General features: G+C 64.7%; 257 protein-coding genes, 6 tRNA genes and 6 pseudogenes (1 of these 269 running past the window's edge). 107 read left to right on the top strand and 162 right to left on the bottom strand.

The window, feature by feature from the left end:
• From rpoC to tuf, 14 genes are all read right to left on the bottom strand, one after another.
• Positions 1-4,015, bottom strand: partial view of a DNA-directed RNA polymerase subunit beta' gene (rpoC, locus tag H9Q09_RS01340; protein ID WP_024352401.1) — the 5' portion only. It extends 182 nt beyond the left edge of the window; 4,015 of the gene's 4,197 nt are visible here — the first part of the coding sequence; it begins with the start codon at positions 4,013-4,015; the stop codon falls past the left edge of the window.
• Positions 4,016-4,155: 140 nt separating this feature from the next.
• Positions 4,156-8,325 (bottom strand): DNA-directed RNA polymerase subunit beta, encoded by a 4,170-nt coding sequence (rpoB, locus tag H9Q09_RS01335; RefSeq protein ID WP_187389600.1) that lies wholly within the window; start codon positions 8,323-8,325, stop codon positions 4,156-4,158.
• A gap of 324 nt (positions 8,326-8,649) precedes the next feature.
• Complete coding sequence (rplL, locus tag H9Q09_RS01330; protein ID WP_009209739.1) at positions 8,650-9,024, bottom strand: 50S ribosomal protein L7/L12; 375 nt, start codon at positions 9,022-9,024, stop codon at positions 8,650-8,652.
• Between the two features lie 51 nt (positions 9,025-9,075).
• Positions 9,076-9,594: a 50S ribosomal protein L10 gene (gene rplJ / locus H9Q09_RS01325; protein ID WP_009209740.1), complete on the bottom strand. Its 519-nt coding sequence runs from the start codon at positions 9,592-9,594 to the stop codon at positions 9,076-9,078.
• Between the two features lie 363 nt (positions 9,595-9,957).
• Positions 9,958-10,662: a 50S ribosomal protein L1 gene (rplA, locus tag H9Q09_RS01320; protein ID WP_024352398.1), complete on the bottom strand. Its 705-nt coding sequence runs from the start codon at positions 10,660-10,662 to the stop codon at positions 9,958-9,960.
• Positions 10,663-10,666: 4 nt separating this feature from the next.
• Complete coding sequence (gene rplK, locus H9Q09_RS01315) at positions 10,667-11,095, bottom strand: 50S ribosomal protein L11 (RefSeq protein WP_009209742.1); 429 nt, start codon at positions 11,093-11,095, stop codon at positions 10,667-10,669.
• A 145-nt stretch (positions 11,096-11,240) separates the two neighbouring features.
• On the bottom strand, positions 11,241-11,771 hold the full coding sequence (gene nusG / locus H9Q09_RS01310) for a transcription termination/antitermination protein NusG (RefSeq protein ID WP_009209743.1): 531 nt from the start codon (positions 11,769-11,771) through the stop codon (positions 11,241-11,243).
• 31 nt (positions 11,772-11,802) lie between these two features.
• Complete coding sequence (gene secE, locus H9Q09_RS01305; RefSeq protein WP_029703862.1) at positions 11,803-11,994, bottom strand: preprotein translocase subunit SecE; 192 nt, start codon at positions 11,992-11,994, stop codon at positions 11,803-11,805.
• Positions 11,995-12,125: 131 nt separating this feature from the next.
• A tRNA-Trp gene (locus H9Q09_RS01300) sits at positions 12,126-12,201 on the bottom strand.
• 217 nt (positions 12,202-12,418) lie between these two features.
• Positions 12,419-13,288, bottom strand: coding sequence for a 3-deoxy-manno-octulosonate cytidylyltransferase (locus tag H9Q09_RS01295; protein ID WP_246715950.1), 870 nt, complete (start codon positions 13,286-13,288; stop codon positions 12,419-12,421).
• Between the two features lie 24 nt (positions 13,289-13,312).
• Complete coding sequence (locus H9Q09_RS01290; protein ID WP_187389599.1) at positions 13,313-14,005, bottom strand: glycosyltransferase; 693 nt, start codon at positions 14,003-14,005, stop codon at positions 13,313-13,315.
• A gap of 103 nt (positions 14,006-14,108) precedes the next feature.
• Entirely contained in the window at positions 14,109-14,795 is a 687-nt protein-coding gene (locus H9Q09_RS01285; RefSeq protein ID WP_187389598.1) for a hypothetical protein, read from the bottom strand.
• Positions 14,792-15,739, bottom strand: a complete 948-nt coding sequence (locus H9Q09_RS01280) for an ELM1/GtrOC1 family putative glycosyltransferase (RefSeq protein ID WP_187389597.1) — start codon at positions 15,737-15,739, stop codon at positions 14,792-14,794. Before H9Q09_RS01280 ends, H9Q09_RS01285 begins: the two co-directional genes overlap by 4 nt.
• Positions 15,740-15,979: 240 nt before the next feature.
• On the bottom strand, positions 15,980-17,155 hold the full coding sequence (tuf, locus tag H9Q09_RS01275; RefSeq protein WP_060577032.1) for an elongation factor Tu: 1,176 nt from the start codon (positions 17,153-17,155) through the stop codon (positions 15,980-15,982).
• A 314-nt stretch (positions 17,156-17,469) separates the two neighbouring features.
• On the opposite strand from tuf, the gene H9Q09_RS01270 reads away from it, so the two are divergent.
• The 3 genes from H9Q09_RS01270 to H9Q09_RS01260 are packed head-to-tail and all read left to right on the top strand — an operon-like array spanning position 17,470 to position 19,100.
• Positions 17,470-17,712: a hypothetical protein gene (locus H9Q09_RS01270; protein ID WP_187389596.1), complete on the top strand. Its 243-nt coding sequence runs from the start codon at positions 17,470-17,472 to the stop codon at positions 17,710-17,712.
• Positions 17,709-17,942, top strand: a complete 234-nt coding sequence (locus tag H9Q09_RS01265) for a hypothetical protein (protein WP_187389595.1) — start codon at positions 17,709-17,711, stop codon at positions 17,940-17,942. The genes H9Q09_RS01270 and H9Q09_RS01265 overlap by 4 nt, the downstream gene beginning before the upstream one ends.
• 57 nt (positions 17,943-17,999) lie before the next feature.
• Positions 18,000-19,100 (top strand): hypothetical protein, encoded by a 1,101-nt coding sequence (locus H9Q09_RS01260; RefSeq protein WP_210315166.1) that lies wholly within the window; start codon positions 18,000-18,002, stop codon positions 19,098-19,100.
• Between the two features lie 196 nt (positions 19,101-19,296).
• On the opposite strand, the gene H9Q09_RS01255 is transcribed toward H9Q09_RS01260, so the two are convergent.
• The 36 genes from H9Q09_RS01255 to H9Q09_RS01085 form a co-directional block, all read right to left on the bottom strand.
• A complete protein-coding gene (locus H9Q09_RS01255; RefSeq protein WP_187389593.1) occupies positions 19,297-19,647 on the bottom strand; it encodes a hypothetical protein in 351 nt (116 codons plus the stop codon).
• A gap of 2 nt (positions 19,648-19,649) precedes the next feature.
• Positions 19,650-20,102, bottom strand: a complete 453-nt coding sequence (locus H9Q09_RS01250; protein WP_187389592.1) for a hypothetical protein — start codon at positions 20,100-20,102, stop codon at positions 19,650-19,652.
• 147 nt (positions 20,103-20,249) lie between these two features.
• The gene (locus H9Q09_RS01245) at positions 20,250-20,495 is read right to left on the bottom strand and encodes a hypothetical protein (RefSeq protein WP_187389591.1); all 246 of its coding nucleotides are present in this window, start codon (positions 20,493-20,495) and stop codon (positions 20,250-20,252) included.
• Positions 20,495-20,758, bottom strand: coding sequence for a peptidoglycan-binding domain-containing protein (locus H9Q09_RS01240; protein ID WP_187389590.1), 264 nt, complete (start codon positions 20,756-20,758; stop codon positions 20,495-20,497). Before H9Q09_RS01240 ends, H9Q09_RS01245 begins: the two co-directional genes overlap by 1 nt.
• Positions 20,755-21,834, bottom strand: coding sequence for an N-acetylmuramidase domain-containing protein (locus H9Q09_RS01235; protein WP_187389589.1), 1,080 nt, complete (start codon positions 21,832-21,834; stop codon positions 20,755-20,757). Before H9Q09_RS01235 ends, H9Q09_RS01240 begins: the two co-directional genes overlap by 4 nt.
• A 51-nt stretch (positions 21,835-21,885) precedes the next feature.
• Positions 21,886-22,122, bottom strand: a complete 237-nt coding sequence (locus tag H9Q09_RS01230; protein ID WP_187389588.1) for a tail protein X — start codon at positions 22,120-22,122, stop codon at positions 21,886-21,888.
• A gap of 5 nt (positions 22,123-22,127) precedes the next feature.
• On the bottom strand, positions 22,128-23,189 hold the full coding sequence (locus H9Q09_RS01225; RefSeq protein ID WP_187389587.1) for a contractile injection system protein, VgrG/Pvc8 family: 1,062 nt from the start codon (positions 23,187-23,189) through the stop codon (positions 22,128-22,130).
• A complete protein-coding gene (locus H9Q09_RS01220; protein ID WP_187389586.1) occupies positions 23,189-23,590 on the bottom strand; it encodes a phage tail protein in 402 nt (133 codons plus the stop codon). Before H9Q09_RS01220 ends, H9Q09_RS01225 begins: the two co-directional genes overlap by 1 nt.
• A gap of 12 nt (positions 23,591-23,602) precedes the next feature.
• A complete protein-coding gene (locus H9Q09_RS01215) occupies positions 23,603-26,317 on the bottom strand; it encodes a phage tail tape measure protein (RefSeq protein ID WP_187389585.1) in 2,715 nt (904 codons plus the stop codon).
• A 16-nt stretch (positions 26,318-26,333) separates the two neighbouring features.
• Complete coding sequence (locus H9Q09_RS22635) at positions 26,334-26,456, bottom strand: hypothetical protein (protein ID WP_281414901.1); 123 nt, start codon at positions 26,454-26,456, stop codon at positions 26,334-26,336.
• A gap of 38 nt (positions 26,457-26,494) precedes the next feature.
• A complete protein-coding gene (locus H9Q09_RS01210; RefSeq protein WP_187389584.1) occupies positions 26,495-27,127 on the bottom strand; it encodes a phage tail assembly protein in 633 nt (210 codons plus the stop codon).
• 43 nt (positions 27,128-27,170) lie between these two features.
• A complete protein-coding gene (locus H9Q09_RS01205) occupies positions 27,171-27,683 on the bottom strand; it encodes a phage major tail tube protein (RefSeq protein ID WP_187389583.1) in 513 nt (170 codons plus the stop codon).
• A 63-nt stretch (positions 27,684-27,746) separates the two neighbouring features.
• Entirely contained in the window at positions 27,747-29,213 is a 1,467-nt protein-coding gene (locus H9Q09_RS01200) for a phage tail sheath subtilisin-like domain-containing protein (protein WP_187389582.1), read from the bottom strand.
• Positions 29,214-29,320: 107 nt separating this feature from the next.
• On the bottom strand, positions 29,321-29,587 hold the full coding sequence (locus H9Q09_RS01195) for a hypothetical protein (protein WP_187389581.1): 267 nt from the start codon (positions 29,585-29,587) through the stop codon (positions 29,321-29,323).
• Complete coding sequence (locus H9Q09_RS01190; protein WP_187389580.1) at positions 29,587-30,051, bottom strand: hypothetical protein; 465 nt, start codon at positions 30,049-30,051, stop codon at positions 29,587-29,589. Before H9Q09_RS01190 ends, H9Q09_RS01195 begins: the two co-directional genes overlap by 1 nt.
• A complete protein-coding gene (locus H9Q09_RS22330; RefSeq protein ID WP_210315195.1) occupies positions 30,048-30,989 on the bottom strand; it encodes a hypothetical protein in 942 nt (313 codons plus the stop codon). The genes H9Q09_RS01190 and H9Q09_RS22330 overlap by 4 nt, the downstream gene beginning before the upstream one ends.
• Positions 30,989-31,297, bottom strand: coding sequence for a hypothetical protein (locus H9Q09_RS01180; RefSeq protein WP_187389579.1), 309 nt, complete (start codon positions 31,295-31,297; stop codon positions 30,989-30,991). Before H9Q09_RS01180 ends, H9Q09_RS22330 begins: the two co-directional genes overlap by 1 nt.
• Positions 31,298-31,726: a hypothetical protein gene (locus H9Q09_RS01175; protein ID WP_187389578.1), complete on the bottom strand. Its 429-nt coding sequence runs from the start codon at positions 31,724-31,726 to the stop codon at positions 31,298-31,300.
• On the bottom strand, positions 31,707-31,886 hold the full coding sequence (locus H9Q09_RS01170; protein WP_187389577.1) for a hypothetical protein: 180 nt from the start codon (positions 31,884-31,886) through the stop codon (positions 31,707-31,709). Before H9Q09_RS01170 ends, H9Q09_RS01175 begins: the two co-directional genes overlap by 20 nt.
• An 11-nt stretch (positions 31,887-31,897) precedes the next feature.
• The gene (locus tag H9Q09_RS01165) at positions 31,898-34,255 is read right to left on the bottom strand and encodes a hypothetical protein (RefSeq protein ID WP_187389576.1); all 2,358 of its coding nucleotides are present in this window, start codon (positions 34,253-34,255) and stop codon (positions 31,898-31,900) included.
• Positions 34,256-34,264: 9 nt separating this feature from the next.
• Positions 34,265-34,900: a phage tail protein I gene (locus tag H9Q09_RS01160; protein WP_187389575.1), complete on the bottom strand. Its 636-nt coding sequence runs from the start codon at positions 34,898-34,900 to the stop codon at positions 34,265-34,267.
• Complete coding sequence (locus H9Q09_RS01155) at positions 34,897-35,817, bottom strand: baseplate J/gp47 family protein (protein ID WP_187389574.1); 921 nt, start codon at positions 35,815-35,817, stop codon at positions 34,897-34,899. The genes H9Q09_RS01160 and H9Q09_RS01155 overlap by 4 nt, the downstream gene beginning before the upstream one ends.
• A complete protein-coding gene (locus H9Q09_RS01150) occupies positions 35,814-36,182 on the bottom strand; it encodes a baseplate assembly protein (RefSeq protein ID WP_187389573.1) in 369 nt (122 codons plus the stop codon). Before H9Q09_RS01150 ends, H9Q09_RS01155 begins: the two co-directional genes overlap by 4 nt.
• A 56-nt stretch (positions 36,183-36,238) precedes the next feature.
• Complete coding sequence (locus H9Q09_RS01145; RefSeq protein WP_187389572.1) at positions 36,239-36,514, bottom strand: hypothetical protein; 276 nt, start codon at positions 36,512-36,514, stop codon at positions 36,239-36,241.
• Positions 36,504-36,761, bottom strand: a complete 258-nt coding sequence (locus H9Q09_RS01140) for a PAAR domain-containing protein (RefSeq protein WP_187389571.1) — start codon at positions 36,759-36,761, stop codon at positions 36,504-36,506. The genes H9Q09_RS01145 and H9Q09_RS01140 overlap by 11 nt, the downstream gene beginning before the upstream one ends.
• A complete protein-coding gene (locus H9Q09_RS01135) occupies positions 36,761-37,231 on the bottom strand; it encodes a phage baseplate assembly protein V (RefSeq protein ID WP_187389570.1) in 471 nt (156 codons plus the stop codon). The genes H9Q09_RS01140 and H9Q09_RS01135 overlap by 1 nt, the downstream gene beginning before the upstream one ends.
• Entirely contained in the window at positions 37,228-38,028 is an 801-nt protein-coding gene (locus tag H9Q09_RS01130; protein ID WP_187389569.1) for a hypothetical protein, read from the bottom strand. The genes H9Q09_RS01135 and H9Q09_RS01130 overlap by 4 nt, the downstream gene beginning before the upstream one ends.
• A gap of 2 nt (positions 38,029-38,030) precedes the next feature.
• A complete protein-coding gene (locus tag H9Q09_RS01125) occupies positions 38,031-38,480 on the bottom strand; it encodes a hypothetical protein (protein WP_187389568.1) in 450 nt (149 codons plus the stop codon).
• Positions 38,481-38,491: 11 nt separating this feature from the next.
• On the bottom strand, positions 38,492-38,755 hold the full coding sequence (locus H9Q09_RS01120) for a hypothetical protein (RefSeq protein WP_187389567.1): 264 nt from the start codon (positions 38,753-38,755) through the stop codon (positions 38,492-38,494).
• 55 nt (positions 38,756-38,810) lie between these two features.
• Entirely contained in the window at positions 38,811-39,146 is a 336-nt protein-coding gene (locus tag H9Q09_RS01115; RefSeq protein ID WP_187389566.1) for a DUF2190 family protein, read from the bottom strand.
• A gap of 88 nt (positions 39,147-39,234) precedes the next feature.
• A complete protein-coding gene (locus tag H9Q09_RS01110) occupies positions 39,235-41,409 on the bottom strand; it encodes a prohead protease/major capsid protein fusion protein (RefSeq protein WP_187389565.1) in 2,175 nt (724 codons plus the stop codon).
• 10 nt (positions 41,410-41,419) lie between these two features.
• Positions 41,420-42,997 carry a phage portal protein gene (locus H9Q09_RS01105; RefSeq protein ID WP_187389564.1) on the bottom strand — a complete coding sequence of 526 codons (1,578 nt, stop codon included), beginning with the start codon at positions 42,995-42,997 and terminating at the stop codon, positions 41,420-41,422.
• Positions 42,994-43,215, bottom strand: a complete 222-nt coding sequence (locus tag H9Q09_RS01100) for a hypothetical protein (RefSeq protein WP_187389563.1) — start codon at positions 43,213-43,215, stop codon at positions 42,994-42,996. The genes H9Q09_RS01105 and H9Q09_RS01100 overlap by 4 nt, the downstream gene beginning before the upstream one ends.
• The gene (locus tag H9Q09_RS01095) at positions 43,215-46,262 is read right to left on the bottom strand and encodes a terminase gpA endonuclease subunit (RefSeq protein ID WP_187389562.1); all 3,048 of its coding nucleotides are present in this window, start codon (positions 46,260-46,262) and stop codon (positions 43,215-43,217) included. The genes H9Q09_RS01100 and H9Q09_RS01095 overlap by 1 nt, the downstream gene beginning before the upstream one ends.
• Entirely contained in the window at positions 46,231-46,938 is a 708-nt protein-coding gene (locus tag H9Q09_RS01090) for a hypothetical protein (RefSeq protein ID WP_187389561.1), read from the bottom strand. Before H9Q09_RS01090 ends, H9Q09_RS01095 begins: the two co-directional genes overlap by 32 nt.
• A complete protein-coding gene (locus H9Q09_RS01085) occupies positions 46,938-47,639 on the bottom strand; it encodes a hypothetical protein (RefSeq protein WP_187389560.1) in 702 nt (233 codons plus the stop codon). The genes H9Q09_RS01090 and H9Q09_RS01085 overlap by 1 nt, the downstream gene beginning before the upstream one ends.
• 2,120 nt (positions 47,640-49,759) lie before the next feature.
• Here H9Q09_RS01085 and H9Q09_RS01080 point away from each other — a divergent pair.
• The 18 genes from H9Q09_RS01080 to H9Q09_RS00995 all read left to right on the top strand — a co-directional run bounded on the left by H9Q09_RS01080 (position 49,760) and on the right by H9Q09_RS00995 (position 57,932).
• On the top strand, positions 49,760-50,263 hold the full coding sequence (locus H9Q09_RS01080) for a hypothetical protein (RefSeq protein ID WP_187389559.1): 504 nt from the start codon (positions 49,760-49,762) through the stop codon (positions 50,261-50,263).
• 114 nt (positions 50,264-50,377) lie between these two features.
• The gene (locus tag H9Q09_RS01075) at positions 50,378-50,593 is read left to right on the top strand and encodes a hypothetical protein (protein WP_187389558.1); all 216 of its coding nucleotides are present in this window, start codon (positions 50,378-50,380) and stop codon (positions 50,591-50,593) included.
• 166 nt (positions 50,594-50,759) lie between these two features.
• The gene (locus H9Q09_RS01070; protein WP_187389557.1) at positions 50,760-50,939 is read left to right on the top strand and encodes a hypothetical protein; all 180 of its coding nucleotides are present in this window, start codon (positions 50,760-50,762) and stop codon (positions 50,937-50,939) included.
• Positions 50,936-51,148: a hypothetical protein gene (locus H9Q09_RS01065; RefSeq protein WP_187389556.1), complete on the top strand. Its 213-nt coding sequence runs from the start codon at positions 50,936-50,938 to the stop codon at positions 51,146-51,148. The genes H9Q09_RS01070 and H9Q09_RS01065 overlap by 4 nt, the downstream gene beginning before the upstream one ends.
• A complete protein-coding gene (locus tag H9Q09_RS01060; protein WP_187389555.1) occupies positions 51,145-51,282 on the top strand; it encodes a hypothetical protein in 138 nt (45 codons plus the stop codon). The genes H9Q09_RS01065 and H9Q09_RS01060 overlap by 4 nt, the downstream gene beginning before the upstream one ends.
• Before the next feature lie 206 nt (positions 51,283-51,488).
• The gene (locus H9Q09_RS01055) at positions 51,489-51,839 is read left to right on the top strand and encodes a hypothetical protein (protein WP_187389554.1); all 351 of its coding nucleotides are present in this window, start codon (positions 51,489-51,491) and stop codon (positions 51,837-51,839) included.
• Between the two features lie 82 nt (positions 51,840-51,921).
• Complete coding sequence (locus tag H9Q09_RS01050; protein WP_187389553.1) at positions 51,922-52,236, top strand: hypothetical protein; 315 nt, start codon at positions 51,922-51,924, stop codon at positions 52,234-52,236.
• Between the two features lie 32 nt (positions 52,237-52,268).
• The gene (locus H9Q09_RS01045) at positions 52,269-52,592 is read left to right on the top strand and encodes a hypothetical protein (protein WP_187389552.1); all 324 of its coding nucleotides are present in this window, start codon (positions 52,269-52,271) and stop codon (positions 52,590-52,592) included.
• Positions 52,593-52,723: 131 nt separating this feature from the next.
• Positions 52,724-53,215 carry a hypothetical protein gene (locus tag H9Q09_RS01040; protein WP_187389551.1) on the top strand — a complete coding sequence of 164 codons (492 nt, stop codon included), beginning with the start codon at positions 52,724-52,726 and terminating at the stop codon, positions 53,213-53,215.
• A 114-nt stretch (positions 53,216-53,329) separates the two neighbouring features.
• Positions 53,330-53,638, top strand: coding sequence for a hypothetical protein (locus H9Q09_RS01035; protein WP_187389550.1), 309 nt, complete (start codon positions 53,330-53,332; stop codon positions 53,636-53,638).
• Between the two features lie 70 nt (positions 53,639-53,708).
• Positions 53,709-54,629 carry a DUF3150 domain-containing protein gene (locus H9Q09_RS01030; RefSeq protein ID WP_187389549.1) on the top strand — a complete coding sequence of 307 codons (921 nt, stop codon included), beginning with the start codon at positions 53,709-53,711 and terminating at the stop codon, positions 54,627-54,629.
• Between the two features lie 215 nt (positions 54,630-54,844).
• Positions 54,845-55,090: a hypothetical protein gene (locus H9Q09_RS01025; RefSeq protein ID WP_187389548.1), complete on the top strand. Its 246-nt coding sequence runs from the start codon at positions 54,845-54,847 to the stop codon at positions 55,088-55,090.
• The gene (locus tag H9Q09_RS01020; protein WP_187389547.1) at positions 55,090-55,317 is read left to right on the top strand and encodes a hypothetical protein; all 228 of its coding nucleotides are present in this window, start codon (positions 55,090-55,092) and stop codon (positions 55,315-55,317) included. The genes H9Q09_RS01025 and H9Q09_RS01020 overlap by 1 nt, the downstream gene beginning before the upstream one ends.
• Before the next feature lie 14 nt (positions 55,318-55,331).
• Complete coding sequence (locus tag H9Q09_RS01015; protein ID WP_187389546.1) at positions 55,332-56,177, top strand: hypothetical protein; 846 nt, start codon at positions 55,332-55,334, stop codon at positions 56,175-56,177.
• Positions 56,155-56,424 (top strand): hypothetical protein, encoded by a 270-nt coding sequence (locus tag H9Q09_RS01010; RefSeq protein ID WP_187389545.1) that lies wholly within the window; start codon positions 56,155-56,157, stop codon positions 56,422-56,424. The genes H9Q09_RS01015 and H9Q09_RS01010 overlap by 23 nt, the downstream gene beginning before the upstream one ends.
• Positions 56,421-56,609 (top strand): hypothetical protein, encoded by a 189-nt coding sequence (locus H9Q09_RS01005; protein ID WP_187389544.1) that lies wholly within the window; start codon positions 56,421-56,423, stop codon positions 56,607-56,609. Before H9Q09_RS01010 ends, H9Q09_RS01005 begins: the two co-directional genes overlap by 4 nt.
• Positions 56,606-56,899: a hypothetical protein gene (locus H9Q09_RS01000; RefSeq protein WP_187389543.1), complete on the top strand. Its 294-nt coding sequence runs from the start codon at positions 56,606-56,608 to the stop codon at positions 56,897-56,899. Before H9Q09_RS01005 ends, H9Q09_RS01000 begins: the two co-directional genes overlap by 4 nt.
• A gap of 46 nt (positions 56,900-56,945) precedes the next feature.
• Entirely contained in the window at positions 56,946-57,932 is a 987-nt protein-coding gene (locus tag H9Q09_RS00995; RefSeq protein WP_187389542.1) for a MoxR family ATPase, read from the top strand.
• A gap of 605 nt (positions 57,933-58,537) precedes the next feature.
• Here the strand turns inward: H9Q09_RS00995 and H9Q09_RS00990 are convergent.
• Entirely contained in the window at positions 58,538-58,693 is a 156-nt protein-coding gene (locus H9Q09_RS00990) for a hypothetical protein (RefSeq protein ID WP_187389541.1), read from the bottom strand.
• A gap of 263 nt (positions 58,694-58,956) precedes the next feature.
• On the opposite strand from H9Q09_RS00990, the gene H9Q09_RS00985 reads away from it, so the two are divergent.
• Positions 58,957-60,168, top strand: a complete 1,212-nt coding sequence (locus H9Q09_RS00985) for a VWA-like domain-containing protein (RefSeq protein ID WP_187389540.1) — start codon at positions 58,957-58,959, stop codon at positions 60,166-60,168.
• On the opposite strand, the gene H9Q09_RS00980 is transcribed toward H9Q09_RS00985, so the two are convergent.
• Positions 60,169-60,705, bottom strand: coding sequence for a hypothetical protein (locus H9Q09_RS00980; protein WP_187389539.1), 537 nt, complete (start codon positions 60,703-60,705; stop codon positions 60,169-60,171). It abuts the gene before it with no gap.
• Between the two features lie 156 nt (positions 60,706-60,861).
• Between H9Q09_RS00980 and dnaN the strand changes: the two genes are divergently transcribed.
• From dnaN to H9Q09_RS00955, 5 genes are all read left to right on the top strand, one after another.
• Positions 60,862-62,034 carry a DNA polymerase III subunit beta gene (gene dnaN / locus H9Q09_RS00975; protein WP_187389538.1) on the top strand — a complete coding sequence of 391 codons (1,173 nt, stop codon included), beginning with the start codon at positions 60,862-60,864 and terminating at the stop codon, positions 62,032-62,034.
• Between the two features lie 94 nt (positions 62,035-62,128).
• Positions 62,129-62,461 (top strand): hypothetical protein, encoded by a 333-nt coding sequence (locus tag H9Q09_RS00970; RefSeq protein WP_187389537.1) that lies wholly within the window; start codon positions 62,129-62,131, stop codon positions 62,459-62,461.
• Between the two features lie 100 nt (positions 62,462-62,561).
• Entirely contained in the window at positions 62,562-64,118 is a 1,557-nt protein-coding gene (locus H9Q09_RS00965; RefSeq protein ID WP_187389536.1) for a DUF4942 domain-containing protein, read from the top strand.
• A 62-nt stretch (positions 64,119-64,180) separates the two neighbouring features.
• The gene (locus H9Q09_RS00960; protein WP_187389535.1) at positions 64,181-64,627 is read left to right on the top strand and encodes a hypothetical protein; all 447 of its coding nucleotides are present in this window, start codon (positions 64,181-64,183) and stop codon (positions 64,625-64,627) included.
• Between the two features lie 2 nt (positions 64,628-64,629).
• Positions 64,630-64,923 carry a hypothetical protein gene (locus H9Q09_RS00955; protein ID WP_187389534.1) on the top strand — a complete coding sequence of 98 codons (294 nt, stop codon included), beginning with the start codon at positions 64,630-64,632 and terminating at the stop codon, positions 64,921-64,923.
• Here H9Q09_RS00955 and H9Q09_RS00950 read toward each other — a convergent pair.
• The 17 genes from H9Q09_RS00950 to H9Q09_RS00870 all read right to left on the bottom strand — a co-directional run bounded on the left by H9Q09_RS00950 (position 64,898) and on the right by H9Q09_RS00870 (position 74,291).
• A complete protein-coding gene (locus H9Q09_RS00950) occupies positions 64,898-65,530 on the bottom strand; it encodes a hypothetical protein (protein ID WP_187389533.1) in 633 nt (210 codons plus the stop codon). The two genes, H9Q09_RS00955 and H9Q09_RS00950, sit on opposite strands and share 26 nt — an antisense overlap.
• Positions 65,531-65,821: 291 nt before the next feature.
• Positions 65,822-66,118, bottom strand: a complete 297-nt coding sequence (locus H9Q09_RS00945) for a hypothetical protein (RefSeq protein ID WP_187389532.1) — start codon at positions 66,116-66,118, stop codon at positions 65,822-65,824.
• Positions 66,115-68,352, bottom strand: coding sequence for an AAA family ATPase (locus H9Q09_RS00940; RefSeq protein ID WP_187389531.1), 2,238 nt, complete (start codon positions 68,350-68,352; stop codon positions 66,115-66,117). The genes H9Q09_RS00945 and H9Q09_RS00940 overlap by 4 nt, the downstream gene beginning before the upstream one ends.
• Positions 68,352-68,666, bottom strand: a complete 315-nt coding sequence (locus H9Q09_RS00935; RefSeq protein WP_187389530.1) for a hypothetical protein — start codon at positions 68,664-68,666, stop codon at positions 68,352-68,354. Before H9Q09_RS00935 ends, H9Q09_RS00940 begins: the two co-directional genes overlap by 1 nt.
• On the bottom strand, positions 68,663-69,199 hold the full coding sequence (locus H9Q09_RS00930) for a hypothetical protein (RefSeq protein ID WP_187389529.1): 537 nt from the start codon (positions 69,197-69,199) through the stop codon (positions 68,663-68,665). The genes H9Q09_RS00935 and H9Q09_RS00930 overlap by 4 nt, the downstream gene beginning before the upstream one ends.
• A complete protein-coding gene (locus H9Q09_RS00925) occupies positions 69,196-69,507 on the bottom strand; it encodes a hypothetical protein (RefSeq protein WP_187389528.1) in 312 nt (103 codons plus the stop codon). Before H9Q09_RS00925 ends, H9Q09_RS00930 begins: the two co-directional genes overlap by 4 nt.
• Positions 69,507-69,692: a hypothetical protein gene (locus H9Q09_RS00920; protein WP_187389527.1), complete on the bottom strand. Its 186-nt coding sequence runs from the start codon at positions 69,690-69,692 to the stop codon at positions 69,507-69,509. The genes H9Q09_RS00925 and H9Q09_RS00920 overlap by 1 nt, the downstream gene beginning before the upstream one ends.
• Positions 69,689-70,012, bottom strand: coding sequence for a hypothetical protein (locus H9Q09_RS00915; RefSeq protein ID WP_187389526.1), 324 nt, complete (start codon positions 70,010-70,012; stop codon positions 69,689-69,691). Before H9Q09_RS00915 ends, H9Q09_RS00920 begins: the two co-directional genes overlap by 4 nt.
• Complete coding sequence (locus H9Q09_RS00910; RefSeq protein WP_187389525.1) at positions 70,009-70,176, bottom strand: hypothetical protein; 168 nt, start codon at positions 70,174-70,176, stop codon at positions 70,009-70,011. The genes H9Q09_RS00915 and H9Q09_RS00910 overlap by 4 nt, the downstream gene beginning before the upstream one ends.
• On the bottom strand, positions 70,176-70,772 hold the full coding sequence (locus H9Q09_RS00905; protein ID WP_187389524.1) for a hypothetical protein: 597 nt from the start codon (positions 70,770-70,772) through the stop codon (positions 70,176-70,178). The genes H9Q09_RS00910 and H9Q09_RS00905 overlap by 1 nt, the downstream gene beginning before the upstream one ends.
• Positions 70,769-71,275: a winged helix-turn-helix domain-containing protein gene (locus tag H9Q09_RS00900; RefSeq protein WP_187389523.1), complete on the bottom strand. Its 507-nt coding sequence runs from the start codon at positions 71,273-71,275 to the stop codon at positions 70,769-70,771. The genes H9Q09_RS00905 and H9Q09_RS00900 overlap by 4 nt, the downstream gene beginning before the upstream one ends.
• Positions 71,272-71,862 (bottom strand): hypothetical protein, encoded by a 591-nt coding sequence (locus H9Q09_RS00895; protein ID WP_187389522.1) that lies wholly within the window; start codon positions 71,860-71,862, stop codon positions 71,272-71,274. Before H9Q09_RS00895 ends, H9Q09_RS00900 begins: the two co-directional genes overlap by 4 nt.
• Positions 71,863-72,087: 225 nt before the next feature.
• Positions 72,088-72,360, bottom strand: coding sequence for a hypothetical protein (locus tag H9Q09_RS00890; RefSeq protein WP_246715949.1), 273 nt, complete (start codon positions 72,358-72,360; stop codon positions 72,088-72,090).
• Positions 72,361-72,475: 115 nt separating this feature from the next.
• Positions 72,476-73,000, bottom strand: coding sequence for a DUF2312 domain-containing protein (locus H9Q09_RS00885; protein WP_187389521.1), 525 nt, complete (start codon positions 72,998-73,000; stop codon positions 72,476-72,478).
• On the bottom strand, positions 73,000-73,380 hold the full coding sequence (locus H9Q09_RS00880) for a hypothetical protein (protein WP_187389520.1): 381 nt from the start codon (positions 73,378-73,380) through the stop codon (positions 73,000-73,002). Before H9Q09_RS00880 ends, H9Q09_RS00885 begins: the two co-directional genes overlap by 1 nt.
• Positions 73,380-73,802, bottom strand: coding sequence for a hypothetical protein (locus H9Q09_RS00875; RefSeq protein ID WP_187389519.1), 423 nt, complete (start codon positions 73,800-73,802; stop codon positions 73,380-73,382). The genes H9Q09_RS00880 and H9Q09_RS00875 overlap by 1 nt, the downstream gene beginning before the upstream one ends.
• Before the next feature lie 216 nt (positions 73,803-74,018).
• Positions 74,019-74,291, bottom strand: a complete 273-nt coding sequence (locus H9Q09_RS00870) for a helix-turn-helix transcriptional regulator (RefSeq protein ID WP_187389518.1) — start codon at positions 74,289-74,291, stop codon at positions 74,019-74,021.
• A 94-nt stretch (positions 74,292-74,385) separates the two neighbouring features.
• Here H9Q09_RS00870 and H9Q09_RS00865 point away from each other — a divergent pair, with 94 nt between their 5' ends.
• From H9Q09_RS00865 to H9Q09_RS00775, 19 genes are all read left to right on the top strand, one after another.
• On the top strand, positions 74,386-75,009 hold the full coding sequence (locus H9Q09_RS00865) for an XRE family transcriptional regulator (RefSeq protein WP_187389517.1): 624 nt from the start codon (positions 74,386-74,388) through the stop codon (positions 75,007-75,009).
• Complete coding sequence (locus H9Q09_RS00860; protein WP_187389516.1) at positions 75,006-75,287, top strand: hypothetical protein; 282 nt, start codon at positions 75,006-75,008, stop codon at positions 75,285-75,287. The genes H9Q09_RS00865 and H9Q09_RS00860 overlap by 4 nt, the downstream gene beginning before the upstream one ends.
• 409 nt (positions 75,288-75,696) lie before the next feature.
• A complete protein-coding gene (locus H9Q09_RS00855) occupies positions 75,697-75,861 on the top strand; it encodes a hypothetical protein (protein ID WP_187389515.1) in 165 nt (54 codons plus the stop codon).
• Entirely contained in the window at positions 75,858-76,811 is a 954-nt protein-coding gene (locus H9Q09_RS00850; protein ID WP_187389514.1) for a YqaJ viral recombinase family protein, read from the top strand. Before H9Q09_RS00855 ends, H9Q09_RS00850 begins: the two co-directional genes overlap by 4 nt.
• On the top strand, positions 76,798-77,577 hold the full coding sequence (locus H9Q09_RS00845) for a hypothetical protein (protein ID WP_187389513.1): 780 nt from the start codon (positions 76,798-76,800) through the stop codon (positions 77,575-77,577). Before H9Q09_RS00850 ends, H9Q09_RS00845 begins: the two co-directional genes overlap by 14 nt.
• A gap of 25 nt (positions 77,578-77,602) precedes the next feature.
• Positions 77,603-78,673 carry a recombinase RecT gene (locus H9Q09_RS00840; protein ID WP_187389512.1) on the top strand — a complete coding sequence of 357 codons (1,071 nt, stop codon included), beginning with the start codon at positions 77,603-77,605 and terminating at the stop codon, positions 78,671-78,673.
• Positions 78,673-78,852 (top strand): hypothetical protein, encoded by a 180-nt coding sequence (locus H9Q09_RS00835; RefSeq protein ID WP_187389511.1) that lies wholly within the window; start codon positions 78,673-78,675, stop codon positions 78,850-78,852. The genes H9Q09_RS00840 and H9Q09_RS00835 overlap by 1 nt, the downstream gene beginning before the upstream one ends.
• Positions 78,836-79,561 (top strand): DUF3820 family protein, encoded by a 726-nt coding sequence (locus tag H9Q09_RS00830; RefSeq protein WP_281414900.1) that lies wholly within the window; start codon positions 78,836-78,838, stop codon positions 79,559-79,561. The genes H9Q09_RS00835 and H9Q09_RS00830 overlap by 17 nt, the downstream gene beginning before the upstream one ends.
• Before the next feature lie 72 nt (positions 79,562-79,633).
• Positions 79,634-79,906: a hypothetical protein gene (locus H9Q09_RS00825; protein ID WP_187389509.1), complete on the top strand. Its 273-nt coding sequence runs from the start codon at positions 79,634-79,636 to the stop codon at positions 79,904-79,906.
• Positions 79,903-80,232, top strand: coding sequence for a hypothetical protein (locus H9Q09_RS00820; protein WP_187389508.1), 330 nt, complete (start codon positions 79,903-79,905; stop codon positions 80,230-80,232). Before H9Q09_RS00825 ends, H9Q09_RS00820 begins: the two co-directional genes overlap by 4 nt.
• Positions 80,225-80,416 carry a hypothetical protein gene (locus H9Q09_RS00815; RefSeq protein ID WP_187389507.1) on the top strand — a complete coding sequence of 64 codons (192 nt, stop codon included), beginning with the start codon at positions 80,225-80,227 and terminating at the stop codon, positions 80,414-80,416. The genes H9Q09_RS00820 and H9Q09_RS00815 overlap by 8 nt, the downstream gene beginning before the upstream one ends.
• Positions 80,413-81,528: an ATP-dependent RecD-like DNA helicase gene (locus H9Q09_RS00810; protein WP_187389506.1), complete on the top strand. Its 1,116-nt coding sequence runs from the start codon at positions 80,413-80,415 to the stop codon at positions 81,526-81,528. Before H9Q09_RS00815 ends, H9Q09_RS00810 begins: the two co-directional genes overlap by 4 nt.
• Complete coding sequence (locus H9Q09_RS00805) at positions 81,525-82,031, top strand: hypothetical protein (protein ID WP_187389505.1); 507 nt, start codon at positions 81,525-81,527, stop codon at positions 82,029-82,031. Before H9Q09_RS00810 ends, H9Q09_RS00805 begins: the two co-directional genes overlap by 4 nt.
• Positions 82,031-82,345: a hypothetical protein gene (locus H9Q09_RS00800; RefSeq protein ID WP_187389504.1), complete on the top strand. Its 315-nt coding sequence runs from the start codon at positions 82,031-82,033 to the stop codon at positions 82,343-82,345. The genes H9Q09_RS00805 and H9Q09_RS00800 overlap by 1 nt, the downstream gene beginning before the upstream one ends.
• Before the next feature lie 199 nt (positions 82,346-82,544).
• On the top strand, positions 82,545-82,886 hold the full coding sequence (locus H9Q09_RS00795) for a hypothetical protein (protein WP_187389503.1): 342 nt from the start codon (positions 82,545-82,547) through the stop codon (positions 82,884-82,886).
• A complete protein-coding gene (locus H9Q09_RS00790) occupies positions 82,879-83,412 on the top strand; it encodes a hypothetical protein (RefSeq protein WP_187389502.1) in 534 nt (177 codons plus the stop codon). The genes H9Q09_RS00795 and H9Q09_RS00790 overlap by 8 nt, the downstream gene beginning before the upstream one ends.
• The gene (locus tag H9Q09_RS00785) at positions 83,409-83,900 is read left to right on the top strand and encodes a hypothetical protein (RefSeq protein WP_187389501.1); all 492 of its coding nucleotides are present in this window, start codon (positions 83,409-83,411) and stop codon (positions 83,898-83,900) included. Before H9Q09_RS00790 ends, H9Q09_RS00785 begins: the two co-directional genes overlap by 4 nt.
• A 38-nt stretch (positions 83,901-83,938) precedes the next feature.
• Positions 83,939-84,178, top strand: coding sequence for a hypothetical protein (locus H9Q09_RS00780; protein ID WP_187389500.1), 240 nt, complete (start codon positions 83,939-83,941; stop codon positions 84,176-84,178).
• Position 84,179: 1 nt separating this feature from the next.
• Positions 84,180-85,352 (top strand): site-specific integrase, encoded by a 1,173-nt coding sequence (locus H9Q09_RS00775; RefSeq protein WP_187389499.1) that lies wholly within the window; start codon positions 84,180-84,182, stop codon positions 85,350-85,352.
• Between the two features lie 79 nt (positions 85,353-85,431).
• Here H9Q09_RS00775 and H9Q09_RS00770 read toward each other — a convergent pair.
• Both H9Q09_RS00770 and H9Q09_RS00765 read right to left on the bottom strand, forming a co-directional pair.
• Positions 85,432-85,505, bottom strand: a tRNA-Gly gene (locus H9Q09_RS00770).
• 27 nt (positions 85,506-85,532) lie between these two features.
• A tRNA-Tyr gene (locus H9Q09_RS00765) sits at positions 85,533-85,617 on the bottom strand.
• A gap of 263 nt (positions 85,618-85,880) precedes the next feature.
• Here H9Q09_RS00765 and rlmB point away from each other — a divergent pair.
• Positions 85,881-86,735, top strand: coding sequence for a 23S rRNA (guanosine(2251)-2'-O)-methyltransferase RlmB (rlmB, locus tag H9Q09_RS00760; protein WP_187389498.1), 855 nt, complete (start codon positions 85,881-85,883; stop codon positions 86,733-86,735).
• Between the two features lie 129 nt (positions 86,736-86,864).
• Here rlmB and H9Q09_RS00755 read toward each other — a convergent pair whose 3' ends face one another.
• Positions 86,865-88,040 (bottom strand): site-specific integrase, encoded by a 1,176-nt coding sequence (locus tag H9Q09_RS00755; protein WP_187389497.1) that lies wholly within the window; start codon positions 88,038-88,040, stop codon positions 86,865-86,867.
• Positions 88,037-88,573, bottom strand: coding sequence for an Arc family DNA-binding protein (locus tag H9Q09_RS00750; protein WP_187389496.1), 537 nt, complete (start codon positions 88,571-88,573; stop codon positions 88,037-88,039). The genes H9Q09_RS00755 and H9Q09_RS00750 overlap by 4 nt, the downstream gene beginning before the upstream one ends.
• Positions 88,574-88,626: 53 nt before the next feature.
• Between H9Q09_RS00750 and H9Q09_RS00745 the strand changes: the two genes are divergently transcribed.
• The 12 genes from H9Q09_RS00745 (at position 88,627) to H9Q09_RS00690 (ending at position 93,349) form a co-directional block, all read left to right on the top strand.
• On the top strand, positions 88,627-88,818 hold the full coding sequence (locus tag H9Q09_RS00745; protein WP_187389495.1) for a DNA-binding protein: 192 nt from the start codon (positions 88,627-88,629) through the stop codon (positions 88,816-88,818).
• On the top strand, positions 88,815-89,129 hold the full coding sequence (locus H9Q09_RS00740; RefSeq protein ID WP_187389494.1) for a hypothetical protein: 315 nt from the start codon (positions 88,815-88,817) through the stop codon (positions 89,127-89,129). The genes H9Q09_RS00745 and H9Q09_RS00740 overlap by 4 nt, the downstream gene beginning before the upstream one ends.
• The gene (locus tag H9Q09_RS00735; protein WP_187389493.1) at positions 89,126-89,521 is read left to right on the top strand and encodes a hypothetical protein; all 396 of its coding nucleotides are present in this window, start codon (positions 89,126-89,128) and stop codon (positions 89,519-89,521) included. Before H9Q09_RS00740 ends, H9Q09_RS00735 begins: the two co-directional genes overlap by 4 nt.
• Entirely contained in the window at positions 89,518-90,072 is a 555-nt protein-coding gene (locus H9Q09_RS00730) for a hypothetical protein (protein WP_187389492.1), read from the top strand. Before H9Q09_RS00735 ends, H9Q09_RS00730 begins: the two co-directional genes overlap by 4 nt.
• Positions 90,069-90,323: a hypothetical protein gene (locus H9Q09_RS00725; RefSeq protein WP_187389491.1), complete on the top strand. Its 255-nt coding sequence runs from the start codon at positions 90,069-90,071 to the stop codon at positions 90,321-90,323. The genes H9Q09_RS00730 and H9Q09_RS00725 overlap by 4 nt, the downstream gene beginning before the upstream one ends.
• Before the next feature lie 50 nt (positions 90,324-90,373).
• Entirely contained in the window at positions 90,374-90,571 is a 198-nt protein-coding gene (locus H9Q09_RS00720; protein ID WP_187389490.1) for an AlpA family phage regulatory protein, read from the top strand.
• The gene (locus H9Q09_RS00715) at positions 90,568-90,813 is read left to right on the top strand and encodes a hypothetical protein (protein WP_187389489.1); all 246 of its coding nucleotides are present in this window, start codon (positions 90,568-90,570) and stop codon (positions 90,811-90,813) included. The genes H9Q09_RS00720 and H9Q09_RS00715 overlap by 4 nt, the downstream gene beginning before the upstream one ends.
• Positions 90,810-91,043: a hypothetical protein gene (locus H9Q09_RS00710; RefSeq protein ID WP_187389488.1), complete on the top strand. Its 234-nt coding sequence runs from the start codon at positions 90,810-90,812 to the stop codon at positions 91,041-91,043. Before H9Q09_RS00715 ends, H9Q09_RS00710 begins: the two co-directional genes overlap by 4 nt.
• Positions 91,040-91,243: a hypothetical protein gene (locus tag H9Q09_RS00705; protein ID WP_187389487.1), complete on the top strand. Its 204-nt coding sequence runs from the start codon at positions 91,040-91,042 to the stop codon at positions 91,241-91,243. The genes H9Q09_RS00710 and H9Q09_RS00705 overlap by 4 nt, the downstream gene beginning before the upstream one ends.
• Positions 91,240-91,860 carry a helix-turn-helix domain-containing protein gene (locus H9Q09_RS00700; RefSeq protein WP_187389486.1) on the top strand — a complete coding sequence of 207 codons (621 nt, stop codon included), beginning with the start codon at positions 91,240-91,242 and terminating at the stop codon, positions 91,858-91,860. Before H9Q09_RS00705 ends, H9Q09_RS00700 begins: the two co-directional genes overlap by 4 nt.
• On the top strand, positions 91,860-92,171 hold the full coding sequence (locus H9Q09_RS00695; RefSeq protein WP_187389485.1) for a DUF6074 family protein: 312 nt from the start codon (positions 91,860-91,862) through the stop codon (positions 92,169-92,171). Before H9Q09_RS00700 ends, H9Q09_RS00695 begins: the two co-directional genes overlap by 1 nt.
• A 746-nt stretch (positions 92,172-92,917) precedes the next feature.
• Positions 92,918-93,349 carry a hypothetical protein gene (locus tag H9Q09_RS00690; RefSeq protein WP_187389484.1) on the top strand — a complete coding sequence of 144 codons (432 nt, stop codon included), beginning with the start codon at positions 92,918-92,920 and terminating at the stop codon, positions 93,347-93,349.
• A gap of 13 nt (positions 93,350-93,362) precedes the next feature.
• On the opposite strand, the gene H9Q09_RS00685 is transcribed toward H9Q09_RS00690, so the two are convergent.
• Complete coding sequence (locus H9Q09_RS00685; RefSeq protein WP_187389483.1) at positions 93,363-94,082, bottom strand: site-2 protease family protein; 720 nt, start codon at positions 94,080-94,082, stop codon at positions 93,363-93,365.
• A 459-nt stretch (positions 94,083-94,541) separates the two neighbouring features.
• On the opposite strand from H9Q09_RS00685, the gene H9Q09_RS00680 reads away from it, so the two are divergent.
• The 11 genes from H9Q09_RS00680 to H9Q09_RS00630 all read left to right on the top strand — a co-directional run bounded on the left by H9Q09_RS00680 (position 94,542) and on the right by H9Q09_RS00630 (position 100,917).
• On the top strand, positions 94,542-95,201 hold the full coding sequence (locus H9Q09_RS00680) for a recombinase family protein (RefSeq protein ID WP_187389482.1): 660 nt from the start codon (positions 94,542-94,544) through the stop codon (positions 95,199-95,201).
• 46 nt (positions 95,202-95,247) lie between these two features.
• Positions 95,248-95,724 carry a hypothetical protein gene (locus H9Q09_RS00675; RefSeq protein WP_187389481.1) on the top strand — a complete coding sequence of 159 codons (477 nt, stop codon included), beginning with the start codon at positions 95,248-95,250 and terminating at the stop codon, positions 95,722-95,724.
• A gap of 244 nt (positions 95,725-95,968) precedes the next feature.
• On the top strand, positions 95,969-96,361 hold the full coding sequence (locus tag H9Q09_RS00670) for a hypothetical protein (RefSeq protein WP_187389480.1): 393 nt from the start codon (positions 95,969-95,971) through the stop codon (positions 96,359-96,361).
• A complete protein-coding gene (locus H9Q09_RS00665; protein WP_246715948.1) occupies positions 96,358-97,782 on the top strand; it encodes a hypothetical protein in 1,425 nt (474 codons plus the stop codon). Before H9Q09_RS00670 ends, H9Q09_RS00665 begins: the two co-directional genes overlap by 4 nt.
• On the top strand, positions 97,779-98,060 hold the full coding sequence (locus H9Q09_RS00660; RefSeq protein WP_246715947.1) for a hypothetical protein: 282 nt from the start codon (positions 97,779-97,781) through the stop codon (positions 98,058-98,060). Before H9Q09_RS00665 ends, H9Q09_RS00660 begins: the two co-directional genes overlap by 4 nt.
• Before the next feature lie 76 nt (positions 98,061-98,136).
• Positions 98,137-98,340, top strand: coding sequence for a hypothetical protein (locus tag H9Q09_RS00655; RefSeq protein WP_246715946.1), 204 nt, complete (start codon positions 98,137-98,139; stop codon positions 98,338-98,340).
• 45 nt (positions 98,341-98,385) lie between these two features.
• On the top strand, positions 98,386-98,676 hold the full coding sequence (locus H9Q09_RS00650) for a hypothetical protein (protein ID WP_187389477.1): 291 nt from the start codon (positions 98,386-98,388) through the stop codon (positions 98,674-98,676).
• A 111-nt stretch (positions 98,677-98,787) separates the two neighbouring features.
• A complete protein-coding gene (locus H9Q09_RS00645; protein ID WP_187389476.1) occupies positions 98,788-99,186 on the top strand; it encodes a hypothetical protein in 399 nt (132 codons plus the stop codon).
• Positions 99,187-99,189: 3 nt separating this feature from the next.
• The gene (locus tag H9Q09_RS00640) at positions 99,190-99,660 is read left to right on the top strand and encodes a hypothetical protein (protein ID WP_187389475.1); all 471 of its coding nucleotides are present in this window, start codon (positions 99,190-99,192) and stop codon (positions 99,658-99,660) included.
• A 493-nt stretch (positions 99,661-100,153) separates the two neighbouring features.
• Positions 100,154-100,597, top strand: coding sequence for a hypothetical protein (locus H9Q09_RS00635; RefSeq protein ID WP_187389474.1), 444 nt, complete (start codon positions 100,154-100,156; stop codon positions 100,595-100,597).
• A gap of 2 nt (positions 100,598-100,599) precedes the next feature.
• Positions 100,600-100,917: a hypothetical protein gene (locus tag H9Q09_RS00630; protein WP_187389473.1), complete on the top strand. Its 318-nt coding sequence runs from the start codon at positions 100,600-100,602 to the stop codon at positions 100,915-100,917.
• A 128-nt stretch (positions 100,918-101,045) separates the two neighbouring features.
• On the opposite strand, the gene H9Q09_RS00625 is transcribed toward H9Q09_RS00630, so the two are convergent.
• The 5 genes from H9Q09_RS00625 to H9Q09_RS00605 form a co-directional block, all read right to left on the bottom strand.
• Positions 101,046-101,519, bottom strand: a complete 474-nt coding sequence (locus H9Q09_RS00625; protein ID WP_187389472.1) for a hypothetical protein — start codon at positions 101,517-101,519, stop codon at positions 101,046-101,048.
• Between the two features lie 394 nt (positions 101,520-101,913).
• A complete protein-coding gene (locus H9Q09_RS00620) occupies positions 101,914-102,147 on the bottom strand; it encodes a hypothetical protein (RefSeq protein ID WP_187389471.1) in 234 nt (77 codons plus the stop codon).
• A 245-nt stretch (positions 102,148-102,392) separates the two neighbouring features.
• Entirely contained in the window at positions 102,393-102,632 is a 240-nt protein-coding gene (locus H9Q09_RS00615; protein WP_187389470.1) for a hypothetical protein, read from the bottom strand.
• A 427-nt stretch (positions 102,633-103,059) separates the two neighbouring features.
• Positions 103,060-103,239, bottom strand: a complete 180-nt coding sequence (locus tag H9Q09_RS00610) for a hypothetical protein (RefSeq protein WP_187389469.1) — start codon at positions 103,237-103,239, stop codon at positions 103,060-103,062.
• Between the two features lie 177 nt (positions 103,240-103,416).
• Positions 103,417-103,491 (bottom strand) — tRNA-Thr (locus H9Q09_RS00605).
• 157 nt (positions 103,492-103,648) lie between these two features.
• Between H9Q09_RS00605 and H9Q09_RS00600 the strand changes: the two genes are divergently transcribed.
• Positions 103,649-104,422 carry an NAD kinase gene (locus H9Q09_RS00600; protein ID WP_187389468.1) on the top strand — a complete coding sequence of 258 codons (774 nt, stop codon included), beginning with the start codon at positions 103,649-103,651 and terminating at the stop codon, positions 104,420-104,422.
• A 27-nt stretch (positions 104,423-104,449) separates the two neighbouring features.
• On the opposite strand, the gene H9Q09_RS00595 is transcribed toward H9Q09_RS00600, so the two are convergent.
• The 3 genes from H9Q09_RS00595 to H9Q09_RS00585 all read right to left on the bottom strand — a co-directional run bounded on the left by H9Q09_RS00595 (position 104,450) and on the right by H9Q09_RS00585 (position 106,957).
• A complete protein-coding gene (locus tag H9Q09_RS00595; protein WP_187389467.1) occupies positions 104,450-105,589 on the bottom strand; it encodes a DUF2336 domain-containing protein in 1,140 nt (379 codons plus the stop codon).
• 160 nt (positions 105,590-105,749) lie between these two features.
• Positions 105,750-106,370 carry a flavin reductase family protein gene (locus tag H9Q09_RS00590; protein ID WP_024351206.1) on the bottom strand — a complete coding sequence of 207 codons (621 nt, stop codon included), beginning with the start codon at positions 106,368-106,370 and terminating at the stop codon, positions 105,750-105,752.
• 2 nt (positions 106,371-106,372) lie between these two features.
• Entirely contained in the window at positions 106,373-106,957 is a 585-nt protein-coding gene (locus H9Q09_RS00585; protein WP_187389466.1) for a nitroreductase, read from the bottom strand.
• Positions 106,958-107,119: 162 nt separating this feature from the next.
• On the opposite strand from H9Q09_RS00585, the gene H9Q09_RS00580 reads away from it, so the two are divergent.
• Entirely contained in the window at positions 107,120-108,277 is a 1,158-nt protein-coding gene (locus H9Q09_RS00580; protein WP_029703308.1) for a hypothetical protein, read from the top strand.
• A gap of 35 nt (positions 108,278-108,312) precedes the next feature.
• Here H9Q09_RS00580 and H9Q09_RS00575 read toward each other — a convergent pair whose 3' ends face one another.
• Positions 108,313-109,167 carry a 1-acyl-sn-glycerol-3-phosphate acyltransferase gene (locus H9Q09_RS00575; RefSeq protein WP_187389465.1) on the bottom strand — a complete coding sequence of 285 codons (855 nt, stop codon included), beginning with the start codon at positions 109,165-109,167 and terminating at the stop codon, positions 108,313-108,315.
• A 103-nt stretch (positions 109,168-109,270) separates the two neighbouring features.
• Positions 109,271-111,247 carry a threonine--tRNA ligase gene (gene thrS / locus H9Q09_RS00570; protein WP_187389776.1) on the bottom strand — a complete coding sequence of 659 codons (1,977 nt, stop codon included), beginning with the start codon at positions 111,245-111,247 and terminating at the stop codon, positions 109,271-109,273.
• A gap of 154 nt (positions 111,248-111,401) precedes the next feature.
• Here thrS and H9Q09_RS00565 point away from each other — a divergent pair, with 154 nt between their 5' ends.
• Positions 111,402-111,893, top strand: a complete 492-nt coding sequence (locus H9Q09_RS00565) for a Gmad2 immunoglobulin-like domain-containing protein (protein ID WP_024351201.1) — start codon at positions 111,402-111,404, stop codon at positions 111,891-111,893.
• A 24-nt stretch (positions 111,894-111,917) separates the two neighbouring features.
• Here the strand turns inward: H9Q09_RS00565 and yidD are convergent, their stop codons facing one another.
• Both yidD and H9Q09_RS00555 read right to left on the bottom strand, forming a co-directional pair.
• Positions 111,918-112,313, bottom strand: a complete 396-nt coding sequence (gene yidD / locus H9Q09_RS00560; protein WP_187389464.1) for a membrane protein insertion efficiency factor YidD — start codon at positions 112,311-112,313, stop codon at positions 111,918-111,920.
• Between the two features lie 48 nt (positions 112,314-112,361).
• The gene (locus tag H9Q09_RS00555; protein ID WP_187389463.1) at positions 112,362-112,808 is read right to left on the bottom strand and encodes an iron-sulfur cluster assembly scaffold protein; all 447 of its coding nucleotides are present in this window, start codon (positions 112,806-112,808) and stop codon (positions 112,362-112,364) included.
• Between the two features lie 259 nt (positions 112,809-113,067).
• Here H9Q09_RS00555 and folE point away from each other — a divergent pair, with 259 nt between their 5' ends.
• From folE to H9Q09_RS00540, 3 genes are all read left to right on the top strand, one after another.
• Complete coding sequence (gene folE / locus H9Q09_RS00550; RefSeq protein ID WP_009209762.1) at positions 113,068-113,691, top strand: GTP cyclohydrolase I FolE; 624 nt, start codon at positions 113,068-113,070, stop codon at positions 113,689-113,691.
• An 8-nt stretch (positions 113,692-113,699) separates the two neighbouring features.
• A complete protein-coding gene (hisI, locus tag H9Q09_RS00545; RefSeq protein WP_187389775.1) occupies positions 113,700-114,131 on the top strand; it encodes a phosphoribosyl-AMP cyclohydrolase in 432 nt (143 codons plus the stop codon).
• 111 nt (positions 114,132-114,242) lie between these two features.
• Entirely contained in the window at positions 114,243-115,187 is a 945-nt protein-coding gene (locus H9Q09_RS00540; RefSeq protein ID WP_187389462.1) for a patatin-like phospholipase family protein, read from the top strand.
• Between the two features lie 51 nt (positions 115,188-115,238).
• Here the strand turns inward: H9Q09_RS00540 and H9Q09_RS00535 are convergent, their stop codons facing one another.
• Positions 115,239-115,670, bottom strand: coding sequence for a CBS domain-containing protein (locus tag H9Q09_RS00535; protein ID WP_024351195.1), 432 nt, complete (start codon positions 115,668-115,670; stop codon positions 115,239-115,241).
• Positions 115,671-115,742: 72 nt separating this feature from the next.
• Entirely contained in the window at positions 115,743-116,489 is a 747-nt protein-coding gene (locus H9Q09_RS00530; protein WP_187389461.1) for a rhomboid family intramembrane serine protease, read from the bottom strand.
• Between the two features lie 406 nt (positions 116,490-116,895).
• Here H9Q09_RS00530 and H9Q09_RS00525 point away from each other — a divergent pair, with 406 nt between their 5' ends.
• The 3 genes from H9Q09_RS00525 (at position 116,896) to H9Q09_RS00515 (ending at position 119,381) form a co-directional block, all read left to right on the top strand.
• Positions 116,896-117,495 carry a PilZ domain-containing protein gene (locus tag H9Q09_RS00525; protein WP_051141604.1) on the top strand — a complete coding sequence of 200 codons (600 nt, stop codon included), beginning with the start codon at positions 116,896-116,898 and terminating at the stop codon, positions 117,493-117,495.
• Between the two features lie 291 nt (positions 117,496-117,786).
• On the top strand, positions 117,787-119,040 hold the full coding sequence (locus tag H9Q09_RS00520; protein WP_187389460.1) for an AI-2E family transporter: 1,254 nt from the start codon (positions 117,787-117,789) through the stop codon (positions 119,038-119,040).
• 128 nt (positions 119,041-119,168) lie between these two features.
• Positions 119,169-119,381 carry a hypothetical protein gene (locus H9Q09_RS00515; RefSeq protein WP_187389459.1) on the top strand — a complete coding sequence of 71 codons (213 nt, stop codon included), beginning with the start codon at positions 119,169-119,171 and terminating at the stop codon, positions 119,379-119,381.
• Between the two features lie 166 nt (positions 119,382-119,547).
• Here the strand turns inward: H9Q09_RS00515 and H9Q09_RS00510 are convergent, their stop codons facing one another.
• The 3 genes from H9Q09_RS00510 to H9Q09_RS00500 all read right to left on the bottom strand — a co-directional run bounded on the left by H9Q09_RS00510 (position 119,548) and on the right by H9Q09_RS00500 (position 122,073).
• Positions 119,548-119,922, bottom strand: coding sequence for a hypothetical protein (locus tag H9Q09_RS00510; RefSeq protein WP_187389458.1), 375 nt, complete (start codon positions 119,920-119,922; stop codon positions 119,548-119,550).
• Positions 119,923-119,966: 44 nt separating this feature from the next.
• Complete coding sequence (locus H9Q09_RS00505) at positions 119,967-120,356, bottom strand: hypothetical protein (protein ID WP_187389457.1); 390 nt, start codon at positions 120,354-120,356, stop codon at positions 119,967-119,969.
• A 133-nt stretch (positions 120,357-120,489) separates the two neighbouring features.
• The gene (locus H9Q09_RS00500) at positions 120,490-122,073 is read right to left on the bottom strand and encodes a bifunctional aminoglycoside phosphotransferase/ATP-binding protein (protein ID WP_187389456.1); all 1,584 of its coding nucleotides are present in this window, start codon (positions 122,071-122,073) and stop codon (positions 120,490-120,492) included.
• Positions 122,074-122,215: 142 nt separating this feature from the next.
• On the opposite strand from H9Q09_RS00500, the gene H9Q09_RS00495 reads away from it, so the two are divergent.
• Entirely contained in the window at positions 122,216-122,566 is a 351-nt protein-coding gene (locus H9Q09_RS00495) for a cytochrome c (protein ID WP_187389455.1), read from the top strand.
• A 46-nt stretch (positions 122,567-122,612) separates the two neighbouring features.
• Here H9Q09_RS00495 and H9Q09_RS00490 read toward each other — a convergent pair whose 3' ends face one another.
• The 4 genes from H9Q09_RS00490 to H9Q09_RS00475 form a co-directional block, all read right to left on the bottom strand.
• Entirely contained in the window at positions 122,613-125,306 is a 2,694-nt protein-coding gene (locus tag H9Q09_RS00490) for a bifunctional acetate--CoA ligase family protein/GNAT family N-acetyltransferase (RefSeq protein WP_187389454.1), read from the bottom strand.
• A gap of 107 nt (positions 125,307-125,413) precedes the next feature.
• On the bottom strand, positions 125,414-126,487 hold the full coding sequence (locus H9Q09_RS00485; RefSeq protein WP_187389453.1) for an NAD(P)-dependent alcohol dehydrogenase: 1,074 nt from the start codon (positions 126,485-126,487) through the stop codon (positions 125,414-125,416).
• Between the two features lie 62 nt (positions 126,488-126,549).
• Positions 126,550-126,807: a hypothetical protein gene (locus H9Q09_RS00480; protein ID WP_187389452.1), complete on the bottom strand. Its 258-nt coding sequence runs from the start codon at positions 126,805-126,807 to the stop codon at positions 126,550-126,552.
• Positions 126,808-126,828: 21 nt separating this feature from the next.
• Positions 126,829-127,671 carry a universal stress protein gene (locus H9Q09_RS00475; RefSeq protein ID WP_187389451.1) on the bottom strand — a complete coding sequence of 281 codons (843 nt, stop codon included), beginning with the start codon at positions 127,669-127,671 and terminating at the stop codon, positions 126,829-126,831.
• Between the two features lie 175 nt (positions 127,672-127,846).
• Between H9Q09_RS00475 and xth the strand changes: the two genes are divergently transcribed.
• Both xth and H9Q09_RS00465 read left to right on the top strand, forming a co-directional pair.
• Positions 127,847-128,674, top strand: a complete 828-nt coding sequence (gene xth / locus H9Q09_RS00470; protein ID WP_187389450.1) for an exodeoxyribonuclease III — start codon at positions 127,847-127,849, stop codon at positions 128,672-128,674.
• A 4-nt stretch (positions 128,675-128,678) separates the two neighbouring features.
• Positions 128,679-129,119 (top strand): DUF1810 domain-containing protein, encoded by a 441-nt coding sequence (locus tag H9Q09_RS00465; protein WP_187389449.1) that lies wholly within the window; start codon positions 128,679-128,681, stop codon positions 129,117-129,119.
• Between the two features lie 19 nt (positions 129,120-129,138).
• Here H9Q09_RS00465 and H9Q09_RS00460 read toward each other — a convergent pair whose 3' ends face one another.
• From H9Q09_RS00460 to H9Q09_RS00440, 5 genes are all read right to left on the bottom strand, one after another.
• The gene (locus H9Q09_RS00460; RefSeq protein ID WP_187389448.1) at positions 129,139-130,083 is read right to left on the bottom strand and encodes an ABC transporter permease; all 945 of its coding nucleotides are present in this window, start codon (positions 130,081-130,083) and stop codon (positions 129,139-129,141) included.
• Complete coding sequence (locus H9Q09_RS00455; protein ID WP_187389447.1) at positions 130,080-131,132, bottom strand: ABC transporter permease; 1,053 nt, start codon at positions 131,130-131,132, stop codon at positions 130,080-130,082. The genes H9Q09_RS00460 and H9Q09_RS00455 overlap by 4 nt, the downstream gene beginning before the upstream one ends.
• A complete protein-coding gene (locus H9Q09_RS00450; protein ID WP_187389446.1) occupies positions 131,132-132,655 on the bottom strand; it encodes an ABC transporter ATP-binding protein in 1,524 nt (507 codons plus the stop codon). Before H9Q09_RS00450 ends, H9Q09_RS00455 begins: the two co-directional genes overlap by 1 nt.
• 138 nt (positions 132,656-132,793) lie before the next feature.
• Positions 132,794-133,780 (bottom strand): BMP family protein, encoded by a 987-nt coding sequence (locus H9Q09_RS00445; RefSeq protein WP_187389445.1) that lies wholly within the window; start codon positions 133,778-133,780, stop codon positions 132,794-132,796.
• Positions 133,781-133,869: 89 nt separating this feature from the next.
• Positions 133,870-135,171: an amidohydrolase family protein gene (locus tag H9Q09_RS00440; protein ID WP_187389444.1), complete on the bottom strand. Its 1,302-nt coding sequence runs from the start codon at positions 135,169-135,171 to the stop codon at positions 133,870-133,872.
• Positions 135,172-135,402: 231 nt separating this feature from the next.
• Between H9Q09_RS00440 and H9Q09_RS00435 the strand changes: the two genes are divergently transcribed.
• From H9Q09_RS00435 to H9Q09_RS00425, 3 genes are all read left to right on the top strand, one after another.
• On the top strand, positions 135,403-137,886 hold the full coding sequence (locus tag H9Q09_RS00435; protein ID WP_187389443.1) for a cation:proton antiporter: 2,484 nt from the start codon (positions 135,403-135,405) through the stop codon (positions 137,884-137,886).
• Positions 137,887-138,057: 171 nt separating this feature from the next.
• Entirely contained in the window at positions 138,058-138,564 is a 507-nt protein-coding gene (locus H9Q09_RS00430; RefSeq protein WP_024351174.1) for a CinA family protein, read from the top strand.
• Entirely contained in the window at positions 138,561-140,636 is a 2,076-nt protein-coding gene (locus H9Q09_RS00425; RefSeq protein WP_187389442.1) for an NAD(+) synthase, read from the top strand. Before H9Q09_RS00430 ends, H9Q09_RS00425 begins: the two co-directional genes overlap by 4 nt.
• A gap of 88 nt (positions 140,637-140,724) precedes the next feature.
• Here H9Q09_RS00425 and H9Q09_RS00420 read toward each other — a convergent pair whose 3' ends face one another.
• The 9 genes from H9Q09_RS00420 to H9Q09_RS00380 all read right to left on the bottom strand — a co-directional run bounded on the left by H9Q09_RS00420 (position 140,725) and on the right by H9Q09_RS00380 (position 148,778).
• Complete coding sequence (locus H9Q09_RS00420; RefSeq protein ID WP_024351172.1) at positions 140,725-140,937, bottom strand: hypothetical protein; 213 nt, start codon at positions 140,935-140,937, stop codon at positions 140,725-140,727.
• An 80-nt stretch (positions 140,938-141,017) separates the two neighbouring features.
• Positions 141,018-141,191, bottom strand: coding sequence for a hypothetical protein (locus H9Q09_RS00415; protein ID WP_187389441.1), 174 nt, complete (start codon positions 141,189-141,191; stop codon positions 141,018-141,020).
• Positions 141,192-141,258: 67 nt separating this feature from the next.
• The gene (gene otnC, locus H9Q09_RS00410) at positions 141,259-141,900 is read right to left on the bottom strand and encodes a 3-oxo-tetronate 4-phosphate decarboxylase (protein WP_187389440.1); all 642 of its coding nucleotides are present in this window, start codon (positions 141,898-141,900) and stop codon (positions 141,259-141,261) included.
• The gene (otnK, locus tag H9Q09_RS00405; RefSeq protein ID WP_187389439.1) at positions 141,897-143,153 is read right to left on the bottom strand and encodes a 3-oxo-tetronate kinase; all 1,257 of its coding nucleotides are present in this window, start codon (positions 143,151-143,153) and stop codon (positions 141,897-141,899) included. The genes otnC and otnK overlap by 4 nt, the downstream gene beginning before the upstream one ends.
• Before the next feature lie 310 nt (positions 143,154-143,463).
• Entirely contained in the window at positions 143,464-144,393 is a 930-nt protein-coding gene (locus tag H9Q09_RS00400) for a ring-cleaving dioxygenase (protein WP_187389438.1), read from the bottom strand.
• Between the two features lie 107 nt (positions 144,394-144,500).
• Positions 144,501-145,193 (bottom strand): ABC transporter ATP-binding protein, encoded by a 693-nt coding sequence (locus tag H9Q09_RS00395; protein WP_187389773.1) that lies wholly within the window; start codon positions 145,191-145,193, stop codon positions 144,501-144,503.
• A complete protein-coding gene (locus H9Q09_RS00390) occupies positions 145,193-146,497 on the bottom strand; it encodes a lipoprotein-releasing ABC transporter permease subunit (RefSeq protein WP_187389437.1) in 1,305 nt (434 codons plus the stop codon). The genes H9Q09_RS00395 and H9Q09_RS00390 overlap by 1 nt, the downstream gene beginning before the upstream one ends.
• Positions 146,494-147,816: a proline--tRNA ligase gene (proS, locus tag H9Q09_RS00385; RefSeq protein ID WP_187389436.1), complete on the bottom strand. Its 1,323-nt coding sequence runs from the start codon at positions 147,814-147,816 to the stop codon at positions 146,494-146,496. Before proS ends, H9Q09_RS00390 begins: the two co-directional genes overlap by 4 nt.
• A gap of 440 nt (positions 147,817-148,256) precedes the next feature.
• Positions 148,257-148,778, bottom strand: coding sequence for a TetR/AcrR family transcriptional regulator (locus tag H9Q09_RS00380; RefSeq protein WP_187389435.1), 522 nt, complete (start codon positions 148,776-148,778; stop codon positions 148,257-148,259).
• A 70-nt stretch (positions 148,779-148,848) separates the two neighbouring features.
• On the opposite strand from H9Q09_RS00380, the gene H9Q09_RS00375 reads away from it, so the two are divergent.
• Positions 148,849-149,925, top strand: coding sequence for an alcohol dehydrogenase family protein (locus H9Q09_RS00375; RefSeq protein ID WP_348646261.1), 1,077 nt, complete (start codon positions 148,849-148,851; stop codon positions 149,923-149,925).
• 81 nt (positions 149,926-150,006) lie between these two features.
• Here the strand turns inward: H9Q09_RS00375 and H9Q09_RS00370 are convergent, their stop codons facing one another.
• The 20 genes from H9Q09_RS00370 to H9Q09_RS00275 all read right to left on the bottom strand — a co-directional run bounded on the left by H9Q09_RS00370 (position 150,007) and on the right by H9Q09_RS00275 (position 169,376).
• A complete protein-coding gene (locus H9Q09_RS00370; RefSeq protein WP_024351163.1) occupies positions 150,007-150,273 on the bottom strand; it encodes a DUF1467 family protein in 267 nt (88 codons plus the stop codon).
• Between the two features lies 1 nt (position 150,274).
• Entirely contained in the window at positions 150,275-150,679 is a 405-nt protein-coding gene (gene mce, locus H9Q09_RS00365) for a methylmalonyl-CoA epimerase (RefSeq protein WP_187389434.1), read from the bottom strand.
• A 19-nt stretch (positions 150,680-150,698) separates the two neighbouring features.
• Entirely contained in the window at positions 150,699-152,393 is a 1,695-nt protein-coding gene (locus H9Q09_RS00360; RefSeq protein ID WP_187389433.1) for a ribonuclease J, read from the bottom strand.
• Between the two features lie 56 nt (positions 152,394-152,449).
• Positions 152,450-153,238: a biotin--[acetyl-CoA-carboxylase] ligase gene (locus H9Q09_RS00355; protein WP_187389432.1), complete on the bottom strand. Its 789-nt coding sequence runs from the start codon at positions 153,236-153,238 to the stop codon at positions 152,450-152,452.
• 2 nt (positions 153,239-153,240) lie between these two features.
• Positions 153,241-154,686: an NADH-quinone oxidoreductase subunit NuoN gene (nuoN, locus tag H9Q09_RS00350; protein ID WP_187389431.1), complete on the bottom strand. Its 1,446-nt coding sequence runs from the start codon at positions 154,684-154,686 to the stop codon at positions 153,241-153,243.
• A gap of 18 nt (positions 154,687-154,704) precedes the next feature.
• Positions 154,705-156,213 (bottom strand): NADH-quinone oxidoreductase subunit M, encoded by a 1,509-nt coding sequence (locus H9Q09_RS00345; protein ID WP_187389430.1) that lies wholly within the window; start codon positions 156,211-156,213, stop codon positions 154,705-154,707.
• Entirely contained in the window at positions 156,213-158,201 is a 1,989-nt protein-coding gene (gene nuoL, locus H9Q09_RS00340; RefSeq protein ID WP_024351157.1) for an NADH-quinone oxidoreductase subunit L, read from the bottom strand. Before nuoL ends, H9Q09_RS00345 begins: the two co-directional genes overlap by 1 nt.
• A gap of 6 nt (positions 158,202-158,207) precedes the next feature.
• On the bottom strand, positions 158,208-158,516 hold the full coding sequence (nuoK, locus tag H9Q09_RS00335; RefSeq protein WP_009209798.1) for an NADH-quinone oxidoreductase subunit NuoK: 309 nt from the start codon (positions 158,514-158,516) through the stop codon (positions 158,208-158,210).
• Between the two features lie 20 nt (positions 158,517-158,536).
• The gene (locus H9Q09_RS00330; protein ID WP_187389771.1) at positions 158,537-159,151 is read right to left on the bottom strand and encodes an NADH-quinone oxidoreductase subunit J; all 615 of its coding nucleotides are present in this window, start codon (positions 159,149-159,151) and stop codon (positions 158,537-158,539) included.
• Positions 159,152-159,293: 142 nt separating this feature from the next.
• Positions 159,294-159,785 (bottom strand): NADH-quinone oxidoreductase subunit NuoI, encoded by a 492-nt coding sequence (nuoI, locus tag H9Q09_RS00325; protein ID WP_009209800.1) that lies wholly within the window; start codon positions 159,783-159,785, stop codon positions 159,294-159,296.
• A 6-nt stretch (positions 159,786-159,791) separates the two neighbouring features.
• A complete protein-coding gene (locus H9Q09_RS00320) occupies positions 159,792-160,013 on the bottom strand; it encodes a hypothetical protein (protein ID WP_148233810.1) in 222 nt (73 codons plus the stop codon).
• Positions 160,010-161,065 carry an NADH-quinone oxidoreductase subunit NuoH gene (gene nuoH / locus H9Q09_RS00315; RefSeq protein WP_024351153.1) on the bottom strand — a complete coding sequence of 352 codons (1,056 nt, stop codon included), beginning with the start codon at positions 161,063-161,065 and terminating at the stop codon, positions 160,010-160,012. Before nuoH ends, H9Q09_RS00320 begins: the two co-directional genes overlap by 4 nt.
• Before the next feature lie 12 nt (positions 161,066-161,077).
• On the bottom strand, positions 161,078-163,153 hold the full coding sequence (gene nuoG / locus H9Q09_RS00310; protein WP_187389429.1) for an NADH-quinone oxidoreductase subunit NuoG: 2,076 nt from the start codon (positions 163,151-163,153) through the stop codon (positions 161,078-161,080).
• Positions 163,154-163,166: 13 nt separating this feature from the next.
• Positions 163,167-164,474, bottom strand: coding sequence for an NADH-quinone oxidoreductase subunit NuoF (nuoF, locus tag H9Q09_RS00305; protein WP_024351151.1), 1,308 nt, complete (start codon positions 164,472-164,474; stop codon positions 163,167-163,169).
• Positions 164,475-164,494: 20 nt separating this feature from the next.
• Positions 164,495-165,961, bottom strand: a complete 1,467-nt coding sequence (nuoE, locus tag H9Q09_RS00300) for an NADH-quinone oxidoreductase subunit NuoE (protein ID WP_187389428.1) — start codon at positions 165,959-165,961, stop codon at positions 164,495-164,497.
• Positions 165,962-166,182: 221 nt separating this feature from the next.
• Positions 166,183-167,373 (bottom strand): NADH-quinone oxidoreductase subunit D, encoded by a 1,191-nt coding sequence (locus tag H9Q09_RS00295; RefSeq protein WP_009209805.1) that lies wholly within the window; start codon positions 167,371-167,373, stop codon positions 166,183-166,185.
• Positions 167,366-167,803, bottom strand: a complete 438-nt coding sequence (locus H9Q09_RS00290) for a GFA family protein (RefSeq protein WP_024351149.1) — start codon at positions 167,801-167,803, stop codon at positions 167,366-167,368. Before H9Q09_RS00290 ends, H9Q09_RS00295 begins: the two co-directional genes overlap by 8 nt.
• Positions 167,804-167,818: 15 nt before the next feature.
• Positions 167,819-168,427 (bottom strand): NADH-quinone oxidoreductase subunit C, encoded by a 609-nt coding sequence (locus H9Q09_RS00285; protein ID WP_024351148.1) that lies wholly within the window; start codon positions 168,425-168,427, stop codon positions 167,819-167,821.
• Between the two features lie 8 nt (positions 168,428-168,435).
• The gene (locus H9Q09_RS00280) at positions 168,436-169,020 is read right to left on the bottom strand and encodes an NADH-quinone oxidoreductase subunit B (RefSeq protein ID WP_024351147.1); all 585 of its coding nucleotides are present in this window, start codon (positions 169,018-169,020) and stop codon (positions 168,436-168,438) included.
• The gene (locus H9Q09_RS00275) at positions 169,011-169,376 is read right to left on the bottom strand and encodes an NADH-quinone oxidoreductase subunit A (RefSeq protein WP_024351146.1); all 366 of its coding nucleotides are present in this window, start codon (positions 169,374-169,376) and stop codon (positions 169,011-169,013) included. The genes H9Q09_RS00280 and H9Q09_RS00275 overlap by 10 nt, the downstream gene beginning before the upstream one ends.
• Positions 169,377-169,722: 346 nt before the next feature.
• Between H9Q09_RS00275 and H9Q09_RS00270 the strand changes: the two genes are divergently transcribed.
• A complete protein-coding gene (locus H9Q09_RS00270; RefSeq protein ID WP_187389427.1) occupies positions 169,723-170,052 on the top strand; it encodes a hypothetical protein in 330 nt (109 codons plus the stop codon).
• Between the two features lie 142 nt (positions 170,053-170,194).
• Here the strand turns inward: H9Q09_RS00270 and H9Q09_RS00265 are convergent.
• Positions 170,195-170,271 (bottom strand) — tRNA-Asp (locus H9Q09_RS00265).
• 623 nt (positions 170,272-170,894) lie between these two features.
• On the opposite strand from H9Q09_RS00265, the gene H9Q09_RS00260 reads away from it, so the two are divergent.
• Together H9Q09_RS00260 and H9Q09_RS00255 are read left to right on the top strand one after the other, a co-directional pair.
• Positions 170,895-170,970: transfer RNA gene (locus H9Q09_RS00260), tRNA-Val, on the top strand.
• Between the two features lie 91 nt (positions 170,971-171,061).
• On the top strand, positions 171,062-172,183 hold the full coding sequence (locus tag H9Q09_RS00255) for an NAD(P)/FAD-dependent oxidoreductase (RefSeq protein ID WP_187389426.1): 1,122 nt from the start codon (positions 171,062-171,064) through the stop codon (positions 172,181-172,183).
• Between the two features lie 101 nt (positions 172,184-172,284).
• Here H9Q09_RS00255 and H9Q09_RS00250 read toward each other — a convergent pair whose 3' ends face one another.
• The 12 genes from H9Q09_RS00250 to H9Q09_RS00195 form a co-directional block, all read right to left on the bottom strand.
• Positions 172,285-173,385, bottom strand: coding sequence for a YeeE/YedE family protein (locus tag H9Q09_RS00250; protein WP_187389425.1), 1,101 nt, complete (start codon positions 173,383-173,385; stop codon positions 172,285-172,287).
• A 219-nt stretch (positions 173,386-173,604) separates the two neighbouring features.
• Positions 173,605-174,126, bottom strand: a complete 522-nt coding sequence (locus tag H9Q09_RS00245) for a hypothetical protein (RefSeq protein WP_187389424.1) — start codon at positions 174,124-174,126, stop codon at positions 173,605-173,607.
• Positions 174,127-174,140: 14 nt separating this feature from the next.
• Positions 174,141-174,674 carry a DsrE family protein gene (locus H9Q09_RS00240; RefSeq protein WP_210315164.1) on the bottom strand — a complete coding sequence of 178 codons (534 nt, stop codon included), beginning with the start codon at positions 174,672-174,674 and terminating at the stop codon, positions 174,141-174,143.
• A gap of 66 nt (positions 174,675-174,740) precedes the next feature.
• Positions 174,741-175,901: a c-type cytochrome gene (locus H9Q09_RS00235; RefSeq protein WP_187389422.1), complete on the bottom strand. Its 1,161-nt coding sequence runs from the start codon at positions 175,899-175,901 to the stop codon at positions 174,741-174,743.
• A complete protein-coding gene (gene soxC, locus H9Q09_RS00230; RefSeq protein WP_187389421.1) occupies positions 175,885-177,180 on the bottom strand; it encodes a sulfite dehydrogenase in 1,296 nt (431 codons plus the stop codon). Before soxC ends, H9Q09_RS00235 begins: the two co-directional genes overlap by 17 nt.
• Positions 177,181-177,256: 76 nt before the next feature.
• Complete coding sequence (gene soxB, locus H9Q09_RS00225; protein ID WP_187389420.1) at positions 177,257-178,951, bottom strand: thiosulfohydrolase SoxB; 1,695 nt, start codon at positions 178,949-178,951, stop codon at positions 177,257-177,259.
• 104 nt (positions 178,952-179,055) lie between these two features.
• Complete coding sequence (gene soxA / locus H9Q09_RS00220) at positions 179,056-179,937, bottom strand: sulfur oxidation c-type cytochrome SoxA (RefSeq protein ID WP_210315163.1); 882 nt, start codon at positions 179,935-179,937, stop codon at positions 179,056-179,058.
• 48 nt (positions 179,938-179,985) lie between these two features.
• Positions 179,986-180,312, bottom strand: coding sequence for a thiosulfate oxidation carrier complex protein SoxZ (gene soxZ / locus H9Q09_RS00215; RefSeq protein WP_187389419.1), 327 nt, complete (start codon positions 180,310-180,312; stop codon positions 179,986-179,988).
• 82 nt (positions 180,313-180,394) lie between these two features.
• Positions 180,395-180,850 (bottom strand): thiosulfate oxidation carrier protein SoxY, encoded by a 456-nt coding sequence (gene soxY, locus H9Q09_RS00210; protein ID WP_009209821.1) that lies wholly within the window; start codon positions 180,848-180,850, stop codon positions 180,395-180,397.
• A 12-nt stretch (positions 180,851-180,862) separates the two neighbouring features.
• Complete coding sequence (gene soxX / locus H9Q09_RS00205) at positions 180,863-181,321, bottom strand: sulfur oxidation c-type cytochrome SoxX (RefSeq protein ID WP_210315175.1); 459 nt, start codon at positions 181,319-181,321, stop codon at positions 180,863-180,865.
• 152 nt (positions 181,322-181,473) lie between these two features.
• A complete protein-coding gene (locus H9Q09_RS00200) occupies positions 181,474-182,058 on the bottom strand; it encodes a thioredoxin family protein (RefSeq protein ID WP_187389417.1) in 585 nt (194 codons plus the stop codon).
• A 92-nt stretch (positions 182,059-182,150) separates the two neighbouring features.
• Positions 182,151-182,885 carry a cytochrome c biogenesis protein CcdA gene (locus H9Q09_RS00195; RefSeq protein WP_024351133.1) on the bottom strand — a complete coding sequence of 245 codons (735 nt, stop codon included), beginning with the start codon at positions 182,883-182,885 and terminating at the stop codon, positions 182,151-182,153.
• Between the two features lie 231 nt (positions 182,886-183,116).
• On the opposite strand from H9Q09_RS00195, the gene H9Q09_RS00190 reads away from it, so the two are divergent.
• The 3 genes from H9Q09_RS00190 (at position 183,117) to H9Q09_RS00180 (ending at position 185,024) form a co-directional block, all read left to right on the top strand.
• The gene (locus H9Q09_RS00190; RefSeq protein WP_228240432.1) at positions 183,117-183,431 is read left to right on the top strand and encodes a thioredoxin family protein; all 315 of its coding nucleotides are present in this window, start codon (positions 183,117-183,119) and stop codon (positions 183,429-183,431) included.
• Position 183,432: 1 nt separating this feature from the next.
• On the top strand, positions 183,433-183,810 hold the full coding sequence (locus H9Q09_RS00185; RefSeq protein ID WP_024351131.1) for a metalloregulator ArsR/SmtB family transcription factor: 378 nt from the start codon (positions 183,433-183,435) through the stop codon (positions 183,808-183,810).
• 80 nt (positions 183,811-183,890) lie between these two features.
• Entirely contained in the window at positions 183,891-185,024 is a 1,134-nt protein-coding gene (locus tag H9Q09_RS00180) for a YeeE/YedE family protein (protein WP_210315162.1), read from the top strand.
• A 1-nt stretch (position 185,025) separates the two neighbouring features.
• Here the strand turns inward: H9Q09_RS00180 and H9Q09_RS00175 are convergent, their stop codons facing one another.
• The 4 genes from H9Q09_RS00175 to H9Q09_RS00160 form a co-directional block, all read right to left on the bottom strand.
• Positions 185,026-185,928 (bottom strand): MBL fold metallo-hydrolase, encoded by a 903-nt coding sequence (locus tag H9Q09_RS00175; protein ID WP_187389416.1) that lies wholly within the window; start codon positions 185,926-185,928, stop codon positions 185,026-185,028.
• A 338-nt stretch (positions 185,929-186,266) separates the two neighbouring features.
• Positions 186,267-187,481, bottom strand: a complete 1,215-nt coding sequence (locus H9Q09_RS00170; protein WP_187389415.1) for a tyrosine-type recombinase/integrase — start codon at positions 187,479-187,481, stop codon at positions 186,267-186,269.
• A 166-nt stretch (positions 187,482-187,647) separates the two neighbouring features.
• Positions 187,648-188,211, bottom strand: a complete 564-nt coding sequence (locus H9Q09_RS00165) for a hypothetical protein (RefSeq protein WP_187389414.1) — start codon at positions 188,209-188,211, stop codon at positions 187,648-187,650.
• Positions 188,208-188,543 carry a hypothetical protein gene (locus H9Q09_RS00160; RefSeq protein ID WP_187389413.1) on the bottom strand — a complete coding sequence of 112 codons (336 nt, stop codon included), beginning with the start codon at positions 188,541-188,543 and terminating at the stop codon, positions 188,208-188,210. The genes H9Q09_RS00165 and H9Q09_RS00160 overlap by 4 nt, the downstream gene beginning before the upstream one ends.
• A gap of 328 nt (positions 188,544-188,871) precedes the next feature.
• Between H9Q09_RS00160 and H9Q09_RS00155 the strand changes: the two genes are divergently transcribed.
• On the top strand, positions 188,872-189,486 hold the full coding sequence (locus H9Q09_RS00155; RefSeq protein ID WP_187389412.1) for a hypothetical protein: 615 nt from the start codon (positions 188,872-188,874) through the stop codon (positions 189,484-189,486).
• Here the strand turns inward: H9Q09_RS00155 and H9Q09_RS00150 are convergent.
• Complete coding sequence (locus tag H9Q09_RS00150; RefSeq protein ID WP_187389411.1) at positions 189,435-189,671, bottom strand: hypothetical protein; 237 nt, start codon at positions 189,669-189,671, stop codon at positions 189,435-189,437. The genes H9Q09_RS00155 and H9Q09_RS00150 overlap by 52 nt on opposite strands.
• A 70-nt stretch (positions 189,672-189,741) precedes the next feature.
• On the opposite strand from H9Q09_RS00150, the gene H9Q09_RS00145 reads away from it, so the two are divergent.
• Positions 189,742-190,149: a hypothetical protein gene (locus tag H9Q09_RS00145; RefSeq protein ID WP_187389410.1), complete on the top strand. Its 408-nt coding sequence runs from the start codon at positions 189,742-189,744 to the stop codon at positions 190,147-190,149.
• A 96-nt stretch (positions 190,150-190,245) separates the two neighbouring features.
• Here H9Q09_RS00145 and H9Q09_RS00140 read toward each other — a convergent pair whose 3' ends face one another.
• The 4 genes and pseudogenes from H9Q09_RS00140 to H9Q09_RS00125 all read right to left on the bottom strand — a co-directional run.
• Positions 190,246-190,422, bottom strand: coding sequence for a hypothetical protein (locus H9Q09_RS00140; protein WP_187389409.1), 177 nt, complete (start codon positions 190,420-190,422; stop codon positions 190,246-190,248).
• A gap of 454 nt (positions 190,423-190,876) precedes the next feature.
• A pseudogene (locus H9Q09_RS00135) lies at positions 190,877-191,749 on the bottom strand (IS3 family transposase); the annotation flags it as partial.
• Positions 191,750-191,996: 247 nt separating this feature from the next.
• Positions 191,997-193,028, bottom strand: coding sequence for an IS110 family transposase (locus tag H9Q09_RS00130; protein ID WP_187389408.1), 1,032 nt, complete (start codon positions 193,026-193,028; stop codon positions 191,997-191,999).
• Between the two features lie 70 nt (positions 193,029-193,098).
• Positions 193,099-193,362: pseudogene (locus H9Q09_RS00125) on the bottom strand (transposase); the annotation flags it as partial.
• A 421-nt stretch (positions 193,363-193,783) separates the two neighbouring features.
• On the opposite strand from H9Q09_RS00125, the gene H9Q09_RS00120 reads away from it, so the two are divergent.
• Positions 193,784-194,197 (top strand): MarR family transcriptional regulator, encoded by a 414-nt coding sequence (locus H9Q09_RS00120; protein ID WP_187389407.1) that lies wholly within the window; start codon positions 193,784-193,786, stop codon positions 194,195-194,197.
• A 703-nt stretch (positions 194,198-194,900) separates the two neighbouring features.
• Here the strand turns inward: H9Q09_RS00120 and H9Q09_RS00115 are convergent.
• The 6 genes and pseudogenes from H9Q09_RS00115 to H9Q09_RS22405 all read right to left on the bottom strand — a co-directional run.
• A complete protein-coding gene (locus tag H9Q09_RS00115) occupies positions 194,901-196,571 on the bottom strand; it encodes a hypothetical protein (protein ID WP_187389406.1) in 1,671 nt (556 codons plus the stop codon).
• A gap of 605 nt (positions 196,572-197,176) precedes the next feature.
• Positions 197,177-197,356, bottom strand: a complete 180-nt coding sequence (locus H9Q09_RS00110) for a hypothetical protein (protein WP_187389405.1) — start codon at positions 197,354-197,356, stop codon at positions 197,177-197,179.
• Between the two features lie 56 nt (positions 197,357-197,412).
• Positions 197,413-198,396, bottom strand: coding sequence for a ParB N-terminal domain-containing protein (locus H9Q09_RS00105; protein WP_187389404.1), 984 nt, complete (start codon positions 198,394-198,396; stop codon positions 197,413-197,415).
• Between the two features lie 128 nt (positions 198,397-198,524).
• The gene (locus H9Q09_RS00100) at positions 198,525-199,520 is read right to left on the bottom strand and encodes a hypothetical protein (RefSeq protein ID WP_187389403.1); all 996 of its coding nucleotides are present in this window, start codon (positions 199,518-199,520) and stop codon (positions 198,525-198,527) included.
• A gap of 1,212 nt (positions 199,521-200,732) precedes the next feature.
• A complete protein-coding gene (locus H9Q09_RS00095) occupies positions 200,733-201,107 on the bottom strand; it encodes an EF-hand domain-containing protein (RefSeq protein ID WP_187389402.1) in 375 nt (124 codons plus the stop codon).
• 277 nt (positions 201,108-201,384) lie between these two features.
• Positions 201,385-201,755 (bottom strand): annotated as a pseudogene (locus H9Q09_RS22405) (sodium-independent anion transporter); the annotation flags it as partial.
• A gap of 128 nt (positions 201,756-201,883) precedes the next feature.
• Between H9Q09_RS22405 and H9Q09_RS00085 the strand changes: the two are divergent.
• The 11 genes and pseudogenes from H9Q09_RS00085 to H9Q09_RS00035 all read left to right on the top strand — a co-directional run.
• Entirely contained in the window at positions 201,884-202,429 is a 546-nt protein-coding gene (locus tag H9Q09_RS00085) for a MucR family transcriptional regulator (RefSeq protein ID WP_187389400.1), read from the top strand.
• An 81-nt stretch (positions 202,430-202,510) separates the two neighbouring features.
• Positions 202,511-202,773: pseudogene (locus tag H9Q09_RS00080) on the top strand (flagellin); the annotation flags it as partial.
• A 219-nt stretch (positions 202,774-202,992) separates the two neighbouring features.
• Positions 202,993-203,403 (top strand): NADH-quinone oxidoreductase subunit A, encoded by a 411-nt coding sequence (locus tag H9Q09_RS22400; protein ID WP_228240426.1) that lies wholly within the window; start codon positions 202,993-202,995, stop codon positions 203,401-203,403.
• On the top strand, positions 203,394-204,524 hold the full coding sequence (locus H9Q09_RS00070; RefSeq protein ID WP_187389399.1) for a hypothetical protein: 1,131 nt from the start codon (positions 203,394-203,396) through the stop codon (positions 204,522-204,524). The genes H9Q09_RS22400 and H9Q09_RS00070 overlap by 10 nt, the downstream gene beginning before the upstream one ends.
• Complete coding sequence (locus H9Q09_RS00065) at positions 204,521-205,444, top strand: NADH-quinone oxidoreductase subunit H (RefSeq protein WP_187389398.1); 924 nt, start codon at positions 204,521-204,523, stop codon at positions 205,442-205,444. Before H9Q09_RS00070 ends, H9Q09_RS00065 begins: the two co-directional genes overlap by 4 nt.
• Complete coding sequence (locus H9Q09_RS00060; RefSeq protein WP_187389397.1) at positions 205,435-206,199, top strand: NADH-quinone oxidoreductase subunit J; 765 nt, start codon at positions 205,435-205,437, stop codon at positions 206,197-206,199. Before H9Q09_RS00065 ends, H9Q09_RS00060 begins: the two co-directional genes overlap by 10 nt.
• Positions 206,196-206,501 (top strand): NADH-quinone oxidoreductase subunit NuoK, encoded by a 306-nt coding sequence (gene nuoK, locus H9Q09_RS00055; protein ID WP_187389396.1) that lies wholly within the window; start codon positions 206,196-206,198, stop codon positions 206,499-206,501. Before H9Q09_RS00060 ends, nuoK (H9Q09_RS00055) begins: the two co-directional genes overlap by 4 nt.
• Positions 206,501-208,426 carry an NADH-quinone oxidoreductase subunit L gene (locus tag H9Q09_RS00050; RefSeq protein ID WP_187389395.1) on the top strand — a complete coding sequence of 642 codons (1,926 nt, stop codon included), beginning with the start codon at positions 206,501-206,503 and terminating at the stop codon, positions 208,424-208,426. Before nuoK (H9Q09_RS00055) ends, H9Q09_RS00050 begins: the two co-directional genes overlap by 1 nt.
• Before the next feature lie 3 nt (positions 208,427-208,429).
• The gene (locus tag H9Q09_RS00045) at positions 208,430-209,926 is read left to right on the top strand and encodes an NADH-quinone oxidoreductase subunit M (protein WP_187389394.1); all 1,497 of its coding nucleotides are present in this window, start codon (positions 208,430-208,432) and stop codon (positions 209,924-209,926) included.
• A gap of 1 nt (position 209,927) precedes the next feature.
• On the top strand, positions 209,928-211,340 hold the full coding sequence (locus H9Q09_RS00040; protein WP_210315161.1) for an NADH-quinone oxidoreductase subunit N: 1,413 nt from the start codon (positions 209,928-209,930) through the stop codon (positions 211,338-211,340).
• 76 nt (positions 211,341-211,416) lie between these two features.
• Positions 211,417-211,521, top strand: a pseudogene (locus H9Q09_RS00035) (transposase); the annotation flags it as partial.
• 26 nt (positions 211,522-211,547) lie between these two features.
• Here H9Q09_RS00035 and H9Q09_RS00030 read toward each other — a convergent pair.
• From H9Q09_RS00030 to H9Q09_RS00020, 3 genes and pseudogenes are all read right to left on the bottom strand, one after another.
• A pseudogene (locus H9Q09_RS00030) lies at positions 211,548-211,715 on the bottom strand (copper oxidase); the annotation flags it as partial.
• Positions 211,716-211,922: 207 nt separating this feature from the next.
• Entirely contained in the window at positions 211,923-212,126 is a 204-nt protein-coding gene (locus H9Q09_RS00025; RefSeq protein ID WP_187389392.1) for a hypothetical protein, read from the bottom strand.
• Between the two features lie 231 nt (positions 212,127-212,357).
• Positions 212,358-212,825, bottom strand: coding sequence for a MarR family winged helix-turn-helix transcriptional regulator (locus H9Q09_RS00020; RefSeq protein ID WP_187389391.1), 468 nt, complete (start codon positions 212,823-212,825; stop codon positions 212,358-212,360).
• A gap of 668 nt (positions 212,826-213,493) precedes the next feature.
• Between H9Q09_RS00020 and H9Q09_RS00015 the strand changes: the two genes are divergently transcribed.
• Complete coding sequence (locus H9Q09_RS00015) at positions 213,494-214,177, top strand: hypothetical protein (RefSeq protein ID WP_246715945.1); 684 nt, start codon at positions 213,494-213,496, stop codon at positions 214,175-214,177.
• Between the two features lie 175 nt (positions 214,178-214,352).
• On the opposite strand, the gene H9Q09_RS00010 is transcribed toward H9Q09_RS00015, so the two are convergent.
• On the bottom strand, positions 214,353-214,622 hold the full coding sequence (locus H9Q09_RS00010; RefSeq protein ID WP_187389389.1) for a copper chaperone PCu(A)C: 270 nt from the start codon (positions 214,620-214,622) through the stop codon (positions 214,353-214,355).
• On the bottom strand, positions 214,619-215,144 hold a 526-nt coding region (locus H9Q09_RS00005), incomplete at its 5' end, for a DUF411 domain-containing protein (RefSeq protein WP_348646260.1). The genes H9Q09_RS00005 and H9Q09_RS00010, both read right to left, overlap by 4 nt.

The following is a 215,144-nucleotide window of genomic DNA, read 5'->3' as shown; positions in this document are numbered from 1 at the left end:
GCAGCGTGTCCGTCTTGCCGGCGACCGCAGCCTCGGTGAGCACCCGGGTCGTCTCCTGGAAGGAGGCAGCCGAGATGAAGGACGGGGTCTGCAGCGACGCCTTGGTGATGCCCAGCAGGACCGGATTGCCCGAGGCGGGACGCTTGCCCTCCTCGTTCAGACGCTCGTTCAGCTCCGCCAGCTCGATCCGGTCGACATGGTCGCCCGGAATGTAGCCGCTATCGCCGGATTCGACGATCTCGACCTTCTGCAGCATCTGCCGGACGATGACCTCGATGTGCTTGTCGTTGATCAGAACGCCCTGGAGCCGGTAGACCTCCTGGATCTCGTTGACGAGGTAGCTCGCGAGAGCCTCCACGCCGCGGATGGCCAGAATGTCGTGCGGTGCCGGGTTGCCGTCGAGGATGTAGTCGCCCTTCTCGATGACGTCGCCTTCCTGGAGATGGAACGGCTTGCCCTTCGGGATCAGGTACTCGACGGGCTCGGCGCCCTCCTCGTGCGGCTCGATGATGATCCGGCGCTTGTTCTTGTAGTCGCGCCCGAACTTCACCGTACCGTCGATCTCGGCGATGACCGCGTTGTCCTTCGGCTTGCGGGCCTCGAACAGCTCGGCGACGCGCGGCAGACCACCGGTGATGTCCTTGGTCTTGGCGCTTTCCATCGGAATACGCGACAGGACGTCACCAGCCGACACCCGCGTGCCCGGCTCGACCGACAGGATGGCGTCGACCGACTGGTAGTAGCGGGCATCGGAACCGCGCGGCAGCTTGAGAACCTCGCCGTCGTCGCCCTTGATGACCATCGCCGGCTTGAGGTCCTGACCGCGCGGGCTCGCCCGCCAGTCGATGACCGCACGCTTGGTGATGCCGGTGGCCTCGTCGGCCTGCTCGGACACCGAAATGCCGTCGACCAGATCCTCGAAGTCCACCGTACCGTCGAGCTCGGTGAGCACCGGGCGGGTATACGGGTCCCACTCGGCGACACGCTGGCCGCGCCGCACGGTATCGCCATCGTCCACATAGACGCGGCTGCCGTAGGTGACGCGATGCGAGGCCCGCTCCTTGCCCGCCTGATCCATGATCAGGATGGCCATGTTGCGGCCCATGGCGACCAGCTGGCCGTCGGAGTTGCGCACCACGTTTCGGTTGCGGATCTGCACCGTGCCTTCGTAGGACGCCTCGAGGAACGAGGAATCCACCACCTGCGCGGTGCCGCCCATGTGGAAGGTCCGCATGGTGAGCTGCGTGCCCGGCTCGCCGATCGACTGTGCGGCGATGACACCGACGGCCTCGCCCATGTTGACGGGCGTGCCACGGGCCAGATCGCGGCCGTAGCAGGTGCCGCAGATGCCGGTGCGGATTTCGCAGGTCAGCGCCGAACGGATGTTGATCGACTGGATGCCGGCCTTCTCGATGATCTCGACATCCGGCTCCTCGATGGTGACGCCACCCTTGACGATGACCTCACCGGTGAGCGGATGCACGATGTCCTCGAGCGCGGTCCGGCCCAACACGCGCTGGCCCAGCGATGCGACCACCTGGCCGGCATCGACGATCGGCTGCATCGTCAGACCCTTGTCGGTCCCGCAGTCGACCTGCGTGATGATGCAATCCTGCGCGACGTCGACGAGACGACGGGTCAGGTAACCCGAGTTGGCGGTCTTCAGGGCGGTGTCGGCCAGACCCTTACGGGCACCGTGGGTCGAGTTGAAGTACTCGAGAACGGTCAGGCCTTCCTTGAAGTTCGAGATGATCGGCGTCTCGATGATCTCGCCCGAAGGCTTGGTCATCAGGCCGCGCATCGCCGCCAGCTGACGCATCTGGGTCGGCGAACCACGCGCGCCCGAATGCGACATCATGTAGATCGAGTTCATCGGCTTCTGACGGCCGTCCTCGTTGAACTCGACGGCCTTAATGCGGGCCATCATCTCGTCGGCGATCTTGTCCGTGCACTTGGCCCAGGCGTCGACGACCTTGTTGTACTTCTCGCCCTGGGTGATCAGGCCGTCATTGTACTGCTGCTCGTATTCCTTCGCGAGCGCCTGGGTCTCGCCGATCATCTGCGGCTTGGTCTCGGGGATCAGCATGTCGTCCTTGCCGAACGAGATACCCGCGGTACAGGCATGGCGGAAGCCGAGCTGCATGATCCGGTCGCAGAAGATCACCGTCTCCTTCTGACCGCAGTGGCGATACACCTGATCGATCATCCGCGAGATGTTCTTCTTCGTCATCAGCTCGTTGCAGATGTCGAAGGGAACCTTGGCGTTCTTCGGCAGGATCTCGCCGATGAGCATGCGGCCCGGGGTGGTCTCGTAGATCTGCGAGACCGGGTTGCCCTCGGCGTCGATGGTCTTGAACCGGCCCTTGATCTTGGAGTGCAGCGTCACGGCGCCGGTGAACAGCGCCTGCTCCATCTCGCCGATGTCGGAGAAGGCCATGCCTTCGCCCGGCTCGTTCTCGTTCATGATCGACAGGTAGTACAGACCCAGCACCATGTCCTGCGACGGCACGATGATCGGCTGGCCGTTCGCCGGGTGCAGGATGTTGTTGGTCGACATCATCAGGACGCGGGCTTCGAGCTGCGCCTCGATCGACAGCGGCACGTGCACCGCCATCTGGTCACCGTCGAAGTCGGCGTTGAACGCCGTGCAGACCAGCGGGTGCAGCTGGATGGCCTTGCCCTCGATCAGCACCGGCTCGAACGCCTGGATGCCGAGACGGTGCAGCGTCGGCGCACGGTTCAGCAGGACCGGATGCTCGCGGATGACCTCGTCGAGGATGTCCCAGACTTCCGGACGCTCCTTCTCGACCAGCTTCTTGGCCTGCTTGACCGTGGACGAGAAGCCCTTGGCGTCGAGGCGCGCATAGATGAACGGCTTGAACAGCTCGAGGGCCATCTTCTTCGGCAGGCCGCACTGGTGCAGCTTCAGCTCCGGACCGGTCACGATGACCGAACGGCCGGAATAGTCGACGCGCTTGCCGAGCAGGTTCTGACGGAACCGGCCCTGCTTGCCCTTGAGCATGTCGGAGAGCGACTTCAGCGGGCGCTTGTTGGCACCCGTGATGACGCGGCCGCGACGGCCGTTGTCAAACAGCGCGTCGACGGACTCCTGCAGCATCCGCTTTTCGTTGCGGATGATGATGCCCGGTGCGCGCAGCTCGATCAGCCGCTTGAGACGGTTGTTCCGGTTGATGACGCGGCGATACAGGTCGTTGAGATCGGAGGTCGCGAAGCGGCCGCCGTCCAGCGGGACAAGCGGGCGCAGGTCCGGCGGGATCACCGGAACGACGCTCATGATCATCCATTCCGGCTTGTTGCCGGATTCCAGGAAGTTCTCGACGATCTTCAGCCGCTTCATCAGCTTCTTCGTCTTGAGCTCGGAGGTGGTCTCCGCGAGCTCCGAACGCAGATCGCCGGCGATCGTCTCGAGATCCATCGAGCCGAGCAGATCCTGGATCGCCTCGGCGCCGATCAGTGCCGTGAACGAATCCTCACCGAACTCGTCGGTGGCGATCATGTACTCTTCCTCGGACAGGAGCTGGTGCTCCTTCAGCGAGGTCAGGCCCGGCTCGGTGACGATGTAGTTCTCGAAATAGAGAACCCGCTCGATATCCTTGAGGGTCATGTCGAGCAGCGTGCCGATGCGGCTCGGCAGCGACTTCAGGAACCAGATGTGGGCGACCGGCGCGGCGAGCTCGATATGGCCCATGCGCTCGCGACGCACGCGCGAGAGGGTGACCTCGACGCCGCACTTTTCGCAGATGATGCCCTTGTACTTCATGCGCTTGTACTTGCCGCACAGGCACTCGTAGTCCTTGATCGGACCGAAGATGCGCGCGCAGAAAAGGCCGTCGCGCTCGGGCTTGAACGTACGGTAGTTGATCGTCTCGGGCTTCTTGATCTCGCCGAACGACCAGGAGAGGATCTTCTCAGGCGAGGCAAGCGAGATCCGGATCGAATCGAACGTCTGCGCAGCCACCTGCGGATTGAAGATGTTCATGACCTCTTGGTTCATGGCTTTTCTCCTTCTGGGGCGCCTGCCCCGGGCCGCGGCGGGGGTTACCGGCGGCGGCTCAAATTCTTCAATCGTCGAGGACCGGCGCCGAAGGGGCGCCGGCCCGGACCGCGGCGCGCCGCGGTCCTGTCATGAATGGCCTATTCGGCAGCGTCCGGCAGGTCGGCCGGAGCCGGCAGCTCGGCGGCGGAGTTCGCCAGATCGACGTCGAGGCCGAGCGAGCGCATTTCCTTGACCAGCACGTTGAAGCTCTCCGGGATGCCGGATTCGAACGCGTCGTCGCCGCGCACGATCGACTCGTAGACCTTGGTACGGCCCGCGACGTCGTCCGACTTCACCGTCAGCATCTCCTGCAGCGTGTAGGCCGCGCCGTATGCCTCGAGCGCCCAGACCTCCATCTCGCCGAAGCGCTGGCCACCGAACTGCGCCTTGCCGCCCAGCGGCTGCTGGGTCACGAGCGAGTACGGTCCGATCGAACGGGCGTGGATCTTGTCGTCCACCAGGTGGTGCAGCTTCAGCATGTAGATGTAGCCGACCGTGACCTGCCGATCGAAGGCTTCGCCGGTACGCCCGTCATAGAGCGTGACCTGGCCCGAGCCGTTCAGCCCAGCCCTCTCCAGCATCTCGACGATGTCCTGCTCGACCGCGCCGTCGAAGACCGGCGTGGCGATGGAGACGCCGCGCTTCATCTGCTTGGCCAGCGTCAGAACGCTTTCGTCGTCGTAGTTCTTCACCTTCTCGTTGCGATCGCTGTCGCCCAGCAGCCCGGCAATCTCGTCGCGCAGCGGCGAGACGTCCTTGCTGGTCTGGTAGGCCTCCAGCATGTCGCCGATTTTCCGGCCCATGCCGGCGCAGGCCCAACCCAGATGGGTCTCCAGGATCTGTCCGACATTCATGCGCGACGGCACGCCCAGCGGGTTCAGCACGATGTCGACATGGGTGCCGTCCGCATTGAACGGCATGTCTTCCACCGGCAGGATCCGCGAGACAACGCCCTTGTTGCCGTGACGGCCGGCCATCTTGTCGCCCGGCTGGATCTTGCGCTTGACGGCGACGAAGACCTTGACCTGCTTCATGACGCCCGGGGGCAGCTCGTCGCCGCGCTGGACCTTCTCGACCTTGTCCATGAACCGCTGCTCGAGGGTCTTCTTGGCTTCGTCATAGACGTTACGCAGATCCTCGAGAGCCGCCTGGGTCTTCTCGTCCTCGACGGCGAACATCCACCACTGCGACCGCGGGTATTCACCCATCGCCTCGGCGGTGATGACGGAGCCCTTCTTGAAGCCCTTCGGCGCCGCGACCGCAGCCTTGCCGTCGAGCATCTCGATCAGGCGACCGTAGACGTTGCGATCCAGGATCGCCTGCTCGTCGTCGCGGTCCTTGGCGAGGCGCTCGATCTCCTCGCGCTCGATCGCCATGGCGCGCTCGTCCTTCTCGACGCCGTGGCGGTTGAACACGCGAACCTCGACGACGGTGCCATAGGCGCCCGGAGGCATGCGGTTGGAGGTGTCGCGGACGTCGGACGCCTTCTCACCGAAGATGGCGCGCAGAAGCTTCTCTTCCGGCGTCATCGGGCTTTCGCCCTTCGGCGTGATCTTGCCGACCAGGATGTCGCCCGGCTGCACCTCGGCACCGATATAGACGATGCCGGCCTCGTCGAGGTTCTTCAGCGCCTCTTCCGAGACGTTCGGAATGTCGCGCGTGATCTCCTCGGGTCCAAGCTTGGTGTCACGCGCCATGACCTCGAACTCCTCGATGTGGATCGAGGTGAAGACGTCGTCGGCGACGATGCGCTCGGACAGGAGGATGGAATCCTCGTAGTTGTAGCCGTTCCACGGCATGAACGCGACGAGCACGTTCCGGCCGAGGGCGAGATCGCCCAGATCCGTCGACGGACCGTCGGCGATGATGTCGCCCTTCTCGACCCGGTCACCCACCGCGACCAGCGGACGCTGGTTGATGCAGGTGTTCTGGTTCGAGCGCTGGAACTTCATCAGACGATAGATGTCGACGCCGGACTTGCCGGCTTCCAGATCCTCGGTCGCCCGGATGACGATACGCGTCGCGTCGACCTGGTCGACGATGCCGGTGCGGCGGGCGCCGATGGCGGCACCCGAGTCGCGGGCCACGATCGGCTCCATGCCGGTGCCGACGAACGGCGCTTCGGCGCGCACCAGCGGCACAGCCTGACGCTGCATGTTCGAGCCCATCAGTGCGCGGTTCGCGTCATCGTTCTCGAGGAACGGAATGAGCGCGGCCGCGACCGACACGAGCTGCTTCGGCGAGACGTCCATCAGGTCGACATTGTCGCGCGGCGTCATGAAGACGTCGCCCTGGTGGCGGCAGACCACGAACTCGTTCTGGAACTGGTTGTCATCCGTCAGGATCGCGTTCGCCTGGGCGACGTGATGCTTGGATTCCTCCATGGCCGACAGATAGACGACGTCGTGGGTGACCACGCCATCGACCACCTTGCGGTACGGGCTCTCGATGAAGCCGTACTTGTTCACCCGCGCGAAGGTGGCGAGCGAGTTGATCAGTCCGATGTTCGGGCCTTCCGGCGTCTCGATCGGGCAGATACGGCCGTAATGGGTCGGATGCACGTCGCGGACTTCGAAGCCGGCGCGCTCGCGGGTCAGACCACCGGGTCCAAGCGCCGAGAGACGACGCTTGTGGGTGATTTCCGACAGCGGGTTGGTCTGGTCCATGAACTGCGAGAGCTGCGAGGAACCGAAGAACTCGCGCACGGCGGCGGCCGCCGGCTTGGCGTTGATCAGGTCCTGCGGCATGACGGTGTCGATCTCGACCGACGACATGCGCTCCTTGATCGCCCGCTCCATGCGCAGCAGACCGACGCGGTACTGGTTCTCCATCAGCTCGCCGACCGAGCGCACCCGGCGGTTGCCAAGATTGTCGATGTCGTCGATCTCGCCCTTGCCGTCGCGCAGGTCGACCAGCGTGCGCACGACCGCGAGGATGTCCTCCTTGCGCAGCACGCGCACGGTGTCCTCGGCGTCGACGTCGAGACGCATGTTCATCTTGACGCGGCCGACGGCCGACAGATCGTAGCGCTCGGAATCGAAGAACAGCGACTGGAACATCGCCTCGGCGGTTTCCATCGTCGGCGGCTCGCCCGGGCGCATGACCCGGTAGATGTCGAACAGCGCGTCCTGACGGCCTTCGTTCTTGTCCACCGCGAGGGTGTTGCGGATGTAGCCGCCGACATTGACGTGGTCGATGTCGAGAACGGTGAACTCGTCGTAGCCCGCATTGATCAGGTCGATCAGCGAACCCTTGCGCTCGCCGGTCTTGGCGTCGACGGTCATCTCCAGTTCCTGGCCGGCTTCGAGATAGATCTCGCCGGTCTCGGGATTGACGATGTCCTCGGCGATGTAGGAGCCGACCAGATCGTCCTCGGTCGCACGGAGCGCCTTGACGCCCTTCTCCTGCATCTGACGCGCCTGGCGCGCGGTGACCTTCTTGCCGGCCTCGACCAGCACTTCGCCGCTGTCGGCGTCGATCAGATCGACGACCGCACCCTGGCCGCGCACGCGCTCGACCGAGAAGGGAACGCGCCAGCCGTTCTTGTCCTTCTCGAACTTCACGGTGTCGTAGAAGGTCGACAGGATCTCTTCGCCATCCATGCCCAGCGCCATCAAGAGGCTGGTCACGGGGATCTTGCGGCGCCGGTCGATGCGCGCATGCACGACGTCCTTGGCGTCGAACTCGATGTCGAGCCAGGAACCGCGATAGGGAATGACGCGCGCCGCGAAGAGCAGCTTGCCCGACGAGTGGCTCTTGCCCTTGTCATGGTCGAAGAAGACGCCCGGCGAACGGTGCATCTGCGAGACGATGACGCGCTCGGTGCCGTTGACGATGAAGGTACCGTTCATCGTCATGAGCGGCATGTCGCCCATGTAGACGTCCTGCTCCTTGATGTCCTTGATGGACTTGGAGCCGGTGTCCTCGTCGACATCGAACACGATAAGGCGCAGCGTCACCTTCAGCGGCGCAGCATAGGTCAGATCGCGCTGACGGCATTCCTCGACATCGAATTTCGGCTGCTCGAACTCGTACTTGACGAATTCCAGCATGGCCTGGCCGGAGAAGTCGGAGATCGGGAAGACCGATTTGAAGACGGCCTGCAACCCTTCGTCCAGACGCCCGTTTACCGGCTCGTCCACCATCAGGAACTGATCGTAGGAGGCCTTCTGGACCTCGATCAGGTTCGGCATTTCGGCCACTTCGGGGATCGACCCGAAGAACTTGCGCACGCGCCTGCGACCGCTAAACGTCGTCGTCTGAGACATCGTCGCTCCTTCTCGTGATATCGCCCTCGACCAAAGGGCTGAAATTCCTCTGTCTCTCCGCCGAGAGACTCCGCTGCGCCCTGCGGCGGCAGCGACTGACCGATCTGTCGGGCGCTGGGCCCGCGTCTTCGAAAGGCTTGCCGGCAAGCCGTTCGAACACACGCACTGCATTCCCGTCCCGCGTCTTACCGTGCCGCACCGCGGAGAGTGCCCTGCCCGCCTGATCGACCCCGAAGGGCCGGAACCCTATGGCGAGCACGGAAGGCGGAACGGCAAATTGCCGTCCCGCCCCCGGATGTTCTGCGTAAGCGCGGCGAACCGCGATTACTTGACTTCGACCGTGGCGCCAGCCTTCTCGAGCTGGTCCTTGATCTTGTCGGCCTCGGCCTTGTCCACGCCTTCCTTGACGGGCTTCGGCGCGTTGTCGACGAGGTCCTTGGCTTCCTTGAGGCCAAGACCCGTGATCGCACGGACTTCCTTGATGACGTTGATCTTCTGCGCACCGGCAGATGCGAGGATCACGTTGAACTCGGTCTGCTCTTCGGCGGCTTCGGCCGGAGCACCACCACCAGCGGCCGCAACGGCGACCGGAGCGGCGGCGGAGACGCCCCACTTCTCTTCGAGCATCTTCGACAGCTCAGCCGCCTCGAGGACGGTCAGGGCCGACAGGTCTTCAACGATCTTGGCGAGATCAGCCATGTTAGTATTCCTTCAGGTTCGAACTTTGAGGTGTGCAGCGAGGAACCATCCTCACGCCGCTTCGTCTTTCTTGGCATAGGCACCGAAAACGCGTGCGAGTTGCCCCGCAGGCGCCTGGAGAACTCCAGCGATCCGAGTAGCCGGCGTATTGATCATGCCGACCAGCTTGGCCCTGAGTTCGTCCAGCGACGGCATGGTGGCCAAGGCCTTCACACCGTCTGCATCGAGTGTCGTGGCGCCCATCGAACCGCCGAGGATAACGAGCTTGTCGTTCCCCTTGGCGAAGTCGTTGGTCACCTTGGCCGCCGCCACCGGATCGCTCGAATAAGCGATCAGCGTCTGGCCCTCGAACAGATTCGAGATGCCTGCGGCGTCCGTGCCTTCAAGAGCGATCTTGGCGAGGCGGTTCTTCGCGACTCTGACGGTGCCTCCCGCGACGCGCATCTTCGAACGATAATCGTTCATCTGCGCGACCGTGAGACCGGCATAGTGGGCCACGACGACCGTTCCCGAGGCCTGGAAGGTCTCGTGAAGGGACGTGACGAATTCGCGCTTTTCCGCTCTGTCCACTGCCTCTCTCCAGTTAGCCCCGGTTCTTGCGAAACGAGGCCGGTTGCCTTTTGCCGCCCGGACCATCCGGGCGACGCTCGGAGATCCTGTCCCCCCGGCCAACCCGCAGCAGCTCCGTGGAACCGATGGGCGACGCAAGGCATTCAGAGGTTCGAACCGACCAGACCGGCGATGCCGGAAAACTCGGAACTTCCCCGTCTCATGAGGGCTATCTAACGATTATGACCGGAGCCGAAGCACCGGCCGCCCACAATCTCGGACAGGCATTCAGGAGGCTTTCAAAAGCCTCCACGTACCGGGACGAGCCCGGAACCTTGATGGGGAAGCGGCGGATATAGGGACGCCGCTTCCAATTTGTAAGGGTCAGGCCTGCGAGGCGCCGACGGTCGACGGATCGACCTTCACACCGGGGCCCATCGTCGAGGTCACCGCGATGCGCTGGACATAGTTGCCCTTGGCGCCCGACGGCTTGGCCTTCTGGACCGCATCGGCGAAGGCGCGGATGTTCTCCACGATCGCCTTGCTGTCGAAGCTGGCCTTGCCAACGCCGGCATGCACAATGCCGGCCTTCTCGACGCGGAACTCGACGGCGCCGCCCTTCGAAGCCTTGACGGCCGCTGCGACGTCCGGGGTCACCGTACCGACGCGCGGGTTCGGCATCAGACCGCGGGGGCCGAGCACCTTACCGAGACGGCCGACAAGGGCCATCATGTCTGGCGTGGCGATCGCACGGTCGAAGTCGATCGTGCCGCCCTGGACCTGCTCGACGAGGTCTTCCGCACCGACGATGTCGGCGCCGGCAGCCTTGGCTTCCTCGGCCTTGTCGCCACGTGCGAAGACGGCGACGCGGACGGTCCGGCCGGTGCCGTTCGGCAGGTTGACCACGCCGCGGACCATCTGGTCGGCATGACGCGGGTCGACGCCGAGGTTCATCGCAACTTCGATGGTCTCGTCGAACTTGGTCTTGGTCCGGTCCTTGAGCATCTGCACGGCTTCGTCGAGGCCATACAGCTTGGTGCGCTCGATGCCCTCGCGGGCGCTACGGATTCGCTTGCCACTCTTTGCCATCGTCTCAGCCCGCCACTTCGAGGCCCATGGAGCGGGCAGAGCCCTCGACCATGAGAACCGCCGCATCAATGTCGTTCGCGTTCAGATCCTTGAACTTCTTCTCGGCGATCTCGCGAACCTGCTCGCGCGTCACCGAACCGGCGACACTGCGACCCGGCTCCTTGGAGCCGCTCTTGAGGTTGGCGGCCTTCTTGAGGAAGTAGCTCACCGGAGGGGTCTTCATCGCGAAGGTGAAGGACTTGTCCTGGTAGTAGGTAATGACCACCGGGATCGGCTGGCCCTTTTCCTGCTCCTGGGTCTGCGCGTTGAACGACTTGCAGAATTCCATGATGTTGATGCCGCGCTGACCCAGCGCCGGACCGATGGGCGGCGACGGCGTCGCCGAACCGGCCGGGACCTGAAGCTTCAGCTGGCCCTGTACTTTCTTAGCCATTTGTACCTGCCTTCAATGTTCACGCCGGGCGGCCGGCACGAAGCCAGCCGGACATCCGGCAGTCTGCAGTCCGCGCGGTCCGGAACAGGGGCCGGCTAAAGCCCGAGCGCCTCCCGCACGAGGATGGGCTTGGCGCCCGTTCGGATCAGGCCTTCTCGACCTGACCGAATTCGAGATCCACCGGCGTCGCACGCCCGAAGATCGAAACTTCCACCTTGAGACGCGCGCGCTCCTGGTCGACTTCCTGAACGATGCCGTTGAACGACGCAAAGGGGCCGTCGGAGACCCGCACCTGCTCGCCGATATCGAAGGAGACGGTCGGCTTCGGCCGCTCGACACCGTCCTGGACCTGCGCGAGGATCTGCTCGGCTTCCTTCTCGGTGATCGGGGTCGGCCGGTTCTCGGCGCCCAGGAAGCCGGTGACCTTCGGCGTGTTCTTGATCATCGAGAACACCTGGTCGGTGAGCTCGGCCTTGACCAGGACATAGCCGGGGAAGAACTTGCGCTCGGCATCGACCTTGCGGCCGCGGCGCACCTCGACGACCTTCTCGGTCGGCACGAGAATCTTCTCGAATTTATCGGACAGACCCTTCTGACGGGCCTGCTCCTCGATCGATTCTGCCACCTTCTTTTCGAAATTCGAATAGGCGTGGACGATGTACCAACGAGCGGTCATGAAACTGGTGATAACTCCTGCAGCGTCCGGATCAGACGCTCATGATCAGGCCGACGACGTAGCCGAGCAGCTGATCCGCGATAAAGAAGAAGGTCGCGGCGAACGCCACCATCACGAAAACCATGATCGTCGAAATGACGGTCTCGCGACGGGTGGGCCACGTCACCTTCGCGGTCTCCGACCGGACCTGCTGAAGAAAGCTGAAGGGATTGGTCTTGGCCATAAACCGCTCACGGCTAAGGCGCATGAAGGCTAGCGATCGCCCCACGCGCCATATGTCATTAAGAATGCCCCACTTAGCCGCCCTCGGAATGATTCACAAGGGCTGCCGGGGAAAACTCTCGTTCGCGTTGCTGGCAGGGGCAGTAGGGCTCGAACCTACGGCCTGCGGTTTTGGAGACCGCCGCTCTACCAACTGAGCTATACCCCTACGGTGGCGCCCAGATATCGCCTCGCGGCGCGAACTGCAACACCCTTTTTCGTCGAAACACCGCCCGGAGTGCCGAAACCGCGCTCACAGGACGCAGGACTAAACCGCCCTCACCCGCGAAACGGACAAGTCTGGCCATCGCGACCACTTGCCCGACACCAGCGAGTGTTGAGGCTGCGCATGAGTCGATATTCGAACGAACCGGCCGCGGCGTTCGTCACTTGCCTTCTGACGATGCCCTGGCCGCCTGCTCCGCCAGCTTCTGCTTTCGCGTCTTCGGCTTCAGCCCGCGCAGGAATGCGTCGAGCCGGCCCTGCAGCCGCGTCAGCGACATCAGCCGGTCGATCGCCTGATTGGTGCCTTCGAGCCGTTCCGACAGAACCTCCGAGGAGACGAGCGCGACATCGGCGGCCGTGACGCCCGGAATCCGCGTGGCGATTCGCGACCATTCGCCGGCACTACCGCCGCCATCCATCGTCAGGCGACCGGTGCGCACCAAGAGCCGGTTCACCATCTGCTCGAAGGTCCACTCATGGTCGTGGAACAGCTTCCAGCGCGTCGAGCGGCGCGCGGTGAAGCCGGCCAGCACGATCGGCAGTGCCGGACAGGCTTCGGCGAGCCAGAAGGCCAGCGCGAAGCCGCTCGTCGGGACATGGGTGGTCGGATAGAAATCGGCAAAGACCGGGGCGAGGTCGAGGAAGCCGACCGGCGCGCCCTCGAAGGATTCGGCCGGGCTGAAGGTCTCTGCGGCGCCGGCCTTCAGATTGGCGATGCCATGGAATTGCGGACCGCGCAGGAACTGCAGCACGGCGCCGACTTCCCGGCGGTAGACGATGTTGGCGCCCGCCTGGCTGCTGCGGGCGATCAGCAACGACGGCCGATCGAAGGGCGCGTCGAGAACCTTGAACACCTTGTTGAAGAAGACGAAGAGCGTGCCGTCGCCGTAGCGCGCCGACAGCGCCGCGATATCGACCGCGTCGCTGTTGGCGACGAGGACGACGCGGGCGAAGCCGCCGAAGAACGCCGCCCAGCCGTCACGCGATTCGGGCAGCCCGCGCGCATCACTCGCCTGCGTCATGGCGCTCATATCCCGCAGTCCCGCCGCAAGACCTCAGGCGCCGCGCTGCTGGACGAACAGCGTCCGCTCGCGCGCGGCAAACCATTCCTCGGCGTAGTCGTCGTTGCGATACTCGTCGAAATACGGCCCGCCATCGGTGAAATGCACGTTCCGGGCCTCGGGATTGTGGTCGTATTCATTGACCAGCCAGTTCCACTCCGCCGGCAGTTCGCCGATGTTCTCGTCGCCGTCGAGCCATTTGAACTGGTGCAGCTGCAGGCCGGTGGCGGTGTTGACGTAGTCCGGCGTCAGCGCTTGGCATTTGGCGTTGTTGAACAGCATGACGCTCGACCAGTTCTTCTTCTCGTATTTGGTCTGCGTCTGGCCGAGGAACTTGGTCTCCACCTTGGGCTGGTAGTCGTGCTTGACGCACATGACCGAATGGCGATCGTCGCGCAGCGCCCACAGTTCGGCGATGTCGGCGCGCATCAGCATGTCGCAGTCCATGAACAGGCTCCAGCCCGTGAACCCCGACAGATACGGTACCAGGAAGCGCGAGAAGGAGAATTCCGTCGACTGCAGCGCGTTGCGCTCGCGCTGGAACACGCCTTCCAGGTTGGGCAGATAGAGCGGCGAGAACACCACGGGCACGGTCGAGCGCTCGAGAATGCTCTGGCACAGGACGTGATAGGCAATCACCTCCTTGGAATCGAACCCGATGAAGACCTGAACTGTCGGTTGCGTCACGAGGTCACCTTGCTGAATTGCTGAACCGTGGCGTCATACACCCGCGACCGGCAAAGGCCAACGCCGCGCAATATCCGGAGCGGCTGTTGCATCGCGGCGCGCTTCAGGGCGTCCACAGCCGCAAGCCGAGATCGGCCGCGAGTTCCGGCTCGCTTGTCGCGACGCGCGGATCCTCGCGCAGCGTTTCGAGGGCGTAGCGATCCTCAGCGATCTGCATGCGCGGACGTGCCAGCGTGTCGTAGGAATGGCCGGCCCGGGCAAAGGAAAAACCCGACAGCACGATCTCCGGCACGCCGAGAAACAGGCCGTAGCAGAGCGCTGCAATTCCGGTCGAGGGTTTACCCAGTTCGCCGATGTCGATCATTTCGGGGCCGATCATCGCCAGATTGACCGCTTCGCGGTCGTCGGGGTGCATCGACACCAGGGCGCCGATCCTCGCCTTGCGCTGGCGCAGCAGCTTCCAGTGCTGGCGCCATCTCGGCCGCGGGCTGAACCACAGCATGGCCCGTGCCTCGATATCGGGAAAGACCGCCCATGACTCGACCGGCCGCCGCACGCTCAGATCCGCCGGTCCCCAGCCGAAACGCTTCGCCGCCAGGCCTGAATTGTTGATGTCCACCCGGGCGTGGCTAGCCCGCAGGGCATCCGGCATGGCCGGGTCCGGGGCGCCGCCCAGCAGCACCCAGCGACGCCGCAGCAGGCCGAGGCGGTCCATCTGGGCGCGGTGCGCCTCGCGGATCGCCAAGAGGTGCGGCGTCAGCCCGGTGCCGGAGGGCGTGCCGCCGTTCACCGCCGTGCGGCGTATTCGGCGCGGATCGTCTCGGCAATCTCCAGCGACTGATCGGCGAATGTGTAGTCGTAGGGGGCGAGATCGCCGGCGAACGGCCGGGTCAGACCCAGCGTCTCCTGCATATCCTCATGGAACCACTCGAATTTTTCCAGGCGCTCGCCCGGGATCGGCGCGAGATCGAGGCTGTAGACCGGCCGCCCGGATGTCAGCGCCTCGCAATGCATGGTCACCGTGTCCTTGCTGATCAGGAAGGCGTCGGCCGCGGCGAGATAGTCCCGATAGGGATTGTCGCCGGTCCGGTCCCAGACGCGGATGTCCGGCTCGCCGACATGCAGCAGGGCGTCCAGCAGCGAGGGGTCGCTGCGGCGGGAGGTGGAGACCAGAACCAGCCAGCCCTCCGCCACCAGATCACGGGCGCTGGCGACCAGCCGGTCGATCGTCGGCGCGTCGTAGTCATAGGCGCCGTTGGCCCCGCCCAGCAGCATCACCACGATCGGCCGGTCGTCGCCCTCGGCCAGCCAGCGGCCGCGCGCGGCCACGCGACGCTCGTCCAGCGCCGTCCGCTTGATGCGATGGGGCACGCCGATCATGCTGCGATAATCGGTGCCGTCCAGGCGCGGGCTCTTCCAGTCGTGCCGGGACACGAAGGCAAGATCGTAGATGCTGCGCGACGGGGGTGCGGGCGGTTGCAGATGCACGGCAAACGGCCGTCCGCCGAAACGCTCGCGGATACGGGCCACGTGACGTTCGGCGAACCAGCCACAGGAAATGACGATGTCCGGTTCGGCTGCGCGGCTGCGCCAGTAGGGAGAGAACAGTCCGCGCCGCCATTTCGGCAGCCGCTCCACCGTATGGACGACCGGCTCGTCTGTCAGATGCTCGGCCACGCCGACGCACTGGGTCAGCGTGCCGGCCTTCTCCTCGCTGACGGTCCATACTCGCAACTGGCGATCTCCTCGCAACACCTGCCGGTTTCTAGCGCGGATGGCGCTGCACGCAACAGTCGGCGCAATCGGATCTGGCCCGCGCCCGGCGCCATGCGTGGCCGCGTGGATCTCACCGGCCCTGCCCTCTCCGCCTCAGCCGCGAGCGCCTCCGGCACCGCAAACGCAAACGGGCCCCGCGAAGGGGCCCGTCAACTTCAGCATAGCGGGGCGGCGCGGCGTTGCGCGCCCGCCGCCAGACTACTCGATGATCGAGGCGACGATGCCGGCGCCGACGGTGCGGCCGCCTTCGCGGATGGCGAAGCGCAGCTTGTCTTCCATCGCGATCGGCACGATCAGCGTCACGTCCATCGTCACGTTGTCGCCCGGCATCACCATCTCGGTGCCCTCGGGGAGCGTGCACACGCCGGTCACGTCCGTCGTGCGGAAGTAGAACTGCGGGCGGTAGTTGGTGAAGAACGGCGTATGACGGCCACCCTCTTCCTTCGTCAGGATGTAGGCCTCGGCCATGAAGCGCGTGTGCGGCTTCACCGAACCCGGCTTGCACAGGACCTGACCGCGCTCGACGCCTTCACGATCGACACCGCGAACCAGCGCGCCGATGTTGTCGCCGGCCTGGCCCTGGTCGAGCAGCTTGCGGAACATCTCGACGCCGGTCACCGTCGTCTTCTTGGTGTCGCGGATGCCGACGATCTCGACTTCCTCGCCGACCTTGACGATGCCGCGCTCGACGCGGCCGGTCACCACCGTGCCACGACCCGAGATCGAGAACACGTCCTCGATCGGCATCAGGAACGGCTGGTCGACCGGACGCTCCGGGGTCGGGATATAGGCGTCGACTTCCTTCATCAGCTCACGCACCGCGTCCTCGCCGATCTCCTTGTTGGAGTCCTCGAGGGCGGCCAGCGCCGAGCCCTTGATGATCGGAATGTCGTCACCCGGGAAATCGTAGGACGACAGCAGCTCGCGAACCTCGAGCTCAACCAGCTCCAGGAGCTCGGCGTCGTCGACCTGGTCGACCTTGTTCAGGAACACCACGATCGCCGGCACGCCGACCTGGCGGGCCAGGAGGATGTGCTCGCGGGTCTGCGGCATCGGGCCGTCGGCGGCCGAGCACACCAGGATCGCGCCGTCCATCTGCGCGGCACCGGTGATCATGTTCTTCACGTAGTCGGCATGGCCCGGGCAGTCGACATGGGCGTAGTGACGGGCTTCCGTCTCGTACTCCACATGCGCCGTCGAGATCGTGATGCCGCGCGCCTTCTCTTCCGGCGCCGCGTCGATCATGTCGTACGCACGGTACTCGCCGAAGTACTTCGTGATCGCCGCCGTCAGCGACGTCTTGCCATGGTCAACGTGACCGATCGTGCCGATGTTCACATGCGGCTTGTTGCGCTCGAATTTGCTCTTGGCCATCGTCGGCTCCCAACTTAGCGGATGCGTGAGTCCGGGCGCGACATAACGAGTGCGGCGGCCAATGACAAGCGCTGCACAAACGTGCCGGACACAAAGACGCCGCACGCGGGCGCACACGGTTTGATCAGCACAGCGGATGAGATCGGGAAATGCAGGAGGTCTGGAGCGGGTAGCGGGAATCGAACCCGCATATTCAGCTTGGAAGGCTGCTGGAGATTGAGCGAAAACAGTGGCCTGTTTCACTCGGCGCAGCGCGTGCCACTATTTGGTTCACGCTGCGTTCTTGCCGTGCCACTCGAAAGATGGAGGCCAACTTGCCAGACAGTCCATGGTCCGGCGATGCCGTCCAGCCGCAAGATGAAGCGTCCGCGCGCTTCGCATTGGAGCATGCCGACACTCGCGAGAAGGCCATCGCTGCCCTGCGCGAGATCGCCCAGCATCCCGATCCCGCCGCCGCGCGATCCGACAGCTCGCAGGTCATCGACGAATTGCTGCGGGCGATCGGTTATGCTGACGTGGCCGACGCATGGAATGGCGTAAACAGGGAGTGGGATTGAGCGACGACCCGCACAAGATCGACACGCTCGGCAAGCTGTCCGACAACGGCATGGGGCTCGCCTGGTATTGTGGTTCCTGCAATCGGAAGCTCGGCCTCGATCTTGACGAGGCGATTCGCCGATGGGGGCGCTCTCAGGCCTTCATCAAGTGGTCGCCACCGGTAAAGTGCTCCGCGTGCGGCAGCCGGGACATCACCATGATAGTGCAGGCTAAGGTGCCGGGGCGGTAGAAAATCCACAACCAATCTTATCGTCCTGCCGCGCACCAGACGAAAACAGACGCTGGCATGAAACCCACCTTGCCCAAAGCGTTTCGGTCTTACGCTCTCTTGCCACGGATGATTAGTCCTATGTCAATTGACCCACTCTGGATAAATATCTCGCACGCCTTGGGCGCCGAGGCTCGAGAACACCCGGTGGTACGCGGGATGAGCGGGATTGACCATCAATTCGCGGCGTTAGCGGTTGATGATCCCGGAAAGCGCCTCATTCTCTTTTCTGTCGATCCGGATCCGAGGGTCGCGGCCCTTACGCAGGTTGATGTCCAGGCGACCATGCCAGGCACGAGGGTGTTAGTGGCGCGGCCGCTCAGCATCGACCTTGGCTTCTTGGCGAGAAATTTCCGCGACAAAATTGGTGCTAGCGGGATCGATGTCCCAAGCGTGGTGGACTCTTTCCAACGGGTAGCGAAAAGACCGATGGAGGTTCAAAAGCGCGCTCAGCGCCTAGCGATGAGTCGCTTCGAGCGAGGCGGTTTTGCGGCGATGATGGAGGCATTTCAGCAAACCTCGTCGCCGGTTGTGAGTCAGCTGGTGGCGGTGACCCAGCAACTGGCGCTCTTAGATTGGCAGAATATCCTAGCGATGGTTGGACGTGATCAAGGTAGCGGCTTCATCTCGGTCGATGCGCTTCTCACGATGGACACGCTTGCAATCGATCGGAGACACGGCGTCTGCCCTATCCCATTCTACGAGCTCCAGTCATCGGAGTGGGAAATGCTCCGTTCCGAAGACGTGCGAGATGCCAAGGAGCTGTTGCTTAAACTTGGCGTGTTTGAATACTTCTTTCCCGCAGCGGATGAACTTCGGCTAGGCCTGATAGAGCAAGGAGTTAACGATCGCGCCAGGCTGGAAGCTGCTGTGCGGCTTACAGATCAAAGTGGACACATTCCTGGACACGCTACAATCGTTGACGAGCAAGACCCTATGGCTATCATCAGCGCCCTCGAGGAGGTTGGTTACGTGGCCGAGGGCGAATTTGGATTTGAAGTCACCCCTGACGGTCGGAGCTTCCGAAGTACGGTTCGATATCGCCCAAAGGAGAGCGTATTCAGCCGCATTTTGAATCGCATATCGATCAATGCTTCTGTATCACCCAGCGATTTTTAAAGCCTCCCAGCCTTCAACCGCCGTCCAGACTTTTCGCTCGCCAATCCTCCGTCTCGATTGGCAGCGTGACGTTCGGCCGGCTGAAACGCAAAAAAGGCCCGGCCACCCACGAAGAGCAGCCGGGCCGGTATGCACGCACTCACGATGCGCAGCTGTAGTGGTAGCGATATGAAACGGTCCGAGCAATGACGCTTCGTCAGCGGCGTCGGCTCATCTCGTGACGAAGTTCCTGGACCTCTTCCTTGTGGTCGATGACGGCGCGGGCGTGGTCGTCGATCGCCTTCGCCAGCACCCGAGCCGCAGCCGCCTGCTCCTTGCCAGCCATCGCGGACTGAGTCGTCGCGTAGGCCTGCCCCGTTACCTCAGTAGTCAGTCTCTTGATCGCCTCGCTGTCGAAGAAGTCCGTCGCCACCTCAAGTCCTGCACGATTGGTCGGCTCCGGTGAGCTTCTGCCTCGCTTGAACCCGAGTCCTGCAGCAAGGCCAACGATCAGGATCACGAGGGCATTGGCGAGTTTTTCCAGGTCGATCCCTGCCAGCCATTCCATCCTCACCGCCTCGCTGCATTCTTCCCCACGTCCGACCAGGAGCGGTAGGTGTTCATGATTTCGAGCAGCACCATCGTTGACCAGCCGATGACGCCGGAAAGCGCGCCGCCGCCTGTCAGGAAGGCCATGAGGAACCCGAGACTTATCTGCGACCAGATTGCTACGCCGACGATCGAGGCCACCGCCCGGATGTGGGGCGAGAAGGCAAAGCCCTTGAACGTTCCGTTGATGGTCAGCGCGGCCAGCCGAACCATGCCGCAGGCCATGATGATCCACGCCCACGATTGTTCGCTGGCCCAACGCGCCAGATACTCATACGACGGCGAGACGGAGAACATATCTGGCATCGCCTGAAGCGCGGCCCACATGCCCATCGCTGGCCAGACCATCACCCACTCGGACACGCGAATGGGAAAATGATCAGCGACGCCTCTGTAGATGCGGAAGACGATCAACGTGGCACCTCATTATGCCGGGAGCATTCCTGCGGCTTGTAGAGCCCGATGCGGCAGCCCCCGGCGACCGTGTCATCGATCGCGTTCTGGTCCGCTGCCGTAGCGCCGCGAGCGCCGGGCAATGCCGTGCCAAGAGCACGGCGCAGGTCAGGGGTCGCGGACACACTCGCTGGCGACAAAGTCCCAGCGCAGCCCGATAGCGACGCAAGCAGCACGATCAAGGCGAGCATCTTCACCGGCATCACCAGCGCTCCTGTTTCTGTCGTTGACGGTTGTGCGCTCAGAATGGCGCCCGGCTTCGTTGGCCTGGTGGATGACGTAGGCAGCGCCGCCAGCGATGAACGCCGCCAGCGCAGCGCCGCTCACCAGCTGAAAGGTTGAGAGGCCAAACATCACGCCACCTGCCCGGCCGCCAAGGCGGCGCTCCGCAGGCGCCGGCCTCGCTCCTGGATCTCGAGCTTGATCCGTCGCGCGGTCCGCGAGTCGGCCTCTCCCGTCATCGGCAGCTTGTGCTTCTCTTGGAAGTGCGACACCGCGTTGGTCGTCATCCGACCGTAGGTGCCGTCCATCGAGGTGCAGTAGCCGAGGGCGCCGAGAACAATCTGGAGAGCATAAACGTCCATGCTCTCGTCGCGCTCTTTGAGGGTCGGGCTCATGCTTCCACCGTCCGCTTCGACTTGATGAACCCCCAAGCCGCATAGGCGACGCCTCCGACTGCGATGACGGCCGAGGCGATCGTCAGCCCAGACACGATGAGATCGATCACCGGCGAGGCAATGCCGGCGCCAGAGATCTGCTCGGCCGCCTGGTCGAGAGTGGACTTGACCACCTCGATCGTGAGCGTGCCGGCGACGGCAGCGCCGGCACCCTTCTGCACTTCCTCGATCTCGGTGACCGCCTGCTTGCCAGGCTTGTCGTCGGCAGACTGCCGGTGCTCGCCAAGCGCAGCTTCGGTCTTCGGTCCGTAGACGCCGTCGGGCGTGAGCCCGGCTGCCTTCTGGAAAGCGACAAGCGCGGCCTTGGTCGCCGGGCCGAAGTCGCCGTCGACGCCGACGGCATGGCCGGCGCGAAGGAGGAGCGCCTGCAGCTCGCGCACGCGGGCACCCTTCGACCCCATCCGCAGCATGCCGTCCGAGACGACGATACGGCCGCCGAACATTGCAGCAGCCGCCCGCATCTTCTGGGCGTACCGATTCTTGCGGTAGGCGGGGCCGTTGTAGCCGCGGGCGAAGGGGTCCCACTGCCCAGCTTCGAGCTCGTCGTCGAGGTGGTTCACCTTGATGAACCGGAGCATCAGCTCGACCTGGCCGCGCAGACCGGACCGGGCAACGTCCACCAGCTCGTGCACGCTGGCATAGCCGAGCGAGCGCCAGTGGAAGCCCATCACCTGACCGACGCCCCAGCTGCACGACTCAAGAGCGGCCTCGGAGTTGATCCGCATCGCCAGGGCGAGGAGCTTCCAGCGCCCTGTCTGTGAGCGGGGGTTCTTCACCCGCAACGCCTTCGGGTGCGCGACACGCTCGGCGACAGCGCGGTCCCGCTGTCCGCCCTTCAGGCGGCGGTAGAAGATATGCCCTTCGAAGCGGATGAGCGGCTCGTCGCGCCCATCCACCTGGGCGAAGATCACCCCGGCGCTCTCAACTTGCGTGACGGCAAGGACGTGCGCCTCTGGGCCAATGCCCTCAGCACGCGCAGCTTCCCCGACCGCCCGCCTCTCGGCTTGCGTGAACATGATGACCTCCGATTTGAGATTGGCCTCGCGGCAGGGCGGGCTGCGCTCAGATCAATCCCAGAGACTGATCACAGAGCGAGGTTTCGGCTGCACCGGCAGAGGTGGCAGCACCACAACCGTATCGAGCGGCAGCACCAGGCCGAGACTGGAGATCCCGCGGTTGGCGTCAAGTAGCAGCTCGGTGGTGTCCTCATGCGTGCCGTAGTGGCGGAAGGCGATTGCATCGAGCGCCTCGCCCTGCATCGATCGATACTCGGCAACGCCGTCGTCGCGGTAGGTGACCTTCATGGTGGTTATCCTGGTCTCGGAGTCGGGATCGGCACCGTGCTGAGCGCCGGGAGCTTCGGCTGAGTGCTCGTCGGCCCGGCTTCGGGGGATTCACACGCGACCGTCACGGAATAGGCGGCGCTGCCGCTGAAGGTGTGGGTCACCGTCTGCGCCCGCCACGTCCCATCAACGAGCGATCGGATGCCGTAGGCTTCGACGTCCGCCTCAGCCATGGCGTAGGGATTGCCGTCGATCTCGAATGACGCGGTGCCGATGCCTCGCTTGAGATCCTCGGCCTTTGCCTTCGCCGCTTCCTTGGCGTCCTCCTCAGAGGGGAACGGCTCACGGAGGAGGAAGACGGGGCCCTCGCCAAAGGACTCTTCCTCCAGCTCCTTGGTCTTCGCTTCGTCCCGGTCGAACCACGTTGCCTTGACCGTCTTGTGCTTCGGCTTGTCCTTCAGCGAGACGGTGTAGCTCTTCACGTTCACGTCGCCGATCACGTAGATCACCGGCAGACGCTGGCCGCTTGCGGACTTGCCGGCGCCGCGCGAGACGACGACCAGGTTCTTGTTCTTGACGGTGACCGAAGCGCCGATCTTCTTGCCGAGGCGCGTCGCAAACGCGAGGTCGCTCTCCTCGGACTGCGCCTCGAACTTGAGGGCCTTCGACTTGAGGTCGTTGGCCATCGTGAGGGACAGGCTGTTCCGCCCGGCAAGGGTCTCGAAGACCTTGCCGTAGGTGGGGAACTCGTCCTTCTTGTAGCTCGCCTTCCGCTTTTCCTTGGCGGCCGTCTTCGCCCCGACCGACTGGCCGGTGACGCTGATCTCCTGGGGCCAGCCCTTGAGATCCACGGAATCGACAGTGAAGAGCCCGAAGTCACGGTAGTCGTCGACGTAGCCGGCGAGCACCCGAATCTCGACGCCTGTCTCAGGCGGCGCGATGATGCCGTTCTGATCGTCGATGGTGAACTGAATGGTATCGGCGTTCTCGCCGACCCCGTCTGTGATCGTCAGGGAGATATTTCCCTGGCCGACGCGAGCGGTGACGTCAGTCTCGCCCTGCATGATCTGGAAGAAGGGCTTGGGCATCAGCGCGCACCACCGGCCCGCCCGACATACCGTGTGAGCTTGATCGTCGCCGTCACGGTCTGCGGCTGCCCGTTCGGGGCATACTGCGTTTCGCCGCTATCGACACTCTCGATGATCCAGCGGCCGAAGATGGCCCCCAGGATGCTGACGAACGTGAGTGGCGTCTGCATGGCGCAGGCGAGGCGGACCGCCTCCAGCATCGCCCCACCCGCGCGGTTGAGGTGCATCGGGTGGAACGTGGTGCTGAGCGTGATGGTCGACGGGCCGGGCCCGAGGAGGTGCGTCGGCTGATCTGCGCCGATCACCTCCGAATGGGCGATCCGCCCCGACGTCGAACGATCGCGCGTGTCGACCGTGAACGTCGGGACGGTAAAGCGGAACGGGCCGAGTGCCATCAGCATGGGCGAAGCTCCTTAAATGACCGGACGATCCTCGAGCGAGATCTGCGTCGAGCGGTTGAGCTGCCGCTGCAGAATGCCGGCGATCTCGTTTGCGGCCGCCGCGGGGTTGGTCGAGTTGATGTGGAAGTGGTTGGTGATCGGAGAGCCCCCGCCCAGCCGACTGGTCGGCGAGACGTAGCTGTTGCGCCCCATGTGGACGATCTCCGGGCCCTTCTCACCGACGAGGTAATCGAGGCCGGCGCGAGCTGCGCCGCCCGAGGCTCGCTTCCCGCCGAACAACGCCGGCTTGCCGATCGGGACAGGGGCGGCCATGCCGCCCCCGCCCTTGCCAAGAATCGCCGGCTTGCCGATCGGCACCGGGGAAGAGTTGGCGCCACCGAGGAGCGCGCTCTGCCCGGCGAGGCCGCCGAGCGCCGAGCGGATCTGCGCAGCAGCACCGGCAAGGGCGCCGGCAATACCAACCAAGCGCTGCACGAGGGCATCGAGGCCGTCGGCGAAAGCTCGCCCAGCCTCGACCCAGCCATTCGGCCAAGCCACGTCGATACGGATGGCCGACGCCAGCCCCTCGAAAGCCCGGGACACGAGGTTGAACGAACCGGCAAGGCTGTTCGCGATCACCGCGATCGTCGCGTCATCCACGTTCTGAAAGAACGAGTTGATGAAGTTGGCCGCACCAGTGATCGCCGATCCGGTCAAGCTGCCGATCCGCTCGAACGCTGCAGCCAACAGGCCGACCGCGCTCGACAGCGTCCGCAGGCCCGACGACCCATCAGCATATGGCCCGACCCGCTCCATGAAGTCGCCGATCGTCGTCGCCATCGCACGGATGGCTTCGATCTTCGGAACGACGAAGCCGCGGAGGCCTGCCTTGATGTCGTCGAGGGCCTGCCGAACTTGCGGAGACCGCTGGGTCCACGCCCCTTCTGCGAAAGCGCGGATCTTCTCCCCGATCTCTTCAAGCCGACCGATCGCCGCCCAGGCAGTGTTCACGCCTTCCGCCAGACCGAGACCCATGTTGCGAGCAAGCTGCCCAACGGCATCGGCCCGATCACCAGCACCCCAATCGATCGAGAAGAAGTCTTTCACCGCATCCTTCAGAGCCTGGACGCGAGTGACGATCTCCGGGGACAAGCCCACAGCGAACGACTTGCCGAACACCGACATGAAGTCCTTCACCGCGCTGAAGTTCAGAGCGACGAGGGCGGACAGGCTGCCGACGATGAGCGCCAGCGGATTGACCATCAGCGCCAGCGCTGCTGCCGCGCCGCCGGCGGCCAAGCCGAGCGGCCCGAGCACTGCGAGCGCCAGGACGCCGTAGCCGGCAAGACGCAGGAGATCCGGGCTGGCTTTGGCCACCGCCTGCAGGCCGTTCGCCATTTCGGCGAAGAACCGAATGGCATCGGCAGCCAGGCCAGAATCGCCGAACGCGACCACTGCGTTTTCGACCGCAGCCGTCAGTTCGTACCATGCGCCGACGATGCCCTTGAGGCGCACCCGGCTCATGCGATCAGCTGCGCCCTCGTAGTTCTTGAGGAGCGTGGCGAGGACGCCGTTCACGTCGCCGGCCAGCGCCGCCATGATCTTCACGGCATGGCGCTTGCCGAAGATGTCACCGAAGAAGGCTTCGGCGCCCGGCGTATCGCGGAGCTTGTCGAGCAAGCCAAGGAAGTCGACCTCGGTGCCCAGCAGCGAGAGGTTCTCGTTCAGGGACCGCAGCAGGACTTCCCGGTCGATCAGCCCGCCCTCGCCCGACAGCTCGTCGCCAAGCTGGTCGGTGATCGTGGCGGCCAGCTTGGCCGGCGAGAGCTTGATCCGCGGGTCATCGAGGATGCGCTGGATGGAATCTTCCATCCCGCTCGCATCGATGCCGTCGAGGGCGAGGTTCTTGATCAGCGTCTGGGCGTCGATCTTCTTCGCGCCCGTGATGAAGTCGCTGAGGTTGATGTTCATCTTCTCGAAGGCCTGAAGCGCGCCTTCGGTCGGGCTGATCAGCGACATGAGAGCCCAACGAATACCGGTGCCGGCGTTCGATGCCTTGATGCCGTTGTCGGCGAGGACCATCAGCATCGAGGCCATTTCCTCGATCGACTGGTTCGTCACCGGGCCGAGCGGCGCGACGTAGCGCATCGAGACGGCCAGATCCTGCACGTCAGCGTTCGACTTGTTCGCCGCCCAGGCGATCGTGTCCGACACACGCTTCATGCTGTCGTTGACCTGCTGCTCGGTATCCTTCGGCAGGCGGAAGGCGGAGAGCATGTTGGTCAGGAAGTCGCCGGACTCCGCAATCGGGAAGTCGCCAGCGAGCGAGAAGTTCAAGGTCTCGCGGATACCGCCCATGATCTGCTGGACGTCCATGCCAGCGCGAGCCAGCTCGCGCATGCCGCCAAGGATCTGGGTGTTCGACGCAGGGAACTCCTTGTTCAGAAGCTGCGCATACTGCTCCATCGCCAGGCGCTGCTCGGCGGTCGCCATCGCAACCGCCTCGATCGTGTTCCCTTCCTTCACGTATTCGAAATACTGCTTGGCACCGGCGCCGATGCCAAAGCTGAGGCTGGCCGAAAGACCGGCGACGTCAGCCGTCGCGCGGCGAGCGCTGCGCGCCATGCCGCCAAGGGCACGGGACGGCGCCATTGCACCGGTCCCAAAACCACGAACCGCCTTATCCACCACACCAAGAGACCGGGCAATTGTCTTGCCCGGCCCCGTGACGTGATCGACCAGGCGCATGATGAGCCGGGCTTCTTTACTTGCCACCGAGCAACTCCGCGATGCCGGCCACCGTGCCGGTGACCCTTTGGGTTTCGATCTGTCGGATGATCGCAGCGGCGCGCGGATACCAGAGCGTCACGAGCGTATGGAAATCCATCCGCTCGATCTCGCTCGGTGGCCAACCGAAGGCGTAGGCTACGATGCCTGCGAAATCGGGCCAGTCTGCGAAGTCGGCTCGGAGCTCTCCGTCGTCGAAGAGGTCGGCCCAGCATTCGCGGACGAGTCCGGCGTCCCCGCCGTCTCTTCCTGCAGGTTCTCCAGAGACGGCATTTCCGGGAACATCATCTGGAATCGGCGGGGCATGAAAGGGCGAGCGGTCACCGTCAGCTCAAGGCGATCTTCGAGATCCAGAGCTGTGATCACTTCGACGGGCGTGTCCGTCATCAGCGAGAGGATGGCGTCCGTTTCGGAGACGCCGTCCTGCTGGATGAGCGACGCGAACGACTGGAAGTCCTCGCCCTTCAGACGCCGGACGGTGAGCTGACGGAACTCGGCTCCGTCGAACTCCATCGGCACAGCCAGGTCATATGCCTTGGTCAGCGGCCGGTTGCCGAGGTATCGCACCTTCGGCTTCGCAACTGCCGGCGCGTTGACGGCTGTCTCCGTCTTCGGGGCCGTTGGCTTGAAGCCTGTGCCGCCGACGACGTCGAGGTGAGCGACGGCGTCGTCAACATTCCCGACCATCATCTTTGGCTGCAGGCTTTTGTCGATCGGCGTCCCGTCCCGATCAAGCGGGACGGAACGCAGGGTCTTGGTAGCAGCGTCCATATTATCCTCCATGGAGCTGAGGGTTGAGAAGAAGGCTCGCGGCTTACAGGTAGCCGAGAGCCCCGTTGATCCCGCCGATCTGGTCGATGCCGTCGACGATCCACTTCGGGGGCCATGCGCTGACCTCGTGGATCGGCTCGTCGCCGACGTCGTAGCGCATGTATTTCACCGTGTTCATCATGAACTCGATGCCGCTCTTCTCGCCGCGCTGCCAGGTGTCGCGCGAGCCCGGGTTCGGGGCTCCCTCGATCACGCAGACATGCGGGACGTAGACGCCGCTCGCTTCCGTGAGGAATGCACCGCGGAAGGTGACGCGGGTCGTCTGGCCTGGCCCCTTGGCCATCCGGCGCATGATGTCCGGGTTGTGCCCGGCCATCTTGATCGTCGGCTCAAGCGCTTCGAGAGCTGCCATTGCCATGTTCATCCCGAGGCCCATGCCGCCGCCGCGGTATTCCTGGGTGACCGGGGTCGGAAGAGGAAGCGTGACCTCTTCCGTGTCGATGCCGAAGTCGAGGCCTTCGATGTGCATCGTGAAGCCCTGCATGATATGGCGCATGCCATCTGCTCCTTATTCGCGGGCTCGTCGCCCCTGACTGTCGTGGTTGGGTGGGGTCGCGCCTTAGACGGCGCGACCGGAGAGGCGGGCGATTTCCGCGACGGCGCGCTCCGACAGGGTGTCGTAGTAGCCGGTGTTCCGGTTGAAGATGAACGTGATGTGCTCCATCGGCGCCGGTGCTTCGCCGTCGTAGCTCACGTAGAGGTGGCCGGTGGCCCAGGTCTCTTTGGTGTTCAGGGCGCGGTCGAGCCACACCTTGCCGCCGAGCGTGGCGCCCAGCGCTTCCCAGCGCCGCAGCGCCGCGTTCACGGTCTCGGCGATGTCGCTGAGGATCTGCACCGAGAACGGCTTGTCGAGGAACGGCTCATGCGCCCGCTCGATGGACTCGATGATGGTGTCGTGGGACCGGCGAACCGACCAGAACAGCTTCAGCGTGTCGCCCGACGGAACCCGGTTGCCCCACAGCTTGTAGCCACCCGACGGCGACTGCACGATCGTGGCGACCGCATTCCGGTTCATGTACTGCGACTCGACCGACGGATCGCTCAGCGAGTGCTCGACCGGGCGAGACGTCCCGATGACGCCCTCGATGACGTGGTTCGAAGGCGAGTACCAGAAGCCCTCGTCGTAATCGACGCGAGCCTGCAGGCCGGCGACGCGGGCCGAGGACGGCTCCGAGACGATCGACGCCCCCTTCGCCACCTTGGCGAACGGATCGATGATGAGAAGCCGGTCGGTGGCGTAGCCCTGCCGATAGGCAACAGCATCCTCAGCGGTCGTGTTCGGACCGTCGACGATGACGCCAGCGCGGAGCCGGTTGGCGAGGATCAGCATTTCCGCGGTCACCGGGTTATTCACGGTGCCGAGAGTTGCCGTCGCCGTCGCGCCGGTGCCGCCGCCACCGGTCAGCGTGACCGTTGGGATCTCGGTGTAGCCGCTGCCCGGGTTGGTGAGGACGATTTCGCTGACAACGCCCGCGTCGGAGTCGAGGATGGCGATCGCGCTGGCGCCCACGCCAGTGGTGTCGCCGGCGCCGCGAGCGATACTGACCGTCGGAGGCGTGGTGTAGCCGGTGCCGGCATCGCTGACCGCGATCGTGGCGACGCCGTCAGTCGGACGGGTCGATGTGTAGCCAGGCGCCACCAGGAGCTTCGGCTTCAGCTGCAGGGTCGACTGCGCCTGACGAAGCGCGTGCAGGCCGGTGAGCGAGGTCGAAGATCCGAGGATGTTGGCCCGGGTCTCTGCCTCGTTCGCCCCTTCGGTGACGCGGACGCCAACGATGGTCTGCGATGCGCGGGTCGCCTGATCGAAGACGCCCTCGATCATGTCGAGGCCGGTGCCTGCGGTGCCGAGACCCTTCGGGCCGCCCTGGTAGCCGTGGATGGCGATCGGGGTGTTCAGGGGCCACAGGTCAGCGTTGGCATCCGGCGCAGTGAAGACCATGCCGATGATGCCCGTGTCGATCGTCTCGACCGGACGCGGACCCTCGTTGCGCTCGATCGTCTCGAGGCCGTGGAGAAAAATATCCATGCTTGCGACTCCAGTTGCCAAGCGGGGGTTGGGCCCGGCGACCGGGCAAAGAAAAAGGCCGCCCAGATGGACGGCCTTCGGAGAGGATGAGGGATGCAGGAGGGCGGTTACTTCCGCCCGGCCCGCTTGTAGAACGGCAGCCCGAACAGCCGGACGCCGACGAACATGATGGTCCCGATCACGGCCGAGATCCCGGCGCAGACGCCGGTGATGATCGGATGGGCCGCCGCGATCTCCGGCAGGCTGTGCCAGACGCAAGACCAGAGCCCGGCATCGGCGACCAGGCGCTCGACCTGAGCGGCGTAGTCGCCGTCATGCGGTTTGCAGCACAGCTCGCCCCACCAGCCCTCGAACCAGCCGGTGCAGTGATCCATTAGGCCGGAAGACCGGACGCGATGGTGGCACGGCGCTCGACGGTGAGGATGCCCTGACTAACGAGAATGTCGAGGCCCGCGAGATTGCGCGGGTCTTCAAGGTCGACCGTCGTCAGATGTGGGTCTTTCAGCCGGTCGAAGAACACCCCTACCACCTTGCGCAGCGTCGTGGTTTCGGCCGTGTCGCTTGGGTCGCTGCCGGTCGAAAACTCCACAATCGCCACTTCCTCGAATGCCGAAAAAGCGTTGCGAAATTCCGATGGTGTCAGCTTCAAGCGGCGCGGTGCTGGTGCCGGATCGACTGGCGCCGGCGAAGGGTTGGTGAAAGCCTCGCCGTCATATGTCGCACCCTGCTGTGTGCCTTCCGGTGCCTCGGCCCAAGTCCATTCGGCTGGGTAACGGCCTTCCGGCGACCATGCGATGACTTCGACGGCCACACCGTCAACGATGCGCGCGTAGGTCATGCGTCCACCTCATCGAACCAAAGGAACACGGCGCCAGCGCCGCCGTTGCCGCCAGTGCCGGCGGTGCCGCCGCCGCCCCCGCCGTTGCCGCCGTTGCCCGCAACGGCGGCTCCACCGCCACCCCCGCCACCTATGCCGCCGGTGCCGCCGGTGCCGTTACTGCCACCTCGACCGCCACCGGCGCCCGGGCCACCGGTACCTCCGGTTAAATTAGTAGAGGTACCCCCGCCACCGCCATCGAAATCAGAAATATCCCAGAAATCTTTAGCTTCTCCATTACCTCCAAAGTCACTCGTCGTCGGGCTCTCTTTGCCACCCAACGAAAGCAAACCCGAAGCACCTGACGAGGTCACCGACGGGGCATGGCTAGAACTGCCTCCCTGCCCCGTCGCAGAGCCCCCCCAACCAGACCCGCCCTGTCCTGTCGTGGAAGCGGCACCGGGGCCAAATGGCGTACCAGAAGAACCTCCGCCAGTGGTCGCGCTAGATGATCCATCACCGCCCGGGGAATTCTTAATGTTGCCGCCAGTTGTCGTTCCGCCGGCTGCTACCGTTCCATTTTGCCCCCCTTGTCCGCCGTTCGCGACAATGTTGATTCCAGCCGCCGCGCAGACGACCGTCGTCGTGCCGCCCGTATTACCCACGACCGAACTGGCCGTCCCAACCCCACCGGCACCGATGGTAATGGTGATGATATTGCCCGATGAAACTGCATACTCGCCTATTGCGAGGCCGCCTCCCGCACCGGGCCGCTGCCTACCACCGCTGCCGCCTGCGCCCATTGCGGCAATTTTGATCTTGCCATCTTTGGGAGCGACCCATGAATAGGCGCCTGATCGCAGCCACATCATGCGGCGCCAATAACCATTGGAGCCGGGGCCGAGCGGGAATGCGATGCTGAAACCCGCATCGTTTCCATTTGAAATACTGCGCCCCATTATGCGGCCTCCTCAATGCCATAGACCTGCACCGACACGGCGTTTGCCACGTCCGATGTGATCCAGATTTTATGCCCAGCCGGCAGCACGATGCCGGTACGTTCCAGCACCGTGCCGACTGCCATGGCGACCTGCGTTTCCAGCCAATTGGCCGCCGTTGGTGCGGCGCCCGACGTGATGGCAATCTTCGCCTTGTTGGCGAGCAGGGCTGCGATGTTGACGCTGACGGCGGCCACCTTGTCGGCGGGCACGGTGTAGACCGCGACAGCATCGGTGTTCGTGTTGGTGTGATAGACCGGCAAGGCCATTTACATCGCTCCGAAAAACAGGGCGTCACCGGTGATGCGGCGACGCGACGAAACCTTGACGGCCAGCTCTTCGATCGAGCCTTGCACCGTCGTCGCGGTCAGGCCGACAACGGCGTTGCGGAGCTGGATGCCGTCGGCATAGACGCCGCCCGACACCAGCTCCGTGTAGGCGTCCGAGACCGCTTGGAACTCGCCCTGCAGTTCGATGAGATCAGCGCGGCGCGCATCGATCTCCTGCGTCAGCGTGGCGACGACGGCGTCGAGCGCTTGCGCTTTCAGCTGGTCAACCGTCGTCTGGTAGTTGACCTCCCAGCCTTCGAGGATCCGCAGTCGCTCGCCGACGCTGACGAAGGCCGCGTCCCATTCGACGCGGCCCAGCCGCATGTCCGCCGGCGCCTTGTAGTCGTTGTCAGGTGACGGGAGAGACATCAGCGATCACCTCCTCGCCATAAGCCTCGACGATCTCCCGCACCACGCGGCCCTTCATCGTGTGCCGGTCGCGCGGCAGGAGCCGCCGGTTTCCACGGTCGACCGCCTTCGCCAGCGTGACGAAGTAGGCCGAGTCGTTCTTCAGGTTGGTGAGCGACACGGCGAGCCTCATTAGAGCGCGTACAGACTGATGTTCTCGACGAACGAGATCGCCTGCACAGTTGTGGTGTTCGCCTCGTACTGAAGGCGAGCGGTGGGGGTGGATGGAACGGTGAAGTCCGCCAGGATCGTGCGCCGCGTGGACTTCGCCAGATCGCGCCGCTCGGTGATCGCGTCGGCGTCATAGGTCGTGCCGCCGACAATGATCTTAGGCACAGCCGTATGGTACAGCTCGTTGAACTGATCCACGACGATCTCGACCTGGATCGCCGTGGTCGAGTAGCCGAACGCCAGCTCTTTCGTGACGGCCCGGCAATCCGAACGCGGACGCCGCGCCATGCCGCGCGCCTTGGAATTGAGCACGATGCCTGGCGCGAGGCCCGAGGTGCCGAGCATGGTCAAGCGAAGCCCGCACAGAGCGGGCAGGCCCCGAAGCGGGTTCGGATGCTCATCGGTCTCAGGTCGAAGCGGCTCCCAATTGTCGGAGCCGGTCGGCTTGACCTCCCACATCATCGACGTGCCTTCAGGAGCCCAGCTCTCGTACAGGAGCTTGATCTCCGTCATGCCGTTTTCGAGGGTCAGCGGATTGAGCAGGACCACCGCACGAGTCGTAGAGAACTCGGCCGCATTTACCCGGAAGCAGAAGTCCTCCTCCGGAGCGCCCTGGAACCACGCCTCGTCGGTCGACCAGAACAGAGTGCCCTGGGCATACTGCGCGCCGGTGACCGTCTTCAGCGAGTAATTGCCGGTGGTCACCGTGACCCACGCATAGCGTCGGCCCGGCGCCAGGTAGCGCGGCTTAAACGGGAACTTGACCCAGCCCGCGGCGATGCTCGCCGGCTCCAGTGTGGACTTCGCGATGACGCGGTCGAAGATGGGCGAACCCGTATTCGAGACCTCGCACAGCATGACCGTCACGTTGCCGTCGGTATCGACGCGATCGAACTTCAGCTCGATCGACGTCATGATCATCGGCTGCGTCGAGAGCCAGGTCTGGGCGTAGACGCTGCCGTTGATGCCGAAGGTTTCGGTGACGTAATCCCAATACGTCTCGGTCCAGCTGCTGACCTGCACCGAGCGGGCGGCGTAGATCTGGTGCCCGTTCTGGTTCTCGACCTGGGAGTTGTGCACCACGACATCGGAGAAATTCCAATCGTGGCTGTTGGCCGCGCTGAACTGCGACAGATCGACGGTCGACGCATCATAGCTCGCGTCGATGGCGCCGAGGTTCTCGAAGGTTTCGCCATTCGCCTGGAACGTCTGCCCAGAGCGAACCTGCCCGACGGCGCCCCATTCCTGCACGTTCTCGCACATGGCGACGGTCGGTCCGTAGGACACGGACGACCGCGACACCTGCCGCTCAACCGCCGTGGTGACGGTGTGGACCTGCTGCGAGATATTCTTGGTGCCGCCCTCGCCATCGACTTCGAGCCGAACCTTTTCGGTCCACGCCGGCATGAGGATGTCGTCGTAGATCCGAATGTCGGTCTGCGCCGGGTTCTGCACTTCCAGGCGGTCGTCGCGCTCGCTTGCGAATGCGTGCCGGACGCCTTCATCGACGCGCGCCAGCCAAAGGGCGTCATCGACGCCCCACTGATCCTTGACCAGGCCCGGATCATAAAAGTAGCCGCGCGCCGCGTCCGGAAGGTTCAAGCGGCGCCGCGTCACAGCGACGTCCGTCTGGATCTGGCGGATCAGCTCGGGCCGCGGAATATCCCTGAGCCGGCCCTGCAGATTGGCGAGGTCCGTCTCGATCTCCGACGTCCGCTGGTAGGCGATCGCCATCTGGCCCTCGAGCACCGCGACGCGGCCCTCGACTTCATAGAGCGTCTTGACCCGGTGCTCGTTGCTGCTTTCGACCGCGATGATGCCGTTGGCGGCCAAGCGGATGTAGCAGACGCAGCAGTTGTTCGCCGCGACGACGGGCTTCAGCGGCGTCGGCGAGCCAAGACCCTGCTGCACCACAAACTCGACGGTCCGCACATTTGTCTTGGGGAGCGGCGTCAGGATGGTGTCGCCGGTCTCAACGTCCGTCTCGACGAACCGGTCTGCGGTATCCGTCCGCTCGACGCCGCGGGCGAGGATGGCGACATAGCGCTCATCGCCGACCACCAGCGGCAGGTGGACCTGCATGTCGATGTCTTCCGGGGCATCCAGATCGTAGACGAGGCTGTCGACGAAGTAGCGGCCCTGGTTGATCCGCACCGTCGATGACGACGGCGTGGAGACAGTGAAGTCGGCCCAATGACTCGGATAGCCGATCGCGCCGCCGACGATGTTCTCGTCGCCCTCACGCGCAGCCTGAGAGATCGCACTGAGATCGCCGGGCTCGACGATTTCGGCGTCGTCAAAGTCAATTGTTTTGGTCATAGGGCGTCCCTAAAGCTTAACCCGATCGAGGTACTGGCCGATGCGGTAGGTGCCATCGAGAGGCACAGCATCGTCCAAGCGGATCTTGCGGCCGTGAGCGAAATCGGCCCGGTATTCGGTGTCCGGCGCCTTGGCGACGGTCAGCGCCACCCGGCATCGCCGGATGCGCTCGCGTGATGGGGTGCGCAGCACGGCGCGGCCAAGCACCGACCGGCCAGCGACAAGAGCGCGAGGTGGCTTGAAGGTCTCGACCTTGACGAGGTGCCGCGCGACGAATGCGGGATGACCGATCGGGTGCCGACCAATGGCAGACCGCCCCAGGACGAAGCGGCTGGGGTAGCTGATCTTGTCGAGGATCTGGCCATCGACGAAATCGAGAAATGCCTGGCTGGCTGCCGGAGTCCCTTTCAGCGCAGCGAGCTGTAGCGCCTGGGCAATCATCGCGCGCTTGCGGTCGTCCGACCAATCCTCGAACCACAGATCCACGCTCTCATGCGCGGCGAGAAACGGCAGGAAGGCCGCCGGAGCGGTTGCCGGATCCATGATCTCGCGGATCGGAACCGGCAGCACATCGGTCATCGCCTCAGTGACGGCGATCTCGAACGGTGCCGCGTTGCCCGGCAGAAGCTTGGCAGCACTGGTCACGGCCGAACCTCCACAGCAACGTCAGTCGTCGTCGGCACCGGCACGCTGTACGGGTCGGGCTCGATGATGACGTCCAACAGGTCGCGGACCTTGATGATGTTCGCGCCGTATGCGGCGCCACGGATGAAGCCGTCGGGGATCTCGGCGCCGATCAGGATGCGCGCCGCTGCCGCTGCCTGCACACGACCGAGCGCTTCCATGCGGACGATCTCGGCGTCAGGTCCCGGCGCGATCTCGACTACGAGCTCGCTCGCGTATTCGACGCGGGTGGCATCGACTACGCGAACCGCCACAGCTTCGGGGCGAACGTGTTCCTGGAGTACGGCATTCCGGACGAGGGTTTTCTCTTCGTCCGTTGCTGCACGGCCTCCGGGGCCAATGACGACGATGTCCGTCTCACCGCGACGTCCGTGAATTGCACGACCGTTCACGCGGCAGTCGCCCATTTCCGGCCAGGCCGTCCATGCCTCATAGAGGTATCGATCTCGCGACCCGGCGGATGGCCGGTCGAACGCGAGGAGATAACGGCGCAGGAGCGCTGCGTCCGTCTCCATCACGGCCGGGGTCTCGAAGGTAGCTTCGCGGATCGTCAGCCGCTGGACGTTGGCACGGGCGACGATGTTGTCGAGGTCCGCCCCAGCAGCGAGCGGCGCCAGGACAGCGCGGATCGCGTTGTTGACGCGATCCCGATCGAGGAGCCGCAAGAACGACCAGGCCTCGCCCACGATAGCGGGAACGCTGGATTCGATGTTCTCGGTGTTGAACTCCGGCAGCCCCGGGCTCTTCACCCGCTGCTCATCCCACGCGATCAGGAACCGCTCAATGAAGGCGGTTTCGAGCGCATCTGCGCTCAGCGCCTCGATGGCATTAGGAGCGGCAACTCGAGACAGGTCGATCGTAGTGGGGGCGTAGGTCACGGGGCGCTCCGAATTAGGAGGCCCTCCCCGCTGTCGATCAACAGGAAGCGAGCCGTCCGGTTCTCAATGATCGTGAAGTCGCCGCGGTGACCTTCGGGGTAATAGGCCCCGTCGAGGTATATTCCCGGGCTGGCAGGGGTCGCGAAATCCACCTGGATATTCGTCGCGGCAAAGCAGGGCTCGCCATATTCATGCCCGCGCACCAGCCGGGGCCGGATGGCCTCGACGGTGACCATGTAAATGTCCATGACGGCATCGAGGTTTTGCGGCCGGTCGATCAGCCGGGGCAGCTCGGTGCCGAAGTCTCGCCGTTGCACCCGCTCACCGATCTCAGTGGTCAGGATGACTTCGAGGGACTGCACCACTCGGGGCCATCCTACGAGGATCGCCCCGGTGTGCCGGTCGATGCCGACGCTCGGCATTAGGTCTTCGACTTGTCGGCCACGGCCTTCGACGCCGGGGTCTCGCTGGTGGCAGACGCCTCGGTCGCAGGGGTGGACGAAGCCGCCTTCCGCTTTTCAGTGGCGGTGACCTTCTCCGCGCCGAGGTTGCCGGCCCGCACGAGGTACTTCACCTCGTCCTCGGTGGCCTTCACGACGTCATTCACCTTCCGGTACTGGCCGAACACCCAGCCTTCGCGCTGGACGTACCAGGTCTTCTTGGTCTCTGCCGGCATAGCGGCCTCCTTATTCGTCATGATGATCCGCTGAGCCGGTGGTGATGAACGCACCGCACTCGGTCGGGTCGCCGATCCGCGCAACGCGCGCACCCTCGACGCTGTAGCCGCCGGAACCGGCGATGATCGGGTTCACGCCATGCACCGGGCAGTCGTAGAGATCGCCGACCCGGGCGATCGGTAGACCGTTGCAGGTGCCGGCTGCGGCGCCCGTGATAATGGCGCCACCGTGCGAACCGCTGTCGGTCTTGCGAGCGACGCGGGGCATCAGGGGTTCACCCTGTAGTCGGGCGTGATCAGCGTGACCGACGACGGGCTCAGCACGAGTGAGGAGCCGCCCGCCGTGATCCGGATCTCCGATCCTGTTTGCTGGATCTGGGTGTCGCCGACCGTCCGGGTCGGCTCACCGCCCTTGTTGTGGTTCTGCGTGAACTGGCTCGAATAGCCGCCGGGCAGGATGAGCCCCTGCCCCGGGTCGCCGGACGGCGAAATGAAGATCGCTCGCTCGCCCTTGGTGACTGGCGTCCAGTCGCGGATCGCGCCGGCTCGCTCCAGCCACGGGCTCATGTCGGTCGGCAGGCCGCCGGCGTCCATCGACGCCAGGCCCTTCTCGTAGTCGACCTCCGCGATGCTCCCTTCCCGGAACATATTGTTGATGCGGCGGTCCTGGGCGACCAGCTGAGCTTCGAGGCTTTCGATCCGACGCATCAATGTCGCGAACGCCGCTTCGATACTCACAGCGGACTCCCGTTCGGCTGCAGCCATACGATCGGCGTGCCCAGCGTGACGGTCGGCCCGCGCTGATACCCGAGGATGTCCGTCACCCCGCTCGACCAGCCCACGACACGGCGTAGCTTGTCGGTGGCCGACAGGTCGCCGCCGCGCAGATACATCGCGCGCACCTCGTCGACCCGACCCGCATAGTCCGCGGTCTCAGCAAGGTCATCGAGGAAGGTCGCCACTTCCGCCGGCAGATTGCCAGGAGCGGGGTCTCTGAGGACGTAAGCTTCGATCGTAAGCTGACGGGCGCTCAATCGCGTTCCGCCCTCCACGGTGGCTCCACGGCGACTGATGACGTTGTCGAAGCCCGTAACGAGGTACTGGAAGCAGTTGGCTGCCGAGTTGTCCGCTGCGAGAGCGTCGAAGATCTGGCTTTCGAAAATGTCGAGCGACGTTTCAAGCTCGCTGTCGGTGACCGGCGTGCTGATCGTGTAGCTCTGAGGCGCCCCCTCCTCGTCGAGAAGGATGTTGCCGAGCTCGTCGCGATCGGCGCGAGACTGCACGACCAGGATCTCGATCGTCAGCGTCAGTGTCCGCCGCTTGGCCGCCTGCGACTGATGGTTCGCAAAGTCCTTGTCGTAGTCGGTGTAGATGACGCAGAGCGGAAAGGCGTTCTCGCCCTCGTACAGCTCTTGCGGTTCGATCTTCGAATCGAAGATCTGCGGGCCGGCCAGCGTGGGCCATGGCTGCCGCTGAAAATTGCTGATGGCCGCGACGGCGGCCAGGCGGAGGGTGATGCGATGCGCTGCGCTCACGACTACTCCTCCTTGAAGCTCCTGCCACGGCTGACGAGCTTGATCACGATGCGGGAATGTCCGTCCGGCTGGGCCGAGACGACATCGAAGTCGGGCAGGTTCTGGTCCTCGGGGAACCGGACGAAGTCGCCCTGGCGAACAAGCGCATCCTCGATGGGATCGCCGTTCACGTCGTCGAAGACGCGGCGATCGACCGAGAGGATCGGCTGCCGGCCCACCTGGAGGGCGCGAAGGTCGTTGGCCTCGCGGTAGCTCTTGCGAACACCGAGCTGCAGGCCGCTCTCGATGGACGTGTATTCGAACACGCCCTTGCCCTCGATGATCGGGCGATCCTGATCCCGGCCAGCTCGGCCGTTGATGGCCTGCTGGATCGGGATCAGGGTGAAAGACTCACCGTTGAGCCAATCGATCGTCTGACTCGCCATACGCTCCAAGCGATCGAAGTGGTTCATCGGTCAGATCCTCAGGAGTTCTTCGGTGCAGTCTTCTCGGCGCCTTCGGTTGCCTTGCCGTTCTTGTCGACAGGCACGACGCCCTTGACGCGAGCGAACTTGGCTTCCGAAGGGGCAACGTCGGCGTACTGCTGAGTGCTGCCATCCGTCTCAGATGCGAGGGTGACGTCGCGGGCCTTGGCCTGCTTTTCCGTCATCATCGCAGTGTCGCCGGCAGCGACGTATTTGCCGCCGACCATCGTCGCCGCGTTGGCGCGGTACAGCTTCTTGTCCATAGGGGTCATCCCGGTGTTCGGGCGGCAGCGCCGCCCGGCCTACGGTAGGCGAGGATTAGAAGGCGTCGTTCAGACGGACGACGCCCAGGCCGGACGGGTTCGCGGCGCTGAGCACCGCGACACCGATCTTGGTGTTAGCGGTGGAGACCGTGGTCGCCAGCTCGGCGGCGGCGTCCCAATAGATCTCGGCGCCGACGGTCCAGGCTTCGGCCGAGACCTTCGGCAGTTCGAAGACGCCGCCGACTTCGAGCTCGAACTCAGCGGCTTCGGCGGCGCTCGTGACGGCGACGCCGAAGATCTTGCCGAAGACGTAGACGATGCCGCTTGCGCAGCCGCCGGACGGCGCGGTCATCGTAAGGACCTTGCCCGGCTGGATGAAATTCTTTGCCATGCTCCCAAGCCTTTCTCGGGTGTTCTGGAAACGAAGACGCCGGCGCTAAGGCCGGCGGTCTTCGAAGCTCTCAGGTTGCGATTGCGGCTTAGGCGCCGGCGTTCTTGTAGGCGAAGCGGTAGTCGGTCAGACCCGCGCCGAAGTCGTGGCGGATCTTGTACTCGATGCCGTCGACATCGAAGCCGAGACGCTCGTCAAAGAACGGCTGCTCCTGGCCGGACAGGTATGCGTGCTGCAGACCGCGGCCCATCGTTGCCTGCATCGACGCGAACAGGAACCAGACGGTCGCGCTGATCTTGTCGAGGCGATACTCGTAGACCGGGGTCAGCGAGCGGATGGCTTCCGGCACCACATTGGCAGTGGTGTTCGGGACGGTGACGCCGGTGATGATCTTCTGCGCCGGGATCTCAAGATCCGAGCCGACGAAGAGATACTGCGGCGGGACGTTGATCGGCTCGCCGTCGATGTCGACCTGCTTGCGGAACATCGTGCGAGCTGCCGTCAGCGCGTCGGTCGACAGAGCCGTCGGCGTGCCGAGGTTCTTATGGTCGGCGTGGAACAGGCCCTTGCCGTCCTTCAGCTTCGCGTTGTCGATGATGACACCCCAGACCATGTCACCTTCGAGCTTGGCAGCCTTGCGGCCCCAATCCTGGATGACGCGGGCGAAGGCGTTCAGCTGATCGTTGATGATCATCTGACGGGTGAGCCCGAAGACGCGACCGAAGGTCCCGATCTTGAAGCTCTCTTCGCTTTCCTTGAGCGTGCCGCGCTTGAACTCGCCGTGCTCGTTGACCGGCAGCAGGTCGGGACCGTTGCCGATTTCCAGCATCTTCACGTCGCGGAAGTCGGAGACGACCTGGCGATTGGAGATCAGCTGGAAGGTGTTCTCGTAGCTCTCATAGCCGGCGACGAGCGTCTGGCGGGTGACCTCGCCCAGGATGGCGGGGAAGTCGCTGGTGGAGTGCAGGGCGCGCTTCACCACTTCGTTGACCGAGCCGCGGGTGCTCTCGCCGCGTGCGCGCATCAGTTCCTTGGCGGTGTCGACCATCGACATATCGCGCCACTCGCGAGCACCTTCCTGGAGCTCGGTCACAACGCCGGAGCGATGCAGCAGCGCGTTGGCGACGAGCGAGCGACGGGTGTCGACCTCGTCCTGCATGCCGCGGGTTTCGATGTGCGGGAAGGAGCCGGTGCGCTCCTGCTCGGCGAGCATCGCTTCGGTGACCGCGTTCTTGAACGCCGTTTCGGAGCTGCCGTCGCGGATGTGCTGGCGGACGAAGTCGTCCGTCATGCCGTAGCGACGACCGAGATCCGTGATGGTCTCGGTGCGGACGCGCTCGTGGCGGACTGCCTCGGTGGCTGCGGTCTGCGCAGCGCGCTGCACGGCCTCAGGATCTGCGGCCGGAGCCTGGCGGGTATCAGTCTGCTGCGTCGGAGCCGGAGCGGCCGAGCGAGACTGGCTTGCCGGGGCGGAGCGGGTATCGGCGGTCACCGTAGCCGCTTCGTCCTCGCTCGACGTCTCGTCGGTCGAGGCTTCATCTTCGGCGCTACGAGCGCCGTCAGCGCCGCTCGGGTTGCCCTCTTCACCCGGCTTCTTGCCGGTCTTGTTCGGCTGGTTCGCCATGCCTTTGTCTCCAGAAGTTGCCGATCCGGCGTTGGGGTTGTCGCGCCGTGAGACGGCGACTGTTACAGCGGCTTCTTCACGGGCTTCCGACCGTGAGAAGGCGCCAGCATCCGCGGGGATCGGGACCGCCGACAATTCGAGCGGCTCCCAATCGATCGCGCGAAGGGTGGGAAGCTGACTGTCGTCACCTTCGGTTTTCTCGTAGGCGTGGATTCGGTATCCGACGCTGACAGGGAACGGGTGGCCGTCCTGCAGATCCTGGTAGATCGACTCGCCGCGCTGGTTCCGGGACAGCCGGACCGTTGCGTAAGCCTTGCCGCCGTCGACGCGGACAGAGCCCGGGATCACGGTGCCGATCCGGTTGTCCATCGAGTAGGCGTCGTGGCTGTCGAGGAGCGACATGCCAGAGGCGAAGCGGTCCATCCGGATGTGTGACGCATCCATGGAGAGTTCCTCCATGAAGTAGCCTTCATCCCAGCTGTAGCGCCGCACCTTCGCGCCGGCTGCCCAGATGATCTCGACCGTGCGGTCCTCTGAGCTGAACGTGTCGGCGCGCACCTCGACCTCGCCGAATGCGCGGTCGGGGATACGGATCGCATCCCCCACCGGCTTTCGGCCGGTCTGGTTGCCTTGAGCCATGGGGCTTCTCCTAGCCGTTTGATTTGGGCTGGTCGGTTTGCTCCGCGACCCACTGAGCTTGACCGTTGATCGCCACTCGCCGGGGGTCGCAATCGAGGACGATCGCGTCGTCGTCGAGCTTCTTGTTGCGGTCGGCGATCTGCTGCTGGACCTTGTCGGGATCGTAGCCCCGCTCGGTCACCTTCTCGTCCCACGGGATGAACCCGTTGCGGACTTCGAGCATGTCAGCGCGGACGTCATCGATCGGGGTGATCGACTGGAACCGCGGGACCGTCCACTCGACCGGGTAGTCCCCGTCCGGCAGCAGCCCGGTGATGATGCAGGTCTCGATGAACCAGGTCCAGATCCGGTCGCAGAACATCGGGATGATGAAGTTCCACTGCATCGTGCGAACGAACTGCTGATAGGCCAGCTGCCCCATCTTGCCGGAGGCGAACGTCACCTGGCTGAGGTCGTTCGTCAGCAGCTCGTAGGGCATGCGAACTCCCGCCGAGATCCGTCGCTGATGCGAGCGGATGTAGGCCTCCTGACCCGCCGAGACCGACGGGTTGTTGAAGTGGATGTCGTCGCCTTCGTTCGCGTAGGCGAACATGCCCGGCTCGAAGCGTTCGACCGGGTCACCATTGCCGTCCCGAACGCCGCGATACTCGTCGATCCGAGAACCTTGCTCCTCGTATTCGCCGTCGTCGTTCGGCAGGAACTGGTTCGGATCTTCGCTAATCTCGTCGTCGTCATCGCGGCGAGTGATCACGCCGACGTTGCAGGCCTCGATCTTCTTACGGACCAGCTCGGCCTCGTGGTATTCGTCGAGATCCTTCAGATCGAGCATGACCGGCGCGAACCACGGAGCGCCGCGCGTCTGGTTGCCGCGAGGCTCGAACAGATGCGCGACCTCGGTGGCACGGACGGCGCTACTCTTCATGCCGAAGGGCGACGCCGAGGACTGCGGGTGCTGGGGGAAAAGCCAGTAGGCCTTCCGCCCGCCGATCGCATCGAACTCGATTCCGTTGACCGCTCGGTTCCGGCCCGTTGTCGGACCATGCTTCGAACTGTCCAGGAACTCGGCTTCGAGGAGCTGCACCTGCAGGGGCACCTTCAGGCCATCGGATGCCTTTCGCATCCGCATCCGGGCGAAGATCTCGCCGTCGACGACCATCGTCCGGACTGCTTTGTGGCAGAGGCCGTCGAAGGTCAGAAGCCCTTCAGGATCAATCCTCTTCGTGAAGGCCTTCCAGAGATCGTTGACCACCTCGTCGCGCGCGGGGTTCTGCGTCCGCGACTTCGCGATGATGCCGGTGCCGATCATGTAGTCGGCGTGTCGAGTGGCGCCGAGCGTCGCGATCGCGTTGTTCCGGTCGAGGTCTCGCGACCGCTCCCGCAACTTCGGCGCAGCGCGGCGGAGCTCGTCGTCATTCGTCCCGGGCCTCGTCAGCCAGCCGGATGTCCGGCGGCCGACTGCGGCAGCTTCGTATCCCCGGCGCTTCTGCGTCCCGGCCAGGACATCGGTCTTCTTGCGATAGGCCAGGCGCTCGGCCTCTCGCTTCGGCGAGAAGTATCCGATCGTCCTGTCTAGGATGGTGCGCTTCATCTGAGCCCCGATCGGAAGGTTGCGAGGGTGGCGGTCCGACGCCGACGGCCGTTGCCCATCTTCCGGATCTCACGTTCGAGATCCTTCTGGGCTCGGGCCATGTCGTCGTCGGACTTGTAGGTGACGTCTCGCTCGTTGAAGATCACGCGCTTGACGCCGGATCGCCGGGCCTCTTTGAGGCTGTCGAGCTGTTTTTGCAGTTCTGCGATCGTGGCCATCACCAGATGCTTTCTCGTTTCAGCCAACCGGCTCCGCCACGCTCAGGACGGCGTCGCGGTGCTGGACGGCGGGGCTGCAGCTCGTCGTCGGTGATGTCGGCGCCCGATGTCTTCTTCGGAGCCAGGTCCACTTCAGCGGCCGGCTCCTTCTTGCGGACCTTCATGGCGGGGCCGGCGCGAAGCAGATGCAGATTGAGCATCATCGCGCAGGCGCCCTGCATGGATTCGCAGTCGAAGAAGTGGTTGTGCTTCGAGCGGGCGACCCACTTGGTCTTGCCGTTCGCCAGGTTGACTTCGGCTTCCGAGACCATGTGCTGCAGGAAGTCGTCAGAGACGTCTTCCGGCAGGACCCATTCGCCGACCTCATCCTTCGGCCACCTGAACTTCTGGTGGAGCCACCGCTTGAAGAAGCCGGTGTCGAGGATGCGGATGTCGAGGCCGCGCTTGTAGGCCTTGCCGTCCAGGTTGATGTCGAGCTTGTTCGCCGCGATCGGCTTGCGCATCGGGTTCGATGCACCCTTCGTCGCATAGGCAAGCTTCGGGAAGCGCCGGCAGAAGCGGTAGACCATGTTGTCCGGCACCGCGAACTTCTTCCCCGGCCGATAGCCGGAGTCGATCAGCGCAAGCTTGATCGGGATGCCGTCGTAGAGATCGGTCAGCACCACGCCGAGCTTGTTCCACACGTCCAGCTCAGCCGTGTCGCCGTAGATCTCGGACGCGATGATCTGAGCGGACGAACCGCCCTCACCCCAGCCGCGGATCACGTAGACCAGCCGGTCCTTCTGGACGTCGCAGGTCAGCGTCAGTATCCGGACCCACTCCGGAATGTCGCCGGTGACATAGGGCCGGGCCAGCTGGCGCAGCTCCTGCCATTCCGGAGCATCGCCGTCGCCGGGCGAATAGAGCTCGCCCATACCGTTGACGATCGCCTGGACATCGTCGGTCTTGCCGGAGCGAGCCGCTTCGACAAACTCCGCCGCCCGCTGCCCCCAGGGGACGAACGGCGAGCACAGCCCAGACACCCAATAGGACAGCGTCCATGCCTCGGGGTCGGCGCCGTTCACCGTGCCGTCGTTCATGACGGCTTGGCCAGGAGCGACGAAAACGCCACGGGCGTTCATGTCCTCCAGGTCGTCGTAGAGAATCGTCTCGGTGCAGAACTCGCAGACCATGTGCGCGGTCTTGTGAGCGAGGATCGGCGTCGACGGCAGTTCCTTGCCCTCGGCATCGAGAGGCTTCTCCCACTTCAGGTTACGGAAGCGGGGGATGAAATACTCGCTGCAGTGGGGACACGGCACGGCCCAATGATACCGGCTGCCGGACTGCCACATGCGCCAGATGGTCGAGTGGATCTCCTTCGGGTCCTGGTCGGCCCAGAAGTGCAGCTCGCTCGCCTCGTCGAACACCACGTCCGAGAGACCACGCGAGGGGGACGACGTCGCGAAATGGACGAAGTCGGCGTAGGCGTCGCCGCGGCGATCGGCCAGGCCGATGACGTCACCCTGGCCCTTCACGTTGGCCAGCATCTTGTCGACCTCGTCGGTGACGATCAGGCCGAGCGACTGCGCAGCGAGCGCGGTCGCGGAGCCGCCGTGCACCAGGCGAAGCGTTACGCCGGCGATCACCTTCTTCGCCTTCGTCCGTTTCTTGCGCCCAGCCTTCCGGCGGAGCGAGATCGACTGCTTGATCAGCGCTTCGACGCGCGGCTCGAACTCGTCGTCGAGGATCTGCTTGGACGGCGCGATGAACGCCATCGGTGTCGGCGCCGTATCGAGGCGGTGGCCGAGCACGTCCATGGACAGCTCGGTGTTGTGTGTCGGGATCATCCGCTCGCCCGCGAGAAACAGGTGAGAGGCGGACGAGACCGCAATGCACTTCACCGGCCGACTTTCGACCGGCGTGATGGCGCGGATGTAGCGTTGGCGGCTCAGATGCCGACGCGAGGCCGCGTCCTCAGCAGGAAGCTGCGCCTGCTTGCGCTCTAGCCCAAAAACGGCTTGGTCCCGGTAGGCTCGGAACTCAGCTTGGTGAACGGTGTAACCGTCGGCCGAAATGCGGGTCCGCATCCGAGGACGGAATCCGAGTCCTGAGAGAAGCTCGATCATGCCGTCGGCCAACACCTTCGACACCACGGAGAAACGGCAGGTGCCGCCATTCGGCGTACCGTCGGTGTCCATGAGGCCGCGGAGCAATGCCCAGCGGCTCTCTTCGGGTGCGCGAAGGTACGAGATCGGGATGTGCTTGTTGCCGAGCACTCCGATGGCGCGCAGCTGCTTCTGTAGATTTTCAGCGGCACCGCGCGCCACACGCGCGCCGCTCGCGTCGCGTCCAAAGACGCCGACGCGGTTGCATGTCCGCTCACGGACGACGGAGGTTTCGACGCCACGGTCGCCGAGGTTCGCAACCATGTCGACGAGGTCTTCGTCGCCAACCGATATTGCTGCGCAGCGGGAGTTGCCATCGCCGAGCCACGCGCCGAGCACGTAAGGATCGACCGGAAGCGAGTTGGCCTCACAGTGCAGCGGCGCAGCGATCGGAATTGAGAAGCGCGACGCACCACCAGTCCGCGCAACGCCAATGTCGATCATGTCCTGGGTCGTCAGAATTTCCACGCGCCGCTCGATCCCAGACGGGACCTTGTGAGCGCGATTGACGGTCCAGAGGTGGCCGGCGTCGGCAATTATTGACGAGCCATCACAGAACTCGACACGATAGCAGACGTGCCCGAGCATCACCGGCGATACACCGGTGACGAGACAAGGCTCGCCGCGCTCATCAAACAAGCGGTCGCCCGGCTGCACCTTACCCATCGTGGTCCAGCCGGACGGGGTGGGAAGGCGCGTGTCGAGTGCTAGCGCCTTCGACATTTGGGTGCCGAACACGGCGACCACTCGGCGATGCGTGCGCGCGGCGATCGCGCGCTCGATCGGGATAATGTACGGGGTCAGCGACGGATCACGCGGTCCGGGGATCGCAGCCGTCTTCGGATAGACCCGGTTGGTGCTCGCCCACTCGTCAGGCGTCATCCTCTTCGGGGTCTTCAGCATCGCTGAGACCCGTGCGAAGAGCCTGTGCTTTTTCAGCGAAGCCCTGTGAGAGCCGGTCACGCTCGGCGTTGCAGACATCCTCGATCCTTCGGCGTTCCTTCGGATCGCGTGTGATCCTGGCGGGCAGACCGCCGATCACCTCGACGAACAGGCCGGCGGCCTCGTCGAGTGCGTCCATCGCCTCATCGAGCGCGATGATCTCTCGATCTTCGCGCGCCATCTTCCGGGCGATCTCTTCCTGCCGCTGCTCGCGCAGCTTGTCGGCACTGGTCGATGCCGACCGGCGCTTCTCGGATTCGGCACGAAAATTCACGAAGGCTGCGACGGCGGCGACCGTGTTGAAGGCACCGCGCCCTTCCTTCTCGATCACCCCTTCGTCGACGAGCTGTGTGAGCCGTCGGTCGGTGATCGATAGAAGCTTCGCCAGCTCGGTCGTGCCGATCGTCTCCGGCAGCTTGGGCTTGGCCGGGCCCTTCGGCCGGCCACCCTTGTTCCTGGCGGGCGCCTTGCTGGCGCTTGCCGGCGGCGCTTTCGTCGTCGAGCCCTTGCCGGCACTGCGGGAAGGAGACCGCGCGCCAGTTCGGGTTTCCGGAAGCTGCGGGGAGGTTCCGCGCTTCACCTTCGACGACGGCGCCGCCGGCAAACTCCGGGGTTTCGTCTTCTTCGCAACAGGCATCAGAACCTCATCAGCGGGGTCAGCCGCTTCATCACCTTCTGCTCCAGCTCCACCGGAGCGACAGCGAGGAAGGTGGCGAGCGACGCATCCTTCGGGATCTCCTTTTGGAGCGCCGGACCGTACAGCCGACGGACCTTGCCGTAGCGGATGCCACTCGAGGCGAACCGTCCGCGGTCGTCGCGGTTCTGGTCGGGCTTCGCGCCGAACGTCCAGAGCGCTTTCGGCGCCGTGCCGGACCCGCCGGCACTCTTCGGCAGGAGCGCGAAGAAGCCGCTGCCGGTGGCGAACGACCGCTTGAAAACTCGGGGGTTGTTCCAGACGCCGGACCGGACCGAGCCGGCATCACCTGCCCCACGTCCTGAGTTGAACCGTGCAGCGGCGGCGCCGCTCATCTTCATGGCCCGCAGGCCCTTGTAGATTTCGATCCGCTGGCCGCCTGGCACGCCGAAGATCTCGTAGGCGAGCTGGGCCTTACGCGGAATGCCACGGGTGCCTGAAACCACGTATCGCTGATAGTGCCCTTCCTTCAGGGCCATCTGCCGGTAGACCGCTCGCTGGACCTGCGTCTTCGTCTTGCGGCCCGCGTCGATCACACCTCGGTTCGCGTGCTTCTTCCAGTCTCCGCGACCGAAGAGTGCAGCGCGATCCCGGAGGGAAAGAACCAGCTTCACGTTCGTCTTCTGAACGACGATCCGGGCCACGCGAACCTCCTACGAAATCAGGCAATCGGAAGCCGAGAGGCAGCCAATCCCGCTAAGTCCTTGGCGTGGAATCAGAAAGTCGATCGAGAAAATCGAAAAAACTCCGAAATCCTGCGCTGCGCTCGACCCGCGGCGGCCCCCGAAAACCCAGAAAGGACCCAACCGTGGGGTGCGGTGCAGCATGTGCGGTGCAGCGGGTGCAGCGCATCATCGGCCGTTGTGCATCGCACCATGTTGCAGCGCACACACGACGCAAGCGCCGGTCGCTCAAGGCGTCCAGCGTTGGTGCAGTGCGGGAAGTGGTGGGGTGTGCAGTGCGGGATGTTGCAGCGCGCAATTCGTCCCGTCGGAACCGTTTTGACTCTTGCCCGGGCTTTTGTCCAGCCCGGGGGGAAAGGCTCAAAGCATTGGCTTTGCTACGTAAACGCTAACCTTAGACGCTTGTGCAGCCCGCTACGTTGCTCGCTTGGCCGGTCCCTATAGGGCCGGCCGCAACGTTGGCTCTCTACGTTCCGCGAGGCGGATGATATTGCGGCGCGTCAATTCCGCAATCGCGACGTGGCCGGCCGGCTTTGGGCCGGGCCGGACGTTTCCCGGACATATGGCGGACATTCCCCGGACATTCCCCGGACATTCCGCGACATCGGGGAAAGTGCCCGGCGTTCCGGGAAATTGTGGATAACTTTCCGGGCGCCGGCCGGGACGTGGCGATGGGCGCCGGGAACGGGGACGGCCGGCCGGGGACGATAGGCGGACAAGCGCCGGACATATGCCGGACGATTGGCGGACATTCCGGGGACAAGCGCCGGACGATTGGCGGACGGTCGGCGGACATATGCCGGACGCGACGGGGACAAGCCGGGGACATGCTCAGAACGGCCGGGGACGGCTCAGGGTGGCGACGGGGACCGGCTGGGACGTTCTGGGACGTGACGGCCGGGGAGCGGCCGGGGAGCGGCTCAGGGGGCGGCCGGGGACATTGGCGAGGCGGACGGCCGGCCGGGATGTCACGAATTGACCAGGTGAACGGCCGGGGGCGTTTACCAGGTGAACAGGGGCGAAGTGGGCCGGATTTAGGAAAATCAACGGCTTGGCGATTTTCATAACCTTCTAGCGGTTTAGAAACGGCCGGCTTGCGGTGCTGGAAACGGCCGGTCGACCTTGGCCAAGCGGCTGAAAACATTGGCGAAACGGGTGCGAATTGAGGTCGAGAAACGGCCGGTTTCGGCCGGTTTTCGATAGGCTGAACCGGGCAAAGCCAAGGGCGCTTGAAAGTTTGTTTCTCAATGTTTTCATTATCTTGGCTGATTTAGGCGAATTATTTTCGTTTTATCGCTGGAACAAGCGGAAAGTTCTGTGGTTATGTTGGTCATCGGCAAGCGGACGACGAAGACCGGGCCGGACGGGGAATGTCCCCGGGATCATTGAAAATCAGGATCGGGGATGCTGCCAAACGGCAAGCGGTTCCTTCCAAGCTTTCCGGGAAACCGGGGACGGGTGAAGGCGATTGCGAAACCGGGCGGACAACGGCAACCACGAAACGCAATTAGGGCGACCAAGGTCGGACCAACGACGGCATGACAAAGCCGGACGGATGGAGGGGCAAAGGGAAGGAAGCGGCACAATCCACGCTTGCGAAAATTGGATTGGAGTTCGGAAAGACCGGGCGAACTGGCGGAAACGCTAGAGGCTGGGACTTCCATCGTGTGAACACGGAACGGGCAACGATTGGCGCGAATGCCAATCGGGGGAACACTGGCGCGAATGCCAGTAGGCAACGGCAAAGGGTAAAAGCTTTGCGGGACCTGCACTTAGTAAGCGAGCGATGGGACAACGGCGGGCACAGTGCCTAGCAAGATGGGGATAACCGAAAGCGAAACGGCCTTGAAAGCCGTTGAATGCCGATCACAGCGGCCGCGCACCCCACAACCGCAAAGGCATGGGCGGTTGGATAGTCAAACCAACGGAAAAAAAGCGACATCGGGATTGACGCGGTTCCCACTGAAACCGCGTCCGACAGATTGGAAAGTTTCAACGGCCGGGCTCGCAAGGGTCCGGCCGTTGCGCCGTTCCAATCGGAACGAAACGGCAATCGTGCCAAACCTCGAAAGGCTAAACCCATGTCCATCAAGATTCTCACCGGTAAGACCCTCGCCAAGCGCATTGCAGGCTATGGCAAGGTCGCCGCGACCTTTGCAGCCGCAACGCACGAAGTCGCCTATGGCGCGATCAACCATGTCGAGGTCCACCATTGCGCCTCGCACCTCAACACGCTCTACAACGTGACGCCGACCAACTATCGCGGCGCGCTGCGCAAGTGGGCCGTGAAATTCGGCAAGGTCGCATGGGACAAGGACGCGCTCGCCTTCACCTATGACGCCAAGGCGACGTCCGACCTCGAAACCGCCTTCACCGTGTCCCCGGCTGAGTACGCCACCGACGCGAAGAAGAACGCCGCCGACTTCGACGAACTCCGGACCCTCGAGACGTTCCTGAAGAAGATGCAGGAAAAGGGCGCGACCGCGAAGACGATCGGCGCCATCGAGGGCGCAATCCGCCTCCTGAAGAAGCCGGCCGGCGAAGTCGTCCAGATGCCCAAGGCTGCCGACCGCAAGGCTGCCTGAGCCTCGCCCCTGCCCACCTAGCTGCAATCGTGACGGGACGCCCCTACGGCGTCCCGTGACATGGCCGCTAGGCCAACCCCGCCAATCGTGGCGTCCTAATCGGAGATCCTGACCATGTGCACCGCTACGTCCGCCGTCGCCTTCATCCTCGATCACGGCCAGTTCGCCACCGTCACGCCCGACGGCCTGCTCGCCTCCGCCCCCTGCCTTGGGCCGGCCGATGGCATCGCTTTCCTCGACGACCGCGTGTTCGACGAGACGACGACCTTCCCCATCGACGACCGCGGCCACGTCTCACTGGATGACGTCCGCTCCTGGCTGGGCTACTGATGGCCCGGTCCCACCGCATTCGCGGCCCACCAACCGGCAACGGGCCTGCCTTTCGCCCGTTGCCCTACCCGAGCTGCATGACGATGGCCGCGCCCGCGCGAGCCATCTTCGGGCCGCTCGGCCCTTCCTCGGCAATCGTGCCGCACCTCCAGACCGGAGAACCGTCATGCCCACGTCCGACCTGCGCCATCCGCATTTCGAGACCTTCGCCCAGCGCGCCCGGCGCCAAGCCCGCGAAGACATCCGCCGCTTTCTCGACGCCCAGGAGCGCCGCAACCGCGCCATGGAAGGGCGCCGCATTCTGCCGGTCATCGCAGACGCGAGCCGCCCCGAGGTGCGCGCATGAGCATCCGATCACAATGGGGCATGGCCTGCCCGCAATGCGGCAAGGATCACGGCATTCAGATCGTCTGTCTGACCACCGTGCAGCTCACCACCGACGGCACGGAAGAAGTCCACGGCGGCCACGAATGGACCAACGAGTCCGCCGCCTCCTGCGACCTGTGCCAGTTCGATGGCGAGGTGAAGCACTTCAAGACGAAGGTGCGCGCATGATCGTCACCGTCACCTGGCACAACGCCGGCCCGCATACGATCTGGGCCAAGCTCGCCGCCCGCCTGGGCCGCGAGCCCACCTCGCGCGAGGCTGCCGACGAGGTTCGCCGCATCCTTTGGGAGGTGCGCGCCTGACCCGTTCGGCCGGCGCAAACATCCGCCGGCCCTTCCCTGCTCTCCAGCGAAAGGAGCATGCCATGTAGATCGCAGCGCGGCGCGCGCCCGGCGGTAAATCCCGCACGGCGCCTGGCCATCCTCGTCAGGCGCCGTTCCTTCCAAAAGAACACGTATTGACTCCTCCTCCTATGCGGAACGAATATAGAACAAACAGGAGAGCCTTCATGGAAATCAACGTCGCTTCCAGCCGCCCCCAGACCGCCGAAAAGCGGATCACGGAGTTCTACGTCACGCCTCCCTACGGGCCAGAATGGGGCGGCTCCGCGTGGATCGAGCCGCTTACTCGCTACTGCGAGACGGCATTCCCAGGTCTGACCATCCGCGTCACCGACGAGCCCGTGCTCCGGCTCCAGACACAGGTGAGCGTCATTCCTCTGACAGGCGTCGAGCACCCGACGAACCCTGACGCCATGATGATGCTGCCCGTCACCGACGAGACGCATTCAACCATGGCCGCAATCGCGAAGTGCGTTCAGCACTTCGATCCCTCCCGGCCTGCCGGACACTTCCACTAGCGTCAGACTGGAGAGCGTCTCCGCGCTCGCCTACCGGCCGCTAGGCCGACCCCCTGCCAATCGTGGCAACGAAGGATACACCATGCATTTCAGCACCCTCTCGATTACCGCCGCCGGCCTGTTCGGCGCGCTCCTCGGCGCGGTCACCGTGACCAAGCCGTCGCCCCTCGTCACCCTGCCGCAGGACCGGGCCATTCTCTGGTCGGCACCCTCCATGTGTGAGTTCGATTCCGACCCGGTGGCCTGCCTTATCGCGATCGGGGCGGACCCTATCCCCGACGACGATGTGCTCCTCGTCGGCCAGGATCTCGCCGCCTGCCGCCTTGCCGCCGAAGAGCCGACCGACGGCAACCTGCGCGCCTGCTACGGCGAGCCGGAGAATGGGGCGCCGTACTGATGCCCGCGCGCCCAGGGTCTATCGAGACCTTCATGACCATCATCCCGGCCGTAATTGGCGCTCCCGAGGAGCGGACCGTCATGCTGAAGCCGGAGCCCAGCTACGACCACCTGAAGGAGTTGCTGGCGCCGATATTCCAGCCCGGTGGCTTCGAGCACCTGACGGTCCTCTATCAGGGCGAGCGCCGTGATATGTTCGTCGGCGAGAACAGTGCGCTTGGATCTCAGCCCCGCAACATCACTGCCACGGCGATCTATCGGAACGCCTGGCTGACCCGGAACCCGCTCGATGATCCCGAATCGCTGCCACCCGTCTGTGGAGCGGCAGTGCTTTTCAGTCGGCGGGTATGGTTTTAGGTTACCGACCGTATAGCTGCCTTGGGCGCCCGATGGCCCGTCCGGCGGCGCGGACGCTTCGCTTGCGGCTCGATGACCGGAACGACAAAGTATGGTTCTTGCGGAGTCCAATCCCCAGTAGGAGGTCTTGAATGCTCAAGCGAGCAGCCGTTGTGCTTTGTTCCATCATTTGGCCCATCAGCGAGGCGTGTTCGCAGGGGACATGGACACCGCCTCACAACGACGAGCGTTACGCCGGGACCTATCTCTGCATACCTGCTCACATCGCGGCATTTCGTATGGATGATACTGGGGATGTATCGGAGTTGGATGAGAACCCCAACGACCACGCGTTCCAACTGACCGTCACGCCGAATATGCCGAAAGATTATCGGTTTGAGGAATACGCATCAAACTACACAGTATTTGTCAGCGACGAACGAAGTAAGATCCGAAAACTTTCGGAATGCTACCCCCTGAATGAGAATCAATCATATCTTCTCGGCGGCACAATTCTGTGCACCGCGAACCTATCTTTGTCATACAATTTTGACCTCGATCGGATGACATTCTTTTATGCACCTCGGATTGCAGTGCCCGGTGCGAAACTGTCGATGGCAGCGGGCTCCTGCAGTCGGCTTTAGTCGCCTGCGCCTCTAGCTCCCGTCTTCTAGCACTATCAACCACTCTGAAGTTCGCTTCAGAGTGACGCCGCCGGTCCGCCGGCACCCCGCCAATCGTGGCACGAAAGGAAGACCATGCAGCCCGAACGCTCGCCCATGCCGATGAAGACCTCTCGCCCGACGATGGAGGTCTTCGGCAACAACGGCACCCTCACCGTCGACGTGCAGACCGGCACCGTCCTCTGGCTTGATGTCAGCGACGCTGACGACGCCGAGATCTACTCCGTCATCCAGCGCTTCAACGTGCAGGAATGGCGCGGGTTCTACGGCCAGGACCCGACCGACGTGTGCGAAGACATCCTCGCCATCGGCTTCTGGACGCTCGACGGCATCTACGAGCCGCCCGAAGACGACTATCGCGACTGGCGAGGCGACAGCCAGTAGCAGACCCAGCTCCCCCGCTCACCTCTGAGCACCCCCGCCAATCGTGGCACCCTCCGAAAGGAACACCAGCATGAACGCCATTTCCCCAATCCGTGCGGCCACTGACTCGGTCGCCTCCAACACCCTCGCCGCCCGCGCCATGATCGTGACGCTGTCCATGTCGCAGTGGACCGGGCGCCGCCTCGATCGCCAGATCACCGACGAGGTCAACTCCTCGCACAACGCCGCCGCCGACGCCGGCCGCTATAACAAGCTGCTCCTCGACAAGACCGCGCTCGATCCGATCGCCAAGATCGCCAACGCCGCCCGCACCGAGTTCAACGAGCGCACCCTGCCGTGGCTCGACGGCGGCTCCCGCATCATGTCGAACCAGCTCTACATGCAGCACGCCGCCTGGTTTCGCCGCGTGAAGGGCGAGTTCGACGCCGCCGTCGACGCCTTCATCGCCGAGTATCCGAAGCACGTCGCCGACGCCCGGGTCCGCCTCAACGGCATGTTCAACCTCGACGACTACCCGACCGTCTCAGAGATCCGGGACAAGTTCTCGATCGACATGAAGGTCATGCCGGTCCCGTCAGCCGACGACTTCCGTGTGTCGATGAGCGAGGCGCAGGCGGCCGAGATCCGCGCCGAGATCGAGGCGCATGTGCAGAAGGCGACGAAGACCGCCGTGTCGGATGTCTATCGCCGCATCGCCGAGGTGACCGGCCGCATGGTCGAGCGGCTCAACGGCTACAAGCCGGCCAAGGGCAAGGGCGACCGTTCGGAGGGCATCTTCAAGGACTCGCTCGTCGAGAACGTCCGCGACCTGATCGGCATCCTGCCGTCGCTCAACATCACCGGCGATCCGGAGCTGGCCGCGATGGCCGACAAGCTCGCCCCGCTCGCCGCCTATGATGCGGCGGTGCTGCGCAAGGATGAGGGCAAGCGCCGGGACGTCGCCGCCGAAGCGGCGAAGATCCTCGAGGATGTGTCGGGGTTCCTGGCGTGAGAGGGGCGATATCGCTCTGGCTTAAGCGGAAAGTCTGCGCTCACGAATGGCGCAAGCCGCTCCCCTTGGTCGTCCTTGGAACCGGCGAGCCCCTAACAAAAGCTAGCCTCTTCTGCCGAAAGTGCGGCGCCAAGAAACCGTGACAACCTGATTACCGGGGGCGGGCTCCGACCCGCCTCCTCCTCCCCGCAATTGTGCAACTCGGAGAACATCATATGGCAGACTTTCAGTCCCCGACCGGCTCGCCGATCGTCGGCACAATGGAGCGGCTATCTGGCCGCGCCAACATCACTGGCATCGACCCCGAGACCCGCGTCCCGGAGTATGCCGGCGGCACCGACGTCTTCTGGGACGAGGCAGAGACGGTCGAGCGCGATGGCGAAATGGTCTTCCTCGACGAAGACGGTGTCAGCTGGGTGTTCAGCCAGCTGGTCATGGTGCCAGTCGAAGAGCAAGCCTGATGCTCGGCCGCTGCGCGAACTGCGGACACGTCACCCACATCGACAATCTGGACGCCAAGCCTGAGCGCCTGGCCGGCCCCGGCAACATGCTGGAGCGCATGTTCCCGGCGCTCCGCCGGCGCAAGATATGGGGCGCCGCCGACGGTGAAGACTTCGACCGCCTCGAATGCCGGCGCTGCTACGGCGGCGGCTTCAGCGAAGGCCACAGCGAACTGATCGCCCCGTAATCCTGGAGGACACCATGCCCTACCGCCAAGAATGGGTCGCGCCCGAGCGCATGATCCGCCATCAGAACGTTTCGATCTGGTGCGTCTACAAAGACGACGACCTCGGCCAAGGCCCCCGTACCTATTGGTTCACGACTGATATATCGGAAGGCGAAGACAGCGAGTTTGCCTTCGACGTCCGCCACCTTCCCGAGCCGCCAACCGGGCCGACGCTTTCCGACATGCCCCCGCACATCGGCCACGAACGCGGAAAGGAACTCGGCTTCGAAACCTATGCCGAGTGGCAGGCTAGCGCGGAGTATGCCGCCGGCAAGGCTCTTTTGACCGAATGGCACGAGACCGGCTGTGACGCGGCGATCAAGAACACTCTGCGCCATGCGGTCGAGACCGGCCTTTTCGAGCCTAACGAGGATGACGAGCCCGGCGACGACGAGCCAGTGATGCAGGAATTCAGCTGCAAGGTCGGCGTCGATGCCCGCGTCTATTACGACATCACTGTTGAAACGACGTCCCCCGATAGTGCGCTTCAAAAGATCAAGGAGCTGAACGAAAGCGGACTGATTGGCTCTATCAACTATGATGGGATCGAAACTGAGGTGGACGGCACCAACCCGACGGTCATCTACATCCGCGACGAGAACGAGGACGACCATCACGAGCTCGTCGACCTAGAGCCGAAGCCCATCGCCACCCTCGCCACCGACGACGAAGTCCATGCCGCCCGCGAACAGTACGGCAGCGACGAGATCAACATCGACGAGGGTGCCGAGGCATCGCGCGGAAACGACGGCACCTGGGTGCAAGCATGGGTGCTGGTGCCCGTGCAGAACGAGGAGGATGAAGAAGATGTCGCTTCCTAAAACTCAACCCTCTTATGGAGACCTCCTCGCCTACACCAAGAACATGGCGCGCCTGATGACCCTCGACGATTGCTTCGCCGCAGATAACGAGGACTATGACGATCCCGAAGATATGCGCGCTGACCTGTCCGACGATCGCCTGCTCGATGAGTTCTCTGCCTTCGAGGCGATGATCGTATCTGCCCGCGATCTTGTCGGGCCGCAGGCTTTCGATCCCGCTGTCGACGACGAGAGCGAGGCCGCATGAACATCGGCAAACTCGAACGCCTTGCCGGCGTCACCGATCGCGAAGCCTTCTGGATGCCGTTCGCGAAATACGAGGACGGATTGCAGAAGGGTGTCGCAGAGTTGAGAAAGATGGCGGGGGTCGATACGCCCCCGCCTGAACCTCGCAAGCGCCGACGTGCGCAACAGCCGAAGGAACACCGATGAAGAAGCTTCTGCTTGCCGCGCTACTCGGCAGTCTCTCTGCCCCGGCTCTCGCCGCCGACGACTTCCCGAAGGCGGCCATCCTCATCGGCACGGTTAAGGCGCTTTGTCCCGGCGAGATCACCGAGGAGGTTTGGATGCGTGCGGTGGAGAAGTCCGCCGAGGCGCAAGGCAAATCGGTGAGCACCACGCTCTCCGAAACAGCAATGATGGCCGGCAATATCGCCGGCCAATTCTCGAGCTCCGGCAACGCCGACATGATCTGCCAGCAATGGCGCAACGCCAAGAACTGAGCTGACGCTCACCCCCCCTGCAATTGTGCAACGAAGGAAGAGACCCATGAACCTGATGAACGCTACCAAGGCGCTCGCTGCCTACCTCGACGCCGACATCCCCGTCTTCCTGTGGGGAGCGCCAGGCGTCGGCAAGTCGGACACCGTCCGCCAGATCGCCAACGATCGCGACATCCCGATGATCGACTTCCGCGCCATCCTCCGCGATCCGGTCGATCTCCGCGGCCTGCCCTCCGTCAATGGCGACACTGCCAAGTGGCTCGCCCCGGATGACCTGCCCCGTGCCGATCGCGACGGCGAGGAAGGCATCTTCTTCATGGACGAGCTGAACGCGGCACCGGCCAGCGTGCAGGCGGCATGCTTCGGGCTGGTGCTCGACCGCAAGGTCGGTGAGTATCGCCTACCCGAGGGCTGGCGGATCATCGCCGCCGGCAACCGGCAGGCGGACCGGGCGGCGGCGCAGCGGATGCCCACTGCGCTCGCCAACCGCTTCGCCCACATCGACATAGAGCCGGATGTCGAATCCTTCTCCGCCTGGGCGTTCAAGAACAACGTCGACCCGATGGTCGTCGCCTTCGTGCGGTTTCGCTCCGGCCTGTTGCACAACATGGAAGGGAACGACCTGCGGGCGTTCCCGACGCCCCGGGCATGGTCGCAGGTGGCCAAGATCGCCAACGCTCCGGAAGCGCTCCGCCTGTCGCTTGTCACCGGCCTCGTCGGTGAAGGCGCAGCGGCCGAATTCGAAGGCTTCGTCCGGGTCTACAAGGATCTGCCCTCGCTCGACCTGGTGCTGGCCAATCCGACCGGCGCCCCGCTCGTCAAGGATCCGGCCGCCAAGTATGCGATCAGCGCCGGCCTTGCCCGCAAGGTGGACCGCAAGACCTTCGGCGCGGCCATGGCCTACACCAGTCGGATCAGCCGCGAGTTCAACATCATGATGGTGATCGACGCGGTGCGCCGTGACCCCGGCCTGTCGCACACTCAGGCGTTCACGACGTGGGCGACAGAGAACCAGGACGTGACGTTGAATTGATTGTCTCGCCTAAAACTATCGCTCTCTGCAGATCGGTAGAATCGAGCACACTCCGGCAGCTAGCCGATCCCACAAGCCCTGCAACAATGGCTCGTCCTCGGCCAGAAGCTTATCCTGCTCAGACCTGATGATGCGGGCACACGTTCGGCCGAAAATGCCGTCGCGGACGTTCACGATATTCTCGTCCGCGACAACGGTAGAACCGGAATATATCGAAACACAGCGGTCACGCCAGTAAGCGTACCTCTCTGGTACTGCCCTTAGCTCAGACGCTTCGAAATAGGCGAGACTTAGTGACAAAGAGAACGCGATCGCTCCGATCGATACGATCGTGCCCTTCGATCGATCTGCCGCAAACAAAAATAGTACGACGCCGCTCATGAGTCCAAGTGCAGCTGCGATAACGCTTCCGACAGCACCGACTCGGCTAAGTCCGCCTGTAAGCCCCGCAGTTGCTGCGATTGCGGTTAGCCCAAGCAACACCACGAAAGCCTCTAATCTTTCGCCTCGCTTTAGGAACCTCAACACTGCAGACCAACACAGCGTGGCTGAACCGACAGCAATCAGGAGCCATAGAGTGAAGAGATGCATTCTGCTCTTCTACTCTATTTCTGAACGGCTTCCGAGTTCATCATATCCATGGTTCCTTGTCCTTCAACCCCATCATTCGAAGTGGCGACAGTCCCATCGTCGATCGGTGTATTTTCGGGCTTGCAGTACTCGTCGGCGAATGAGCTCCCCGCACCTTCGATTTTGACCACGCATCCATCCTCTGCTTCCGGCACATTTGCGGCGGGGGGCAGACCGCCAGATGGGGCAGGGGAACCACGCTCGAGAGCAGACTTACCCCCGACAGAATGTTCATCACCAGCTGCGGTAGAAGACGCTAGGCCCGCGGCGATGAGTACGCACCTGAAGAACGTCTTCATTCTGACCTCCGCATCAGCTGTTTCCTCTACGATCAGACAGCTATTACACCCTACCGAACGTCAAACAACCCTTCCCTCAATCGTGAGACCCCGCCATGGACACCGAGACCAAGATCCTCTCCGCCCGCACCGCCCTGATGTGGGATCACCCCTTCTTCGGCGCCCTCGCCGTGCAGCTGATGCTCGAGGAGGACTCCGACGGCGCCATCTGCAAGACGATGGCGACCGACAGCCGCCGGCTGATCTATTACCCGCCCTTCGTCGACAAGCTGAGCCGTGAGGAGCTGGTCTTCGTCATCGCCCACGAGATCATGCACAATGCCTCGATGCACCACACCAGGCGGGGCGACCGGCAGCACCGCCGGTTCAACATCGCCGCAGACTTCGCGATCAACGTCGAGCTGCAGGACTATGCCGACGAGATCCAGAAGACGAAGAACCTGAAGCGCCCGCCGATGGTCATGCCGCAAGGTGGCCTGCTCGACCGCAAATACACCGGGCTCGGTGCCGAGGAAATCTATCGCCTCCTCGATGACGAGGATGAGGATGGCGGCCAGGGCACCGGCCAGCCGGGCGCCGGCGAGCGCAACGATCCCGGCGGCTGCGGCGAGGTGCTCGATGCCTGCGGCCAGCATGACGAGGCGGCCAAGGCGGCAGCTGAGGCGGAAATGACGGTGAAGATCCGTCAGGCCGCGTCGATCGCCAAGGCGGCGAACGCCGGCTCCCTGCCCGGTGCCCTGCAGCGCATCGTCGACCAGCTTCTGCAGCCCAAGGTCGACTGGCGGCAGGTGTTCCGCCGCTTCATCGACCAGTCGCAGAACCGGGACTATTCCTGGTCCCGGCCGAACCGCCGCTTCCTGCAGATGGGCTACGTCCTGCCGTCGCTGGTGTCTGACGGCGTGTCGCACATCGTCTTCGCTGTCGACACGTCCGGCTCCATCACGAAGGACATGCTCGACGCCTTCGCCGCCGAGATCAACGGCGCCTTCGGCGACGGCGCGATCGACAAGGTGACGGTGATCTATGCCGACGCCGCCGTGCAGGGACATGACGAATACGAGACCGGCGATGTCGTGGATCTGCGCATGCTAGGCGGCGGCGGCACCGCCTTCGCCGACACTTTCGAATGGGTGCGGGAGAATGCCAGCGACGCCAGGGCCGTCGTCTACCTGACCGACCTATACGTCACCGACTTCGGCGACGAGCCCGATTGCCCGGTGCTGTGGGCGGTACCAGGCGATCCCCGGGAGTTTCAGAACGTCAGCAGCCGGACGCCGTTCGGCGAAGCGATCCACCTCGAGGCATAGCTAGGCGACGTACCTAGTTGCAGGGAATTGCTGCGGAATACGGAGTTTGTCATGCTCTTCCAAAAGACGCTCGCGGTTCTCCCAGAAAATCGGACGTAACTCGTAGATCGCCGTACAGTTGGGTGCGTGCCTTGCTACGCCAGCTCGAAAGAGGACGTTGGAGTACTGAAAACGTCGCCGATCGTTCGCCAGGAGCCAGATCAATTGTACCAACCCATGCTCATCGAGCGCCTCGATGTTGGCTAGAGCATTCTCCTCCGCCTTTCGTTCAGCAACAGCTGTGTCGAGCCGCTCGCGTCTGCCCTCGCTCCACTTGGAGAACGACATCCACGCCCTGCTCACCGCGTTCACGACCACGATCGCGGCGCCGACAATTATGACGGTCTGACCGGCAAGACCGACGAAGTCGAGGCCGGTTAGCCATCCATGGTCAACCTCGGCGGACAGCATGAGAAGGCTACCAGCGGTAACGGCAATCCACCCGACCTTCTCGCTCGCCTCGAAATACTTCCAGATCGATGAAAGCGAATCGAACATATTTTTGCCTTCGGCTAGAAAAGGAGCGTCACGTCTCACCTGACATAGATGAAGACAGGATCATGCCGCAAGGCGACGGTCACCGTCGTGGTGGCCGTGTCCCGGCAGCATGCCGACCCCCGCAATTGTGCGGACCCTCAACAGAAGGACATCGACATGACGAACGTCACCCCCATCCGCGCCAACATGCACCAGGCTGTCGCTACGATGGCCCGCACCCACCTGAAGGCCGGCCTCGACGCCGCGATCAAGGTCATTGAGAAGCGCAACACCATCCCGATCCTGTCGAACGTCAAGCTGTCGACTTATGCCGACCAGCTGATCATCACTGCCACCGACCTCGACATCGAGATCGCTGTCCGGGTGCCGTGCGAGGCTCTCGATCGGCGCTTCGCTGCGACCGTTCCGGCACACTCGCTGCGCGACCTGGTCACCAAGTCCAAGGCCGACACGATCGAGCTGACGGCGCCGCTCGGCGGCGACGAAGACGCTCCGCTGACGATCACCCACGGCGCCGCGTCGATGAAGCTGCCGACCCTGCCAGTCGCCGACTATCCAGAGGTCGAGCCCGGCACCTTCACTCACAGCTTCGTCATGTCGGCGCCGGCCCTGACCGGGTCCTTCGGCATGGTGTCCTTCGCGGTCTCCAAGGAGGAGACCCGCTACTACCTCAACGGGATCTTCATGCACCGGCCGGTGACCGGGGACGGCGAAGGCGACCTGCGCTTCGTCGCCACCGATGGGCACCGCCTCGCCATCAAGACGGTGACGGCGCCTGCCGGCACCGCCGCAATCCCCGGCGTGATCATCCCCCGGAAGACAATCGAGGTGGTTGAGAAGCTGATGTCCCGGGAGCGGGGCGAGGTGGCGATCGAGGTGCAGACGGCCAAGGTCCGGATGACCTTCGGCCGCATCACCATCACGTCGAAGGTCATCGACGGCACCTTCCCCGACTACCAGCGGGTGATCCCGTCGGCGAACGACAAGGCGGTGACCTTCAACTGCGATGCCCTGACCGCCGCAGTCGACGGCGTCACCGTGATCTCGACCGAGCGCGGCAGGGCGGTGAAGCTGACGCTGTCGCCCGGCAGCTGCCGGCTGATGGTGCGCAGCCCGGATGCCGGGACGGCCGAGGCCGACATCACCTGCACCACCGAGGTGGACGAGTTCGAGATCGGCTTCAACGCCAGCTACCTCAAGGCCCTGGCAGCCGTCGCCGGCGAGATCGGCGAGGAGTTCGAAATGCGGTTCTCCGATTGCGGCAGCCCCGCCGTCATTCGCGGCGCCTCGCCGACCTGGTCGGCTGTCCTGATGCCGATGCGGGTGTGACCTGACCTCACCTCTGACTTGACCTGAGCGGCAGGGTGACCCGCCGCCTCCCCCCTCAATCGTGAACGCCGGCAGCGCCGGCATGGAGACGACCATGGAAGACGCGAAGACCGAAATTCCGCCGCTGACATTCACCTATACCAACTGGCGCGGCGAGACTGCGACCCGCACCGTTCGTCCGATCGGCATCAGCTACGCCTCGACCGAGTGGCATCCCGAGCCGGGTTGGTTGCTGCACGCCTACGACGACGAGAAGAAGGCGGGGCGTGACTTCGCGTTCTCCGGTTTCGCCGCCCCCCAGCCCATCGCATCTGACGTGCCCGATGACGTGGTGCGGGCAGCGCAAGAGGCATTGGGTCCGTACCGCAGCCTGTACGTCCACGAGTCGGACATTCGAATAATTCTCCGCGCCGCCCTATCCCGCTGACCAAGCCGAAGGAGACACCATGCCCAGCGCAACAGGACCACCAGGGCGGGCACATCGCCCGCCCGAATGCACCGCCAAACGTGGCAAACAGGAGAAACCCATGAACCAGATGATCCACCGCGCCACCATCGACGAGATCTGCTCGCGTCGTGACCGCGCCCTCGAACTCTACGGCGACGCCTTCATCGCCATCGCCGACGCCCATGAGAAGATGATGGCCGCGCACCAGATGGTGAAGGCCGCGGCGCCCGGCGGCACCGCCTGGTACGACCGCGACGCCCGCGAGGTGCAGGCCTTCTACAATGCCGTCAGCCTTCCCGATGCCGATCAGTTTCAACGGGTCGCCCGCCGGCTGACCGACATCCAGATCTGGAGCCACATCATCGAGCGCACCGACCTGGAGCGCCTGATGGATTCCGAGGCGAAGAAGCAGCTGCGCGACCAGATGCGCTACGTTCCCGAGCGGTCCGGCCGCGATGGCGAGATCATCAACCAGGAGGAGATCGACGCCGGCTTGCCGCCGGTGACGGTCGAGAACGTGCAGGCCACGCTCGAAGGCTTCATGGCCGAAGCCGACTTCATCTGGCGCCGCGGCATTGCCAACGTCTTCGCCAAGCTCGATCGCCGGTTCCGCTCGCACGATGGTTGGAAGATCGGCAGTCGGGTGATCCTCGACTACGCCTTCTCTGGCTTCATGCACTACAGCATGAGCGGACGGCAGTCCGAGAACCTCATGGACATCGAGCGTGCCTTCCTCGTCCTCGACGGTAAGCCGGTGCCTCCAAACTATGCCGGCATCGTCGGGCAGGTTGAGTATGAGCGGCGAGGCAGCCGCGGACCGCACCAGTCCGAGCACGAGAACGAGTATTTCAAGATCCGCATCTTCAAGAACGGCAACGCCCATCTGTGGATGCAGCGCAAGGATCTCGTGCAGAAGGTCAACAAGATCCTCGGCGAGTATTACGGCGAGGCGATCGGCGACAACGAGAATGTCCCGCAGAACGCCGACCCGCTGAAGACCGCCAAGACCGGGCTCGCCAAGAACTACGGCTTCTTCCCGACCCCGCTCGCTGTCGGCGAGAAGGTCATCGAGGAGGCCCGGCTCCACGCTGCGGCGAAGGCCACCGACGCGAGGGTGAAGATCCTCGAGCCTTCCGCCGGCAGCGGCAACCTTGCCCGCCTGGCAGCGGAAGACATCATCGTCGACGCGAATTGGGAATGGTCGGAGGAGGAGCGGGAGCGGATTTGCATCCCGACCAAGGTCTCCAAGCCGATCGTCGACTGCGTCGAGATCCACAACGAGCGGGCCCGGGATCTCACCATGGCCGGCCGGTACCGCAAGGTGCACCACTGCGACTTCCTCGCCCTGAACCCGGACGTGACCGGGCTCTACGATCGCATCGTCATGAACCCGCCCTTCGACCGGGAGCGTGACATCGACCACGTCGTCCACGCCCTGAACTTCCTGGAGCCCGACGGCATTCTGGTGTCGGTGATGTCTGCCGGTACCGAGTTCCGGGAGACCAAGAAGAGCCAGGCCTTCCGCGAGCTGGTTGAAAAGCGCGGCTTCTTCCAGGATCTCCCGGACCGGTCCTTCGCCGAGTGCGGGACGAACGTGAACACGCTGCTGTGCGTGATCGGGCGACGCAAATGGTGATCGGACCTGACTTCCTGCATGTCCCTGCGCTATACGAGCAGGCCAGCGCACGGAGTTCCGACATGGCCGACAAGCCGGCATCCCGCCCCATCGCCAAGGCCCTCGCCCGAGGAGATCGGTTCGTCGGGCAGTTCGCCCTTGCCGGTTTCGTCCCCGAGCTGGTGAAGGTCGGCGGTCAGGTGGCCCGGTTCGACACGGCCGAGGAAGCGGAGGGCGCGGCACAGCGCGCCCTCTCTGCCAAGCTCACCCATCGCCGGGTCGAGTCCAAGCGCAAGGGGGAATACACTCGCATGACCGGCGAGGAACTGGCCGTTGCCCTGCGCACGGCCGAGCTGAACCCGCACAGCTTCGCGCTGCTCTACGGCGTGCCCCAGGCGCGCATCGTGAAGTGGCTCGACGACGAGCAGGAGATCCCCCACGTAGCAGCTGTTGTGATCGGCCTGCTGCAGGATCCCAAGAACCGGGCGATCGCCAAGGCGATCACCGACAAGGCGATGAAGGAGGAGTGAGCATGCGCAAGAGCCCGACCCTGTTCCGCCGATGGGCGGCGGCGATGGGGCTGACGAACAAGGCGGCGGGAGAGCTGCTCGGTATCGGCAACGCCCGAACCACCAGCATGCTCGCAACAGGGAACAGGGACCTGACGCGACAGGAGCAGCTCGCGATGTCCGCACTGCGCGTTGGCTTGCCGCCCTGGTCCCCTCAGGCAGACGACGAGCTGGTCGAGCTGGGCAAAGCCCGTGAAGCTGAGATCAAGGCCGAAGAAGATCGCAAGGCGATCAGTCAGCAGTCCAACGCAGCCTGACCTCGTCAGGCGTGATGTAGCCGAAGGAGGCGGCGAGGTGGTCAAGTCCGCGGAGAACGCGGTTCACTTGCCGCGTCGCCGCCTTCCCCTTTTTCCCCGCCCAGATCCAGCGGTCCTCCCAGAGCACCTGCTGCACGGCGACCAGCGCATTGTGATCGGCGACTGTCTGGTTGATCCGCTCCAGCACTCGAATGCTGTCGAGCGCGTGATCGCTGACACTCCGGCCGCCGCCCCCACCAACCGACATCCGCGGCTCGTAGCTCTGCCCCTTCAGGGCGGAGACCTGCGAGGATTCGCGGAGCGAGCGATAGCGGTTCGCCACCACCGCCCGGATGTCCGCCGTCGACTGCGCTTCGTGGTTGCGCTTGAGCCAGCCCTGAACGACGAGGTGCGAGAACGCATCGGAGTTCTCGTTGACGATGGCGAAGACGCGGATCGCCTCGACCCGCAGCTCGCCGTCCTTCACGACGGTCTCGGTGTCCGTGAAGTCGAGCCCGGCAATGGAGCGCGGCCGGGATTCGACCGGCCGCAGCATCGACGCCTGCGGGTGAGGCTGCCAACCGCCATCTCGCAGCTTGCGCTTGCGCTCTTCGATAGTTCCCGCCACCTACCGGCTCCTGTTCTTGAGGGCCCATTTCCTGTTGAGCTCCTCCCTCAGGCTGGCGCCGATGCGAAACAGCTCATTTGCGGCTTTGTCGACGTCTCTTGCCTCTTGTCCATACCCGGCCTCGCGAAGTCTCTCCGCTAAGCCTTGCAAGTTGTAGCAATTGTTCTGCAGTAGATCAGCTTGACGCTCGCCTATGACGGGTTTTTTCAATTCAAGACCCCTCTCGATCGGGATTAGCTACTCGCCCATCTTCATCAACACGCGGAGATCTAAGGAGCGGTGAAGACGAACCTAGCCGGTCGACGGCATGAACACGAGATCCGGCAGCAACCCGTCGTCGACAGGCTTGCCCTGTTCATCATAGCGAATAGCGGCCAGCTCTCGGAGGTAGGCCGCCCGCTGGTCGAGCGTCATGGCGCCGCGATTGGTGTATTCGGACCGCGCGATGATGCCGGCGACCTGCTTCTTGCGCAGGCCGGCGACCTTGCCGGCCGTGGATTCGGTCGCACCGTGCAGCCAGAGAACATAGACGATGAAGCGCTGCTTCTCGGTGTAGGTCTGGCGCTTCTGCGGGAGTAGCTTCGTCATAGGAACGGGATCTCCGGCTCATCGAGGACCTCGTCCAGACCGGGCGACGTGTCGCTCGAGATCTGGGGTGGCACGCGCTGATACTCATCCTGCCTGCCGAAGGTGCGGGGGAATCCGCGGATCGGCTTGCCGGTCCACCAGATGAACGGCCGGTCGATGCCGATCAGGCGAGCCTTGAGCATACCGCCCATCGCCCGGCTGAAGCGCTTGCTGAAAGCGTCGCGCGCCTTCTTCGGGTCCTCCTCGGCGACGGTCTTGGATACCGCGATGTCGATTACCCGGCGGAAGTCCACCGCCACCTTGCCGATGGCCGCCGGCGGCCCGTCGTCGCTCGACGCAACGAAGACGCCGTAGCGCTCGATCGCCTCGAACAGGTAGGTCATGATGTCCCGCTCGGTCGGGTTCACCGAGAGCCCCTGGCGCTCCTGCTCGGCCTTCAGCTTCTCCTTCTCGCCCACCGGCAGCACGACGCAGGACGTGATGTCCTTCTGCAGACGCTCGTGATAGCCGACCTTCACCGAATGCAGCTCGAAGGCGATCTTGATGTTGTTCTCGTCGTCCTTCTGCTTGGCCAGGACGGCCGTCCGAATCCGGCTGTCCTCGTCCATGGTCACCGTGATGACCTGGTCGACGTCAGCGAACAGCGACGTGTGGCCACGCAGCTTGCGGCCTTCCGAGTTCATGTGATGGACGAGAACGACGTGCGCGCGGCACTCCTGCTCGATCTTGGCGATGTTCGCGAGGACGACCGACATATCCTTGCCGGAGTTCTCGTCGGCGCCTGACGTGGCGGTGGCCAGCGTGTCGATGACGATGAGCCGAAGCTTCTCCGACATCATCAGCGCCTGCGCCTTGATCTCCTCGATCAGGGGGGCCGTGTCGCCTTCCTTGGAGAACAGGTCGACCTTGGCACCGAGGAAGACGAGCGGCACATCGTCGTCCAGCTCGACCCCGAAGTGTGCGCGGTAGGCCTTGATCCGTTTCTTCACGCCGGCGGCGCCCTCGCCCGCCTGATAGATCACGCCGCCGCGCTTGGTTGGGCAGCCGAAGAAGTCGACGCCGCGCGCCACCGACAGCGCCGCATGGATGGCGAGGAAGCTCTTGCCGGACTGCGATGGCCCGCCAATGATCGACCGGCCGTGCTCAGTCAGCCAGCCGTCGATCAGGTATTCGTATTCAGGCCCGGCGGAATCGATCTCGTTCCACTGCAGTGCACCGAAGCGGGTCTTCGGCGGCTCCGGCCGCCACAGCGGCGCGTCCTTGGCCAGCTCGGCGAACCGATCCTTGGTGCCGCCACCCTTCTCCGCCCAATCTGTCACGTCGCCCTTCTCGGGCATGTCCGGCCAGTGCTTCGACAGATCCAGCAGCCGGACCGTCTTCGCCTTGCCCCTCAGTTCGCCGCCGCGCACGAGCGCGCGGGTCCGGCCGGGGTCGTCGTTGTCGTTGAGGATGACGATGTTGCTGCCGGCGAGATCCTCGTTGAAGGACTCCTGCCAGTATTTCGCGCCGCCCGCGTTCGTCGTCGCGACGAAACCCCAGGCGCGCAGCGTCTCGACGTCCTTCTCGCCTTCGGTCAGGAAGACTGGCGTGCCGGCCTTGATCGCCTTCAGCACCTCGGCGCGATGGTAGAGCCAGCGTTCGGACTCCTCGAAGCGGCGCACCTCCGGGTAGACCTTGTCGTCCTTGACCTTGAACCAGTCCCCGGACTTGATCTTGTGGAAGTCGCCGGCCTGCAGCGCCCAGATCCAGCCGCCATCCGGTGCCCGGCGGCGCTGCATGTAGCGGCGCTGCGCATCCTTTGGGAATTTCAGGACCTGATAGGCCAGGCGCCCGTGATCGTCGTGATATTCGAAGCAGGCGATCGGCTTCGGATCCATCCAGTCGGGGAATCCCCCGGGAATGTTCGAGGGGGCCGATGCCCCCTTCCCGTTCGATCGCTGCGGCATGTCGCGCTTCGGCAGGTAGTCGTGGCTCTGCAGCCACTCGACTGCCTCGGCCTTGTTGAGCCCGCCGAAGGACTGCAGCAGGTCGAAGACCCCGCCGCCCGTCTGATCCTCGTGGTCGTGCCAGGTCTGTTTGACGAGGTCGACCGACAGTGAGCCGTTGCGGCCATAGCGCAGCTCCCGCCCGGGCGTCGACAGGTGCTTGTTCGGCGCCCCTTGGCTCGCCTCGAGGAAAGCCTGCGCGACGTGCTCGATGGCGCCGGGCCTGAGATCGAACCCTTCGGTTGCCATTACGATCTGTCACCTCTGTCGATGATCGCTTCGATGTCGCCGGCGCCGCCGGCCATGACGACGCGGAGGATCTCGCACGCGATTTCTTCGCGGCTCATCTTCCGGCGGCGGCCGACGTCGTCGATCTCGGGAATGAAGGATGCGATCGGCACGATCAGGTGGATCGTCGGGCCGCCGGCGCTCTTCGGCACCTCGACACCAGCGACACGCAACGCATTGCGGATGAGGCCCGGCTGCGTGCTGAACTGCGCGGCGATCTCCTCGACGGAGACGCCGCGCCCGGCCATGAAGCCAATGCGGATGGCGTTGGTCACCCGAGCACCTCAGTGTGGAACGGGGCGCGGACGCCAGCCGAAAACGCCTCCGCCGCCTGCAGCGCTTTCAGCACTCGCTCGTCCGGAGAGAGACCTTCGGTCGAATGCAACGATCCCAATGCCACCTGCGCGCCACAGCCGCAGGCAGCGAACGGAAGCGCGCACTCGCCGACCTGATAATCCCCCGCCACCTCGAATAGGCGGCCAGCATGGCCGACGAGGAAGGTCCCGCCCTCCTCAACACCATTGTTCAAGGAAGCGAAGCCGCCGCGCTTCAGGCAGCTTCGCACCTCGTCGACGAAGTCCTTCACCATGAAGGCGAACACATCCTCGTCCGCGTGACGCCGCGGCGGCGTGAGGGAGTAGGCCAGCAGCTGCCCCATCCGGAAAGACGAGGTGAAGCCCATGACGAACTCGCCATTGCGGAACACCTTGCGGTCGGCACGGACCACGAGGTCCAGGCCAGCGACACCGGCGCTGTCCGCCCCCATGTGAATGCGGCCCTCGGCAACAAGCCCCACGATGCAAGTCATGGGCGCACCTCGTTCACAGCAAGGGTCGCCCCCTCGTCCTCGTACCGAACGAACCGGCAATGCGGGACAGCCGCATTCTTGACCTCGTGCTTGCTGAGGACGTGCTCGCGGGCGCCGACCACGATTCGCAGACCTTCGTCGCCGTCCGGATCGCGTGTGTAATTCAGGACGTGGCCGTAGATCAGTTCGCCGTCGTTCAGGCGCTGGGTTAGCTCCGCGAGGCCAGCGACATCGGCCTCGAAAAAGTACCAGCTTGGTCGCCCGGTGGCCGCGCTGGTGTGAGTGGTGCAGACGTAGAAGACGTTCATCAGATCACCGCGATGTAGACGAGGAGGTAGACGAAGGCGCCCATGGTCATGAGCGCTGCGCCGATGACTGCCCGCAGGGTCCGGGCACTTTCGGAAGGGTCGAAGCACACCCCGATCCCGATGCCGAAGAGGAGCGCCGAGACGAGCAGAGCCACGGCGAGGTTGAGGATGGGGAGCGAGGTCATTCGCCCTGCCCCTGTTGGGCGAGGCCGATCGCATGAGCGAGGGCGATGACGCCGGCAGCGAGCACCTTGCCCATCTGCTTGCCCTTCACCTCGGTCACGCGGGGATTTCCCTCCATGACGAGGATCGCGCACGACTGCAGCTCGGCGATGGTGAACGAGACTTCCTCGTTGACGACCGTCGCATTCGGGCTGGCGTTGCGATCACGGGTGCCGACTGTGATGCCAGCCTCGCCGCGATCGACGATCGTCCGGTTGAGCTTCAGGGAGTCGACAATCGGGATGTCGAAGAAGGCTGCGCCCTTGACGCGCTTCTCGCTCATGACGTCACCAGCCAGTAGACCGGCATCACGAGGCGGATGCAGGCCCAGCCAAGGCAGATCATGAAGAACTTTTCGCCCGGGCCCCACGCCCGCCCAGAGCGGAGGACGCCCACCATCCCGATCACCAGGACGGCCAAGGACAGCAAGTCGAAGACGTATGGCATCAGGCGCTCCTACGCAGCCAGTTAAGGGTGGTACCCGTGAAGGGGGCGGTCTTGTCCCAGACCAGCCAGCACCAGTCCGCGGTGCCGCCGGTGGCCTTGCCGCCGGCGAGCAGCACCTCGCCCGGCGGGCATGAGACGCGCGGCGTCAGGATCCAGACGCGATCAGGGGCGAACTCGGCGAACAGGTCGTTTGCGCGACCGGCGCCGGAGATAAACCGGACGTCCACGAAGGCCGCGACCTTGCCCCTGGCGACCGACAGCGCCTTGCGGATGAAGGCCTCGGCCCCCTTCGCTTTGAAGAAGGGCGGGTTCATCACGATGTTGTCGGCGAAGCAGGCGCGGTCGCTGAGGAAGTCGGATTCCCCCTTGAACCAGCCGGCGCCGCCAGTTCGATCCACGACGTCGGAGCCGCTTGCGGGGTAGCCGGAGGCGATCAACGACCGGACGATGTTCCCCTGCCCGCAGCATGGATCGTGGATCCGGCCGACGAAGCGCTCCTGAGAGAGCAGCTGGAGGGTTGCGACCTCGGGCTCGACATACCAGTCGTGCTCGTTGCGCTCCCACACATGGGCGCTCTTGACCTTCGTCTCGCTCATGGCCGCACCTGTTCGGCCGGGCTCGAAGCGATGGACAGGACGTTGGCGAGGGTGACATTCGCCCGCATCGCCGTCTCGACGTTGCCGAGCCCCTGCGCGAGGAGCATCCGCACGACAGCAACGTCGCCGCTGCCAATCGATCGCCGAGCGTAGGTCGCCTGCCGATCTGGCTCGTCGGTTGCCGACGGATCGACGAGGCGAAGAGCGTGGCCGATGCCGAAATTCACGTCGATGCGAATGCCTAGAGCCTCGATCCGCTTGCGCAGCCGGCTCATATGGACGCTGAACGCCTTCTTGAGCGCGTGAGGGCCAATGCCCTCCGCAAGCTCGGCCCGGGACACCACCCGCGGGTAAGCGTCAACCAGCCGGACAAGAAGGGTGAAGGCGGAGGGCGGCACCAAAACGGTCACGCCGGCGCGCGTCACACGGCGGTGCTCATAGTCGATGACCAGTTCGAGCGGCGCGATCGCACCGCCGCAGCATGGGCAGGCGTGCGAACTCATGGCCGGAACACCTTCCCGCGCTTCTTCGCCTCGGCCGCCACGACCAGGTCATCGACGGGCGTTGCGAGCCTTGGGGCAAGGATGGTCTCGGCATAGGACCAACCGGCTAGGGCGTCGGTCCGGTCCAAGCTCAGATCATCGTCGCTCTCGGGGTCGATCCAGCCGAGGCCGACGCATTTCCGCCAAACCTTCTCCTTGCCCTCCTCGCCGCGAACATTGCGGCCGATGAAGTGCTTGCGGATGGAGTCGACTGACAATTCAGAGAGCTTGCGATGGCCGAGACCGTAGCAGATCCCTTCGATCGCGAACGGAATGCCCATGAGCATGCGGGTGGTAGCCACATTGGTCTTGCCGCCCATCTGGGTGGGCGTCATTGGCTTCTCGTAGACCACCTCGTCCGGCTTATTCTCGGCGAGGAACTTCTGCATCCAGCGGATGACGCCCCACGAGATCGCGCCGTGAGACGCGCCGACAGAAGCCCAGCGGAAAGAGCCAGAGCGCGGCGCCTGCCCGGCGGGCCCGAAGGCCCAGCCGGCAGCTGAGGCCGCGTCGATGAAGAGGATGGTTGGGGCGCGCACCGGGCTCACCACAGCGGTCCTATGGCGCGGGCCAGAAGGCCAACGACTGCGGCGGCGCCGAGGACAAACCCGACAGCAAAGCTCGCTAGAATCCAGAAGATCATTGGGCCCCTCGTAAAATTGGGTGCTCTCCCGCTCCGGCCGGGAGAGTGGTGGCAGCTCCGGTGCACCGGTTCTGCCGACGGGCCATCTGCGAACGGGAGGAGGTTCGCAGCCGGAGCCGCTGGCTACTGGTCAGCGAGTGATGTGGCGCACTGCCCTCATCACGGCGTCTTCGGCGTGTGTGTTGGCGAGGGAGAGATCGCGAGATCCGAAGGACTGGCCAGTCGGGTTGGTCCCGCCAATCTCATGGAGCTTGGCGATAAACGCCGCCCCCATGTCTTTGATCTCCTGCATCTGCGACTTCTCCTCCTCGGAGAGGACGCGATACTGGTGGCGAACGGCGTTGTTCGCGGTGCGATTATCGTCAGCGCTGTCGACCATGCGGTTCTGCGGTGCGGTTTCCATGCGGTCAGTCCTTCACGGTTGAGGGGTGATGGCTGCCACTCCGCCAACGGGGACGAAGACGAAGTGGCAGCCGATCCGCATGGCTCGTCGCGGCATGACGCCATGCGGAAAGGGATCAGGCGTTCGCGGTCTTCTTGGCTCGGTTCGCGCGAGCGGCCTTGGGATCGATCGAAGTCACCTTGCTGTCGTCGCCGAAGGCTTCCGCGTCCTCGGCCTTCTGAGCGTCGATCTTCTCGCGCTCCTCGTCCGCCTCGATGGCGCCGACGATGGCTGCGGTGGTCTCGTCCTGGCCGGATTCCTCACGCTGCACGGCGGCGGCGCCGAGCGGGCTGTCGGCGAAGTCACCGAGGGCCTCGCGAATGTCGTGGAACAGCTCGGCGTCGTCAGCTTCAAGGGCATCGAACTGCGCGTCCGCCCTGCGCTCCAGATCACGCGCCTTCAGCACGGCTTTCACGACCTTCTTCGGCAGGCCCTTGTCCTTGGCCTCCTCGAGAACCTGGTCGATGCGCTCGTTGATCTTGGCGCAGCGCTGCATGTAGGTGCCGCGCTCGGATTCCTTCTCTCCGTTCAGCTTCTCGATGCGCTCAACGATGTCGCGCATTTCGCCCTGATCGGCCCTGTTCTTCAGATTGCCTGCCATCACTTCGCTCCTTGGTTCCGGCGGTCGATTGCCCGCCGGCCAGGAATCGGATCCCCGAGGATCCGACCGGTCAGGTCGCGGGTGTCTGGTGGGATTTCGGCGAGGCGGTCGTAGAAGTCGTCGCGGTCCGCCGCACGAACCGCCGAGCCGGATGTCTGGGCTCGGGTAACGAGCGGCCGCCTGCGAGCAGCACGTGCCTTCTCGGTGTCCGGTGCGCCGCTCACCACGGCGGCGCTCAGCGGGCGGGAGGGCTCAAAAACTGCGAGGATCTTCGTCTCGCTCTCGGCCAGCATCTTCGCGATCGTCGCAACGGGAGAGCCATGGGCTCGCATCCGATGGGCGATTTCGGTCTTCACCTTGGAGAGTGGGCCGGCGCTCATCAGACACGAGCTCCGGCGCAACGCGCTCCGCCCTGAGCCGATAGCGCTCTCGCTGCCTGATCGCTTCGAGCAACAGGCGCCTGCTTCGCAATTCGCCCAAGCGCAGCCATCTGCGCGCTAGAGAGCCCCGCACCCTCGGCGGCAAGAAGCGCCACCATCCGGTTGGTTGCGGCAAGGAAGTCCCGGTGCTCACAACGAGCCTCCTGAAGTTCGAGCGCTTCGGTAATGGCGACCATTTCGTCGTGCTCAACGCGGCGAACCTCGCCGTCGTAGTAGGCGCGCACCCGGCGTTCGGTGAGATCCGGCAGGCGCTTGACGAGTTCCCGGTGGAGTCGGTCGAGACGAACCTTCACGGGCTGCTCTGGTGCCAACAGCAGGCCCAGATCACGCACGCGATTGCGGGCGACGGCGACACTAGACATGACGATCTCCCGAGGTTCGAAGGCCTTGGGGAAAACACCCAAGGTTGCGGAAGCTGTTGCCGCTACGTTCAGTCTCAGAGACGAGACGGAAGGAGCGGAGCGATGAGGACGAAGGAAAGGCCGGCATGGTCTGCACGAGGCCCACCAAGACGGAGGGCATGCCGGCGAAGGGCGCGCTTGCACGATTGCGGGTAGAGGTGCGCGCCGGGGTGTTCATCAGGCGCCAGCCTCGGCGGAGTTGTGCTCCGCCTGATGGGCAGCCTGGGTATTCTCCAACATCCACGCCTTGCGGGTGTTGTGCAGGTCCAGAACTGAAACCTGGCCATTCGTTACGATTACGATCTTCTCAGCGGTCAGGGCGTCGACGGCGTGCCTGCCACGCTCGATTCGACTGACCTGACTCGACGGGTTGTTGCCGCCGATGCCGAGCCGATGTGCGAGTTCGAGCAGTGTGAGGCCCTGCTTCTGGCGCCATGTTCTGAGGTCCATGGCCGAACCTTAGCAACATTCGCTAAGGCCCTGTCAAGCATCATTAGCGCGCTTTGCCAATGATTTTATAGGCGCCGGACGCTAAGGCTATGAAATGTCTAACGAGATCGCCTCAATCAGAAAATTGCGCGGGATGTCCCAGGTGGACCTCGCCGAGGCGCTTGGGGTGCACGTCACCACGATGAACCGCATCGAGCGCAAATCGTCGGTTCCGTCTGGCGCCCGCCTTGAGCAGATCGCGAAGATCCTGCGGGTGCGGCCGGACGAGCTGGTGGGCGGGTCCGATAAGCACGAGGTCCCGGTGATGGGTTACATCGGCGCGGGCGCCGAGATCGAACCGGAGTTCGAGCAGGTGCCGCCGGAAGGCCTGCACCAGGTCGAGATCCCCTTCCCCGTGCCTGACGGTATCGTGGCTTTCGAGGTGCGTGGCGACTCGATGCTGCCGCGCTTCAACGAGGGCGACGTCATCCTCGTCTTCACGGAGCAGCGCCGGCCCATCTATACGTTCTTCGGTGAGGAGGCCGCAGTCCGGACGATGGACGGCAGGCGCTACCTCAAGCAGATCATGCGCGACGGCGACGACATCGCCCTGTTGAGTTGGAATGCCCGGCCGATCACCGGGGTTGCCCTGGAGTGGATCGGCGAGATCTTCACCATCATCCCCGCCAGCCAGTTCCGACGGACCAAGGTATCATCGGCACTGAGGAGCCCCGCATGAGATCCCTCGTCGCAGCAATCATCGTCGCAGGCGCCGCGCCGGCCCTCGCAGCCAGTGGCTACGACGCGGTAAAAGACATGACGGCGCAGGAATACAACGAGCTCGGGCTTTTCGTCCGGTCGGAACTTCTGCAGCCCTACGCAGACGAAGTTGGCGTGGAGTACCAGCACCTCAACGCCTGCATCAAGGTGGCTGGGCACTATCCAGACACGCAGGTGCAGCCGATGAAGGCTATTCTGCCCGACTGCGTGCAGTGGGCCCGAGAGCGGGCCAGGTAGGCGCAGGCCACCGAAGCAGCCTCCTCTTTCCGCGTCGAATTAGCTTCTCCACAGCGAGAAAGCTCTGCGATTTTCCGTCTTGATCTGACGGCGGAGATCGTTCACGTGCGCGCACCCGTAGGCGTGCGCCGCGCGGACAAAGAACCCCTACGTTAGCGATTATTTCCACGTTGGAGATCTTCCTCACACGTCGACACGGACGCTGTGGGTGATCGTCTAACGTGACGGCCCTTCAGGGCAGGAATGGGCTCTCGGCGAGCCCATCCGAAACGCCGCGCCTGACTTCCGGGGTTGGCGTATCCGCGCGAGGCTGTCATTCAGCGCGATCAGAACCTTAGCATTTTTTGCGAATATTTGCTTGACAGGACATTGGCGTTTGGCGCTAACTCCCGGCGAAGGAGATTAGCCGATGCCGGTTTTCCCACCATCACGAAACGCCAAGGACCTGATCGCCGCGTGGATGCGCGGTGACCGCCTCGCGGTCGCCGACGCGCAGGCTGTCATGGCCATTCTCGCCACGAGCTATGCGACCGGCCTGGCGCGGTCGTTCGAGGCGGGCGTCTCCGCACGATGACCATTCGCACCATCCTCCCGAAGGACGAGGCTGCCTGGCACAAGGCGCGCTCGAAGGATGTGACCGCCTCCGTCGCCGGCGCCCTCCTCGGCGTCCACGAATACGTCACCGCCTATTCGCTCTGGGCCGAGAAGACCGGCCGCGTGTCACGCGATCTCGAAGAGACCAAGCCGATGCAGCGTGGACGCCTGCTGGAGCCGGTAGCGATCGACTTGCTGCGCGAGGAGCGTCCGAACTGGACGATCGATTACAAGAACGACCGCGCCTACACCCGGGACACCGACCTCCGCATCGGCTGCACGCCTGACGCCTTCGGTTACCGCGACGACATTCAGGGCCGCGGCGTCATCCAGGTGAAGACCGTGTCCCGTCCGGCGTTCCGGACGAAGTGGGTGGATCCGGACACCGGCGACGTTGTGCCGCCGCTGTGGATCGCCGTCCAGACGCTGATCGAGGCGAAGCTCACCGGCGCCGCGTGGGCGACGATCGCCCCGCTCGTTGTCGGCGAGGGCACGCTCGACCTCGAGCCGATCGACATGCCGATCCACGACGGCGTCTGGAAACGCATCAAGCGAGCAGTCGCCGAGTTCTGGGCGATCGTCGAATCCGGCGAGGAAATGGACCCCGATTGGGGGCGTGACGGCCGGACCATCATGCGCGTGTTCGAGGAGAGCGAGCCAGACCGGATCGATCTCACCGGTGTCGCCGGGGTCGACGCGCTCATCGACGAATATCAGCGCGCCGGCGAGGCGATCCGCGACGCCACCGCGCTCCGCGACGAGCTGAAACCGCAGCTGATCTACGCGCTCGGAAACGCCGAGTGCGGCGAGACCGAGCGCTTCGACATCACCGCATCCACCCAGCGCAGGCCCGGCCACGTCGTCAAGGCGACGACCACTCGCGTCCTGCGCATCAAACCGAAGAAGGAATCCTACGATGGCAGTTTCTGAGACGACGGCCGACGCCGCGGAGAACCCGCGGGCAGTCGCTGGCGACAACCGACCACCACGCGACGAGGTGCTGAAGGATTCCTACGGCTCGCTGATCGGCGACATCGACGCGGTCGCGAAGAAGGCGGATGCCCTGCCGAAGGAGTTCGCGACTGACGAGGACATCGAGGCGGCGACGAAGATCGTCAAGGAAAGCCGCGAGCTGGCGAAGACCGCCGAGGGGAACCGGTCGGAAGAGAACGAACCGCACCTCAAGGCCCAGCGCGAGACCAACGCCTTCTTCCGCGTGCTCACCGATCGTCTGGACCGGATCAAGACCGTCCTGACCGATCGCACGACCGCATTCCAGCGCGCCCAGGAAGCGGCCGAGCGCCGCCGCATCGCTGCCGAGCACGAGAAGGCGCAGGAGGAGGCCCGCCAGAAGGCGCAGGAGGCCGCCGACGCGAACGCCGGCAGCGTGAGCCGTGAGATCGCCGAGCAGGAAGCGTCCGAGGCCGCTGAGCGTGCCGAAAGACTTGCGCGGCAGGCAACGGCATCGTCCGCCGACCTCACCCGCACGCGCACCGGCGCCGGGACAGTGTCCACGACCGGCAAGTGGGTCGGCAAGGTCGACGACTACTCGAAGGTCGACCTGAACAAGCTTCGCTCGGTCTTCTCGACCGCCGAAATCGACAAGGCGGTCAACGCCTTCGCTCGCAAGAACAAGGACACGGTCGCCGTCAAGGGCGTGACCTTCTTCAAGGAAACCAAGGCCTCGTTCCGCTGAGGCGGCGAGCGACAGGAGATCCCACATGGCCAGACAGGCAAACAAGACCGCGGTCGTCGAGGTGCGGGCGCAGATGGGCCGGATGACCGCGGAGTTCACCCGCGCCCTGCCATCGCACATCCCGCCCGAGCGGTTCGAGCGCGTCGTCATGACCGCCATCCAGCAGAACCCGACGCTGCTCGAATGCACGCGGAGCTCGCTCTGGAACTCCGCCATGAAGGCCGCTCAGGACGGCCTTCTGCCGGACGGGCGCGAGGGCGCCATGGTGCCCTACAAAGGCGAAGTGACGTGGATGCCGATGATCGGCGGCATCCGTAAGAAGGTCCGCAACTCGGGCGAGATCGCCACTTGGGACGTGCAGGCGGCCTACGAGAACGACCTGTTCGAGTTCGAGCTGGGCGACAACCCCTACATCAAGCACAGGCCGACGCTCCAGGCACGGGGCAAGCTGATCGCGGTCTATTCGGTCGCCACGCTGAAGAGCGGCGAGAAGAGCCGTGACGTCATGTCGGTCAGCGAGGTCGAGGAGATCCGCAAGAAGTCGCGGGCGCAGAACGGCCCGTGGAAGGACCCGACCTTCTATCCGGAAATGGCGAAGAAGACGGTTGCCCGACGGCACTCGAAGGTACTGCCGATGTCGTCGGATCTCGATGACCTCATCCGCCGGGACGATCACCTCTACGATCTCAACACCGAGGGCGCCCAGCGGGACGAGCAGCAGGAGCGGGCTCGCTCCCTCGCCGGCCGCCTCGACGCGATCGCGGACGAGAGCGACGACGTCGCGCACGATCCGAACACCGGCGAGATCATCGAGGATGCTCAGACCGAGACGATCGAGCGCAAGCAGAAGGCCGACGCGAAGCCTGCGCAGGACAAGAAGGCCGAGCAGCAGCAGCAGGCCGACCAGTCCGACGCGAGCGCCGAGGTCGATGCCATCGACGAGGCTGCAGCCGCCGGCCGTGAGGCGCGGGCGAAGAACATGGCCCGCAAGTCCATGCCGGCGAAGTTCCGCAACGACGAGCGCCTGCAGGCCGCTTGGCTGGACGGCTACGACAACCCGGCCGATGCCGGCGAGGGCGAAGGGGAGGAAGGCTGATGCCCCTCTTCCGCGTCCACTTCACGATTGTCGAGACGGGCGAGGCCAAGACCCTCGACGTCGACAGCGGGTCGCCTGCGGCGGCCCGGGAAGCGGCGCAGGCGCGGCATAAAGGCCAGCGCCTCGCCTACGCCAAGACCAAGCTGGTCAAGGAGGGTGCTCATGCTGCGCACTCCTGAGGATGCCGCGCCCTTCACGCTCGTCCGCGTGATCGACACCGAGACGACCGGCATGGCCGTCGACGCCGAGGTCATCGAGATCGGCTGGACCGACGTCCGGCTTTTCCCCGGCCAAGGCTGGCAGATCGAGGACGGCCCGCACTCCGAGCTGTGCGACGTCACCTGTGACATCGAGCCGGCGGCGATGGGCGTTCATCACATCGTCCAGGACATGCTGGTCGGCAAGCCGGAGTTTTCCCAGCGGCTGCCGCAGCTCCTGGAGGGCGTCGACTATCTCGCCGCCCATCACGCCGAGTTCGATTCCGCGTTCTTCCCGGACAAGCGAACGCCCTTCATCTGCACGATGAAGGCGGCTGCTGCGATCTGGCCTGACCTGCCGAACCACAAGAACCAGACGATTCGCTACGCGAAGAACCTGGTCGAATACGACGATCCGAAGTCGCACCCGTCGCACCGCGCCGGGCCAGACACCTACGTCACCGCGCACATCCTGCTGGCGCTCCTCGCCGAATACCGGCTCGAAGCCTTGCTCAAGGTCTCGAAGGAGCCCCGCCGCATGCTGACGATCCCGTTCGGCAAGCATTCGGGGACGCGCTTCTCAGACCTGCCGCTCGACTACCTGCAGTGGATCGTTAGCGACAAGAACGACCTCAAGGAAGACGTGAAGTTCAACGCGCGGCGGGAACTAGGCCGCCGTGGTGAGGGCTGACCAATGCCGCGCCGCCCTCCCGATCTCCCACCACTGCGGCCCGGCGACAGGGTCTTCGTCTGCCATCCGCAGATGAGCGCCTTCAGCGTCGGCGAATATGTAAGCGGCGTGACGGGTGAGCGGTGCCCGTATGGCGAGCGGTTCCATGCCGTGAAGCTGCGCGCCATCGGCACCTCCGCCGGCAAAGGGCCCTACCGCACCGAACGGGTGCCGGGCAGCTGGCTTGCCCCGTGGACCCCAGAGGTCCGCGAGGACGTGATCCGGGCAACCGAAGCCCGCGAAGAAGGCCTGAAGCGCCTTCGCGAAGCCCACGAGATTTTCAAATCCATCAGGAGGTTCTCATGACCCCATCGCAGATCCACGAAGCCGGCCGTCTCCTCGAACGCCGTAAGGGTTACGCGGAAGTCGCTCGCGCGCTTCGTAATGCGAGCCGCGTCGTCGGCCTGCCGAACACCAAGGTCGTCTACGACGGCGATGAGCGAGATCCCATCACTGGCCTGGGCTTGGCGAGCGACCTCTCTCTGGCCGGCATCTTCAATCGCCTCGGCTTTCGCGAGGAGGACGCCTCCAAGCGCCTCGTCGACCTCCTTGCGGAGATCGCCGCAGACAAGCTGATCGACGTCGACGTCGAGCTGTCGCAGCTGGGGGTGGAGGTCGGGTCTGATGGCTGAGCAGCAGAAGAGCACATCGCTTACTGTCCGCCTTTCAACGGAGGCGCGCGCTCGGCTTGATGCCGCCTCGCAAGTTGGGCCTTACGCGATTTCCCTCACGTCGGTCATCGAAAGAGGGATTGAACTTGCGGCCCGAGAGCTGGAGGAAATGGCGATGACTGCCAAGGAAGGCGGGAAGCCATGAAGCTCGCTCCCCAGCAGCAGGATGCCTACGCCAAGGTGACGGCCTGGCTGCGCATCCGCTACGCGCCCTTCTTCTACCTCGCGGGCTTTGCCGGCACCGGCAAGACCACGATCGCCAGGACGATCGCCGAGCAGGTGAACGGCGAGGTGCGCTATGCCGCCTATACCGGCAAGGCCGCCAAGGTCATGCGGGCGAACGGCTGCGAGAAGGCCTCGACGATCCACTCGCTTATCTACCACCCCGAGGTGGATGAGAAGACTGGCCAGGTGACGCTTCACATGACCGACGTGCGGGTTCGCAACGCCAGCCTGATCGTCATCGACGAGTGCTCGATGGTCGACGAGGAACTCGCACGGGATCTCCTCTCCTTCGACATTCCGGTGCTTGTGCTGGGCGATCCCGGCCAGCTGCCACCGGTGAAGGGCGCAGGCTTCTTCACCGCCAGCGAGCCGGCCTTCATGTTGACCGACGTCCACCGGCAGGCGGCCGACAGCCCCATCATCCAGCTCGCCACGGAAGTGCGCGAGGGACGGTTCGACGGTCGACCACGTCAGCTCGACGGGCTGACCATCTGCCGCAAGACGGAACTCGACCCGGCATTGGTGCCGGCGGCGGGCGCCGTGATCGTCGGCAGGAACGCCACCCGCGAACGCTACAATCACAGGCTTCGCGAGATCTCCGGCTTCGAGGGCGACACGCCGCAGGTGGGCGAGACGCTCATCTGCCTGCGGAACGACAGGAACCTGAAGATCTCGAACGGCGAGACCTTCCGCGTGAAGAAGGTTCGCAGGCCGCGCCGGACAGAGCACGGCCGGGTGCTGAACTTCACGATGCACGACCCTGAGGACCCGGGCCGCGAAGCGTTCAAGGCGTCGGTCTACGAGCACTTCTTTCAGGGCAAGGCGCGGATCGAGGAGATCCCGTTCAAGTCTCTCAAGCGCACCCAGCAGTTCGACTACGGCTACGCCATCACCTGCCACAAAAGCCAAGGCTCGCAGTGGGACGACGTGGTCGTGTTCGACGAGAGCCGCTTCTTCGGCGCGAACGCGGCGCGGCACCTCTACACGGCCGTCACCCGCGCATCCAAGAATCTAACGGTGGTGACCCCATGAAAAAGATTGTCCACGGCCACACACGGCGGCTCGCCGGCGGAGGCCGGGTAGATTCGCCGGAGTACCGGGCCTTCACTGCGATGAAGAACCGGTGTCTGAACAAGCGTCAGGCGCGCTATCGCGACTATGGCGGCTGCGGAATAACGGTCTGCGATCGTTGGCTCCGAGGCTCGGATGGGCTGACCGGGTTTGAGTGCTTCCTCCTAGACATGGGGTCGAAGCCCAGCCCCGAGCATTCGCTTGATCGGCGGGAGAATGCCCTCGGGTATAGCCCCGAGAATTGCCGGTGGGCGACGCGAGTAGAGCAAGCTCGCAACACGCGGCGCAATCGCGTCGTGAACGTCTGCGGCCATGTCTTCAGCTTGGCGGCGGCGATCGAATACTTCGCCTACGCGCCCTATTCGACGGTTTCCCGACGCCTAGCACGCGGATGGGACGAAGAGGACGCCGTTTTAACCCCGGCAAATGAGGCGCCGATCCCGAGTATGGAGGTGTGCTTCTGATGACCGCAAACCCCTACCACCAGGTCGCCGCCGAAATGCGGCGCAACCCAGCGACGGTCGACAAGCGGACCTCCGGCGTCATCGAAGACGCGATCGCCGACGCGGTGGACCGCTGCGAATCGACCCGGGATGCCGGCGCGCTCGTCGCCGAGATCATCCACATCGCCAGCATGGCGGTCATTCGGATCTCCGCGGCATCGCACGGCGGGCACAACTGTGCCGGCTGCCTGAACAAGTTCTCCTACCAGTTCGACCGGACGCTCGAATGCGCGGCTGAGAGCGAACTGAAGAAGCACGAGGGAGGGCTCAACTGATGCGCTGTCCCGACTGCCCTCACCTCTTCGTCGGCCAGACCGATCCGCGCACCGAGATCCGGGAGATCTGCTGCGCCAATGAGAACCGCATGGTCGAGGATTCTCCTCGCAACATGATGGTCGACGATGTCCAGACGCCCGAAACGGCGCCGCTCAATCGAGCGGCCCGCAGGCGCGGGGAGAAGCAGCGGAGGCGGACATGACGCTTCCTATCGGAGACGCGCTTCGCCAAGAGGCGGCTATGCAGGAGGCGCTGGCGGTGCACCCGCAGATCGGAGACCGGATATGGGCGGCCGTTGAGGACTTTCTTGGCGAGCCTCTGGACGACCGTCTTCGGCAGCGCATGCAGGAGGCAGCTTCGGAGACGTTCGAGAATGAGATCGCGAAGCTGCCGGAGCTTCTGCGGCCGATGTTCACCGAGCCGGAAGTCCGGATTGAACACGGTGAAGGGTCAAGGCTGCCCCCGACCAACGTCTACATGGATTTCCCAGATCCTGTGAACGCCCTCTTCAGACCGCTGAGGATCACGCGCTATGCCTGAGGTCATCCACCGTCACACTTTTCCAATCCGCGAAGCGATGGCCGCCCTCTTGGGCGATCAGCAGATCGACGCGGACAGCTACGAGATCCGCGTCATCGACGGCTGCGTCGTCGTGGATCTTGTGAACCCCGCAACCGTGCAGCAGGAGAACCGGAATGAGGATCGAGTTCAGGCGGGGCCGACCGGTCAAGCCGCAGATGACCAAAGCGATGGCGTGGCGCCGGATGCTGAGGATGGTCCGTCGCAATCGCCCGATGCTGAAGGGGAGAGCGCCCCGGAACAGCAGCGAGCAGCAGAGCCCGAGCTGAAGGGGGGAGCCCGCGCCAAGCGCGCGGGCATGCTCTGCGACGACAAGGGTTTCCAGTCCTTCATGGACGCGAGCAGCGCGAAGGAGGTCGCCGACGCCCTTCGTCTGACCTGCGGCGTGAAGACCCGGGCTCACCTCGACCATGACGAGGTTGCCGGCCAGAAGTTCGACGAGGTCGTCCGCCGCTATGGTCTCTGGCGACAGGGCTACGACGTATGAGCTACCTGTCCGAGCGTCAGCGCGTCGAGTTCGGCTTGCTCCCGAACATGCTCCTCTCGATCCTGGTGGCCGGGGTGAACGATCCCGACCATCCCGACGCGAAGGAGGCTGAGCGCCTCCTCGCGCTCGCCTCGGTGGCGCCCGTCGAGGATCTGCCGCGCAAGGAGCAGGTGAAGCTTCTCCGCCGCATCATCCGCCTGCACGACGAGGTCATGGCGCCCTTCCGCGCCGAGGGCATGCGGACCGACAAGGCCGGGCTGATCGCCTTCTACGCCCTGCAGGCGATCGTGGAATCCGACTACATGGTCATCGTCGACGGCGGCGACCTGTCGCGAGCGCTCGACATCGTCTTGCCCGCGATCGAGCATGCCGCCGAGATCGAGCGCCTGGACGCCAGCGCGCAAAAGGCCGCGCGCCGATTGCTCCGGGACCTGCAGTCCCGTGGCTACTTCCGCGGCGTCGCCGCACCCCAGCAGCAGGCCGCCTGAGCGGCACCCCCTCCCCCTTCTCAATTGTGAGAAACGACATGACACACGAGTTCGTGGTCCCACCCCGCTTCATGACCGATGAGCAGCTGCGAGCCCATTTCGGCCTGACCGAGCGGGCTCTGCGCCGGTTCCGGGCCACCAAGGATTTTCCCAAGCGCGACGTGCTGGCAGGCAAGACCGACAGCAAAGCGGTCGACCGGTACTTTGACAGGTCATCTGGATTGGAGCCCAATGCTCGCGGCGGCAGACCTGCCGTCGTCGAGAAGGATAGGTTCTGAGATGACACGTTTACGAAAGGACCGCCCCGGCTATCAGGGGCGGAAGAGATCTGACGGCTCAACGGCGCACTACTGGAATCCGCAACGTGCGGTGAAGGGTGCGCCGAAGTCGTTAGGGGTCCGCCCGATCGATGCGGCGGCAACGGAAGCGCAGATCGTCGAGTTGTGCCAGCGATGGACCGATGAGCTTCGGGCCGATCTCCGCGACCTCGGCGCGCAGCAGGCGTATGACGGCACGATCGCCAGCCTGGTTCGTGAGTATCGGGCAGACGAGCTCTCACCGTATCAGAGCCTGAAGCGCTCCACTCGCCAGCGCGACTACGACCCCAGCCTGCAGACCATCGTGGAGACTGTCGGCGAGCGGCTGATCGACGAGCTGACCGGGGACGACTTCCGCCGATGGAACCGTAAGTGGGGAAGCGAGGGGCGTGTCCATCGCGGGCACAATGCCATTCGCAAGCTTCGCGCCGTGATGAGCTATGGCGTGGAGAAGGGCTATCCGGAATGCCGCAATGCCCGCGAGATCCTGTCTCTCATCCGCTTCGAAGCGCCGGCACCGCGCAAGGTCATGCTCGAATGGGAGCACGCCGTCGCCGTCGTCGAGAAGGCGATGGAGAAGGGCCGCTACTCGATCGCGCTCACGCAAGCGCTTCAGTGGGACACGGCCCTTCGCCGGATCGACATCATCGGCGAGTGGGTTCCGGCCGCAAAGGGTGACGGCGGTATCGTTCGCGGCGGAACACGCTGGCAGGGTCCGTCCGTATCGGTCATTTCGTCGGATCTCATCCTGACGATCGAAGCCACGTCGAAGACCGGGGCCAGGTCGTCCCACGACCTGACCCATTGCCCGCTGACCATGATGGTGCTGGCGCAATACGACCTGCCGAAGATCGGGCCGCTCATCGTGAGCGAACAGACGGGCGTCCCGTACCGGGAGAATTATTACGCCCAGGCATGGAGAGAGATCGCGCGGGAAGCCGGCGTGCCGGATTCGATCTGGTCGATGGATACCCGGGCCGGCGCGATCAGCGAAGCCGAGTCCGTTGGCGGCATCGAGGCGGCGCGAAAGCTTGCCACCCACTCCAACGTGAAGACGACGCTCCGGTATGTCCGAAGCGATGTGCTGGAATCCAATCGGACGACGGCGATGGCGCGGCAGAAGCTGCGCTCATAGCGCCAGTGTAACGGCAGTGTAACGAGTGAAACGGGCCCCAGAGATCAATGATAAAACCGCAGTCTTTTCAGAGTGATGCTGGAGCGGGTAGCGGGAATCGAACCCGCATATTCAGCTTGGAAGGCTGCTGCTCTACCATTGAGCTATACCCGCGCCTTCGCATCAGCGTTCGACCGGCAGTGGTGGAGGGAGTTGGATTTGAACCAACGTAGGCATAGCCAACGGATTTACAGTCCGTCCCCTTTAACCACTCGGGCACCCCTCCGGACTGCCGTCGAAGCATGCAGGCGCTTGGCCTGGCTGCTGGAAGCGTTCGGCGCGGGACCGAGCGTTTCCGAGCGGCCTTATGATGGCCTTGGCGCAATCTGTCAACGCCGAATGGCACTGGAAATCGCATCGAATTTCACCCAGCGTCGATCATCGCCGCACGAAACCGGATGTCCGACCCGCTGCGTCCCCCGCGAAGCAAGGGAGCCCGCGCGGGGATCGCCGCTTTCTTCGCATCGCCGGGTGGGATAGAGAGGCCGCATGAGCGACGATACGCCTTCGGGCACCCCCAAGGACACCCATTACGCCACTCTCAGGCGTGCCCACCGCGACCGCAAGCGCGCCGATGGCGGCGCGGCGCCCGCGGGTGCGCAAAAGCGGCGGCCGCAGCCCGGTCGCCCGGCGCCTGCCGGACGGGTACGCCTCTATGGCATCCATACGGTCGCGGCGGCGCTGAACAACCCGCACCGCAAGCTCCACTCCCTGCTGGTGACACGCAACGCCCTCGCCCGCCTGGAGATCGCCGAAGACGCGATTCGCTGCCCGGTCGAGATGGTCGAGCCGAAGCGCCTCGATGCCGAACTCGGCGGAGAGGCCGTGCATCAGGGCGTCATGCTGGAAACCGAGCCGCTGCCGGCGATCCGGCTGAGCGACCTCGGCAAGGCCCGGCTCGTCATCGTCCTTGACCAGGTGACCGACCCGCACAATGTCGGCGCGATCCTGCGCTCGGCGACGGCCTTCGGCGCCGATGCGCTGGTGACCACGGCGCGGCATTCCCCGCAGGAGAGCGGCGTTCTCGCCAAGGCTGCCTCGGGCGCGCTCGAACACGTCACCCAGATCGAGGTGGTCAATCTCGCCGATGCGCTCAGCGCACTTTCGAAGCAGGGCTTTCGCACCATCGGCCTTGATTCGGACGGTCCGGAATCCTTCGAGGCAAGCCTTTCCGGCGAGCGCATCGCGATTGTTCTCGGCGCCGAGGGCAAGGGCCTTCGGCAGAAGACCCAGGCGACGGTCGATGCCCTCGCCCGGCTGGAAATGCCCGGCGCGATCCGCTCGCTCAACGTCTCCAACGCCGCCGCCATCGCGCTCTACGCAACGCGGCGGCATCTGGGCTGAACGGACGCTCGACAGTCTGGATGAATGGTGCCGGATGAGGGGATTGAACCCCCGACCTTCGGTTTACAAATTGGATGAACACCCCTGCGCCATAAGGGATTCCACCGCCTATGTCGCGTTCATGTCGCGTCAGGCTGTCATCCAAGCCGAGGCCTGGGCCAGTTCCGAGCCGTCATCGTGGTTCGGGAAGAGGTGCGAATATCGGTCCATCGTGAGCGCGATCGTCGAGTGCCCCATGCGCTCCTGCACGAGCTTTGCGGGAAGTCCGAGACCGCCCTCCTGTTTTCGATTGATGCACCACGAGGCATAGAAGTGGCGGAGCGAATGCATCCCGCCGTACTTCGCCTTCGGTCGTCCGTCGTCGCCAGGGACCGTCACGCCGGCTGCAATCCACGTGGGGCGCAATCCGCGGCGCAGGATGTTCGTCAGCTCTTCGACCTTCCCTGCGCCGTTCGGGAACACTAGGTCGAGATTGCCTGCCGGGCAGGCCAGCTTCCATTCCTTCAGAGCGTTGATGACCATAGGCGGCGCCGGGATCGTGCGCTCGCCAGATGCTGATTTTGGCGCGCCGATCTCGTTGAAGCGGTCGGCCCGCTGGTGAACGCGCACTTCGCGCTTGGCCATATCGACATCGCTCCAGCGCAGGCCACGCAACTCTGACGCCCGCAGACCACAGAATATCGCCACGAGAAGGAACGGCCGCCAACGGCCATCAGCCGCGTCCACGAGCGCCTTGACCTCTTCCCGGGTCGGAATGTCCACGCCGATCTTCAGGCGGCCCTTGTGGCGCTTCTCCTGGCGCTCGTCGCGGCCCCCTCGCCGGCCCCGCAGATCGCGGACGATGTTGCGCCTGACCAGGCCACGCTCCTGAGCGTCAGCGAGCATCGTGCCGAGGCTGACCACGACGCGCCTCGTCATCGCAGCCGAGCGGTCCTTCTGACGCAGCTCGTCTTCGAAGCTTCGCAGGATGGGGATCGTGAGGGCGGAGATCTTCGTGGTGCCGAGGATGGGAACGATATGCAGGCGGAGGTGCTGTTCGTAGCTGGCGATCGTCGATCTCTCCAAGCCGGCGGCTGTCGCACTGGCGATCCACAGCTTCCCGGCAGTTTCGACCGTGGCGCTCACGCTATCGGCGACGTGCGTCCCCTCGCGGACCTCGACATGCGCCGTGGCCGAGAACCCGTCAGCGTCCTTCTTCTTCGCGAATGTCTTCATCCGGCGCTTGCCGGTGCCGTCGACGTAATCGACCACCCAGGCCGATCGCTCGACGCCCTTCGTCGTCCAGGTGCGCTTGCGGACGCTCACTGTTGCAGATCCTCGTCATCGAGGTCCCCGCCGGGATCGACAAACTTCGCGGTGCCCCTACCACGAGAAACTGCTTCGAGTTCTTCCTCGTCCAGATCCGCTATGTCGCGGTGATACCGCTCTTCATGAACTTGTTCTCGCCACGCTTCGAACCGGTTCCAGACCTTCTTCTGGTCTTCTTCAGAGACTCCTTCGACGCGACCAAGTGCGATCCTGTCGACTGCTTCAAGCAGCGCGTGGTTTAGACGAGCTAGCCCCTCTTGTGCGCTAGTCTCGTTCAGCGCGGACACAAGGCCGAGCAATTCCTCCACTTGTTCATCAACGGATACCGGTTCTGGGAATTCACGCTCAAGGATGCGGACAATCTCGGCATTCATGGAACGCCCCTGCGTGTCCGCATACGCTTTGATCCGCTCTCGCAACCCCGGCGGAAGGCGTAGCTGAAACTGATCAGTGTTGGTTCGGTTCACGCCCATCTTCACGACAATCCTGAGTGTCATATCCAGCAGATACGATTTGCGCTTGACCCGCAATCATATCTGCTGGATACACATACCTGCTGGATATAACCAGGAGGTTACCGATAATGACGCAAAATGATGAGCAACCCATCGATCTGGTTTGGGGGATCGCAGCGATCGCGAAGATGATCGGCCGAAACGAACGCCAGACATACGACATGCTCGCATCAGGCCACCTGCCTGCAAAGCAGGTCGGCACACGCTGGGTCGCCGAGCGCGGCAAGCTGACGAGCTTCTTCACGGAGACCGCGGCATGACCCTTCACCTCAGCGACATCGAGACTGCGCTGGAGCGCGGCAACATCTCCGACATCGAGGATGCCTTCCGGGCTCTGGTTGGCTGGCCGCATCAGGACACGATCGAGGGGGCCAGTCCGTCCAAGCGGAGCGAGCTTCTAACCCGTGTCAGCCAGGCCCTGAAGGGCGATGACCGGCAGATGCCCGGCGACATCATCACCATCCTCGAAGACGGCGGCTGCCATCTCCACGGCGGCCGGTATCGGAACGGCGCAGGCGCGGTTCTCTCCAGCATCTCACTTTGGAGCAAGCATGTCAGGGGCGAAGCATGATCGCCCTCGACGAAAAGAAAAGGCCCGGTCGGGAGTGCAATCCCGCCGAGCCGCAGTCCAACGCAAACCTAGGTCAGGACAAGCATATGAACATCCACACCGATAGCACCACCGGCGGCAACGCGCCAGACGCTCGGGATCAAGTCACCGACGCCGTTGGCAATCTTGAAGGGCCACTTTATGACGCGCTGAACATGGTGCGGATCGTCCGTATGCTGATGGAGCAGGGCCGCTACGAGGAAGTCCTTGGGCAACGTTGCCTCGTCATCGGACAGAACCGCGCCGAGGCCCTGATGTGGGCGGTTTATCAGACAGAGACGATGTTCGAGGCCGTGCACGCTTCTTGGGACGAAGCGAACGAGATGACCTTCGATCTGCGGAGGGCGTCATGACCGGTACCACCACCCGCGGCGAGACGTTCGCTGACGCCATGGGCGAGATCGAGACGCCGATCTTCGAAGCCAAGGATCGAGCGAATGCCCTTCAGTGTCTGTGCGAACTGACGCTGTGCGAAAACGGCTATGTGCTCTCCGAGGAGCATAAGGACTGCTTCATCCATCTGATCGGAGAGGTCTGGGACGCCAGCAGGAAGGTCGCCACCGTTTGGTCCGAGGGCTGGAACGCAGCTGTGCTGCGGGACTATGGCTTGCCGGACCAGGATCCGATGTTGGCGCTGGTCAGTGAGTACCGGAAGGGGGTCGCCGTCTTCAACGCCTCGGGCGACCTGACGGACGCAGAGGGCGAAGCCCTGGCCGCCGCGACATGGCGCGCCTCCTATGAACGGCTCTGCACGGCACCACCCGCACCTACGACCGATGCCGGGGCAATCGCTGCCGTCCGGCTCGTCCGGCAGGAATGTTCCGGCTGCGGCTACCAGCCTGCTTTGATCGAGAACGTCCTGTCGGCGGTGATGGTCTTCCTAGAAGGGAGGGCCGCGGCGTGAGCACCATTCCTACCACCACGCCGGCGACCGGCCGCTACGACGGGCCGGGGGAGTACGTGACCACCACGGGTGGCCGTGTCTACCTCGATCCGCTGCCGGAGCCGCAGGCCGACTATCACGAAGACTGGCTGATCTGGTCGGAGACGGCTGAGGACCGGTCGCGGCCGATGCCAAACCGGGGCACCTACTGGGGTCGGCGAGACCTGATCGAGCCCATGATCGTCCGCAAAATCGAGGAGGACGGCCGATGAGCAATGTCCTCGCCCTCCCTCATCAACGAACGCGAAGCCGAGGTGCCTGCATGGCAAACCGCATTCTCCGCATTGACGCGGTCCTGGACAGGACGGGGCTGACCCGTCGGACGCTTTATGCCGAGATCAGCGCCGGCCGGTTCCCCCGCTCGATATCGATCACTTCACGCTGTGTCGGCTGGTCCGAGGACGCCGTCCAGGCATGGATCGACGCGAAGATCGCGGCCGCCGAAGGGAGGGAAGCATGAGCAACGTCGTCGCCTTCAACCCGGCTCACGTCCTGATTTCATCCGGTCGCTGCACCGGTGGAACTGACCGCCACATGATCGGACGATGGATCCACATGGTCGATTTCGTCGATGAGGATGGCGGCATCATTCACGACTATGCCGGCATCGACCGAGCCGCGGCCGACGAGGCCGCCGTAGCCTGGGCCCGAGACGTGGGCTGCCGGATCATCGACCGCTCCGAGGAGGAGCCGGGCCGATGACAAGCCGGACCAGAGAAGAAGTCCTCGACGAACTCGCCCGGGTAGCATCCGAAGCCATTGCCCGCGGCGAGGACGGAATGAAGGCCGTCGAGAACATGGGCGTGCCGACATCCGTAGCCGCGGAAGCGTGGGTGATTGCCGACCGCGCCGAAACCGAGAGGTGGTGGCAGCAGGTCGAGCGAACGATCGATGGCGAGACCATTCGCAAGGCGATCGGGGGTGATGCATGAGCACCATCCCCATAGGCGGCACCACCGGCCATTGCCACGAGAGCACCGCTGCGATCGACGAGGCGGCCGCATGGCTTGCCTCCGAGCGTCAGCTTCCATCGCCCATAGTTCCGGCGCTCCGGCGCCGGTTCGGATTGTCCGCGATCGAGGCCTGCACGGCAATCACCGAAGCGGAAGCTATCCGCAGGAGGACCCATTGAGCAGGCGCGCGGCTCCGACTCCCGAAAAGGCAGATGAGAGCAAGGAACTCGCCTCCTTTACCGGATGGAAGTTGGATCTCTGCCGCGCGGTCCGGGCTGATCACAAGGTCACGCCCGGTGCCGCCTCGCTCTTTGCGGCTTTCATGGATTTCGTGAATGCGAAGACGAAAAAGGCATGGCCCTCGGAAGGGAGCTTGGCACTGGCGCTCGGCGTGTCGGTCCCGACGATCCGCAAGTACCTCGCCATCCTGATCGAGGCCAAATGGCTGAAGCGCTGCGCAGAGAAGTCGGGCAAGGGGACAGCCATTTACGAAGTGCACGACCACCGGATGAACACGGTTCTCGACCAACTCGCCATCGACCTGGACCGGCTGAGAGAGAGACAGGCGGCCCGCAAAGCGATGCGACGGGAGGCGTCCCGCCGCTCGGATGTCTCTAAACATGGGTTTAGACCAGACCCACCGATGTCTCGCAACACGGGTTTAGAGCTGTCTCACAACACGGGTTTAGACGAACACCTTCATAGAACACCTTCATCTCAGAATAGCACTGAGAGAGGAGGAAGATCTCTGGACGCGTCCGAGAACGAGTACCTCAAGGCATCGAGGGGATGGTGATGGACAGACATTCCGACTTGCCCTTGTTCCGTTGGGAGCCTCCGAAGGCAGAAATCATCCCGTTTCCGCTGGCATCCCGTGTCGGGCGGATTCGCGATGTGGTTGACCGTTTCAGCGGAAAGACCCGGGCGCAGCAGGAAGCCTACTGGCGGCAGGTACGCGATGGCCAATTGCGATCGTTGCGCCGACTCGGACTGCCGGAGCAGATAGTCATCGATGAATGGCGGAAGTTCTTCGATGCCGTGCAGACCGAACTCACGCGCCGCGCCTATGTCGGCCGTCAGTCTCGACCAGGCGGTGACGCGGCATGACGGCCGGCATCCCCAACGCGGCGGTCAGCTCATCCCGAAGCCTGCGTCCGTCGGAGAACATCATCAGCGTGGCGAGCCACAACCTCGTTGGCGATGACGCGGCGCTGATTTCGGTCAACCCAGGATCCGACAGGTTCGCCGGCGGGAAACAGGCTTGCCCGGCCTTTTCTCCATTTCCGAGACGACCCCAACGTCATCTCGAATTCTTCGGTCACCAGCTTGTACGTGCCGGGCGCGAATGTGTGTGTCTGCTGATTGAACAAGATTTCGAAAGGGTATTCGAAAATCAAAGTTCGTTGCGAAATGCGACGTTGCCCCACTACACGACCCCTCCCGGCCGATCACGTTGGGGAACGTATAGTTGCTCAGTCGATGCCGCACAATCTGCCCCAGCCTCCATAGTGATCGGCTTGGTAAACCGCGGCGTTCCTGTGCCAATAGTCCGTCACGGAAATCATCGATGCTGAGCAGCCGTCATCTCGCCGGTTCCGCGTTCAGCACGGAAGGGCAGCCGCATGAGCAGCACCGTTCCTCGTTTTCTCGGCATTGGCGCAGTCATCGACCGCGTCGGCCTCAGCCGCCGGACCATGATCGATCTCATGTCAGCCGGCCGGCTCCCCCGACCTGTGCGCCCTTCTCCTGATACGACTCCCTAGCTCGAGCAGGAGGTCGACCAACGGATGGCGAACAAAATAGCGGAGAGAGACGAAACACGGTAACAATGCAGCATATTCGAGCGCAAAGAGATGGAAGGTATTCACTTGCGATTTGTCTCCACCCTCTTCGTCCTTGCATGCTTGTTCCTTGGCACAGCAATCGCGCAGGAACGCGCTATCACGACGGAGAGCTCTGATACGATGTCGTTGCAGTTCGAGGCGGTGATCCTTCCGAACGGGGAGATCGAGCTCCGACCGCTGACTCCGGCAGCTGCCGAAGCCTACACGTCAGCCGAAGGAGATGCAGAGTTAGACAGCACCACGCCGCCGACGGAGGCTCAGGCCGAGAGCATTGCCTCCCAAGCCTCGCAGCGGCTGCTGGCGCGCGCGAAGGACACGTTCTGCTTGATGGATCCACTCCCGGAGACCGTGAACGCGTCGGTTGAAGTTCACTTCTCGCTATTCGCAGGCGGATCATTCCTCGTTGGAGCGGAATGGAAAGGCGCTGATCTCTGCAACTGAGTTTCGGCGCAGGCTATCCGCCTCCTGCCAATGCCAAGAAGAACGGCGTCAGCCACGCCAGTGGGACGCCGACCAGCCACCGGAACAGGTTCAGATCGAATCCCACCTGCCGCCCAAGCATCGGAAGGAGGAAGATGATCCCGATCAGGATGAGCAAGCCGAACCGATCCAGCCGGGCGTAGTGACGCGCCAGCCCAGCCGGAAGGAGACTTGCGAGGATGCGGCTACCGTCGAGCGGCGGCAACGGGAGCATGTTGAAGATCGCCAGCACCAGATTGAGCAAGATCGACTGGTAGAGCGTCTGAACGATCCACGGCGCCGCGGCTTCGGGAAACAGCGGAACGGCCCGCAACAGGAGCGCCGACAGGATCGCCAGGCCGACGTTCATCAGCGGGCCCGCGAAGGCTACCAGCGCCATATCGCGACGTGGATTGCCGAGCCGCCCCACGGCCACCGGTACCGGCTTCGCCCAGCCGAACAGGAACGGCGCGCCAGTGAGGAGCAACAGACCGGGAACGATGACCGTGCCGAAGGGATCGACATGCCGGATGGGGTTGAACGTCACCCGGCCGAGCCTGAAGGCGGTATCGTCCCCAAGGCGCCACGCACTGTAGGCATGCGCAGCCTCGTGCAGCGTGATCGCCGTGAGAATTGGAACGATCCAGGTCGTCGCGGTGAAGATCAACTGAGTGGGGTCCAACTCACGTGCCTCGTTGTCGGCGTGATGGATCATCAGGCTTCGTGCAGGAACACGCCCGTGTCCGCGAAGGACCGATCCCGAGCCCTCCTGTGCATGAGACACCTGTAGACGTGAGAGGACGTAGCAGGAAGGGGCGCAGCCCCCGCAGGGAAGGTGCAACCATGCACCATGGGCGATCCAACGCTCATCGGTGTCTATGCGGACGATCTCACGCGCCCAGCGTTAAGACCGATGCCAATAGGGAAAGCCGATCAACATTCGGCATCACGATAGGATTGGCTTATCGACGGTCTGGGGCCCATTTTTTTCAAACACCAAAACGGCCCTTTTTTTCCGCCGCCCAAATCCCGTTCTTGCCGCGAGCCGGTTCGCTTGAGATTGACCACCAAAACCGACGGTTCGACCGTCTTGTGCGGTGGCTTGTGTCAGTCACAATGAACGTTGACATTAGACACGGTGTCGATATCTTGGTCTCGAACAAGCGAGGCCGCCATGAAGAGCTACGTTGTCTACACCCGCGTCAGCACCGCAGAGCAAAGCCGTAGCGGCCTCGGCCTGGACGCGCAGGACCGCGACATCGATCTGTTCCTCACGACCTTCTCCGAGGTGCCCTATGAGATCCTCGGACGGTTTCAGGACGTCCAGTCCGGTGGCGAAGATGACCGCCCGCAGCTCGCCCTTGCCCTGAAGATGGCGCGTGAGAGCGGGGCGGAGCTTCTGGTGGCCAAGCTCGATCGCCTCAGCCGCAAGGTGTCCTTCATCGCCGGGCTCATGGATGACAAGCGGCTGAAGCTCCGGGTTGCCCAGATGCCCTACGCCGACAAGTTCCAGCTCCACATCTACGCAGCCCTGGCCGAACAGGAACGGACGTTTATCAGCGAGCGCACCAAGGCCGCTCTGAAGGCCGCCAAGGCCCGCGGCGTGAAGCTCGGCGGCATCCGGGACAAGACGATGCAGCGGAACGTGGCGATCCAGCAGAAGGCCCATGCAGAGGCTGGGCAGGCGATGAAGATGATCGGCCCCCTGAAGGCTGGGGGCGCTTCCCTGAACGCCATAGCGGCCAGCCTGAACGATATGGGCGTGTCGACGTCGAGGGGCGGCCAGTGGACGGCAAAGCAGGTATCGCGGGTCATGGAACGCGCCGGGTCGTAGTGGCACTCCACGGCTCCGCCTGTTTCAGGTCGGAAGGAGATTGGGAATGGACTTCGCGGATCTCACACCGAGGGCCATGCTGATCATCGGTGGCATCTCCGGCATTCCCACGGCGATTTTCGCCTTATTGCTTGGCATCGTTTCCTACACCGTGGTGTCCAGGTTCTTCCGCACTGAGATCGATCCGGTCAAGGTAACTCCCCCGTGGGGCATGTCGGAGGAAGCCATCAAGAGAGGTAAATGGCGGAACCAAACGGTGTTTGAGCCGGCGCAAGGAATGGAGGGGCTCGACAAAGTCCCCAAGCTCCTGTTCACGCTGGTGAAAATCTACCTCTGCACCATCGGCTATGTGATCGGCCTGTCACGTTGGATCGCCACCGACCACGCAACATTCTGGCAAGGGTTCAAGGAACTGATCTGGGCGCTGATACCGTTCTTAAACCTCACATACGCTGGCACCTGGATCACTAAAGCCCTGCAAATCCAGTTGATAATCGCGTCGTCGCTCATCCGGCAGCTGTAGTGATAGCCGTGCCCGGTGCGGGACCAGTCCGGAAACCCACGCATTGAGGCTAGTAGCCTTGGCGGACATGCAGGGCGTAACCGATCAAAGGCTTATCCACAGGCCAGCGAAAATAAATATCCCACGCTCGTCTTGAGCAGCCAAGTGCGTGAACAGGCAACAACATGCAACAGGTGAACTAGCGCCAGTCTAGCTCGCGCAACTGCCGTTGAAGTGCCGCCGAAATCGGTTCATTTCTTCGGACATGGACACGATTGCACCATCCTTCGCAGGCCGATCCTCCGCCGCTCGTGCTGCGGTATCGAATGGAACGCGGCTACTTTCCGGAGTGGACGGCCGGAGCGCATCCGCCCGCCGCTTCCGAGACCTGGTGCGTTCCCTCTCCGACGAGCTTGGGGGCGAAGCCTCCCTCACCGAACCGCAGCGGGCGATGGTCCGTCACGCGGCCGGCGTGATGATCCAGGCAGAGCGGATGCAGTCCGCCATCGTCAGGGGCGAGACGATCGACGCCGAGCAGCTCGTGCGGCTGTCGAACACCCTGGCTCGGATGATGAAGGACATCGGCGTGAAGGCGCAGGCCGCCAAGCCGAAAGCTCCTGATCTTGCCAGCTACCTCGGCGGGAGGGTCGCCGTTTGAGCGCCCTGATCACGATGCGCGAAGCCTTGGCCGATCCTCAGCTCCTCGGGAGCGTGATGCCGGGCGACACGTGGAAGGCGTGGCGTGCCCTCCTCATCGCCGTCATGGGCGAGCGCCTCGACGACGAAGAGCGGGCGATCTTCACAGCCCTCACCGGTCGCGATGTCGAACCGATGGAGATGGTCGAAGAGTTCTGGGCTGTGGTCGGGCGTCGTGGCGGCAAGACTCGCGCTGCGGCAGTCCTGGCAACCTACTTCGGATCCTTCGTCGACCACTCTCAGAAGCTGGCTCAGGGTGAGCGCGGGGTGATCCCCTTCATGGCCGCGTCCACCCGACAGGCAGCGGTCGCCTATGGCTATGCCGCCGGCATCTTCGAGACGGTCCCCATGCTCGCCGGGCTGGTGACGAACAAGACGGCCGAGACGATCAGCCTTAGCACCGGGGTCGATCTGGAGGTCCGGCCAGCCAGCTACAGAACCGCTCGTGGCATCACCGCGGTGGCGGCGATCGGCGACGAGGCTGCGTTCTGGCGATCGGACAATTCGGCCAATCCCGACACCGAGATCCTGAACGCCATCCGTCCGGCCCTGGCCACCACCGGCGGGCCGCTGATCGTGATCTCATCGCCCTATGCCCGCCGTGGCGAGGTCTACACCAACTGGCGCAGGCACTACGGACCCAAGGGCGATCCGCTCATCCTCGTGGCGCAGGCGCCATCCCGCACGCTGAATCCATCCCTGCCGCAGAAGGTCGTGGACCGGGCCATGGAACGGGACGAGTCCTCTGCCCGGGCCGAGTACCTCGCCGAGTTCAGGACGGACATCGAAGCATTCGTTACGCGGGAGGTTGTCGAGGCTTGCGTGTCGCTCGGGGTCTATGAGCGGGCGCCCTTGTCGACGGTCCAATACAAGGCTTTCGTCGATCCGTCTGGCGGCAGCGCTGACAGCTTCACGCTGGCCATCGGGCATCTGGAGGGAACCGGGTCTAAGAAGGTCGCCATCCTCGATGCCGTGCGGGAGACGAAGCCGCCCTTCAGCCCGGAGGCGGTGGTGTCGGATTATGCGCAGCTTCTGAAGCGCTATCGCGTCCACAAGATCGTTGGCGACCGCTACGCAGGCGAATGGCCGCGCGAGGCCTTCGGGAACCACAATATTACCTACGACCCGTCGGCCAAGCCGAAGTCAGACCTGTACCGCGATCTTCTGCCGTACCTGAACAGTGGCGAGGTTGAACTTCTGGACAGCGAACGGATCGTGACGCAGATCGTAGGGCTCGAGCGGCGAACCAGCCGCGGCGGCCGTGACAGCATCGATCATGCGCCGGGTGGTCACGACGACGTAGCCAACGCGGTTGCCGGCATTCTGTCCACGCTCAAAACGGCCGGCAGCGGCTATAACATCGAAGCATGGACGCTCGGATGATGCCCGCGCCGCTGCCAGTCTTGATGCGTCGTGACGAGATCATATCGCTTGCACGTGCCTCTGCTTATGCGAGACGGTCTGAAGTCCAAATACGTCGCTGGTGCAAGCAATATGGCATCAGTCGGCAGACGACGCCCAATTCGCCACAAGAGATATCGCGCGTCGCCCTGGAAATGGTGCTGCACGGCGACATGGCGGCCCTAGAGATGTTGCGCGAGGGCGAGCGGAGTGCTCCTGAGGTTCAGCGTTATCTTGCGTTCCTGAATATCCCGGAATGATAGGGTAAGATAACCCGTGCCAAGTCGCCATGTAAAAGCACCCGTGATCCAATAGCTTCCAACAACGGAGGCTATGATGGCAACAGCTCAACTCTTCCTGAACGGTGCCCGCGTCACGTCCGACTTCCGCGAGGCGCTTTTTGACGCGGCCAATCGCGCCGGCATTACCCCCAACGAATTCGTCATCACCGCCGCGGCCGAGAAGCTGGCCCGCTCCGGCGCGTCGTTTCCAGGCGTGTTCCGCGCCGGCGACGTGCCTGCCGGAAGCGAGGCCGCGTGAGCCATCGCCAGGGTAGTTTTCCGACACCAGAAAAAGGAGGCCCCCGTGGTCGTCATCACTGAGGAAACGAAAAAGCGGGCGCCGACCCGGGATCCGGAGCGCACCGTCTCGATGAATATCTCCGGCTTCACCAAGGCTGGAATTGAGGATGCGCTGATGAAGCTCGTCGCCATCGAGCACAGCAGCCCGCTCGCCCTCGTGGAACAGATGATTGCCGAGCGCGCCCGCGCCGCCGGGATCGACGTGCCGAAGACGAACTACGAGCGCAACGCCGAGGTCGCGGCGACCATCAAGGCGAAGCAGGCCCAGCGCAACTCCCGCGAGGAGATGGCCTGATGGGAACGCCGTTGAACGAACGCATCCAGGCCGCGATCAAGGCCGGCAAGAGCCAGGGCGTCGAATCCTTGATCTTCGAGGCCGAGGCCGCATCGAAGCAGGCCGTCGGCGATGATGATGGACAGCGCCACCGGCGCCCCGATGTCGATCGCCGATCGCGCCAAGCTTCCGCAATACGACAACGTCCGCGGCTGCATCGTCGGCGGCCGACCGGCTGAGGAATATTACGCCGCCCTCGACGCGGCTGCCGATACTCCGGAGGCGCAGCGGGCGATTGCCCAGCGTGATGCCGCCTATGATCGGATGGTGGAGAACCTGTCGACTGCTCATCGGCAGGACGCTGGCGCTTCGAAGGTCGCCGTAGCCGACAGCATTTCGGCCGAGAACGATCGTGTCCGCGACCAGGCCTTCGTCGACGCCAAAGCTCGAGGCCTCGACGATGCCAAGGCCGGCGTGGAAGCCTCCTATGAGGCGATGAAGCATCGTACTTCGAACGCCTGGAAGGGCTGATCGATGCTGTTCGCGGACGCTTCGCCCGTTGACGGGATCAGGGTCACGTCCGCCGGCTATCTGGTGGCACGGGCCAAGCTGGCACGGGCGGGCGTCAAGACGCCACGCGGCGGCGGGTTCGGTGGGCCTATTCCAGAGCGCCCGATGCTTCGGAGCACCATGCGTGCGAACCGCGGGAAGTACCAGCACGCCATGAAGGCAGAGATGCGCGGCATTGTGAGGGCGATCATCGCCGGGCACCGGGTGGACCCTGAGGCCATCCTGTCGCGTCTCGGCATCCTCGCCCAGGGTGATGTGCAGAGCACCATCACGTCGCTCCAGTCGCCGCCGAACAGCCCGGTTACGATCCGTCTGAAAGGAAGCTCGTCGCCTCTCATCGACACCGGCGAGATGCGCGCCCGGGTGTCCTATTCGGTCGAGAAGAGCAGCGGCGGCGGTCTACTGTCCAGCGTGGCTCGTTCAGTCTTCCGATAAGGCGATTAACCGGCCATGCTCACCGTGATCACTCCACTTCGATCTTCTACGGTAGCCGTTCATTCACCTCCGGAACCTAGTTTGTTCGAGCGAACTAAGCCCGGGAAGGTTATGAAAACATTCGGAAAGAGAACTCACGGGATAGAGATGGGGTCGAGGCGCCATGCGCTTCGCAAGGGTCGACCGGACCCTGTCGACCGGTTGGCCGAGGAGCGGCGAGCAGCATTGCGCCGGAGTTTGGATCTCGCGGGCCGGCTTGATCGGGACGAGCCCAAGACGCGATCGTCAGACATCGTTACCGTCGCTGTGTGCGCCCTCATCGCAGTCGGGGCCATCCTGCTCATTTCGGCTATCATCCCCACTGTAGTCTAAAGCGGTGTGACCACGGTATCGGTCAGTGAATGGGCTTGCCATAAGCATCGGTGAGTTGCCGACCCGTCGCCCGCAGCCTACAACACCGATAGGATTTCCTGATCGGCGAGGCTCATGGGCGATGAGTTTGGTTATCGACGCGAAACCGAAGGCCTGCCGTCCGAAGGGCCGCCTCGATGCCCTCGCCGATCAACTCGGGATCCGGATCATTCCGACCTGGCGCCGCCGGGGGCCGAACGAGACCCACGCCCGCGGTGCCTTCAAGGCGATCGTCGCCGGGCATGGCGAAGGGCACCTCATCACCGTCCTCCGGTGCATCCGGGAAACCCGGGCGAACCGTGAGGAAATGTGGAGCGAGACCATCCTCGCCATCAGCGACATTCTGGCCGCGCGGCCGGACTGGCGGGATGCCGGCGGGGCCCTCCTCGACGCCTTCGATGCAATCCCGCTCAGGAGCCTCAGGGAAAGCGCTGTAGCGCTTCGGCCGTGGCCGGTGCGGCATACTCTGCGCGGGCTTATCTACGCCCGTCTGGAGGCAGCCATGGCGATCCGTGCGGCGGCATAGGTATGGCCATCATGGCCACACCTTCGACCACGCCCTGGTGCGCCTACCGGGACGGCATCGTGATCCCTGGCCTGGCGACCGTCCGCATTCCTGACGCCGCCGCACAGGGCAAGATCAAGAAGGCCCCGCGACACACACGGCCCGCCAAGACGCTCCACGTCGCCGCCGGCATGAACGTCGGGCAGTGGAAGAGGTTGAGGCCGGTCGCTCGCGAGATGATCCGCTGGGCCTACAACGCGCTGATGGCGCCCTCGAACTGCGGCCGGGAGCCCGACCCGATCGACTGGGAGGCCTTTGAGGCAGGGTTCGGGAGGGAGTAATTCCTTCTACGGAACGGCTCTAGCAGGAATGGATTTCTACATCCGAGCCTGTCGATACAAGCGAGCGGTCGAAGGGTAGGCTCACCCGCACGGACGCGAGCTCAAAAAAAGCCCCGCCGAAGCGAGGCCTAATTTCTCTGCTGCTGAAATTCTAACGTCTGATTTTCGGTGCCTGGACCGTCCGGTCGGGTTATTTCGTTTCCTCCATCTCCTCCAGCGGAGGTGCCGACGAAGGAATCCGGCAGTTGGATAACCACCGGTGCTGGGCTCTCGACCGAGCGGGCCGCGGTGATCGACTGCGAGAGCGTTCGGTTCAGCTCCTGAATGTCGCTGCTAATCTGGCCCGGCAGGGCTTCGATCCGTGTTGATAGGGCGTCGACCCGCGTCAGTACGTATCCGCCACCGAAAATGGCCAATGCGACAGCGATGCTGATCACGCTCAGCGTGAGCGTCTGGACGTGCTTGAGGCCGTCAAAGGCACCCTCAAGACGCGACATCGAAGTTTCAAGCCGGGCAATACGATCGGTTCCCATGTCGTCATATATGCTCCCGCCACCACCAGAGGGCAAGCGATCCCGGATATCGGTGAGCAGCGAGATCATCTCGTCTCGCGTTCCCTTCACCGGCGTGAGGCTGGGCGGAGTGCTGTCTCGGCGTTCATGCAGACTCATCGGGCTTCCCAATCTTCTCCATGATCCAAGGGAGATTGTGCGACCGCATGAACCCGCACTTTGTGCAGGTTAGCGTGAGCGCCGGCACCGATGGAGCTGGGCCGAAGAATCCGCGAGGGTCTTTCATCACGTAGGTTGGCGCGGGCGAGTCCTGTGCGAGTTCCCATACCGTGTCTGCGTCGGTCTCCGCGACCCAGCTAACATTCTGGCAAAATGGGCAGGCCGATGACCCTGTGTGCTTGTCGATGTACTCAAGCGCCTTTACCAGCGGGTATTTCGGCAGATCGTCATCAGACATCGGTGATCACCCTCCGCACGCGGCCGGTCATCGCCGGCCTCCGAGCCTGGCGGGCTCGCCGTGGTCGAGCCATTCGGGAACCCGCTTCTCCTTCCGCTCGGCGTCGAAACCATCGGCCCAGAGCGCATGATCGGGAGAGTACGGCGAGTGCGGATTGAAGGCATCGGCACCCTCGACGCAGAATGCTCGCCGGCCCGCCTCCCATATCGCGCGCTCGTGTTCGGCGGCGGCAATCTTCGCGGCCAGATCCGTGCCGTCCATGTGTCGTTCCCGTTGGCTACATGCTCACTCGCTAGCCAGTTGGCCCGGAACTCTGATTCCCGTCAACTCTCGGTCATCCGCGTCGCCCATGGTCCCACCCAAAAGGGCCCCACAATGTGGGGGCTGAAGGGTCCGCACTCGATACGTACCCCTGCCGGGCAGGTTCATCGGTACGGATTTCGTACTTTTGCGCTCGCCAGATTTGGCGGGCTCAAACGGGAAAAGATCCAGGCCCATTGGGTCAATCAGCGCTCCGCAATCGTGTTCAACGTTTGGATGACCTCTGCGGACGCTTCCATCCCCCGGGCGCTACTGATCGTCTCCTCCAGAGCGTTATGGAGGTCCCCGTCGCCGGTCACCCGGACGATGGCATTCATCGCACTGACAATTGCCTGCAACTGATCGGCGATCGCCTTCGACGCTTCCATCTGCAAGGCCATGAACTTCTCTATCCGTTCAAGCCGCTCTTCAACACTCTCTGCCACTCGCATCTCCTTGTGTTAACAGCACCTTTGGCACTGCAACCTTGAGCCGGGATGACACGATCGAGTTGGCGACTGTCGTTGGCACGGTGAGGAAATGCGTCCCGGCTGCCCAGCGCGCGTGAATGTGCCCGGCGCGGAACGTCGCACCTATTCATCTTCGCCGGTCTCACGCCGTAGCGCGTCATCGGCCAGGCGCTGCCAGTTCTTTCGTGATTCCTCATGCCGCTGTCGTTGGCCATCGATTGCCGCTTCCGAGGCATCGACCTCGGCAGCATCTGCCCTGGCTTGGTAGACAGCGCTGCTGGTAACCTTGACCCCGCCCGGACCCCTCATGAATTCAGCTCGCCTGCCGCACCCGTGGCGGACAGATTTGCGCTATCCGATTTCGGAATGCTCAACATGGGAGCGGCTCGGTTCCGCGTGTCCATCACTTACCGGCACCCGCTAACCGCTCTGCTTGGCCAACTTCGAACTCTCGCGCGCGATCAGCTAACTCCTGCCACTTCTCACGCGATTCCTCATGACGCCACCGCTGGTTCTCAGTCCCGGCATTGGCCGCTTCGACCTCATCGGCGTCCGCCCTGGCTTGGTAGATGTCGCTGTTCATCGTCCAGGCCCCTCCCGAGAGCCCCCGTAGATTAGCCAGCATACGCCTGTCATGTTGCATCCCATGTCGCGTGGAGTTGCCGAGGGTAACGGGAAACCCCTGCGAATCAAGGGAACTGACTGCAACATGAACGCGACATGGAATTAGGCGGCAATGCCGCTAAGTGCTTGAAATAACTGGTGCCGGATGAGGGGATTGAACCCCCGACCTTCGGTTTACAAAACCGCTGCTCTACCGCTGAGCTAATCCGGCGCGGCTGCGCCATAGCATATCGATCGGTGATTTGCAGCGGGATTTTCGGCCGCGTGCGGACCATGGCCGCGCTTGGCGTGCGGCCCCGGACGGGTTACGTCCTCAGGGGACCCGCGCGCCTCGCCGCCTCATGCCTTCAGAAGTGCCGATCCCGTCCATGCCACGTCTGCCCCAGTCCATCAGCTTCCTGGCCAGCGAGGCCGAACCCGCGCAGGAAGCGGCCCAGCGTCTGTCGGCGCTCTATGGCAACGACCGCCCGGAGACCGCCGAGATCATCGTCGCTTTGGGCGGCGACGGATTCATGCTGCAGACGCTGCACCGGTTCATGAATACCAGCACCCCGATCTACGGGATGAACAAGGGCACCATCGGCTTCCTGATGAACGACTACCGCGAGACCGGTCTGCGCGAGCGTCTGGCCGAGGCGGTGGAAAACACCATCCATCCGCTGACGATGACCGCGACCGATGCCGAGGGCGAGACCCACAGGGCACTGGCGATCAACGAGGTGGCCCTGTTCCGGCAGTCCTACCAGGCTGCCAAGCTGAGGATCACCATCGATGGTCAGGTGCGGCTGGAAGAGCTGGTCTGCGACGGCGTGATGGTGGCGACGCCGATCGGGTCGACGGCCTACAATCTGTCGGCCCAGGGGCCGATCATCCCGGTCGACGCGCCGCTCCTGGCGCTCACCCCGGTCAGCGCGTTCCGACCCCGCCGCTGGCGCGGCGCGCTCCTGCCCAACCACCAGACGGTGGAGATCACGGTGCTGGAGCCGGAGAAGCGCCCGGTCAACGCGGTGGCCGACGCAACGGAAGTCAAATCGGTCCGGCACATCACCATCTGCGAATCGATGGACGATACCGGCCTGATCCTGTTCGATTCGGACCATTCCTGGGACGAGCGCATCCTGGCCGAGCAGTTCCGCTACTGACGCATCTGCGCTGGTTCTCGCTGCCGGCTAGGCAGCGAGTTGGCGGGCGTGCTGGCGCGCGGCCTCGCGGCTGGTCTCGCCGGCAAGGCGATGCAGGAAGCGCATGATCTCGTCGAAGCCCGAATCGCCCTGCGAGGCCGGGAACGAGCCGGCGACCCGCTGCATGACGACCTGCGGCACGTCTTCGACCGCCACGGACAGGCGTCCGGTGGCCAGTTCACGCCACACCGCGACGGCGCAGCGAAACAGCGGGGCGGAAGCGACAGGAAGCCCGGCGGCCGTCATCAGCGTGCGAAAGGCGCTCTGGCGGCCATCGGCGAGAATCGTGCGAACGCGACGGTCGGACATGGCCGAGAGCCGCACGAGCGCGGCCGCAAAGAGATCGATATTGCCGGTGCAGACCGTGCGCAGCAGGAAGGCGACGTTGAGCTGGCCGCTGGCGCGCAGATGCTCGACCAGCGCCGGCACTTCGGCCTCGCCGATATTGTCGGCCAGGAGCGCCGTCGCCCGTTCGCAGGCCTCGAAGGCCAGCCGGTCGGCGCGATCGCCGCCGACGAGGTTGCGCAGCATGGGCAGTTCCGCCAGCGCCTGGCCGGTCCGCAGGATCAGGGTCTGGCGCACGGTGGACGGCAGGTCGTCCCGCGCCATCAGCGCGCCGCGCAGCGCGGCGACGTCGCCATGCCGCTCGGAGATCCGGCGGTAGCTGATGCTGGCGATCCCGGCACCCGGATTGCCGAGCAGCGTGATGCATGTGTCGGATGCGGCGAGTTCCGCTAAAGCCGCCGCGACCCGGGCCGAGACAAGGCGGCGCGCGGCGATGGCGCCCCGCAGGGCCTCGGATCCGGTTGCGACAAGATCGATCAGGTCGTCGTCGGACAGAGCCGGCGAGCGGCCGGCGACGATGCAGGCGATGCTGTCATTGTCCTCGCAGAGGGCGCGCAGGACGGCGCGCGGCGCCCCTCGCCCGTCGGCCAGTTCCAGCGCCATCGCCTGGCGCACCTTCGGCGACGGATCGTCGAGCATGAGCATCAGGGCCGCGTCCGCACCCGGCCGCTCCTCGGCGGTGATGCGCCCGTCGAGCAGCGCCCGCGAGAGGATTGCGGCGCCTTCGGCCCGCTGCGTGCTGGTCGCCGTCTCACACCATTTGACGAACCGCTGAACGATCATGGAACTGGCGACCTCTGCTGCGCACCCGACTGTTGAAAGCGAGTGTGTCAGGCAAAGGTTTAGGCTTCGTTCACCATATCGATCGACGAAGCATCAACCATGTCGGCAAGTCGCAGCCCTGCGACAGGTTTGTCGCAGGGGCGCGTTTCAATCGGTGAGGTCAGCTGTCGCTGGCATCCTCGAGCGTGGGCCGGCGCATCTGGAACACCTCGTCCGCGACGGCGTAGTCGAGATAGCCGAGCCGCGACAGCGGGCGGGCGAGACCCATGTCCAGCATGCCGTTCCGCAGCACCGATTCGGCGATGTGGATGCCGACGACCTGCCCGATGACCATCACCCAGTCCGACGGCTTGCCGTCGACGTCGACCGGTTGGAACGACTGGGTGACCTTGCATTCCAGGGCTGCCGGGCTCTCGGCCACACGCGGCGCGGCCACGAGGCGGCACGGCGCCTCGGTCAGCCCGGCCAGTTCGAACTCGCTGCGACCGCGCGGTGCCGGCGCCGAGGTGCGGTTCACCGCCTCCGCCAGATCGCCGGTCGCCATGTTGGCGACGAACTCGCCGCTCTCGATGGCAAGGTTGGCAGAATCCTTGAAGCCGGCCGAGGCGAACATCACCAGCTTGGGATGGTCGCTGACCGCATTGAAGAAGCTGTAGGGCGCGAGATTGACTGCGCCGTCCTTCGCGCGCGTCGAAATCCAGCCGATGGGCCGCGGGGCGACGATGGCCTTGAAGGGGTCATGCGGCAGCCCGTGATCGCCGCGCTCGGGTTCGTAGAACAGCATCAGCCCGCCTCCCTCGCCCGTGCCTCGGTGACAATGTCGGCGAGTTCGGGCCGCGGACGTTCCGTCGGCGCCTCCTGCGGCGTGCCGACATGCACGAAGCCGACGACCTTCTCGTCCGCGGCGATGCCCAGAAACGCCTTGGCATCTTCGTCATAGGCGATCCACTCCGTCACCCAGTTGGCACCGTAGCCATGCGCATGCACCGCGGTGACGAGGTTCATCGCCGCCGCGCCGGCGGACAGCACCTGCTCCCATACCGGGATCTTCACATGCTCGCGGGCCGTCGACACGATTCCGATGACCAGCGGGCTGCGGCTGAGCCGGGTCGATTCGGCGCGCTGGCGCGCCTCGCTCAGCGGTGCGCCCTCGCGCGCCTCGGCCAGTTCGGCGAGCGCCTTGCCCAGGTCGATCGCCGCGTCGCCGCGGTAGAGGATGAAACGCCACGGCGCCAGCTTGCCGTGATCGGGAACGCGCGATGCGATCTGCAGGATCTGATCGAGCTCGGCCCCTTCGGGCGCCGGTGCTGTGAGCAGCGGAATCGGGATCGAGCGCCGGGTGGCGAGGAATGTCGTCGTGTCGGTCAAGGCAGCGTCCTTACGTGATGGCGCGTTCCAGCTAGCCCCTGGCGGCCGCCAGATCAAACCGGCCGCGCCCCGCGAAACGGCGGATCGGCGCGGCGAATTCGCCGTGGCATGAGCATTCGCCTTGAATTCGTCCATCATCTGGGGTCATGAGAGACGGGGTTTGTGAAAGCAGGGGTCTGGTTCGTGGCGGTCGATGCCCGTCTTGTGGCGATCATCAGTTCGATAGTGGTCGCGACGAGTCCGGGGCTGGCGCAGGATATCCCGATTCCGTCGCTGCTCGATCGCGGGGGCGGTCTGTTCGGCGGCGAGCCGCGCAAGCCGGGCGCCTATGTCTCCCCTTCCGCCAGCGAATTGCTGCCCAACGCCGCGGATGTTGGCGCAGCGCCGACGCGCGGCCTGCAGCGGTTCGACCCGATCGCCCTGCCCGTCGCGCCCGGCATTCCGAAGGCGCCGAAGATCGAGCTTCCGGGTCTGCCCGCCTACGCCCCGCAGAACATGCCCAGCCAGGACATCATCCGTTCGCGCGCGACGCTGACCCTGAAGGCCCGGCTGACCGAGGACGGCGAGCCGATCCCCAACGGGCTCGTCTGGCGGCTGTTCTCGGCCATTCCGGCCATCGACGGACGCGCGACCCTGATCGCCTCGTCCGAAAGCAGCGAAGCCAATTTCGAGGTCCCGGCGGGGTCCTACATCCTGCACGTCGGATTCGGCCGCGCCGGGGTCGTGAAGCGGATCGACTTCACCGGCGTGAAGACGCAGGAGACCATCACGCTCAATGCCGGCGGCCTGCGGCTGGACGCCATGGTCGGCGACGGCCAGACGATCGAGCCGGCCCGCCTCTCCTTCGACGTCTACAGCGACGCCGAGAACGAGAGCGACCGCGACCTGATCGCCAGCGACGTGCCGCCCAACAAGGTGCTGCGGCTGAACGCCGGCACCTATCACATCGTGTCCAGCTACGGCTCGGTGAACGCCTCGGTGCGGGCCGACATCCGCGTCGAGCCGGGCAAGGTCACCGACGCCACGTTGCAGCACCGTGCCGCCCTGTTGACGATGAAGCTGGTGCGCGAGCCCGGCGGCGAGGCAATCGCCGACACGGCATGGTCGGTGACCACGGCCTCGGGCGACCCGGTGCGCGAAAGCGTCGGCGCGTTTCCGTCGATGGTGCTGGCCTCGGGCGACTACGTCATCGTCGCCCGCAACAACGACAAGGTCTACCAGCGGGCCTTCGCGGTGGAACCCGGCCAGAACACCGACGTGGAAGTGCTGACGTCGGATCTCGCGGAGACGCCGGACCCGCTTGCCGGATCGGGCGACTAGCCCCCTCGATCATCCCCTTCGGTCGAAGATCCGAATCAGGCGGCGATCGGTTCGAACTCGGACTGTGGCTGGGCGGCCGGCCGCGCCAGATTGAACACGGCCTGGCGCAGGCGCTCGGTCAAGAGCCGTCGGTCGCCGATGGCGGACAATTCCCCGGATGCGATCAACGGCCCGATGCTGAGGTCGATGGACCGGCCGTATCTGCGCCGGAACTCACCGATCAGTAGCCCGACGCGGAGCGTCATCGACCAGCGGCTGACGAAATGGAACAGCGGCCCGTTCTGGCCGTGGACATGGATCGGCAGGACGGCGGCGCCGCCCGACCGGATCAGCCGCGCCGTGAACTGCTTCCAGGGCAGATCGGCAGCCTCGCCGAAGATCTTCGGCGCCGTGGCCACGCCGCCGGCCGGAAAGACGACGATGGTCGTGCCCTCGGCCAGAAGCCGCATCGCCTCGACCCGGGTGGCCATGTTGGCGGCCATCGCCGCGCGCGTCTCCTCGAAGGTCACCGGCAGCCCATAGGCGGCCATTTCGGGGATCTTCATCAGATCGGCATTGATGAGGATGCGGAACGGCCGGCCGAGCTGTTCGGCCAGGGCCAGAAGCGCGACGCCGTCGCCGATCCCGAAGGGATGGTTGGCGACCATCACCAGACGCTCGGGCAATGTTGCCGGGTCCGGCAGGCGGCCTTCGATCCGCAGGCTGATCCGCATCAGATCGAGCATCATGCCGAAGGCCGGCACGTCGCCGGATGCGAGATGGCGCTGCCAGACCGCATAGAGCCGGGCAAGCCGGCGGCGGCCGGAGAGCTCTTCCATGGAGCGGATGGCGAGGCGCCGGACGAGCGTGTCCGAGGGACGGGCGTAGGTCAGATGGGTCGTGGTTCGCATCGGCCGGCCATGAACGGTTTTCCCGTCCCTAGCCGACGACCGATGACAGGCCGATGACGAAAACGGGCCCCGGATCGGCTCCGGGGCCCGTCGAATGTTCGTCTCAGGCGACCTTGCGGCGCGCCTCCTGCCGGCGCTTCAGGTCCGGCGGCACGGCCTCGTCGGCGAGCGCCGCGACCGCATCGTCCAGCGCCATCGGCGTCTGTTCGCGCGCGCCCAGACGGCGGATGTTGACGGTCCGCTCCTCGGCCTCGCGCTTGCCGCAGACCATGATCACCGGGACCTTGGCCATGGAGTGCTCGCGGACCTTGTAGTTGATCTTCTCGTTGCGCAGATCGGTCTCGACCTGCAGGCCGGCCTGGCGCAGTTCCTCGGCGACCTGCAGCGCATAGTCGTCGGCTTCGGAGGTGATCGTCGCCACGACGACCTGCAGCGGCGACAGCCACAGCGGCAGATGGCCGGCGCAGTTCTCGATCAGGATGCCGATGAAGCGCTCGACCGAGCCCAGCATCGCGCGATGCAGCATCACCGGCGTCTTCTTCTCCGAATCGCGATCGATGTAGAACGCGCCGAAGCGGCCCGGCAGGTTAAAGTCCACCTGGTTGGTGCCGACCTGCCATTGCCGGCCGATCGCGTCGCGCAGGGTGTACTCGTATTTCGGGCCGTAGAACGCCCCGTCACCCTCGGCGACGGCCGTGGTTATGTGGCCCTCGCCCTGCTCCTCGATGATGGCGAGAACGTCGCGCATCGAGGCTTCCGCCTTGTCCCACAATTCGTCGGACCCGACGCGCTTCTCGGGCCGCGTGGACAGCTTCACCAGCACGTCCTCGAAGCCGAAATCGCGATAGATCGACAGGATCAGATCGTTGATCTTCAGGCTCTCGGCGGTGATCTGCTCCTCGGTGCAGAAGACGTGGGCGTCATCCTGCGTGAAGGCGCGCACGCGCATCAGCCCGTGCAGCGCGCCGGACGGCTCGTAGCGATGCACGGCGCCGAACTCGGCGATCTTCAGCGGCAGGTCGCGATAGCTCTTCAGCCCGTGCTTGAAGATCTGCACGTGCCCAGGGCAGTTCATCGGCTTCAGCGCGAAGACCCGCTCGTCCTCCGTCTCGGTGACGAACATGTCCTCGTGATATTTCTCCCAGTGCCCGGAGGTCTCCCAGAGCGAGCGCTCGAGGAGCTGCGGCGCGTTCACTTCCTGGTAGCCCTCGGCCTCCTGGCGCCGGCGCACATAGGAAACGAGCGTCTGGTAGAGACGCCAGCCCTTGGGATGCCAGAACACCGTGCCCGGCGCGTCCTCCTGGAAATGGAACAGGTCCATCTCGCGGCCGAGCCGCCGGTGGTCGCGCTTCTCGGCCTCTTCCAGCATGTGGAGATAGGCCGCGAGCTGCTCCTTGGTGGCCCAGGCGGTACCGTAGATGCGCGTCAGCATCGGATTGTTGGAATCGCCGCGCCAGTAGGCGCCGGCCACCTTCATCAGCTTGAAGGCGTCGCCGATCTGGCCGGTCGCCGCCATGTGCGGTCCCCGGCAGAGGTCGAACCAGTCGCCCTGGCTGTAGATCTTCAGGTCCTGGCCTTCGGGAATCGCGTCGACGAGCTCGACCTTGTAGGCCTCGCCCTTCTCGGCGAAGACCGCCTTGGCCTTGTCGCGCGACCAGACCTCCTTGGTGAAGGGCGCGTTGCGGCGGATGATCTCCGTCATCTTCTTCTCGATGAGCGGCAGGTCGTCTGGCGTGAACGGCGTGTCGCGGGCGAAATCGTAGAAGAAGCCGTTCTCGATCACCGGGCCGATCGTGACCTGGGTGCCCGGCCACAATTCCTGCACCGCCTCGGCCATGACGTGCGCCGCATCGTGGCGGATCAGCTCCAGCGCACGCGGGTCGTCGCGGGTGATGATCTCGATCGCCCCGGCACGGCCGACCGGGTCGGCCAGGTCGCGGACCTCGCCGTCGAGCGCATAGGCGACGGATTTCTTCAGAAGCGATTTGGAGATGCCGCCCGCGATGTCACGGCCGCTCGTGTCGGCCTCGTATTCGCGCACGGATCCATCGGGGAAGGTCAGGGAAACGGCGTTCGCCATCATGTATCTCTTTCGTTCCAGTCCCGCCTACGATCGCGGGTGGTTGCTGTGACCGGCAACGGCCGGCCGAACGGTGGCAGTCGGGTACGATTGCTCAAGGGGTTCGGGCGGGATATATTTGGATGCGGCGTTCCGATGCAAGGGAGCCAGTTCGATGAACATCGAAATCCTGCAGCCGAAGCCTTTCGATCTTGTCGGAAGCCGGATCCTGATCGCCGGTAATGCGGTCGGTTTCGAGGGGCATTTGTCGATCCTCATCGGCGAAGGCCATGACGAGGTTTCGGCCTCCGCCACGGCCGGCTCGACATCGATCCGCCAGTTCCAGGCGGCGGTCGACATTCCCGATGGCACCGCCTTCACCCTCAACCGGCTGTTCGTGACCGTCTCCGACGACAGCGGCGGCGGCGACGGGGTGCCTCCCCCGACCGTGACGGTGCCGGTTCTCTACGGCCCGCTGATCCTGCCGGGCTTTTCCGGCTACTGGCTGCACCAGGTGGCTGCCGGGGACACGCTGTCGAAGCTGGCGCTGCGCTATTTCGACGACGCCACCAAATTCCCGATCATTCATCAGGCGAACCAGCACATCGTCGCCAATCCGAGCCTGATCTTTCCCGGCCAGGTGCTGCGGATCCCCCGCGCCTTCTAAGCGCCGGCCAGGCTGCGCGGGCCGCTAGTGCGGAGTGCGCTCAGCCGGGCGGCCCAGCCGCAGCAATCGCCACGGCGCCCACCAGCGGTGCTGTCCAGGCAGGGCTTCGGGAACATTATCGATGCCGCTGGTGCCGAACGGGCCGCAGCGGCCGACGCGAAAGATGGACAACCAGCCGCCGCTCCACAGGCCATGGCGCGCCACGGCCTCATAGGCATATTCCGAGCAGGTCGGCAGGTGCCGGCAATGGCTGCCGATCAGCGGCGACAGGGTCAGCTGGTAGAGACGCACGAGACCGAGGCCGAGATACCGGCCGGGCGTTGCCCGCCACGGGCCGGAATAGTTGCGGCCAGCCGCAGTGCCGGCGTCGGCAGCACGGCCGGGATCGAGATCGGCGTTATCGGTGCGGTGGTCGCACATCGGCCTAGCGGTCCGCCCGGACCGACGGCGCGACCCGGCCACTCAGGGTCACGCCGCGGCGCTCTTGTCCCGTGCGGCGATCTTGTCCAGCGCATCGACCACGGCGTCGAAGGTCAGCATGGTCGAGGCGTGGCGCGCCTTGTACTCGCGCACCGGCTCCAGATATTTCAGATCGGCGAAGCGGCCTTCCGGCGGCGCGCCGTTCTCCTTTAGCATCCGCCGCATGGTCTCGCGGGTGGCACGCAGTTCTTCCGGCGTCGCCCCGACGACGTGGCTGGCCATCACCGAGGACGAGGCCTGGCCGAGGGCACAGGCCTTCACCTCGTGGGCGAAGTCCGCCACGACGCCGTCGGCAAGTTTCAGGTCGATCGTCACGGTCGACCCACACAGCTTGGAATGCGCCGTGGCGCTGGCATCGGGAGCCTCCAGCCGCCCGATCCGGGGGATGTTTCCGGCCAGTTCCAGTATCCGCGCGTTGTAGACGTCGTCGATCACATGCACACCAATCCATCGCGCAAATGCCGATGGCCCTGTCATTTCGTTCGGTCGGAAATTATATAGGACGCGTGGCACCGGTTCGAAAGTCGCCGTCAGGTCGGCTTCGACATGAAGCGGCCCCTGGCGGCCACCGAAGATAGAGATGAGCGTGACGAAGATTTCGATTGCGGGCCGGGCCGGCCATCCGGCCAAGAATCCCGACCATCATTCGCAGTGGATCGCAGCGCGCATTCCCACGGCACCGGAGCGCAACGACATGGAATCCGTCGTCAAGAAATTCCCTGAAGCAGCCGACGAGCGCGCGGACGACCGGCCGAGCCGGGCCGAGGCCGAGGCTGCCGTCAAGACGCTGCTGCGCTGGATCGGCGAGGATCCGTCGCGCGAGGGCCTGCTGGAGACCCCTGCCCGCGTGGTGAAGGCGTATGAGGAACTTTTCGGCGGCTACAAGCTCGAAGCCGGCGACGTTCTCGGCCGCACCTTCCAGGACGTCTCGGGCTATGACGACATGGTCCTCGTCCGCGACATCGATTTCCACTCCCATTGCGAGCACCACATGGTGCCGATCATCGGCAAGGCGCATGTCGCCTATGTGCCGGACGGTCGCGTTCTGGGCCTGTCGAAGATCGCCCGCGTCGTCGACATCTACGGTCGCCGTCTCCAGACGCAGGAATCGATGACCGCGCAGATCGCCTCGGCCATCGCGGGCATGCTGGTCCCCAAGGGCATCGCCGTGATGATCGAGGCCGAACACATGTGCATGTCCATGCGCGGCATTCGCTCCAAGGGCTCGATGACCATCACCTCGGCCTTCCAGGGCGTCTTCGCCGAGGACGGCGAGTTCAAGTCCCGCTTCCTCGCGCAAGCCAGCAGCCGCTCGTGACCGCCGACCTGTCGCCTGCCCCGCTCTTCGCCGTTCCCTCTCCTGATCACCACGAACAGGAAGAGGGCGCGGTCCTGCGCCCGCGTTTCGACGCCGCCGGCCTCGTGACAGCCGTCGTCACGGACGTGGCGTCCGGTGATCTCCTGATGGTCGCGCACATGAACGCCGAGGCGCTGGACCGGACGCTGGCCACGGGCATCGCCCATTACTGGTCGCGCTCGCGCAAGGCGCTGTGGAAGAAGGGCGAGACCTCCGGCGCCCTCCAGAGCGTCGCCGAGATCCGCATCGACTGCGACCAGGACGCGGTGTGGCTCAAGGTCGCCGTCGCCAGGCCCGAGGACACCTGCCACACGGGCCGCGATACCTGTTTCTACCGCCGCGTGGCGGCCGACGGCCGCACGCTCGACGCCTTGCCGGGCCGGGACTCCGACGCCAGTTGATCCTTAAGCAGTTGATCAAACTTTAGGCGCATCATGATCCATTGATCGTGATTGCCAGCCGGAGTGATGCGGATGCTCGATCGGGTTTTCAGCCGCCGGGAAGGACCGCCGATGGACGCCGCGCCGGTCCGGTCCGAGACCGCCAGGAAGCAGCCGGGCATCGCGCTGGCGCTGGGCGGCGGAGCGGCGCGCGGCTGGGCCCATATCGGCGTCCTGCGGGCCTTCGACGAAGCCGGCATTCCCATCTCGATGATCGCCGGCACCTCCATCGGCGCGCTGGTCGGCGGCTGCTACCTCGCCGGCAAGCTCGATGAGCTCGAATCCTTCGCCCTGTCCCTGACACGCCGCGGCCTGATCCGTTTCCTCGACTTCCGCTTCGGGGCCGGCGGCCTGATCGGCGGCATGCGGCTCAGCCGGAAACTGTCGGAGGCGCTCTCGGACCTGCGGATCGAGGATCTGGACCGGCCGCTGGTCTGCGTGGCGACGGAAGCGCGCAGCGGTCACGAAGTGTGGATCGATTCGGGCTCGCTGGTGCTGGCCATGCGCGCCTCCTATGCCCTGCCCGGCGTCTTCGAGCCACTGGACTGCGGCGGGCGCAGCCTGATGGACGGCGCGCTGGTCAATCCGGTGCCGGTCAGCGTCTGCCGGGTCTACGAGGAACGCTTCGTGGTCGCCGTCAACCTGCACTACGATCTGTTCGGACGCGCGGCGGTGATGCGGCTGCGCGCCGACCCTGCGACCGCGGCGACGCAAGCCGCGGACCTGGCCGCCCGCACGGTGGACGCGGCCCCCCTCGACGATCTCGCTCAGCGCCGCGAGAAGCTCGGCATGGCACGCTCGATGGTCGATGCCTTCAACATCATCCAGGATCGGATCTCGCGGGCCCGGCTCGCCGGCGACCCGCCGGACCTGTCGCTGCAGCCGCGTGTGCGCGACATCGGCCTATCGGAATTCTTCCGCGCGCGGGAAGCCATCGATCACGGATACGAGGCGACGATCAGCCGGATCGCCGAGATCCGGCGCATGACGGATATCCCGGCCGACGCCACACGCTAGATCGACGCGTTCCCCGTTTCCGAGGCCCAGGCCGGGCCCCGGCGGTTCCGTTCAGCCGGCGGCGATATACTCGCGCATTTCCATGGCCTCGCGCTCGACCTCCTCGATCCGCTGCTTGACCACGTCGCCGATCGAGATGATGCCGACCAGACGATCATTCTCGCAGACCGGCAGGTGACGAAAGCGGCCGGTGGTCATCATCTCCATGGCCTGGTTCACCGTGGTCGCCTCGGTGCAGGTGCTCACCTGCGATGTCATCACTTCGCCGATGCTCTGGGAGATGGCACCGACGCCCGCGGTGCCGAGGACGCGGACCACGTCGCGTTCCGACACGATGCCGGCGACGCCGCCATCCTCGTTGGTCAGGACGATCGCACCGATGCGCCGGTTCGCCAGCACCTGCATCGTCTCCTCCAGAGTCGCCTCCGGCTTGAGGGTGACGACGTCGCGTCCCTTGGCTTCCAGTATGTGCCGCACGTTCATGGCTGTTTCTCCCGCTGACATGCCCATTCGTGATGGTGTGCCACCACGACGCAGACGGCAAGAGGCGCCGGTTCAGCGACGCAGCGGCCGGGACAGCGGATCGAACAACCGGAACAGCAGGAAACCGAAGGCGAAGCCGCCCAGATGCGACTCCCAGGCGACGGCGCCGCCGCCCATTTCGCCGCCGACGCCGCTTCCGATGAGGAGATTGGTGCCGAAGAACACGGCGATGAAGATCAGCACCGTCCGGTTGCTCAGCGATTCGCCGATCGACACCAGCGGCCCGTTCGACCGGCCCGGTGCCAGCGACACCCTTCCGCCGAAGGCGAAGCGGCAGGCGCCGCCCATCAACGCCGACACGATGCCGGACGCCCCGATCACCGGAACGATCAGCGTCGGGTTCAGGAGGTAGAAGGCGGCCGCCCCGGCGATGGCGCCGCAGGTGCAGAAGGCCAGGAACCACGTCACCCCGACCCGCCGGGCGACCGGCGTGCCGAATGCCAGCAGCCAGACCGCGTTGGCGCCGAAATGCGTCCAGTCGCCGTGCAGGAAGGCGTAGCTCAGCGGCGACCAGAGATCGGCGCCGGGCGTGCGAAAGCCGCAGACCGGGTCGACGTCGCCGTAGCAACCGGGAATGAAAGCGAGATCGAGAAGCGCCTGGGCCGTGGCGACCGGACCGAGCAGATAGACCCGCACGCCGTGAACGAGCGCGAAGATCGCGATCAGGACGAGGATGATCCCCGGCACGTTGAAGGCCGGCGGATGGGAACGGCGGATATGGATATCGGCACCGGGCTCGCCGTGGTCTTCTGGTCTCATTGCTGTCGCTCCCCGTCGTCCGGTGTCGTTGCCGGTCTGGTGCCGCGCATCGGTCATGTCCTGCCGGCCGCACAGGGCCGCCCGCAGATGGTGCCGCCTCGCCTTATGCCAGTGCCCGCACCGGCGTCCCAGAACAAAAAAACCGCCCTGCGCGGCGCAGGGCGGTTTGAAATGCGGTTGCCGTGACTGGAGGGCCAGGAACCCGGTCGTACTGCTGTGTCAAAATCGGACTGGATATGTCCTGAACGTTGCTAGGCCGGTTCGCAGGCACCGGCAAACCGTTTCGTGCCGGACAGTTAATGGGGTGCAAATCCTCACAGTCGGTCTTACCGCTTGTTAAGCTTCCCGCGATAAGGTGGGTCTGCAGCGGAACTCCCCGCCGACGCCCCGAGAAATGGTCGTAGCGATGTCAGCCACAGCCCAGGCGCCCCGTTCGGAACCAGCCGAACGCAGCAGCTTCAGCCGCGTGCGGATCGATCTGCTCGGCCGCTTCATGCGCGAGGACCGGACGGAATTTCCGTGCCGGGCCGAGAACATGTCGCCGGGCGACGTCTCCGTCACCGCCTCCGTGGTGCCGGTCGAGAACGAGCGGATCATCGTCTATATCGACCATATCGGCCGGCTCGAAGGTGCGGTCTCGCGCGTCTTCGAGGGCGGGTTCGACCTCGCTTTCCAGTCGACGCCGCGCAAGCGGGAAAAGCTGGCGGCGCAGCTCACCTGGTTTGCCAACCGCCACGAATTGTCGCTGCCCGAAGACCGCCGCCACGAGCGGAACGCGCCGGAAAACCCCTTCGTCGACATGGTTCTGGACGACGGCCGCCGCTACCCGGCGCAGATCATCGATCTGTCGCTCTCCGGCGCCGCCGTGACCAGCAGCATTCGCCCGGCGGTCGGCTCGCGCATCACCCTCGGCACCACGACCGGACGGATCGTGCGTCACATCGAGGACGGCTTTGCCGTCGAGTTCAGCGCCGAGCGCGCCAGGCACGCCCCCAACATCGTCTAGGCTGCACCATCAGGCCCAACATCTCTTAGAACAGGTCTTCAGACCGTGCTGTCGTGACAGCTGCCCTATCAACGGCTGATCACGCTGAGTGCGACCCGGCGTTTCGGCGCGTCCGCGTGAAGGCGTCGGGCTCCGGCGCCGCTCTGATCCATCCGCATCCCCGACAACGCGCCATCTCAATGGAACGCACCGCCGTCTCGTCCATTGGGTGCATGACCGCGCTCACGCGGCCGTGAGGCAGCTGTCCCGGCGTCGGTCCGACCGCAGACCACAGATGCGACAGGAGACAGGATGGCCGGGTCCGCCACCACCCCTACCCCCCATTCGGACAACGAAGGGGCGGCACGTACCGAACGTGTCTCGAAGGTCTCGCGTCTCCCCTGGCAGACCATCGCCATCGGCCTGCTGTCGGTCATCACCCTGATCCTGGTGGGCTGGGCGCTGCAGGCGATGAGCTCGGTCGTCGTGCCCTTCATCTTCTCGATCCTGATCGCCCTCGTCGTGGCGCCGGTGGACAGCATGGTCAAGCGGCGCATGCCCCGCCGGTTCGGCTGGCTCGGCCATGTGGCCGCGATGGGGCTGATCATCGTCATCCTGTTCGTCTTCCTCGGGGGCATCTGGCTGTCCGCGCAGAGGATCTCGGACGCCTTTCCGCAGGTCTCCCAGAAGATCGAGGAGCTGGCGCCGATGATCGCGTCCGGCTCGTCGGGGACTGCCGAAGGGGCGCAAGGCGCTTCGACGGGCGGCGGCGAGAACGCCGCCGGCGCAGCCGGCTCGGCCGGAACCTCCGGCTCGTCGGACGTCTATTCGAGCGTGACGGACCAGTTTCGCGGCGCTGGCGGCCAGCTCGGCAGCAGGATCGCCGAATATGCGTCGAGCTACGCCAGTTCGGTGCTGAGTTCCGCCGGTTCCGCGCTGGCGGCCATGGTGCTGATCTTCTTCTTCACCCTCCTGATGCTGATCGAAGCTCCCAACTGGCGCGCCAAGGTGTGCGCGGTCGTCGATCCCGACCAGCGCAGCGGCGTGTTCGAATCGCTGGACGTCATCGCGCGGCAGCTTCGCCGCTATCTCCTCATCCGCGTCGTGCTGGGACTGCTGACCGCTGGCCTCTACGCCGCATGGCTCTGGTGCTTCGGCGTCGAGCTTCTGCTGGTCTGGGCGATCCTGGCGTTCCTGCTGAACTTCGTGCCTACCCTCGGCTCGCTTGTCGCCGGCGCACTGCCCGTCGTCCACGTCTATGTGCAGCAGGATTTCCGCACGGCGGTCATCGTCGGCATCGGCATTCTCGTGATTGAGCAGATCATGGGCAATTACGTCGACCCGAGGGTACAGGGGAAGCAATTGTCCGTCTCGCCGCTGGTCATCCTGCTGGTGCTGCTGGTCTGGGGCTGGGTCTGGGGTGTCGCCGGCGCGCTTCTGGCGGTGCCGGTCACGATCGGCATCATCGTGACCTGCGCCCATCTTCCGCGCCTGAGGCCGGTCGCGCTGTTCCTCAGCGACGAAACGAGCATGGACGATCTCGACGACATCGTGAGCGCCAAATGAGTCCGGGTCCCGGCTGACATATCCCTGTCAGCGAATGCTGGCATTTGTCCCCCGATGACACATATCAATTCGTGGCAGCGTGGTTCGTCTATGCTGCCTTTGACGTTTCGTGAAAAAGGACTTTCGCGATGAGCAGGCATCGACAGTTTCAGGACGTTTCCCCCAACCGCGCCGTGCCGGGCACCGACACCGTGACGGGCCGCAGTCGCTGGCTCGACGGCTGGAAAGGCGAACCGATGCTGGCGGAGATGCTCGACGACCCGATCGTCCAGATCCTGATGTCGCACGACCGTGTCAGCCGCGAGGAGATCGAGACGATCGCGTCGCGCCACGCCGCCTAGGATCGACGATCCGTCACGAATCCACGACGCAGCAAGGGGTCGTCAGCAGACCCCTCCGACATACCAAAGCCGTCGCCCTGATCGTCAGGACGGCGGCATCGTTTTATCTGGCGATGGCGGGCCTTCCCAGCGGGACTGGCTGCTGCCGGCCCGAACGTCGGTCGCGCTATTCCGCCGGATCGTCCGAACGGATCCATGCGGTGACCAGCGGTTCGGAGACCTCGTCCACCAGGCTCGCCTCCAGACGCGGAAGGCTCGTTTCCATCTGCGCATAGTCGGCGGCGGCCGCGGCGAGCCAGTCGCGCTGGATCCGCAGGGCATCGGCCGGTCCCTCGCATGCGGATAAGGCGCGCATCGCCCGGCGATCGGCGAGACACCGCCGGCCGGCCATCTCGATCATCTCCGCCGACAGCCGCGCGGCCGCCTGCGCGGCATGCACGCTGACCATCATCGCGGTCTGCCAGCCCTGCATCTGCAGGAACATGAACTCGGACGGCGTCAGCCAGGCCATCGTGTCGGATGTCGTGTTCGGGACGGTCATCGCATCGCTCCATGCGGTCGAGGGACAGGACGCGGCAGGACCGCTCAGATCGGCCCGACCTTCACGACCTGATAGGTGTGGGTCTCGGCGCCGCGCCGGATCGAGACGTATTCCCCCGGCACGAAGCGCTCCTGATCGAAGTGGAAACCGATCTCGTCATCGGCCGGCCCGGCCTCGTAGTCGAAATACCAGGTGCCGCCGGGCTTGCGCCGCAGCCGCCCGATCCGGTCGGTCTCGCCGTCCTGGAAATGGCGGACGCGGCAGGCTGCCTGATGCGGCTTCCATTCCGCCGGATCGATCCGGCTCTCCGTGTCGAGCGGCACCAGAAGGTCATAGCCGTAGCGGCTGTCGCCGCCGGGGTGGTCCTTCTCGCGGGCAAGTTCCAGCCGGACGTGGCGGAACGAGGCGGGAAAGTCTTGCGGCGTGGTCGTCATCGGGGATCTCCTTCGATCCGTCCAGCCTAGCCGCGATCGCGGACCCGACATTGATCGGCATCAAGCGCGGGACCGATCGTCATAGATCACCGCACCGCTTCAGCGATCGGCGACCCGCCGGTTGGCGCCGAGGTTAATCCGGCAATATGTCACGCGCGTCTCGCCCCGGTCGGCTGCGCTCCATCAGTCGCGCCCGCGCGTCGACAGCGCGGCGGGCCGCCTCCGCAACCGGCTCCGGTTCGCCGTCCCCGTCGATCCGCTCCCAGTCGATGTCACCGGGATCGCGGGCGAGTTGCTGCCTCACGATCGCGGTGGTGGCGTCGGAAGGATCGTTGCGGCGCGCGGCCACCCGGCGCAGCATCTCGGCCGGATCGACATCGAGCCAGAGACCCTGGAAATTGACGCCGGCGTCTCGCGCGGTCGCGGCGATGCGGCTGCGGTCGGCCGCGCGCTCGAAGGTGGCATCCGCGACGACGCCGTGACCCAGCCGCAGGATGCGCTTGGCTTCTGCTGCAATGGCCGCATAGACCCGCTCGGTCATGTCCGTCGTATAGGCATTGGCCTTCAACCGGGTCTCGGCCGACACGCCGCACAGACGCTTCCGGATGCGATCGCTGGACAATGTGCGCGCGCCCGGGGCCGGGCCGATGCGTGGCGCCAGAGCGGCTGCGACCGTCGACTTGCCGGAACCGGAGAGGCCGCCGACGGCGATCAGGCGGGACGGCCGGGGGTCGCGAAGGTCGAGCGCCAGCGCGAAATAGCGTTGGGCCTCGGCGCGGATATCGCTGGCCCGTGGCCCGGCATCCGAAAGCTGCGCGGCGCCGACATGGGCCCTGACCGCAGCGCGCACCGCCATGAAGAAGGGCAGCGCCGGCAGACCGCTCTCGTCCCGGGTCACGTCGAGATAGCGGTTGAGAACGCGATTGGCGAACTCCTCCAGCCCGCGATGCCAGAGATCCATCAGGAGGAACGCCAGATCGTAGAGCGTGTCGGTGGTTCCCAGTGCCTCGTCGAACTCCAGGCAGTCGAACAGCACCGGTTCGTCGTCGACGGTGCAGATGTTGCGCAGATGCAGGTCGCCGTGGCACCGGCGCACCCGGCCGGCCTTCGCGCGCTCGTCCAGAAGCGGTCCGAGCCGCGCCAGCTCCTGGCGAAACCGTCGATTGAAGCGGCCGGTCTCCTCGCCGCCGAACAGCTCGGTCGCCGCAAACGCCGCCTCGTTGATGTCGAGGACCGCCGCCATCCGCGTGGCGCCGTCCGGCGCGGGGTCGGGCGGGATCGTCTCGTGGAACGCCGCGATGGTCCGGGCAAGACGATCCATCAGCGGACCGGTCAGCGTGCCCTCCATGGCGCGCCGGTCGAAGAGTCCGTCCCCGTCGAAGCGGCGCATCACGACGACCGCGTCGACGAGCTCGCCACCGCCGTCGAGAACGAGGCCACCGCCGGGCTCCCGCGTGATCCTGCGAACGGCGCGGTAGAGCTGCGGCGCCGTGCGCCGGTTGAGGTCCAGTTCGCGTTCGCAGGCTGCAAGCCGCAGGGCGGGCGTCGAAAAGTCCACATAGGGCCGTCTGACCGGCCGCTTGAGCTTCACGGCCGTCTCACCACCCAGCAGCACGATGGAGATATGCGTGGTGACGGTCTCGATCCGTTCGGACGGAACGCCGGCGAAGAGCCGGGAGCGGATGCATTCGAGAATCGCGTCGTCGGCTTCGTGCATGACGCCCCGCCTTTCCGGCAGCCGATCGGCCGCGCGCGTCGTTGCCTCGCCCGGATCAGATCGCCCCGCATTGATCGGCGTCAAGGCGGGGCGCCGCGCGCGGTGGTCAGATGCCGCGACAGGTACACACCGGGAGACGACGATGACGCGATCGACATCCATGCGGGGGCGGCTGGGACTGGTGGCCATGGCGGTGGCGGGCCTTGCACTTCTGCCCTGTGCCGCGACAGCGCAGGACCTTGCACAGATCGCCAACGGCCAGCGCTTTCTCGAAACCAATTGCGCCCGTTGCCATGCCATCGCGCGGACCGGCACCAGCCCGCATCCGCAGGCACCGGCGTTCCGGACGCTGTCCCAGAGCTATCCCATCGCCAGCCTCGAGGAGGCGCTGGTGGAAGGCCTGTGGACCGGGCATCCCGACATGCCCGAATTCATCTTCGGTCCCGGTCAGGCGCGGGCGATCATCGCCTATATCGAGAGCATCCAGGACTAGGCCGCCGATACGTGGCGGCTGCCGGCGCCCCCGTCAGCACTCCGCCTCAGGCGTCGGTGCCCCTGTCGAATTCGATGGTGACATGCGCGGTTTCGGAGAAGTCTTCCGTCCGGTCGGCGCGGAAGCCGAGATCGCGGGCCATCTGCAGCATGGTGACGTTTTCGCGCAGCACCTCGCCATAGACGCGGTGCAGGCCGCGCGCGCGGCCATAGGCGAGGATCTCCGACAGAAGCCGGTAGCCGAGCCCCCGCCCCTTCATGTCCGAGCGCACCAGCACGGCAAATTCGGCCGCCTCGTTCTCCGGGTCGGAGACGAGGCGCGCGACGCCGTAGATCGGCCCCTGCCCGTAGGCACTGCCCGGCTCGACGGCGACCAGCGCCATCTCGCGGTGGTAGTCGATCTGCGAGAACCGCGCCGCGGTCTGGTGCGGCAGCGCCTTCATCGGAGCCATGAAGCGCAGCCGCAGATCCTCCTGCGTACAGCGCGCGACCATCTCGACCAGCGGCTCCTCGTCCTCCGGCCGGATGGGCCGCAGCACGAAGCGTTCGCCGTTGCGCAGTTCGACGGCGCGTTCCAGCTCGCGCGGATAGGGCCGGATCGAGGGCGCCACCCGCGCTGTGTCCGCCGCATGCAGCGAGATGCGGGCGTCGAGCGCCAGGACACCCTCGGCGTCGGCGAGCAGCGGATTGATGTCGAGTTCGGCGACGTCCGGCAGATGCACCGCCAGTTCGGACAGGCGCACCAGAACGTCGGCCAGGGCATCGAAGGCGACCGGCGCCACGTCGCGATACCCTGCCAGCAGCTTGGAGATCCGGGTGGCGCGGATCATCTCACGCGCCAGGACGGAATTGAGCGGCGGCAGGCCGATGGCCCGATCGCCGATCACCTCGGCCGCCTTGCCGCCGCGACCGAACAGGACCACCGGGCCGAAGGTCGGGTCCGGCGCGATGCCGGCGATCAGCTCGTAGGCGCCGTCGCGCACGATCATCGGCTGGACGGTGAAGCCGTCGATGCGCGCATGCGGGGCGTATGCGCGCACGGCTTCCAGCATCGCCTCGGCGCTCTCGCGCATCTCCTCGGCCGAACCGATATTCAGGCGCACCCCGCCGGCATCGGATTTGTGGGAGATTTCGGCCGAGACGATCTTCAGGACGGCGGGAGCTCCGACCGCATCGAAACCGGCGACCGCGCCGTCCACATCGCTCGCCATGCGGGTGGTCACGGTCGGGATGCCGAAGGTCGCCAGCAGCCGCTTGGCCTCGTACTCGCTCAGGATCGTCCGGCCATCCTGGCGGACGGTCTCGATCAGTTCCTGCGCGCTCGCGATATCCTCGTGGCCGATGGCGACGCCGGCCGACGGGGTCTCCAGGAGAAGCTCCTGATTGCGCTTGTATTCGACAAGATGCGTGAAGGCGCGGATCGCCTTTTCGGGACTGTCGAAGGTCGCGACCTTCTCGGCGGCGAAGAGGTCGCGCACCGGGGCCGCGGAGGTTCCGCCGAGCCAGTTGGTGAGCACCGGAAACCGCGGACGCCGCTTGGCGATCGCGGCGACCCGGCGACCGGCCTCCATGCCGTCGGCAACGGCGGTCGGGCAATTGATGACGAGGATCGCGTCGCTCTCGCGCTCCTTCATCAGGATGTCGAGAGCGGCGCCGTAGCGCTCGGGTGTGGCGTCGCCGATGATGTCTACCGGGTTGGCGCGCGACCAGGTCGGCGGCAGCAGGTCATCGAGCGCGGCAATCCCCGCGTCGCTGAGTCTCGCCAGCCGCCCGCCGTCGGATTCCAGCGCATCGACGGCCAGGACGCCGGCGCCGCCGCCATTGGTCAGGATGGTCAGCCGGTCGCCGGAGATGCGCACGCCGCTGGCGAGCGTCGCGGCGGCCTCGAACAATTCCTCGATCTCGCGCACCCGCAAGATGCCGGCGCGGCGGAAGGCGGCGTCGTAGACGACATCCGAGCCGGCCAGTGCGCCGGTGTGGGACTGCGCGGCCCGCGCGCCCGCCGCACTGCGCCCGGCCTTGATCACCAGCACCGGCATGGAGCGAGCGGCCAGGCGGGCGGCCGACAGGAATTTCTGCGCCTCGGTGACGTTCTCGACATAGAGCAGGATCGAGCGGGTCGTCCGGTCGGTCGCCAGATAGTCCAGCATGTCGCCGAAATCGACATCGGACATGTCCCCGACGGACAGGAGATGGGAGAAGCCGATGCGGCGCTCGTCGGCCCAGTCGATGACCGAGGTCAGCATGGCGCCGGACTGGCTGACCAGCGCGATGTCGCCGGCCCGCGGCATCAGATGGGCGAAGCTGGCATTGATACCCGCGGCCGGGGAGATCAGGCCGAGGCAGTTCGGCCCGATGATGCGCATGAGATGGGGGCGCGCGGCGTCCAGCACCTGCTGGCGCAGGGTGGCGCCATCCACCGTCTCGCCGAGGCCGGCCGAAATGACGATGGCGGCGCAGCAACCGCGCTTGCCCAGCGCCGCGATGATGCCGGGCACCGTGCGCGCCGGCGTGGCGATCACGGCGAGGTCCGGCACCTCGGGCAGCGTCTCCACCGAGCGATGGCATTGCCGGCCGTGGATCTCGCGCGCATGCGGATTGACCAGCATGATACGGCCGGCAAAGCCGCCGGAGACCAGATTGTCGACCAGCACCGAGCCAACCGACCCCGGCTCATTGCTGGCGCCGATCAGCGCGATCGAACGCGGCGCGAACAGCGCGTCGAAATTGCGGATGCTCATGCGGCGCCGGCCGTTCGCGCGCCTCGGGTCTGGGTCATGATCGTCCGTCCCTGTGCCGCCAAACTCGCGTCAACGGCGAGGAACATATCATGCCGGAGCCACCGCTTCTAAGGCTGGATGGCGACCTTCAGGACCCCGTCGCGCTGATGCGAGAAGAGATCGTAGGCCTCCTCGATCTCGTCGAGCTTGTAACGATGGGTCACCAGAGGCGTCGTGTCGAGGCGCTGCGACGCGATGACGTCCATCAGCCGGCGCATGCGCTCCTTGCCGCCCGGGCACAACGTCGTGACAATCTTGTTGTCGCCGATGCCGGCGCTGAAGGCGTCGAGCGGGATGGTGAGATCGTTGGAATAGACGCCGAGCGAAGACAAGGTGCCGCCCGGACGCAGAACCCGCAGGCCGGCCTCGAAGGTCTCCTGCCGGCCGAGCGCCTCGATCGCCACATCGACGCCGCGGCCATCGGTCAGCCGCATGATCTCCGCGACGACGTCCCCCTTGGTGAAGTTGACGACGTGGTCGGCGCCCATCTTGCGGGCGATCTCCATGCGCTCGGGCACGGAGTCCACCCCGATGATCGTGGTGGCGCCCATCAGCCGCGCGCCGGCCGTGGCGCAGAGGCCGATCGGTCCCTGGGCGAAGACAGCGACGGTGTCGCCGATCCGCACGGTCCCGCTTTCGGCGCCGGAAAAGCCCGTCGACATGATGTCGGGACACATCAGGACCTGCTCGTCGGTGAGCCCGTCCGGGATCGGCGCCAGATTGACCATGGCGTCAGGCACCAGGAGGTATTCGGCCTGGGCCCCGTCGATGGTGTTGCCGAAGCGCCAGCCGCCCATCGGCTGGAAACCGTGCCTGGTGCCGGGACCATCCTGCGAATGGCAGCCGCACAGGCAGGCATTGCTGTAACCACTGGGCGAGATCGCCCCGGCGATGACCCGCTGGCCCTCGCGGTAGCCCTGCACGGCGGAACCGAGCTTCTCGATCACCCCCACCGGCTCGTGGCCGATCGTCAGCCCGCGCTCGACCGGATATTCGCCCTTGAGGATATGCACGTCGGTGCCGCAGATCGTCGTCGTGGTGATCCGCACCAGCGCGTCGAGGGGGCCGACATCGGGAATCGGCTTCTCATCCAGCACGATCCGGTTCGGTTCGACGAAGATCGCCGCTTTCATCATGGCCATCGGTCTCAACCTTGCATTCGTTACGGGAACTGCTGTGTCGGACAAAACCGCCTGCCGGGCGGTCAGCTGGTGGCGCGACTGGAGCCGACCGTTGTCGGCGACGGGGTGACGATCCGGGCGGGCAGGCCTGCCGCATGGCGGGGCCGCTCGACCTTCAGCCTCACGGCCTGCCCGAGCCGCGTCACGCGCTCGGCGTCGGCGAAGGCCGAGCGCAGGGCATCCAGCCGACGGTGAAACCGGCCGTGGGGCGAATGGCAGAAACTGACCTGCCAGCCCTCGCCGCACGGCTCGATGCTGTATTCCAGATGACCGTAATGCATCGCGCGCCTCCGGAAGGTTCGTTAGCGTGACAGGAGCAGCGGGACGTCGCAGCGGCTCAGGAGCTCGCGCGTCACGCCACCCAGCAGCATCTCGCGCAGGCGGGAATGGCCATAGGCGCCGACGACGATCAGATCCGCGGAAAGGCTCTCCGCCTCCTTCATCAAAGCATCGGCGGGATGGCGCCAGTTCGGCAGTTCGCGAGTCTCCACCGTCACGCCGTGGCGATCGAGATGGCGGGCCATGTCGGCCATCGGCTCCAGGTGCCGTTGCTCGGTCGCGCCATCCTCGACGACACTCGCCAGAACGACGAGCTTGGCCTGCTTGAGGAAGGGCAGTGCCGCTGCCACCGCATGGGCGCATTCGGGCGAGTCCCGCCAGCCGACGACGACCGTCTCCGGCGCCGCGAAGCTGCGCTTGGGCTCCGGCGGCACGACCAGCGCCGCCGCACGGGCATTGAACAGGATCGCCTCGACCACCTGGCCGCTCAGGGCATGCTTGCCGCTCTGCTGGACCAGCACGAACAGATCCGTCGTGCCGGCGAGCCGTTCGGCAGCGGCCGACAGATGACCGAAGCTGCCGTCCGCGCGCCGCAGGCCATAGGGGACCGCGACCCGATCCAGTCGCTGGCGCAGCTTCTGCTCGGCGGCATCGCCATTGTCCTTGCCGACCTTGAAAAGCTCGGCGACCAGCATGTCGGAGCCCGGCCCCGCCGGCACGCCGGTGATGTGGATGTGGTTGGCGAGCATGCATTCGAGATGGGCGCCGAATGCGCTAGCGATCGTTTCGGCATAGTCGATGGCGACTTCGTCCGACGGCGATCCGTCGAGATAGACCGCCAGGTCCGCGATGGGGGATTTGTGCATGGGATGACCCTTTGCCCGAGTTGCGATCGCGACGGCGTTCGACATGCCGTCAGAGTGCCGGCCGGGCGCGGTCCCCGCCTTGATCGAGGTCAAGGCTTTGGAAAGGTCCGCGCCCGCTCGCAATTCGGCGCCTCATGCCTCTCGAAATCAAGCGGCATGACGCCAGGTCTGGCGGATGAAGATCGCCAGTTTCAACATCAACGGGGTGAATGGCCGCCTGCCCGTGCTGCTGCGCTGGCTCGCCGAGGCCGAACCCGACGCAGTGTGCCTGCAGGAACTGAAGGCGCCGGACGAGAAGTTTCCGATCGACGCCATCCGCGAGGCCGGCTACGGCGCGATCTGGCATGGGCAGAAGAGCTGGAACGGCGTCGCGATCCTCGCCCGCGGCACCGACCCGCTCGAGACGCGGCGCGGCCTGCCCGGCGACGACGACCATCAGAGCCGCTATCTGGAAGCGGCGGTGAAAGGCGTTCTGATCGGCTGCCTGTATCTGCCCAATGGCAACCCGGCGCCGGGCCCGAAATTCGACTACAAGCTGCGCTGGCTGGAGCGCTTCGCGAACCATGCCGCCGAGCTCATGGCGACCGGGGCCCCAGTAGTGCTGGCCGGCGACTACAATGTCATCCCGACCGAGATGGACGTCTACGAGCCGGAGCGCTGGGTGGACGACGCGCTGTTCCGGCCGGAGGTGCGCGAAGCGTTCCACCACCTTCTCAATACGGGCTGGAGCGACGCGATCCGCAGCCTGCAGCCGGAGGCCACCCTCTATACCTTCTGGGACTATCTGCGGAACGCCTGGGGCCGCGATGCCGGGCTGCGGCTGGACCATCTGCTGCTGAGCCCCAACCTCGCCCCGCGATTGCTGGCCGCCGGCGTCGACCGCGACGTGCGCGGCTGGGAAAAGGCCAGCGACCACGCGCCGGCCTGGATCGAGATCACCGACGCGGAGGCCGGCACCAAACGGACGGCAACGCGTTCATCGAAACGCCGGCCGAAGGAGTGACGATGTGACGGAAGACGACCCCGACGATCTGGAGCGCTTCGTAGCCGCGCAGGCGCCGGTCTACGCGCAGGCGCTCGGCGAATTGCAGGCAGGGCGCAAGCGCAGTCACTGGATGTGGTTCGTGTTTCCGCAATTGCAGGGTCTCGGCCATTCCGACATGGCCCGGCATTTCGGCATCGCTTCGCTCGACCAGGCCCGCGCCTATCTGCGCCATCCCGTGCTGGGGCCCCGGCTCGTCGACTGCACCAATGCGGTTCTGGCGCATGGCGACCGGTCGCTCGCCGCGATCTTCGGCGCGCCCGACGACATGAAGTTCGGCTCGTCGATGACCCTGTTCGCCCATGCGGCGGGCGACGACCCGTCCGGCTTCCGGGACGCCCTCGCCCTGTTCTGCAACGGCCGCGAGGACCAGGCGACGCTGCGGCTGCTGGGCATCGACGGCTGACAATCGCCGAGCGTGTGCCTCAGCGCTCGCCACGCCGGTAGGGCTGCATCAGCGCCTGCGGCACCCGGGCGCGCCGCGCCATCACCACCAGCGCCACGATCGACAGGAGATACGGCATCATCAGGAACATCTGATACGGGATCGCCTTGCCGAACTCGGTCTGCAGCCGCAGCTGATAGGCGTCGAAGAGGGCGAAGAGGATGGCGCCGAGCAAGGCCCGTCCCGGCCGCCAGGTGGCGAAGACGACGAGCGCGATGCAGATCCAGCCGCGCCCCTGGATCATGGTCGGGAAGAAACTGTTGAAGGCCGACAGGGTGAGGAACGCGCCGCCGACGCCCATCAGGGCGCTGCCGGCCACCACCGCGCCGATGCGGATGGCGATCGGGTCGACGCCCTGCGCTTCAGCCGCATGCGGGTTCTCGCCGGTCATGCGGATTGCCAGCCCCAACGGGGTGCGGGCCAGCACATAGGCCATCACTGCCGCCACCAGCAGCGCCAGATAGGTCGGCGCGGTCTGGGTGAAGAGCGCATCACCGACGATCGGAAGGTCGGAGAGGACCGGCACGTGCAGCGGCTGGAACGGCTCGATGGTCGGAGGCGTGCCCTGCAGCGGCACGACCAGCCGGAAGATGAAATAGCTCAGGCTCGAGGCCAGCAGCGTGATGCCGAGCCCGGTGACGTGCTGGGACAGCCCCATCGGCACCGTCATCAGCGCGTGCAGCAGGCCGAACGCCGCGCCGCCTAGCGCCGCCGCGAACAGGCCCATCCACAGATTGCCGCCCTCGAAAACCGTCAGCCAGCCGATCATGGCGCCGAAGCTCATGATGCCCTCGATGCCGAGATTGAGCACGCCGGCGCGTTCGCAAAGGAGCGCGCCGAGGGTGCCGAAGATCAGCGGCGTCGCGATGCGCAGCACCGCTTCCCACATGCCGGCGGAGGCGAAGATGTCGAGCGCGGCACTCATCGGCGGATCCGGTAGGCAGTGAAGAGCAGCGCGACCAGCATGGTCAGCAGCGACAGGGCGACGGTCACGTCGGCGATGAAGCTGGGCACGCCGAGCGCCCGGCTCATGGAATCGGAGCCGACGAACATCATCGCCGCGAAGAGCGCGGCGGCGACCACGGCCAGCGGCTGGAGATTGGCGAGCATCGCCACGATGATGCCGGCATAGCCGTAGCCGGGCGACAGGTCGGTCGTGACGTAGCCCTTCACGCCGATTACCTCGATCGCCCCGGCCAGCCCGGCGAGCCCACCCGACCAGCAGGCGACCTTGACCAGCGTGCGGCCGAGCGGCACGCCGGCAAAGCGCGCGGCAGCGGGGTTGAGCCCGGCCGCGCGCGATTCCAGCCCGTAGGCGGTGCGCGACTGGACGACATGGACGACGATGGCGACGAGGACGGCGATCAACAGGCCGACATGCAGACGCGACCGCTCCAGCAGCTTCGGCAACTGGGCCTCGGCCACCACCGGGACGGATTGCGGCCAGCCGAATGCAAACGGGTCCTTCATCGGCCCTTCGATCATCATCGACACGAAGAGCAGGACGACGAAGTTGAGGAGCAGCGTCGTCACCACCTCGTCGACGCCGAAGCGCAGCCGGAGCGCAAGCGGCACGAGGAGCAGCATCATGCCCGCCAGCGCACCGGCGATCATCACCGCCGGGATCAGGGCAATACCGGGCAGGCCGGCGAGACCCAGCTGCGAGCCGAGAAAGGCCGCGGTCAGCGCGCCGACATAGAGCTGGCCCTCGGCGCCGATGTTCCAGACCTTGGCCCGGAAGGCGACCGCCACGGCGAGGCCGGTGAGGATCAGCGGTGTCGTCCGGGTCAGCGTTTCGGTCAGCGCGAGGCGCGAGCCGAAGGCGCCTTGCACGATGCGGGCATAGGCCTCCAGCACCGGCGCCCCGGCCAGCGCGATCAGCACGCCCGACAGTGCGAGCGCGACCAGCACGGCGAGGATCGGCGCGACCACCATGAGGGTCGCGGGACGGCTGTCCCGACGTTCCAGACGCATCAGGCGGCCTCGTGCGGGGCGACGGCCCATTCGCCGGCCATCATCAGGCCGAGACGCCGGGCGTCGAGGGATTCGATCGGCACCGGCTCCGACAGGCGCCCGCCGACGATGGCCTGCACCCGGTCGGCCAGCGCCAGCACTTCGTCGAGATCTTCCGAGATCAGCAGAACACCTGCGCCCGCATCCCGTGCGGCGAGGATCTCGCCATGGACGGCCGCGATGGCGCCCTCGTCGAGACCGCGCGTCGGCTGAGCCGCGACCAGCACTTTGGGGGATCCAGCCAGATTGCGGCCGAAGATCAGCTTCTGCATGTTGCCGCCGGACAGGAGCCGCGTGCGGCTATCCGCCGATCCGCCGCGAATGTCGAAACGGTCGATGACGTCGGCGGCAAAGGCGCGCGCCGTCGATTGCCGGACGAAGCCGCCCTTCGAGAAGGGGGCGTCGCGCACACGTTCGAGAATGGCGTTCTCCCAGATCGCCAGTTCGCCGATGGCGCCTTCGGTGTTGCGGTCCTCGGGGATGCGGCCGACACCGCGGCGCACGAGGTCGCGCGGCGACAGCGTGGAGGTCTCCTCGCCCAGCACCGACAGGCCGCCGGCATCCGGCGTGACGAGCCCGGACACCAGATGGGCGAGTGTCGCCTGGCCGTTACCGGAGACGCCGATAATGCCCAGCGTCTCGCGCTCGCGCAGGTGAAAGCTGACATTGGAGAGGCGTTTCGCGCCACCCACCGTAACGCTGACGTCCCGCGCCGCCAGCACCGTGTCGCCCGGTACCGCAGCGGCGCGGACCGGACGCGTCACGCCGCGCCCGACCATCAGCTCGGCCAGTTCCTCCTTGGAGGTCGCCGCGGTTACCCGCTCGGCGACCATCCGCCCGCCGCGCAGCACCAGCACGCGGTCGGCCGCCGCCATGACCTCGTGCAGCTTGTGGGAGATGAAGATCAGCGACAGTCCTTCGGCCGCCATCACTCGCAATGTCTTGAAGAGGGTCTCCGCCTCCGGCCGGGTCAGCACCGCCGTCGGCTCGTCGAGGATCAGGATCTTCGCATCGTTGTAGAGTGCCTTCAGGATCTCCACGCGCTGCTGCTCGCCGACCGACAGATCGCCGACACGCTTGTCCGGATCGACGACAAGGCCGAAACGCTCGGCGAGGCTTGCCAGCTTGCGCCGCGCGGCGGCCTTGCCCGAGCGCCAGCGCAGCAACGGCTCGGTGCCGGTCATGACGTTTTCGAGGACGGTGAGATTCGGCGCCAGGGTGAAATGCTGATGCACCATGCCGACGCCGGCGGCGATGGCGGCGCGCGGCCGGCCGAGCGGCAGTTCCTCGCCGGCCACGAGAACGCGCCCGGCATCCGGCACGTAGTGGCCGAACAGGATGTTCATCAGCGTCGTCTTGCCGGCGCCGTTCTCCCCGAGCAACGCGACGAGTTCGCCGCGGCGAAGGGTCAGGCTGACGTCGTCATTGGCCGCGAAGTTGCCGAAGCGCTTGGTGATGTGTTCGAGGGACAGGACGACGGTCATACGGTCTCACTCCCGCCGTTCCGCATTGTCCGGCCGTCCGACGGATTCCGGCCGGCCGCGCGGAGAATACCGCGGGGACCGGCCGGATCGTCGGCGCCGTCGCAGATCGGCGAACGGGCTGGCATGCGTTTTCGCAGATCAGGTCGGTTCGGTGAAGTCGATGACCACTTCGAACTCGCCGGCCTTGATCGCGGCGCGGCGCTCTTCCATCGCCGCGACCGCCTCGGCCGGGACCATGGACTCGGCGAAGACGATGTCGTTCCCGCCTTCCTGCATCATGCTGTAGGGCGTGTAGTTCTTGCCGGTGCCGTTCTTGGCCTCGGTGTCGGCGATGGCCGCGTCGAGGATCGGGCGGAAGTACCACATGGCGTTGGCGAAGACTGTCTCGGGGTAGCGCTCGGTATAGTCGGTCAGCGAGCCGATCGCCTTGATGCCGCGCTCCTTGGCGGCGTCGGCCGTGCCGATGCGCTCGCCGAACAAGATGTCGGCGCCGGCGTCGATCTGGGCGAGGCCCGCCTCGCGCGCCTTGGGCGGATCGAAGAAGGTACCGATGAAGCCGATCAGGTGCTTGGCATCCGGACGCACCGAATCAACGCCAGCCCGGAAGCCATTGATCAGCATGTTGACTTCGGGGATCGGGATCGCCCCGACCGCGCCGAAGATGCCGCTTTCGCTCATCTTGCCGGCGAGCATGCCGGCGAGATAGGCGCCCTCGTGATTCCACGTGCCGAAGGTGCCGAAATTGTCGCCGGTCGGCTCGCCGCTGGAGCCCATCAGGAACATGGTGTCGGGATAGTCCGCCGCGACCTGCCGCGCCTCGGTCTCGACAGCATAGGCCTCGCCGACGATCAGCTGGGCGCCCTGCTCGGCATATTCGCGCATGGCGCGGGCGTAGTCGGTGCCGCTGACGCCTTCGGAGAACACATACTCGATGGCACCGTCCTCGGCGGCCTGGACCATCGCCGCATGCAGGCGCGAGTTCCAGGCATTCTCCACCGGCGAGGCGTGGATGCCCGCCACCTTCAGCGGCGTCTGCGCGAAGGCGCGCGGCATGCTCAGTGCGAGGCCGACACCGGCGCTGCCCAACAGAAAACCGCGCCGACCGATCCGACCTGACTTCAGCATGAAATTCCCCAACGATCCCGAATGAAACAGGCCGCGATTTGACGACCTGCACAATTCCTTGTCAACCGCGCAGCCCGCCCAGCAAACAATCAGCCAACAGATGAATCGCCCTGCGGCGCGTAAGCCGCCGGGTCGACCGTTACGACGCGGCCCGGCAGCGTGAGCTGGCTCAGCCGCGGCTGAGCCCGTGCGATCACCTTGCCGCCGCGCACCACGGCGAGCCGGGTCGCCTTCAGCCGGATCGCCTCGATCGGGTCGGCCGCCTGCAGCACCACGCAATCGGCCCGGTTGCCGACCGCCAGCCCGTAGCCCTCCAGCCCCATGATCTGCGCGGAATTGACCGTCACCGCGTCGAAGCAGGCGCGGATGGCATCGCGCGAGGTCATCTGGCCGACATGCACCGCCATATGCGCCACCTCCAGCATGTCGCCGGAGCCGAGCGAGTACCAGGGGTCCATCACGCAGTCATGGCCGAAGCCGACATTGATTCCCGCCGCCATCAGCTCGGGCACCCGCGTCATGCCGCGGCGCTTGGGATAGGTGTCGTGACGGCCCTGCAGCGTGATGTTGATCAGCGGATTGGGGATCACGTGCAGGCCGGATTCGGCGATCAGGGCGATCAGCTTGGACACGTAATAATTGTCCATCGAATGCATCGAGGTCAGATGCGAGCCGGCGACCCGCCCCTGAAGTCCGTGGCGCACCGTTTCGGCCGCTAGGGTCTCGACATGGCGCGACAGCGGGTCGTCGGATTCGTCGCAATGCATGTCGACCCGCAGGCCGCACTCGGCGGCGATGCGGCAGAGCGCGGCGACCGATTCCGTGCCGTCGGCCATGGTGCGTTCGAAATGCGGAATGCCGCCGACGATGTCGACACCCATGTCCAGGGCCCGTTCGAGGGACGCCGCACCGCCCGGCGTGCGCAGATAGCCGTCCTGCGGAAAGGCGACGAGCTGCAGGTCGATATAGGGCTTCACCCGATCGCGCACCTCCAGCAGCGCCTCGGCGGTGACGAGCCGCGGATCGGAGGTGTCGACATGGCTTCGGATCGCCAGAAGGCCCTGCGAGACCGCGAGGTCGCAATAGCGCATCGCCCGTTCGATCAGCGCGTCCTTGGTCAGAAGCGGCTTCAGCTCGCCCCAGAGCGCGATGCCCTCCAGAAGCGTGCCCGAGCGGTTCATCCGCGGCAGGCCCAGCGACAGGGTCGCATCCATGTGAAAATGCGGATCGACGAAGGGCGGCGACACCAGCCGTCCGCAGGCGTCGATCACCTCGCCCGCCTCGCCGGCGATCGCCGGTTCGATCGCGGCGATCCGGTCGCCCGTCACGGCGATGTCGACGCCGGTGCGGCCGTCGGGCAGATGGGCATTGCGGATGATCAGATCGAACATCGGGCGGCGGATCCTTTCGCTTCGTCCTGGCGCCCGTTTTGCTGCGAGCGCGCCGCGATGTCGATGGAGTCAGTGGCGGCTTGCTGTACGAAACCCACAGGCTAGGCTAACAATGCCGGACCGTCGCCCGGCCGGAACCCGCGCGCCGGCAGCTTGCAGGCGCCGCGGCGCTCCGGAAGCCTTGCGGAGACCGTGGCGGATGCGGAGTCATGATGTGCCGGTGACGCCGCCATGAACGTTCCCAACATCGTCGTCCTGATCGCCACTCTCGTCGCCTTCGGCGCCCTCGCGCGCCCGCTGGCCACGCGGCTGCGGCTGCCGGTCTCGATCCTCCTGGCGCTGGGCGGCGCCAGCCTCGGCTTTGCGAGCCTCTATTCCCTCGATCATCCCGGCACGCTGCTGCCGGTCGACCTTGCCGCGCTGATCACCGACCTGCCGGTGGGCTCAAGCCTGTTTCTCTACATCCTCCTGCCGACGCTGATCTTCCAGAGCGCGCTGGTGGTCGACATGCAGCGGGTCCGCGAGGATCTGCTGCCGATCGTCCTCCTCGCCCTTGTCGCGGTCCTGGCGGCGACCTTCGGCGTGGCGCTGGCCCTGTGGCCGATCGCCGGCATGCCGCTTCTCGCCTGCCTGCTGCTGGCCTCCTTGGTGGCGACGACCGACCCCGTGGCGGTCATCGCCATCTTCCGCGATGTCGGCGCGCCGGACCGGCTGACCCGGCTGGTCGAGGGCGAGAGCCTGTTCAACGACGCGCTGGCGATCTCGCTCTTCCTGATCTTCTCTGCGGCGATCATCGCGCCGGGCTCGGTGACGGTGACCGGCGCCGCCCTGAACCTTCTGCTTCTGCCGATCGGTGGCGGGCTGTTCGGCTATCTGATGGCGCGCCTCTATCTCCAGCTGCTCCGGCTGATCGGCGACGATCAGGTGACGGCGGTCTCGCTCAGCCTCGCCCTGCCCTATCTGTCGTTCTGGATCGCCGAGCATGTGCTGCAGGTCTCGGGCATCATCGCCGTCGCGACCGCCGGCGTCGCGCTTGCCAGCCTGTCGCCGGCGCGGGTCACCCGCGAGCTCTGGCGCCATCTCGACGACACCTGGCAGCAGCTGGCCTCCTGGGCGGCGATTCTGGTCTTCGTGCTCACCTCGCTGCTCGTGCCGCAGATGATGACGGACCTGTCGCCCTTCGACTTCCTCCTGATGCTGGTCATCTTCGCCGCGACGCTGGCGACGCGGGCCCTGGTGCTGTTCGGTCTCATGCCGCTGCTCAGCCAATACGGGCTGTCGTCCAAGGTCTCGCGGCCCTACCGGCTGGTGGTGCTGTGGGGCGGCCTGCGCGGATCGATGACCCTGACCCTGGCGCTCGCGGTCAGTGAGAACGATGCGGTGCCCCGCCCCGTCGCCGCCTTCGTGGTGACGCTGGCCACTGGCTACACGCTGATGACGCTGTTCGTGCAGGGCACTACCCTCAGGCCGCTGATCCGGGGGCTGGGCCTCGACCGGCTGTCGGGCATCGACCGCGCGATCCGCGACCTTGCGCTCAGCGTCACCTCGGCACGGGTGGCGCGCTTTGCCGGCGAGATGGCGCAGCGCTTCGGCGGCACCGACGCAGCGGGCGATGCCGAGAGCGTCAATACGGCGGTCGCTGCGGCCGAGCCTGCCGCCACGAGCCCGTCGGATACCCTGTCCCTCGACGGACGAACGGCCATCGCCCTTGTCTCGCTGACCGCGCGCGAGCGTGAAATGGTCCTCGATCATTTCGCCAACGGCATGCTGGCGCCGCGGATCGCCCGGCGCCTGACCTCCGACACGCGGCGGCGGCTGGAAATGGCGCGCCATGGCGGCGTCGAAGGCTATTGCGCGGCCAATGCCGAGGAGACACGCTTCCTGTGGTCGGACCGGGTGGCGTTTTTGATCCAGCGCCGGCTCGGTCGCAGCCGGATGTTGTCGAAACGCCTGGCCCTGCGCTTCGAGAAGCTGGTGGAGATTTCACTGGTGCTGGGCAGGCTGCGGGCATTCGCCACCAGCGAGTTGCAGCCGGTCCTCGGCGAGGAGACGATTGCCGCCGTCATGGCAGTCCTCGACGAGCGGCAGGCGCAAATCGACCGGGAGATCGACGCGGTCCGGCTGCAATATCCCGCCTATGTCGCCGAGCTCGAACGCTGCTTCGTCCTGCGGGCCGCCCGGGCCATCGAGATCGCCGAGATCCGACGACTGCGCCAGTCCGGCGTCATCAGCAAGGAGATCGAGCGCGACGTGTATCGCAGCGTCGCGCGGCGCCCCGACCTGACGACGCTGAGCCCGCCGCTGGATCTCGGGCTCGACACGCGCCGGCTGATCGACCGCACAGAGATATTCGAAGCGCTTGGCGACCGCGAGCGCGATGATCTGGCACGGCTGATGACGCCGTTCCTGGCCGCGCCCGGCATGCGGATCGTCTCGCGCGGCGAAGTCGGCGACGCGGCCTATTTCATCTCGTCCGGTGCGGTGGAGGTCGATACCGGCACGCATATCGTCCGGCTCGGTCGCGGCGACATCTTCGGCGAGATGGCGCTGATCCTCGACATGCGGCGGCAGGCCGACGTGACGGCGATCGCCTACAGCACGATGCTGCGCCTGGCGCGCACCGACTTCGCACGCTTCGTGTCGCTGCATCCGAAACTGCGGGCCCGGATCGAGGCGATCGCCCGCAGCCGGCATGCCGACAATGCGAAAGGCTGACACCCGAGATCGCTGAGCCATGCGGAATGTACAGGCCCGGTCCCCTCCCGGCGATCCGCCGGAATTTCACGTTAGCCGGTTCAGCATCGGCGAACGAACGCGTGAGACGGCACGTTCATGTTCCCAGTCCGCCATCCGGCGGTGATGACGCCCTTAACAAGGAACCGAACCGTGAGCGAAGTCCTGTCGACGACCCTGCCCGACGATCTGGAAGAGCGGGTGAAGACCCTTCTGCAGCGCGCATGCGACCGATCCCTGACGATCGCGACCGCCGAAAGCTGCACCGGCGGCCTCTTGGCCTCGGTGTTCACCGACGTGGAGGGCTGCTCGCGGGCCTTCGACAGCGGCTTCGTGACCTATACCGACGAGGCCAAGATCCGGATGCTGGGCCTGCCGCGCCAGCTTCTTGAGGAGAACAACGCCGTCTGCCGCCCGGTCGCTCTGGCCATGGCCGAGGGGGCACTGGACAAGTCCCTCGCCGACATCACTGTTTCCACCACGGGCTTTGCCGGCCCGGCCGGCGAGGATGACGAACCGGGGCTCGTACATTTCGCCTGTGCCCGACGCGGGCGCGAGACGCGGCACCGCGAAGAGCATTTTGGCGATATCGGCCGTGGACCGACCCGCATTGCTTGCCTACGAACGGCACTGGATATGCTCGAGGAGATGATGGATTGAGTTTGCAAAGCCTTCGAGACCGTTCCTTCTATGCGCTGCACCGGCACGGCTTCGTCCGCGTCGGTGTCGCGACGCCCGGCGTCTTCATCGCCGATCCGGCGCGCAATGCGGCGGCGACGATCCGCTCGGCGCAAGACGCGGACAAGGAGGGCGTCGATCTCCTGGTGTTCCCGGAGCTCGGCCTGTCCGCCTATGCGATCGACGACCTGCATCTGCAGGATGCCCTGCTCGACGGCGTCGAAGCCGCCATCGCCACCGTCTGCGAGCGCAGCCGCGAGTTGCGCAGCATATTGCTCGTCGGCGCGCCGCTGCGGCGCAACGGTCGGCTCTACAATTGCGCCGTCGCCATTGCCCGGGGCCGCATTCTGGGCGTCGTGCCGAAGCTCTTCCTGCCCAATTACCGGGAATATTACGAAAAGCGCTGGTTCGCCTCGGGCGCCGGCATGACCGGCCTCGACATTACCGTCGCGGGCCAGGAGGCGCCGTTCGGCATCGACCTCCTTTTCGAAGCCTCGGACCTTCCCGGCTTCGTCTTCCACACGGAGATCTGCGAGGATTACTGGGCGCCGACGCCGCCCTCGACGGACGGGGCGCTGGCCGGCGCCCGCATCCTCTGCAATCTCTCGGCCTCCAACATCGTCGTCGGCAAGTCCGCCGACCGGCATCTTCTCTCGGCATCGCAGTCGATGCGCTGCATCGCCGCCTATGTCTATTCGGCCGCCGGACGCGGCGAGAGCACCACCGATCTCGCCTGGGACGGCCAGGGCTCGATCTACGAACTGGGCGACCTCCTCGCCGAGTCCGAGCGCTTCGCCGATGCCGGACAGCTGATCGTCGCCGACGTCGATGTCGGGCGCATCGGCCAGGAGCGGCTGCGCACCCCCACCTTCAACGACGCGGCGGCACTCCGCGGCCATCCGGAGACGGCGTTCCGAACGGTGCGCTTCGCCCATGAGCCGGCCTTCGAGGATCTGGGCCTGCGTCGCCCGGTCCGGCGCTTCCCCTATGTGCCGAACAATCCGGAGCGTCTGCACCAGGATTGCTACGAGGCCTTCAACATCCAGGTCGAAGGCCTGCGCCGGCGCTTCGAGGCAACGCCCGGCGATCACATGGTCATCGGCGTGTCCGGCGGCCTGGATTCCACCCATGCGCTGATCGTGGCGGCCAAGGCCTGCGACCAGATGGGCCTGCCGCGCTCGACCATTCTCGGCTTCACCATGCCGGGCTTTGCCACCGGCGACGCGACCAAGGCGAACGCGCTCGCGCTGATGAAGGCGCTTGGCACGGGCTGCGAGGAGATCGACATCCGTCCCGCCGCGCGGCAGATGCTCGGCGACATGGGGCATCCCTTCGCGGGCGGCGAGCCAGTCTATGACGTGACCTTCGAAAACGTGCAGGCGGGCCTGCGCACCGACTATCTCTTCCGCCTCGCCAACCAGCGCAGCGGCTTCGTCATCGGCACCGGCGATCTCTCCGAGCTGGCGCTCGGCTGGTGCACCTATGGCGTCGGCGACCAGATGAGCCACTATTCGGTCAATCCGGGCGTGCCGAAGACGCTGATCCAGTATCTGATCCGCTGGGTCGTGCGCACCGAGCAGTTCGATGCCGAGACCGGCAAGCTCCTGACCGCGATCCTCGACACCGAGATCTCGCCCGAGCTGGTGCCGGCGGATGCCGAGGGCGGCATGCAGAGCACGCAGGACAAGATCGGCCCCTACGAGCTGCACGATTTCTTCCTGTTCCACACCATGCGCTACGGGCGGGCTCCGTCAAAGACCGCGTTCCTTGCCTGGCATGCCTGGAAGCAGGCCGATGCGGGCCTCTGGCCGATCGAGTTTCCCGAAGAAGCGCGCAACCAGTACGACCTTGCGACGATCGCTAAATGGCTGGAGAGCTTCCTGTTCCGCTTCTTCCAGACGTCGCAGTTCAAGCGGTCGGCCATGCCGAACGGGCCGAAGGTTTCGGCCGGCGGCAGCCTGTCGCCGCGCGGCGACTGGCGGGCGCCCTCCGACGGAACGGCGGATGCCTGGATCGCCGAACTGAAAGCATCCCTGCCGCAGGATCTGCGCTGAGCGGCAAAGGCACCAGCGTGCCCACCCGGACAAAGAAATGGCCGCATCCCGGGATGCGGCCGTTCTGTCATCTGCCGAAGGCGATGGGTCAGGCCTCGGGGGTGACGTCGACGCCCTCGCCCGCGCTGATGTTGTTCAGATGCGCATGACCCTCGCCGCGTTCCGGATGGGGCGAGACATTGATGTCGGCGCCTTCCAGCCACCGGCCGGAGACATCGCCCTGGCCCGGCACGATGCGCCAGCGGGTTCCGTCACTGAGTTCGATGATCCCGTCGGTGCTGGCGAGTTTGAGCAGAGCCATGGTCGGACCTTTCACGTTCGTTCGGCTGCTTAGCCTTGGTGTCAGGCAATGCCGCGCGTGCGAGAGGGTTCCAGCCCGCGCTATCGCGCTTCGCCATCCTCGGGCAGATCCAGCATGAACCGGACCTCGTCCTCCGTGAAACCGGCAGACAAAGCGAGATCGACGTCCGGCCTGTGGCCGATCGATTTGCGCCGTTTCTCGGCCGCCGGGGCCGTATCGTCCGTGGTCTTGGTCTCGAGACGTTCGTTGCTCATGCCCTAATGTTGCATCCGCAACGATCGGCGTCATTAAAGCACTATAAGTTGTCTGCTCGGCTGAAATTCAGTTCGCGTGCTTTTCTTCGAGGAAGGCCCGCTGCTCCGGCGTCAGGCCACGCGGATCGAGACCGCGGGTCAGGATCGCCAGGCGCGCGGTCTCCTCCAGCTCTTCCATGGCGAAGACCGTGGCCGCCAGCTCGGTTCCGGCAACGACCGGGCCATGGTTGGCGAGGAGCACCGCGGAACGCTTGCCGGCAAGGCCGCGCACCGCCTCGCCCATCGCCGGATCGCCCGGCATGAAATACGGCAGCAGCTTCACCCGGCCGAGCTTCATCACCGAATAGGCGGTCAGCGGCGGCAGGACGTCGTCGGGGTCGGTGTCGGGCAGGATCGACAGCGCCACCGAATGGGTGCTGTGGAGATGCACCACCGCCCCGGTCGTCGCACGCCGGGTCTCGTAGAAGGCGCTGTGGAGCGGGATTTCCTTGGTCGGCTTGTCGCCGGACAGGTGCCGGAACTCCTCGTCCAGGCGGGAGATCCGGGCCGGGTCGAGAAAGCCGAAGGAGGCATTGGTCGGGGTGACCAGGATCGTGCCGTCGGCGAGCCGCGCAGAGATGTTGCCGCTGGAGCCACAGGTCAGGCCGCGGTCGAACATCGACTTTGCGAAGCGGCAGATGTCCTCGCGGAGCCGGGCCTCCTCGCTCATGCCTCGCCTCCCAGACGGGAAGCCGCCTTGGCGAAGAAATCGTCGGCGCCGAAATTGCCGGACTTCAGCGCCAGCGCCAGTTCGCGGCCTTCGACGCGCACCGCGGGAACGCCCGGATCGATCTCCGGGCCGATCTCCAGCGACTGGACGTCGAGCCCGGTGACGACCGCGCCGGAAGTCTCGCCGCCGGCGGAGACCAGCCGGGTGATGCCGGCCTCGACCAGCGCCGCGGCGGTGGCAGCAAACAGCCGTTCGATCGCCGTGGCGACCGCTTCCTTGCCATGGCGCTGCTGGGCCGCGGCGACCGTCTCCGGGTCGGCCGAGGAATAGATCAGCGGCACGCCGGACTGCTTGAGAACCCATTCGGTGAGCGAGGCGGCCGTCACCTCGCCTGCCATCACGGCATCGGCACCCAGCTCGAAGGTCGGGTGACCTGCATCGCGGTGGACACCGACCTGGCGGCGGGTGGCGGTCGAGACCGAGCCGGCGAGTGCCGCCGCGCGGCCGACGACGCCGGTCCAGATAAAGCTCGAGGAGCCGATCAGCCCCTGTGCGCGGAAATTCTCCGGTAGGCCGAGGGCGATGCCAGAGCCGCCGGTGATCAGCGGCAGGTCGCGCGCCGCATGTCCGGTGGCGTGGAGATCGGCGTCGAGCACGGCGTCGGTGATGACGAAGCAGAGACCGTCGACGCCGGCCTGGCGAAGCGCGTCGGCGATCGCCGCCTCGCCCTTTGCGATGACGCCGTAGGGCACGTGCGACACCGGCGCATCGGTCTGACGCGCCAGCACCCGGCGCAGATCGGCGTCGCGCATCGGCGTCAGCGGATGATTCTCCATGCCCGATTCCGACAGCAGCCGGTCGTTCACGAAGAGATGGCCCTGATAGACCGTGCGGCCGGTCGCCGGAAATGCCGGGCACACGATGACCGCACCGGCGCCCAGTTCCCTGGCGATCGCTTCGCCGACCGGACCGATATTGCCTTCGTCGGTCGAATCGAAGGTCGAGCAATATTTGAAGAAGAACTGCCGGCAGCCCTGGCTGCGCAGCCATTCCAGTGCGGCGAGCGACTGGCTGACGGCCTCGGCGACCGGGATCGTGCGCGACTTGAGCGCGACCACACCAGCTTCCACGTCCGGCGCGGCATCGCCCGTCGGGACACCGCTGTACTGGACCGTGCGCATGCCGCCCTTGGCCAGCGTGTTGGCAAGGTCGGAGGAGCCTGTGAAGTCGTCGCCGATACAGCCGAGAATCATGGAATAACTGCCCGCTTGATGTCTGACGGGTTCCTGCATGCAGATGCACGAACCGGGGAATGGCCGCTCCATAGCATTCCGACGCCGAAACGACACCTCCTGCCGTGCCGGATCGTCAGCGGCTGCCTTCAGGCCTCGCATTCGGACGGCCAAGGCGTCGACCGTTGCCGGCAAAGCCGCCCGCGCGGATCATCTCCCCGCGACATGTTCACGGAGAAACCGGAATCATTCCCTGCGCTTGCGCCACTATGTTGCAGCGCACTTTGAACCGTAAGACGCTGGGAAAACAGCGAACGACCAATGTCGGTCGTCAGCCGAGGTCCGGCAGTCGCCCCTCGATCTCTTCACGTCTTGATTCAAGAAACGGCGGCAAGCGCAGTGCCTGACCGAGGTCTTCCGGCGCTTCGTCCACCGCAAATCCCGGCGTGTCGGTGGCGATCTCGAAGAGGACATGCCCCGGCTCGCGGAAATAGACCGAACGGAAATAGTTGCGGTCCTTCTGCTCGGTGGCGGCGATACCGTGGTTGTCGGCCAGCTTGCGCACCATCTCGGCCTGCTGCGCATCATCGGCCGCGCGGAAGGCGACGTGATGGACCGATCCGGCGCCGACACGCGGCTTCAGAAAGCCACCGACAGCCCGCAGATCGATGATCCGGCCGAAATTCGCGTCGCAGACGAAGCGAATGAACGATTCCTCGCGGCCCACCTCGCGGAAACCAAGGATGTCGGTGAGGATCGCCGCGGTCGCCTCGGCCTCTTCCAGGAGCAGGCTGACACTGTGAAAGCCGCGGATCGCGTGTTCGGCCGGAATGTCGGGGGACGCGCGGCCGGGCAGCAGGTCATCGCCGGCCCGGGCGACAAAGGCGAGGCGCAGGCCATCGGGATCGCGGAAGGCCAGGACCGTCTCGCCGAAGCGCTTGACCAGCGAATCGTGCGGCACGCCCTTCTCGATCAGCCGATGGCTCCAGAAGCCGATCGCGCCTTCCGGCACGCAGAAGACGACCTCCTGGGTCTCGCCGACACCGAGCCGGCCCGGTGCCGCATGGTACCAAGGAAAGAACGTCAGGATCGTGCCCGGCTGCCCCGTCTCGTCGCCGTAATAAAGGTGATAGGTGCCCGGGTCGTCGAAATTGACGGTCTTCTTGACCAGCCGGAGCCCGAGCGTGCGGGTGTAGAAGTCGAGATTGCGGGCCGCGTGTCCCGCAATCGCCGTCACATGATGAATGCCGTTCACGACCATGCCCCTTCTCCGCCCTTTGCCGGATCAACGGGGCACAGGTTAGGGCGGGCGCCGATCCGGCGCACGCGGAATCGCGCGCACCGGGGCTGGACGCGGTGGACGGTGTGTCAGCCGAGCCGAAGCGGGACGATCTTGCCGTTTTCGAGCGTGATCGCCCGGTCCATACGGGCTGCCAGCTCGTGATTGTGGGTGGCGATCAGCGCCGCGACGCCCGACTGGCGCACCAGCGCCGTGAGCGCGTCGAAGACATAGCCCGACGTGGTGGGGTCGAGATTGCCGGTCGGCTCGTCGGCCAGAAGGACATGCGGCGCGTTGGCCACGGCCCGCGCGATGGCGACGCGCTGCTGCTCGCCGCCCGACAGCTCGGCCGGTCGATGCGCCGCGCGCTTGCCGATCCGCATGTATTCGAGCAGCTCCCGCGCCCGCTCGGCAGCCGCAGACCGCGACTGTCCGAGGATCATCTGCGGCATCATGACGTTCTCAAGGGCCGAGAACTCCGGCAGCAGGTGATGGAACTGGTAGACGAAGCCGATCGCCCGGCGCCGCATCTCGGTGCGCCGGTCGTCGCCCAGCTTGCCGCAGGGCTGGCCGCCGACAAGGACCTCGCCGGTATCCGGCCGTTCCAGCAGGCCGGCAATGTGAAGCAGCGTCGACTTGCCGGCCCCCGACGGGGCGACGAGCGCCACCATCTCGCCGGCGGCGACGCCGACGGCCGCGTCGTCGAGGATCGTCAGACGGTCCTCGCCCTGGTCGAAATGCCGTCCGACCCCGGTGAGCTGAAGTGCGTAAGTCTCTGTCATCATTCGTACCGCAGCGCCTCGACCGGATCGAGTCGCGAGGCCTGCCAGGACGGCAGGATCGTCGCGAGGAAAGACAGGCCGATGGCCATGAGGACGACCAGCACGACCTCGCCGGAATCGATCTCGGCCGGCAACTGGCTGAGGAAATAGAATTCCGGATTGAACAGGATCGTGCCCGACAGCCAGGAGAAGAACTGTCGGATGTTCTCGATATTGAGGCAGAAGACGACGCCCAGGATCAGGCCGGCAAGCGTGCCGGCGAAGCCGATCGACGCACCGGTGATCAGGAAGACGCGCATCACCGCGCCCCGGGTCGCGCCCATGGTGCGCAGGATGGCGATGTCGCGGCCCTTGTCCTTCACCAGCATGAACAGGCCGGAGATGATGTTGAGGGCGGCGACCAGCACGATCAGCGTCAGGATGATGAACATGACGTTGCGCTCGACTTCCAGCGCCGAGAAGAAGGACTGGTTCTGGGTCTGCCAGGTCACCGTGTAGTTCGGGCGTCCGGCCGCGGTCTCGATCGTGCGCTGCAGATCCTGCACCCGGTCGGGATCGTCGACGAAGATCTCCACCGACTGGGCCAGCCCCTCGTGGTTGAAGAAGAGCTGCGCTTCGGCGAGCGGCATGTAGACGTAGGACGCGTCGTATTCCGACAGGCCGATCTCGAAGATCGCCGCCACCGGATAGGCCTTGACCCGTGGCGTCGTGCCGAGCGGCGTCACGTCGCCGTCGGGCGAGACCAGGGTGATGTTGTCGCCGAGCCGCAGGCCCAGCGCTTCCGCCAGCCGGCTGCCGATGGCGAGCCCGCCGCCCTCGCTGAAGCCGTCGAGCGTGCCCTGCTTGATGTTCTCGGAGACCGGCTTCAGATCGGCGAGGTCCTCGCCGCGCACGCCCTTGACCAGCGCGCCTGTGCTGCTGCTGGCCAGGCCCGAGGCCAGGACCTGCCCCTGCACCAGCGGCATCGCGAAGGCGACGCCCGGCACGGTTTCGACGGCGGCGGTCACATCTGAGAAATCATCGAGCGGCCGGTCGATCGGGTACATGACGACATGGCCGTTGACGCCGAGAATGCGGGTCAGCAGCTCGCCGCGAAAGCCGTTCATCACCGACATGACGATGATCAGCGCGGCGACGCCCAGCATGATGCCGAGAAAGGAGAAACCGGCGATGACCGACACGCCGGCATCGCGGCGACGCGAGCGCAGATAACGGCCGGCGAGCATCCATTCGAAGCGGGCGAAGGGCCGCGTCGAATGGCGGGCCCCGGCCGGCGGTGCGGCGGCCGCGCTGGCTTCGCTCATGCCTGCACCCGGGCGAGGACCGACGACAGCGGCAGCGATTCCCGCTCGCCGGTGGCGCGCAGCTTGATCTCGGCCTCACCGGCCTTGGCGCCGCGCGGCCCGACGATGACCTGCATGGGCAGGCCGATCAGGTCCATGGAGGCGAACTTGGCGCCGGCGCGGGTGTCCTGGTCGTCGTAGAGAACGTCGATGCCCGCCGCCTGCATCTGGCGATACAGATCCTCGCAGGCCGCGTCGCAATCGGCGTCGCCCGGCTTCATGTTGATCAGGCCGACATCGAAGGGCGCGACGGATTTCGGCCAGATGATGCCGTTCTCGTCGTGGGACGCCTCGATGATCGCGGCCAGAAGCCGGCTCGGGCCGATGCCGTAGGAGCCCATGTGCACCGGCACGTCCTTGCCGTCGGGGCCGGTGACGACCGCCTTCATCGGCTCGGAATATTTCGTCCCGAAATGGAAGATGTGGCCGACCTCGATGCCGCGGGCGGCGACCTTGTCGTCCTCCGCAAGCTGATCCCAGGTCGCGGTCTCGTGCATCTCGTCGGTCGCCGCATAGGGCGTGGTCCACGCCTTGACGATCTCGGCGAGGCCCGCGGCATCGTCGAAATCGACGCCCTCGCCCGGCACGGCCAGGTCGAGATAGTCGCGATGGCAGAAGACCTCGCTCTCCCCGGTCGAGGCGAGGACGATGAATTCGTGGCTGAGCTCGCCGCCGATCGGACCGGTGTCGGCGCGCATGGGAATGGCCTTCAGGCCGCAGCGCTCGAAGGTCCGCAGATAGGCGACGAACATCCGGTCATAGGCGATCTTGGAGTTGTCGTAGTCGAGATCGAAGGAATAGGCGTCCTTCATCAGGAACTCGCGCGAGCGCATGACGCCGAAGCGCGGCCGGACCTCGTCGCGGAACTTCCACTGCAGATGGTAGAGGTTGAGCGGCAGGTCCTTGTAGGTGCGCACATAGGACCGGAAGATGTCGGTGATCATCTCCTCGTTGGTCGGACCGTAGAGCAGGTCGCGACCGTGGCGGTCCTCGATGCGCAGCATCTCCTTGCCGTAATCCTCGTAGCGTCCGCTCTCGCGCCACAGATCGGCCGACTGGATGGTCGGCATCAGGAGCTCGATGGCGCCGGAGCGGTTCTGCTCCTCGCGGATGATCGCGCAGACCTTGTCGAGCACCCGCTTGCCGAGCGGCAGGAAGGAATAGAGCCCGGCCGCCTGCTGGCGGATCATGCCGGCACGCAGCATCAGCCGATGGGAAACGATCTCCGCTTCCTTCGGGGTCTCTTTGAGAATGGGCAGAAAATATCGCGACAGGCGCATGGGACGTCCGATGAATGCGGGGTTCGACTGGCGCAGAGGCGCTTTTGCGCGTCTTAACCGCTCCCCGGGCGATTGGAAAGTCGGCGGCGCGCGCGTTAGCAAGCTCCGCGCCAATTTGCGCCTGCGGACCGCGCCGGGGCCGGCGTGGCAGAATAATGACACGACACCGGAAAAACGCGTGACATTGCGAATTCGGCTGGATACGCTCGCGACCATAACAAAAGGCGCCGGCAGGTGCGATTTCTGCGGTCTAGTCTTGGGAGGACGCGATTTCCGGCGCGGCAGTTGCCGCAGCCCCGATCAACGTCATCGGAGCGAAATCCAGACACGCGATTTTGGATGCAAGGCGAAAGCCTTGCATTTTTTTTGCCTTGCGACCGCATGTCCGATTTGTCGTCGCATATTCGCCGGCACGTCAGGTCGCGATACCCGCCTACCCCTCAGCCCGCCGGAACGAGCGTCCCGGCCAGTCGCTTCGCGCTGGCGACGGCAGCATCACCGTGCAGCGGCCAGCTCTGCATCAGACCATCCAGGATGAGCGTGACGTCGACCTCGCGACCGGTGAGATCCGCAACCGCGACTGCTTCTCTCGCCACTTCCCGCTTGTGATGAGCGAGCAGAGCGCGCAGCTTATCGTCATGCGGCGCGGCGGCCACCGCCGCATGGAACAGGCAGCCATGGCTCGCCTCGCGATCCATCCACTGGGCGACTCGATCGATGACCGTGGCCAGGGCCCCCTCGCCGCTCTCCGGCAGGTCGTTGAAGACCAGCGCCATATAGCGCTCGTGACGATGGTCGAGAGCCGCCAGCACCATGGCTTCCCGCGACGGCGCATACTTGTAGAGCGTGCGCAGGCTGACCCCCGCAGCATCGCGCAGATCCTCGACGCTCGGTTCGGCGAAGCCGTTTGCCGCAAATGCCCGCTCCAGCCCGCCTGCAATCCTTTTCATCGTATCGGTCATGCTTGACGATGTAGAATGGTCCCTCTACCTGTGCAAGTAGAGCAACCATTCTACCCAGCCAGGAGAGACAATGATGCCGATACCCGCGACGATGCACGCGATGGTGCTGACCGGCCATGGCGGTCTCGACCGGCTGGAATGGCGTGAGGATGTCCCGGTTCCCTCGCCGGCGCGCGACGAGGTCCTGATCCGGGTCGGCGCCTCGGCGGTGAACAATACCGACATCAACACCCGCACCGGATGGTATTCGAAGAGCGTGCGCGGCGACACGGCATCGGGCGCATCCGGCGGCTACGGGGCCGCTTCAGAGGCCGATGGCGGGTGGTCGGGCAGCCTGTCCTTTCCCCGTATCCAGGGTGCCGATTGCTGCGGCGAGATCGTCTCGGTCGGCGAAGGGGTCGACGCGGCGCGGATCGGCGAACGCGTCATGGTGCGCACCATACAGTCGCGCGGACCCTTGGGCTCCAAAGATTCGATTGTGACGCTCGGCTCGGAAAGCGACGGCGCCTTCGCGGAGTATCTGACCGTGACTGCCGGCGATGCGATCCGCGTGGAATCGCCGCTTTCCGACCTCGAGCTTGCGTCGTTCCCCTGCGCCTTCTCGACCGCGGAGGGCATGATCCAGCGCTCCAGCCTCGGCATCGAACGTGTGCTGATCACCGGTGCGTCCGGCGGCGTTGGATCGGCGGCAATCCAGCTCGCCAAACGCCGGGGTGCGCATGTGACGGCGATGACCAGCCCGGCAAAGGCCGATGCGCTTGTCGACCTTGGCGCCGACGCGATTCTTGCCCGCGATGCCGATCTGCCGGACCGCGCGTTCGACGTCGTTCTCGACCTGGTCGGCGGCCCGCGCTGGCCGCAGCTTCTGGAAACCCTGTGCGATGGGGGGCGCTACGTAACGTCCGGTGCCATTGCGGGCCCGATCGTCGAGCTTGATCTGCGGACACTCTATCTGCGCGATCTGACCCTGTTCGGTAGCACCTATCAGCCGCCGGAGATCTTCACGGATCTCATCGGCTATATCGCGGCGGGCGAGATCCGCCCGGTCATCGCCGAGACGTTTGCCTTGCGCAATCTCAGGGCGGCGCAGGAGGCGTTCCTGACCAAATCCGATATCGGCAAGATCGCCATCCGAATCGGCGATTGACCGCACGGAAGCGAAGCCTGCCGGGCACGGCGGCGGCGGTCGGCGTCCGGCCGTGAGGCCGGGTGGTCCGGCCGGCGCCTGTTAGGTGCCGGGGATCATTTTCGGGAAGTCGTCCGGGCTCAGGCCATAGACCTGGGTGACCACGTAGAAGGCGGCGAAGACGACGCAGGCGAGAATCGTCGTCTGCAGCAGCTTCCAGCCCATGCGGTGCTGGGCCGGCGCGCTGTGTGTCGTGCCGAGGGTGATGTCGTCGGCATCGGCCTGGCTGCGCTGGCCGAGCGGCAGGATGACGAAGAGCGACGTCCACCAGATGATGAAATAGATCGCCAGTCCCGAGACCCAGCCCATCCTATACCTCCTCGAGTTCGGTCAGCGTCCCGAACATGTCGCCCGGATGGATGAACACCACCGGGCGGCCATGGGCGCCGATCTTCGGTTCGCCGTCGCCGAGCACCCGTGCGCCCGCCGCCACCAGCCGGTCGCGGGCGGCGACGATGTCAGTCACCTCGTAGCAGACATGGTGCATGCCGCCCTTCGGGTTCTTGGCCAGAAAGGCGGCGATCGGCGAGCCTTCGCCCAGCGGTTCGAGGAGCTCGATCTTGGTGTTGTCGAGCTCGACGAAGACGACGGTGACGCCGTGCTCGGGTAGCGCCTGTGGCTCGGATACTGTGGCGCCCAGCATGTCGCGATAGCGCGCGACGGCGTCGGCAAGCGCCGGCACCGCCAGGGCCACATGGTTCAACCTGCCGAGCACCGGCGCCTCCCCCGTTCGATCAGGACCGCGTCACGAAGACGGTCGCGATGGGCTTCTTGCCCCAGGCCTCGAAGGCCGCACCGCGCACGGCACGCCGCACCGCTTCGCTGACCTTGTCGAGATCCTTGCGGCGCTTCAGCGGAATGCTCTCCACCGCGCCGGCGGCCGCGTCGATCAGGATCTCTTCCATCTCGTCGCCCGCCGCGTCGTCCTCGGGCAGGCCGAGCGCCACGACATCCGGATCTTCGCGCAGTTCCAGCTTGGCGTCCAACTCGACCAGCACCGACACATGGCCGACGAAGGACAGGCGGCGACGCTCGTTGACGCCCATCGCCTCGGCGGTGCCAATCAGGCGTCCGTCCTTGAACAGGCGCCCGACCGGAACGTCGGCGATGACGCTCGCGGCGCCCGGCGACAGCTGCACCATCTTGCCGTTGCGGGCCGGCACGACCTGCTTGACGCCGAGTTCGCGCGCCAGCTTGGCATGGGCGCTCAGATGCGCGGCCTCGCCATGGGCCGGCACGGCGATCGTCGGACGAACCCATTCATACATCTGGCGCATCTCGCTGCGACGCGGATGGCCCGACACGTGAACCAGCTTCTCCCCGTCCTCGAGGATCTGCACGCCGCGCTCGATGAGCGCGTTCTTGATGTCGATGATCAGCTTCTCGTTGCCGGGGATCGCCCGCGACGAGAAGATGACGAGATCGCCCTGTGACAGCGCCACGGTCGGGTGCTCGTCGCGCGACAGCCGCGCCAGCGCCGCACGGGTCTCGCCCTGGCTGCCGGTCAGGATGATGACAGCCTTCTCCGGCGGGATGTAGCCGAAATCCTGCTCGCCGAGGAACGGCGGGATGCCGTCCATGTAGCCGAGCTCGGTCGACACATCGACGACGCGCCGCATGGAGCGGCCCATCAGCAGCACCTGGCGTCCGGCGTCGCGCGCCGCGGCAGCGATCGAGCGGATGCGGCCGACATTCGACGAGAAGGTGGTGACGGCGACGCGCCCCTTGGCCCCGCGGATGATCTCACCCAACGAGGCCGAGACCTCGCTCTCGCTCGGGCTAACGCCTTCGCGCAGCGCATTGGTCGAATCGCAGATCATGGCGAGGACGCCTTCGTCGCCGATCTCGCGCAGACGCTTCTCGTCCGTCGGCGCGCCCAGCGCCGGGGTCGGGTCGATCTTCCAGTCGCCGGTGTGCAGGACGGTGCCTGCCGGGCTGCGGATCGCCAGCGCGACCGGCTCGGGGATCGAGTGGGTGACGTTGATCGCCTCGATCTCGAAGGGGCCGACCTTGAAGCGGTCGCCCGCCGAGAACTGCGTCACCGGGATCTTGGGCGCGCCGGGCTCGCCCTCGCGCTTGGCCGCGAGCATGGCCGCAGTAAACGCAGTGGCATAGACCGGGACCTTCATCTTCGGCCAAAGGTCGAGCAAGGCGCCGTAATGGTCCTCATGGGCATGGGTGATGACAATGCCCTTCAGCTTGTCGCCCAGTTCCTCGATGAAGCGGATGTCCGGGAAGACGAGATCGACGCCGGGGAAATCGGCGCCCGCGAAGGAGATGCCGACATCGACGGCGATCCATTCGCGCGCATGTTCCGGGCCATAGCCGTAGAGGGCGAGATTCATACCGATCTCACCGATGCCGCCGAGCGGCACGAACAACAATTGGTTCAAGTTCAGACTTCTTTCCTGGGTGGGCCACCCGCGCATTGGCGGGGCGGCATCGTTTCGTTCTTCAGTTCACATTCGTCGTCGGGTGCGCCGCTTCACGCAGCGCCGGAGCCGGACGGCGCCACGCGCTCGTCCCGCTCCAGAAAAAACAGATCGCCAGCCGAAACCGCGGTCACGCGTCCGGCCGCGTCCCGCAGCAACAGGAGGCCGTGTTCGTCGAGGGCCTCGAACCGTCCCGTCAGGACCGCGTCGGCAAGATTGACCCGGCAGGGCTGACCGACGCCAACGGCATGGGCCAGCCATTCGTTGCGTATCGCCGAGAAACCGCGTCCGCCGGCGAAGATCGCCAGCACCCGCTCCATCTCGGCCGCCACGGCGCCGAACACTGCCTCCAGATCGTGCGTTGCGCCTTCCAGCGCAAGGCTGGTCACCGGATAGGGCGTGTCGTCGGGCACATGGGCGACGTTGATGCCGCAGCCGACGACCACCGCCATGCGCCCATCCGGCAGACGTTCGCTCTCCAAGAGGATGCCGACCGTCTTGCGACCCTTGATGAGAACGTCGTTCGGCCATTTGACCGCGACGGTATCGCTCTCGGCAACGAGCCGCGCCAGACCGTTGCGGACACCGAGCGACGCCACCAGCGGCAGGTTTGACAATTGCGTCAGCGGCGCCGGGTCGATCAGCAGCCAGCTCGCATAAAGATTGCCGCGTTCCGACACCCAGTTGCGACCGCGACGGCCGCGTCCGGCCGACTGCCGTTCCGCCGTCACCCACAGGGGGCCGGGATCACCGGCGCGCGCAGCCTCGAGCGCGACGGTGTTGGTCGACGAGACCTCGCCCAGTGTCAGCCGTCGCCGGCCTGCCGAGGCGCCGAGGGCCACCGTCAGAAGAAGGTCCGGGCCGCCGCCTCCGCCGCCGCGAAGATCGGGCCGCCGACAAGGAGATAGACCGGGAAGATGAACAGCGCGGCCGCGCCCAGCACCACCCGCAGCTCGGTGGCCATGGGCACGAACTCGCTGGACGGCTGGTCGTCGAACCACATCACCTTGACGATGCGCAGGTAGTAGAACAGGCCGACGACGCTGGCGAGAACGCCGATCACCGCAAGGCCGTAGAGCCCGGCCTGAACCGCAGCCATGAAGACGAAGTACTTGGCGAAGAAGCCGGCCAGCGGCGGCAGGCCCGCCAGCGACAGCATCAGCATGGTCAGCATCAGCGCCATGATCGGGTTGGTCTTCGACAGGCCGGCGAGATCGTCGATCTCCTCCACCACGCCGTCCTTGCGGCGCATGGCGAGGATGACGGCGAAGGTGCCGAGAGTCATGGCGAGATAGATCGCCATGTAGAGGAGGACGCCGCGCACGCCGGAGAAATTGGCGGCGGCGAGGCCGACCAGCGCGAAGCCCATATGGCCGATCGAGGAATAGGCCATCAGCCGCTTGATGTTGCGCTGGCCGATGGCGGCGAAGGCACCGAGCGTCATCGAGGCGATCGAGATGAAGATGATGACCTGCTGCCAGTCGACTGCCAGCGGCTCGAAGCCCTGCACCGTGAAGCGGGTGATCAGGGCGATCGCGGCGACCTTCGGCGCACCGGCCAGGAACGCCGTGATCGGCGTCGGAGCGCCCTCGTAGACGTCCGGCGTCCACATGTGGAACGGCACGGCGGAAATCTTGAAGGCCAGGCCGCACAGGACGAAGACGAGGCCGACGACAATGCCGATCGAACGCTCGCTGGTGGCGACCACCTCAGCAATGGCGGTGTATTCGATCTGGCCCGTGAAGCCGTAGACCAGCGACGCGCCGTAGAGCAGCATGCCCGAGGACAGCGCGCCGAGGACGAAGTATTTCAGGCCGGCTTCGGTCGAGCGGACCGAGTCACGGTTGATGGCGGCGAGGACGTAGATCGACAGCGACTGCAGTTCGAGGCCCAGATACAGCGCGATCATGTCGCCGGAAGAGACCATGACCATCATGCCGGTGGTCGACAGCAGCACGAGAACCGGGAACTCAAAGCGGTTGAAGCGCTCGCTCTCGGCGTAGCCAACCGACATGATGACGGCCGCGGCCGCACCGATCAGCACCAGCACCTTCATGAAGCCGGCGAACGGGTCGAGGACAAAGGAGCCGCCGAAAGCCACGCCATAGGGCGTGACGAACACCATCCACAGCCCGGCAATGATGATCAGCGCCACCGACAGGCCGGTGACCGTCTGCGCGCTCTTCTCGCCCAGAAAGACGCCGATCATCAGAAGGATCATCGAGCCGACCGCAAGGATCAGCTCGGGACCGATGATCGGAAGGCTCGATGCGAGCATGTTCGAATACATTGGCGTGCGATCCCGAGCTTATTGTGCCAGAGCGACCGAGGAGGCCGCCTCGATGGCTGCGGTGTAGCGGTTGACCATGGATTCCACGGAGGCGGCGGTCACGTCGAAGACCGGCATCGGATAGACGCCGAAGAAGATGACCAGCACGATCAGCGGGTAGAGCAGGATCTTCTCGCGGCCCGACAGGTCGAGGATCGACCGCAGGCTCTCCTTCTCCAGCGCGCCGAAGACGACGCGGCGATAGAGCCACAGCGCGTAGGCTGCCGACAGGATGACGCCCGTCGCGGCGAAGATCGCCACCCAGCTGTTGACCTGGAAGACGCCGATGAGGGTCAGGAACTCGCCGACGAAGCCCGACGTGCCCGGCAGGCCGACATTGGCCATGGTGAAGATCAGCATCGCGGTGGCGTAATGCGGCATGCGGTTCACCAGACCGCCATAGGCGGCGATCTCGCGGGTGTGCATGCGGTCGTAGACGACGCCGACGCACAGGAACAGCGCGCCCGACACCAGGCCGTGGGACAGCATCTGGAAGATCGCGCCTTCGACGCCCTGCTGGTTGGCGGCGAAGATGCCCATGGTCACGAAGCCCATATGGGCGACGGAGGAATAGGCGATCAGCTTCTTGATGTCCTGCTGCATCAGCGCGACCAGCGAGGTGTAGATGATCGCCACGACCGACAGGGTGAAGACCAGCGGCGCGAACTCGGCGGAGGCCAGCGGGAACATCGGCAGCGAGAAGCGCAGGAAGCCATAGCCGCCGAGCTTCAGGAGGATGCCCGCCAGAATGACGGAGCCGGCGGTCGGTGCCTCGACATGGGCGTCGGGCAGCCAGGTGTGCACCGGCCACATTGGCATCTTCACCGCGAAGCTGGCGAAGAAGGCGAACCACAGCCAGGTCTGCATCGAGGCCGGGAAATCGTAGGCCAGAAGCTCGGGGATCGAGCTCGTGCCCGCGGTCCAGAACATCGCCATGATGGCGACGAGCATCAGCACCGAGCCGAGGAAGGTGTAGAGGAAAAACTTGTAGCTGGCGTAGATGCGCCGCTTGCCGCCCCACACGCCGATGATCAGGAACATCGGGATCAGGCCACCTTCGAAGAAGATGTAGAACAGCACGATGTCCAGGGCGCAGAACACGCCGACGACCAGCGTTTCCAGCACCAGGAAGGCGATCATGTATTCCTTCACGCGGGTCTGCACGGACTCGAAGCTGGCGAGAATGCAGAAGGGCATGAGGAAGGTCGTCAGGATGACGAACAGCATGGAGATGCCGTCGACACCCATGTGATAGGTGATGCCGCCGCCCAGCCAGTCGAGGCGCTCGACCATCTGGAAGCCGGCGTCGCTGTTGTCGAAATCGATCCAGATCCACAGCGAGACGACGAAGGTGAACAGCGTCGTCAGCAGCGCGACATTACGGATGTTGCGGCGCGCGAGCTCGCTGTCGTCCCGGATGAACAGGATGAGCAGAGCCCCGACCAGCGGCAGGAAGGTGACGGTCGAGAGGATCGGCCATTCGGTCATCAGTTCACGCCCCCGAGCATCATCCAGGTGACCAGCGCCGCGACGCCGATCAGCATCGCAAAGGCATAGTGATAGAGGTAACCGGTCTGCAGCCGGACAACGCGGTTGGTGACGTCCACGACGCGGGCGGAGATGCCGTCCGGGCCGAGCCCGTCGATCACCCTGCCGTCACCGGTCTTCCACAGGAAGGTGCCGATCGCCTTGGCCGGGCGGACGAAGAGGAAGTCGTACAGCTCGTCGAAGTACCACTTGTTCAGGAAGAACTGGTACAGGCCGCGATGGCGGGCAGCCACCTGCCCCGGCAGCGCCGGGTTGCGGATGTAGAAGGCCCAGGCGATGGCAAAGCCCAGCGCCATCATCACCGTCGGGATGATCGCGATCCCGAAGGCCACCTCGTGCAGATCGTGCAGGACGTGGTTGTCCGGGCCGGTGAACAGCGAGGCGCCCCAGAACTCGGCATATTCGTGACCGACGAAGAAGCCCTCGAAGACGATGCCCGCGAACAGCGCGCCCACCGACAGGATCAGCAGCGGTACCAGCATGACCATCGGCGATTCATGCACGTGGTGCATGACGTCGGCCGACGCGCGCGGCTTGCCGTGGAAGGTGAGGAAGATCAGGCGCCAGGAATAGAAGCTGGTCAGCAGCGCCGAGATCACCGTCAGGCCCCAGCCATACATGGCGAAGGAATTGTGCCCGACGAACGCCGCCTCGATGACCGCGTCCTTGGAGAAATAGCCGGCGGTGAACGGGAAACCGGTCAGGGCGAGCGTGCCGATGACCATGGTCCAGTAGGTGACGGGGATGTGCTTGCGCAGCCCGCCCATGCGCCGCATGTCCTGCTCGTCCGAGACCGAGTGGATCACCGAGCCGGCGCCCAGGAACAGCAGCGCCTTGAAGAAGGCGTGGGTGAACAGGTGGAAGATCGCCACGCCATAGGCGCCGACGCCGAGCGCGACGAACATGTAGCCGAGCTGCGAACAGGTCGAATAGGCAATGACGCGCTTGATGTCGTTCTGGACGAGGCCGACCGTCGCCGCGAACAGCGCGGTGGTGGCGCCGACGAAGGTCACGACGGTCAGCGCGGTGTGGCTGAGCTCGAAGATCGGCGACATGCGGGCCAGCATGAAGACGCCGGCGGTGACCATGGTCGCGGCGTGAATGAGCGCCGAGACCGGGGTCGGGCCTTCCATGGCGTCCGGCAGCCAGGTGTGCAGGCCGAGTTGGGCCGACTTGCCCATCGCGCCGAGGAACAGCAGCAGGCAGACGGCGGTCAGCGCGCCCGCCATGGGCAGCGCATAGCCGGCGAAGTTCAGGACCGGCGCACCGGCACCGGCAGCGGCCTCAGCGCCCTCGCCGCCCATCTGGCCGGCGAGATCGGCAGCACCGGCAAAGATGGTGTCGAAATTGACCGAGCCGAACAGCACGAAGACGCCGAAGATGCCGAGAATAAAGCCGAAGTCACCGACGCGGTTGACGATGAAGGCCTTCATGGCGGCGGCGTTGGCCGACGGCTTCTTGTACCAGAAACCGATCAGCAGATAGGACGCCAGGCCGACGCCCTCCCAGCCGAAGAACATCTGCACGAGGTTGTTCGACGTCACCAGCATCAGCATGGCGAAGGTGAACAGCGACAGATAGGCGAAGAAGCGCGGCCGATGCGGATCGTGGTGCATGTAGCCGATCGAATAGATGTGGACCAGCGACGAGACCGTGTTCACGACGACCAGCATGACCAGCGTCAGCCGGTCGATGCGCAGCGACCACGAAACGTCCAGACCGCCCGACTGCATCCACTGGAACAGCGTGATGCGCAGGGTCTCGGACTCGCCGAAGCCGAAGCTGATGAAGGCGATCCACGACAGGACCGCGGCAGCCACCAGGAAGGCCGAAGTCGTATATTCGGACGCCTTGGCGCCGATCGCATTGCCGAACAGGCCGGCGATCAGGAAGCCGGCGAGCGGCAGGAGAACGATGGTCTGATACACGCCCGATCAGCCTTTCATCGTGTTGACGTCGTCGACGGCGATAGAGCCGCGATTGCGGAAGAAGACCACCAGGATGGCCAGGCCGATCGCCGCCTCGGCAGCCGCGACCGTCAGCACGAAGAGCGCGAAGATCTGGCCGACGAGGTCGTTCAGGAAGGCCGAGAAGGCCACGAAATTGATGTTCACGGCCAGAAGGATCAGCTCGACCGACATGAGGATCGTGATGATGTTCTTCCGGTTCATGAAGATGCCGAAGACGCCCGTGACGAACAGGATCGCCCCGACGGTAAGGTAGTGTCCGAGACCGACTTCCATCGTATCCGTTCCTTTCGCTCTCAGATGCCCTTGCCGCTCTCGACCTTGCGGATATCCACCGCGGTCGCGGGCGTGCGCCCCACCTGCTGCGGGATCGACTGGCGCTTCAGGCCTTCCTTGTGGCGCAGCGTCAGGACGATCGCTCCGACCATGGCGACGAAGAGGATCAGGCCGGCCAGCTGGAAGAACAGGATGTAGCGGGTGTAGAGGACGCTGCCGAGCGCCTCGATGTTGGAGACTTCCTCAAGCGGCGGGATCGGCATGGACGTCGCCAGCGCCATCTGCGGGTCGTAGTAATTTCCGGTGGCGGCGATGACCAGTTCGGCCAGAAGGACGACGCCGATGATCACGCCGATCGGGGCGTATTTCAGCGTGTCCCGCTTCACCCGTCCGAAGTCGATGTCGAGCATCATGACGACGAAGAGGAAGAGGATCGCCACGGCGCCGACATAGACGACGATCAGGATCAGCGCGAGGAACTCGGCGCCGGCCAGAAGGAAGAGACCTGCCGCCGCCACGAAGGTGAGGATCAGGAACAGCACCGAGTGCACGGGGTTGCGCGCCAGCACGACCATCAGGCCCGAGCCGACGGCGACCAGCGCAAACAGATAGAAGAAGACTGCCTGAAGGCCCAGCATCCTCGGGCTCCTTTTGCTGGCGGACACGGCGGCCGAAGGTGCCGCGTGTCTGCCCTGAACGTCATGTCGAAGACCGGTCCGGCGCTCTTACGAAGCAGCGGAACCGGCGATTCTCAGCCGCCGAAAACTCTGCGCCCGATTACCGGTAAGGCGCGTCGAGCGCAATGTTGCGCGCGATCTCGCGCTCCCAGCGATCGCCGTTATCGAGCAGTTTCTGCTTGTCGTAGTAGAGTTCCTCGCGGGTCTCCGTGGAGAACTCGAAATTCGGCCCCTCGACGATGGCGTCGACCGGGCAGGCTTCCTGGCAGAATCCGCAATAGATGCACTTCACCATGTCGAGGTCGTAGCGCACCGTGCGGCGGGTGCCGTCGTTGCGGCGCGGGCCGGCCTCGATGGTGATCGCCTGGGCCGGACAGATCGCCTCGCACAGCTTGCAGGCGATGCAGCGCTCCTGGCCGTTGGGATAACGGCGAAGCGCGTGCTCGCCGCGGAAGCGCGGGCTCTGCGGGTTCTTCTCGAAGGGGTAGTTCACCGTCGCCTTGGGCGCGAAGAAGTACCGCATCGACAGGCCCATGGCCTTGACGAATTCGACGAGGAACAGCGACCGGACGGTCTGTGCAATGGCACTCATAAGGCTCTAGCCTCCCAGATTCGAGGCGATGATCGGCGCGGCGAACCAGCCGACGACCGGAAACAGAACAAGCTGCGAATAGCGCGCGACGTTGAGGGCGAGACCCGCGGGATCCCCCTCTCCGCCATGCGGACGGTCCCGGCGGTTGCGGACATAGCCGAGGATCATGAAATCGACGATCCCCAGCACCAGTCCGGCCAGCGCACCGATGAGCGCGGGCTCCATCATACGGCCGCCGCGCCCCAGCCCATCACCTGCAGCACGAAGGCGACCAGCACCACCATGCCCAGCGAGATCGGCAGGAAGACCTTCCAGCCCAGACGCATGAGCTGGTCGTAGCGGTAGCGCGGCACGAAGGCCTTGACCATGGCGAACATGAAGAACGCCAGTGCGACCTTGGCGAGGAACCAGACGACGCCCGGCACCCAGGTGAAGGGCGCGAAGTTTGCCGGCGGCAGCCAGCCACCCATGAACAGGATGGTCATCAGGCAGCACATCAGGGTGATGGCCGCATACTCGCCGAGCATGAACATCATGTACGGGGTGGAGCCGTACTCGACCATGAAGCCGGCGACGAGTTCGGATTCGGCCTCCGGCAGATCGAAGGGTGGCCGGTTCGTCTCGGCCAGCGCCGAGATGAAGAAGATCACGAACATCGGGAACAGCCCGAGCCAGTGCCAGTCGAGGAAGGTGTTGGGCAGGCCGATCATGGTGCCGAGGCCGGTCTGCTGGGCCAGGACGATGTCGGTGAGGTTCAGCGAGCCGACGCACAGCAGCACGGTGACGATGACGAAGCCGATGGACACCTCGTAGGAGACCATCTGCGCCGCCGAGCGGAGCGCGCCGAGGAAGGCGTATTTCGAGTTCGACGCCCAGCCGCCCATGATCACGCCATAGACCTCGAGCGAGGAGATCGCGAAGACGTAGAGGATGCCGATATTGATGTCGGCGATCACCCAGCCGTCGGCGACGGGCACCACCGCGAAGGTCGCCAGCGCCAGCGTCACCGCGACCAGCGGCGCGAGCAGGAAGACGATCTTGTCGGAGCTGGCCGGCACGACCGGCTCCTTGAGGACGAACTTCAGAAGATCGGCAAAGGACTGGAACAGACCCCAGGGACCGACGACGTTCGGGCCCCGGCGCATCTGCACCGCCGCCCAGATCTTGCGGTCGGCCAAAAGGATGTAGGCCACCAGCACCAGCAGCACGACCAGGAACAGGAGGCTCTGCCCGAGAATGATCAGGCCCGGCCAGAGATAGAGGGAGGTGAAATCAGCCACTGCCAGCCGTCCTTATTCCGCTGCTTCCAGATGCTCGGCCTTGGCGAGCTGCGAGCACTCGGCCATGACCTTCGACGCACGGGCGATGGGGTTCGTCAGGTAGAAGTCGCCGATATTGGAGGCGAAGCTGCCACCGTTCAGCGTTCCGGCACGGTCGGCCAGACGGGTGATGGCCGCCGCGTCCGCCGGCTCGACCCGGTCGGTCCGCATCCAGGGATGCGACTGGTAAATCTCGCTGCGCAATGCGCCGAGGGAATCGAAGCCGAGCGTATGGCCGAGAACCGCCGACAGCGCGCGAATGATGGCCCAGTCCTCGCGGGCATCGCCCGGCGGGAAGCCGGGGCGGCTGCCGGTCTGGGCACGGCCCTCGACATTGACCCAGGTGCCGGACTTCTCCGTATAGGCGGCGCCCGGCAGGATGACGTCGGCGCGATGGGCGCCGCGGTCGCCATGGGTGCCGATATAGACGACGAAGGCGCCGGGCGCGATCTCTACCTCGTCGGCACCGAGATTGAACAGGACGTCGACCGCCCCGTTCGTCATCTCGGCGACGTTGCGACCGCCCTCCCCCGGCACGAAGCCGATGTCGAGGCCGCCGACGCGCGAGGCTGCCGAGTGCAGGACGTTGAAGCCGTTCCAGCCATTGGTGACCGCACCGATCTCGCGCGACAGGGCGGCGAGCGAAGCCAGCAGCTCGGCGCCGTTGTCGCCGGCAAGCGCGCCCTGACCGACGATGATCATCGGACGCTCGGCGTTCTTCAGCGCGTCGAAGAAGCCCTGGCTTGCGCCTTCGAGGTTCGACAGCGTCTCGGCGCCGGCGCCCAGATAGGTATAGTCGTAGCGCAGATCGACATTCTCGCCGACGACGCCGATCGGGAAACCGCCCATGCGCCAGCGCTTGCGGATGCGGGCATTCAGCACCGACGCCTCGAAGCGCGGATTGGAGCCGACGATCAGCAGCGCATCGGCATCCTCGATGCCGGCAATGGTGGTGTTGAAGAGGTAGGAGGCGCGACCGTCCGCCGGATCGAGCTTCGCCCCGTCCTGGCGGCAATCGACGCTGGTCGAACCGAGCTCGGACATCAGGCGCTTGAGCGCCCACATCTCTTCCACTGCGGCCAGATCGCCGGCGATGGCGCCGATGCGGTCAGCGGCGGCACCGTCGACCTTCGTCTTGATCGCGGCGAAGGCTTCCTGCCAGCTGGCGGGCCGCAAGCGGCCGTTCTCGCGGACATAGGGCTTGTCGAGGCGCTGGGTGCGCAGGCCGTCCCAGATGAAGCGGGTCTTGTCGGAGATCCACTCCTCGTTGATCTCCTCGTTGATGCGCGGAAGAATGCGCATCACTTCGCGGCCGCGCGTGTCGACGCGGATGTTCGAGCCGACGGCGTCCATGACGTCGATGGTCTCGGTCTTGGACAGCTCCCACGGGCGCGCCTGGAAGGCGTAGGGCCGCGAGGTCAGCGCGCCGACCGGGCAAAGGTCGATGACGTTGCCCTGCAGCTCGGAGGTCATCGCCTGCTCGAGGAAGGTGGTGATCTCGGCGTCTTCGCCACGACCAACCAGGCCAAGCTCAGAGATTCCAGCCACTTCCGTCGTGAAGCGGACGCAGCGCGTGCAGTGGATGCAGCGCGTCATGATCGTCTTGACCAGGGGGCCGATGTACTTGTCCTCGACGGCGCGCTTGTTCTCCTGGTAGCGCGAACTGTCGACGCCATAGGCCATGGCCTGGTCCTGCAGGTCGCACTCGCCGCCCTGGTCGCAGATCGGACAATCCAGCGGGTGGTTGATCAGCAGGAATTCCATCACGCCTTCGCGGGCCTTCTTGACCATCGGCGTGGTCGTGAAGACTTCCGGAAGCTGGCCTTCGGGCCCGGGGCGCAGGTCGCGCACCCCCATGGCGCAGGACGCCGCCGGCTTGGGCGGTCCGCCCTTCACCTCGACGAGGCACATGCGGCAGTTGCCGGCAATCGACAGCCGCTCGTGGAAACAGAAACGCGGAATCTCGGCGCCGGCCTCCTCGCACGCCTGCAACAGCGTGTAGTGATCCGGAACCTCGACTTCCCTGCCGTCGACTTTGAGCTTGGTCATAGACTTGTCCTGCTTATTCCGCTGCCTCGAGCACCGGACGGCGGTCAGTGTCGGCATTGCGCGAGTAGTCGTCGATGCGGCGCTCGATCTCGGCGCGGAAATGGCGCACCAGACCCTGGATCGGCCATGCGGCGGCATCGCCGAGCGCACAGATGGTGTGGCCCTCGACCTGCTTGGTCACGTCGAGCAGCATGTCGATCTCGCGCTTCTGGGCGTTGCCGGTCGCCATGCGCTCCATGACCCGCCACATCCAGCCCGTGCCCTCGCGGCACGGCGTGCACTGGCCGCAGCTCTCGTGCTTGTAGAAATACGAGATGCGCGCGATGGCCTTCACGATGTCGGTGGACTTGTCCATGACGATCACGGCGGCGGTGCCGAGCGAGGTCTTGATCTCGCGCAGGCCGTCGAAGTCCATCGGCGCATCGATGATGTCGGCCGCCGGCACGAGCGGAACCGAGGAACCGCCCGGGATGACCGCCAGAAGATTGTCCCAGCCGCCGCGGACGCCGCCGCAATGCTTCTCGATCAGCTCGCGGAAGGGAATTCCCATCTCTTCCTCGACCGTGCAGGGCTGCTCGACATGGCCGGAGATGCAGTACAGCTTGGTGCCGGTGTTGTTCGGACGCCCAAGGCCGGCGAACCAGCCGCCGCCACGGCGCAGGATGGTCGGCGCAACGGCGATCGACTCGACGTTATTGACCGTCGTCGGGCAGCCATAGAGGCCGACATTGGCCGGGAATGGCGGCTTCAGCCGCGGCTGGCCCTTCTTGCCCTCAAGGCTTTCCAGGAGCGCGGTCTCTTCGCCGCAGATATAGGCGCCAGCACCGTGGTGGACGATGATGTCGTAGTCCCAGCCGCACTTGTTGTCGCGTCCGAGAAGCCCGGCCTCGTAGCACTCGTCGATGGCGCGCTGCAGCGCCTGGCGCTCGCGGATATATTCACCGCGCACATAGATGTAGCAGGTGTTCGCGCCCATCGCGAAACCGGCGATGACGCAGCCCTCGATCAGCGTGAACGGGTCGTTCCGCATGATCTCCCGGTCCTTGCAGGTACCGGGCTCGGACTCGTCGGCATTGATGACGAGGTAGTGCGGGCGGCCATCGGACTGCTTGGGCATGAAGGACCATTTCAGGCCCGTCGGGAAGCCGGCCCCGCCGCGCCCGCGCAGGCCCGACGCCTTCATCTCGTTGATGATCCAGTCGCGGCCCTTGCCGATGATGTCGGCGATGCCGTCGAAATGGCCACGCTTCATCGCGGCCTTCAGGCTCTTGTCCCGCAGACCGTAGATGTTGGTGAAGATGCGATCCTGATCGTTCAGCATCTAGATTCTCCTCGCACGCATCAGCGCTCGCCCGAACCGGAAGACGACGTGGTCGCGAGGACCTTCGCCTGCTCGATCCAGCCTTCGCGCACCGCACGGCCGCGGAAGTTCAGATAGTCGTCGATCCAGATCAGCTCGGTCTCGCGCCATTTGGCGACCTGCCAGAAATGGAAGACGCCGAGGCCGTTCAGCTTGGCCTCGATGACCGGGCCGACGCCCTTGATCTTCTTCAGATCATCCTTGTCGCCCTGCGGCGCGTCCAGAAGATCGGAGGGCTTGTCGCCAACCTGTGCGGGTGCCGCCTCGGGCTCGGCCTTGCTGGCGAAATGGTCGGCATTGCCGGGGCCAGGGCTCGTATCGGAGGTATGCGCGCGCAGGCCTTCCGGCTCGCCCGGGGACACCTGATCGCGGCCGGTCAGATCGGCGGATTCCGCGTCCCGCTCCTGCACGGCCGGCACGTCGTCGGGACGCCGCGCGTCCTGCACCACGGCGGCCTCGGCAGCGCCCTCCTTGGCGGCCAGATTGCCCTTGGTCGAAGCATCGGCGCCCGGCGTGTCGGCGGACACCTGGTTCGCCTCGACCGCATCGCGATCGGCTTCGCCGGTGGCGCCTTCCCGCGCACCGCCGGTCTGGCCCGCACCCGGGCCGGCCTCGGCTACGAGCGTGTCGCTCTCTTCCTTCTCGGCGCCCTGCGAAACACTGGCGTCGCCAGCCTTGCCGGGGGCGGCAATAGTCGGATTGGTCTCGGCGGCCGCCGTATCCGGACGCCCGGCCTTGGACGGCGGGGTGGAGATCGCCTGCCCTGCCCCGGAGCCCTGCGACGGTGCGCCATTAGCCGGGCCGCCCTTCGACTTCTGGTCGGCGATCAGGTCGTCGTAATCGCCCTTGAGCGTTGTCAGACCACCGATCGGCACCGATTCATGGCGGCCGTTCTGCGGTCCGGTCTTCACATCGCCGCCGCGACCGGCCTCGAACTCGTCGATGATCTCTTCGAGCCGCTCGGGCGTCAGATCCTCGTAGGCGTCATGGAAAATCATGACCATCGGCGCGTTGACGCAGGCGCCAAGGCACTCGACCTCTTCCCACGAGAGCGTCCCGCTCTCGTTGCGATGGAACGGCTCGGCGTGGATCTTCGAACGGCAGACCGCCTTCAGATCCTCGGCGCCGCGCAGCATGCAGGGCGTGGTCCCGCAGACCTGGATATGGGCGCGCGTGCCGACCGGCTTCAGCTGGAACTGGGTATAGAAGGTCGCGACCTCGAGGACGCGGATGAGCGGCATCTCCAGCATGTCGGCGACATGCTCGATTGCTGCCTTGGTGACCCACCCCTCCTGATCCTGCGCGCGCATCAGCAGCGGGATCACGGCCGATTGCTGGCGCTCCGACGGATATTTACGGATCGTCGCCTGCGCCCAGGCCGCATTTTCATCGGTGAAGGCGAAGCCGTGAGGCTGGAAGGCATCGTCCGCGAGACGTCTGACAGACATCGGACCTCGACTTTAGAACCAGTTCAACATGCTATGTTGCGGCGCGTTCTATCACACGATCCGCAAAAGGCCAGTGGCCAGAAGCCGCATCAAAGCCCGACACAGGCGCGGTTTCCCCAAGTGTTGGCATCGCGGGCGGCAAACCCGCGACGGGTCGAACAAAGCGGCGCCGAAGCGCCGAGGTCACGGCCGTCCGCGCGAGCGCGTGGCGCCGTGACAAATCAACGGTCGACTTCGCCGAAGACGATATCCAGCGTGCCGAGGATCGCCGAGACGTCAGCCAGCATGTGGCCGCGGCACAGCATGTCCATCGCCTGCAGATGGGCGAAGCCCGGGGCCTTGATCTTGCAGCGATACGGCTTGTTGGTGCCGTCGGCGACCAGGTAGACGCCGAACTCGCCCTTCGGCGCCTCGACCGCCGCATAGACCTCGCCCTCGGGGACGTGGAAGCCCTCGGTGTAGAGCTTGAAGTGATGGATGAGCGCTTCCATCGAGCGCTTCATCTGGCCGCGCTTCGGCGGCACAATCTTGCCTTCGGTCGCCGAGACCGGGCCGGTGCTGTGCTCGCCGGTGAGCTGGGCGATGCACTGCTTCATGATCTTCACCGATTCGCGCATCTCGATCATGCGGATCAGGTAGCGATCGTAGCAGTCGCCGTTCTTGCCGACCGGGATGTCGAAATCCATCTCGTCGTAGCATTCGTAGGGCTGCGACTTGCGCAGGTCCCAGGCGACGCCCGAGCCGCGGATCATCACGCCCGAGAAGCCCATCGCCCAGGCATCCTCGATGCCGACGACGCCGATGTCGACATTGCGCTGCTTGAAGATACGGTTGTCGGTCAGAAGGCCTTCGATGTCGTCGCAGACCTTGAGGAACGGATCGCACCAGGCGCCGATATCCTCAATGAGCTGCTGCGGCAGGTCGGCGTGGACGCCGCCGGGACGGAAATAGGCCGCGTGCAGGCGCGAGCCCGAGGCACGCTCGTAGAAGACCATCAGCTTCTCGCGCTCCTCGAAGCCCCACAGAGGCGGGGTCAGCGCGCCGACGTCCATGGCCTGGGTCGTCACGTTCAGGAGATGCGAAAGGATGCGGCCGATCTCGGAATACAGGACGCGGATCAGCTGCCCGCGCTTGGGCACCTCGACGCCGGTCAGACGCTCGACCGCCAGACAGAACGCATGCTCCTGGTTCATCGGGGCGACGTAGTCGAGACGGTCGAAATACGGAATCGACTGGAGATAGGTCTTGTGCTCGATCAGCTTCTCGGTGCCGCGATGCAGAAGCCCGATATGCGGATCGACGCGCTCGACGATCTCGCCGTCGAGCTCGACCACCAGACGCAGCACGCCGTGGGCGGCCGGATGCTGGGGGCCGAAATTGATGTTGAAGTTGCGGACGTCGATCTCAGCCATGCGGCGTTTCCTGCTGCGGCGCGACCTTCGCGAAGAATTCGGCGCCCGTCATCTGTTCGGTCTCGTTGGCGAAGGCGTACCAGGACGGCTTCGAGTCGATGAAGATTTCCTGCGTCAGCTGCGTGTTGCTTAGGCCGTCGAACAAAGTCGCCGACATGGCGTAGTGCTCACCATCGAGGCTGCGCCAGAAAAGCGAGGTACCGCAGACCTTGCAGAAGCCGCGCTCGCCCCAGCCGGAGGAGCTGTAGGTGGCGATGAGGTCGGTCCCGGCGGCTACCACGTTGCTGGCGCCGTCGAGCGCCATGAACGGGCCGGCGGTCCAGCGGCGACAGGTGTCGCAGTGACAGACGCCGACGTCCAGCGTCTCAAAATCGGCATCGATCCGCACGCCGCCGCAAAGGCACTTTGCCTGAAGCCGCTTCGTCCCCATCACACGCTCCCTGCGCTACTGCTTGGCCTTCTCGTCTCCCGGCAGAACATACTCGGTTCCTTCCCAGGGGGACAGGAAGTCGAAATTGCGGAATTCCTGCCGCAGCTCGACCGGCTCGTACACCACCTGCTTCTTGGCTTCGTCGTAGTGAACCTCGACGAAGCCGGTCAGCGGGAAGTCCTTGCGCAGCGGATAGCCCTCGAAGCCGTAGTCGGTGAGGATGCGGCGCAGGTCCGGATGGCCGGTGAACAGGATGCCGTAGAAATCGTAGGCCTCGCGCTCGAACCAGTCGGCGCCGGCGAAGACGCCGGTCACGGACGGCACGGGCGCGTCCACGCCGGTGCGGACCTTGATGCGGATGCGCTGGTTCTGGCGCGGCGACAGCAGGTGATAGACCACCTCGAAACGCTCTGCGCGCTCGGGATAGTCGACGCCGCAGATGTCGACCAGATTGATGAACTGGGTCTGCGGATCGTCCCGCAGGAAGGTCAGCACCCGAACGATATCGGCCGGCGCGACGATCAGCGTCAGTTCGCCGAACGCCGTGATCGTCTCGATCAGCGTGTCGCCGAGCGTCTCGACGACATAGTCGGTCAGATCCTTCGTAGCGTGTTCGCGAATCATCTCAAACCTCAGCGCTCGATCGTGCCGGTCCGGCGGATCTTCTTCTGCAGAAGCAGGACGCCGTAGAGCAGAGCCTCGGCCGTCGGCGGACAGCCCGGGACGTAGATGTCGACCGGGACCACCCGGTCGCAGCCGCGCACGACCGAATACGAATAGTGATAATAGCCGCCACCATTGGCGCAGGAGCCCATCGAGATGACGTAGCGCGGCTCCGGCATCTGGTCGTAGACCTTGCGCAGCGCCGGGGCCATCTTGTTGGTCAGCGTGCCGGCGACGATCATCACGTCGGACTGGCGCGGCGAGGCGCGCGGCGCGAAGCCGAAGCGCTCGGCGTCATAGCGCGGCATCGACATCTGCATCATCTCGACGGCGCAGCAGGCCAGGCCGAAGGTCATCCACATCAGCGAGCCGGTGCGGGCCCACTGGATGAGATCCTCGGTCGAGGTGACGAGAAAGCCCTTGTCGGCCAGCTCGTTGTTGACGTCGGTGACGAAGGGATCGGCCGTCGGCGCGACCATTTTCGGCCCGGCGACGCCGGCATCCGTCGATGGTGCATGTGCGACGAGCGGGCGGGACGTATCGATCAATCCCATTCCAGTGCTCCCTTCTTCCACTCGTAGATGAAGCCGACCGTCAGGACACCGAGAAACACCATCATCGACCAGAAGCCGAACCAGCCGAGGGTTCCGAAGGTCGCGGCCCACGGGAACAGGAAGGCGACCTCGAGGTCGAAGATGATGAACAGGATCGAGACGAGATAGAACCGCACGTCGAACTTCATGCGGGAATCGTCGAAGGCGTCGAAGCCGCACTCATAGGCGGACAGCTTCTCGTCGTCCGGCGCCTTGAACGCCAGAAGGAACGGAGAGACCAGTAGGGCCAGTCCGATGAGAAGCGCGACGCCGACGAAAATGACGATCGGCAGATAGGATGCGAGAAGTTCGGGCATCTCGATGTCCCCAGAATCAATGGCGACCGATCGGACGGCCGCAAACTCGCGATCATCCCTTCCGCAGGCCGCCGGAGAGCCGATCGGACCGGAGGCACCGGGGATCGGCGGATCGTGACGGCGAAAACAAGGGCCTTTCGCGCTGCGGCGAGAACTATCGCCTTCTCCCTGGCGAAGCAAGGCGGGAAGCACCGGTATCGGGACCTGCGATCCGGGGCCGCAGGGCGCCTGTCGGCAGCGCCGGATCGGCACCCTGCGGGCGGAGCCGGAGCGTGGCCGTTGCGTTCCGACCCCAGGCGTCCGACGATCATGCCGGGCGGGAGCGTCCGCGAGTGGAGGAGCAGTCATGAACATGCGTGAGGACAAGGTCACGGACTGGCGCGCGATGCGCGAGGCGCCGCGCGACGGCAGCCGCATCCTGGCGACCGTGCGGGCCAGCGAGCAGGGACCGGCCGAGGTGGACGTGGTGCGCTGGGCCGCGCCGCGCGGGGCGTTCGAGCCGGAGTGGATCGCCACCGATTCCGACCCGGCCTGCCCGGTCACCTATGGCGACGACGAGCTGGTCGCCTGGATGCCGATCCCCTCCCCGACCCTGCCATCGGCGGCAGCGGAGACATCCTGGCCGCAGCCGGCCAACGAACAGGATTTCGAGGAGGAATCGGGATCGGGCATCTGAGCCGGACGCGCAAAGCAGATCAGCTGTCGCGATCGGCCCGCGAGACGCGCCATGGGGCGTCCGGACGCGCGACGCGCCGACGCTGCCTTGCGGCAGCCATCGGGGCTCGTCGGTTCGGAACTGATTGTTCTGAAAGAAAAAGTGGCGCGAGTGACGGGGCTCGAACCCGCGACCTCCGGCGTGACAGGCCGGCACTCTAACCGACTGAGCTACACCCGCGCTCCACCGCTCGGAAGCGGCTGATGAGCGGTCGTTTACGGCCAAGACCGGGGAGTGTCAAGCGACAAGCCGGGACAAAAATCATCGCAGTGCAAGATGATCCGGCTGCGCCGCACGGAAGCCCGGTTTACCGCGGTTTTGCGACGATGGAACGACACGCGGATTGCCGGGACGAACCGCTGCCGACTCTGCTCGCAGCCAGAATCAGGACGAATCGAACGGCATCTTTTTCGCGATTCCGGGGTGGATTCGGATCGATGGGGCGAGACCGGAACGCCATCGCCTTCTTTCCGGGTCCGCCGCCGGACATGGTCGCCGCCGATCAGGCCCTGAGGCATCTCCTTGAGCATCGCGATGTCGACCGGTGCCGGCGCGCGAACCTGCTGGCATCGAGGACGATGAGCTTGAACCCGGAGACTATCCGACGACGCCGCGAGCAACAGGGCAGAGCACGACGATCTACGCCCAAGCTCACAGCGGCTCCTGTCGGCACGGCCGCCGGATGGCAGCCCTCCAACGGATCGGCTACGGATCGTCGCGGTCGGCTCCCACAGGCCGGCGCACCGCTACAGGCGAATGGCGGGCTTGCGGCGCGGTGCGGAAAACCCTAGAGATTTGCGCGCGGGCGATTAGCTCAGTTGGTAGAGCGCCTCGTTTACACCGAGGATGTCGGCAGTTCGAGCCTGTCATCGCCCACCATTCCCGCCGCGGACGTCGCCGTCTCTCCGGCCCCCATCGCGTCTGCCATGCCCCGCCCCTTCAGATCATTTGACATGCGGAAACCGGGTTCATGAGTGATACGGACTGCGTCGTCGCCGGCGCCGGGGTCGTTGGCCTTGCGATCGCGCGGCGCCTGGCGCTCGCCGGACGCGAGGTGCTGGTGCTGGAAGCGGCCGACCATTTCGGGTCCGAGACCAGTTCGCGCAATTCCGAAGTCATCCACGCCGGCATCTACTATCCGGTCGGCAGCCTGAAGGCGCAGCTCTGCGTTGCCGGCCGCAAGGCGCTCTATGCCTATGCCGGCGAGCGCCACGTGCCGCATGCGCGCACCGGCAAGCTGATCGTCGCCACCTCCGAGGCGCAGGTCGCCCGGCTCGGCGAGATCAAGGAGAAGGCGGCACGCTGCGGCGTCGACGACCTCGTCCTTCTGACCGGTGCGGCGGCGATGGAGATGGAGCCGGCGCTCACCTGCGTTGCTGCCCTCCACTCGCCCGCGACCGGGATCATCGACAGCCACGCCCTGATGCAGAGCTATCTCGGCGATCTCGAAGCGGCCGGCGGCCAGGTGGTGTTCAACACCACGATCGCCTCGGGCCAGCTGGAAGATGGTGGCGTCCGGCTCGTCACCCGGGACCGGGCAAGCGGCGAGGAGACCGAGATCACCACCGATCTCCTGGTCAATGCCGCCGGTCTGCATGCCCAGCGTCTCGCCGGCGCCATCGACGGCTTTCCGGCCGATCACGTTCCGGCCGCGACCTATGCCAAGGGCAATTACTTCGCCGCACCGGGACGCACGCCATTCGAGCGGCTGATCTATCCGGTGCCCGAGGATGGCGGCCTGGGTGTCCACCTGACCTTCGATCTCGGCGGCCAGATGCGCTTCGGCCCCGATGTCGAGTGGATCGACGGGATCGACTATGGCGTCGATCCCGACCGGGCGGCGGGTTTTTACGCGGAAATCCGGCGCTACTGGCCGGGCCTGCCGGACGATTCGCTGACCCCGGCCTATAGCGGCATCCGCTCCAAGCTGTCGGGGCCGGGCCAGCCGGCGGCCGATTTCCGCATCGACGGGCCACAGGTCCACGGCGTCGATGCGATGGTCAATCTGTTCGGGATCGAGAGTCCGGGCCTGACCGCGAGCCTGGCGATCGCCGATCATGTGGCCGACTGTCTGGGCCTGCAGAAGCGATAATCCTAAGAAAAGCCGGATTGCGGCGCGTTTCAGCCGTGGCGGAAGCCGCCACGGCGCGCAGTGCTGCTGATGCTCAGCGAGGCTGACGCCGTCCTACGGAGCTATTCGGCCGGCGAGAGCGACGCGTCGTGCAGCGTGTCCGCCGCGGGCGACCGCTCCCGATCGATGAAGCGATCCGCCAGAGCGGCGCCCACAACCATCGCGGCAAGGCCAACCAATGACGAGACCGCCAGCACCGCGCCGCCGGTGAAGCCCGCGCCGATCGTGCAGCCGACCGCCAGGATGCCGCCGAAGCCCATCAGGACGGCGCCGATCGTATAGCGCAGCACCGACGGCGTGCCGGGCTCGGAGAAGGTCGCGATGCGGAAATTGCCGAACAGGATCGCCGCGAGGAACGCACCGACGAGCGTGCCGATCAGGACGCCCTGATCGAGACCGAAGAAGCTGTCCGGATCGGTGGCAAGCGCGCCGGTGGTGGCCAGCGGCCGGATATAGGACAGGCTCTCGGCCTGGATCGGCTCGAACACCTGCAGCGACAGGGTGTAGGTGAAGTACCAGCCGGCGACGACGCTGGCGCCGACGCCGATGCCGCCGATGAAGCGCCAAAGGGAGACCTTCGAGACTAGCGCAAGGGCCAGCGCCGAAACGGCAAGGATCGCGCCGATGGCAATGCCGGCTTCCTGGCCGAGGCCGGCATGGGCGAGGAGGTCATTGCCGCCGATAGCCGCCGTGCTCCACAGGCCGCCCGCGGCGTCGCGCAAGGGGACGAGGACGCCGCTATAGGTCGCCAGACCGACAATCGCGACGATCACCGACGTATAGAGGGCGCGCAGATTGCCCGATGCCGCCAAGACGATCATCCGGGAGACGCAGCCGCGCGACAGCACCATGCCGAGGCCGAAGACGAGGCCGCCGATGATGGCGCCGGACAGGCTCTGGGCGGTCGAGAAGAAGCGCGTCTCGCGCACGTCGACATAGCCGTAATTGAGCAGGAGCTGGATGCCGAGCACCGCGACCGCGAATCCGCCGGCCCAGACCGCCAGCGCGGACAGGTCACGCCGCCGGGTGAGGTCCAGAACGGCCGAGCGCGTGCAGAAGGCGCTGCGCTGGGCGAAGATGCCGAACAGGCCGCCGACGACGGCGCCGCCGATCAGGGCGGTCGCATTCTCGCCGACGAGATCGATCAGGGGAACGAAATCCATCGCCATATGTCCCGGTGCCGTTGCAATAGCCGGAACATATGCGGAGTTCGCGATGTATTCGCGCTACAGGAATGCGGCCCGGGGCAGCAGGCGGAAACAGCTTTTCGGCAAACGGGCGCGGCGTGGATTCTCGTTCCACCCGGCCGGTATCGGTCAGGTTCGGGCGTTCTCGACGGTGTCGCGACCGGCTGCTGAAGCCGAAAGGGCTGCGCCGGGCGGTTACGGCTTGACGATGGTGTAGCCGGTCTCGTCGAGGCGGATCAGCTCGGCGACGCCAGCCTCCACCTCGTCGGCGAAGGAGACGATCTCGGGCCGCTCGCCTTCGGCCTGCTCGAGCGAATCGAGCGTGTTGCCGCAGGCCACGAAGCCGACATTCGGCATGCTCTGGTCGAAGGAGGTCAGCCGCTCCATCACCGGGGTGCGCTCCGGCCGCAGCATCTCGATTCCGGGGCCGTAGACGACGATGCGGATCTCCACCTCCTCGGCCTTGGCCGTGTAGAAGCGCGAGACATTGGCGGCGATGTCGAGCGCCGACCGCATCGCCGCCTCGTCATTGTCGGAGACCTGCAGCGCCAGCTTGTGGGTGACGAAGCCGCCGTCGTCCTCAGCCTCCTGCGCCGCAGCCGCGGTGACAGTCTGACCGGCCGCCAGCATGGCGGCAAAGGCGAAGACCAGACCGGCCAGCGCCGCGGTCAGCCGGGTGCGCCGGAGCGCGATCGGTGCGGGGGCGTTGCTGGCCATGGTCTCGCCTTTCGTTATTGAAGCTCGAGCTCGGGGTATTTCGCGATCACGTCGTCGCGGTTCATCCGCGGCGTGAGCGCCGGATACATGTAGCTGTAGCCGGCATTCTCGTATTTCGCGATGTCGATCACCGCCGCCGGGACGACGGTGAACAGGTCGTAGAATTCGTCCGGCGCGTAGCCCCGGCCCTTGGCGGCGTTGCGGCAGATATGGAACTCGACACCCTCGTCGGCCAGTTCCTTGACTGCATCATACACATCCGGGAAGGCCGCGCGGTTGAGGCGCGAGAAGCCATGCAGCTCGTTGCCATGGGCGACGACGACGAATTTCGAGCCCTCGAAATCGCCGAACTCCTTGGCGGCCTTGATGTGGTTGCGGATGAAGCCGAGCGCCCGCACGCCGTCGAGCGGGGCATCGAAATTGAAATCGTAGAGCACCTTCTGCGCCTCGTACTGCACGGGCTCGAAGGACGATTTGTCGTCCGGACCGGCCTTGGCGGCGAGCGACGACGCGACCAGCGCGGCGGCGGCTAGGAGGGCGATTTTCATGACGATGCCTTTCACTCGGGTCTAACCCGGGCCCGCAGGCCCGGCGCGGACCCCACCGGCCCCGCGTCAGTCGACGTTACCACCCGCCGGCCCTTCGGCGCCACTGTCCGGCGTCACGTCGAGAACCTGCGCCCGCGAGGTGATCGACACCGGACCTGGCTTGCAGTCCGACATGCAGGGATCGGCATCGGCCTTGTAATGGGCCTCCGATGCGCGGTCGTCGGGGATGAAGGCGCCGGCATTCGGCATCTCGATCGCGGTGAAGTTCTTGTCGGACAGTTCGAACTCTTCGTCGGTCACCACATCGTTCAGATACAGGACATAGGCCGTCAGCGCGTAGACGTCGTCGTCGCTGAGCGACCGCGCATTGCCGAAGGGCATGGCCCGCCGGACGTAGTCATAGGCGGTCGACAGATGCGGCCAGTAGGAGCCGACTGTCTTTTCGGGCCGTTCGCGGGTGAGCGTGTCCCGACCGCCGGCCAGCACCGGCCAGCGGCCCCTGCCCTCGCCGAAATCGCCATGGCACGAGGCGCATTGCTCGGTGAAGATCACCTCGCCGTCTGCGACCGTGCCGCTGCCGACCGGCAGTCCCTTGCCGTCCGGCCGGATGTCGATGTCCCAGGCGGCGACTTCCGCCTCCGTCGCGGCACGGCCGAGACGCAGCGGCCCCGTGGACGATTCGCTATGCTGCGTTGGCGCGCTCGCCGGCGTGGCGCTGCCGTGCGGCGATGCCTGCGCCACCGCGTCCGGCTCCGGCTCCGCTTCGGCTTCGGCTTCGGGCTGGGCGGGAGCATCCTCGGCAGGGGCCGGTGCCGCCTCGGCGGCCTGTTCAGCCGAGAAGGTGGTGAGATAGGCCAGGAGATCGGTGACCTCCTTGTCCTTCTTCAAACCGGGAAACGCCATGCGGTTGCCCGGCAGCATGCCGCGCGGATCGGCGAGATAAGCCGCCAGCGTCTCGTCGTTCCAGACGAGACCTTCCGCCCCGGCGGTCTTCACGACGGGCGAGTAATTGTAGTCGTCGAGGCCACCGGCTGCGCGACCGTAGAGGTCGTTGAGATGCGGGCCGATCTTGTTCTTCGCGCCCTCGCCGACATCGTGGCAGGCGCGGCAGCGGTTGAAGACCTTCTTGCCGGCGGCCGCATCCCCTTCCTGCGCCAGTGCCGGCGCGGCGAACAGGCCGGCAGCGATCATGGCAACGGCGAGGATCGTTTCAGGACACTTCGACATTCTCGAGCCCTCCCTCGGCGTTCAGGTGCCAGGTCTGGATGCCGTTGTTGTGGTAGATGGAGTTCTCGCCCCGCGCGGCCCGCAGCGCGGACTTCGTCGGCTGGACGAAGCCCTCTTCGTCCATGGCTCGCGACTGCAGCAGCAGTTCGGAGCCGTCCCAGTCGAAATCGTAGTAGAAGCGGTGCAGCGCCATCGGCAGGCTCGGCCCGTCGATCCGCGCTGCATGCCAGTTGCGGCCGCCGTCGAGGGACACGTCCACCCGCTTGATCCGGCCATTGCCCGACCAGGCGAGTCCTGTGAGGACGGTGCGACCGCGGCCATGGGTGATCGGCGCCTGCGGGCTCGGATTGGTGATGACCGACTTCACCTCCATGCCCCAGGTGAATTTGCGCGCCCTGCCGTCCGCCAGGAGGTCAGTGTATTTCGAGGTTTCCTCGCGCTGCTCCCAGGGCTGATCGCCGACCTCCAGCCGGCGCAGCCACTTGACCCACATATTGCCTTCCCAGCCGGGAACGACGAGCCGCACCGGGTAGCCCTGTTCGGGCCGCAGCGCTTCGCCATTCATCTTCCAGGCGACGAGGCAGTCGTCGAGAGCCTTCTCCATCGGGATCGAACGGGTCATCGCCGCGGCGTCGGCGCCCTCGGCGAGCAGCCATTTGCCGGCGGTCTTTACCCCGGCCTCCTCCAGCAGGTAGCGGAGCGGCGTGCCGGTATACATGACGCAATGGACCATGCCGTGGGTGAACTGGCAGCCATTGAGCTGGGCGCCGCGCCATTCCATGCCGCTATTGGCGGCGCATTCGAGGAAGTAGACGCGGTTCTCGCGGGGGAAGCGCTTGAGATCCTCCATGGTGAAGACCAGCGGGCGATCGACGAGGCCGTTGATCATCAGGCGATGTTCGTCCGGCGGCACCTCGGCGATCCCGGCATGGTGGCGCTCGAAGCAGAGGCCGTTCGGGGTGATGATCCCCTCCAACTCGTGCAGCGGCGTGAAACTCACCGAACTCGTCGCATCGGCCGTCAGCCAGGAGACGTCCCGGCGCACCACATGGGCCTCGAAGGGCGACGGTGTGCCATAGGGCCGCGCCACCACGCCTTCGCCGAGATAGCGGTTCCAGTCCTGGATCTCGGTGATCGCCGGATCCCCGCCGGCCGGGGCCGCGGTTGCGCTCCGCAGGCCGGCCAGCCCCGCGGCTGCGGTTCCGCCGATCGCAAGACCACGCTTCAGGAGGTTGCGGCGGGAGAGGCCGCGTTCGCTCGTTCCGGGTCCGTCGCTCATCCGCATTCCTCCCGACATATAAATATATGATATTTTGCATATATCATGCGGCAAGGCGCCTGTCGAGGCGCGGCTGTCAGCCCCGCACGGTGACGCTGCGGTTTTCCGTCGGCGAAATCTCGGAGTGCCCCTTCAGATAGCTTTCCACCAGATCCCAGATCGCCGGTCCCTCGGTGCCTTCGTTCACCGACGCCCAGCCCGCGACGACATAGTCGCGCCCGGCTTCGATCGGCTCCTGCGTGGCGAGGATGGTCATGTCGGAGATCCGCGATCCGATCTCCTTCGTCGGATCGATGCCGTAGCCGAGTCCGCCGACACGGACCATGTCGCCGCCCTGCTGGTAGTAGGGATCGGCGTTGAAGAGATTGTCGGCGACATCCTCCAGCACCGCCTTCAGCATCTCGCCGCTCATCGTGTTGCGGTAGACCTCCGGATAGGTCATGGCGCAGACGGTGTGCAGATCCTCGACGGTGATGTCGCTGCCGGCGGGGACGGACGTGCCCCATCTGAAGCCCGGCGACAGCGCGATCTCGGCGTCGCGTTCGGCGAGCAACGCGTCGCAGATGACGTCGTCCCAGGTGCCGTTGAAATTGCCGCGCCGATAAAGCAGCCCGTCGGTGTGGCCGATGACCCGCTGCAGTTCGTCCGCATAGGGCGCGCGCACCTCGTCGATGACGGCGGCCATCTCCGCGTCCGGGGTGATCACGTCGGAGAAGACCGGGATCAGCCGGTAGCGGAAATCCTTCAGGCGTCCGTCGGCAATGTCGAGATCGAGGCGGCTGAGGAACTTGCCGTTCGAGCCCGAGGCGATTAGCAGCGTGTTGCCGACCTGCACCGGCTCGGGCAGCGCGTCGTGGGTGTGGCCGGTCAGGATGATGTCGATGCCGTCGACCCGCGAGGCCAGCTTGCGGTCGACGTCGAAACCGTTGTGGGACAGGAGCACGACGAGATCGGCCCCGGCCGCCCTCGCCTCTTCCACATGGGCGGCGATCTGTTCGTCGCGAATGCCGAAGGACCATCCGGGGATCAGCCAGGAGGGGTTGGCGATCGGCGTATAGGGGAAGGCCTGGCCGATCACCGCGACCTTGGAGCCGCCGCGTTCGAACATCTTCCATGCCTCGAAGGCCGGCTCGTCCCATTCGCGGTCGAAGATGTTGGAGCCGAGGAACGGGAATGGCAGGGCGGCGATCGCCTCCTCCACCCGCTCGGTGCCATAGGTGAACTCCCAATGACCGGTCATGGCGTCGGGCGCGATGACGTTCATGGCCGTGATCATGTCGGCGCCGGCGGTCCTGTTGGCCGTGTAGCTTCCCTGCCAGGTGTCGCCGCCATCCAGCAGCAGCACGTTGTCGTCGCCGCGCTCCGCCCGCGCCCGACGGACGATGGTCGCGATCCGGTCGAGACCGCCCATTCGGCCGTAGCGCGAGGCGAGCGCCGAGAAGTCCTCGGAGGTCAGCGCATAGGCGTCCGGCGATCCCGGCGCGATGTCGTAGAGCTTCAGGAAGTCCGCGCCGCTGACATGGGGCGGCAGCCCGGCGACCTCGCCGATGCCGATATTCACGGCGGGCTCGCGAAAGAAGACCGGCTTGAGCTGGGCGTGGATATCGGTGACGTGGAGCAGCGTCAGATTGCCGAAATCGGGGGCGCCGAGCAGGGCGTCTTCGCTGAGCGCCTGCTGGGCGGCGGCGCGGGACCAGCGCCCCGACAGACCGGAGCCGGTGAGCGCCGCAAGCGCGACGGTCGCGGTCAGAAACTCACGTCTGGAGAACATGGCTCACCCCCGGTCCGGATCGCATGGGCGGGCCGGACTTGATTCCGTATCGAATTGTCAGATGCGCGAGGGGCGGCCGCAGCCGCCGCCCTCGCCGCGGCCGGCTACTGGCGAACGGCCGGCGTCTCGACCGACAGGCCGCCACCGCGCCAGGCCGTATAGACCTCAAGCGCCATCAGCTCGTCGGAGAAGGCCTTCGGGAACTCGGCCCGGGTATCGCGAATGCAGCCGCGGAAACGGTTGTGCAGCGACACGAGATTGGCCTGCTTCAGCCGATAGGTCGGGAAGCCGTTGGTGTTGCCCTGGCTGAGGTGGTCGGCGCGGATATAGCGACCGTTATTGTCCTCGTGGCAGGAGGCGCAGGACAGGTTGAGCTGGCCGGTGCGCAGGTAATAGCGCTCCTTGCCCCGCTCCCACCAGCTCATCATCTCGCCGGCGGCCAGATCCACCTCGACGGGCGTTCCCAGTGACTGGTGCTTGATGAAGGCGGTCAGGTCCTTCTGGTCCTGGGCGTCGAACTTGTAGGGCTCGGCCTGCATATGTTCGGTCCGGCAGGCGTCGATCTGCAATTCGACATTGATCGGCCTGCTGTTCGCCGCGTCCCATTTGGGATAGCTGGCGCCAACGCCGGCCATGCTCTCCGAGGCGTCCTCGTGGCAGGTGGCGCAGGACTTGCCGGCGGCGCCCTCTACCGTGTTCCAGATATCCTCGCCACGCTCGACATTCAGCATGCCGGGATTCTCGAAGCTGTCGGACTCGACCTGACGCGTCTCGGCCTCGCGGTAGAGCCAGCCGGAGCGCACTTCGTCGAAGGGATGTCCTTCAGGCTCGCTCGGCGCGGGGGCGACGGTGATCATTTCCTGGCCGTCGATGGACAGGCCCTCGTCGACCGGGTCGGCGAGAGCACCGGAAACGAGCGTGAGACTTCCCAGGCAGGACACACTCAACAGGGCGATAACAGTCTTCTTCACGCAATTTCCTCCCATTTCGAGGCTCGGCGCCGGACCGACCGATACCGCTCCCCCGTCCGGCGTCTATTTGACCTCGATGGTCTGTTCGTCGGTGTAGGTCTCACCGTTGTCGTCCACCCAGGTGAACTTGAACGTCCCGCTTTCGGGCACCTTGGCGGTGAACTCGAAATAGGGGTTGGCCGACACGGCCGGCTCGATCTCACACTCGAACACCTTGGTTCCGTTGAACTCGCAGGTGAACTTATTGATGATCTGCCGCGGGATCGGATTGCCGTCCTTGTCCTTGCGCTGGCCGGATTCCATCTCGTGGCTGATCAGGGTCTTGATGGTGATGACCTCCCCGGCGCTGGCGCTCTTGGGAACCTTCACTCTCGGCTTCGGCGTTGCCATGTCTCGTTCTCCTGGAGTGACCTTCCGCCGTTGCAGGCCGGGTCACGCATCGATCCTCGTGGGTGAAGCGGTCGCCTCGGCGTCAGCCGCCGCAGCCGCCGATCGTCACCTTGACTTCCTTGCGATCCGAATAGGTCGAACCATCGCTCATCTTGGCAACGGCGATGACGTTCTGGGTCTTGGCCAGCCGGATGCGCGTCGTCGCGGCGGCGGCGCCGCTCATCGGCGTGAAGTGGAAGGTCGCGACCTCGGGATTGGGATTGCCCTCGGCGAAGATCGTGACCGATTCCACGTAGCTGTCGTCGGTCATCGGGCTCTCGACATCGACGGAGATCGGCACGGTGTTGCCGTTCTCGGCGATCTCGGGCGCCGTCAGGGTGATCTTGCCGGTCTCCGGCGTCTTGCCGCCGGTGAAGTCCGCCAGCGCCTTCTCGGTCGCCTCGACCGTGGCAAAGGCCCGGCCCGGCGCGAAGGCGAACATGCCCGCCGTGGCCGCTCCGGCGGACAGGGCGAAAAGCTTGCGTCTCGTCACGTACATGGAATGTCCTTCCTATTCGCCCTTGAGCGTCGCCAGATAGGCGACGACGTCTTCGACCTGCTGGGCCGAAAGGATCGTCTTGCCCTGGAATTTCTCGGCCACGTCCACGCCGACATCCAGCGTATAGAAGCCCGGCATGATGGTCTGCTCGCCGAAGATTTCCTTGGCGTTCGCGACGATCGCGCGGATCTGGCCCGGCTCCCATCGTTCGGCGACGCCATCGAGCGCCGGTCCGACATTACCGTGGAAGAGCTCGCTTTCGAGGTCCTGCACCATGTGGCAGGCAAGGCAGTTGCCGAGACCGCGATTGGCGAAGACCTTGCGTCCCTCGACCGGGTCGCCCGGCTGACCGGTCAGCGAATCCGCCACCGCCATGTCCGCGAAGGACACATCGGCCGGGGCGGTTTCTGCAGCGAGTGCCAGCGGCATCACGGCCACGGACAATGCAAGGCTCAGCGCGAACGAACGCATCATGGACAAGGCTTCCTCCCGAATGTCGGCTTTGGGTAGCCGATCTGCTTGGATCCTGTCGACCCAGTAAAGCAGGACGGCGACATCAATTCAAGTATTGTTATTTTCGAATGTATTGTAGCAGTGCAATAATCTTGCTGCGCTGCAGCAAGTCATTCGGTCGTTTCCATCGCCCCGCCGTCGGCCGCCAGCTTGCGCGCATGGTATTTCTGGAAGTGCTCGTCGCCCTCGTAGCCCTTCTCGCGAACCCACTGGAACATATGCAGGAACGTCGACTTGCCGAAGGCGCCGGGCATGGTCGCGACAGCCGCCTCCCCGACGGTTCCGTCCTCCGGCGCAATTTCCGGCATGAACAGGATGGTCGGGGTGAAAACGACGCTCCAGCGCCGGGCCGCAGTCTTCTCCGACAGCGACGATCCGTCCAGATCGGTGACCTCCTCGTCGCCGAACATGTTGTACTGCACCACGTTGAAATTCGCCGTGATGTAGTCGCGCACCTGCGGATCGGACAGCACCTCCTCGTGCATCTTGCGGCAATAGATGCAGCCGCGCTGCTCGAAGACGATGGCGAGGCGCTTGCCCTCCTCGCGGGCGGTCTCGATGTCCTCGGCGACGTCGCGGAACGACAGTGAGAACCAGGGCTGCTTGTGCAGGCCATCGTCGCCGATCTCGGCGGCGTGAGACAGCGTCATGGCGGCCAGAAACGCCACCAGCGACAGCATGAAGATCCGTGCCATATCGTCCTCCTCGACGTGCGATCATCCCTGGCGCGACCGACTGGGGCCCCGCCCTGCATGTGCCCGCCGCCCACGGGGCGGCCGGCTTCCTTCTAGCCGATCGTCGCGAAGACCGGAAAGGTCTCCAGCAGCCAGTAGGAGATGGTGGCCATCTGTCCGGTGACGAACAGGATGCCGGTGAAGACCAGCGCGCCGCCCATGATCTTCTCGACCGTCGCCATGTGCCGGCGCATCCGAGCCGCAAAGGCCAGGAACCTTGTGGCGAAGGCGGCGGCCAGCAGGAACGGCACGCCGATCCCGATGGAATAGGTGGCCAGCAGCCCGGCGCCGCGCAGCGCGGTGTCCTGCGACCCGGCGACGAAGAGGATTGCCGCCAGCACCGGCCCGACGCAAGGCGTCCAGCCGAAGGCGAAGGCGAGGCCGATGACATAGGCGCCGAGCGGCCCGGCGGGCTTCTGGGCGACGTTCACCCGCGCCTCACGATAGAGCAGCGACAGCCGGAAGACGCCGAGAAAGTGCAGGCCCATGATGATGATGATGATGCCCGCAACGACCGACAGGACATCGAACCACTGGGCGATCACCTGCCCGACCAGGCTCGCCGTAGCGCCGAGCGCGACGAAGACCGTGGTGAAACCCGCCACGAAGGCCAGCGAGGCCAGCATGATCTGCCGTGCCACGGCCGGTTCGGTGCCGCGTTCGCGAACCTGGTCGAAGCTCAGCCCGGCCAGATAGGCGAGATAGGGCGGAACGATCGGCAACACGCAGGGCGAGACGAAGCTGAGAAGCCCCGCCAGCAGTGCGGCGCCATAGCCGACATCGAGCATTTGGACGTTTCCGATTGCGAACTTATCTGAGGCCGGCAACGGTCGCCGGCTTGCTCCGGCGGGATCCGGCCATTAGATAGAAGAATGCATATGTTATCATCTATTGCAATTCCATCGACCGGGCGCCCGCGCCGCGCCGTTGGGCGATTCGGACGGTCGATCGTGGCCGCGCTTTTCGCATGGACGCTGCTGGGTGTGACCGCAAGCCCGTCCCTCGCCGCCGAACTCCTGATGCTGGAACGGCCCGGCTGCATCTGGTGCGCGCGTTTCGACGCCGAGATCGCGCCGGCCTATCCGAAAACCGAGGCCGGCCGCACCGCACCGCTGCGCCGGGTCGACGTCAGCGAGCCGTGGCCGGACGATCTGCAGCATATTGCACCGGAGCGGGTGACACCGACCTTCATTCTGGTCGACAATGACCGTGAGATCGCGCGGCTGCGCGGCTATCCCGGCGAAGACTTCTTCTGGGGCCTTCTCGACGACATGCTGGCCGACCTGCCGGCCAGGACCGCGGCTTCGCGCGCACCGACCCGACCGAGCGAGTGACTTGAGCAATCTGACCAACTGGGCCGTTCCCAAATTCGATCCCTCGACCTCTCCGGAAGAGACCGAGGCCTTCTTCGCCCAGGCCCGCAAGGCGAGCGATCTCCTGAAGGCGATGTCGCACGAAACGCGGCTCGTCATCCTGTGCCTGTTGTCGGAGAAAGAGCGCTCCGTCGGCGACATCGAGTCGATCCTGTCGATGCCCCAGGCGGCGGTGTCGCAGCAGCTCGCCCGGCTGCGCTTCGACCGGCTGGTCAAAACGCGGCGCGAGGGGCGCACGGTCTATTACAGCCTCGCCAGCGAGGAGGTCACGTCGCTGATCGGGACGCTGTACGAATTGTTCTGCGCGCCCGTCAGAGGCGCGCCGGACGCGCCGCGCTGAGCGTCTTCGGCGGGTGAGTAGCCCGCCGGGTACGACGGCGATCGGCTTGTAAGCGCTGCGGGCCGGGCATAGGCTCGCAGATGGATGCGCCCCTCGGGCGCTCGGGAGGCACCGACATGCTGGTGGAAAGCGGCCTTGCGCTGCCGCTGGCGGGACTGCTCGCCGGCACGGCGATGGGCTATGTCGCCCGCAGACATCACTTCTGCACTCTCTCCGCTCTGGAACGGCGCTGGTACGCCGGCGACGACAACGGCCTGCGCGCCTGGGGCCTCGCCATTCTCGTGGCGATCGTGCTCACCCAGCTTCTCGTCCTTGCCGGCCAGTTCGCCCCGGAGCAGAGCTTCTATCTCACCCCAGCCTTCGGCTGGACCGGGGCCATCCTCGGCGGCCTCGCCTTCGGTGTCGGCATGGCACTGGTCGGCACCTGCGGCTTCGGCGCGCTGGTGCGGCTCGGCGGCGGCTCGCTGCGCGGGCTGGTGGTCATCATCGTGCTCGGCCTGTCGGCTCTCGCCGCCCAACGCGGCGTCTTGGCGCTCGGCCGCGTCGCCCTCGTCGATTCGCAGGCCTACGACCTGACCCGGCTCGGGGCGCCCGACCAGACCCTCGGCGCCGTCGCCAGCGCGCTTGCCGGCCGCGACCTCAGATGGCTGATGACCCTCGCCGTCGTCGCGGCGCTCGGCACCTGGGTTTTCCGCTCCGCCAGTTTCCGCAGCGACCGCGGCAAGATCCTCGCCGGCACCGCCATCGGCGCGGCCGTCACCTTCGGCTGGCTGGCGACGACATGGGTCGCCACCCGATCCTTCGCGCCGGTGCAGGTCGAGAGCGCCTCCTTCGTGGTGCCGCCCGGCGACCTGATCCTGCAGATCGTCGCCTATACCGGCGCCCTGCCCGATTACGGCGTCGGGCTGGTTCTCGGCGTGGTGGTCGGCGCGGCGCTTGCCGCCTGGCGTCGCGGCGATGTGCGCTGGGAAGCCTGCGACGACGCCCGCGAGCTGTCGCGGCACCTCGTCGGCGCCATGCTGATGGGGGTCGGCGGCGTGTTCTCGCTGGGCTGCACGATCGGCCAGGGCATCTCGGCCGCCTCGCTGCTCACCATCTCGGCGCCGATCGTGCTGATCTCGATCGCCATCGGCGCGCGGCTGGGCCTCGCCTACATCCTCGAAGGCTCGATCCGCCACGCCTTCCGCGGCATCGAACGGCGGCCGGCCGAATAGCTCAGGCGCCCGGCACGAAGCGATAGGCGGTTCCGTCCGCCTCGACACGGCCCAGCCCGCCCTGCGGCAGGTGGAAGCCGACGAAGCGCAGCCTGTCGGCCGCCAGGCGGTCGAGCAGACGGCGGCGGGTCGCAGCGCCCATCTCGGGGTCCTGGTCGGCGCCCCATGGCAGATCCGGCCGCGCGAAGGAGACCGGATCGTTGGAGATGGCGTCACCGACCACCATCGCCGGCGCATCGAGGCCGTGCAGCACGAAGGCGCAATGGCCCGGCGTGTGCCCGAAGGCCGCCATGGCCTCGACGCCGGCAACCGGCTCGGAGCCGGCATCGAACAGCGTGGTTCTCTCTTCGATGGCATCGAAGCGGCTGCGCGCCCCGACGACGAAGTTCTGCCGCTCTTCCGGCAGTCCGGTCAGCGCCGCCTCGGAGCGCCAGAAATCCCATTCGGTGCGGCAGACATGAAAGGCCGCCTCGGGAAAGGCGATCTCGTCGAAATCGTCGAGGACGCCCCAGATGTGATCGGGATGGGCGTGGGTGAAGATGACGTCGGTGATCGCTCCGGGGTCGATGCCCGCCGCGTCGAGACTGTCCGGCAGGCGGCCGGCGCTCGGCATGAAGTTCGGGCCGGAACCGGCATCGAACAGCACCAGACGTTCGCCGCTGCGGTAAAGGGTCAGATTGCAGGGCGGCGTAAGCACCGTCTCCTCGCCCGTCGCCGGAAGACCGAGCTGCCGCCGATCCTCGTCCGGCAGGCCGGACAGGAGAAACGACGCCGGCAGTTCCAGATGGCCATCGCTGAGTGTCGCCAGCGGATCGCCCGGCGATGCCGCGCGGACCGTACCCCCGGCCGCGATCGCGCCGGCCAGGGCGGCCCCGCCAACCATCAGATTGCGTCGCGTGATCATGGCGTCCTCCCGTCAAACCCGTTGACCGCATTCATACATGCGCTTTTCGCGATGTATAGGCGTCGAGAGAGGACGGAGCCCGCCTGCGTGACCCCGGCCATCGCGGGGCAAAGGCGCGAAACGCCTGCGCCGGCAGCTTCCGCGCACGCCGCAGAACAGCGACTAAACGTCTGAGAGAATGATCGGGAAATCGTGCGCTCGACGAAGACGGGTATCGTCTTCGGAGAAATGCTGGTCGGAGTGGCAGGATTCGAACCTGCGACCCCCTCGTCCCGAACGACTCTCACCAGCCTGCTTTTCCCGCATTTCCGGTCATTTTGACGCCCCGTTGACGCCCTTTAGACTCCCTTTTGGCCTTCAAAACGTCGGGAAACTGTCGGGGAACCATGACGGCTTTTTTGGAAAGCGTTGCCCGCAGCTCTGTGGCTGTCGGGGTGATGATGACCATAGACCCACTCGACCATTTCGCGAGTCATCGACAGGTAGGCGGCCACGTCATTGACCGACACCTTGTCCTTCAGCATCCAGGTAGCGCAGGTATGGCGCATGGTGTGAGCGACGAACGGATGCGCAGGGCCAAAGACCGCGACCAGGGCGTTCGACATCGCTTTGCGTGGGTTCACGGGACGCCCTCGGTACTCCACTAAGAACCGGGCGGGAGGCCCCATGACGTAATTGCCCTTCTGATCGAGACGGTAGTGGTCGCGCCGCCATCGCGTCATATGCGCCAAAAGGCGGTCCGGAATGCGAACGGCGCCTGCCCGTTTCTTCGTCGCCTTCTCGACCGCCGGTTTGCGATAATAGATGCCCTCGTCGAGATCGACATGTGGCCGAGTCTCGTCATAGTCGAAACTCGCTTGGTATATGCGGGCCGATCGTGACCCCGTGTAGACCCCCGTCAGAATATAGGGGATGAGGTGCCGCAGGTGCCGCTTCTGCGTCGGCGCCCCTTTCTGAATCTCGCGGGCCGTCCAGCAGTACCGAAGAAGCTTGGCCACTTCCGACCGGGTCAGCCAATCGACGCGCGCCTCCTCTTTCTCGGGCAACGTAATCGCCACGTATTCACGCAAGAAGCCGCGCCGCGTATGAAGACGGATCGCCGCCTTGAGGTCTTGGAGTTCACGCCTGGCGGCGGACTGGGATCCGCGCTTCTCGGCATATTCTTCGCATGTGATGTCACGAATTTCGGCGGCGGTCATCGTGCCCCAAAATTCCAAGAGCTTGCGGATGCGGCCCGCCAGTTCGGTGGGGTTGGCGACGGCTTTTGGGCCGTCACCCTTGCGCTCCCAGTAGAGGCGCAGCGCGTCGGCGATCATGACCTCGCTCGCCGGCGCGCCTTTCTCGGGTTTCAGTTTCGCGTGCTGTTCGCCGAGATAGACCCGGAGCGCCTCTTGGGCTCCGGCAACGTCATCAGGGCTGCAGCCAGTGCTGCGTTTCGTCGATCCGTCGCGGATGACCCAGACAGCGGACTGATGGAGCTTTCCGTCCCGGTATCGGGCCTTCTCCAGTTCGATTCGGGCGGGCTTACGTTGACGAGGCATCGACGCCTCCATTCCACGATGCCTTCCCGCGTGACGTAGTAGCTGCGGCCATGTTTCTCTGCCGGTAGGAGGCCGGCCTGGATAGCCGATCTCAATTGACGGGGGGTGAACACGCCCCCCAGCTCCGGGAGACGCGCAGCTTGCGGGAGGGGGATAGGCGCTTGTGCAGACGTCTGCATCATGCGGGCCTCGAAACCGAGGCCGCGGCATGCGACGTGCAGTAGACCTTCCCAGCCATCGGGCAGCCGCACACGTACAGAGCGGCGCCACATTCCCTGACCGGCCAACGGCAGCCGGTCTTGTTGTCGGCGAGACGGACCCCGCCTCGGGTCCCGAACAGGGTAGTCCAAATGTCGACGACTCGGCCTTCGCCCAAGATATCCCGCTTGGTCTTGCGGTACGCCGCGGCTTCCTTGCGCTCTGCTGCGCCGGCGGCGTCCCGGACCTCGGGCTTGCGGCGCTTCTCGGCGTAGCGGCGACGGGCCCCTTCCCGACGGCGGTCGATAGCCATCTGGCGGCGCGCCCTCTCCTCCTCCGTGTCCCGCGGCTTGCGCCGTGGGGCCGAGGGGCGGATAACCCGAATATCAAGGCGGTCCCAGAGGCCGATGACAGCGTTACGGGTGAGCCCGGGGGGCAGCGACTGTAGCTGTTCGGAGATCCGCGAAGCGGAATGCGTAGGGGACAGTTCCCGGACCTTCGCGATCTGTTCGGGAGTCCTAGGAGCGGCAGGAAGACGGCTCACGCGCGACCTCCTTCCATCTCCTGCAACAGTGCGGCGTGACCGTCCCGCGACGGCCGGTCCGGGTAAAATGAGGCAAGCCAGCCCGCCGTGCAATCGACGTCGGCTTCGCTCCGCATAGGAGGAAGGTAGCTGTCACTGGCGATGTGGCCGCCGGCAATCCCACCGTCGGCGAGAAGGTGCAGCTCGCAGTCGTACAGCGTATCAGACGCGTAAATCATCAGACGCGACGTCGCCTCGATCAAGGCCGTGTCGGCACCTTTCATCTCGACATGCACAACGTGCCGCTCGTCTGGCGAACCGAGGTCAATGACCCCGACAATCAACTGAAACATTGTCATTCCCCTTTTGTCCGGACCTTCGATCCGACGCACGCCGACAACTCTCACAGCAGCCGATCATCTTTACAGTAAATATGGCTCACTCGTGTGTCCAGTCCCGTTTCGATTGATTCGGGACAGTGGTGGCTTGCGGCGCTCTTCCTGCGCCCTTCCCGGTTACTTCAGTGGGTTCGCTGATTTGTGAGACTGACACCGTGTCCGCTTTCCCTTTCCTCCGCCATTTACCGTCCCATTAACATTTTCATATTCTTTACGAACTTTCAGCCTCCGTTGCTAGCGTGCGTTCTGCCGGCCGGAGAGCCGCATGCCCATGGAGACTGCCATGTTGAAAGCCCTGCAATCCCTTCTGAAACGGACGGTCTCGGCGATACGCCGTGCCGCTCACCGTGTCGCCCTCGTCATCGACGGCGTCGTTGTCGGCTGGCGCCCTGTCGTCGCTGCCGACACGTTCGACGAACCCGACTATACGGCATTCAACGACAACGACCCGGTCTCGCAGGAATCTCGGCATCTCGCCGCGACGTTCCGCAACTGCCACGAGGGCCACACCTTCGTCCGCGCCTGCCGGGCACGCCTCGACGGCGGCATCCCTCTGTTCGGCGACCTGTTGACCGAGCACGACAAGGCTTGGATCATGGGGGCTGACTATCCCGATCTCCTGCGCGTCGCCGAGGCGGACCCGATGGCCGTCTACAACTGGGCGCAGGGTTCGGAAGAGGCCATGCCGGGTCTTGAGCGCCCGAGCTGCCGCGCCGTCCGCCTGGCTGAGGCCGCGAACGTCGAGAACGAACGGCACGACATGCAAGCGATCATGCGCCGTGTGATGCGGAGGATGGCGGCGATGGGCCATGACGATCCAGACCCGGACGAGGTCGAGCGCCGGGCCTATGAAGAGATCGCCACCATGCGCAAGATGCGCTTGGCTGCGGCGAGCTGACGGTCGGCCTCGGCGAGGGCGCGCTCGGCGGCGATCCGTCGGGCGCGTTCACGGGCATAGACGTCGTGAAGATCCATTTCGGCGCGGCGCTGGAGATAGCGATCGATGCCCACGTCAACAGCCGAATTAAAAGCCATCACGCTGATTGCGGCGCCAGCATGGGCGAAAGCGACGGGATAAGCCATCAGAGGTCTCCGTACCTGAATGCGGCCGTTGCCGCGGGGAAGAGAGACCAGATCATAGAGGCGCTAAGAAATGATGAACAGCGTGCCAACATCGACCGCCCTGACTTCTTCCAGAGATCGCAAGAGAGCGCGGGCGCAGGCCAAGCGGAGCTATACTAAGGACTGGCGTAAAGAGCGCGAAGGCGCGGCCAAGCCCGAGGCCCGGGTTGTGGACCGGACGATCCTGGGGGCGATCGGGCGCACGATGCTGAAGCAGGACGGCCACCTCGTCGTCCCCGTGGAAGACGCTCTCGAGCTGGCGATCGCGACGATGGTGGCGCAGGGATACCGCCGGAGGGAGGTGGTCGGCATGGTCCGTCGCCGGATGGCCTGGTTGCAGGGTCAGCATGCATTGATATGCACACAAGCTGGTCTGAAAGTGCCCCACTGCCCCGTTAGTCTGACACACGCCGTACCTCATAATGTGTCTACGGCGTAGACATAAAAAGGGGGCCGAAGCCCCCCCCCTTTTTCCCATGTGCAGACATATGCAGTCAGAGCTGCGGCGCGACAATCAGGGTGAGAACACGTATTCTCATCCAGATTGTCGCGCTACACAGAGCGGCGTCACTTCGAATAGATCTGCGGCCACGACCGCGATGCGGTCGGTCTGGCCTGGGCGCAGGATCGACAACGGCGACATGGGCAAGACCGCCTCGGTCATGTGGCCCAGAATGTGCCACTCGATCTGCCCGCGGTCGAAATCCGCCAAGCCCCCGGGCCTGCGCCGCCTTCTCCATCTTCCGGAACCGCTCGCCAAACCGATCTTTCGGGTCCGCCTCGTCGATTACGCGAGCCCACGACCCTACCTGGCCCTTGGTTCCGTGCCCGTACCGCAGACGGCCGGCGGGTGATGTGCCACTCGCCGTGACCGCTAGTCTTGCTGTCCGACAGGCTCGTGTAGACTGACGTAATAGGCCGATCGGCCAGGACCGCGAGCTGGCGGGGCGAAATGACTGTGGCCGATGCCGACTGAGCGGCCATGGTCGCCGCTTTAGCGCTTTTATCTTTCTCGCCGTAGCGGCGTACGAACGGCGTAACCGTGGCCTGGACCCGGCGCCCCTCGGGCGTAACGGCGAGGCAGTCCCTGTCCATCACCGCAGACAGAGGTGGCTCGGTTTGTCTGAACAGGCTCATCGGCCTGGTAAGTGGATTGCCTGCCGGGTTTAGGCCGCTGCGAGAAGCGGCCGGTTGAAGTAGGCGTGGTCCGGTGTTCTCCGCCCCAAGCTCGAATGCGGGCGTCGTCCGTTGTAAAATTTCAGGTATCTGCCGATCGATGCCCGGGCATGGCTGACGGTCTCATAGGCCCGGAGGTAGACCTCCTCGTATTTCACGGACTTCCAGAGCCGCTCAACGAAGACGTTGTCGCGCCAGGCGCCTCTGCCGTCCATGCTGATCTTGATGCCCTCGGCCATCAGGACCTTCGTGAAGTCGATGCTGGTGAACTGCGAACCTTGATCCGTATTGAAGATCTCGGGCTTGCCGAACCAGCCTATGGCCTCCTCTACAGCCTCGATGCAGAAGTCAGCTTGCATCGTGATGGACAGCCGCCAGCTCAGCACCCGCCGGCTGAACCAGTCGACGACGGCGGCAAGATAGACAAAGCCGCGGGCCATCGGGATGTAGGTGATGTCCATCGCCCAGACCTGATTGGCCCTCGTCACTTGCAGCCTGCGCAGGAAATAGGGATAGATCTTGCGGCCCGGCGCTGGTTTCGAGGTGTTCGGCCTGCGGTAGATCGCCTCGATCGCCAGTCGCTTCATCAGCGTCGCGACATGAAGGCGGCCGACGACAATGCCTTCCCCGGCGAGGAGGTCGCGTAGCATCCGGCTCCCGGCAAATGGATATTCCAGATGCAGCTCGTCGATCCGCCGCATCAACGCGAGGTCGGCAGGGGGAACCGAACGCGGCAGGTAGTAGACGCTCCCCCGGCTGATCCCGAGTTCACGTGCCCGCCGGGCGATCGGCAGATCGTGCGACCGGTCGATCATCGTTTTGCGCTCGGCAACAGTCCGACCTTGTCGAGCGCGCCTTCCAAAACGTATGGCTCGCCCCGACTGCAAGGAATTTCTTTTCCGGCTCTTCAGTCTGCGCCAACGTATCCGGTCTCGGGGATTGGCCCCGGCCAAGATGGAGCTTCCGCGCGTACCGGTCCTCATAAAATCGTCGGCGTCAGACGCCATTTTTTGGATCAGGATCTCGGCACACCGTTCGACTGTCAGGCCATCTTTTCAGTCCACTCGCAGACAACGCTGGCCAGAAAGTCTCCCCTCCAGCCGAACTCGATTATGCGGCCGACGGGATCGCCTTCAGGTCGAAGGGCCGCCCGGTTCTCAATACCGCCCAGATGATCCTTGCCATCTTGGCGGCCAACGCGACGATGGCCGTGTTCTTGTGCGCTCGCGACAGCAATCCCCGCAGCGACTCGCCCATCAGTGTCTTGCCCTTGGACAGCGACGGCAGGGCCGCTCGCGCTCCGTGTATCAGCATCCGCCGGAGGTACCCGTTGCCGCGTTTGGTGATCCCCAGGAGCCGCGGCTTTCCTCCGGTCGTCATCTGTCGAGGAACAAGACCGAGCCACGCCGCAAGATCGCGGCCACGATTAAACGTCTCGGCCTTTCCGACCGAGGCTACGAAGGCGGTCGCGTTCAAAGGACCGATCCCCGGGATTGTCGACAGCAGCTTCATCGACCCATCCGTGCGGGCGAGGTCCGCGAACTCCGTATCGAGGGCGCCGATCCGGTCATCGAGGGCGCGCCACTCGTCCCGCATATCTTCGATCAGCTCCCGGATCCGGCGGCTAATCGCCATTTCGCCCGCGAGGAGTTGGTCAAGCTGGCGCTCCAGCGTGCTTCGCCCTTTCGCAATCACAATCCCTCGCTCGAGCAGGATCGCCCGAAGCTGGTTGATCAGCGTCGTGCGCTCGCCGACGAGACGATCCCGGGCCCGATGCAGAATTTGCATATCGAGCTGCTCGTCGCTCTTCAAATCGACGAAGCGCATCGTGGGGCGGGTCGCGGCTTCCGCTATCGCCTCTGCATCCCGATCGTCATTTTTCTGCGCCTTCACGTAAGGACGAACATATTCCGGCGACATCAGCCGTACATCGTGGCCCTGCTCGCGAAGCTGTCGACCGAGATGATGGGCTCCACAACAGGCTTCCATCGCCATCACGCAGTCCGGCATTCTATCCGCCAGCTTCAGCACGTTGTCCCGACGCATCCGGCGCCGCAGCAGCACTTTTCCGGTTTCGTCCAGACCGACGACGCTGCAAATGTCCTTTCCAAGATCGATACCAAGGACCCTGATCTCATTCATAAGCTTGCCTTCGTGCCATCCTGATCGACGACGCAATCATGCGCCGAGGGAAAGGGGCGAGCCATTCCATAAAATCGTTCGCCAGCGTCAGCTCCCCGATCTTGGCATGCAGCGTCTTCACGTCGACCGTCGGCGCCGCGGCAATCGCAGCCGCTTCCGGCCCAAAGACACCGGCGGCACCTTCCAGGAGCTGGGAACGCCACTGCGTAATCTGATTGGGATGCACATCAAACTGCTGTGCCAGCTCGGCAAGTGTCTTCTCGCCGCGCACCGCAGCGAGCGCCACCTTCGCCTTGAAGGCCGGGTTGTGGTTCCGCCTGGGTCTCTTTGTCATCGTCTCTCCTGATCACGGTCATCCTGGCCGCCTTCAGGCAGACAATCCACTCAGCCCGCTGTGCAGATTGGCCGAGCCACCTCTGACCTTCCTGTTGGATGAAGTGGAACGCCTGGGTGGCGCTTACCTGGGACGTTTTGTCCACGGTGGCGAGGTGGGTGATAATCTTTCACAGAGAAACGGGGCCTGCGGAGCGGCGACGAGAAGGTCCTTCTGGCCGAATTCGATAAGGTACTTGCGGAGCACGTGCAGTTCCTTCGTTGCCGGGTGCGTCTTCAAGTACCATTCGGAGCTACTTTTTCGCCTACGGATCGGCGACTGATCCGTCAAGAGTCCCTTTCCAAGTATTCGTACATGGTATAGGCGGACGGGTGAGGCCGCAGACGATAGCGGCCATGGACAGTCCCGAAGGAGCCTCCCCATGCACCCTCAGATGGTCAACGCTCTAGTCTACCTGACGCGCGACGTCCTCGATCTCTACGAGACCCGCCGGGAGACCCATGCGTCCATCCCCCGTGACGAGCTGATCTCGATCTGCGTCAAGGACGTTCTGGGGCGGTCCGAATTCGACAAGCGGTCGATCCTGGAATCAGAGCCAGGGATGACCGTGCCCAAGGCCGCCACCCTCGTTGCTCTTGCCAATCTGGGCGGTCGCGGCATGCTGGGCGAAATCGTCAGCAAACTGGGAATTCCCAAGCAAACCGCGTATGCGAGGGTGGGCGAGCTGGAACGCCGCGGCTATGTCACGCGGGTCGAGAAGCAGCGCGGCCTTTACGAGCTGACTCCGAAGGGCAAGGTCACGGCCCAAGCGCTGAGCCGCGACAACGACGGCTGATACTGATGGACAGGAAATGGACGAAGCGCGACAATCGGCGTGCGAGTGCTCTTAAGATTTTCTCCGGAATCGTTGATTTCATCGCCAAACCAGGGATATGCAGAATTAAACCATACCCATGCGTCGATTAATACAAACAGTTATTTAAGCGGCATAGTGAGATCTGCATCGGATGTCCTGACGGGATCAGGGATCTTATCCATTTTATACTTTGGCTCAATCTGCGCGAGACCTCCCTCAGCCTGTGCGTCTTCCGCGACAGGCAAGCCATCATCGACGCTTGCTGCGATGCCTGGAACCGCGCCACCAGAGATCCAAGCCGCATCCGGTCCCTCTGCAACTACCCGTACATTAAAGCGGTCAGTTCATGAGCGGGCCGGTATCAGATGTTCGGTGCCGGCAACTGCCGACCCGCCACAAGCGCATCGAGTTCGACATGGGGTCGGTCATCCACCAGTATTAGCTCAGATTGTCGTCGTAGAGCCGCATGCGGTCGTGGGAAGGCAGGTCGCCCTCATAGAGCATTTCCATGCTTGACCACTTCGCTCGCTCGCCACCACCTGCACCGTTGCGGTGCCCACACTGCGATAGACTCTTGACAAAACCAAGTGAAACTAAAGTGCCAAAGTAGTGCTAGACGATGGTCACACCCCCGACGGATAGGCCTAGACACTAACAATGAGAATTGCTCTGGCCTAAATTTTCAGCGGCCAGGAACTGCTGAACTTCCCTTTTCGTCGACATACCTCCGGTTTTTATCAATTCGAACGGCGTAGAGGTTGCAGTCAGCCTCACAACCTCTTACCTCTTGCCAGAAGCTCAACGACTCGCGCACAGTCCTTTGGGGAAATATTTCGGCTTCCATTCCGCCGGGATAGTCGATCCGGTTGCAGCCCGTGCATCGCACAGCCACTTCATACTCGACCTCCGCCAAGGTCATGTCCGACGGTAGTGACGGAAGAGCATCACGCATTCGGATCCTGCCGCGCTCCATCAAAACAACTTGCCTACGAAGAGCGTCGGCCTTGGCTTCTCTTTCGACCGTAGCTTCGTCCAGCCCCACCGCATGGACGCGGTATCTGAATTCCGCCGCATCCCGAGCGTTCTGAACGGAGAGATGGTTCGCTTTTTCGGTATCGAGCAAATCCGGCCTGATCGCCTCCTCTACGAGGAACTCATAAAGGACTTGCCGGAGGGGCTGGGATTCCAATGCCTTCCGGAGCCCGTACCCGCGCAGCCTCCGTTTTCTGGCATTTCCGGTAAAATCCGACTTCGTCTCCATTTCATGCAACGCGATCAGCCAGGCGTTCGCCGCACAACTGTCGACGACATTGTATTGCCTTTCAATTTTCAGAAGGACGCCGACAGGGATCTGGAACCGGGGATCGTCTCTTGGCGAAACCCGCCGCACTGATCCGGAATCGTATGTCTGGCGACGCAAGAATGGTAGGCGTTCGACCGACGGCAACTCGATCTGAACGAAGAATGCGGCAAAATCGCCGACCGTACGGACGCTAATCGGCAAGTTTGGCTCGTCGCGTTCTTCCCCAGGACGCCGCGGCCGGGAAAAATCCCGCATCGCGGCGTCGATAACGGTTCGTTTGATCTGGGCTGCGAACCCGCCCCCCTGACGCCTGTATGAAGCGTTTTCAGCTAGATCTTCAATTCGAAATGATACGGAAACACCTGTCCCGTCGGGCACCTTCGTCCGCATCTCCCGCGTTCGAGATACGATCAGGCGGTACAGTGGGAGTGTATAGATCGAGCGAAAATTCGAGATGGCGACGAGATCGAGATAACCATACTGATGCTGGCCAGACAGCGCTCGCCGCAGAACCTCTGAAACCTGAAACCGTATATCGGATCCGACCAGTTCGAGAGAATCGAACGGAAGAAAACCCACCGTGGGCGACGGCAGGCGCCGCCGCCATGGACGGCGTTTACGGCTGACGAGATTGCCCTGCCGATCTTCGTAAGCCCTGAAAGCTTTCGGACGAAATGCCTCCCTCTCCTTCAGGTCGACGATAGAAAGAACCATTGCTCCCAGCGACTCAACGGCCACCTCGAGCTCCCCTCTCCGGGCTGACCTGCCTAACACGGCGAGAATTGCCCGCGACGGAACCAAGTGCGACGCAGGACGCATCGAGCGATCCGCATCGATGGCCACCGCAAGAAGCGCTTCGAGCAGAACCTGAACGGTCTTGGTCGGAGGCTGCTCCCCGACATAGCGCAGTCGCTCGAGATAATGTACGGGCCGCGGGGTACGGAATGTGATCTGGCGGAATTCCGCGGCGTCTGTCAGTTCGCCGAGGCGGCATGGCGCCTGGTTTCCAGGGCGAAATCGTCTGCGGGCACGGTTCTGTCTGCGAGGCATCGGAAATACGTCGTCCTTTGCGGATAGTTACACACATACTCTGTCGTTTTTCCTGAATTTGCAGAAGCTTATCGTCATTGGGTTTTCGAAATATAATAATGATGGTCGTACCGGAACCCGAAGGTGAGCCACGCCGCCAGTCCTACCGATGCCGACCGACAGGTCCTCCCTCTTCGACCACATACATTTGCTGTGACTAGCTATTACATTTCAAAACTTTCCCCGCAGAGAGCCAGAGAATCTCGGCGGTTAGTCGCCAAATGATGTGTTGAAATCCGCGACAATGCAGCAGTGAAGCGTACGTACAATCGCCGTCCGCTCAACTGAGGCAGGGCGCGATCGCGTCGGAGCTACCGCTTTGCAAGTCTTGCGGCGATAGCTCTCGACATTCATATCGAAGATCGCGGAATGGTGGACGAACCGGTCGACAACGACAACAGTAATGGCCGGATCCGGCAATGGGCGTCTCCCCGTCACCGGAAAGGTTACTGACCTAAATCGTGGGTGTGGGCGCGGATCAAGCGTGTACCGTTCAGCTTGAACACGACGCGGATCTCGACCTGATCCTTGGTCAACTTAGCAAAATCGCCGACAATCATCAGGTGCTAGCCGTCGAGACGCGAGAAAACCGCTTCCAGAGTGAGATCGCGGCGGTTGATCTGAAGCTTTTGGACGAGATCGGTCGTTCTGGCGAAGACGCGCCAGTCATTCTCCTTGAGGATGGAATTGATGGCGAGAGGCCGCGGCCAGATTCGACATTGCCGATCTGGACGAAGCAGTTCCATGGTGCCCCGTTCCCAAGGCATCCATCTATTCTGAGCCGTCTTGGATCTCTGTTTGCTCATAGCGATGCCTTATCTGCGATGTCAGAAAGCCGGCTGATCATGCCGCGCAGGCGTTGGCAGAAGGCGGCTTTTTCGCTGGTTGGGCAGCTTTCCATGACCGCCCCGATATCCATCTCATCGATGCGATCTGCAACAGCAAGCAATGTTGCATAAACCGACGCTGGCCCGTCGAGAACCGCAGAGTTTCCGCCGTGCACCCGCTTACGTTTTCGACGAGACACTGCGGATTCTTCGAGCGCCGCGAGGTCGCGGCCGACTTTCTGTAACTGTTCGTCCGGTTCGACTTTCGCCAACTCATCGAGATAGCTGCCGCGATCGAGGCGGGTGCCTTGAAGGGCGTGGTGCGCAGCTTCGACAATACGTTCGCCGCGCTGAACGGCGCGATCAATTGTCCGCTCGCTAAGCCCCGTTTTCACCGAGGCGTCAACAGAGAAGCGATTTTGGTGTTCGCCAATTTGGCGAACACCAGAACTGTGCTGATTTCCTCGATATTCGCCGAGTCGCGTCTCCGGAAACAGTTGCTGGTAGAGCGCTTTGCGGCGGCTCAGCTGCTCTGCCTGCTGACTCGGCGTCAGTGCGTTGCGAACGAGGTTTTCGTCGATCATCCGGAGTTCAGCATGGGCGTCCTCGCTTTCAACCACACAACAAGGAATGGAGCGCATGCCCACCGCGTCGCATGCTGCGAATCTATGACTGCCCGCAATAATCTCGTAACCGTCAGTCACAGCGCGAACGAGAAGGGGATTGATCAGTCCTTGGTCCCGAACGCTGTCCGCGAGAGAGGCGACGAATTCGTCGTTTAGCGGCCGCGCATCGCTCCGTCGATGAAGATCATCGACTTCGATCATCTGCGTGCGAAAGAATCGATCCACTCCTTCGACCAGGCTTCCCTCGTCGGGGAGATCAGGTGAGGCCAGTTGTCCGTTTTCCAAAGTTTGCTCCATGCCATTTTTGCCGAGCGAGCCGGCGATGGCGGGCAAACTGACAATCTGAAATCACGCCGTCGAAATACGCGGACACGCTTTTCGCGTGCTTTTTCGCGTTATTGCGGATGGGTACTTCCAGAGCGGATTAACGCGAACCTTTCAGGTTCCGACCTCCAGCCAGTTCATTCTCGCTGGAGATCGCCGCAGAGTGGGCATCGGCCCGGATCAGGGCGATCTTGTCGTGGACCGGCAGGCCCAGGCCGCCTCCACTCGAGAGGGATCAGCGGGTTCTGTCCTCGATTGAAGCTACTATCGGGCTTCCATATATCTCGAATCCGCTGTGGCCTAATGTTGCTTTTAACTGCGCAGGCTTCGAGACGCTCCCGCGTTGAACGATACGCGCCAGCTCGGCCATGGCTTTCCCAATGTTCTACATGCCGTTTCACGAATTCAATAGCCTCGGAGAACGGAGCGTTTCTTTCCACCTTCGTATGACGGTGCCCGAACTCCCTCTTAAGCACGGCCACAAGGTCGCCACGATGCACGAAAATATAGTGTGGCCATCGTTCCGGATGAGCAGCCGACTCGGGATGTTCGGTCCAGACTGCGGGCGGAACCTGTGCGGAGGCTTCTCCAACCTCCTTTTCGTAGCTCATAAGGCAGGCGATAAAAAATGCAGTCGAAGAGTCGGATCGCCAGCGTTCGATCGGAACCGACCGAAATTGACCGTCCCCATCTATCTCTCGAACGACTGAGGAAATTTTACCCTCGGCGATCTGCTTTTGGAGGAACGACATGACTGTTCGCACGCGTTCGAATGAAGCGACAAGCGAGTCCGCAATCAGTGCGTCGTATTCGCAGTATCGCTTCCATTCGCCCAGCGTTGGATAGAATCCCTCATCAGCTGGCGGGCCTAGGCCTTCGAACTGACCGATCAGGTCCCGGGCGTTAGACCGGTCCAGTTCAGTAAGGTTCGGATACTGATCGACCCGCGGCTTCTTGCGAAATCGCTCGTGCAGCTCGTGACCATTCCAATCATCCGGAAAGATGGCTTTCCCGCAGATCTGCATTGCGCGGCCCAGAAACATATATGGATCCGTGTCCATCGGCCACATTTGCTTGCAGATCCAGAAGCCGAGACGCTCTGCTTGCAAGCCACTGTATTCGAACACTGTCATTTTTATTCAGTACACCAATGCATTGACGTCTGTGTCCGTTCTCGACGAAAGACATTTTCGACAAATTAACAAGCGCGGCTTAGGGAAGTCTCACCGGGCGCTCATGGAGGGGCAGCCAGGCCTTTTTCACTGGAAGCCCGCACACCGCAGGATGCGCTACTGGCTGGCGGGATGAACATGATTTTCGAATTGTACCTCGATCCAGCGGGAGAGTTCGGCCAGTATCCAAGTGGACACGATCCTTCTTTTCGTCGGCGTCCCAGAACCCTGGCTGTCGGCTGTCCCCGCATGCCATCCTCCCGCTCTCGCTCATCAGCGATGCCGTCCAGCTTCGGGCGGTTGCTCTTTCCGCAGGTCGCGCAGGCCCGCCGCGCCGTTGGCGCTATAGCGCCACACTCAGGATCAGCAGAATTTGCTCAGTTGCGCAGCGTCTGCCGGACCATTCCCCGCCGCCTCGATCCAAGCCCAAGCCGCTACCGTGCGAAACGAACGAAATTTCGTTATCGTTCGCTTTTCTAGCACCTGTCAAAACGGCCAATTTCGAAGGGTCCGATAAGCGAATGTTATCGGACCCATGCAACGAGCGGTGAGACACAGATCCTCTTATAAAAAGGATTGGGAGCGCTCCGCGACCGGCCTTCGACTCGATGACAGACGGAAATATGATCGCGCAAGTAAGCTTTCCGGACGACGCACCCTGAGCTTGCACTCGTTCTACCTATCGACCTGTACAGCCAATTTGGTCATGACTTCGGGAACCCCGTCGCTAACGAGGTCAATCGTTATGCTGTAGGTACCCGCGATGATCGAGCGACAACGACCGCTATAGGCGAGGTAGTTGGCCTTTCGCCGCAGCAGTAGCTCGGTCCTCTGATCGAGCACTGTCGTCCCGTCCGGCTGAACGATCTGAATGCGGAATTGATCGCCCTGTCGCACATTAATGGCCCAAACCAAGCGAGCGTGGCTTCATCCCCGTTTTTCGCCACCTCGCCTGCGACCAAGCTAGGTAGTGTCGGCGGCACGCTGGACAAACTCGTAGCGAGAATGGGGTCGCGTCCGTCAATTCGGTGGAAATTGGGTGTAACTGAAGCGGCTCCGTTTCAAGCGGTTGCGGTGGGAATCCGTATAATCCAACCCGCTGAGAACGGAATGGCCGCCGCCGGTTCATCGCGCCCGCCTGAGCAGCGGGCGCGAGGATGTGTCACGAGCGGGTTAGTTTCCGCCCGGGCGCATCATCTGCATGAAGCCGCGCATCTCCTCCATGGTGACCTCGCCGTTGTCGTTTTCATCGACGCGGTCGAACATGCGTGCATGCACAGCCTGCACCTCCTCGAGTGATAGGGCCCCGTTGCCGTCGGTGTCCATCATCACGAACATCATCGTCATCATGCCGGGGGCCATGCCACCCATCTTGCCGCGGCCCATTCCTCCACGGCCTTCAGAGGACATCATGCCAGGCTGCCCCATCATGCCGGATTCTCCGGTCGCAGCGGCGGCACTCTTGCCCGTCTCATTCGTCTGCGCCGAGGCGGCGGTGGCGAGGCCGAACGCCGTGGCGGCCGCGAGGGCGAGGAAACTAGTCTTCATTCGATTTCTCCTTCTCCTGGGGTTGGATTCAAGCGCCGAACGCATGGCGGCGCCCGGCTGATACCCCGAGGGCGGAAGCGGCTCCGGACGAGCCGTCCCGACGCTGCAGCGAAGAACCATCGGCGCCGTTCGTTCGGCGCGACCACCTGAACAATGCCGGGTGGGGAAGCGGACTGGTAGTGACTAAGCACTGCGACCTCATTGCATTTCTTCATTGTAGGGATGCACCGTCGCATCTGCCGCGGCTCCGTTTCTTGATCCAAGTCAAGAATCGACATCACGCAATCGCGTGGGCCGGCCGGCACTGCGGGCCCGGCTCGGGAGATGAGACTAACTGACGCTCCAGGCATGCATTAAATAGTTCGTCACGCTGCTGGCCCGGTCCGATCAGCCCGAGCGGCCGCGCCGGCGCATTCGGGGGGAGCCCTCGCGTCGCGTCGACCTGCGACAGGAACACCTGGCCGGTCAGCTCGCCCAGGAAGCGCGAGCGCTTCAGCCGGTCCATCACCGCGGCCCATTGACTTCGGACAGGTGGAAGGTGACGCTGGCGTCCTCCAGTCGCTGGTTGACCGCCTCCGGGTTCTCCAGCGCCGAGGCGTCGATGAAGTTCACCGCCAAGCACATTAGAATCATATGCTAAAGCTCCGGATCAGCGATGACACTCTCGACTGACTTGCTTCCAGAATAAGACCGATTACATTCTCGCTTCGGGGAATAATTTCCGGAAATCGTTGGGAAGCTCGAACGCCACATGTAGTGGGAAGGATAGCAAGAGAATGAATATTGCTGGCGGCGTGGTCCGTGATGAGTTCGAGAAGGCGGAGGCGGCTCAGAAGAGCCTGTCCGCGCTTACGGCCAGCATCGTGGTTTCTTACGTGTCGCGCAATTCGGTACCGGCTGGCGGCGTCCCTGACCTCATCGACACGGTCCATGCGGCATTGACCGAAGTAATGCATCCTGTCGTGCCGAAGGCTGAGACGAAGTCGACGCCGGCAGTTTCAATCAGGAAGTCCGTGCAGGATGAACAACTCACCTGCCTGGAGTGCGGGAAATCCCAAATTTCGCTGAAGCGGCATCTCAGGGTCGCTCATAGCCTCGACCCGTTAGAGTATCGGGAAAAGTGGGGCTTGAGGCCAGATTATCCGATGGTGGCTCCTAGCTACTCGGCTCGCCGGTCTGCATTAGCTAAGCAGCTTGGACTGGGCCGCAAGCCCAAAACCGTGGCGGCTTCCGCGAACAATTCAGAAGACGCTACCGAGAGAACCCCTGTCAACGCGAAGCGAAAGCGGGCTACTTCTGGCACCAAGACCCAGGAATCCTAGCCTGCCCGCTGACGGCAGAGTGGAATCGAAACACTTTGTCCGCTGAGGGTTTAGACTTCAAGCACCAAACGCGTAGGTTATATCAGCGGCGTTGACGATGCCCTGCAGCGGATGACAACGACTACCTCGAACCTAGGCGCGGCCAAGAACCGCATGGATATTCAGTCGGAGTTCGTCGCTAATCTGCGTGACTCCATCGAAAAGGGCGTCGTTACGCTGGTCGATGCGGGCATGACGGAAGAGTCGACCCGCCTGAAGGTTTTGCAGACCCAGCAACAGCTGGGCGTCCAGGCCTGTCGATCGCTAATTCCTCCTCGGAATCGCTTCTGCCCCTGTTCCGGTAAAATAGCGGGCAATCACTTCGAGTGGAGCAGGTCCGGTCGCAAGGCCGGACCCACATGATCGCCTAGCTGTCAAAGCAAAAATTCAGACCGATACGCGGCTCCTGTAAACAGTCAAGCGCTGTGGAAAGTCCCTTCATTCATCTAGATACAGAACGCGGATGAAGGATCTGAATCTGGCCGAAAGCTGTCACTGAAACCGAGTGGGATTTGCTGACCAGCTTGACGATCGCCAAGAAGGCCACAAGTCGACAGCGCAATCAGGTCGGAGAGGAGATGGCGTTGGAAGGCTTGGCTGGCGCCCTTGTCATCGCTTTTGTCGCAGCTTCGATCGCAACCGTGATCCGGCTCGCTCCCTCGGGTTCTGCGGAATCCCTCACAGAACCTCAGAAGACGCCATTCCTGGGCGGTGGGGCACCGGATACTCATGCCTGGCAGCGCTACCACATCCGCTATTACCCGATGACACTGCTCTTCATCGCCTTCGAGATGGAGATGATGTTCATGTATCCTTGGGCCGTCGTCTTCGTCGAAGAGGGCGGCAAGGCGATGATGGAAATGGGCATGTTCCTCGCCATCCTGTCGGTCGGGATTGTCTATGGCTGGCGAGAGGGCATCTTCCGGTGGCAATAGCCATTCTTCGCCGCCTCGCGGGCGCGGCGCCCGCTCCAGCATTCCCGGCCATCGGCGCCGGGATGCGCGCTGCGGCAGACGACCTTTTTCTCGACGGCCGACTCATCCGCGCCGACAGCATCCGCCATGCGCGAATTCTGCTTGTCGCGGGGCCGGTACGGGAGGCCGATCAGGACGATATCCGCCGCCTGCATGATCAAATGCTGCATCCTCGCGCGACGCTCTGGTGGAAGTCGAATCCCGTGCCGGACTTCGCTGAACCGGCGACTTGCGACGAGGACGATCCCGTCGCGGCTATCGAGGCGATCCATCGTGCGCTGATCGAAGGGGCACGGGACAGCGAACCGGACATCCTACCAAACGAACCACCCAATCCCTGGCGCGGCAAGGGAGATTACGGCCAAGGCGGCGAAGGGATGATGGGCGGCACCCCTTATGGCCGCCCGATGGCGATGACCGACGATGACCTGCGCGACGGATTGGCGCTCGACGCCTATACCGCGCCGTTCGGCCCGTTCCTGCCGATGCTCCCGCCGGGCTTGAAGCTGTCGGTGACGTTGCAGGGTGATGTCATTCAGACCGCAAAGCTTTTGCGACCGCCCTCTGCCCAGGCGGAGGCCTACGACGGAACGGTCACCGCCTTACGGGCTCTTGGGCGTTTCCTGCCGATCCTCGGCCTCGAGGCACACGCCGTCCGCTGTCTTGAGGCCGCTCGATCTTTGAGTGCCGGAAAACCCATAGAGCTGGCCAAAATCAGACAATTCCTTTTCTGGTCCGGTGCGCTTGCCGCGATCCCGTCCGGCATCGGCATGGTTGAGGATACCGACGTCCGGATGCGGGTCGAGCGATGGCTGGCCGCGCTGGACGAAAGCCCGACCGGGGGGCTCGACGGTTCCGCGACGATGTCTCCCCTCAAACCTGCTCGTCTCGTCGACCTGCTGCGCGGGCGTGAGTGGAGTGAGGCCATTCTCATCGTCAACAGCTTTGATACCGACACGCTGATCTCCCTGGCGCCTGTCGAAGCCGAGGACGCTGAGACGGAGGGTCGGGCCCGCGAGGACGGAATCCGGATGGATCATGAAGGGCATGGCACACATGCCCACGGAGCTACGGGCACATGACCCAGGTGCTCGCGATCATGGTTCTGCCTCTGTTTCTCTTGGCCGGCATCGTCGCGGCCGCAGTGCTTGACCGGGCAGTCCCTCCCCTCGTCGCCGGTCGCTCCTTGAAAGCAAGCTTTGTTGGCCCGATTACGGTGGCGTCGTCTCGGGCAATGGGGCAGACCGGCGCGACCGAGCATCCCGACACGATCAGCTGGATTCTTGCTCCCATCCTGTATTTCACACTGGCCGCTATCGGTTTGAGCGTCGTTCCCTTCGCGCCGGGCGTCGTCGCCGCGGATCTCGATGCAGGTATAGTCCTGTGGGGCGCGTGCGAGTCGCTGACGGTCGTCGCGGTGTTCCTGCACGGCTGGTCGGCCAACTCGCCGCTTCCCCTGATCGGCGCCTATCGCTACGTCGCGATCGGACTTCCGGCCATGCTCCTGTCCATGTTCGTACTGATCGCGGCTGCGCTTCCGGCACAGTCTCTGGCTGTCACAGACATTGTCGAAGCGCAACGCAGCGTCTGGAACATCGTGCGCCAGCCGGCCGGGTTCGTCCTATTTCTCATGCTTGGTCTTTCGCTCAGTCTGCGCGGCCCCTTCGATTTTGCCGATCCCTACGATCTGGCTGGCGGAACGACGGCCGAAATCTCCGGGGCGGCCCGCCTGACATGGTGGCTGGCGCGGCTGGCCATGCTCGTCTCGGTTTCCGCAATGACGGCAACCGTCTTCCTCGGCGGATATCTCGGCCCTGTCCTGCCCGGCTTCGTCTGGCTGGTCGTGAAGACAGGTCTCGTTCTGGTCGTCCTCGTCGGCGCTGGCGAAGTCTTCGCCCGGCTGCCGCCGGACCGGATGATGAACCTGATCTGGCTGGCGCTGTTGCCCCTATCGTTTCTCATGCTGGTCGCCGTCGGCGTGGAGCTGCTGCTATGGGGCTGATCGATCTCACTTTCCTGGTGCTCTCCGCAATCGCGATCGTCTCCGGCTGGCGTGTGTTCGCGACCGATTCCATGGTGCGCGCCTCGTTTCTTCTGCTTTTGTCCTTCACGGCCGTGGGCCTGATCATCCTGATGCTGGCGGCGCCATATATCGGCATCGCGACCATCTTCATGATGGCGGTGGAGATGATGGTGATGGCCCTCTTCATGGTGATGTTCATGATGAACCCCGCCGGGCTCAACCCCATGATGATGGTTCACCAGAACCGCTTTGCGATCGGCGCCGGCATCGTCGCCTTCTTGGGGCTGAGCGCAGCCGTCCTCACCACGGATTTCCCGACCGACCCGGTCGATCCGGGCCGGCAGGTCATCCGTGACCTCGGCCTGGAGATGCTCGGTCCGTCGATGCTCATCTTCGAGACCGCGGGCGTCACGCTTCTCGCCGCGATGGTGGGCGCGGTCGTTCTGTCGGCACGAACCGGGCGTTTCGGTCCTTCGGACGAGGGCTCTCGCCCCCCGGGACTGGAAGTAGGCGGCGAGCCAGCCGGCCGCCGGGTCGAAAAGGCAAGCGGTCACGGCCATCATCACATGCACGATTCCCATGTGGGAGACGAGGACGCTCAGCACGCGGAGGGAAATCCGGAAGCTGACGGTCACAACGCCGATGGCGGCGAAAGCGGGCGGCGGCCGTCGCTGCGTAGCGATTGGTCGGCCGGGAACCGATCGATGACCTCGAAAACGGAGGCGACCTCGTGAGTCTCGTCAGCGTCCTGATCGTCGCAAGCGCTCTGATCGGCATCGGTCTATACGGCGCCCTTTCCCAGCAGTCCTTCGTCATGCTGATGATGGGACTCGAACTCATGCTCAATGGCGGCCTCCTCGCGGTGATCGGGTTCTGGTCGTTCAGCCTCGGCGGAGCACCGGAGGGGCAACTTCTCGCGATCATCGTCATGGCCGTGATGGCCGTCGACATGGCGGTCGGCTTTGCGCTCGTCACCGCCGTCTATCGAAAACGACAGGCCGACACGACCGAAAGTCTCGGGACGATGAAGCACTGATGCTGTTCCTGGTCGCCCTCCTGCCTGTCCTTGCCGCTCTCGGCATTCCGTTGGCGTTCCGGCTCGCCGGTAGCGCGGATCGTCGCTTGCTCTTGGCCATTGCGATGGCTGGTCTCGGTCTCACGCTTCTTCTGGCGTTGCTGGCCGCCGCGGGCGGCTGGACCGGAATCATCGTCTGGTCGGGACCTCTCCGCCTGACTGCGGTGCTGACACCGATCGCCGGCGCCATGGCGATGCTCGTGCCCGTAATCGCACTGCCGATCCTCGCCTATGCCGCCTTTCACGAAGACGAGATCGGTCTCGGGCGGCTGGTCGCAATCCTGCTCTTGTTCGTCGCCGGAATGGAGCTTCTGTTGATCGCCGACGATCTGCTGACTCTTCTGATCGGCTGGGAGTTGGTCGGTGTCTGCTCCTATCTTCTCATTGCCCATGAGTGGCGTCATGCTGACAACGCCGCCTCCGGCCTCTACGCCTTCTTGATGACGCGCTTCGGCGATCTCGGACTGTTCGCGGCGGCGATGGCGGCCTATGCTGCGACAGGCTCGTTCTCCTACGACAGTCTAAGCGATGTCTCCGGACCGCTCGCCTTCGTCGTCGCGTTCGGCCTCCTGCTTTCGGCTGTCTCGAAGTCCGGCCAGATCCCGTTTTCGCCTTGGCTGTTCCGCGCCATGGCGGGACCGACTTCGGTCTCCGCGCTCCTCCACGCGGCAACGATGGTCGCCGCAGGCGCCTATATCCTCATCCGCCTTGAACCATTCCTGACGACGGTACCGGGCGTCCCTGAAACGATTGTTGCGATCGGACTGGCGACGGCTCTGTTGGGCGGGCTGGTGGCAACCCTCCAGAACCACGCCAAGAAGCTACTCGCCGCGTCGACGTCGGCTCACTATGGCCTGATGTTCGTCGCGGTCGGGTCCGGATATCCCGGAATCGCCTTCCTGCATCTCGTCGCTCACGCCGCCTTCAAGGCGGTCTTGTTCCTGGCCGCCGGCATCGCGGGGGAACGAGCGGGAAGCTATGGCCAACATCTCATGGGATTTGCCAGGGCGTTGCCCCTCGTCGCTGTCATGACAGCCATCGGCGCCCTGTCGCTAGCCGGCCTGCCGCCTCTTGGCGGCGCCTGGACCAAGGAAGCCATCGTCACGGCTGCGGAACATGGCAGTTTGTGGGTGGCGGCGGGTGTAATCCTCGCAGGCGCGCTCAGTGCAGCCTACGCGACCCGGTTTCAACTTTCAGCGTTCGGGCTCATCGAACGCCAGGAGCAGGAAGCTTCCAAAGCCAAACCCGGCCGGGCCGAAACCGGCGCCGTCGTGGCGCTGGCCCTGCTGACACTGGCGACGTCTCTCGTTTGGGTTCCGTCGGTGCGCGAGGCGCTCGGTCGCGCCCTCGAAATCGAGCTCATCGAGGCGAGCCTTGCCACACTTGTCCTGTCGACCGTCGCCGTCGCTTTGGGTGTCCTGATTGGCATTCTCTTGGTCCGCCGCTTTCCGGAGATCGGTCTTACGGGACGGTCTTCGGAGACGGCGGATTGGCTCGGCCTGCCGGACCTGATCGAGCGGACCGTCACCCGCCCCGTGACACGCTTGGCAGTGGCAGCCGCGGCGGTGGACGATCGGGTGATCGATGCCGGCGTCCGGCTGATCGCCGATAGTGGCGCTCGCGCCGCGCGGCTTGGCGGTCGGAAGGACGATCGCGTCCTCGACCGCGGCGTCACTGCCACTGCTGACGCCGTCCACTGGCTCGCCTCGGCGAGCGGCCGCACGGGCGAATGGCTGATCGACGGCATCGCCGACGGCACCGCCCTGCTCGTCGGGCAAAGCGGGCGCGATGCCCGGCGCCTCCAGACAGGCATGTCCCACCACTATTACGCCTTGGCCACCGGCGGTGCGATCATCGCCTTCCTGTTCCTCCTGATTGTTTCCTGAGCCATGCTGACACTCTCCATCCTGCTGCCGCTGATCACATCACTTGCCCTGGCCGTGCGATCGGCCTGGAGCGAGACGATGGCGCGCCTGATAGCGATGGCGGGGGCGGGTCTGTCGCTGCTGATGCTGGTCATCGTCTGGATGGGTTTCGACACGGGCGCGGACGCGCCACCGTTTCAGGCCGTCGGCGAGCTCCAATGGATTCCTGCGCTCGGCGTCGCATGGCGGGTGGGCGTCGATGGCATGGCGCTCGCCATCTCACTGATGAGCGGGCTCCTGTTTCTCTGCGCCCTCGCGTGGCCAGCGGATTACAAAGGCAGGGCGCGGCAGTACTATGCGTGGTTCCTGTTCCTGCAGGGGGTCTCGCTCGGTCTGTTCCTGACCCTCGATCTGCTCGTGTTCTACGTCTTCTTCGACCTCAGCCTGGTCGGCATGTACTTTCTGATCGGTCGCTGGGGCCACGGCGACGCGGAATACGCGGCGCTCAAATTCTTCATCTACACACTGGCTGGATCGCTGGCGATCCTGCTGGCCATCCTCGGTCTCGTGCTGGCGAACGATACGCTGACCTTCGACATGCGCGAATTGATCGCCGCGCAGCCCCTGCAGGGAGTGGACGTTCGGTCGAGCCTCGTGCTCCTCGGATTTCTCGTCGGCTTCGCGATCAAGACACCGCTCGTGCCGTTCCATACCTGGCTGCCGCTTGCCCATGTCGAAGCGCCGGGACCGGCCTCGGCGATCCTGGCTGGCGTACTGCTCAAGATGGGCACCTACGGGATCGTGCGGATCCCCTTTTCGATGATGCGCGAAACCTTTGCCGCCTACGCTCTTCCCTTGGCGATCGTCGCCCTCATGTCGATCCTGTGGGGTGCGATCGTCGCGCTTGGCCAAACCAATCTGAAACGGCGGATCGCCTACACCTCGGTCAATCACATGGGCTACACGGTTCTCGGCATCGCCGCGGCCGGCGCGGCGATTGGCGGCGACGCGGCGCGAACCCTGGCGCTAAACGGCGCGATAACAGAGATGGTCGCGCATGGTCTCATCACCGGCGCCCTCTTTCTGATGGCGGGCTCATTCTGGCAGCGAACCGGAACCTATGAGCTTTCGGCCTATGGCGGGCTTGCCCGCGTTGCGCCGAAGCTGATGATCGGATTTTTCCTCGCCGCCTTCGCCAGTTTCGGCTTGCCGGCGCTGGCCGGCTTCGTCGCGGAGTTTCAGATTTTTGCTGGCACCTTTGCCATCTATCCGTGGCTCGCGGCGATTGGCCTGATCGGCATCCTCATTACCGCCGCGTTGTTCCTGTCGATGCTGCAGAAGATATTCTTCGGTGACCTTGTGGATCAGCGTCAGGGCTTCGCCGATCTCAACAGGACCGAGGTCGGATTTCTCGCGCTCCTTCTCGTCCTAGTCGTGCTGATCGGCATTTATCCCGGCTGGCTCCTTACCATGATCGAAACCGGGTCCGCTTTCCTGCCTCTCCAGGGGACCGAAGGCTGACATGATGCCGCTTGGAGATATTCTCCCGGAGATCACCGTCATCGTGACGGCGGTCGCCATCCTTCTGTTCGCGACTTTCGCCCCGCAACGGCTGCAGTGGATCGGTGCGCCCATCGCCCTGTGTGGGCTAGGCTGTGCTGCCTTCCTTTGCGGACTTCAGATCGGGTCGGAGCGGCTGACCTTTACGGGAAGCTGGGCGCTCGATGCGGCCAGCATATGGGGGCGGCTGCTCATCCTCGGCGCGACGGCCTTCGTTGTCGTCATGTCGCCCGATTGGTTCGAACGGGACCGGCGGCATGGCGAATACTACGCCATCCTGCTGTTCTCGGCGCTCGGCGCGATGGCGATGGCCGGCGCCGCCGATATGCTCCAGCTTGTCATCGGCGCGCTGCTCTCCTCGGCGACCGGCTATGTGCTGGCCGCCTATCATCGCGACTGGGCCTTGTCGGTCGAGGCCGGCATGAAGTTCTTTCTGATCGGTGCGCTGGCCAATACCAGCCTGATGCTCGGCGCCATCATGATGGTCGGTATGCTGGGCGATACAGGATTCACAGGGATGAGCGCCGCGCTGGCCTCCGGTAAACCGTCGCCGGTCCTGTTGCTGGGGACTGTCCTCGTCATGGTGGGCCTAAGCTACAAGCTCGGCGCCGCGCCGGCTCACGCTTGGATGCCCGATGTCGCCGAAGGCGCTCCGGCCCCATCCGCCGCCTTCCTGACAGTTGTGCCGAAGATTGGAGCGGCGATCATGCTAGCCCGCCTCGTCTCGCTGTTTCCTCTCGATACGGCCGCTATCCGGCCCCTGGTAGCGGCCTTGGCGCTGATCACCATGACGATCGGCAACCTGGCTGCCCTCTGGCAGGACGATCTGCGCCGGATGCTCGGCTGGTCGTCGGTCTCGCAATCGGGCTACGCACTGATGGCGATTAGCGTGGTCGGGCTCAGTCCCGCCGCGATGCCGGCCCTGATCATATTCCTTCTCGGCTACAGCACCGCCAACCTCGCGACCTTCGCCGCGATCACGCATCTGCGTGGCCGCACCGATCGCGCCGATTTTTCCGGCCTGGTCAGCAGCAGACCGCTGGAAGCGATCGCCATCATCATCGGGCTCTTATCGCTGGTCGGCATCCCGCCGCTAATCGGCTTCGTCGGCAAGCTCGAACTGTTCCTCGCGACGATCGAGGGCGGATACACGTGGCTGGCGGTGGCCGCTGTGGCCAACACGGTCGCCTCGCTGTTTTATTACCTGCGCTTCATCGCACCGATGGTCTTCGCCAAATCATCGAGCGTGCCGGCAACGCTTGGGGCATGGTCCGGGGCAGCCATGGTCTCCGGGCCCATTGCCATTGTCTTGCTTGGCCTGTTGGTAAACGTCATCCTGGCGCCGCTCATCGGGACCGAGCTATTGCCCAGCTGATCCTGGGCTGCTGACCTATCACTGAGTTTTTCCTCCACCTGAAGTTAGAGTCCGACCTCGATTGAAGGAGGGACAGATGAAGCGGAAGCTGTTTACGGAAGAACAGATCATCACGGTGCTTCGGGAGCACGACGCGGGCGCGGAGGCTGGAGATCTGGCCCACCAGCACGGTGTCAGCGAGAACTCGTAATCGCCCGGATATGCCTAATCGTCGACCGCAAGCCCGTCCCGAACCTTCATCAGGGTGAACATGCCGCCCATCTCGAGGGAGCCGAACTGCCCCCAACCGGCCATCGTCGGGATCGCGTTGTCCGGCAACGGCATCGCCATCTCGGCCATCCCGGTTTCACCCATCGGCATATAGTCCGGTTGGATCGGAGACTGCGGGTATCGGGATGCAAGAATCCGTCATAACAGGCCCCGAATTCGATGAACTGAACCTTCTCATTGGGAACACGTGAAACTGGTCGACCAATGCTCGGCAATAGGACGGAATCTGGCTGGAGCTAGACGCTCGTCATGGTCGTTCTATTTGGTGCCGAAGTTTAAAATGACCAACGGTGGAGCGCTCGATTGTCAGCGTTAGCCGTCAATTGCCCGGACGACGACCCCCGCTTCGTCCAGAAGGAAAGTGACGATCTGCGGATCGGCAGATTCCTCAATCTCGACGATGCCACTGGTTTCATCTACCCTCACGGCGAAAAGGTCGCCGAAATGTCCTCGAAGTTTCTCCAAAATCGGCTTTGAGCAGCCGGGTGTCGCGCCTTCAATCCAATACTTCCGCATAGCTGTCCCTTCACGCCGGCTGTTTCTGTTGACCTAAAACAACATTCAGCCCCGCGTCGATCCACCTCGGCCACACGGCCGCGGCGGTTATGCTGTTTCCGCAGATCCGGTATAATCGAATGCGGCGTCATAAAGGGGCTTCGTCCTCAGGTAAGGCAATCAGTCACTCAGGCGGACGCTTGGCTTCAGCGGCAAAATCGAAGGGTGCTCTTTGCCGAGTGGGCTAGATTTTCATCGAAGGCGACGAAGCCGCTCTTTGAGCCGCCTGTCCATCAGACACAGGCCTTCTCGGATCTCGTCTGTCTCGGCCAGCGACAGCTCGCTGAAAATCTCCGTTTCGAGAGTCTGCCAGATATCTCGAACGGCGCGCTGTGCTTTTGAACCTTCTGAGGTCAGGGCCAAACCTATTTTGCGAAGGTCGCCCGGCATCGAAACCCGCTTGGCAAAACCGCGATCGACAAGCCGATTGGTAATTTTCGAAGCCGTCGAGGCGCGAATGTTTAACTCGTCAGCGACCTCCCCCAGGCGTTTCGTGGCGTCGATACGCAGAGCATCCAGAAACTGATCCTGGCCTGGACACAATCCGATTTCTCGGAGCGCGATCTCCACGTGACATCGAGTCAATTTCGCGACGTAACAGAGGTCTTCGATGAAGTGTATCTCCGGCTCTATCTCGCGGACCGCGATAGCGAGGTCCATGTCGTCTCCTCTCTATGATGCAGAAAGCCATCATAGAGAGGAGACGACATGGATCTTCGGAAAAGTTATTCGCCAGGTACGGATAAGCGTGTTGATCATATGCGATCCGTTCCCTTCGCACTGACACACTCCAAACCATGGTCACTTACAGCCAGGGCCTCGCGGAGATGTTCGATCACTCCGTCGATCTGTTTGCCGGGTATCGAAGACTGGCCATATGCCTGGCCGGCCCCCGCCGGTGGTCCGAGGCAAATCCTGGTTCAAGAGCGGCTTTTGGGCCGTGGCGGGCGAAGCTGGTCCGGATGGCGAAACCGGCCATTGCAGGACCTGCGGTGTAGGCGGGTAATAGACAGGTGGGGGCCTGCCGTGTTGTAGTGACAGCACCAGCTTCTGATCGGAGTTATCGGCCCCCTTGCAGGACTGCCACGGCGACTGCATTGGATCGCAACCGATCCGATGCCAAAGGAAGCAACCCTCGCCATCGCATCCCGAGAGTACGGACCGGGAAACCATCGAAGGTCGTTCTCGTCACCCTGCGCTTCCTAGACGCCACCCAACTTAGGCCTTAGTCAGCCCCTAGGGGATTGCACCTCTCCCCATATTTTCACAGCAATTCGTGAATGCTCCTGCGGAGGGGCTGAACAACGACGCGTTTGGGATCGACCGACATGGCAAAGTTTTTCGCGAAATTCACTGCGATCGCAATTTTGATCGCGGCTTTTGCCGGTTGCTCATCGACTTCTTCGAATTCGAGTATGACGGTCGGTGCTCCTGCCTCGAGCTTCGCCGGGATCGATCAGCAGGTTCGGTTCGCACCCTGGTCGGGGCAAAGTGCCGTTGGCCAGTTGGCGAAGCCCTACTTCATCTCGTTTCGTGCCCGTAATGCCGAGAGCTACGGCCACTCGTTCGTCGCCTTCGGCGAACTCGATTCTCGTGGCAACGTCCCCTACGACAATGGGGGAGTCCTTGTCTCGGATATGACCGAGATCGCCGGTCTTCACCCCGCAGGAGGCAACGCTGTCTATACCATGGGCCATATCGCTCCGGTCCCATCCGAGACCGGCTTTTCGGATGGTGACACCGAGATCAGGTATCTTCAGAACGAGATGACCATCGCACTCACACCGGAAGAGTATCGGCGTATCCTTGGCCGGATCCGGCAGCTTCAGGGCAACAGCCCGCTCTGGCATGCTGTGGCCTATAACTGCTCGTCTTTCACGAACAAGATCGCTGACTTTATGGGCATGGAAACGGTCAACCACTTGCTCTTCCCGCGTAATTACATTGCGGCGCTGAAGGACGCCAATTCCGGCGTCGAGACGCTTAGCGGGAGTGTTGATACCTTAGGGTGAACTTTCCCGCCGGTTGATCTTCGATTGCTTCGACAAGCGGGCTATTTGATTTGCTTCGTATTGTGGGTGTTTTCGACTGAAGCCGGACATTTTGAAGCCTCCTCTGAAGGAGCTATCCCGGACAGTCCCCGGAAGCCACCATCACAGTCTCCCGAGGTTCAATGAGAACTCCGTCTTAGACGCGGCGCATCCGTGCGACGCCGTTCTCCACTGAGGACTCGTGAAACTCGAACCGGCCCCCGACAGTGGCCGATCCGCCGATCAATCGGTCCGCATCGGCACCGTCATTGCAGATGGACAGATATCCCGCCTTCGCCGTTGGCGGTGTCGGGCGGGACGACGGATGGTCGATCGTGAGACCTCCGGATTTGAACTCATGCGCCGTCACGGACCCGAGAAGGCTGAGGGAGACGAGGAACCCGCTCGCGAAGTGCACAACCCTCATTTGGGGTACCGCGCATAGACCGTGGAGGTCCCGTCTCGCGCGACGAGGTGCACCTCGTAGGGTTCGTCGCTCTCACCCATACCGGGGCTGCCGGCAGGCATGTCGGGAACGGTTAGACCGATCGCGTCAGGCTTTTCTGCGAGGAGCCGTTTGACCTCCGCGGCCGGAACGTGACCCTCGACGACATAGCCGCCGACGAAGCCCGTATGGCACGACGTCAGGCCTGGCTTCAGTCCGGCCTCCATCTTCTTCGCGTAGAGATCCGCCATTGCGAGGTTCTCGTTCTCGACCTCGAACCCGGCCTCCTCGAGGTGCTTCATCCAGCCGATGCAGCACCCGCACCCCGACGTCGAGAACATCTCGACGTTCTCAGCCGCCAGGACCGACGTGGACAAGAGAGCGAGCACCCCGGCGAGGAACGTCGTTCGCTTGGACATCATGGGTTCAACCTTTCGTTCGTCATCAGATCCGGCGCCGGACGGCGCTTCGGTAGTCGAGACAGGCGAGGCCGAACGAGCGCTG

It is taken from the genome of Aurantimonas sp. DM33-3, from assembly GCF_014334315.1.
GTDB classification, from domain to species: domain Bacteria; phylum Pseudomonadota; class Alphaproteobacteria; order Rhizobiales; family Rhizobiaceae; genus Aurantimonas; species Aurantimonas coralicida.
The sequence above is the reverse complement of the archived record's forward strand: the minus strand, read 5'-3'. Positions and strand labels throughout refer to the sequence as shown.

Bases quoted from the DNA above. Each gene is read 5' to 3' on its own strand.
- H9Q09_RS00045 (WP_187389394.1), top strand. From the start codon at position 208,430: ATGCTGACACTCTCCATCCTGCTGCCGCTGATCACATCACTTGCCCTG.
- H9Q09_RS00680 (WP_187389482.1), top strand. From the start codon at position 94,542: ATGAAGAGCTACGTTGTCTACACCCGCGTCAGCACCGCAGAGCAAAGC.
- H9Q09_RS00695 (WP_187389485.1), top strand. From the start codon at position 91,860: ATGGACAGACATTCCGACTTGCCCTTGTTCCGTTGGGAGCCTCCGAAG.
- H9Q09_RS00180 (WP_210315162.1), top strand. From the start codon at position 183,891: ATGGATGCGCCCCTCGGGCGCTCGGGAGGCACCGACATGCTGGTGGAA.
- H9Q09_RS01210 (WP_187389584.1), bottom strand. From the start codon at position 27,127: ATGGACGCTGCTACCAAGACCCTGCGTTCCGTCCCGCTTGATCGGGAC.
- H9Q09_RS00620 (WP_187389471.1), bottom strand. From the start codon at position 102,147: ATGGACGGCACGGATCTGGCCGCGAAGATTGCCGCCGCCGAACACGAG.
- H9Q09_RS01230 (WP_187389588.1), bottom strand. From the start codon at position 22,122: ATGAAGGTCACCTACCGCGACGACGGCGTTGCCGAGTATCGATCGATG.
- H9Q09_RS01000 (WP_187389543.1), top strand. From the start codon at position 56,606: ATGAAGAAGCTTCTGCTTGCCGCGCTACTCGGCAGTCTCTCTGCCCCG.
- H9Q09_RS00515 (WP_187389459.1), top strand. From the start codon at position 119,169: ATGAGCAGGCATCGACAGTTTCAGGACGTTTCCCCCAACCGCGCCGTG.
- H9Q09_RS00625 (WP_187389472.1), bottom strand. From the start codon at position 101,519: ATGATCTCGCTGCTCACCGATATCCGGGATCGCTTGCCCTCTGGTGGT.
- H9Q09_RS00790 (WP_187389502.1), top strand. From the start codon at position 82,879: ATGCCTGAGGTCATCCACCGTCACACTTTTCCAATCCGCGAAGCGATG.
- H9Q09_RS01235 (WP_187389589.1), bottom strand. From the start codon at position 21,834: ATGTTCACGCAAGCCGAGAGGCGGGCGGTCGGGGAAGCTGCGCGTGCT.
- H9Q09_RS00455 (WP_187389447.1), bottom strand. From the start codon at position 131,132: ATGCGTCTGGAACGTCGGGACAGCCGTCCCGCGACCCTCATGGTGGTC.
- H9Q09_RS00715 (WP_187389489.1), top strand. From the start codon at position 90,568: ATGAGCAACGTCGTCGCCTTCAACCCGGCTCACGTCCTGATTTCATCC.
- H9Q09_RS00720 (WP_187389490.1), top strand. From the start codon at position 90,374: ATGGCAAACCGCATTCTCCGCATTGACGCGGTCCTGGACAGGACGGGG.
- H9Q09_RS00630 (WP_187389473.1), top strand. From the start codon at position 100,600: ATGGCCATCATGGCCACACCTTCGACCACGCCCTGGTGCGCCTACCGG.
- soxY (WP_009209821.1), bottom strand. From the start codon at position 180,850: ATGTACGTGACGAGACGCAAGCTTTTCGCCCTGTCCGCCGGAGCGGCC.
- H9Q09_RS00245 (WP_187389424.1), bottom strand. From the start codon at position 174,126: ATGGCCAGCAACGCCCCCGCACCGATCGCGCTCCGGCGCACCCGGCTG.
- H9Q09_RS01175 (WP_187389578.1), bottom strand. From the start codon at position 31,726: ATGTCTCTCCCGTCACCTGACAACGACTACAAGGCGCCGGCGGACATG.
- H9Q09_RS00910 (WP_187389525.1), bottom strand. From the start codon at position 70,176: ATGCCATACGTCTTCGACTTGCTGTCCTTGGCCGTCCTGGTGATCGGG.
- nuoI (WP_009209800.1), bottom strand. From the start codon at position 159,785: ATGAGTGCCATTGCACAGACCGTCCGGTCGCTGTTCCTCGTCGAATTC.
- H9Q09_RS01045 (WP_187389552.1), top strand. From the start codon at position 52,269: ATGACCATCATCCCGGCCGTAATTGGCGCTCCCGAGGAGCGGACCGTC.
- H9Q09_RS00490 (WP_187389454.1), bottom strand. From the start codon at position 125,306: ATGAGCATCCGCAATTTCGACGCGCTGTTCGCGCCGCGTTCGATCGCG.
- H9Q09_RS00285 (WP_024351148.1), bottom strand. From the start codon at position 168,427: ATGATTCGCGAACACGCTACGAAGGATCTGACCGACTATGTCGTCGAG.
- H9Q09_RS00780 (WP_187389500.1), top strand. From the start codon at position 83,939: ATGACACACGAGTTCGTGGTCCCACCCCGCTTCATGACCGATGAGCAG.
- H9Q09_RS01140 (WP_187389571.1), bottom strand. From the start codon at position 36,761: ATGCCCCGCGTCGCTCGCAAGACCGACAGCGGTTCGCACGGTGGCGCC.
- H9Q09_RS00050 (WP_187389395.1), top strand. From the start codon at position 206,501: ATGCTGTTCCTGGTCGCCCTCCTGCCTGTCCTTGCCGCTCTCGGCATT.
- H9Q09_RS00510 (WP_187389458.1), bottom strand. From the start codon at position 119,922: ATGACCGTCCCGAACACGACATCCGACACGATGGCCTGGCTGACGCCG.
- H9Q09_RS00980 (WP_187389539.1), bottom strand. From the start codon at position 60,705: ATGTTCGATTCGCTTTCATCGATCTGGAAGTATTTCGAGGCGAGCGAG.
- H9Q09_RS00485 (WP_187389453.1), bottom strand. From the start codon at position 126,487: ATGGCCATGATGAAAGCGGCGATCTTCGTCGAACCGAACCGGATCGTG.
- H9Q09_RS00820 (WP_187389508.1), top strand. From the start codon at position 79,903: ATGACCCCATCGCAGATCCACGAAGCCGGCCGTCTCCTCGAACGCCGT.
- H9Q09_RS01040 (WP_187389551.1), top strand. From the start codon at position 52,724: ATGCTCAAGCGAGCAGCCGTTGTGCTTTGTTCCATCATTTGGCCCATC.
- H9Q09_RS00010 (WP_187389389.1), bottom strand. From the start codon at position 214,622: ATGAGGGTTGTGCACTTCGCGAGCGGGTTCCTCGTCTCCCTCAGCCTT.
- H9Q09_RS00900 (WP_187389523.1), bottom strand. From the start codon at position 71,275: ATGAGTTCGCACGCCTGCCCATGCTGCGGCGGTGCGATCGCGCCGCTC.
- thrS (WP_187389776.1), bottom strand. From the start codon at position 111,247: ATGGCGAACGCCGTTTCCCTGACCTTCCCCGATGGATCCGTGCGCGAA.
- H9Q09_RS00020 (WP_187389391.1), bottom strand. From the start codon at position 212,825: ATGGACCTCGCTATCGCGGTCCGCGAGATAGAGCCGGAGATACACTTC.
- H9Q09_RS00270 (WP_187389427.1), top strand. From the start codon at position 169,723: ATGAACATGCGTGAGGACAAGGTCACGGACTGGCGCGCGATGCGCGAG.
- H9Q09_RS01070 (WP_187389557.1), top strand. From the start codon at position 50,760: ATGCCCACGTCCGACCTGCGCCATCCGCATTTCGAGACCTTCGCCCAG.
- H9Q09_RS01215 (WP_187389585.1), bottom strand. From the start codon at position 26,317: ATGCGCCTGGTCGATCACGTCACGGGGCCGGGCAAGACAATTGCCCGG.
- rlmB (WP_187389498.1), top strand. From the start codon at position 85,881: ATGAGCGACGATACGCCTTCGGGCACCCCCAAGGACACCCATTACGCC.
- H9Q09_RS00685 (WP_187389483.1), bottom strand. From the start codon at position 94,082: ATGATCCATCACGCCGACAACGAGGCACGTGAGTTGGACCCCACTCAG.
- H9Q09_RS00505 (WP_187389457.1), bottom strand. From the start codon at position 120,356: ATGACGACCACGCCGCAAGACTTTCCCGCCTCGTTCCGCCACGTCCGG.
- H9Q09_RS01075 (WP_187389558.1), top strand. From the start codon at position 50,378: ATGTGCACCGCTACGTCCGCCGTCGCCTTCATCCTCGATCACGGCCAG.
- H9Q09_RS01245 (WP_187389591.1), bottom strand. From the start codon at position 20,495: ATGTTTGGCCTCTCAACCTTTCAGCTGGTGAGCGGCGCTGCGCTGGCG.
- H9Q09_RS00825 (WP_187389509.1), top strand. From the start codon at position 79,634: ATGAGCGCCTTCAGCGTCGGCGAATATGTAAGCGGCGTGACGGGTGAG.
- H9Q09_RS00200 (WP_187389417.1), bottom strand. From the start codon at position 182,058: ATGGCACGGATCTTCATGCTGTCGCTGGTGGCGTTTCTGGCCGCCATG.
- H9Q09_RS00290 (WP_024351149.1), bottom strand. From the start codon at position 167,803: ATGGGGACGAAGCGGCTTCAGGCAAAGTGCCTTTGCGGCGGCGTGCGG.
- H9Q09_RS00275 (WP_024351146.1), bottom strand. From the start codon at position 169,376: ATGCCCGAACTTCTCGCATCCTATCTGCCGATCGTCATTTTCGTCGGC.
- H9Q09_RS01065 (WP_187389556.1), top strand. From the start codon at position 50,936: ATGAGCATCCGATCACAATGGGGCATGGCCTGCCCGCAATGCGGCAAG.
- H9Q09_RS00540 (WP_187389462.1), top strand. From the start codon at position 114,243: ATGGACGCCGCGCCGGTCCGGTCCGAGACCGCCAGGAAGCAGCCGGGC.
- H9Q09_RS01060 (WP_187389555.1), top strand. From the start codon at position 51,145: ATGATCGTCACCGTCACCTGGCACAACGCCGGCCCGCATACGATCTGG.
- H9Q09_RS01200 (WP_187389582.1), bottom strand. From the start codon at position 29,213: ATGGATATTTTTCTCCACGGCCTCGAGACGATCGAGCGCAACGAGGGT.
- yidD (WP_187389464.1), bottom strand. From the start codon at position 112,313: ATGTGCGACCACCGCACCGATAACGCCGATCTCGATCCCGGCCGTGCT.
- H9Q09_RS00995 (WP_187389542.1), top strand. From the start codon at position 56,946: ATGAACCTGATGAACGCTACCAAGGCGCTCGCTGCCTACCTCGACGCC.
- H9Q09_RS00920 (WP_187389527.1), bottom strand. From the start codon at position 69,692: ATGACCTCGCTCCCCATCCTCAACCTCGCCGTGGCTCTGCTCGTCTCG.
- H9Q09_RS00945 (WP_187389532.1), bottom strand. From the start codon at position 66,118: ATGACGAAGCTACTCCCGCAGAAGCGCCAGACCTACACCGAGAAGCAG.
- H9Q09_RS01100 (WP_187389563.1), bottom strand. From the start codon at position 43,215: ATGGCCACGATCGCAGAACTGCAAAAACAGCTCGACAGCCTCAAAGAG.
- H9Q09_RS00660 (WP_246715947.1), top strand. From the start codon at position 97,779: ATGATGCCCGCGCCGCTGCCAGTCTTGATGCGTCGTGACGAGATCATA.
- H9Q09_RS00850 (WP_187389514.1), top strand. From the start codon at position 75,858: ATGACCATTCGCACCATCCTCCCGAAGGACGAGGCTGCCTGGCACAAG.
- H9Q09_RS00735 (WP_187389493.1), top strand. From the start codon at position 89,126: ATGATCGCCCTCGACGAAAAGAAAAGGCCCGGTCGGGAGTGCAATCCC.
- H9Q09_RS00480 (WP_187389452.1), bottom strand. From the start codon at position 126,807: ATGCATTACGGTCATCTGGAATACAGCATCGAGCCGTGCGGCGAGGGC.
- H9Q09_RS00575 (WP_187389465.1), bottom strand. From the start codon at position 109,167: ATGCGAACCACGACCCATCTGACCTACGCCCGTCCCTCGGACACGCTC.
- H9Q09_RS00195 (WP_024351133.1), bottom strand. From the start codon at position 182,885: ATGCTCGATGTCGGCTATGGCGCCGCACTGCTGGCGGGGCTTCTCAGC.
- H9Q09_RS01180 (WP_187389579.1), bottom strand. From the start codon at position 31,297: ATGGCCTTGCCGGTCTATCACACCAACACGAACACCGATGCTGTCGCG.
- H9Q09_RS00155 (WP_187389412.1), top strand. From the start codon at position 188,872: ATGTTGAAAGCCCTGCAATCCCTTCTGAAACGGACGGTCTCGGCGATA.
- H9Q09_RS00390 (WP_187389437.1), bottom strand. From the start codon at position 146,497: ATGAGCGAAGCCAGCGCGGCCGCCGCACCGCCGGCCGGGGCCCGCCAT.
- H9Q09_RS00150 (WP_187389411.1), bottom strand. From the start codon at position 189,671: ATGGCTTATCCCGTCGCTTTCGCCCATGCTGGCGCCGCAATCAGCGTG.
- H9Q09_RS00710 (WP_187389488.1), top strand. From the start codon at position 90,810: ATGACAAGCCGGACCAGAGAAGAAGTCCTCGACGAACTCGCCCGGGTA.
- H9Q09_RS01025 (WP_187389548.1), top strand. From the start codon at position 54,845: ATGGCAGACTTTCAGTCCCCGACCGGCTCGCCGATCGTCGGCACAATG.
- H9Q09_RS00925 (WP_187389528.1), bottom strand. From the start codon at position 69,507: ATGAACGTCTTCTACGTCTGCACCACTCACACCAGCGCGGCCACCGGG.
- H9Q09_RS00450 (WP_187389446.1), bottom strand. From the start codon at position 132,655: ATGACCGTCGTCCTGTCCCTCGAACACATCACCAAGCGCTTCGGCAAC.
- H9Q09_RS00600 (WP_187389468.1), top strand. From the start codon at position 103,649: ATGCCACGTCTGCCCCAGTCCATCAGCTTCCTGGCCAGCGAGGCCGAA.
- H9Q09_RS00495 (WP_187389455.1), top strand. From the start codon at position 122,216: ATGACGCGATCGACATCCATGCGGGGGCGGCTGGGACTGGTGGCCATG.
- H9Q09_RS00635 (WP_187389474.1), top strand. From the start codon at position 100,154: ATGAGTTTGGTTATCGACGCGAAACCGAAGGCCTGCCGTCCGAAGGGC.
- H9Q09_RS01050 (WP_187389553.1), top strand. From the start codon at position 51,922: ATGCATTTCAGCACCCTCTCGATTACCGCCGCCGGCCTGTTCGGCGCG.
- H9Q09_RS00675 (WP_187389481.1), top strand. From the start codon at position 95,248: ATGGACTTCGCGGATCTCACACCGAGGGCCATGCTGATCATCGGTGGC.
- H9Q09_RS00170 (WP_187389415.1), bottom strand. From the start codon at position 187,481: ATGGAGGCGTCGATGCCTCGTCAACGTAAGCCCGCCCGAATCGAACTG.
- H9Q09_RS00145 (WP_187389410.1), top strand. From the start codon at position 189,742: ATGATGAACAGCGTGCCAACATCGACCGCCCTGACTTCTTCCAGAGAT.
- nuoE (WP_187389428.1), bottom strand. From the start codon at position 165,961: ATGTCTGTCAGACGTCTCGCGGACGATGCCTTCCAGCCTCACGGCTTC.
- H9Q09_RS00520 (WP_187389460.1), top strand. From the start codon at position 117,787: ATGGCCGGGTCCGCCACCACCCCTACCCCCCATTCGGACAACGAAGGG.
- H9Q09_RS00810 (WP_187389506.1), top strand. From the start codon at position 80,413: ATGAAGCTCGCTCCCCAGCAGCAGGATGCCTACGCCAAGGTGACGGCC.
- H9Q09_RS00380 (WP_187389435.1), bottom strand. From the start codon at position 148,778: ATGACCGATACGATGAAAAGGATTGCAGGCGGGCTGGAGCGGGCATTT.
- soxA (WP_210315163.1), bottom strand. From the start codon at position 179,937: ATGGGAGGAAATTGCGTGAAGAAGACTGTTATCGCCCTGTTGAGTGTG.
- H9Q09_RS00400 (WP_187389438.1), bottom strand. From the start codon at position 144,393: ATGGTCGTGAACGGCATTCATCATGTGACGGCGATTGCGGGACACGCG.
- H9Q09_RS00085 (WP_187389400.1), top strand. From the start codon at position 201,884: ATGAATATTGCTGGCGGCGTGGTCCGTGATGAGTTCGAGAAGGCGGAG.
- H9Q09_RS01095 (WP_187389562.1), bottom strand. From the start codon at position 46,262: ATGCTGAAGACCCCGAAGAGGATGACGCCTGACGAGTGGGCGAGCACC.
- H9Q09_RS01225 (WP_187389587.1), bottom strand. From the start codon at position 23,189: ATGCCCAAGCCCTTCTTCCAGATCATGCAGGGCGAGACTGACGTCACC.
- rpoB (WP_187389600.1), bottom strand. From the start codon at position 8,325: ATGTCTCAGACGACGACGTTTAGCGGTCGCAGGCGCGTGCGCAAGTTC.
- H9Q09_RS00800 (WP_187389504.1), top strand. From the start codon at position 82,031: ATGACCGCAAACCCCTACCACCAGGTCGCCGCCGAAATGCGGCGCAAC.
- H9Q09_RS00360 (WP_187389433.1), bottom strand. From the start codon at position 152,393: ATGCGCGGGTGGCCCACCCAGGAAAGAAGTCTGAACTTGAACCAATTG.
- H9Q09_RS00960 (WP_187389535.1), top strand. From the start codon at position 64,181: ATGGCCGACAAGCCGGCATCCCGCCCCATCGCCAAGGCCCTCGCCCGA.
- H9Q09_RS00670 (WP_187389480.1), top strand. From the start codon at position 95,969: ATGGACACGATTGCACCATCCTTCGCAGGCCGATCCTCCGCCGCTCGT.
- H9Q09_RS01165 (WP_187389576.1), bottom strand. From the start codon at position 34,255: ATGACCAAAACAATTGACTTTGACGACGCCGAAATCGTCGAGCCCGGC.
- H9Q09_RS00240 (WP_210315164.1), bottom strand. From the start codon at position 174,674: ATGAAAATCGCCCTCCTAGCCGCCGCCGCGCTGGTCGCGTCGTCGCTC.
- H9Q09_RS00860 (WP_187389516.1), top strand. From the start codon at position 75,006: ATGAGATCCCTCGTCGCAGCAATCATCGTCGCAGGCGCCGCGCCGGCC.
- dnaN (WP_187389538.1), top strand. From the start codon at position 60,862: ATGACGAACGTCACCCCCATCCGCGCCAACATGCACCAGGCTGTCGCT.
- H9Q09_RS00690 (WP_187389484.1), top strand. From the start codon at position 92,918: ATGGAAGGTATTCACTTGCGATTTGTCTCCACCCTCTTCGTCCTTGCA.
- H9Q09_RS00235 (WP_187389422.1), bottom strand. From the start codon at position 175,901: ATGTCGAAGTGTCCTGAAACGATCCTCGCCGTTGCCATGATCGCTGCC.
- H9Q09_RS00795 (WP_187389503.1), top strand. From the start codon at position 82,545: ATGACGCTTCCTATCGGAGACGCGCTTCGCCAAGAGGCGGCTATGCAG.
- H9Q09_RS00255 (WP_187389426.1), top strand. From the start codon at position 171,062: ATGAGTGATACGGACTGCGTCGTCGCCGGCGCCGGGGTCGTTGGCCTT.
- H9Q09_RS00130 (WP_187389408.1), bottom strand. From the start codon at position 193,028: ATGAATGAGATCAGGGTCCTTGGTATCGATCTTGGAAAGGACATTTGC.
- H9Q09_RS00160 (WP_187389413.1), bottom strand. From the start codon at position 188,543: ATGTTTCAGTTGATTGTCGGGGTCATTGACCTCGGTTCGCCAGACGAG.
- H9Q09_RS00525 (WP_051141604.1), top strand. From the start codon at position 116,896: ATGTCAGCCACAGCCCAGGCGCCCCGTTCGGAACCAGCCGAACGCAGC.
- H9Q09_RS00065 (WP_187389398.1), top strand. From the start codon at position 204,521: ATGACCCAGGTGCTCGCGATCATGGTTCTGCCTCTGTTTCTCTTGGCC.
- H9Q09_RS00645 (WP_187389476.1), top strand. From the start codon at position 98,788: ATGATGATGGACAGCGCCACCGGCGCCCCGATGTCGATCGCCGATCGC.
- H9Q09_RS00440 (WP_187389444.1), bottom strand. From the start codon at position 135,171: ATGTTCGATCTGATCATCCGCAATGCCCATCTGCCCGACGGCCGCACC.
- H9Q09_RS01260 (WP_210315166.1), top strand. From the start codon at position 18,000: ATGAAACCCACCTTGCCCAAAGCGTTTCGGTCTTACGCTCTCTTGCCA.
- H9Q09_RS00845 (WP_187389513.1), top strand. From the start codon at position 76,798: ATGGCAGTTTCTGAGACGACGGCCGACGCCGCGGAGAACCCGCGGGCA.
- H9Q09_RS00870 (WP_187389518.1), bottom strand. From the start codon at position 74,291: ATGGACCTCAGAACATGGCGCCAGAAGCAGGGCCTCACACTGCTCGAA.
- H9Q09_RS00885 (WP_187389521.1), bottom strand. From the start codon at position 73,000: ATGGCAGGCAATCTGAAGAACAGGGCCGATCAGGGCGAAATGCGCGAC.
- H9Q09_RS01295 (WP_246715950.1), bottom strand. From the start codon at position 13,288: ATGAGCGCCATGACGCAGGCGAGTGATGCGCGCGGGCTGCCCGAATCG.
- H9Q09_RS01035 (WP_187389550.1), top strand. From the start codon at position 53,330: ATGCAGCCCGAACGCTCGCCCATGCCGATGAAGACCTCTCGCCCGACG.
- H9Q09_RS01015 (WP_187389546.1), top strand. From the start codon at position 55,332: ATGCCCTACCGCCAAGAATGGGTCGCGCCCGAGCGCATGATCCGCCAT.
- H9Q09_RS00025 (WP_187389392.1), bottom strand. From the start codon at position 212,126: ATGCGGAAGTATTGGATTGAAGGCGCGACACCCGGCTGCTCAAAGCCG.
- H9Q09_RS00970 (WP_187389537.1), top strand. From the start codon at position 62,129: ATGGAAGACGCGAAGACCGAAATTCCGCCGCTGACATTCACCTATACC.
- nuoK (WP_009209798.1), bottom strand. From the start codon at position 158,516: ATGGAAGTCGGTCTCGGACACTACCTTACCGTCGGGGCGATCCTGTTC.
- H9Q09_RS00345 (WP_187389430.1), bottom strand. From the start codon at position 156,213: ATGACCGAATGGCCGATCCTCTCGACCGTCACCTTCCTGCCGCTGGTC.
- H9Q09_RS01195 (WP_187389581.1), bottom strand. From the start codon at position 29,587: ATGGATCACTGCACCGGCTGGTTCGAGGGCTGGTGGGGCGAGCTGTGC.
- H9Q09_RS00955 (WP_187389534.1), top strand. From the start codon at position 64,630: ATGCGCAAGAGCCCGACCCTGTTCCGCCGATGGGCGGCGGCGATGGGG.
- H9Q09_RS00610 (WP_187389469.1), bottom strand. From the start codon at position 103,239: ATGAACAGCGACATCTACCAAGCCAGGGCGGACGCCGATGAGGTCGAA.
- proS (WP_187389436.1), bottom strand. From the start codon at position 147,816: ATGCGCCTGTCGCGATATTTTCTGCCCATTCTCAAAGAGACCCCGAAG.
- H9Q09_RS01020 (WP_187389547.1), top strand. From the start codon at position 55,090: ATGCTCGGCCGCTGCGCGAACTGCGGACACGTCACCCACATCGACAAT.
- H9Q09_RS00890 (WP_246715949.1), bottom strand. From the start codon at position 72,360: ATGGAAACCGCACCGCAGAACCGCATGGTCGACAGCGCTGACGATAAT.
- H9Q09_RS00985 (WP_187389540.1), top strand. From the start codon at position 58,957: ATGGACACCGAGACCAAGATCCTCTCCGCCCGCACCGCCCTGATGTGG.
- H9Q09_RS00805 (WP_187389505.1), top strand. From the start codon at position 81,525: ATGAAAAAGATTGTCCACGGCCACACACGGCGGCTCGCCGGCGGAGGC.
- H9Q09_RS00775 (WP_187389499.1), top strand. From the start codon at position 84,180: ATGACACGTTTACGAAAGGACCGCCCCGGCTATCAGGGGCGGAAGAGA.
- H9Q09_RS00915 (WP_187389526.1), bottom strand. From the start codon at position 70,012: ATGAGCGAGAAGCGCGTCAAGGGCGCAGCCTTCTTCGACATCCCGATT.
- H9Q09_RS00460 (WP_187389448.1), bottom strand. From the start codon at position 130,083: ATGAGTGCCGCGCTCGACATCTTCGCCTCCGCCGGCATGTGGGAAGCG.
- tuf (WP_060577032.1), bottom strand. From the start codon at position 17,155: ATGGCCAAGAGCAAATTCGAGCGCAACAAGCCGCATGTGAACATCGGC.
- H9Q09_RS00370 (WP_024351163.1), bottom strand. From the start codon at position 150,273: ATGGGCTGGGTCTCGGGACTGGCGATCTATTTCATCATCTGGTGGACG.
- H9Q09_RS00740 (WP_187389494.1), top strand. From the start codon at position 88,815: ATGACCCTTCACCTCAGCGACATCGAGACTGCGCTGGAGCGCGGCAAC.
- H9Q09_RS00395 (WP_187389773.1), bottom strand. From the start codon at position 145,193: ATGACAGAGACTTACGCACTTCAGCTCACCGGGGTCGGACGGCATTTC.
- soxX (WP_210315175.1), bottom strand. From the start codon at position 181,321: ATGCGTTCGTTCGCGCTGAGCCTTGCATTGTCCGTGGCCGTGATGCCG.
- H9Q09_RS00040 (WP_210315161.1), top strand. From the start codon at position 209,928: ATGATGCCGCTTGGAGATATTCTCCCGGAGATCACCGTCATCGTGACG.
- H9Q09_RS00190 (WP_228240432.1), top strand. From the start codon at position 183,117: ATGCTGGAACGGCCCGGCTGCATCTGGTGCGCGCGTTTCGACGCCGAG.
- H9Q09_RS01190 (WP_187389580.1), bottom strand. From the start codon at position 30,051: ATGACCTACGCGCGCATCGTTGACGGTGTGGCCGTCGAAGTCATCGCA.
- soxB (WP_187389420.1), bottom strand. From the start codon at position 178,951: ATGTTCTCCAGACGTGAGTTTCTGACCGCGACCGTCGCGCTTGCGGCG.
- H9Q09_RS00880 (WP_187389520.1), bottom strand. From the start codon at position 73,380: ATGAGCGCCGGCCCACTCTCCAAGGTGAAGACCGAAATCGCCCATCGG.
- nuoF (WP_024351151.1), bottom strand. From the start codon at position 164,474: ATGCTGAACGATCAGGATCGCATCTTCACCAACATCTACGGTCTGCGG.
- H9Q09_RS00730 (WP_187389492.1), top strand. From the start codon at position 89,518: ATGACCGGTACCACCACCCGCGGCGAGACGTTCGCTGACGCCATGGGC.
- H9Q09_RS01055 (WP_187389554.1), top strand. From the start codon at position 51,489: ATGGAAATCAACGTCGCTTCCAGCCGCCCCCAGACCGCCGAAAAGCGG.
- H9Q09_RS00930 (WP_187389529.1), bottom strand. From the start codon at position 69,199: ATGACTTGCATCGTGGGGCTTGTTGCCGAGGGCCGCATTCACATGGGG.
- H9Q09_RS01120 (WP_187389567.1), bottom strand. From the start codon at position 38,755: ATGGACAAGAAGCTGTACCGCGCCAACGCGGCGACGATGGTCGGCGGC.
- H9Q09_RS00175 (WP_187389416.1), bottom strand. From the start codon at position 185,928: ATGATCACGCGACGCAATCTGATGGTTGGCGGGGCCGCCCTGGCCGGC.
- nuoN (WP_187389431.1), bottom strand. From the start codon at position 154,686: ATGTATTCGAACATGCTCGCATCGAGCCTTCCGATCATCGGTCCCGAG.
- H9Q09_RS00420 (WP_024351172.1), bottom strand. From the start codon at position 140,937: ATGGCTCTGCTCAAACTCGCCAGCACCGACGGGATCATCGAACTCAGT.
- xth (WP_187389450.1), top strand. From the start codon at position 127,847: ATGAAGATCGCCAGTTTCAACATCAACGGGGTGAATGGCCGCCTGCCC.
- H9Q09_RS01255 (WP_187389593.1), bottom strand. From the start codon at position 19,647: ATGGAATGGCTGGCAGGGATCGACCTGGAAAAACTCGCCAATGCCCTC.
- H9Q09_RS01220 (WP_187389586.1), bottom strand. From the start codon at position 23,590: ATGCTGATGGCACTCGGCCCGTTCCGCTTTACCGTCCCGACGTTCACG.
- H9Q09_RS01010 (WP_187389545.1), top strand. From the start codon at position 56,155: ATGAAGAAGATGTCGCTTCCTAAAACTCAACCCTCTTATGGAGACCTC.
- H9Q09_RS00965 (WP_187389536.1), top strand. From the start codon at position 62,562: ATGAACCAGATGATCCACCGCGCCACCATCGACGAGATCTGCTCGCGT.
- H9Q09_RS01105 (WP_187389564.1), bottom strand. From the start codon at position 42,997: ATGAAGCGCACCATCCTAGACAGGACGATCGGATACTTCTCGCCGAAG.
- H9Q09_RS00940 (WP_187389531.1), bottom strand. From the start codon at position 68,352: ATGGCAACCGAAGGGTTCGATCTCAGGCCCGGCGCCATCGAGCACGTC.
- H9Q09_RS00100 (WP_187389403.1), bottom strand. From the start codon at position 199,520: ATGACAGTGTTCGAATACAGTGGCTTGCAAGCAGAGCGTCTCGGCTTC.
- H9Q09_RS01110 (WP_187389565.1), bottom strand. From the start codon at position 41,409: ATGGCTCAAGGCAACCAGACCGGCCGAAAGCCGGTGGGGGATGCGATC.
- H9Q09_RS01005 (WP_187389544.1), top strand. From the start codon at position 56,421: ATGAACATCGGCAAACTCGAACGCCTTGCCGGCGTCACCGATCGCGAA.
- H9Q09_RS00435 (WP_187389443.1), top strand. From the start codon at position 135,403: ATGAACGTTCCCAACATCGTCGTCCTGATCGCCACTCTCGTCGCCTTC.
- H9Q09_RS00835 (WP_187389511.1), top strand. From the start codon at position 78,673: ATGCCCCTCTTCCGCGTCCACTTCACGATTGTCGAGACGGGCGAGGCC.
- H9Q09_RS01145 (WP_187389572.1), bottom strand. From the start codon at position 36,514: ATGACGAATAAGGAGGCCGCTATGCCGGCAGAGACCAAGAAGACCTGG.
- H9Q09_RS01090 (WP_187389561.1), bottom strand. From the start codon at position 46,938: ATGCCTGTTGCGAAGAAGACGAAACCCCGGAGTTTGCCGGCGGCGCCG.
- H9Q09_RS00095 (WP_187389402.1), bottom strand. From the start codon at position 201,107: ATGAAGACTAGTTTCCTCGCCCTCGCGGCCGCCACGGCGTTCGGCCTC.
- H9Q09_RS00655 (WP_246715946.1), top strand. From the start codon at position 98,137: ATGGCAACAGCTCAACTCTTCCTGAACGGTGCCCGCGTCACGTCCGAC.
- otnC (WP_187389440.1), bottom strand. From the start codon at position 141,900: ATGAGCGAGGAGGCCCGGCTCCGCGAGGACATCTGCCGCTTCGCAAAG.
- H9Q09_RS01205 (WP_187389583.1), bottom strand. From the start codon at position 27,683: ATGCGCCATATCATGCAGGGCTTCACGATGCACATCGAAGGCCTCGAC.
- H9Q09_RS00840 (WP_187389512.1), top strand. From the start codon at position 77,603: ATGGCCAGACAGGCAAACAAGACCGCGGTCGTCGAGGTGCGGGCGCAG.
- H9Q09_RS00595 (WP_187389467.1), bottom strand. From the start codon at position 105,589: ATGATCGTTCAGCGGTTCGTCAAATGGTGTGAGACGGCGACCAGCACG.
- H9Q09_RS00855 (WP_187389515.1), top strand. From the start codon at position 75,697: ATGCCGGTTTTCCCACCATCACGAAACGCCAAGGACCTGATCGCCGCG.
- rplK (WP_009209742.1), bottom strand. From the start codon at position 11,095: ATGGCTAAGAAAGTACAGGGCCAGCTGAAGCTTCAGGTCCCGGCCGGT.
- H9Q09_RS00830 (WP_281414900.1), top strand. From the start codon at position 78,836: ATGCTGCGCACTCCTGAGGATGCCGCGCCCTTCACGCTCGTCCGCGTG.
- H9Q09_RS00110 (WP_187389405.1), bottom strand. From the start codon at position 197,356: ATGGAACTGCTTCGTCCAGATCGGCAATGTCGAATCTGGCCGCGGCCT.
- nuoG (WP_187389429.1), bottom strand. From the start codon at position 163,153: ATGACCAAGCTCAAAGTCGACGGCAGGGAAGTCGAGGTTCCGGATCAC.
- H9Q09_RS00705 (WP_187389487.1), top strand. From the start codon at position 91,040: ATGAGCACCATCCCCATAGGCGGCACCACCGGCCATTGCCACGAGAGC.
- H9Q09_RS00815 (WP_187389507.1), top strand. From the start codon at position 80,225: ATGGCTGAGCAGCAGAAGAGCACATCGCTTACTGTCCGCCTTTCAACG.
- H9Q09_RS00530 (WP_187389461.1), bottom strand. From the start codon at position 116,489: ATGAGACCAGAAGACCACGGCGAGCCCGGTGCCGATATCCATATCCGC.
- H9Q09_RS00905 (WP_187389524.1), bottom strand. From the start codon at position 70,772: ATGAGCGAGACGAAGGTCAAGAGCGCCCATGTGTGGGAGCGCAACGAG.
- H9Q09_RS00475 (WP_187389451.1), bottom strand. From the start codon at position 127,671: ATGCACAAATCCCCCATCGCGGACCTGGCGGTCTATCTCGACGGATCG.
- H9Q09_RS00120 (WP_187389407.1), top strand. From the start codon at position 193,784: ATGCACCCTCAGATGGTCAACGCTCTAGTCTACCTGACGCGCGACGTC.
- H9Q09_RS00295 (WP_009209805.1), bottom strand. From the start codon at position 167,373: ATGGCTGAGATCGACGTCCGCAACTTCAACATCAATTTCGGCCCCCAG.
- H9Q09_RS01115 (WP_187389566.1), bottom strand. From the start codon at position 39,146: ATGGCAAAGAATTTCATCCAGCCGGGCAAGGTCCTTACGATGACCGCG.
- H9Q09_RS01080 (WP_187389559.1), top strand. From the start codon at position 49,760: ATGTCCATCAAGATTCTCACCGGTAAGACCCTCGCCAAGCGCATTGCA.
- H9Q09_RS22635 (WP_281414901.1), bottom strand. From the start codon at position 26,456: ATGGATTTCCATACGCTCGTGACGCTCTGGTATCCGCGCGCCGCTGCG.
- H9Q09_RS01030 (WP_187389549.1), top strand. From the start codon at position 53,709: ATGAACGCCATTTCCCCAATCCGTGCGGCCACTGACTCGGTCGCCTCC.
- H9Q09_RS00320 (WP_148233810.1), bottom strand. From the start codon at position 160,013: ATGATGGAGCCCGCGCTCATCGGTGCGCTGGCCGGACTGGTGCTGGGG.
- H9Q09_RS00785 (WP_187389501.1), top strand. From the start codon at position 83,409: ATGAGCTACCTGTCCGAGCGTCAGCGCGTCGAGTTCGGCTTGCTCCCG.
- H9Q09_RS00280 (WP_024351147.1), bottom strand. From the start codon at position 169,020: ATGGGATTGATCGATACGTCCCGCCCGCTCGTCGCACATGCACCATCG.
- H9Q09_RS00500 (WP_187389456.1), bottom strand. From the start codon at position 122,073: ATGCACGAAGCCGACGACGCGATTCTCGAATGCATCCGCTCCCGGCTC.
- H9Q09_RS00115 (WP_187389406.1), bottom strand. From the start codon at position 196,571: ATGCCTCGCAGACAGAACCGTGCCCGCAGACGATTTCGCCCTGGAAAC.
- H9Q09_RS00415 (WP_187389441.1), bottom strand. From the start codon at position 141,191: ATGAGCAACGAACGTCTCGAGACCAAGACCACGGACGATACGGCCCCG.
- H9Q09_RS00250 (WP_187389425.1), bottom strand. From the start codon at position 173,385: ATGGATTTCGTTCCCCTGATCGATCTCGTCGGCGAGAATGCGACCGCC.
- otnK (WP_187389439.1), bottom strand. From the start codon at position 143,153: ATGATTCTCGGCTGTATCGGCGACGACTTCACAGGCTCCTCCGACCTT.
- soxC (WP_187389421.1), bottom strand. From the start codon at position 177,180: ATGAGCGACGGACCCGGAACGAGCGAACGCGGCCTCTCCCGCCGCAAC.
- folE (WP_009209762.1), top strand. From the start codon at position 113,068: ATGGAATCCGTCGTCAAGAAATTCCCTGAAGCAGCCGACGAGCGCGCG.
- rplL (WP_009209739.1), bottom strand. From the start codon at position 9,024: ATGGCTGATCTCGCCAAGATCGTTGAAGACCTGTCGGCCCTGACCGTC.
- soxZ (WP_187389419.1), bottom strand. From the start codon at position 180,312: ATGGCAACGCCGAAGCCGAGAGTGAAGGTTCCCAAGAGCGCCAGCGCC.
- H9Q09_RS00445 (WP_187389445.1), bottom strand. From the start codon at position 133,780: ATGCTGAAGTCAGGTCGGATCGGTCGGCGCGGTTTTCTGTTGGGCAGC.
- H9Q09_RS01125 (WP_187389568.1), bottom strand. From the start codon at position 38,480: ATGAACCACTTCGATCGCTTGGAGCGTATGGCGAGTCAGACGATCGAT.
- H9Q09_RS00745 (WP_187389495.1), top strand. From the start codon at position 88,627: ATGACGCAAAATGATGAGCAACCCATCGATCTGGTTTGGGGGATCGCA.
- H9Q09_RS00535 (WP_024351195.1), bottom strand. From the start codon at position 115,670: ATGAACGTGCGGCACATACTGGAAGCCAAGGGACGCGACGTCGTCACC.
- nusG (WP_009209743.1), bottom strand. From the start codon at position 11,771: ATGACCGCTCGTTGGTACATCGTCCACGCCTATTCGAATTTCGAAAAG.
- rplA (WP_024352398.1), bottom strand. From the start codon at position 10,662: ATGGCAAAGAGTGGCAAGCGAATCCGTAGCGCCCGCGAGGGCATCGAG.
- H9Q09_RS00875 (WP_187389519.1), bottom strand. From the start codon at position 73,802: ATGTCTAGTGTCGCCGTCGCCCGCAATCGCGTGCGTGATCTGGGCCTG.
- H9Q09_RS00060 (WP_187389397.1), top strand. From the start codon at position 205,435: ATGGGGCTGATCGATCTCACTTTCCTGGTGCTCTCCGCAATCGCGATC.
- H9Q09_RS00565 (WP_024351201.1), top strand. From the start codon at position 111,402: ATGAACATCGAAATCCTGCAGCCGAAGCCTTTCGATCTTGTCGGAAGC.
- H9Q09_RS00640 (WP_187389475.1), top strand. From the start codon at position 99,190: ATGCTGTTCGCGGACGCTTCGCCCGTTGACGGGATCAGGGTCACGTCC.
- secE (WP_029703862.1), bottom strand. From the start codon at position 11,994: ATGGCCAAGACCAATCCCTTCAGCTTTCTTCAGCAGGTCCGGTCGGAG.
- H9Q09_RS01240 (WP_187389590.1), bottom strand. From the start codon at position 20,758: ATGAGCCCGACCCTCAAAGAGCGCGACGAGAGCATGGACGTTTATGCT.
- H9Q09_RS22330 (WP_210315195.1), bottom strand. From the start codon at position 30,989: ATGGGGCGCAGTATTTCAAATGGAAACGATGCGGGTTTCAGCATCGCA.
- H9Q09_RS00375 (WP_348646261.1), top strand. From the start codon at position 148,849: ATGATGCCGATACCCGCGACGATGCACGCGATGGTGCTGACCGGCCAT.
- H9Q09_RS00015 (WP_246715945.1), top strand. From the start codon at position 213,494: ATGGCAAAGTTTTTCGCGAAATTCACTGCGATCGCAATTTTGATCGCG.
- H9Q09_RS00865 (WP_187389517.1), top strand. From the start codon at position 74,386: ATGTCTAACGAGATCGCCTCAATCAGAAAATTGCGCGGGATGTCCCAG.